The sequence below is a fragment of the Burkholderia sp. AU19243 genome, assembly GCF_018148075.1.
GTDB classification, from domain to species: domain Bacteria; phylum Pseudomonadota; class Gammaproteobacteria; order Burkholderiales; family Burkholderiaceae; genus Burkholderia; species Burkholderia latens_A.
The window spans coordinates 113,962-344,647 of the sequence record NZ_JAGSTV010000004.1 but is presented as its reverse complement, the minus strand read 5'-3'; the positions used below and the strand labels follow the sequence as shown (position 1 = coordinate 344,647).

191 protein-coding genes and 4 pseudogenes (1 of these 195 cut by a window edge) are annotated in these 230,686 nt (G+C 66.9%); 89 read left to right on the top strand and 106 right to left on the bottom strand.

Annotated elements, in window-relative coordinates; genetic code table 11:
• Positions 1-520: the beginning of an efflux transporter outer membrane subunit gene (locus KDW55_RS10345; RefSeq protein ID WP_069242419.1), read on the bottom strand. It extends 917 nt beyond the left edge of the window; only the first 520 of its 1,437 coding nucleotides appear in the window; it begins with the start codon at positions 518-520; its stop codon lies off the left edge, out of view.
• A complete protein-coding gene (locus tag KDW55_RS10340) occupies positions 517-1,563 on the bottom strand; it encodes an HlyD family secretion protein (RefSeq protein WP_038572054.1) in 1,047 nt (348 codons plus the stop codon). Before KDW55_RS10340 ends, KDW55_RS10345 begins: the two co-directional genes overlap by 4 nt.
• 83 nt (positions 1,564-1,646) lie before the next feature.
• Here KDW55_RS10340 and KDW55_RS10335 point away from each other — a divergent pair, with 83 nt between their 5' ends.
• The gene (locus KDW55_RS10335; protein WP_212149008.1) at positions 1,647-3,227 is read left to right on the top strand and encodes an MFS transporter; all 1,581 of its coding nucleotides are present in this window, start codon (positions 1,647-1,649) and stop codon (positions 3,225-3,227) included.
• Between the two features lie 90 nt (positions 3,228-3,317).
• Here the strand turns inward: KDW55_RS10335 and KDW55_RS10330 are convergent, their stop codons facing one another.
• Complete coding sequence (locus tag KDW55_RS10330; protein WP_038570039.1) at positions 3,318-4,298, bottom strand: alpha/beta hydrolase; 981 nt, start codon at positions 4,296-4,298, stop codon at positions 3,318-3,320.
• A gap of 376 nt (positions 4,299-4,674) precedes the next feature.
• Between KDW55_RS10330 and KDW55_RS10325 the strand changes: the two genes are divergently transcribed.
• From KDW55_RS10325 to KDW55_RS10315, 3 genes are all read left to right on the top strand, one after another.
• Complete coding sequence (locus tag KDW55_RS10325; protein ID WP_038570056.1) at positions 4,675-5,106, top strand: DUF3331 domain-containing protein; 432 nt, start codon at positions 4,675-4,677, stop codon at positions 5,104-5,106.
• A 411-nt stretch (positions 5,107-5,517) separates the two neighbouring features.
• The gene (locus KDW55_RS10320; RefSeq protein ID WP_212149010.1) at positions 5,518-7,335 is read left to right on the top strand and encodes a winged helix-turn-helix domain-containing protein; all 1,818 of its coding nucleotides are present in this window, start codon (positions 5,518-5,520) and stop codon (positions 7,333-7,335) included.
• Between the two features lie 218 nt (positions 7,336-7,553).
• Positions 7,554-7,967: a DoxX family protein gene (locus tag KDW55_RS10315; protein WP_212149011.1), complete on the top strand. Its 414-nt coding sequence runs from the start codon at positions 7,554-7,556 to the stop codon at positions 7,965-7,967.
• Positions 7,968-8,375: 408 nt separating this feature from the next.
• Here the strand turns inward: KDW55_RS10315 and KDW55_RS10310 are convergent, their stop codons facing one another.
• Positions 8,376-9,284 (bottom strand): LysR family transcriptional regulator, encoded by a 909-nt coding sequence (locus tag KDW55_RS10310; protein WP_069242051.1) that lies wholly within the window; start codon positions 9,282-9,284, stop codon positions 8,376-8,378.
• 121 nt (positions 9,285-9,405) lie between these two features.
• Between KDW55_RS10310 and KDW55_RS10305 the strand changes: the two genes are divergently transcribed.
• Both KDW55_RS10305 and KDW55_RS10300 read left to right on the top strand, forming a co-directional pair.
• Positions 9,406-10,311, top strand: coding sequence for an AraC family transcriptional regulator (locus KDW55_RS10305; protein WP_069242421.1), 906 nt, complete (start codon positions 9,406-9,408; stop codon positions 10,309-10,311).
• 203 nt (positions 10,312-10,514) lie between these two features.
• Complete coding sequence (locus tag KDW55_RS10300) at positions 10,515-12,710, top strand: TonB-dependent siderophore receptor (protein WP_212197942.1); 2,196 nt, start codon at positions 10,515-10,517, stop codon at positions 12,708-12,710.
• A gap of 29 nt (positions 12,711-12,739) precedes the next feature.
• On the opposite strand, the gene KDW55_RS10295 is transcribed toward KDW55_RS10300, so the two are convergent.
• Positions 12,740-13,552 (bottom strand): response regulator, encoded by an 813-nt coding sequence (locus KDW55_RS10295; RefSeq protein WP_212197941.1) that lies wholly within the window; start codon positions 13,550-13,552, stop codon positions 12,740-12,742.
• Between the two features lie 1,104 nt (positions 13,553-14,656).
• Between KDW55_RS10295 and KDW55_RS10290 the strand changes: the two genes are divergently transcribed.
• Positions 14,657-18,271: a YadA-like family protein gene (locus KDW55_RS10290; RefSeq protein WP_212197940.1), complete on the top strand. Its 3,615-nt coding sequence runs from the start codon at positions 14,657-14,659 to the stop codon at positions 18,269-18,271.
• Between the two features lie 267 nt (positions 18,272-18,538).
• Here KDW55_RS10290 and KDW55_RS10285 read toward each other — a convergent pair whose 3' ends face one another.
• The 4 genes from KDW55_RS10285 to KDW55_RS10270 form a co-directional block, all read right to left on the bottom strand.
• Positions 18,539-18,781 carry a hypothetical protein gene (locus KDW55_RS10285; protein WP_212197939.1) on the bottom strand — a complete coding sequence of 81 codons (243 nt, stop codon included), beginning with the start codon at positions 18,779-18,781 and terminating at the stop codon, positions 18,539-18,541.
• 617 nt (positions 18,782-19,398) lie between these two features.
• On the bottom strand, positions 19,399-19,818 hold the full coding sequence (locus KDW55_RS10280; RefSeq protein ID WP_038570101.1) for an Hsp20/alpha crystallin family protein: 420 nt from the start codon (positions 19,816-19,818) through the stop codon (positions 19,399-19,401).
• A gap of 36 nt (positions 19,819-19,854) precedes the next feature.
• Positions 19,855-20,298, bottom strand: coding sequence for an Hsp20/alpha crystallin family protein (locus KDW55_RS10275; RefSeq protein ID WP_212197938.1), 444 nt, complete (start codon positions 20,296-20,298; stop codon positions 19,855-19,857).
• A gap of 522 nt (positions 20,299-20,820) precedes the next feature.
• On the bottom strand, positions 20,821-21,012 hold the full coding sequence (locus tag KDW55_RS10270; RefSeq protein ID WP_038570105.1) for a hypothetical protein: 192 nt from the start codon (positions 21,010-21,012) through the stop codon (positions 20,821-20,823).
• A gap of 654 nt (positions 21,013-21,666) precedes the next feature.
• Between KDW55_RS10270 and KDW55_RS10265 the strand changes: the two genes are divergently transcribed.
• Together KDW55_RS10265 and KDW55_RS10260 are read left to right on the top strand one after the other, a co-directional pair.
• The gene (locus KDW55_RS10265; protein ID WP_038570108.1) at positions 21,667-22,902 is read left to right on the top strand and encodes a S53 family peptidase; all 1,236 of its coding nucleotides are present in this window, start codon (positions 21,667-21,669) and stop codon (positions 22,900-22,902) included.
• Positions 22,903-23,010: 108 nt separating this feature from the next.
• Positions 23,011-24,024 (top strand): hypothetical protein, encoded by a 1,014-nt coding sequence (locus KDW55_RS10260; protein ID WP_212197937.1) that lies wholly within the window; start codon positions 23,011-23,013, stop codon positions 24,022-24,024.
• Positions 24,025-24,184: 160 nt separating this feature from the next.
• On the opposite strand, the gene KDW55_RS10255 is transcribed toward KDW55_RS10260, so the two are convergent.
• Together KDW55_RS10255 and KDW55_RS10250 are read right to left on the bottom strand one after the other, a co-directional pair.
• Positions 24,185-25,354 carry a zinc-dependent alcohol dehydrogenase gene (locus KDW55_RS10255; RefSeq protein WP_038570114.1) on the bottom strand — a complete coding sequence of 390 codons (1,170 nt, stop codon included), beginning with the start codon at positions 25,352-25,354 and terminating at the stop codon, positions 24,185-24,187.
• 466 nt (positions 25,355-25,820) lie between these two features.
• The gene (locus KDW55_RS10250; protein ID WP_059545119.1) at positions 25,821-27,230 is read right to left on the bottom strand and encodes a PLP-dependent aminotransferase family protein; all 1,410 of its coding nucleotides are present in this window, start codon (positions 27,228-27,230) and stop codon (positions 25,821-25,823) included.
• Between the two features lie 134 nt (positions 27,231-27,364).
• Here KDW55_RS10250 and KDW55_RS10245 point away from each other — a divergent pair, with 134 nt between their 5' ends.
• The 16 genes from KDW55_RS10245 (at position 27,365) to KDW55_RS10175 (ending at position 41,798) form a co-directional block, all read left to right on the top strand.
• Entirely contained in the window at positions 27,365-27,679 is a 315-nt protein-coding gene (locus KDW55_RS10245; RefSeq protein ID WP_038570117.1) for a DUF2917 domain-containing protein, read from the top strand.
• A gap of 46 nt (positions 27,680-27,725) precedes the next feature.
• The gene (locus KDW55_RS10240; protein WP_197416238.1) at positions 27,726-28,457 is read left to right on the top strand and encodes an AzlC family ABC transporter permease; all 732 of its coding nucleotides are present in this window, start codon (positions 27,726-27,728) and stop codon (positions 28,455-28,457) included.
• Positions 28,447-28,779, top strand: coding sequence for an AzlD domain-containing protein (locus KDW55_RS10235; RefSeq protein ID WP_038570122.1), 333 nt, complete (start codon positions 28,447-28,449; stop codon positions 28,777-28,779). The genes KDW55_RS10240 and KDW55_RS10235 overlap by 11 nt, the downstream gene beginning before the upstream one ends.
• A gap of 100 nt (positions 28,780-28,879) precedes the next feature.
• A complete protein-coding gene (locus tag KDW55_RS10230) occupies positions 28,880-29,878 on the top strand; it encodes an SGNH/GDSL hydrolase family protein (protein ID WP_059545138.1) in 999 nt (332 codons plus the stop codon).
• Positions 29,879-30,061: 183 nt separating this feature from the next.
• Positions 30,062-32,236 (top strand): iron-containing redox enzyme family protein, encoded by a 2,175-nt coding sequence (locus tag KDW55_RS10225; RefSeq protein ID WP_069242059.1) that lies wholly within the window; start codon positions 30,062-30,064, stop codon positions 32,234-32,236.
• A gap of 148 nt (positions 32,237-32,384) precedes the next feature.
• A complete protein-coding gene (locus tag KDW55_RS10220; protein WP_212160742.1) occupies positions 32,385-33,065 on the top strand; it encodes a LysE family translocator in 681 nt (226 codons plus the stop codon).
• Positions 33,066-33,137: 72 nt separating this feature from the next.
• A complete protein-coding gene (locus KDW55_RS10215; protein WP_038570125.1) occupies positions 33,138-34,979 on the top strand; it encodes a carbamoyltransferase in 1,842 nt (613 codons plus the stop codon).
• Positions 34,980-35,000: 21 nt separating this feature from the next.
• Positions 35,001-35,135, top strand: a complete 135-nt coding sequence (locus KDW55_RS29615) for a hypothetical protein (protein WP_257785759.1) — start codon at positions 35,001-35,003, stop codon at positions 35,133-35,135.
• 25 nt (positions 35,136-35,160) lie between these two features.
• Positions 35,161-36,492 (top strand): aspartate aminotransferase family protein, encoded by a 1,332-nt coding sequence (locus KDW55_RS10210; RefSeq protein WP_059545122.1) that lies wholly within the window; start codon positions 35,161-35,163, stop codon positions 36,490-36,492.
• Between the two features lie 47 nt (positions 36,493-36,539).
• Entirely contained in the window at positions 36,540-36,779 is a 240-nt protein-coding gene (locus tag KDW55_RS10205) for a hypothetical protein (protein WP_144245293.1), read from the top strand.
• Positions 36,776-38,005: an amidohydrolase family protein gene (locus tag KDW55_RS10200; RefSeq protein ID WP_212160743.1), complete on the top strand. Its 1,230-nt coding sequence runs from the start codon at positions 36,776-36,778 to the stop codon at positions 38,003-38,005. Before KDW55_RS10205 ends, KDW55_RS10200 begins: the two co-directional genes overlap by 4 nt.
• 33 nt (positions 38,006-38,038) lie before the next feature.
• Positions 38,039-38,638, top strand: a complete 600-nt coding sequence (locus KDW55_RS10195; RefSeq protein WP_038570137.1) for a formyltransferase family protein — start codon at positions 38,039-38,041, stop codon at positions 38,636-38,638.
• 53 nt (positions 38,639-38,691) lie between these two features.
• On the top strand, positions 38,692-39,327 hold the full coding sequence (locus KDW55_RS10190; protein WP_038570140.1) for a LysE family translocator: 636 nt from the start codon (positions 38,692-38,694) through the stop codon (positions 39,325-39,327).
• 30 nt (positions 39,328-39,357) lie between these two features.
• Entirely contained in the window at positions 39,358-40,599 is a 1,242-nt protein-coding gene (locus KDW55_RS10185; protein WP_083253028.1) for a hypothetical protein, read from the top strand.
• A 397-nt stretch (positions 40,600-40,996) separates the two neighbouring features.
• Positions 40,997-41,404, top strand: coding sequence for a VOC family protein (locus KDW55_RS10180; protein WP_174554682.1), 408 nt, complete (start codon positions 40,997-40,999; stop codon positions 41,402-41,404).
• Between the two features lie 232 nt (positions 41,405-41,636).
• The gene (locus tag KDW55_RS10175) at positions 41,637-41,798 is read left to right on the top strand and encodes a hypothetical protein (RefSeq protein WP_156432141.1); all 162 of its coding nucleotides are present in this window, start codon (positions 41,637-41,639) and stop codon (positions 41,796-41,798) included.
• Positions 41,799-41,928: 130 nt separating this feature from the next.
• Here KDW55_RS10175 and KDW55_RS10170 read toward each other — a convergent pair whose 3' ends face one another.
• From KDW55_RS10170 to KDW55_RS10160, 3 genes are all read right to left on the bottom strand, one after another.
• Entirely contained in the window at positions 41,929-42,939 is a 1,011-nt protein-coding gene (locus KDW55_RS10170) for a lipase (RefSeq protein ID WP_212160745.1), read from the bottom strand.
• A gap of 48 nt (positions 42,940-42,987) precedes the next feature.
• A complete protein-coding gene (locus tag KDW55_RS10165) occupies positions 42,988-46,164 on the bottom strand; it encodes a hypothetical protein (RefSeq protein ID WP_212160746.1) in 3,177 nt (1,058 codons plus the stop codon).
• Between the two features lie 82 nt (positions 46,165-46,246).
• Positions 46,247-48,061, bottom strand: a complete 1,815-nt coding sequence (locus KDW55_RS10160; RefSeq protein ID WP_069242067.1) for a pentapeptide repeat-containing protein — start codon at positions 48,059-48,061, stop codon at positions 46,247-46,249.
• Positions 48,062-48,836: 775 nt separating this feature from the next.
• Between KDW55_RS10160 and KDW55_RS10155 the strand changes: the two genes are divergently transcribed.
• The gene (locus KDW55_RS10155) at positions 48,837-49,907 is read left to right on the top strand and encodes an alkene reductase (RefSeq protein WP_212160799.1); all 1,071 of its coding nucleotides are present in this window, start codon (positions 48,837-48,839) and stop codon (positions 49,905-49,907) included.
• A gap of 346 nt (positions 49,908-50,253) precedes the next feature.
• Positions 50,254-50,859, top strand: coding sequence for an isochorismatase family protein (locus KDW55_RS10150; RefSeq protein WP_038570157.1), 606 nt, complete (start codon positions 50,254-50,256; stop codon positions 50,857-50,859).
• A gap of 424 nt (positions 50,860-51,283) precedes the next feature.
• On the opposite strand, the gene KDW55_RS10145 is transcribed toward KDW55_RS10150, so the two are convergent.
• From KDW55_RS10145 to KDW55_RS10135, 3 genes are all read right to left on the bottom strand, one after another.
• Positions 51,284-52,177, bottom strand: coding sequence for a LysR family transcriptional regulator (locus tag KDW55_RS10145; RefSeq protein WP_059545136.1), 894 nt, complete (start codon positions 52,175-52,177; stop codon positions 51,284-51,286).
• A 474-nt stretch (positions 52,178-52,651) separates the two neighbouring features.
• Positions 52,652-53,689, bottom strand: a complete 1,038-nt coding sequence (locus tag KDW55_RS10140; RefSeq protein ID WP_212197936.1) for a LysR family transcriptional regulator — start codon at positions 53,687-53,689, stop codon at positions 52,652-52,654.
• 82 nt (positions 53,690-53,771) lie between these two features.
• Positions 53,772-54,515, bottom strand: a complete 744-nt coding sequence (locus KDW55_RS10135; protein ID WP_069242069.1) for an SDR family oxidoreductase — start codon at positions 54,513-54,515, stop codon at positions 53,772-53,774.
• Positions 54,516-54,708: 193 nt separating this feature from the next.
• Between KDW55_RS10135 and KDW55_RS10130 the strand changes: the two genes are divergently transcribed.
• On the top strand, positions 54,709-56,229 hold the full coding sequence (locus KDW55_RS10130; RefSeq protein ID WP_209825955.1) for a PLP-dependent aminotransferase family protein: 1,521 nt from the start codon (positions 54,709-54,711) through the stop codon (positions 56,227-56,229).
• Between the two features lie 350 nt (positions 56,230-56,579).
• Positions 56,580-57,080: an Ohr family peroxiredoxin gene (locus tag KDW55_RS10125; RefSeq protein WP_069242071.1), complete on the top strand. Its 501-nt coding sequence runs from the start codon at positions 56,580-56,582 to the stop codon at positions 57,078-57,080.
• Positions 57,081-57,174: 94 nt separating this feature from the next.
• Here KDW55_RS10125 and KDW55_RS10120 read toward each other — a convergent pair whose 3' ends face one another.
• Positions 57,175-58,383, bottom strand: coding sequence for an NAD(P)/FAD-dependent oxidoreductase (locus tag KDW55_RS10120; RefSeq protein ID WP_212160747.1), 1,209 nt, complete (start codon positions 58,381-58,383; stop codon positions 57,175-57,177).
• A gap of 229 nt (positions 58,384-58,612) precedes the next feature.
• Here KDW55_RS10120 and KDW55_RS10115 point away from each other — a divergent pair, with 229 nt between their 5' ends.
• From KDW55_RS10115 to KDW55_RS10095, 5 genes are all read left to right on the top strand, one after another.
• Entirely contained in the window at positions 58,613-59,614 is a 1,002-nt protein-coding gene (locus KDW55_RS10115) for a bestrophin family ion channel (RefSeq protein ID WP_069242073.1), read from the top strand.
• A 295-nt stretch (positions 59,615-59,909) separates the two neighbouring features.
• Positions 59,910-60,689 (top strand): acetoacetate decarboxylase, encoded by a 780-nt coding sequence (locus tag KDW55_RS10110; protein ID WP_156789061.1) that lies wholly within the window; start codon positions 59,910-59,912, stop codon positions 60,687-60,689.
• 15 nt (positions 60,690-60,704) lie between these two features.
• Positions 60,705-61,487, top strand: a complete 783-nt coding sequence (locus KDW55_RS10105) for a 3-hydroxybutyrate dehydrogenase (RefSeq protein WP_212197935.1) — start codon at positions 60,705-60,707, stop codon at positions 61,485-61,487.
• 10 nt (positions 61,488-61,497) lie between these two features.
• A complete protein-coding gene (locus KDW55_RS10100; RefSeq protein ID WP_069242076.1) occupies positions 61,498-62,769 on the top strand; it encodes a patatin-like phospholipase family protein in 1,272 nt (423 codons plus the stop codon).
• 175 nt (positions 62,770-62,944) lie between these two features.
• On the top strand, positions 62,945-63,949 hold the full coding sequence (locus tag KDW55_RS10095) for a VTT domain-containing protein (protein WP_212160748.1): 1,005 nt from the start codon (positions 62,945-62,947) through the stop codon (positions 63,947-63,949).
• A 641-nt stretch (positions 63,950-64,590) separates the two neighbouring features.
• Here KDW55_RS10095 and KDW55_RS10090 read toward each other — a convergent pair.
• From KDW55_RS10090 to KDW55_RS10080, 3 genes are all read right to left on the bottom strand, one after another.
• Entirely contained in the window at positions 64,591-66,147 is a 1,557-nt protein-coding gene (locus tag KDW55_RS10090; protein WP_069242425.1) for a DHA2 family efflux MFS transporter permease subunit, read from the bottom strand.
• Between the two features lie 103 nt (positions 66,148-66,250).
• A complete protein-coding gene (locus KDW55_RS10085) occupies positions 66,251-67,570 on the bottom strand; it encodes an HlyD family efflux transporter periplasmic adaptor subunit (protein ID WP_212160749.1) in 1,320 nt (439 codons plus the stop codon).
• A 34-nt stretch (positions 67,571-67,604) separates the two neighbouring features.
• Complete coding sequence (locus KDW55_RS10080) at positions 67,605-69,572, bottom strand: efflux transporter outer membrane subunit (protein ID WP_212160750.1); 1,968 nt, start codon at positions 69,570-69,572, stop codon at positions 67,605-67,607.
• A 454-nt stretch (positions 69,573-70,026) separates the two neighbouring features.
• Here KDW55_RS10080 and KDW55_RS10075 point away from each other — a divergent pair, with 454 nt between their 5' ends.
• The 3 genes from KDW55_RS10075 to KDW55_RS10065 all read left to right on the top strand — a co-directional run bounded on the left by KDW55_RS10075 (position 70,027) and on the right by KDW55_RS10065 (position 71,564).
• Positions 70,027-70,527, top strand: a complete 501-nt coding sequence (locus KDW55_RS10075; RefSeq protein WP_069242078.1) for an Ohr family peroxiredoxin — start codon at positions 70,027-70,029, stop codon at positions 70,525-70,527.
• 148 nt (positions 70,528-70,675) lie between these two features.
• Positions 70,676-71,155: a carboxymuconolactone decarboxylase family protein gene (locus tag KDW55_RS10070; RefSeq protein ID WP_069242079.1), complete on the top strand. Its 480-nt coding sequence runs from the start codon at positions 70,676-70,678 to the stop codon at positions 71,153-71,155.
• A 4-nt stretch (positions 71,156-71,159) separates the two neighbouring features.
• Positions 71,160-71,564, top strand: a complete 405-nt coding sequence (locus tag KDW55_RS10065; protein ID WP_069242080.1) for a cupin domain-containing protein — start codon at positions 71,160-71,162, stop codon at positions 71,562-71,564.
• A 225-nt stretch (positions 71,565-71,789) separates the two neighbouring features.
• On the opposite strand, the pseudogene KDW55_RS10060 reads toward KDW55_RS10065, so the two are convergent.
• The 9 genes and pseudogenes from KDW55_RS10060 to KDW55_RS10020 form a co-directional block, all read right to left on the bottom strand.
• A pseudogene (locus KDW55_RS10060) lies at positions 71,790-72,404 on the bottom strand (LysR family transcriptional regulator); the annotation flags it as partial.
• Positions 72,405-72,486: 82 nt separating this feature from the next.
• Positions 72,487-73,023: pseudogene (locus KDW55_RS10055) on the bottom strand (NmrA family NAD(P)-binding protein); the annotation flags it as partial.
• A gap of 505 nt (positions 73,024-73,528) precedes the next feature.
• Entirely contained in the window at positions 73,529-74,248 is a 720-nt protein-coding gene (locus tag KDW55_RS10050) for a hypothetical protein (protein WP_167432654.1), read from the bottom strand.
• Positions 74,249-74,449: 201 nt separating this feature from the next.
• Positions 74,450-75,931, bottom strand: coding sequence for a TolC family protein (locus tag KDW55_RS10045; RefSeq protein WP_249173953.1), 1,482 nt, complete (start codon positions 75,929-75,931; stop codon positions 74,450-74,452).
• A gap of 2 nt (positions 75,932-75,933) precedes the next feature.
• Entirely contained in the window at positions 75,934-77,166 is a 1,233-nt protein-coding gene (locus KDW55_RS10040; RefSeq protein WP_156789062.1) for an HlyD family type I secretion periplasmic adaptor subunit, read from the bottom strand.
• A gap of 17 nt (positions 77,167-77,183) precedes the next feature.
• Positions 77,184-79,511 carry a type I secretion system permease/ATPase gene (locus KDW55_RS10035; RefSeq protein WP_212160751.1) on the bottom strand — a complete coding sequence of 776 codons (2,328 nt, stop codon included), beginning with the start codon at positions 79,509-79,511 and terminating at the stop codon, positions 77,184-77,186.
• 319 nt (positions 79,512-79,830) lie between these two features.
• Positions 79,831-82,668: an Ig-like domain-containing protein gene (locus tag KDW55_RS10030; RefSeq protein ID WP_212160752.1), complete on the bottom strand. Its 2,838-nt coding sequence runs from the start codon at positions 82,666-82,668 to the stop codon at positions 79,831-79,833.
• Between the two features lie 183 nt (positions 82,669-82,851).
• Positions 82,852-83,352 (bottom strand): OmpA family protein, encoded by a 501-nt coding sequence (locus tag KDW55_RS10025; RefSeq protein ID WP_315854879.1) that lies wholly within the window; start codon positions 83,350-83,352, stop codon positions 82,852-82,854.
• A gap of 342 nt (positions 83,353-83,694) precedes the next feature.
• Complete coding sequence (locus KDW55_RS10020; protein ID WP_349252596.1) at positions 83,695-93,537, bottom strand: YadA-like family protein; 9,843 nt, start codon at positions 93,535-93,537, stop codon at positions 83,695-83,697.
• A 2,182-nt stretch (positions 93,538-95,719) separates the two neighbouring features.
• Between KDW55_RS10020 and KDW55_RS10015 the strand changes: the two genes are divergently transcribed.
• Positions 95,720-96,160: a hypothetical protein gene (locus tag KDW55_RS10015; protein WP_059545812.1), complete on the top strand. Its 441-nt coding sequence runs from the start codon at positions 95,720-95,722 to the stop codon at positions 96,158-96,160.
• Positions 96,161-96,299: 139 nt separating this feature from the next.
• Entirely contained in the window at positions 96,300-97,289 is a 990-nt protein-coding gene (locus KDW55_RS10010) for a patatin-like phospholipase family protein (protein WP_212160754.1), read from the top strand.
• 452 nt (positions 97,290-97,741) lie between these two features.
• Here the strand turns inward: KDW55_RS10010 and KDW55_RS29395 are convergent.
• The 7 genes and pseudogenes from KDW55_RS29395 to KDW55_RS09980 form a co-directional block, all read right to left on the bottom strand.
• Positions 97,742-97,955 (bottom strand): annotated as a pseudogene (locus KDW55_RS29395) (hypothetical protein); the annotation flags it as partial.
• Positions 97,956-98,021: 66 nt separating this feature from the next.
• Positions 98,022-98,909: an ABC transporter permease gene (locus tag KDW55_RS10005; protein ID WP_038570188.1), complete on the bottom strand. Its 888-nt coding sequence runs from the start codon at positions 98,907-98,909 to the stop codon at positions 98,022-98,024.
• The gene (locus KDW55_RS10000; RefSeq protein WP_069242085.1) at positions 98,906-99,901 is read right to left on the bottom strand and encodes an ABC transporter ATP-binding protein; all 996 of its coding nucleotides are present in this window, start codon (positions 99,899-99,901) and stop codon (positions 98,906-98,908) included. Before KDW55_RS10000 ends, KDW55_RS10005 begins: the two co-directional genes overlap by 4 nt.
• 73 nt (positions 99,902-99,974) lie before the next feature.
• A complete protein-coding gene (locus KDW55_RS09995) occupies positions 99,975-101,030 on the bottom strand; it encodes an ABC transporter substrate-binding protein (RefSeq protein ID WP_212160755.1) in 1,056 nt (351 codons plus the stop codon).
• A 56-nt stretch (positions 101,031-101,086) separates the two neighbouring features.
• Positions 101,087-102,010: a TauD/TfdA family dioxygenase gene (locus tag KDW55_RS09990; protein WP_038570192.1), complete on the bottom strand. Its 924-nt coding sequence runs from the start codon at positions 102,008-102,010 to the stop codon at positions 101,087-101,089.
• 176 nt (positions 102,011-102,186) lie between these two features.
• Entirely contained in the window at positions 102,187-103,191 is a 1,005-nt protein-coding gene (locus KDW55_RS09985) for an SDR family oxidoreductase (RefSeq protein ID WP_069242087.1), read from the bottom strand.
• Positions 103,192-103,286: 95 nt separating this feature from the next.
• Entirely contained in the window at positions 103,287-103,565 is a 279-nt protein-coding gene (locus KDW55_RS09980) for a hypothetical protein (protein WP_212160756.1), read from the bottom strand.
• Between the two features lie 330 nt (positions 103,566-103,895).
• Between KDW55_RS09980 and KDW55_RS09975 the strand changes: the two genes are divergently transcribed.
• Positions 103,896-106,151 (top strand): ATP-binding protein, encoded by a 2,256-nt coding sequence (locus tag KDW55_RS09975; protein WP_212160758.1) that lies wholly within the window; start codon positions 103,896-103,898, stop codon positions 106,149-106,151.
• Positions 106,152-106,226: 75 nt separating this feature from the next.
• Positions 106,227-106,367 carry a hypothetical protein gene (locus KDW55_RS09970; RefSeq protein ID WP_156432163.1) on the top strand — a complete coding sequence of 47 codons (141 nt, stop codon included), beginning with the start codon at positions 106,227-106,229 and terminating at the stop codon, positions 106,365-106,367.
• A gap of 147 nt (positions 106,368-106,514) precedes the next feature.
• Here KDW55_RS09970 and KDW55_RS09965 read toward each other — a convergent pair whose 3' ends face one another.
• The 3 genes from KDW55_RS09965 to KDW55_RS09955 all read right to left on the bottom strand — a co-directional run bounded on the left by KDW55_RS09965 (position 106,515) and on the right by KDW55_RS09955 (position 108,030).
• Positions 106,515-106,784 carry a DUF2934 domain-containing protein gene (locus KDW55_RS09965; RefSeq protein ID WP_069242089.1) on the bottom strand — a complete coding sequence of 90 codons (270 nt, stop codon included), beginning with the start codon at positions 106,782-106,784 and terminating at the stop codon, positions 106,515-106,517.
• A gap of 28 nt (positions 106,785-106,812) precedes the next feature.
• On the bottom strand, positions 106,813-107,238 hold the full coding sequence (locus tag KDW55_RS09960; protein WP_038570200.1) for a CBS domain-containing protein: 426 nt from the start codon (positions 107,236-107,238) through the stop codon (positions 106,813-106,815).
• An 81-nt stretch (positions 107,239-107,319) separates the two neighbouring features.
• Entirely contained in the window at positions 107,320-108,030 is a 711-nt protein-coding gene (locus tag KDW55_RS09955) for an MgtC/SapB family protein (RefSeq protein ID WP_038570203.1), read from the bottom strand.
• Positions 108,031-108,578: 548 nt separating this feature from the next.
• On the opposite strand from KDW55_RS09955, the gene KDW55_RS09950 reads away from it, so the two are divergent.
• From KDW55_RS09950 to KDW55_RS29750, 3 genes and pseudogenes are all read left to right on the top strand, one after another.
• Complete coding sequence (locus KDW55_RS09950) at positions 108,579-108,863, top strand: helix-turn-helix transcriptional regulator (RefSeq protein WP_059545820.1); 285 nt, start codon at positions 108,579-108,581, stop codon at positions 108,861-108,863.
• A complete protein-coding gene (locus KDW55_RS09945; protein WP_038570209.1) occupies positions 108,853-110,157 on the top strand; it encodes a HipA domain-containing protein in 1,305 nt (434 codons plus the stop codon). Before KDW55_RS09950 ends, KDW55_RS09945 begins: the two co-directional genes overlap by 11 nt.
• Positions 110,158-110,186: 29 nt before the next feature.
• Positions 110,187-110,677: pseudogene (locus KDW55_RS29750) on the top strand (MFP transporter); the annotation flags it as partial.
• 145 nt (positions 110,678-110,822) lie between these two features.
• Here KDW55_RS29750 and KDW55_RS09935 read toward each other — a convergent pair.
• On the bottom strand, positions 110,823-111,035 hold the full coding sequence (locus tag KDW55_RS09935; RefSeq protein ID WP_038570212.1) for a twin transmembrane helix small protein: 213 nt from the start codon (positions 111,033-111,035) through the stop codon (positions 110,823-110,825).
• Complete coding sequence (locus tag KDW55_RS09930; RefSeq protein ID WP_212149044.1) at positions 111,032-111,382, bottom strand: hypothetical protein; 351 nt, start codon at positions 111,380-111,382, stop codon at positions 111,032-111,034. Before KDW55_RS09930 ends, KDW55_RS09935 begins: the two co-directional genes overlap by 4 nt.
• Before the next feature lie 342 nt (positions 111,383-111,724).
• Between KDW55_RS09930 and KDW55_RS09925 the strand changes: the two genes are divergently transcribed.
• Complete coding sequence (locus KDW55_RS09925; protein ID WP_038570216.1) at positions 111,725-112,480, top strand: YoaK family protein; 756 nt, start codon at positions 111,725-111,727, stop codon at positions 112,478-112,480.
• A gap of 86 nt (positions 112,481-112,566) precedes the next feature.
• Positions 112,567-112,752 carry a ribbon-helix-helix protein, CopG family gene (locus KDW55_RS09920; RefSeq protein ID WP_038570218.1) on the top strand — a complete coding sequence of 62 codons (186 nt, stop codon included), beginning with the start codon at positions 112,567-112,569 and terminating at the stop codon, positions 112,750-112,752.
• Between the two features lie 34 nt (positions 112,753-112,786).
• Here the strand turns inward: KDW55_RS09920 and KDW55_RS09915 are convergent, their stop codons facing one another.
• Entirely contained in the window at positions 112,787-113,623 is an 837-nt protein-coding gene (locus KDW55_RS09915) for a spermidine synthase (RefSeq protein WP_212149045.1), read from the bottom strand.
• A 42-nt stretch (positions 113,624-113,665) separates the two neighbouring features.
• Positions 113,666-114,004 carry a zinc ribbon domain-containing protein YjdM gene (locus KDW55_RS09910; RefSeq protein WP_038572085.1) on the bottom strand — a complete coding sequence of 113 codons (339 nt, stop codon included), beginning with the start codon at positions 114,002-114,004 and terminating at the stop codon, positions 113,666-113,668.
• A gap of 366 nt (positions 114,005-114,370) precedes the next feature.
• On the opposite strand from KDW55_RS09910, the gene KDW55_RS29610 reads away from it, so the two are divergent.
• From KDW55_RS29610 to KDW55_RS09895, 3 genes are all read left to right on the top strand, one after another.
• Positions 114,371-114,616 (top strand): HPr family phosphocarrier protein, encoded by a 246-nt coding sequence (locus tag KDW55_RS29610; RefSeq protein WP_212160759.1) that lies wholly within the window; start codon positions 114,371-114,373, stop codon positions 114,614-114,616.
• 65 nt (positions 114,617-114,681) lie between these two features.
• Complete coding sequence (locus KDW55_RS09900) at positions 114,682-114,903, top strand: hypothetical protein (RefSeq protein ID WP_038570227.1); 222 nt, start codon at positions 114,682-114,684, stop codon at positions 114,901-114,903.
• 322 nt (positions 114,904-115,225) lie between these two features.
• On the top strand, positions 115,226-115,786 hold the full coding sequence (locus KDW55_RS09895; protein WP_249173954.1) for a GNAT family N-acetyltransferase: 561 nt from the start codon (positions 115,226-115,228) through the stop codon (positions 115,784-115,786).
• 32 nt (positions 115,787-115,818) lie between these two features.
• On the opposite strand, the gene KDW55_RS09890 is transcribed toward KDW55_RS09895, so the two are convergent.
• The 3 genes from KDW55_RS09890 to KDW55_RS09880 form a co-directional block, all read right to left on the bottom strand.
• Positions 115,819-117,603, bottom strand: coding sequence for an efflux transporter outer membrane subunit (locus KDW55_RS09890; RefSeq protein WP_080294442.1), 1,785 nt, complete (start codon positions 117,601-117,603; stop codon positions 115,819-115,821).
• 26 nt (positions 117,604-117,629) lie between these two features.
• Entirely contained in the window at positions 117,630-119,222 is a 1,593-nt protein-coding gene (locus KDW55_RS09885) for a DHA2 family efflux MFS transporter permease subunit (protein ID WP_209825757.1), read from the bottom strand.
• Positions 119,223-119,311: 89 nt separating this feature from the next.
• Positions 119,312-120,673, bottom strand: coding sequence for an HlyD family secretion protein (locus KDW55_RS09880; protein WP_249173966.1), 1,362 nt, complete (start codon positions 120,671-120,673; stop codon positions 119,312-119,314).
• A gap of 302 nt (positions 120,674-120,975) precedes the next feature.
• Here KDW55_RS09880 and KDW55_RS09875 point away from each other — a divergent pair, with 302 nt between their 5' ends.
• The 3 genes from KDW55_RS09875 (at position 120,976) to KDW55_RS09865 (ending at position 123,064) form a co-directional block, all read left to right on the top strand.
• Positions 120,976-121,194: a hypothetical protein gene (locus KDW55_RS09875; RefSeq protein ID WP_069242098.1), complete on the top strand. Its 219-nt coding sequence runs from the start codon at positions 120,976-120,978 to the stop codon at positions 121,192-121,194.
• A 270-nt stretch (positions 121,195-121,464) separates the two neighbouring features.
• Entirely contained in the window at positions 121,465-122,376 is a 912-nt protein-coding gene (locus KDW55_RS09870) for a manganese catalase family protein (RefSeq protein WP_212160761.1), read from the top strand.
• Between the two features lie 211 nt (positions 122,377-122,587).
• Positions 122,588-123,064, top strand: a complete 477-nt coding sequence (locus KDW55_RS09865) for an NUDIX hydrolase (protein WP_212160762.1) — start codon at positions 122,588-122,590, stop codon at positions 123,062-123,064.
• On the opposite strand, the gene KDW55_RS09860 is transcribed toward KDW55_RS09865, so the two are convergent.
• Together KDW55_RS09860 and fdhF are read right to left on the bottom strand one after the other, a co-directional pair.
• On the bottom strand, positions 123,039-123,521 hold the full coding sequence (locus KDW55_RS09860) for a DUF1641 domain-containing protein (RefSeq protein WP_212160763.1): 483 nt from the start codon (positions 123,519-123,521) through the stop codon (positions 123,039-123,041). The genes KDW55_RS09865 and KDW55_RS09860 overlap by 26 nt on opposite strands.
• Positions 123,521-126,499: a formate dehydrogenase subunit alpha gene (gene fdhF, locus KDW55_RS09855; RefSeq protein ID WP_038570256.1), complete on the bottom strand. Its 2,979-nt coding sequence runs from the start codon at positions 126,497-126,499 to the stop codon at positions 123,521-123,523. Before fdhF ends, KDW55_RS09860 begins: the two co-directional genes overlap by 1 nt.
• 273 nt (positions 126,500-126,772) lie before the next feature.
• On the opposite strand from fdhF, the gene coxB (KDW55_RS09850) reads away from it, so the two are divergent.
• Genes coxB (KDW55_RS09850) through KDW55_RS09825 form a run of 6 tightly spaced genes read left to right on the top strand, consistent with a single transcriptional unit; the run spans position 126,773 to position 132,962 of the window.
• Complete coding sequence (gene coxB / locus KDW55_RS09850) at positions 126,773-127,828, top strand: cytochrome c oxidase subunit II (RefSeq protein WP_226209014.1); 1,056 nt, start codon at positions 126,773-126,775, stop codon at positions 127,826-127,828.
• Entirely contained in the window at positions 127,825-129,768 is a 1,944-nt protein-coding gene (gene ctaD / locus KDW55_RS09845) for a cytochrome c oxidase subunit I (protein ID WP_212160765.1), read from the top strand. The genes coxB (KDW55_RS09850) and ctaD (KDW55_RS09845) overlap by 4 nt, the downstream gene beginning before the upstream one ends.
• Complete coding sequence (locus tag KDW55_RS09840; RefSeq protein WP_052110898.1) at positions 129,765-130,385, top strand: cytochrome c oxidase subunit 3; 621 nt, start codon at positions 129,765-129,767, stop codon at positions 130,383-130,385. The genes ctaD (KDW55_RS09845) and KDW55_RS09840 overlap by 4 nt, the downstream gene beginning before the upstream one ends.
• Positions 130,382-130,714, top strand: coding sequence for a hypothetical protein (locus KDW55_RS09835; RefSeq protein ID WP_059545843.1), 333 nt, complete (start codon positions 130,382-130,384; stop codon positions 130,712-130,714). Before KDW55_RS09840 ends, KDW55_RS09835 begins: the two co-directional genes overlap by 4 nt.
• Positions 130,711-131,673 (top strand): cytochrome c oxidase assembly protein, encoded by a 963-nt coding sequence (locus KDW55_RS09830; protein ID WP_249173955.1) that lies wholly within the window; start codon positions 130,711-130,713, stop codon positions 131,671-131,673. The genes KDW55_RS09835 and KDW55_RS09830 overlap by 4 nt, the downstream gene beginning before the upstream one ends.
• Complete coding sequence (locus tag KDW55_RS09825) at positions 131,670-132,962, top strand: cytochrome c (RefSeq protein ID WP_038570263.1); 1,293 nt, start codon at positions 131,670-131,672, stop codon at positions 132,960-132,962. The genes KDW55_RS09830 and KDW55_RS09825 overlap by 4 nt, the downstream gene beginning before the upstream one ends.
• A gap of 81 nt (positions 132,963-133,043) precedes the next feature.
• Here the strand turns inward: KDW55_RS09825 and KDW55_RS09820 are convergent, their stop codons facing one another.
• The 7 genes from KDW55_RS09820 to KDW55_RS09790 all read right to left on the bottom strand — a co-directional run bounded on the left by KDW55_RS09820 (position 133,044) and on the right by KDW55_RS09790 (position 139,745).
• The gene (locus tag KDW55_RS09820; RefSeq protein WP_038572098.1) at positions 133,044-133,526 is read right to left on the bottom strand and encodes a BON domain-containing protein; all 483 of its coding nucleotides are present in this window, start codon (positions 133,524-133,526) and stop codon (positions 133,044-133,046) included.
• Between the two features lie 452 nt (positions 133,527-133,978).
• A complete protein-coding gene (locus tag KDW55_RS09815) occupies positions 133,979-134,716 on the bottom strand; it encodes an FRG domain-containing protein (protein WP_069242103.1) in 738 nt (245 codons plus the stop codon).
• Positions 134,717-134,956: 240 nt separating this feature from the next.
• On the bottom strand, positions 134,957-135,349 hold the full coding sequence (locus KDW55_RS09810) for a DUF305 domain-containing protein (RefSeq protein ID WP_038570269.1): 393 nt from the start codon (positions 135,347-135,349) through the stop codon (positions 134,957-134,959).
• A 76-nt stretch (positions 135,350-135,425) separates the two neighbouring features.
• A complete protein-coding gene (locus KDW55_RS09805; protein ID WP_212160766.1) occupies positions 135,426-137,093 on the bottom strand; it encodes a GMC family oxidoreductase in 1,668 nt (555 codons plus the stop codon).
• Positions 137,083-137,742: a gluconate 2-dehydrogenase subunit 3 family protein gene (locus tag KDW55_RS09800; protein ID WP_212160768.1), complete on the bottom strand. Its 660-nt coding sequence runs from the start codon at positions 137,740-137,742 to the stop codon at positions 137,083-137,085. The genes KDW55_RS09805 and KDW55_RS09800 overlap by 11 nt, the downstream gene beginning before the upstream one ends.
• On the bottom strand, positions 137,739-138,590 hold the full coding sequence (locus tag KDW55_RS09795; protein WP_038570283.1) for a hypothetical protein: 852 nt from the start codon (positions 138,588-138,590) through the stop codon (positions 137,739-137,741). Before KDW55_RS09795 ends, KDW55_RS09800 begins: the two co-directional genes overlap by 4 nt.
• Before the next feature lie 54 nt (positions 138,591-138,644).
• On the bottom strand, positions 138,645-139,745 hold the full coding sequence (locus tag KDW55_RS09790; protein WP_212160769.1) for an enolase C-terminal domain-like protein: 1,101 nt from the start codon (positions 139,743-139,745) through the stop codon (positions 138,645-138,647).
• Between the two features lie 171 nt (positions 139,746-139,916).
• Here KDW55_RS09790 and KDW55_RS09785 point away from each other — a divergent pair, with 171 nt between their 5' ends.
• A complete protein-coding gene (locus KDW55_RS09785) occupies positions 139,917-141,725 on the top strand; it encodes a thiamine pyrophosphate-requiring protein (RefSeq protein WP_212160770.1) in 1,809 nt (602 codons plus the stop codon).
• A 60-nt stretch (positions 141,726-141,785) separates the two neighbouring features.
• Here the strand turns inward: KDW55_RS09785 and KDW55_RS09780 are convergent, their stop codons facing one another.
• Entirely contained in the window at positions 141,786-143,564 is a 1,779-nt protein-coding gene (locus KDW55_RS09780) for a glycoside hydrolase family 15 protein (protein ID WP_212197934.1), read from the bottom strand.
• A 5-nt stretch (positions 143,565-143,569) separates the two neighbouring features.
• Entirely contained in the window at positions 143,570-144,553 is a 984-nt protein-coding gene (locus KDW55_RS09775; RefSeq protein WP_212197958.1) for an SDR family oxidoreductase, read from the bottom strand.
• A gap of 317 nt (positions 144,554-144,870) precedes the next feature.
• Between KDW55_RS09775 and coxB (KDW55_RS09770) the strand changes: the two genes are divergently transcribed.
• From coxB (KDW55_RS09770) to KDW55_RS09755, 4 genes are read left to right on the top strand one after another with little or no spacing between them, the layout of a single operon-like run.
• Positions 144,871-145,899, top strand: coding sequence for a cytochrome c oxidase subunit II (gene coxB, locus KDW55_RS09770; protein ID WP_212197933.1), 1,029 nt, complete (start codon positions 144,871-144,873; stop codon positions 145,897-145,899).
• Positions 145,900-145,912: 13 nt separating this feature from the next.
• On the top strand, positions 145,913-148,552 hold the full coding sequence (ctaD, locus tag KDW55_RS09765; RefSeq protein ID WP_212197932.1) for a cytochrome c oxidase subunit I: 2,640 nt from the start codon (positions 145,913-145,915) through the stop codon (positions 148,550-148,552).
• Entirely contained in the window at positions 148,549-148,950 is a 402-nt protein-coding gene (locus KDW55_RS09760; RefSeq protein ID WP_069242108.1) for a cytochrome C oxidase subunit I, read from the top strand. The genes ctaD (KDW55_RS09765) and KDW55_RS09760 overlap by 4 nt, the downstream gene beginning before the upstream one ends.
• A complete protein-coding gene (locus KDW55_RS09755; protein ID WP_249181318.1) occupies positions 148,947-150,503 on the top strand; it encodes a cytochrome c in 1,557 nt (518 codons plus the stop codon). Before KDW55_RS09760 ends, KDW55_RS09755 begins: the two co-directional genes overlap by 4 nt.
• A 312-nt stretch (positions 150,504-150,815) precedes the next feature.
• Here KDW55_RS09755 and KDW55_RS09750 read toward each other — a convergent pair whose 3' ends face one another.
• Entirely contained in the window at positions 150,816-152,276 is a 1,461-nt protein-coding gene (locus KDW55_RS09750; protein WP_212160776.1) for a TolC family protein, read from the bottom strand.
• A gap of 78 nt (positions 152,277-152,354) precedes the next feature.
• On the opposite strand from KDW55_RS09750, the gene KDW55_RS09745 reads away from it, so the two are divergent.
• The 3 genes from KDW55_RS09745 to KDW55_RS09735 all read left to right on the top strand — a co-directional run bounded on the left by KDW55_RS09745 (position 152,355) and on the right by KDW55_RS09735 (position 157,322).
• A complete protein-coding gene (locus KDW55_RS09745) occupies positions 152,355-152,972 on the top strand; it encodes a TetR/AcrR family transcriptional regulator (RefSeq protein ID WP_212160778.1) in 618 nt (205 codons plus the stop codon).
• An 82-nt stretch (positions 152,973-153,054) separates the two neighbouring features.
• Positions 153,055-154,185 carry an efflux RND transporter periplasmic adaptor subunit gene (locus tag KDW55_RS09740; protein WP_212160779.1) on the top strand — a complete coding sequence of 377 codons (1,131 nt, stop codon included), beginning with the start codon at positions 153,055-153,057 and terminating at the stop codon, positions 154,183-154,185.
• Positions 154,182-157,322 carry an efflux RND transporter permease subunit gene (locus KDW55_RS09735; RefSeq protein WP_212160780.1) on the top strand — a complete coding sequence of 1,047 codons (3,141 nt, stop codon included), beginning with the start codon at positions 154,182-154,184 and terminating at the stop codon, positions 157,320-157,322. Before KDW55_RS09740 ends, KDW55_RS09735 begins: the two co-directional genes overlap by 4 nt.
• A gap of 75 nt (positions 157,323-157,397) precedes the next feature.
• Here the strand turns inward: KDW55_RS09735 and KDW55_RS09730 are convergent, their stop codons facing one another.
• From KDW55_RS09730 to KDW55_RS09695, 8 genes are all read right to left on the bottom strand, one after another.
• The gene (locus KDW55_RS09730) at positions 157,398-157,796 is read right to left on the bottom strand and encodes a RidA family protein (protein WP_069242435.1); all 399 of its coding nucleotides are present in this window, start codon (positions 157,794-157,796) and stop codon (positions 157,398-157,400) included.
• 120 nt (positions 157,797-157,916) lie between these two features.
• On the bottom strand, positions 157,917-158,687 hold the full coding sequence (gene benD / locus KDW55_RS09725; protein ID WP_038570315.1) for a benzoate diol dehydrogenase BenD: 771 nt from the start codon (positions 158,685-158,687) through the stop codon (positions 157,917-157,919).
• A gap of 2 nt (positions 158,688-158,689) precedes the next feature.
• A complete protein-coding gene (gene benC / locus KDW55_RS09720; RefSeq protein WP_069242114.1) occupies positions 158,690-159,712 on the bottom strand; it encodes a benzoate 1,2-dioxygenase electron transfer component BenC in 1,023 nt (340 codons plus the stop codon).
• Positions 159,713-159,751: 39 nt separating this feature from the next.
• A complete protein-coding gene (gene benB / locus KDW55_RS09715; RefSeq protein WP_038570320.1) occupies positions 159,752-160,240 on the bottom strand; it encodes a benzoate 1,2-dioxygenase small subunit in 489 nt (162 codons plus the stop codon).
• Complete coding sequence (locus tag KDW55_RS09710) at positions 160,237-161,595, bottom strand: Rieske 2Fe-2S domain-containing protein (RefSeq protein WP_038570321.1); 1,359 nt, start codon at positions 161,593-161,595, stop codon at positions 160,237-160,239. The genes benB and KDW55_RS09710 overlap by 4 nt, the downstream gene beginning before the upstream one ends.
• A 112-nt stretch (positions 161,596-161,707) precedes the next feature.
• A complete protein-coding gene (catA, locus tag KDW55_RS09705) occupies positions 161,708-162,649 on the bottom strand; it encodes a catechol 1,2-dioxygenase (RefSeq protein ID WP_038570323.1) in 942 nt (313 codons plus the stop codon).
• Positions 162,650-162,725: 76 nt separating this feature from the next.
• On the bottom strand, positions 162,726-163,016 hold the full coding sequence (gene catC / locus KDW55_RS09700; RefSeq protein WP_038570326.1) for a muconolactone Delta-isomerase: 291 nt from the start codon (positions 163,014-163,016) through the stop codon (positions 162,726-162,728).
• Between the two features lie 45 nt (positions 163,017-163,061).
• The gene (locus KDW55_RS09695; protein ID WP_038570329.1) at positions 163,062-164,198 is read right to left on the bottom strand and encodes a muconate/chloromuconate family cycloisomerase; all 1,137 of its coding nucleotides are present in this window, start codon (positions 164,196-164,198) and stop codon (positions 163,062-163,064) included.
• Positions 164,199-164,594: 396 nt separating this feature from the next.
• Between KDW55_RS09695 and KDW55_RS09690 the strand changes: the two genes are divergently transcribed.
• A complete protein-coding gene (locus KDW55_RS09690) occupies positions 164,595-165,437 on the top strand; it encodes a class I SAM-dependent methyltransferase (protein ID WP_349252595.1) in 843 nt (280 codons plus the stop codon).
• A gap of 138 nt (positions 165,438-165,575) precedes the next feature.
• Here KDW55_RS09690 and KDW55_RS09685 read toward each other — a convergent pair whose 3' ends face one another.
• The 4 genes from KDW55_RS09685 to KDW55_RS09675 all read right to left on the bottom strand — a co-directional run bounded on the left by KDW55_RS09685 (position 165,576) and on the right by KDW55_RS09675 (position 169,231).
• A complete protein-coding gene (locus tag KDW55_RS09685) occupies positions 165,576-166,040 on the bottom strand; it encodes a RidA family protein (RefSeq protein ID WP_069242117.1) in 465 nt (154 codons plus the stop codon).
• Between the two features lie 70 nt (positions 166,041-166,110).
• A complete protein-coding gene (locus tag KDW55_RS29605) occupies positions 166,111-166,233 on the bottom strand; it encodes a hypothetical protein (protein WP_257785761.1) in 123 nt (40 codons plus the stop codon).
• Positions 166,234-166,324: 91 nt separating this feature from the next.
• A complete protein-coding gene (locus tag KDW55_RS09680) occupies positions 166,325-167,833 on the bottom strand; it encodes a M81 family metallopeptidase (RefSeq protein ID WP_212197930.1) in 1,509 nt (502 codons plus the stop codon).
• Between the two features lie 114 nt (positions 167,834-167,947).
• Positions 167,948-169,231 (bottom strand): MFS transporter, encoded by a 1,284-nt coding sequence (locus KDW55_RS09675; protein WP_069242118.1) that lies wholly within the window; start codon positions 169,229-169,231, stop codon positions 167,948-167,950.
• 135 nt (positions 169,232-169,366) lie between these two features.
• Here KDW55_RS09675 and KDW55_RS09670 point away from each other — a divergent pair, with 135 nt between their 5' ends.
• On the top strand, positions 169,367-170,284 hold the full coding sequence (locus KDW55_RS09670) for a LysR family transcriptional regulator (protein WP_069242119.1): 918 nt from the start codon (positions 169,367-169,369) through the stop codon (positions 170,282-170,284).
• A 262-nt stretch (positions 170,285-170,546) separates the two neighbouring features.
• Here the strand turns inward: KDW55_RS09670 and KDW55_RS09665 are convergent, their stop codons facing one another.
• On the bottom strand, positions 170,547-171,731 hold the full coding sequence (locus tag KDW55_RS09665) for a sugar transporter (protein ID WP_212160783.1): 1,185 nt from the start codon (positions 171,729-171,731) through the stop codon (positions 170,547-170,549).
• Positions 171,732-171,933: 202 nt separating this feature from the next.
• On the opposite strand from KDW55_RS09665, the gene KDW55_RS09660 reads away from it, so the two are divergent.
• A complete protein-coding gene (locus KDW55_RS09660) occupies positions 171,934-172,608 on the top strand; it encodes an HAD family hydrolase (protein WP_038570342.1) in 675 nt (224 codons plus the stop codon).
• Between the two features lie 3 nt (positions 172,609-172,611).
• Here KDW55_RS09660 and KDW55_RS09655 read toward each other — a convergent pair whose 3' ends face one another.
• Together KDW55_RS09655 and KDW55_RS09650 are read right to left on the bottom strand one after the other, a co-directional pair.
• Entirely contained in the window at positions 172,612-173,319 is a 708-nt protein-coding gene (locus KDW55_RS09655; protein WP_038572111.1) for a succinate dehydrogenase/fumarate reductase iron-sulfur subunit, read from the bottom strand.
• A gap of 80 nt (positions 173,320-173,399) precedes the next feature.
• Positions 173,400-173,642: a DUF6566 family protein gene (locus KDW55_RS09650; protein ID WP_038570344.1), complete on the bottom strand. Its 243-nt coding sequence runs from the start codon at positions 173,640-173,642 to the stop codon at positions 173,400-173,402.
• 173 nt (positions 173,643-173,815) lie between these two features.
• Here KDW55_RS09650 and KDW55_RS09645 point away from each other — a divergent pair, with 173 nt between their 5' ends.
• The 12 genes from KDW55_RS09645 to treY all read left to right on the top strand — a co-directional run bounded on the left by KDW55_RS09645 (position 173,816) and on the right by treY (position 196,711).
• Positions 173,816-174,511, top strand: a complete 696-nt coding sequence (locus KDW55_RS09645) for an MgtC/SapB family protein (RefSeq protein ID WP_038570346.1) — start codon at positions 173,816-173,818, stop codon at positions 174,509-174,511.
• Entirely contained in the window at positions 174,508-174,846 is a 339-nt protein-coding gene (locus KDW55_RS09640) for a hypothetical protein (RefSeq protein WP_038570349.1), read from the top strand. Before KDW55_RS09645 ends, KDW55_RS09640 begins: the two co-directional genes overlap by 4 nt.
• A complete protein-coding gene (locus KDW55_RS09635; RefSeq protein ID WP_212160784.1) occupies positions 174,843-177,062 on the top strand; it encodes a VTT domain-containing protein in 2,220 nt (739 codons plus the stop codon). Before KDW55_RS09640 ends, KDW55_RS09635 begins: the two co-directional genes overlap by 4 nt.
• The gene (locus KDW55_RS09630) at positions 177,053-177,868 is read left to right on the top strand and encodes an endonuclease/exonuclease/phosphatase family protein (protein ID WP_212160785.1); all 816 of its coding nucleotides are present in this window, start codon (positions 177,053-177,055) and stop codon (positions 177,866-177,868) included. Before KDW55_RS09635 ends, KDW55_RS09630 begins: the two co-directional genes overlap by 10 nt.
• Before the next feature lie 13 nt (positions 177,869-177,881).
• Positions 177,882-178,370 (top strand): phage protein NinX family protein, encoded by a 489-nt coding sequence (locus tag KDW55_RS09625; protein WP_212149072.1) that lies wholly within the window; start codon positions 177,882-177,884, stop codon positions 178,368-178,370.
• A gap of 166 nt (positions 178,371-178,536) precedes the next feature.
• Positions 178,537-181,929: a maltotransferase domain-containing protein gene (locus KDW55_RS09620; protein ID WP_212149073.1), complete on the top strand. Its 3,393-nt coding sequence runs from the start codon at positions 178,537-178,539 to the stop codon at positions 181,927-181,929.
• Positions 181,929-185,348 (top strand): maltose alpha-D-glucosyltransferase, encoded by a 3,420-nt coding sequence (gene treS, locus KDW55_RS09615; protein WP_059546022.1) that lies wholly within the window; start codon positions 181,929-181,931, stop codon positions 185,346-185,348. The genes KDW55_RS09620 and treS overlap by 1 nt, the downstream gene beginning before the upstream one ends.
• The gene (gene glgB, locus KDW55_RS09610) at positions 185,345-187,546 is read left to right on the top strand and encodes a 1,4-alpha-glucan branching protein GlgB (RefSeq protein ID WP_038570361.1); all 2,202 of its coding nucleotides are present in this window, start codon (positions 185,345-185,347) and stop codon (positions 187,544-187,546) included. Before treS ends, glgB begins: the two co-directional genes overlap by 4 nt.
• Before the next feature lie 32 nt (positions 187,547-187,578).
• Complete coding sequence (gene glgX, locus KDW55_RS09605; protein ID WP_212197929.1) at positions 187,579-189,693, top strand: glycogen debranching protein GlgX; 2,115 nt, start codon at positions 187,579-187,581, stop codon at positions 189,691-189,693.
• A gap of 9 nt (positions 189,694-189,702) precedes the next feature.
• Positions 189,703-191,586, top strand: coding sequence for a malto-oligosyltrehalose trehalohydrolase (gene treZ / locus KDW55_RS09600; protein ID WP_212197928.1), 1,884 nt, complete (start codon positions 189,703-189,705; stop codon positions 191,584-191,586).
• Complete coding sequence (gene malQ, locus KDW55_RS09595) at positions 191,583-193,946, top strand: 4-alpha-glucanotransferase (RefSeq protein WP_212197927.1); 2,364 nt, start codon at positions 191,583-191,585, stop codon at positions 193,944-193,946. The genes treZ and malQ overlap by 4 nt, the downstream gene beginning before the upstream one ends.
• Positions 193,943-196,711, top strand: coding sequence for a malto-oligosyltrehalose synthase (gene treY / locus KDW55_RS09590; RefSeq protein WP_212149076.1), 2,769 nt, complete (start codon positions 193,943-193,945; stop codon positions 196,709-196,711). Before malQ ends, treY begins: the two co-directional genes overlap by 4 nt.
• Before the next feature lie 169 nt (positions 196,712-196,880).
• Here the strand turns inward: treY and arsH are convergent, their stop codons facing one another.
• From arsH to KDW55_RS09570, 4 genes are all read right to left on the bottom strand, one after another.
• A complete protein-coding gene (gene arsH, locus KDW55_RS09585) occupies positions 196,881-197,603 on the bottom strand; it encodes an arsenical resistance protein ArsH (RefSeq protein ID WP_069242129.1) in 723 nt (240 codons plus the stop codon).
• A 20-nt stretch (positions 197,604-197,623) separates the two neighbouring features.
• The gene (arsB, locus tag KDW55_RS09580; protein WP_038570384.1) at positions 197,624-198,694 is read right to left on the bottom strand and encodes an ACR3 family arsenite efflux transporter; all 1,071 of its coding nucleotides are present in this window, start codon (positions 198,692-198,694) and stop codon (positions 197,624-197,626) included.
• Between the two features lie 67 nt (positions 198,695-198,761).
• Positions 198,762-199,256 carry an arsenate reductase ArsC gene (locus tag KDW55_RS09575; RefSeq protein WP_212160792.1) on the bottom strand — a complete coding sequence of 165 codons (495 nt, stop codon included), beginning with the start codon at positions 199,254-199,256 and terminating at the stop codon, positions 198,762-198,764.
• A 23-nt stretch (positions 199,257-199,279) separates the two neighbouring features.
• On the bottom strand, positions 199,280-199,615 hold the full coding sequence (locus tag KDW55_RS09570; RefSeq protein WP_038570390.1) for a metalloregulator ArsR/SmtB family transcription factor: 336 nt from the start codon (positions 199,613-199,615) through the stop codon (positions 199,280-199,282).
• A 198-nt stretch (positions 199,616-199,813) separates the two neighbouring features.
• Between KDW55_RS09570 and KDW55_RS09565 the strand changes: the two genes are divergently transcribed.
• Positions 199,814-200,935 (top strand): sensor histidine kinase, encoded by a 1,122-nt coding sequence (locus KDW55_RS09565; protein WP_212197926.1) that lies wholly within the window; start codon positions 199,814-199,816, stop codon positions 200,933-200,935.
• 138 nt (positions 200,936-201,073) lie between these two features.
• On the opposite strand, the gene KDW55_RS09560 is transcribed toward KDW55_RS09565, so the two are convergent.
• Positions 201,074-201,325: a hypothetical protein gene (locus KDW55_RS09560; RefSeq protein WP_209825775.1), complete on the bottom strand. Its 252-nt coding sequence runs from the start codon at positions 201,323-201,325 to the stop codon at positions 201,074-201,076.
• Between the two features lie 123 nt (positions 201,326-201,448).
• Here KDW55_RS09560 and KDW55_RS09555 point away from each other — a divergent pair, with 123 nt between their 5' ends.
• Entirely contained in the window at positions 201,449-202,696 is a 1,248-nt protein-coding gene (locus KDW55_RS09555; RefSeq protein WP_212160794.1) for a phosphatidylserine decarboxylase family protein, read from the top strand.
• 16 nt (positions 202,697-202,712) lie between these two features.
• On the opposite strand, the gene KDW55_RS09550 is transcribed toward KDW55_RS09555, so the two are convergent.
• The 5 genes from KDW55_RS09550 to KDW55_RS09530 form a co-directional block, all read right to left on the bottom strand.
• Positions 202,713-202,937 (bottom strand): hypothetical protein, encoded by a 225-nt coding sequence (locus KDW55_RS09550; RefSeq protein WP_038570401.1) that lies wholly within the window; start codon positions 202,935-202,937, stop codon positions 202,713-202,715.
• 256 nt (positions 202,938-203,193) lie between these two features.
• Positions 203,194-203,535, bottom strand: coding sequence for a DUF1488 domain-containing protein (locus tag KDW55_RS09545; RefSeq protein ID WP_038570404.1), 342 nt, complete (start codon positions 203,533-203,535; stop codon positions 203,194-203,196).
• Between the two features lie 3 nt (positions 203,536-203,538).
• A complete protein-coding gene (locus tag KDW55_RS09540) occupies positions 203,539-204,087 on the bottom strand; it encodes a type 1 glutamine amidotransferase domain-containing protein (RefSeq protein WP_038570406.1) in 549 nt (182 codons plus the stop codon).
• A 264-nt stretch (positions 204,088-204,351) separates the two neighbouring features.
• The gene (locus KDW55_RS09535) at positions 204,352-204,717 is read right to left on the bottom strand and encodes a DUF3022 domain-containing protein (RefSeq protein WP_038572116.1); all 366 of its coding nucleotides are present in this window, start codon (positions 204,715-204,717) and stop codon (positions 204,352-204,354) included.
• 89 nt (positions 204,718-204,806) lie between these two features.
• The gene (locus tag KDW55_RS09530) at positions 204,807-205,382 is read right to left on the bottom strand and encodes a hypothetical protein (RefSeq protein ID WP_069242134.1); all 576 of its coding nucleotides are present in this window, start codon (positions 205,380-205,382) and stop codon (positions 204,807-204,809) included.
• Positions 205,383-205,523: 141 nt separating this feature from the next.
• Between KDW55_RS09530 and KDW55_RS09525 the strand changes: the two genes are divergently transcribed.
• Positions 205,524-205,880: a DUF3175 domain-containing protein gene (locus tag KDW55_RS09525; protein ID WP_212161875.1), complete on the top strand. Its 357-nt coding sequence runs from the start codon at positions 205,524-205,526 to the stop codon at positions 205,878-205,880.
• Between the two features lie 123 nt (positions 205,881-206,003).
• On the top strand, positions 206,004-207,326 hold the full coding sequence (locus KDW55_RS09520; protein WP_212161874.1) for a cation:proton antiporter: 1,323 nt from the start codon (positions 206,004-206,006) through the stop codon (positions 207,324-207,326).
• 5 nt (positions 207,327-207,331) lie between these two features.
• Here KDW55_RS09520 and ligD read toward each other — a convergent pair whose 3' ends face one another.
• The 11 genes from ligD to KDW55_RS09465 form a co-directional block, all read right to left on the bottom strand.
• Entirely contained in the window at positions 207,332-210,205 is a 2,874-nt protein-coding gene (ligD, locus tag KDW55_RS09515; RefSeq protein ID WP_212161873.1) for a DNA ligase D, read from the bottom strand.
• 34 nt (positions 210,206-210,239) lie between these two features.
• Complete coding sequence (locus tag KDW55_RS09510) at positions 210,240-211,292, bottom strand: Ku protein (protein ID WP_069242136.1); 1,053 nt, start codon at positions 211,290-211,292, stop codon at positions 210,240-210,242.
• Positions 211,293-211,344: 52 nt separating this feature from the next.
• Positions 211,345-213,447, bottom strand: a complete 2,103-nt coding sequence (gene katE / locus KDW55_RS09505) for a catalase HPII (protein ID WP_212161872.1) — start codon at positions 213,445-213,447, stop codon at positions 211,345-211,347.
• 153 nt (positions 213,448-213,600) lie between these two features.
• Complete coding sequence (locus KDW55_RS09500; protein WP_038570420.1) at positions 213,601-213,987, bottom strand: DUF3022 domain-containing protein; 387 nt, start codon at positions 213,985-213,987, stop codon at positions 213,601-213,603.
• Positions 213,984-214,145, bottom strand: a complete 162-nt coding sequence (locus KDW55_RS09495) for a DUF1328 domain-containing protein (protein ID WP_006398937.1) — start codon at positions 214,143-214,145, stop codon at positions 213,984-213,986. The genes KDW55_RS09500 and KDW55_RS09495 overlap by 4 nt, the downstream gene beginning before the upstream one ends.
• A 46-nt stretch (positions 214,146-214,191) precedes the next feature.
• On the bottom strand, positions 214,192-214,380 hold the full coding sequence (locus tag KDW55_RS09490; protein WP_038572123.1) for a DUF3008 family protein: 189 nt from the start codon (positions 214,378-214,380) through the stop codon (positions 214,192-214,194).
• A 70-nt stretch (positions 214,381-214,450) separates the two neighbouring features.
• A complete protein-coding gene (locus tag KDW55_RS09485; RefSeq protein WP_212161871.1) occupies positions 214,451-215,887 on the bottom strand; it encodes an RNA polymerase factor sigma-54 in 1,437 nt (478 codons plus the stop codon).
• A gap of 216 nt (positions 215,888-216,103) precedes the next feature.
• Positions 216,104-216,415, bottom strand: coding sequence for a hypothetical protein (locus tag KDW55_RS09480; RefSeq protein ID WP_038572125.1), 312 nt, complete (start codon positions 216,413-216,415; stop codon positions 216,104-216,106).
• A 51-nt stretch (positions 216,416-216,466) separates the two neighbouring features.
• The gene (locus KDW55_RS09475) at positions 216,467-216,778 is read right to left on the bottom strand and encodes a hypothetical protein (protein WP_038570431.1); all 312 of its coding nucleotides are present in this window, start codon (positions 216,776-216,778) and stop codon (positions 216,467-216,469) included.
• On the bottom strand, positions 216,775-217,029 hold the full coding sequence (locus tag KDW55_RS09470) for a hypothetical protein (protein WP_212161235.1): 255 nt from the start codon (positions 217,027-217,029) through the stop codon (positions 216,775-216,777). The genes KDW55_RS09475 and KDW55_RS09470 overlap by 4 nt, the downstream gene beginning before the upstream one ends.
• 218 nt (positions 217,030-217,247) lie before the next feature.
• Positions 217,248-217,553, bottom strand: coding sequence for a hypothetical protein (locus KDW55_RS09465; protein ID WP_038570434.1), 306 nt, complete (start codon positions 217,551-217,553; stop codon positions 217,248-217,250).
• Between the two features lie 156 nt (positions 217,554-217,709).
• On the opposite strand from KDW55_RS09465, the gene KDW55_RS09460 reads away from it, so the two are divergent.
• From KDW55_RS09460 to KDW55_RS09450, 3 genes are all read left to right on the top strand, one after another.
• Positions 217,710-217,958, top strand: a complete 249-nt coding sequence (locus KDW55_RS09460) for a hypothetical protein (RefSeq protein ID WP_038570436.1) — start codon at positions 217,710-217,712, stop codon at positions 217,956-217,958.
• A 70-nt stretch (positions 217,959-218,028) separates the two neighbouring features.
• Positions 218,029-218,460, top strand: a complete 432-nt coding sequence (locus tag KDW55_RS09455; protein WP_038570437.1) for a CBS domain-containing protein — start codon at positions 218,029-218,031, stop codon at positions 218,458-218,460.
• 88 nt (positions 218,461-218,548) lie between these two features.
• Positions 218,549-219,031 carry a PRC-barrel domain-containing protein gene (locus KDW55_RS09450; protein WP_038570439.1) on the top strand — a complete coding sequence of 161 codons (483 nt, stop codon included), beginning with the start codon at positions 218,549-218,551 and terminating at the stop codon, positions 219,029-219,031.
• A 97-nt stretch (positions 219,032-219,128) separates the two neighbouring features.
• Here the strand turns inward: KDW55_RS09450 and KDW55_RS09445 are convergent, their stop codons facing one another.
• The 9 genes from KDW55_RS09445 to KDW55_RS09405 form a co-directional block, all read right to left on the bottom strand.
• Positions 219,129-220,493, bottom strand: a complete 1,365-nt coding sequence (locus KDW55_RS09445; RefSeq protein WP_212161236.1) for an FAD-dependent oxidoreductase — start codon at positions 220,491-220,493, stop codon at positions 219,129-219,131.
• A gap of 56 nt (positions 220,494-220,549) precedes the next feature.
• The gene (locus tag KDW55_RS09440) at positions 220,550-221,371 is read right to left on the bottom strand and encodes an alpha/beta hydrolase (protein WP_212161238.1); all 822 of its coding nucleotides are present in this window, start codon (positions 221,369-221,371) and stop codon (positions 220,550-220,552) included.
• Positions 221,372-221,403: 32 nt separating this feature from the next.
• On the bottom strand, positions 221,404-222,411 hold the full coding sequence (locus KDW55_RS09435; protein ID WP_212161239.1) for a zinc-binding alcohol dehydrogenase family protein: 1,008 nt from the start codon (positions 222,409-222,411) through the stop codon (positions 221,404-221,406).
• Between the two features lie 53 nt (positions 222,412-222,464).
• Positions 222,465-223,184: a hypothetical protein gene (locus tag KDW55_RS09430; protein WP_038570447.1), complete on the bottom strand. Its 720-nt coding sequence runs from the start codon at positions 223,182-223,184 to the stop codon at positions 222,465-222,467.
• Complete coding sequence (locus KDW55_RS09425) at positions 223,181-224,227, bottom strand: alcohol dehydrogenase (RefSeq protein WP_212161241.1); 1,047 nt, start codon at positions 224,225-224,227, stop codon at positions 223,181-223,183. The genes KDW55_RS09430 and KDW55_RS09425 overlap by 4 nt, the downstream gene beginning before the upstream one ends.
• Positions 224,228-224,237: 10 nt before the next feature.
• A complete protein-coding gene (locus KDW55_RS09420) occupies positions 224,238-224,957 on the bottom strand; it encodes a hypothetical protein (protein WP_212197925.1) in 720 nt (239 codons plus the stop codon).
• Positions 224,958-225,055: 98 nt separating this feature from the next.
• The gene (locus KDW55_RS09415; RefSeq protein WP_038570457.1) at positions 225,056-225,910 is read right to left on the bottom strand and encodes an alpha/beta hydrolase; all 855 of its coding nucleotides are present in this window, start codon (positions 225,908-225,910) and stop codon (positions 225,056-225,058) included.
• Between the two features lie 106 nt (positions 225,911-226,016).
• Positions 226,017-226,343 (bottom strand): response regulator, encoded by a 327-nt coding sequence (locus KDW55_RS09410; RefSeq protein WP_231748511.1) that lies wholly within the window; start codon positions 226,341-226,343, stop codon positions 226,017-226,019.
• A gap of 180 nt (positions 226,344-226,523) precedes the next feature.
• Positions 226,524-226,970 carry a DUF3331 domain-containing protein gene (locus tag KDW55_RS09405; RefSeq protein ID WP_069242141.1) on the bottom strand — a complete coding sequence of 149 codons (447 nt, stop codon included), beginning with the start codon at positions 226,968-226,970 and terminating at the stop codon, positions 226,524-226,526.
• A gap of 460 nt (positions 226,971-227,430) precedes the next feature.
• On the opposite strand from KDW55_RS09405, the gene KDW55_RS09400 reads away from it, so the two are divergent.
• Positions 227,431-228,603 carry an ATP-binding protein gene (locus KDW55_RS09400; protein ID WP_226209005.1) on the top strand — a complete coding sequence of 391 codons (1,173 nt, stop codon included), beginning with the start codon at positions 227,431-227,433 and terminating at the stop codon, positions 228,601-228,603.
• A gap of 18 nt (positions 228,604-228,621) precedes the next feature.
• Here KDW55_RS09400 and KDW55_RS09395 read toward each other — a convergent pair whose 3' ends face one another.
• Together KDW55_RS09395 and KDW55_RS09390 are read right to left on the bottom strand one after the other, a co-directional pair.
• Positions 228,622-229,257 (bottom strand): response regulator, encoded by a 636-nt coding sequence (locus KDW55_RS09395; RefSeq protein WP_038572131.1) that lies wholly within the window; start codon positions 229,255-229,257, stop codon positions 228,622-228,624.
• A gap of 414 nt (positions 229,258-229,671) precedes the next feature.
• Positions 229,672-230,631, bottom strand: a complete 960-nt coding sequence (locus KDW55_RS09390; RefSeq protein WP_038570466.1) for a GlxA family transcriptional regulator — start codon at positions 230,629-230,631, stop codon at positions 229,672-229,674.
• Positions 230,632-230,686 lie beyond the last annotated feature (55 nt).

Here is a 230,686-nt window from a genome sequence, read left to right as displayed (position 1 = left end):
AATCGGCGGCGACCTCGCTCGCGATCCGCAGACGGACCGCATCGCGATCGGCCGCGGCCTGCAGCACGTTCTGCGCGCCGACGTCCGCATCGCCGCGCAAGCGGCCCCATAGATCGACTTCGTAGCTCGCGGTGACGGGAACCGACCAGTTGTGCATCGTGCGCTTCGGCAGCGCATTGTCGACCGTGCCGGACACGCGCGAGCGGCTGAACGACGGATCGATGCGCACGACCGGCGCGAGCGCCGCGTCGCGCATGCCGAGCAGCGCCTGCGCCTGCGCGACGCGCGCGGCTGCCGCACGGATATCGAAGTTGCGCGCGAGCGCGGCGTCGACGAGGATGCCGAGCTGCGGGTCGCCGAACCACGCGGGCCATGCGTGCAGCGACGGCGCACGTTCGTCGGTGGACGGCGCGGCATGGCGGAACCGGTCGTTGCCGACCGGCATCGGCGCGAGCGGCTGCGGCGCGATCGAGCACGCGGCCAGCGTGGCGGCGGCGAGCAGCGCGAGGGCGCGCTTCATCGCGAATCGCCGCCGCGTTGCAGCGTGACGACGACCGACAGCCCGGGCCGGATACGCGGTTCCGACGCGGCCGGCCCGTCGAGCAGAATCTTCACCGGCACGCGCTGCGTGACTTTGGTGAAATTGCCGGTGGCGTTGTCGGGCGGCAGCAGCGCGAATTGTGCGCCCGTCGCCGGCGACAGGCTGTCGATGCGGCCGGTGAATGCCTGCTGCGGCAACGCATCGAAGTGCAATTGCACGGTGTCGCCCGCGCGCACGTGGCGAAGTTGCGTCTCGCGGAAATTCGCGACGATCCATGGATGCGGCTCCACCAGCGTGAGCAGCGCCTGGCCGGGCGCGACGTGCTCGCCGGTTTCGACGGTCTTCTTGCCGACGTAGCCGTCCGATGGCGCAACGACCGTCGTGTAGCCGAGCTGCAGCACCGCGTCGTGCAGCTCCGCATCGTTCTGGTTCGACGTGGCGTCCGCCGCCTGCGCGGCCGCGAGCGCGCTGCGCCGTTGCGCGTCGGCCGCGGCGACGCGCGCGCGGGCGGACTTGCGCGCGGCGTCGGCCGCATCGAACTCCTGCTTCGACAGGCCGCGCGGCGTCTCGCGGGTCAGCTCTCTCGCGCGCGCATAGTCGAGTTCGGCCTTGTCCGCATCGGCGTGCGCCGACACGAGCGTCGCGTCGGCCTGCTCGATCAACGCGCGCGCGCGGCTTGCATCGGCGTGCGCCTGCGCGACGCGCGCGCGCTGCGCGGCGACGCGCACGTCGAAATCGCGCCGATCGATCTGCACGAGCGCGTCGCCGGCATGCACGAACTGGTTGTCGTCGACGAGCACGCGCTCGACGGTGCCGGCCACGCGCGGCGAGATCACGTGCAGGTGCCCGGTCACGTATGCATCGTCGGTGCCGCGATCGCGTGCGTCGAACTCGTACACGAGCAGCGCGACGAGCAGCAGCGCGAGCATCGCGATTGCCGCAATCAGCGGCCGGCGCGAACGTGCGGGCGTCGCGGGCGGCGCTTGCGAGGCAGCCGGCGTATCGGAAGAAGACGTGGTCATGTCCGGTGAACTCCATCGTACGGGCAGGATTCGACGCGCCGCGTTATGCTTGCGCGAACTCGACAGGGGAGCGCCGCTCGACGATGAACACCACCTTCGCCACCGGTAGTGCCGCGCCGGCGCCGGCCGTCGGCCCCGCGTCGGATATTCCGACGTTCCGCTCGATCGCTGCGATCGCAGCCGTGCTGCTCGGCGCGGTCATCGCGACGCTGACGTCGCGGATCACGTCGCTCGGGCTGGCCGACGTGCGCGGCGCGCTCGGCATCGGCGTCGACGAAGGCGCGTGGATCAACACCGCATTTACCGCATCGCAGATGTTCGTCGGGCCGCTCGCGATCGCCGCGGCGTTCGTGTTCGGCACACGCCGCGTGCTCGTCGCGGGCGCCGTCGTGTTTCTCTGCGCCGAAAGCATGCTGCCGCTGTGCACGCAATTCGGCGCGTTCATCGTGTTGCAGGCGATCGCGGGGCTTGCATCCGGCGTGTTCGTGCCGTTGACGGTCGGCTTCGTCGTTCGCACGCTGCCGCCGCGGCTCATTCCGTTCGGCATCGCCGCATATGCAATGAATCTCGAGATGTCGCTGAACCTGTCGGCCACGCTTGAAGGGTGGTACAGCGAACACTTGAGCTGGCGCTGGCTGTTCTGGCAGAACGCAGTGCTGACCGTCCCGTTCATCGCATGCCTGATGCTGTCGCTCGCCGACGAGCCGATCAAGCGCCTCGCGTCCGGCATCGACGCACGCGGCATGCTGCTCGGCGCGGGCGGCTTCGCGTGCCTGTGCATCGCATTCGACCAGGGCGAGCGGCTGTTCTGGTTGCAGTCGCCGCTGATCGTCGTGCTGCTCGCGGCCGGCGTCCTGATGATTGCCGCGTTCCTGATTCACGAGCTCGCGTCGCCGCGTGCGGGCCTCGATCTCGGCTATCTCGTGCGGCCGAACATCGCGCTCCTGATCGTGCTCGTCGGTCTTGTGCGCTTCACGGTGCTCAACACGAGCTTCATCCCGTCGTTGTTTCTCGCCAGCACGTACGGCCTTCGGCCGCTGCAGATCGGTGACACGCTGCGCTGGATCGCAATACCGCAGCTGCTGTTCGCGCCGTGCGTCGCGCTGCTGCTGCAGCGCTTCGATCCGCGCCGGTTGATCGTGGCCGGCTTCGTGATGGTGGCGATCGCGTTCGCGCTGGGATCGCATCTGACCTCCGCATGGGCCGAACCCGACTTCATTCCGTCGCAACTGCTGCAGGCGCTCGGCCAGACGATGGCGCTGACGTCCGTGATCTTCTTCTTCGGCAAGCACGTCACGGCCGAACATGCGCTGACGTTCGGCGCCGTCGTGCAGACGACGCGCTTGCTGAGCGGGCAGCTCGGCACGACGGCGATCGCGGTGGTTCAGCGGATCAGGGAGGGTACCCATTCGAATCTCGTCGGTCTGCATGTGTCGTTGTCGGATCCCGAAACGCTCGAGCGGCTGCGTGCCGGCGCGGCGTCGCTGGTCGCGCATGGCGCCACGCTGGCGACCGGTGACCAGGCCGCTTACGCGCTCGTCGACCGTGCGGTGCGCGTGCAGGCGACCACGCTCGCGCTGGCCGACAACTTCCGCGTCGCGATGGCGTTCGCGATCGCCGGCGCACTGATCGGCGTCATGCTGCGGCCGGTGCGCCCGTCGTGAGCATACCCCGGCGCAGCTGAAATTTTCTGAAAAATCCTGAAGCGCACGCCTGCCGCGGCGGCATGTTCGCCGCGGCGGCAGACGGCGCGCTTACGCCTGCAGGAACGCGAGCAGCTCGGCGTTGATGCGATCGGCGTTCACCACGCACATCCCGTGCGAGCCGCCTTCGATCACCTTCAGCACCGCGTGCTTGACGATCTTCGACGACAGCCGTGCCGAATCGTCGATCGGCACGATCTGGTCGTCGTCGCCGTGCAGCACGAGCGTCGGCACGTCGATCTTCTTCAGATCGTCCGTGTAATCGACTTCGGAAAACTCCTTCACGCACAGATACTGCCCGTGGATGCCGCCCATCATCCCCTGCGACCAGAACGCGTCGATCGTACCCTGCGACGGCTTCGCGTTCGGCCGGTTGAAACCGAAGAACGGCACCGCGAGATCCTTGTAGAACTGCGAACGGTTCTCGGCAACGTTCTTGCGGATGCCGTCGAACACGTCCATCGGCAGGCCGCCGGGATTGGTCGGCGACTTCACCATCTGCGGCGGCACCGCGCCGATCAGCACGGCCTTCGACACGCGCTTCGTGCCGTGGCGGCCGATGTAGCGCGCGACTTCGCCGCCGCCGGTCGAGTGGCCGACGAGGGTCGCGTCGCGCACGTCGAGTGCGTCGAGCAGCGCGGCGAGATCGTCCGCGTACGTGTTCATGTCGTTGCCGTGCGACGGCTGGCTCGAACGGCCGTGGCCGCGGCGGTCGTGCGCGATCACGCGATAGCCGTGCTGCACGAGGAACAGCATCTGCGCGTCCCATGCATCCGCGCACAGCGGCCAGCCGTGCGAGAACACGACCGGGCGGCCGCTACCCCAGTCCTTGAAGTAGATCTGCGTGCCGTCTTTCGTGGTGATCGTGTTCATCGTGTGGGCTCCTGGGTGGGCTGAAGAGGCGCTGCGCGAAGGCGTGCCGGCCGCGGCGGCCATCGCGGGCAGGGCGGCTGCCGCGACGGCCGTCGCACCCGCGAGCAACATGTCGCGGCGGCGGGCCGACGACACGGCGTCGGTGGGTTCGGAATGCATCTGGACTCCTGAAATGGGCGGCGCAACACGGCCGCGCGGGATGATGGATCGGTGGCGACCGGCTGCGGCCATCCCGCCGGCAGCCGGTCCGCTTGCGCCGTCGCGCGCGGTCGTGCGGCGCGGACGAGCGAATGCCGTCGGGAGCGTATCGCGGCGCGGTACGCGTCGTACTGAAATCCGGCTGAATTTTCTTGAACGCGGTCGCGCCGTACGCGCGCGCTTGCCGCGCTGCAGAAAAATTCAGCACGCGACGGGGACGCTTCAGCGAACGGCGGCTATCGTCAGCATCGGGTCACTCGCAAAACGGTTCGCGCGACGCGTACTGCGTACTGATCCGACGACCCGCACCGCCCGTCACTTGCCTGGATATGCCGCCATGGATGCCTTCAATCGTTGGGAGCACATGATCACGTCGCTCGGGCCGTCGCCCGCCGCGAGCCTCCGGATGATGCCGATGCCGCGCGAGCGCGCGGCCGACGGCCCGCGCCGCGCGCATCCGGACGATGCGCCGACGCCATCGAGCGGCGACGCGCGCCGACGCAGCGCGATCGTCGCCGTGGAGCGACAGACCGATTCGTCGATGCTGGTGTCGTGGAGCGATGCGACGCGTTGCCGCTACGACGAGCAGCGCTGGATCAACGCGAAGGCGCGCGGCCCGGGACGCTGCGCGCTCACCGGGCAGCGGATCCGCGCCGGCGACTCGATTTACAAGCCGCAGTGGCGCGGCGCGAAGCGTCCGGCCAACTGCCGCGAAATGATCCTCGCGGACGCGCTGCAGCGGTTCGCCGGCCGCCAGTCCGCCGTGTGAGGTATCGCGCGGCACGCCCGACGATGATGAAGCGCCCGCAACCGGGGCGGCGCGTGCGAAATCGATGCTGTCGAACGAGCCGGCGATTCATTCACCGATTCTTCCGAATCGGAAAATGGCGTCGAGCATTACACGTGGCACGGCGTTTCACCCTATTCGTCCGATATATCAAATGCGCATTCAGATGCGAATGCACCATTTATGTATGGCATCGTGAATGCGTGCCGTTTTTCAGTGCATAAGCCAGGTGGCTGCCTGCGCCGCGCTGCACCGTTTTTCGTCATTTCAAAAAATTCGAGCGTTTCATTCTGATAATTTGAATCATTCGACCATGCAAATACCGTAGCATTGAGCGAAACCGGCGCGTCGATTCGACGGTGCGCCGTTGAATGTCATCAACTAGAAATTCCCATGATCCGGATTGGAACACTTCACGTTTTTCTCGACAGACGTGAAATTCGTTCGAACGGCAAGCTGCTGCGCATCGGCAGCCGCGCATTCGAAATTCTCGAGCTGTTGATTCGGGCGAACGGTGCGCTGGTATCGAAAGACGAAATCATGCAGCGCGTGTGGCCGCACACCGTGGTGGAAGAGAACAACCTGCAGGTGCATATCGCTTCGCTGCGCAAGGCGTTGGCCGGCGATCGCAATCTGATCGTGACGGTGCCGGGGCGTGGCTATCGGCTCGTGGCCGGCCAACACCAAGACGACGTGCCCGTGCGTCCCGCGATGTCGCGGCCTGCCGTTGCGCCGGGTGCGCTGTTCGGCCGCGAACAGACGGTCGACGACGTGCTCGCCGCGTTGCAGAGCGCGCGCGTCGTGACGCTGGTCGGCGCGGGCGGCATCGGCAAGACGCGCGTCGCGATCGAAGCGGCCGCTCGCGCGGACGCGCGCTTTCCGGAGGGCACGGTGTTCGTGTCGCTTGCGACGGTCGCGTGCCCGCGCTTCGTTCCGGACGCATTGGCCGGCGCGTTCGGGATCGCGCAGCCGACGGGCTCGCTGACGCTCGAAGCGGTGCTCGCGAGTGTCGCGCGGCGCCGGATGCTGCTCGTGCTCGACAATTGCGAACACCTGCTCGACGCCGCCGCGCAAATCGCGAGCGCGCTCACGGATGCGGACGACGGGCTGTGCGTGCTCGCGACGAGCCGCGAATCGCTGCGCATCCACGGCGAGCGCGTGTGTCCGGTGCCGCCGCTCGACGTGCCGGACGACGGCGCCGCAGATTGCGATGCGATGAGCGCGAGCGCCGTGCAACTGTTCGCCGCGCGCGCTCGCGCGGCCGATCCGCGCTTTCCGCTCGATGCGCGCAGCCTGTCGTTGATGGCGTCGGTGTGCCGCCGCCTCGACGGCCTGCCGCTCGCGATCGAACTGGCGGCGGCCCGTGCCGCCGTGCTCGGCATCGACGTGCTGGCCGCCCATCTCGACGATCACTTCAGGCTGCTGACCGGCGGCTTTCGCACCGCGCTTCCGCGCCATCAGACGCTGCAGGCGATGTACGACTGGAGCTACCGGTTGCTCGGCGATGCCGAGCGTTTGCTGTTGCGCTGGCTCGGCGTGTTCCGCGACGGTTTCTCGGTCGAGGCCGTACGCGAAGTCGTCGGCACGAACGGCCTGGCGGGCGCCGAGCTGCTCGACACGATCGCGGGCCTCGTCGCGAAGTCGCTGGTGATTCTCGAGACCGCGCAAGGCGCACCGCGCTACCGGCTGCTGACCACCACGCGCGCGTACGCGCGGCAGCAACTCGACGCGCACGGCGAGAGCGCGGCGGCCGCACGTGCGCACGCAAACTATTTCCTCACGTTGTTCCGGCGCGCGCCCCGCGGTCGTCGCAAACCCGGCAGCGAGCCCGGTGGCGCAACGCGGCTCGACGCGGTCCGGTGCGAACTCGGCAACCTGCGCGCCGCCCTCGATTGGGCATTCTCGCCGCACGGCGACGCGGCGCTCGGCATTGCGCTCGCGGCCGTCGCGGTGCCGTGCCTGTTCGACCTGTCGCTCGTCGACGAATGCCGCGAACGCGCACGCGTGGCGCTCGATGCGATGCGCGATGCGGAGGCCGACGCGCACGCACCGGCGGCGTCGACCGATGCGCGCGTGCGACTGCTCGCCGCGTATGCTGCTGCGCTCGCGCACACGACCGGGCCGACGCAGGCCGCGCACGACGCATGGTCGGAAGTGCACGCGCTCGGATTCGATGCGGCCGAAGCGGAGCTGCCCGCGGGCGACACCTGACGGCGGACGGCCGCCATGCATTTCGGGCTTCAGAACGTTTCAGCGCGGATACAGGACACGCGCGCGCGGCGCGCGTAGATTTCGGGAACGGATGGTGCCGGCACGCGTGCGTGCGCGCTGGTGCACCAGCCGACATCGCGCGCCCTGCTGAATGCCGGCGCGGCACGACGCCCGGCGCGCGCGTCACCGCGCATCCCGCTCAACCGACGAACTGCCGCATGAATCCTGCCCGTTCCGACCTTTCCAGCCACGCGACCGACCTCGGCCTGCTGTTCCTGCGTGTTGCCGCCAGCGTGCTGCTGATCGTGGTTCACGGCCTGCCGAAGATCCTCCATTACACGTCCGAAGCCGCCGCGATCGAGGATCCGTTTCATCTCGGCCGCACGCTGTCGATCCTCTTCGCGATCTTCGCGGAAGTCGTGTGCCCGGTCTTCATGATCGTCGGCCTGTACCCGAGGCTCGCCGCACTCCCGGTGATGATCGTCACGCTCGTTGCGCTGGTGTTCGTCCATCCCGACTGGTCGTTGCGCGACGCACAGTTCGCGTGGATGCTGCTGATCCTGTTCGGCACCGTCGCGATCGCCGGCGCGGGCCGCTATGCGCTGCCGAGCATCGTTCGCCGGCGCGGATAGTGCGTCGGCGGCGCGCACGATTCCGTCCCCGTAGCGACGGCCCGGCCGTCACGCCGCCTTCGCTTTCGTGCCGATATGTCGACACTTCCAGACCCGGCACGCTGCGGTGCGCCGATCGTGCTGGCCGATTTCGTCACATGCGCGTGCCGGGGCGCGGCTGCTCGATGGCGCGGTCGGTATGGCACGGCGGGGCAGGGTGTGCACCCGTGCCGGCTCGCTGTTGCGTGTCGGCGTCGTATCGCTACGGCAAGGCACGCACGAGCCCAAGTCCCAAGCGGCTTGAACGATCTGCAAGGTGCATGCCGACCGGGCTCCGTAGTCGCCCATACGGCGCGCGCGGGCCGGCACGCTTCGGAGATTCGCGGGTGAGGGTTTTGCGGCGCGCACGCGGGTGTGCGCGCGGAGCGTTCAGGCGGGCTTCGTGAAGCAATCGACGAGATCGGGGCGGTCGAGCTGCTCGACCCACCAGTGGAGTGCGCGGCCGGCCTCGTCGCTGCGCCATGCGAGATAGCAGTGCGTGGTATCGCGCATGCCGGTCACGCGGCGAGCGACGAGCTTGCCGTCGGCGATCGCGCGTGCGGCAATGCATTCCGGCAGCGTGCCGACCGCTAGCCCTTCGCATTGCGCGTCCAGCTTGGCCGCAAGCGTCGGCACCGCGAGATACGGCTGGCCCGCATCGATCGCGACCGACTGCGGCTGCAGCTCGCGCGACGTGTCGCTGATCACCGCGCCGCGATACTGGACGACCGACGTCCTCGAAAGCGGCTCGGGTAGCGCTGCGAGCGGATGGCTCGGCGCGACCGCGAAGATGTGCTTCAGCGAGCCGATCGGTCGCGCGATGATGTTCGGCAGTTCCGGCGGCTCGCCTGCGGCACCGACGACGAGATCCGCACGGCGCGAGATCAGCGCATCCCACGTGCCGCCGAGCACTTCGGTCGACAGCCGCAGCCGCGTGCCCATCTCGAGTGCATAGAAGCGGTGTACGAACGGCCACAACGCATCGAACGGCAGAATCTCGTCGATACAGATGCGTACCTCGGTTTCCCAGCCTTCCTGCGCGCGCTGCGCCTTCACCTCGAGTTGTTCGGCCGCGCGCAGCAAGCGCCGGCCCTCCTCGACGACGATGCGGCCGGCATGCGTGAGCTTCGCGCGCCGTCCGCTGCGATCGAACAGCATCACGCCGAGATCGCTTTCCAGTTTTTGAACGAGATAGGTGAGTGCGGACGGCACGCGGTGCAGCAGTTCCGCGGCTTCGGCGAACGTTCCGGTCCGGTCGATCGCATCCAGCGCTTCGAGCGCTTCGAATGACAGCTTCATCGCGAGTTCAGATAGAGGGCGGCTCGCGCATCATATCAGTGCGCGCGAAGCAAGGGGGCGCGTCATCGCGATTTGCTAGACTCGCGAGCGTCGTCACTTGCCGCGCCGCCTCAACGTCACCATGACCGCCCGTCAGTCAGACACGCCATCCTCGGATTTCATCCCGGCCGACGTCAGGCAGACCGTCGTCGCGCAGGCATTGCCAAAGGGGCAAATCGGCATCGTCCGCCTGAAGACGCTGCGCAGGAACATGGGGCTGACCGCGCCGTACGAGCTCGAGAACTCTGACCTCATCGTGTTGCAGCTGCGACCGTTCGGCGAGCAGGACCTGTGGCTTGACGGCCGTCGCGCACCGTTCGTGCCGTACAGCGCTGGCACCGTCACGATCCACGATCTGGACCGGAACTGGGTGGCCGATCTGAAGGGGACGTTCGATTGCCTCCATTTCCATCTGCCGCGGCACACGCTCGAGGAAACGGCCGATGAGCTTGGCGGCGGGCGACGGCCTCAGTTGTATCTGCCGCCTCATCTGAGTACCCACGACTCGGTCATCCACGCGCTCGGACAGTCGTTGCTGCCTGCACTCGCCCGCCCGGACCGGGCGTCGCAGATGTTCATCGACCATGTCGGGCTCGCGTTCCAGGCGCACGTCGCGCAGCGGTACGGCGGCATCGGCGAGCGGCGGCGACCGGAGCCGGGCAAGCTCACGCCGTCGCAGGCGCGTCGCGCGAAGGAACTGCTGCTCGAACATCTCGACGGGAACATCGGGCTGGCCGACGTCGCGAGTGCGTGCGGGCTCTCTCGCGGCTATTTCGTGAAGGCGTTTCATCAGACGACCGGGCTGCCGCCGCATCGCTGGCTGATCGTGCAGCGCGTCGAACGCGCGAAGGAATGGATGCGCAATCCGGAGCTGCCGTTGAGCATGATCGCGCTCGCGTGCGGCTTCGCCGATCAGAGTCATTTCTCGCGCACGTTCACGCGCGTGACCGGCGTCAATCCGCGCCGCTGGCGCGCGGACAACACCTGACCGCGTGGGCGGATCCCGGCGCACGCTTGCCGTTGTAATGACCGCGCGGCGTTTCGCCGATATCATTCACGCGCGCGCAAACGAGGCAATCGATCCACGCGCACGGCATTCGCACGCGACAGATCCGCAAGACCGCCGAACCCGGCAATGAAGCAAGACCGGGCGCGCGGCCCGAACGCAGCACGACCGAGAATATCGAAACGATGGAGATGACGACAGGTTCGGTGCGGCGCGCAATCGCGCTCGCGGCCGGGGGAGCGTTGTGCGCGGCGGCCGCCGGCGGCGCGCATGCGCAGACGCAGGCCGCAAATGCGACGTCGGCGCCGCCGGCAGACGCGGCGACGCTGCTGCCGAAGATCGACGTGACGGGCCATGCGAGCGGTGCGTCGGTCGGCCTCGTCGGATTGCGCAGTGCGGCCGCGACGAAGACCGACACGCCGATCGCCGAAATCCCGCAGACGACCAACATCGTGACCGCGCAGCAGATCGAGATGACCGGGGCGACCGATCTGAACCAGGCGTTGCGTTACGTGCCGGGCTTCGCGACGTTCGGGGCCGACAGCCGCACCGACTGGTATGCGGCGTTGCGCGGCTTCACGCCGACGCTGTATGTCGACGGCGTGCCGGCGCCGAATGCGGCCGTCATCGCGAACTGGCGCGTCGATCCGTACACGATCGACTCGATTGCGGTACTGCGCGGCCCGACGTCGGTGCTGTACGGCGCGGGCGAGCCGGGAGCGATCGTCGATGCGCATACGAAGCTCGCGAACGGCGAGCGTGTTCGCGAAGCCGGGGTGCAGATCGGCAATTACGCGCGCAAGGAGACGCTGCTCGACATCGGCGATGCGCTCGATCCGGGCGGCAAGTATGCGTACCGCTTCGTCGGCGTCGCGCGCGACGGCAACGCATGGACCGGCCCGAACGCCGATCGGCGTGTCGCGCTCGCGCCGTCGTTCCGGTGGCGGCCGACGTCCGACACGTCGCTGACGGTGGCTGCGTCGTTCCTGCAGGATCACGGCGACATCTCGTCGAACTACCTGCCGGCGTCGGGCACGGTGTTGCCGAATCGGAACGGACGTCTGTCGCAGGACATCTACATGGGCGACCCGGCGTTCAACGACTACCTGAAGAAGCAGTGGTCGCTCGGCTATGCGCTCGACCAGCGCGTGAATTCGATCTGGACGCTGCACCAGGACGTGCGCTGGTCGCACCTGTCGCTCGACGACGCGACGGTGTTCGGCAACGGGTTCGCACCCGGCAGCACGACGAACATGCAGCGCACCGCCGGGCTGTTCCAGCTGAACTACAGCCGGCTCGACATCGACAATCGCGCGCAGGCCCGCTTCGCCACCGGTCCTGTCGAACACACGTTGCTGTTCGGCCTGCAGTTCGACCGGCAGACGACGACCAACAGCGTGTGGCTCGCACTCGCGCCGTCGCTGAACCTGTATCGCCCGGTCTATCGACCGGTGACGACCGCGATCTTTTCGGGGGCGACGTCGCTCGGGCACGTCGATCAGTACACGGCGATGAATACGTTCGGCGTGTACGCGCAGGATCAGGTCCGTTGGAAGCGCTGGACGCTGACGCTCGGCGGCCGCGAGGATCGCGTGAACGCGCGCTACGACGACCGCGCCGCCGGCACCGGCACGCGTCAGGATGTCGACGCGTTCTCCGGCCGCATCGGGCTCACTTATCAGGGCGATGGGGGGGTATCGCCGTACGTGAGCTACTCGACGTCGTTCGATCCGGTGATCGGCGTGCGCATGTACGGCGGCGGCCTGCCGCAGCCGACTCGCGGCAAGCAGATCGAGGCCGGGCTGCGCTGGCAGCCGCCGGGCCGCAACCTGATGCTGACCGCGGCCGTGTACCGGATCGATCAAACCAACGTCGTGACGCCGGCGCCGTCGAATCTCGACCCGACCGGCACGTCGTCGGTGCAGACCGGCAAGGTGCGCTCGCGCGGCATCGAACTGAGCGCGGTCGGGAACATGACGCGCGAACTGTCGGTCGTTGCGTCGTACGTCTATCAGGACGTCAAGAACGTACAGGCGAACGATGCGTCGCTGAACAACTGGCCGGTGGCCGTGCCGCTGCCGCGGCAGATGGCGTCGCTATGGACGGACTGGACCTGGCACACCGGTGCGCTGTCGGGCGCCGGAATCGGAGTGGGCGTGCGTTACCAGAGCGCACTGGCCGGCGCGCCGGACAACGGGCTAACCGTGCCGAGCGTCACGCTGTACGATCTGGCGATGCACTACGACGTGCGTCACTGGCGGTTCGCGCTGAACGTCGCGAACGTGTTCGACCGGCGCTATGTCAGCGGCTGCACGTCGTACACGGTATGCGTGTTCGGCAACGAGCGGACCGTGCTCGCGAGCGCGAAATACAACTGGTAGGCCAAGCCGCGCGTTCCCGCCGCGCATGACTACGCATCGCGCGGCGGTTTGCCGGCGGCCGGGCGCGGGGCGGCCTGCCGCTCGCGCCGCCATTCGGTCGGCGTGACGCCGAAGCGTTCGCGGAACGCGGTGGCGAAATTCGCGGCCGTGGAAAAGCCGATTTCCTTTGCGATGCTTGCCATGCTGAGCGACGTCGAATCCAGCAGATCCTGCGCGATTCGCAGGCGCTCGTGTCGCAAGTACTCGAACACCGTTTGCCCGAGGTTGTCACGAAACGCGCGCGACAGCCGCTTCTCGTGCGTGCCGACCGCGCGCGCCAGCTGCTCGACCGTCGGCGGATCGCTCAGCGAACGCGACAGATGGCGCAGCGCCGCGCGCACGATGATGTCGTCGGCGTTGCCGGCCGCAAACGGCGTGCGTCTGTGTTCGGCAACCGCCGGCGGCGGACATCTCCCGCGCAACTGCACGCGAATGCGCGCGACGACCTCGGCCGGCTCGAACGGCTTCACGATATAGTCGACGCCGCCGATATCGAGCCCGTCGACGCGCTCGTGCAGTTCGCCGGCTACTGTCAGGAAAATCACCGGAATCGCATTCGTCAGCGGATCGGCGGCCAGCCTCCGGCACGCGGTGAATCCGTCCATGCGCGGCATGCGCACGTCCATCAGGATCAGGTCGGGCACGAGCGCCTGCGCGCGCTCGCACGCCTGCACACCGTCGAACGCGACGCTGATCCGGCAGCCCGTCGTGCGCAGGATATCGGCCAACAGGCGCAGCGGGTCGGGCTGATCGTCGACGATCAGGATATGGGCGTCGGTCAACGCGGAGCTCGGAGGAGACATCGTGCACCTGTTCGAGAAAGGCTGCGGGAAGCGTTCCAATGCGAACGCGATTCCGGTTCGGTAACGGCGTCGGAAACCGCGCTACGACTTCGCGAAAGCGCATGGCGCGCTCGCGTCGACAAGCGGACGTCGCCGGCCTGTGCAGCAGGCAGGTGCGGCGCAATACCCGGTGCTTGTCGTTCCGATCGCCGGCCGATACGGACGCGAATGAATGCCGCGGGCGGAATCGATGCGAGCGGAATTGTAGGGCGATATTTCGAATCACGCCATATCACGATCCGCCATTCCTGCAGTTTATATTTTTACGGTCGGTGTGAATTTTTCGGCCGTTCCGCGCCGAATGCCGGGTCGTGCTGGCCTATTTTTTAAATATTCTAAAACCGCCAAAAATGCAGTCCGCTACGGCAAAGTGTTTGGCCGGTCCGGAAAACATTTTTATTAAGTGAAAATATGGTAAATCGTTTGCAAGCGCAGTAATTGTGCGGTAACTGATTGAAAACATTGGAATTTACAATCTATAAAGAATGCCGCCTTCTCTAACTTCGATGCGTATCCCATAATTCGTCCGAACTTTGGATGCCGGATGGATCAGGCGGGCGCATCGGTGGGTTTGCCATGAAAGACGTTGCGCGATTCGAGTTCCTCGCATCAATTGATGCGCGAGCGATCGGATTTGCGACGCAAAAGATTGCAGAGATGGTGGCGCAGGCAAAATGAAAGATGCGCTGTCGCAAATCGGTCGATTCAGCGGCAAACGGTGAAATAAGAAAGACGGGGTTGGTCGCGGTCAGCGCGACGTCGAAATCGGAATGTTCATATTGACGGATTGAATCGCGAGATTCGACCCGGGGGCGAATTCGTCTTTGCTGGTCAATATGTATTCCTAATGTGTCGATCGAATGATCGGAACGGGCCGGCAATGATGCAGGTTGCCCGCGGGACGCGTGCGTCCTGTCGACATGCGCGGCGCTCTTGCTTCGCCATCGGCGTGACGCCGGCGGAGCGCGGGATGTGGCCGGTTTCGCCGGGAGGTCGAAGCTGAAGCTGTGGGTAAACGTAAGTAGTCCATATTCAACCAGAACGCAAAAAACGGAGCAGAAGAAAATGAAGAGGAACCAGATTTCGGCGCTCGTCGCCGCGATGTTCGCAGGTGCGGGTGTGCTGGTCGCGGGGGCCGCGCACGCCGACAACTTCGTCGATCGTGGCAACCCGGACAACGCGCTGAACGGGCAGTGCATCGACGGCACCAATCCGGCCTGTATCGCGACGAAAAACGGGACGTTCGTCGCGACCAGCACGACGAACTTCACGTCGGGCACGAATGCGAAGGCCGGTTCGAGCGGCATTGCGATCGGCGATCAGTCGAACGCGGGCAGCAAGAGCGGCAGCAGCAGCGGCGGCGGGATCGCGATCGGTGTCGGCGCGCAGGCACTGGCGAACTCGGCAACGGCGATCGGCACGGTCGCGCTAGCGCAAGGCAATACGGCGCTTGCGATGGGCCGCCAGTCGGCCGCGCTCGGCGATTTCTCGATGGCGCTCGGCAACGTCGCGGACGCCCATGGCACCAGCTCGATCGCTTTGGGTCACTCGGCGCTTGCAAGCGGCGACCGCTCGATCGCGATCGGTGGCGCGAATCCGACGACGAGCGACGGCGTATCGAACGGCGCATCGTATGACGCGGCGACGCAGACGCGCGCCGGCGGCACGCAGTCCGTCGCGATCGGCGCCGGTGCGCAGACGAGTGACAACAACGAGGTCGCGATCGGCTCGGGCAGCGTCGGCGCAAACAACGGCGGCACGCCTGTGTTCGGCGGCACGGCGGCGCCCGTCGGCGGTGCAGTCTCGTTCGGCTCGATCGGCAACGAGCGGCAGATCAAGAACGTTGCGGCCGGTGCGGCCGATACCGACGCGGTCAACGTCCAGCAGCTGAAGAACGTGAATGGCGCACTGAGCACCGGCATTGCGAACGTCGACGCACGCGTGACGTCGGTCGGCAACACGCTGTCGACGTCGATCGCGAACGTCGACCAGCGCGTGACGAACGTCGGCAACAGCCTCAGCACGAGCATCGTGACGGCGACGCAGAACGTCGTCAAATACACCGACGACGCACATGCCGCGATCGCGCTCGACGGTGCGGGCGGCACGACGATCGGCGGCGTGGCGGCCGGCGTCGCCGACACGGACGCGGTCAACGTCGGGCAGTTGAAAGGCAGCGTCGCACCGCTGCAGACGTCGCTGTCGACGGCTACCGCGAACATCACGAATCTGCAAGACAACGTGACAGGCATCCACGCGTCGTTGAGCACGGCCGTGTCGAACATCGACGGCCTGCAGGCGGCCGACGCGCGCAACGTGAAATACGACGGCCCGAGCGGCTTCGACTCGGTCACGTTCGCCGGCCCGAACGGCACGACGCTGCACAACGTCGCTGACGGCGTCGCCGCGCACGATGCGGTGAACGTCGGTCAACTGGGCAGCGGCCTCGCGTCGCTCAGCACGAGCGTGACCAATAGCGTCAACACGACGATCGGCAACCTGAGCACGTCGATCGCGACCCAGATCGGCGATGCGACGAAGAACGCGGTGCAGTACGACGACGATACGCACGGCGGCGTCACGCTCGGCGGCCCGGGCGCAGCGGCGCCGGTCGGCGTGCACAACGTCGCAGACGGCGTCGCCGCGAACGACGCGGTGAACGTCGGCCAGCTCGGCAAGGCGACCGACACGCTGAACCAGTCGATCGCGAACGTCGGCAACAGCGTGACGAAGCTCGGCGACCAGGTGACGACGAATACCGGCAACATCGCAGCGCTGCAGCAGGACGCGTTGCAATGGAATGCGAACCTCGGCGCTTACGACGCGAGCCACGGCGGCAACGGCGCGCAACGCATCGGCAACGTCGCGGCTGGCCAGAACGGCACCGACGCGGTCAACGTCGACCAGCTGAAGGCGGCGATTCACGATGGCACCAGCCAGCTCGACGCGCTTGCGGTGAAGTACGACGATGCGAGTCAGCGCCAGGTGTCGCTCGGCGCGGGCAACGGCGGGGTGCCGGTGCGCGTGACCAACGTCGCGGACGGCAACGTCGCGGCCGGCAGCACGGACGCGGTGAACGGCGCGCAATTGCGGCGTGCGATCGGCGGGACGGCCGCCGCGCTGGGCGGCGGCGCGACCGCGAACACCGACGGATCGATCACCGCACCGTCGTACAAGATCGGCGGCGATTCGTTCAACAACGTCGGCGACGCGCTGACGAACCTCGACGGCCGCGTCGGCAGCAACACGACGACGCTCCAGAACCACGAAACGCGCATCGGCGACGCCGAAACCAATATCGCCGTCAATACGTCCGCGATCGCCGGTTTGCAGAAGGATGCGCTGCAGTTCGACCCGACGCTCGGCGCATACAGCGCCGCGCGCGGCGGCGTGCCGACGAAGGTGAGCAACGTCGCGGACGGCAACGTCGCGGCCGGCAGCACGGACGCGGTGAACGGCGGCCAGCTGTACGGCGTGAAGTCGGATCTGGAGCAGCAGATCACGCAAGTGTCGAACCAGACGGGCGAGGCCGTGAAGAACGTCGTCAAGTACGACGTCGACGGCAACGGCAACCGGCTGAATTCGGTATCGCTGAGCGGCGGCAACCCGAACGCGGCGGTCGCGCTGAAGAACGTCGCGGCCGGCGCCGACGACACGGATGCGGTCAACGTGAAGCAGCTGAAGTCGGTGCAGTCGAACCTCGATCAGCTCGGCGCGCTCGCGGTGCAGTACGACGATGCGTCGAAGGGCTCGATCACGCTCGGCGGCGCAGGCGGCACGCGCATCACCAACGTGAAGGCCGGCACGCTCAGCGCGACCAGCACGGATGCCGTGAACGGCTCGCAACTGTACGCGACGAACCAGCAGGTATCGAAGAACACGACCGATATCGCGAATCTGCAGAGCAACGTGACCAACATCGCGAACGGCAAGGCGGGGCTCGTGCAGCAGCAGGACGCGAATGGCGCGATCACGGTCGGCAAGGATGCCGGCGGCACCAGCGTGAACTTCTCCGGCACATCCGGCGACCGCGTGCTGACCGGGGTGGCGGCGGGCGTGAATGCCAACGACGCGGTCAACATGGCGCAGTTCAACGATGCGCTGAAGACGGCGGCGGCAAACGACAAGGTGCGCGCGGCGGCTACCGATGCGAACGCGACGTGGATCGCGCGTGCCGACGCGGGGTCGATCGGTTCGACGGCGACCGCGACCGGCAAGAACGCGGTGGCGGTCGGCCAGGGTTCGGTGGCGGATCGCGACAATTCGTTCTCGGTCGGCGCGAAGGGCGGCGAGCGGCAGATCACGAACGTCGCGGCCGGCACGGCGCCGACCGACGCGGTCAACGTGCAGCAGCTGAACGACAACATCGGCGCGGCGTCGGCACAGGCGAAGGGTTACACCGACCAGCGCATCGGGCAGGTGTACAACTCGTTCAACGACCTGAAGAAGGACATGTACGGCGGCGTCGCGTCGGCGATGGCGGTGGCCGGCTTGCCGCAGCCGACGGGTGCGGGGCGCTCGGTGGTGTCGGCGGCAACGTCCAACTATCATGGCCAGCAGGGGTTCGCAGCCGGGTATTCGTACGTGACGGAGAACAACCGCTGGGTCGTCAAGGCGTCGGTGACCGGCAATACGCGGTCGGACTTCGGTGCGGTGGTCGGCGCGGGTTACCAGTTCTGACGTACGCCGACCAGCATTGACGGATGGGGAAGCGGCGGGCATGCAGTGACGACCGTGCTTTCCCGGCATGCGTGGCCCGAGGTCGCACGTCGGCTTCGGGCCGCCGTCGTGTCGTATGACGATGCGGATGGCTGCCGCGCGGCATCGTCGTGCACGTGGACTGCTCCACGTGTACGCCCGCGCCGGCTCGCCGCCAGGAGCGAGCGTCTGCCGACGTGCGGCGCCCGCTCGCCGTTGCGGCCGAGCAGGGCGCCGACGTGACGCGGTTCAATTCCGTTTGACGTAGCGATCCGATACGACGGCGCGCTGCTGGATCCATGCGAGCGCCAGCTCCAGCGCCTGGTCGTACGCTTCGTCGGTATCGGCAAAATCCCCGTCGACGCCGAGCGTGCGCGTTTCGCCGTCGCGATCGGTCACGATCGCCGCCGCCGAATAGCGGCCGGTTTCCGTGTCGGTGACAACCGCACGGACCTCGTATCCGCGATGTTCGATGATCTTGTCCGTTTGCATCTGGCACCTCCTGCAACGAGCTGTGAAATGTTGCGGCGCGCACGTCCCGGCTCGGTTTGCGGCCGGCACGTGCACGCGAACCGTGCCGTCGGCACATGCCGCGCGAGTGCGCCGCCGATCACGCGGCGAGTCGCAAACCTGCCGTCATGCGACGCCGGCCCGACCGCCGTTCGCCCGCCATCGGCGAGCGGCGGTCACTGCGGTCTGCCGCCCGCGGTCGACCCGTGTGCGGCGCCGTGGTGCAGAAGAACGACACGTGATGCAGCACCGGGGTGTGCGTTGCCGTCCGTCGGCGCGGATGCTTCAGGCGTCCAGCGACCGCACGCATGCCACGCGGCGCGGCGCGGTCGTGCAGCGAGACGTCGTTCGCCGCCACGTGGCCGCCCGTGCGAGGCGCCGCGCGTAGCGGATACTGACGGCCGTGCCGGGCATCCACGCTACGCGTACGCAGTGTGTAGCGAACGCGACGCGCACTTGCCATGACAGCGCGCTCGCCGCGATCGCGACCGAGGTTCGGCGCGAACCGCGTGCGCCGCCGACGAACGCGAACACGTGGCTTGCGATGCGGCGCAAGCCAGCTTCGCGCCGAACGCAGGAGACGTTTCCAGCGCATCCGTTCACCCGGCCGTTACCTGGATCCGTCGCGGCTTCGCTTCTTCGCGGCGCGGGATCTTAAGCGTCAAGACGCCGTCGCGCAGTTGCGCGTCGATGCGCGACACGTCGAAATCAGCGCTGAGCGTGAACGCGCGCGCGAAGTGCGGGTGACGTACTTCGCCGTGCTGCAGACGCAGCCCGGACGGCATCGGAATGACGGCTTCCGCTTCGATGCTGAGATTGCCGTCATGCACGCGCACGTCGAGCTTGTCGCGCGGCACGCCGGGCAGATCGGCATACAACGTGATGCCGTGCGTGTCCTCGACGATGTCGACGGGCGGCGCAATGCGGGCATGCGCGGTGTCGCGCTGAGCCGGCTCGCCGCGGGTCACGGCCGTTTGCGTGTCCGCCGGCCGCTTGGTCAGATCGGTGGTTTCGCTCATGATGTCCTCCGTCATGCGTTCGTGACGTGGTGCGGGTTACTGGACGGTGATCGCGCGCGGCTTCGACGCTTCGGATTTGCCGATACTGATCGTCAGGCAGCCGTTCGCATAGCGCGCCTCGATCTTGTCGGAGTCCGCCTGCTGCGGCAGCTCGATCACGCGGCGGAACGTGCCCATGAAGCGCTCGTTCGCATAGACGCGCCGCTCGCCGTCGGCCGTGTCGTCGTTCGGCGACACGCGCTCGCCGCTGATCGTCAGCAGCCGGCGATCGACCGAGATGTCGATCTTCGCGGGATCGAGCCCCGGCGCGAATGCGACGATCTCGATCGTGTCGTCGGTGCTGCCGATGTTGATCGGTGGAAACGCGCCGGGCCGCGGCGCACGCAGGCTTGCCGGAAAGCCGGTGAACATGCCGGCCATCTGCCGCTGCAAGCGGTCGAATTCGGCCAGCAGATCGGAGGAAAAGAAGGGATCGCTCATGACTCGCTCCTGATTGTGCGTCCTGCGGAGGACGAACCGGACTACGCGCTCCAGTTCGTCGATCCGCGACAGGCTCGCTGATAAACAAATCGAAACACGCAGCGCGGGAAAACCGCGACTGCCTTGAGCGATACATAAAATAGGACGGGCCGAACGAATTTCAAGGGGGGCCGTGCGCGGAAATTTTGCCGGCATCGACGCGGGCCGGCGTGCGTCGCACCGTCAAGCCCCGGGAAGCGGCCGCATGTTGGCTTCGACCCTATGGCCCGCGCCGCCGGTCGGCGAGGGCGGGCGGCACGCGCTCCGCAATCATGCCGCCGTCGTCGCCCTATCGCCGCACCGCACGAGCCGGCTGCTTCGACGGTTGCCGCGCAGCCTCCGACCGCCGCGCATCGAACGTCGCCCACGACCGCGCGGGCGGTGCCCGATGCGGGCAGAAGGCGGAATTTGCAACGCCACCAGAAAAGAAACGGCGTCGCGTGCGAGCGGGGGCGCCGCTCGCGCTGCCCCGCTCCCGGCTGCTCAACGGCTTGGGCCGGAGGGCGGTTTCACTTCGGACAAGTCGTCCTCTCGAACCTCCGCCTGGCGCACGGTGGTGCCGTCGTCGCCGGTTTCGGAGATGTCGGTTTCGAACGTCGACTGCCCGTCGTCGGGTTTCCCTGCGGGCTTCTTTTCATCGGTCTGTTTGCCGGGCTGTTGCTGTTGACTGGTCATCTTGCTCTCCTGATCGCAACGTCGGATGTTGCGCATCTTTCACGTGAGCAAGCCGCGGGCCGCGCGCTCGTGCAAGTCGGCCGGGATCCTACGCCCCGGCCCGTGGCCGACAGTTCCCGTTACGTTCGCCATCGCCGGGTCGGCAAACGGGCTGCGAGCCCATCGGGGCGCGAGACCGGAGCGTTACACGTCAGAATCATTTTTCGTCGCCGTATCGCACGCTCAGACGCATGCCGGCGACGAACGACCGGTGGTCGAACGCGATGCCGCGCCGTACGACACGGCATCACATCGTCCCGCGAGGCGGTTTCCGCGCGCTGCATCCCATTTCGCTCTGTCACGCCGTATCGGCGCTGCAACGTTTTCCGCGCGATTCTCGCGTGCCCGGCGCTTGCCGGGGCCGGTAGCCGTGCCGGCAATGCCATCGCGCGACTGGCACGTTGCTCGCTTGATCGATTGGCTGAAAACGATCGTTGTCGCGCGCCGGGAAGATTGGACGAATCGATAGGCGAGCGTGAAAAGCGGGCGTGCGACGGTCGTGAGCACGGATCCGGTCGGCTGGCTCGTCATCGCCGGCACCTGCAACGCGCTGTCGTTCACGAGCGCGAAGGTGCACTGACGCGCGCCGGCTGGTTTGCTCAACGGGGGGACACCATGAAGCGCGCTTCGTTTGCGCATGCAATGCGCATGTTCATCGTATCGGCGAGCGTCGCGCTCATGTGCGGGATGGCGTTCGCGCAATCCGCGTCGCGCGCGCCCCACGGTTTCGCGCGGCCGCCGCTGCATCTGCACGGTGCCGCGAAACGGAACCCTGTCGGCCTGTCGCCGCAGCAGATCCGCCGTTTCTATGGGTTCGATCCGTTGCCGGCGCGCGGCTACGGCGGCGACGATCAGGTCATCGCGATCGTCGATGCGTACGACAACCCGAATGTCGAAGCCGATCTGCGCTCGTTCAGCAGTACGTTCGGGCTGCCGCCGTGCGCATCGCCGCGCTGCTTCACGAAGGTGTACGCAACACCCGACAAGCGGCCGCCGCAGCCCGACGCACTTTGGGCGCTCGAGAGTTCGCTCGACGTGCAGTGGGCACACGCGATCGCACCGAACGCGCGGATCGTGCTCGTCGAAGCCGCATCGAGTTCGCTCGACGACCTGATGAGCGCGGTCGGACTTGCGACGAGTACGGCGCCGGGCGGTGTGGGTGCGAAGGTCGTGTCGATCAGTTGGGGCAGCGCCGAATTCCTCGCCGAAACGCAATTCGACGGCCAGTTCGCGAGTGCGAACGGCGTGTCGTTCGTTGCCGCGTCCGGCGATGGCGGCAACGGCATCGACTATCCGGCCGCGTCGCCGTATGTACTGAGCGTCGGCGGCACGTCGATCGCGGTCGATGCGAGCGGCGGCTATGCCGGCGAATCGGCGTGGGCCGGCAGCGGCGGCGGACAGAGCGCCGTCGAGCCGGCGCCGGCGTATCAGGCGAACTTCGGGATCCCGTCCGACGCGCTCGGGCTGCGTGGGGTGCCCGACGTCGCCTACGATGCGGACCCCGCGTCCGGTTTCGCGGTCTACGATTCGTACGGCTATGCGGGGCAGCGCGGCTGGTTCGTCGTCGGTGGCACGAGCGCGGGCGCGCCGCAATGGTCCGCACTGGTCGCGATCGCGAACGGCGTGCGCATCGCGCGCGGCAAGACGACGCTGAACGCGGTGGGCGCGCTCCAGACCGTGCTGTACGGGCTCGCATCGAGCGCGTACGCGGCGAACTTCCGCGATATCGTCAGCGGCTCGAACGGCGTGTGCGGCACGCTCTGCAATGCGGCGGCCGGATACGACTACGTGACCGGTCTCGGCCGGCCGATGGCCGCCAATCTGGTGCAGGCATTGATTGCCGCGCCGTGACGCCTGCGCACCCGCGGGAGAACGCGGGCTGGTTTCGTGATCCCTCGCCCCCTATAATCGCGATCAGCTTGTCCGGGCAATCGCGGTGATCAAGGTGAGGGTAGGCAAATGGGACAGTGCCGTCGCGTCTATTCACGCTTCATCGTCACGAATTCGGTTGCCGTACTGGCAATTCTTGCCGGTCCGAGCCACGTGCGCGCCGAGGACAATGCGCCGAGCTTACCGATCGCCTTCAAGCCATCGGAAAGAACGCTCAATGCGTACGCGGTATTTGGCGACGGACGCTCGACCGAGGGCGGCGACATGCATTGGCGCGCGTATGAGGTCGGCTTCGGCGACGTCCTGAACGACTACCTGTCGGTCTACCTCGCGTATGTGAATGAGGGGCATCCGGTGGATCACCACCGCGACGGATTCGCCGCACTCGGCTCGTTTCGCTGGCCGGTCGGCAATCGCGTGGCGCTCGAATTGTCCGCCGGGCCGTATTTCAGCATGGACACCACGCATGTCGACAACGAGGCGCGCAATGACAAGCGCTGGGGTGTGCGTGCGTCGGCCGCGGTGCGGTATTACGTCGTGCCCAATCGCTTTTTTCTCAAGTTGCAGTACAACCACGTCCAGATGTTCGGCGGCTTCAATTCCGACGCGGTGCTGTTCGGCGTCGGCTCCGATTTTGGCGGCGATCCCGGCCCGGCGTTGTCGGACGGCAAGACGCAGGTAAGCGTGTGGGCCGGGACGTCGCAGACGAACCGGCCGCAGGTGCCGATCGAAAAGGGCTACATGGTCGAGGTCAAGCGCCCGCTCGGCAATGCATGGGCCTATTCGGCGAGCTTCGTCTACGAAGGCAACAACGGTGTTGCGGGCCGGCGGGGCGTCGCAGCGCAGTTCTGGTACGTCGCGCCGATCCGGAGCAAGTGGACGCTGTCGGCGGGCGTGGGTCCGTATCTGTCGCACGACCGTGACGAGACATCGGGCAGGACGAGACTCAACGCGCTGCTCAGTGCGCAGTTGACGTATCAGGTCACGAATGATTGGGCGGCGAGCTTGCGCTTCAATCGCGTCGCGACGCGCAACGACAAGGACCAGGACATGTTCATGGTCGGCGTGGCGCGGAATTTCTAGCAGCTCGACGCTTTCGATTTGTCCATATCCACGCTTCAACGGCCGGGAACGCACGTTTTGCACCGCGCAGGCGGCGCGCGCGGCCGTGAACCGGAATCGTCCGGCTGTCGGTCGTGACGTCGGACGGCGCCAGTCGCCGCCCGACGGCGTCGACGCCGCGTCACGGCCTCATGACGACCTTGATGCAGCCGTCGCGCTTGTCGCGGAACGTCTCGTACATCTCCGGACCCTGTTCGAGCGGTACGGAGTGCGTGATGACGAACGATGGATCGATCTGGCCGCGCTCGATCCGGTCGAGCAGGTCGGCGCTCCACCGGTTGACGTGCGTCTGCCCCATGCGGAATGTGAGTCCCTTGTTCATTGCGGCGCCGAACGGAATCTTGTCGAGCACGCCGCCGTATACGCCGGGAATCGACAGGATGCCGGCTGGCCGGCACACATAGATCATCTCGCGCAGCACATGCGGGCGATCCGTCTCCAGCATGACTGCCTGCTTGACCCTGTCGTACGCAGCGTCGATCGAGCGCGTCGCGTGCGATTCCATGCCGACCGCGTCGATGCATTTCTCCGGACCCTTGTCGGCGGTCAGCTCCTGCAGGCGCTCGATCACGCTCTCGTCCTCGAAATTGATCGCGATGGCGCCGCCGTTGCGCGCCATTTCGAGGCGCTCCGGTACGCGGTCGATGACGATCACCTGCCTTGCGCCAAGCAGCACGGCACTGCGGACCGCCATTTGGCCGACTGGCCCCGCGCCCCAGATCGCGACCGTGTCACCGGGCTCGATCTCGCAGTTGACGGCGGCCTGCCAGCCGGTAGGCAGGATGTCGCCGAGAAACAGCACCTGCTCGTCGCTGATGCCGTCGGGGACGGGAATGTGCGTGCAGTCCGCGAACGGCACGCGCACGTACTCGGCCTGCCCGCCCGGATAGCCGCCGGTCAGGTGCGAATAGCCGAACAGCCCGGCGGTCGTGTGGCCGAAGGCTTTGGCCGCCTTGTCCCGGTTGCGATTGCTGCGCTCGCATACCGAGAAATTGCCGCGGCGGCATTGGTCGCATTCGCCGCAGAAAATCGTGAACGGCACCACCACCCGCTGCCCGATTTTCAACGCAGTGTTGTCTTTGCCGAGTTCGACGACTTCGCCCATGAATTCGTGGCCCATGATGTCGCCGTGCTCCATGGTCGGCATCAAACCGTCGAACAAGTGCAGATCCGAGCCGCAGATCGCGCAGCTCGAGACGCGGATGATCGCGTCGCGGCCATCCTCGATGATCGGGTCCGGAACCGTGTCGCACCGGATGTCGTGTTTTCCATGCCAACGCAAGGCTCTCATGGCGGGTCTCTCCAGATGGCGGCCGCACCGGCGACCGCAACGAAGAGATCCGCGCGCAAGGCGCGTACCCCCTGTGCGCGCTCCGTCGGCGGCGAGCGTGGTCGTCGTCGAGAATCAGGGCGGGGCGCTGGAAATTCGATGAGAAGTCATCGGCCTCGCACGCAGCGATGCGCGAAACCGGATCGTCCGCGGGCGAGATCCGGTGTTTCAGCGTGTTCTCTGGCGCAGCGCGGAGCCGTGGAAAATGGAATCAAGTTTGCCGTGCGGGTGTGCGGCGGGCAGGCGGACGCGGCGCCGCATGCTCCTGTCGCACACGGCGCCGCCGGCGGCGGCGTTCGCGCGCACCGCTGCGAGCGAACGTGTCGCGGGCCAGCGGCGCCGGCGCGACGCATGACGTCGTCGTCGCATCCGCACGGGCGCCGTCGTTCGAGGGCGTTCGACCGCGGTCGAGCGGTGCGCCCGCCTGTCAGCTGCGCCGCGCGAGCCGTCCTGCCGCGTTGATGAACGGCTCGGCCAGCGGGTCGCTTGCCGCCGCCACGTTGAGGCGCACCCACGGCGTCGTGTCGCCGTTCGGCCGGTATTCGCGTCCGGGCGCGAGATCGAGCCCGAACGTGCGCGCGACATCGCACAGCAGCGCCGAATCCTCGACGCCCGGAACGCACGCCCACAGAAACATGCCGCCGCTCGGCTGTTCGAACACTTGCCACCCCGCTTGCCGTAACCGTGTCACCGCATTCGCGGACGCTTGCGCGAGCCGCCTGCGCAGCCGCTCCAGATGCTTGCGGTGCGTGCCGCGCTCGAGCAGCAGCGCGACGATGCTCTCTGCGATGCGCGCGCCGCCCATGCTGGTCAGAGCCTTCAGTTCGATCAGCGGCTTGATCAGATCGGGGCGGGCGGCCAGGTAACCGATCCGCAGCGACGACGACAACGCCTTCGAGAACCCGCCAAGGTAGATCACGCGTTCGAGCTGGTCGAGCGTCGCGAGCCGCTGCGACGGCGTCGCTTCGAAGTCCGCGTAGACGTCGTCCTCGACGAACGTGAAATCGTGCTGATGCGCGAGCTGCAGCAGCCGGAACATCACCTGCGGCGCGATGTTCGTCGCAGTCGGGTTGTGGAACACGGTATTGACGAAGAACAGCTTCGGACGATGTTCGCGCAGCAGCGCCTCGGCCATTTCCACGTCGGGCCCGGTCGCGCGGCGCGGCACGCCGACGAGCTTCACGCCATGCAACTTCAGCAGACCGAACAGGTTGAAGTAGCCGGGATCCTCGACGAACACCGTGTCGCCCGGCTTCAGCATCAGCCGCACGACGAGATCGAGCGCCTGGCTCGCACTGTGCGTGACGAGGATCTGCTGCGGCTGCGCGTTGATGCCGAGCGGTGCGACGTGGCCGCTCAGATGCTCGCGCAGCAGCGGATCGCCCTGCGGCTGCGCATAGTCGACGAGGTTCGCCGCGTCGCTGCGCACGACGTGGCGCACCGCCTGCGCGATCCCGTCGACGTCGCGCCATGCCGCCGGCATGAAGCCGCTCGACAGTTTGACGCGATCGTCCGTCGCCGCGAACTGACCGAGGATGTGACTCGATTCCTCCTCCGCGACCCGGGGATCCGTGCCGCCGGCGTGCGCATGCGTGTCGAACCGGTCGGTCACATAGAACCCCGATCCATGACGGGGCCGGATCAGCCCGCGCGCGGCCAGCATGTCGTACGCCTCGACGACGGGGAAGCGGCTGATCTGCTGGTCGGCCGCCATCTTGCGGATCGACGGGAGTTTCACGCCGCTGCGCAAATGCCGCGAGCGAATCATCTGTTCCAGCTGGCGGGCCAGCTGCTCGTTCAGCGGGACGCCGGCCGTCGTATCGAGCGCAAGTTTCATTCGACACCACCGTGAGTGAGGGCGGACAAAGTGTTCAGTAAAACCACCGAACACTTTGGGGGTGATTGTTCGGTTGTGTTCATTCCAACGGTCGCATTCTAGCCGAATAATCGGCACCGCAGGCATTCGGAAAGGTGGCAGTCGAGCCGACCGGCAAGGAGGACCAAATGCGGGAAATCCGGCTGTTCCAACTGGAAGAAGACGGCACGCCCACGCGCTGGGACGCCGACACGCGCCAGACGCTCGTCGTGCGCCGCGGCATGGTGTGGGTGACGGTGCCGGACGTGCTCAGGGACTTCTGGCTGCGCGAGAACGACAGGTTCGATCTCGCGCCGCATTCGACGATCTGGGTGAGCGGAATCGGCGGCAGCGAAATCGCGATCGCGGAGGAGCGGCCGGCGCGTGTGCAGACAGGATCGCGGCTGCGCATGCTGTTTAGGGGGCGATGACGGCGAACGCGCAGCGGCGCCGTCGAACGATGGAGAACCGGAAAGCGTGAGTGTCGAATCCAAGCCGTTCGTGATGGTGCTGCCGAAGTCGGAGCAGCTCTATCAATCCTTCCGTCTGTCGATCCCGGTGGCGATGGCGTACGTGCCGCTCGGGATCGCGTTCGGCGTGTTCCTCGTGACGAGCGGAGTGCCGTGGTACTGGGCGCCGCTGTCGGCACTGATGATCTTCGCAGGCTCGATCGAGTTTCTCGCGGTGAGCCTGATGATCTCCGGAATGGCGCTGCCGCAGGTTGCGCTGACCGCGCTGATCGTCAATTTCCGTCACGTGTTCTACGGGCTGTCGTTTCCGTATCCGCGGCTGCGCACGTTCGCCCAACGCGTGTACGGCGTGTTCGCACTGACCGACGAGACGTACGCGATCACGTCGGCGGGCGAAGGCGCGAAGCTGAACGGCTTTCAGATCACGGCGCTGCAGATCATCAGCCACGTGTGGTGGGTCGGCGGCGCACTGCTCGGCTCGCTGACGGGCCTCGCGATTCCGAGCAGCATCAAGGGCTTCGGCTTTGCGCTGACGTCGATGTTCGTGATCCTCGCGGTCGACGCGGTGCGCACGAAGGGCACCGCACTGCTGATCGGCGCCGCAGCGCTCGCGAGCGCCGCGGCATTCGCCAGCGAGAAATGGCTGTATCGCGAATCGTTCCTGTTCGCCGGGCTGCTGGTTTATCTCGCGATACTGACTTTGCTTTACATTTACGGAGCAAAAGAAAGTGACGAATGATTTGCGCGCATTTTCCGTAATAATCACGATTTCTGTTGTCACGATTGGTTTGCGTTATGCGCCGATTTTGTTGATGAAGCGTCTTGAAAAAAACGGATACCTCCGATATCTTGGCGAATGCATGCCGCCGGGTGTCATGATCCTGCTGGTGTTATATACGCTGAAAGACAAGGACGTGACCCGTTATCCATATTGTCTGCCCGACCTGGCGGCGCTCGCGCTGTCGGTGCTGATTTACTGGAAGTCCAGGAACGCGCTATTGGCGATCGGCGCCGGGCTCGCGTCTTATATATTCGCGGTGAATTTCGTTGTATTTAATTGATTGAAACCGATTCGCCAAAAATCCATTTGCATTCGATTTGGATTTAATGGATCATGGGCCGTGCTTGATAAATAAGAAATAACAATCTAGAGAGATGCTGATGAATGCTCGCGAGGAATTGACGCCGCAAATGGCGGATTACGAGAAGAAATTCACGGACAGTGGAGAAGTCCGTTGGTTGCCGTATCTGATGTATTTTCACCCTGCGGAGCATCGCTCGCCGGTCGTCAACACCGATGCGAGCGGATTCCGCTACTCGGAGCGCGGCGGCGTCCGCTATTCGGTCGCGGATCACGCGGGCATCCATTCCGCCCGTGTGCTCGCCGGCAGTTCGACGGTGTTCGGCATCGGCGCGAGCGCCGATCGCTGGACGTTGTCGTCGCGGCTGTCGGAGAACGACCGGCGCGGCGCGCCGTGGCTGAACTTCGGCGGGCGCAGCTTCAACTCCACGCAGGAACTGATCCTGTTCACGCTGTATCGCCACCTGTTGCCGAAGATCGAGGAGATCGTGCTGTTTTCCGGCTTCAACAACCTCGGGCTCGCGCGGCAGCCGAGCCAGAACCGGCTCGAACACGGGGCGTTCTTCAACTGCAACCAGTTCTTCGACGCGTTCCGTCCGGAACCGGCCGGACGTCGCAGGGGCTTGTCGCTGTTCGGTCGAGGCGACGTGGAAGAGGCGGTCGAGCCGCCGCCTTCGCTCGACGCGCAGATCGATTACGCGGCAGATCTCACGTTGCGTCATCTGGACGTGTGGCGTGCGCTGGCGGCGGACCTCGGCGCGAAGCTGACCTTCGTGCTGCAGCCGCTCGCAGGATGGATCCGCCCGAAGGGCAGCGCACAGGAGGAGGCGCTGTTCGCGGAGCTGGACCGCGCAGGGCGCTTCAGCGACGTGTACGGCGACATCCTCACGCGCGACGTGTGCAACGCGTACGCGGCGAAATTGAGCGACGGCGCGTCGAAGCTCGGCGTGAAATTCGTCAACATCACGCCGTTCATCGCGGAGGCGCTGAAGCCCGACCAGTGGCTGTTCGTCGATCGCATCCATTTCACCGACCAGGGGCATGACTTCGTTTCGAAGCTCATTCTCGACGTCATCTGAAGGAGCAGACCATGAATCTGTTCAAGCGACTCTTCTCCCGGATCGGCCAACTGTTCGGCAAGAAAAAGAAAAAGGCCGATTCGTCGATCTACCCGATGTTCTGATCCCGGCACGCGCATCGCGTGACGAGCAGGCGGCTGCACGGGCAGCCGTCCGGATTGCTGCATCCTTCTGAGGCCCGAAATGTGGCGTGACACATATCGACTGGCGACCGATCCGGAAGCCTTTCTCGACGACCGGCCGATCCGCGCGCGACTCGCGGAACCGGGCGCCGTCGAACCCGGCCGGCGTCCGCAGGACATTCCTGCGCGTGCCGGCGAGATTGCCGCGTGGCGCGACGCGCGCCGCGGCGATTGGCAACGACTCGCGAACGACGCGCACCGCACCGGCGGCGGCTCGGCGTTCGCCGGCGCGATCCTCGTGCAATCGGCGCCGCTCGCGTCGGTGCTCGGCGCATGGCTGCAAGGCATGAGCGCACCAGGCGTATTCGAGGACGACGCGCATCTGCGCATCATGGCGCTGCATGCGGGCGAAGTCGGCGTCGGCCGGCCCGAGGCGTCGCGCTACGACCGCTTCAAGGCGTTGTTGCGCGACGCCGCGCTCGCGGACGTCGCGCTCGAGCCGTTCGAGCTGTCGACGCTCGCGCCGATCGACGACGAAGCGTTCCGCCTGCCCGCGCTGCTGCTCGCAATGAGCCGCCGTGCGGACGCATTCGGCCCCGAACTCGCGGCCGTGGATCTGGCGTTCCGTTCGGTCGGCCTGTTGCCGTGCTGGGACGCGCTCGCGAACGTGCCGGCGCATGCATTCGACGTGCGCGCACTCGATCTGCGCACGGCGGTCGGCCGCGTGGACGGGCTCGACGCGTGTGCGCAGTCGCGTTGGGCGGCCGAGCAGTATGCGGCGCACGACACGGCGGCGCGCGAACGCATCGAGCACATGCTCGGATGGACGTTCGACGCGCTGCGCGCGTGGGACGGATTCATCGAACGCGCAGCCGCGTGTGCGGCATCGCCGCGACTCGCGATGGCACGCCTGATGCAGCAGCGCGCGCGCGAGGCGATGGTTTATCACCATGAATACAAGCTCGGCGGTCGCGTGCTGTCCGACTGGTTCAAGGATGCGCTGCGCGATCCGGAGCCGCTCGTCGACGCGCTCGCAAAAAGCCGCCTCGTCGTGCCCGGCCACGCGGAACGCAGCCCGCTCGTGACGACGCTGATCGGCCCGGGCGGACGGATGTTCCGCGTGTTCAGCGACGCCGATGTCGCGATCATCCGCCGCTGGATCGATTCGCTTGCCGATGCGGCGGACACGCAGATCGTCGCCCCGCGCGCGGCGATGCCCGCAACCGCACCGGAACCCGTGCTGTCGCTCGCCGTCGACGACCCGACGCTCGGCAACGCGCCGTCGAGCCTGCGCGAACTGTATTTCGTGCTGCAGGGCAGGGCGCTTGCGCCGCGCACGCGGCAGCTCGCGGAGCGCTATGCGCGTGACTGGCTGGCGCGCGCCGAGCGCTCGCTGCACCGTGCCGATCGCGGACTGCCAGCAAGCTGGCGGGCGGGCGCATTGCGCGCGTGGTTGCTCGAGCAGCACGACCGGCACGGGCTGGAATTCGAGCAGAGCGATCCGGCGAACTTGCCGACGCGCGAGGAAGTGATCGACTCGACGCTGCAGCTCGCGCCGCTGACGCTGATCGACGGTTCTTGGCTGCAGGGTTTCAGCGACTGGCGGCTCGCGGCGTCGCAGGTCGGCTTCGCGCTGTTCCAGACCTACTGGGACGAGCTCGGCAACGGTCTTCACGCGCTGAACCACCCGAAGATCTATCGCGACGGTTTGCGCGAGATGGGCATCGAATTGCCGCCGACCGGCAGCCGCGCGTTCGCGCACGATCGGCGCTTTCGCGACGAGTCGTTCCGCCTGCCCGTGTACTGGCTGTGTCTCGGCAAATTGCCGCGCACGTTCATGCCGGAGATTCTCGGGATGAACCTTGCGATGGAATTGTCGGGCGTCGGCGGCAGCTACCGGAGTGCGCGCCGTTTCCTGCGCCACTACGGCTTCAGCACCGAGTTCGTCGATCTTCACAACACGATCGACAACGTATCGACCGGGCATTCCGCGTGGGCGGTCGATGCGATCGACGCGTACATGCGCCAGACGGCGGCGCACGGCGCCGGCGCGACGGCCGCAAGCTGGGAGCGGATCCGCGTCGGCTACGAGTCGCTCGCGCCTGTGCCGGGCCGCCGCGAACGCTGGCTCGGCAAGCTCGGCGTGCGGCGCTGGACGCGTGTCGCGCCGGCCGCCGGCGCTGCGTCGTCCGCGTCGGACCTGTTTCATCATGCGCCGGTCGGGCGGGCCGCATGAGCGGAGCGCCGGCCGAGAATCCGAGAGGCCGTGCGATGCCGCTTGTCCACGTACACAACGAAAGCGATTCGCTGGGGGAGACGATCGGCGGCGGACATCAGCCGGCGCGGCAGCCTCGAAGGCGATCGCTGAACGGAGTCGCACCGCGATGGATTACCTGTCGATCATTCTGTTCGTGATCTCGACCTGCGCGACGCCCGGTCCGAACAACGTGATGCTGATGTCGTCGGGCGTGAACTTCGGCGTCGCACGCACGATGCGCCACGTGATCGGAATCAACGTCGGCTTCCCGCTGATGCTGATCGCGGTGGGCCTCGGCGCGGGCGTAGTGTTCCGGCGCCATCCGTCGCTGCACGACGTGCTGCAGGTCGTCGGCGCCGTCTACATGCTGTATCTCGCATACCGCATCGCGACTGCGCCGACCGTCGACTTCAACGCGCAATCGGCGGCGCCGCTCGGCGTGATGTCCGCGGCGTTGTTCCAGTGGGTGAACCCGAAGGCGTGGGTGATGGCCGTCGGCGCGGTGCTGACCTATGCGTCGGCGTCGCACTCGTATGCGTTCGACGTGCTCGCGATCGCGCTGCTGTTCTGCGTGTTCGGTTCGCCTTGCTCGATCGTGTGGGTGTTCTTCGGAACGTTCCTGCGGCGCTACCTGGCGAAGCCGGGTGCGCTGCGCGCGTTCAACGTCGCGATGAGCGTGGTGCTCGTTGTCTCGCTGGTGCCGGCGTTGCACGGCCTCGTCGCGCAGGGACGCGGCGACGCGGCCGCGCATACGCCGGCCCGGTCCGTCGCCGGGCATGTGTCGGCCGTGCACGACCGCCTGTCGTAGCGCTGCCCGCCGCGCCCGCGCATTTCCAATTCAAACAACCGATCAACGGTTCAACCGACAAGTCACTACGACATGGCCAACCACATACTCGGCATCTCGGCGTTTTATCACGACAGCGCGGCCGCGCTGATCCGGGACGGCGTGCCCATCGCAGCCGCCCAGGAGGAACGCTTCACGCGGGTGCGGCACGATCCCGCGTTTCCGGCGAATGCGATCCGCTATTGCCTCGACGAGGCAGGCATCCGTCTCGACGACCTGACGGCGATCGTCTACTACGAGGATCCGAAGGAGAAGTTCTCTCGCGTCATTTCGTCGTTCGCGAGCGCCGGCACGGGCGGCGCGCGTGCGTTCGCGCGCACGATACCCGAGTGGCTGCGCTGGAAGCGCCGTGTGCTCGAGCACGTCGATCGCGAAATCGCGCAGCTCGGTCTCGGGCACGCACCGAAGGTGATCGCGTCGCAGCACCACCGGTCGCACGCGGCCGCCGCATTCTTCCCGTCGCCGTTCGAGCGCGCAGCCGTGCTGTGCATCGACGGCATCGGCGAATGGCACTCGACGACCGTGTGGCGCGGCGACGGCACGTCGCTGCGGCTGCTGAACTCGATCTCGTATCCGCATTCGGTCGGACTGTTCTACTCGGCGTTCACGTACTACTGCGGCTTCAAGGTCGACTCCGGCGAATACAAGCTGATGGGGCTCGCGCCGTACGGCAACCCGATCTATGCGGACACGATCCGCGACGAACTGATCAATATCCGCGCCGACGGCTCGTTCACGCTCAACATGCACTACTTCGACTACCTGAAAGGCGAGCGGATGGTCGGCGAAGCGTTCGAGCAGCTGTTCGGCGCGCCGATCCGCCGGCCCGAGAGCCCGATTTCGCAGCGCGACTGCGATCTGGCGGCGTCGGTGCAGAAGGTGACCGAGGAAGTGGTGCTCGGGCTCGCGCGCGCGGCGGTCGAGCAAGCCGGCGAACGCAACCTGTGTCTGGCAGGCGGCGTCGCGCTCAACTGCGTCGCGAACGGCGTGTTGAGCCGCTCGGGCGAATTCGACGCACTGTGGATCCAGCCGGCCGCCGGCGACGCCGGCTGCGCGCTCGGCGCGGCAATGGACGTCGCCGCGAAGCTCGACGGCCGGCCGCACGTCGGCACCGCACGCGCGGATGCGATGAGCGGCGCGCTGCTCGGCCCGCGTTTCGGCGACGACGAAATCGCCGCATTCCTCGACGAGCGCGGCTACCGCTACACGCGTCTCGAAGGGGAAGCGCTGTTCGACGAAGTCGCGCGTCACCTCGCGGACGGCGCGGTGGTCGGCTGGTTCCAGGACCGCATGGAGTTCGGGCCGCGCGCACTCGGTGCGCGATCGATCATCGGCGACCCGCGCGACACGACCATGCAGCGCAAGATGAACCTGAAGATCAAGTACCGCGAGTCGTTCCGGCCGTTCGCGCCGGCCGTGCTGCTCGAGGATGCGACGCGCTACTTCGACATCCGCGAGGAAAGCCCGTACATGCTGATCGTGTCCGAGGTCGCGGACTCGATCAAGACCGAGGCGTCGCGCCGCCCGGGCGGCCCGAACCGCGGCCTCGGCAGCATCAACGACGTGCGCTCGACGCTGCCCGCGATCACGCACGTGGACTTGTCGGCGCGCGTGCAGACGGTCACCGACGAAAGCAATCCCGCGTTCGCGCGGCTGTTGCGCGCGTTCAAACGCCGCACCGGCTGCCCGGTGCTCGTCAACACGTCGTTCAACGTGCGCGGCGAGCCGATCGTATGCCGGCCGGAAGAGGCGTACGCGTGCTTCATGCGCACCGAGATGGACGTGCTGGTGCTGGGCTCGCACGTGCTCGTGCGCGCGGACCAGCCCGCGTTCGAGGAAGAAACCGACTGGCGCGAGGCGATTCCGCTCGACTGACGCCCGCCCAAGGAGATCATCATGCTGCTCAAGACCCTGTCCCTGCTGTTGTATCTGCTCGTGCTCGTGCCGATCGGGTGGTTGCGCCGGATCGGCAACCACTCCCGCTTCAGCCCGGGTTTCCACCGCGCGCCCACGTCGTGGGACCGCACCTGATCACGCACGTCACGGAAGAACGCACATGTCAGCAGTCATCTACAAGAACCTGAATGCCGCGCCGATCGTCGCAACCGGCGGTGCGGGCGTCTGGATCGAGGACGCCACCGGCAAGCGCTATCTCGACACCTGCGGCGGCGTCGCGGTGTCGAGCCTCGGCCACGCGCATCCGCGGATCGTCGCAGCGATGGAGCGCGAGGCGCGCAACATCGCATGGGCGCACGCGGGCAGCTTCACGACGCCCGCGGCCGAAGAGCTGGCCGAACGGCTCGTCGCGGCGTCGAACGGGCTCGCGAAGGCCCAGTTCCTGTCCGGCGGCTCGGAGGTGATGGAGCTCGCGATGAAAATCGCATATCAGTACCAGTGCGAACGCGGCAAAGCGTCGAAGCAGACCTTCATCGCGCGCCGTCAGGGCTATCACGGCAGCACGCTCGGCACGCTTGCGGTGTCGGGCAATCCGCAGCGGCGCTCGGTGTTCGAGCCGCTATTGCCGCCGGCCGAATTCGTGTCGCCGTGCTATGCGTACCGCGACCAGCGCGCGGGCGAGACCGATGACGCATACGCGACGCGGCTCGCTCAGGAACTCGACGACCGGATCCGCGCGCTCGGCGCGGACAACGTCTGCGCGTTCGTCGCGGAAACGGTGGTCGGTTCCACGAACGGCGCGGTGCCGGCCGTGCCCGGCTACCTGAAGAAGATCCGCGAGGTTTGCGACCGGCACGACGTGCTGCTGCTGCTCGACGAGGTGATGGCCGGCATGGGCCGCACCGGTCCGCTGTTCGCGTATCTCGACGACGGCATCGTGCCGGACCTCGTCGCGGTCGGCAAGGGGCTCGCGGCGGGCTACCAGCCGATCGCGGCCGTCCTGACGAGCGCGGCGGTTCACGATGCGATCGCGCACGGCAGCGGCGTGCTGGGCAATGGCCAGACGCATGTGAATCATCCGTTCGCATGCGCGATCGCGCTCGAAGTGCAGCGCACGATCGAGGACGAGCGGCTGCTCGACGCCGTGCGCGTGCGCGGCGAGCAACTGCGTGCACGGCTGCGCGAGCGGCTTGCCGACGTCGACACCGTCGGCGACGTGCGTGGCAGGGGGCTGTTCGTCGGCGTGGAGTTCGTCGACGATCGCGCGACGAAGGCGCCGTTCAGCGGCGGCGGCGCGTTCGCGGCGCGGCTCAAGCGTGAGGCGCTCGAGCGCGGCCTGCTGATCTACCCCGGTTCCGGTACGGCCGACGGCGTGCGCGGCAATCACGTGCTGTTCGCGCCGCCGTTCATCGCGACCGAGCGCGACATCGACGAGATGGTCGAGCGCTTCGCGGCGGTCGTGCAAGCGTGCGCGGTCGCGCAACCGGCATGACGCGCGGCCTGCACGGACCATTCGCGCGCCGAACGGGAGACGACGCGATGAAACTGCAAGCGGATGAACTGGACGGCTGGGTGCTGGAGCGTGCGGATTTCGAGCGGCTGCCGTCGCACGGCTACCTGTTCTACTCGGACCGCCGCTGCTACGTGTGCTATCCGGCGCACGGCGCACGGCGGATGCGCGACGTGCTGCCGCGCGTCGTCGACCTGCTCGCGCGGGGCGACGACGGCGCGCGGAGGCTGCGCGGGTTGCTGACGGTCGCCGCAACGGAGGACGCATGATGCACGCCGAACCGATGGTCATGACGCCGGGCCGCACGTTGCCGATCGTCGCGCCCGCGCCGCGCGATGACGACACGTGGGCACTCGTGAATGCGCTCGTGTTCGACAGCCGCGCGCACGTGTTGCGACAGGCGGATGTCGAGATCGCTGGCGGCGAGATCGTCGCCGTCGTGCCGGCGCGCGCGTCGCGCGCGACCCGGCGGATCGACGCGAGCGGGCTGCTGTGCGCACCGGGGCTGGCCGCGATGTTCCCCACGACGGGCGACGCGAGCGCTGACGTGCCGTGCGGCGACGCGCTGCCGCAGTCGCTGGCACGCGGCGTCACGCTGGCCGGCTGCTTGACCGCGGACGCCGTGAGCGACGTCGCACGTGCGCAGCACGCCGGCGGCCGAGTCGTGCTGTTCACGACCGTTGCGGACCGCTGGGTCGGTCCCGGCAACGGCCCGCCGATTCGCAGTATCGACGGTTGCATGCTCGAATACGCACGCGCGCTGCACGCTGCCGACGCGGCCGGCGCGCGCGTCGTCGTTGCGCCGGCGATCGGCTCGCAGCTCGCGGCGTCGCCGCGTCTCGTGCTTGCATTGCACGAGGCGGCTCGCCGGCGCGGCAGCCGCTTTGCGGTGCGTATCGACAGCGGCGGCGAATACGCGGCGCAATTCCGCGACGCGTACGGCTGCTCCGGAGTTGCGCTGCTGCGCAGCCTCGATGCGCTCGATTCGCACGTGCTCGCGTATCCGACGGCGCCGCTCGGCAGTCACGAACGCAGCGTGTTGCGCGCGAGCGGCGCGCACGTCGTCGGCGCAACGCCCGCCCAGGGTGCGGACGCCGCCGTGCTTGCATGGCCCGCCGCCGACGCTGGCTTCGACGCGTGGCTCGACGCGCGCCGCCGCGAACGCAGCGCTGCATCGTCCGCGTGGCGTGCGCGGGATGCGGCGGCGGGGCTCGTCGACAGCCTGACGTGGAAGGGCGCCCGTGCGCTCGGGCTGGCCAATGCAGGCCGCGTCGCGGCCGGACACTGCGCCGACCTGCTGTTGTACGAGCGGCCGCCAGCCGTGCGCGAACGCCCGGCCGCATTCGACGCTGCGGCGTTTCTCGAGCTGGTCGCGCACGCGCGGCCGGCCGCCGTGCTCGTCGACGGCGAATGGGTGCTCGGTGCGCCGCCGGCCGCTGCCCATGTGCACGGCGGGCCGGCGGCCGGCGATGTCGCGATCCGCTTTGCGCGCTGATCGTCTTTTTTCCAACGTGACGGAGGCTGTCCGATGTCGAACGAACCGTGCCGGGACAAGGTCCTGCTGTCGGTCTGCACGATGAACTGGTGCGACCTGGGCGTCGAATTTGCGAAGACGGTGTTTTCGAACGTCGAGGTGTTCTACTGGGATCCCGGCGATCCGTATCCGCACCACCTGCGCGACTGGGAAGGCGACTGGATCATCTCGTACCGCGGCGACTTCATCTTCCCGAAGGAGATTTACTCGCGGGCTCGCAAGGGTGCGATCAATTTTCATCCGGCGCCGCCGAAATATCGGGGGCTCGGCAGCCAGCACTACGCGATCTACTACGGCGACGAGACTTACGGCTCGACCTGTCATCACCTTGCACCGTCCGTGGACAGCGGACAGATCATCAACGTCGCGCGCTTCAACATCGCGCCGGCAGAGACCGCGTCGTCGCTTCGTCTGCACGTGGGTGCGTACTGCCTGCAGCAGTTCATCGAGCTCGTCACCGACTACATCGTGCCGGGACGGGCGCTGCCGCAGTCGACCGAGCGTTGGGGCGAACGCCTGTACCGGCAGCACGAACTGCAGGGCTGGATGGACAAGATCCGGCAGGAAGAACCCGATCACCGTTGTTTCAGATGAGCATCGCGGCGCGCGGCGGTAGCGTCGCGCGTCACACCGGCAGAGGATATCCAATGAACTTCGCGCACTTCTCCAACTTCGGCGTCGCATTCGCCGTCTACCTGATCGGCACGGCGACGCCCGGCCCGGGCAACCTGTCGATCGCGAACGCGTCGCTCAACTACGGACGCGCGCCCGGCCTCGCGATGGCGGCGGGCGTGATCTCCGGCTCGCTGTGCTGGGGCGTGACCGCGGCGGCGGGCGTGTCGGCGATGCTGCTGTCGTACCGGCCGCTGCTCACGTGGCTCAAGATCCTCGGCGCACTCTATCTGGTGTGGCTCGCGTACAAGGCGATCCGCACCGCGTACTCGTCGCGCGATCCGCTGAAGGCGGGTACGCAGGCGCGTCGCGGCAGCCTGCCGGTGTTCTACCTGCAGGGGCTCGGCATCCACCTTACGAACCCGAAGGCGATTCTCACGTGGCTGACCGTGACGACGCTCGGGCTGTCGGCGAACTCGCCGGCGTGGACGAGCTTCGTGCTCGTCGCCGGTTGCGCGCTGCTGGGGTTCATCGTGTTTACGACGTATGCGCTCGCGTTCTCGTCGCACTCGGCCGCGCCGTTCTTCACGCGCACGCGCAAGCCGTTCGGGCTTTTTTGCGGGCTGTTCTACTGCGTGCTCGCGGCGGGCTTCATCCGCTCGCTCGCGTAGCGCCAGCGAACATACGGCGCGGAGCGGCGCGTGAGGCGTCTTCAGAGCAGCGATCCGACGATCGCTTTTCAGCTATGGCGCGAACGCATGCGCCAGGATAACTGCCTGCATCTGGAGATCGCGCTCAATTACCTGAGCGACGCCGTGTTCGAAGCGCAGTTCGTCGCCGCGAACGGCTCGCTCGCGTGGCGCGCGACACCGGCCGATACCGGCGACGCGGATAACCCGCGCTCCGTCGTCGACACGGTGCATCAGGTTGCCGCGCGGCGCGCGTGCCGGCTGTTCGGCGCCGAGTATGCGAATGCGCTGCCGACGTCCGGCTCGCAGGCGGGCGCCGTGGTACAGCATGCGGCACTGCACTGCGGCGACGCGGTGCTCGACCTGTCGGCGTCGCTGGGGCGGCCGACGCTGCGGCTCTCCCGTGTGAACGCGCTCGGGCACCTCGATCCGGTGGCCGGCTGCTGGATCGGCGACAGACACGGACACGTCGATTGCGACGCACTCGCGTGGCACCTGCGAGGCGCCGCGCCGCAGTGTGTCCCGCAGATGGTTCGCGTTACCGTGACGGCCGACTGGGCGCCCGACGACTGGGCGCCGCTTGCCGTCGTCACGCATCGTGCGGGCGCGTATTTCGCGGCCGACCTCGCGCACTTCGCGGGGCCCATCGCGGCCGGGATCCTGCAGTCGCCGGTGCCGTACGCCGATTTCGTGTCGATGGCGACGAACGGGACGCTGCGCGGGCCGCGCGGCGGGCTCGTACTGGCCCGGGCGCGCTTCGATGCGCACGTCGAGCGCGCGCTCGTCGCCGGAAGCGGCGATCTCGTCGCGCTTGCGGCGAAAGCCGTTGCGCTGCACGAGGCATTCAACGAACCGTTTCGCAAGTATCAGCGGCAGATGCTCGACAACGTCGGCGCGATGTCGGCGGCGCTCGTCGAACGCGGCTTCACGACCGATTCCCGCGAGTCCGGGCAAATCGTCGTCGGCGACCTCGGCCCGCCGGGCAGCGCGGCCGCTGCGCTCGAGCGGCTCGCGGCCGCACACGTGCTCGCCGACCGTTATCGCCTCTATCGTCCCGACGAAGACCGGATCGTCGAAGCAGGCATCGGTGTCGGCGTCGCGGCGCTGACCGCGCGCGGGCTGACGACCGGCGACTCCGCTCACGTCGGGCATCTGATCGCGGACCTGCTGGACGCGCCGCAGCGCGGCGAGATCGTCGAGCGCGCTCGCGGCGAGGTGCGCGAGCTGTGCCGGCAGTTCCCGGTGGGGCAATGACAGCAGAGGTGCCGGGGCGCGCGTGTCGTCGCAGCGGCCGGCGTTCGATCGCGCTTCTTCCGGGCGGGGCGACGCCTCTCGCAGACCGCGCACGTATCTGGACGACCCGCGATCGTTCGCACGCTCGTGGCTAAGCGTCGAGCTTTCGCTCGTTGCGATCGACCGACGCGGTCGAGCGTGTTCGGCACGGCCGGCGCGAACGCACGCCGAATGCGAATAGCGGGCCGCGCAGGGATGGCCTGCGGCTCGCCGCAGCGCGATTTCACGCGGTTTTTGGTGAGTTCCAAGCCCGCTTGCAATGCGAATTGTCGACGGTGAACCGCGACCGATATGCTGAACAGGTCGGGCGGAACGGCATCGTGCATCCGCCGAATCATCGATGACGGAGAAGACGAAGATGACTCGCATCACAGAAACGATGAAGCTCAATCACCTCAGTTTCCCCTCGGCCGATACGCTTGCGACGGCCCGATTCTTCGAGCGGTATCTCGGCTTCACGATCGCTGGAAGCTGGGACAAATCCTGGATTCTCAAGCGTCCGGGCTTCGACGTCGTGATCGATCACGTCGGGGACAGCATTCCAGCATGGCCGACGAATTTCCACGTGGGCTTCGAACTGCCGAGTCTCGACGCCGTTCGCGCATTGTTCGAGCGCTTCAGCGCGGAGGGCGTCGCGATGGAGACGGAGATATTCAACAACGGAAGGGGTTCGCGCTTCTTTTGCCGCGCGCCGGGCGGCGTGATGTTCGAACTGAATACGCGTGCCGATGCAGCGCCCGAGTATCGCGGTACGTTCGACGACTGACGTACGTGTTTGGATGTCGGTTCATCCCGCGCCGACGGAGTGGAGGGGAGCGGGTGCACGCGGCTTGCGCGGCTGGCGCGCGCCTGTGCGAACCGGTGCTGCTTCCTCTGCCGCGCGCCGTCGCTTGACGCGCGCCGCGTGGCGTCTATTCTTGCAAATGGCTTTCCTCGTTGATGATCGAGCCGGTTCGGCACAGAGGAGGGCCGCACAACAAACCAACAAGGAGCGCGTCATGCGTCACATCAAGAGGGCAGTGCTGAGCAGCTTGGCGGTGGCTGTGCTGGCGGGGTTCGCGATGCCGGTGTCCGCCGAAGAATTCGAGTGCAATTCGGACCAGTGTATGACGATGGAGTGTTACGGCGGTGTTTGCTGGTGGGTTCCGCGCGGCGGTTGAACCGCGATTGAGTGTCACGCGCAGGCATGCGAACCCGGCTTCAGCCGGGTTCGTCGTGTTTGTGGCCAATGCTGACGATCCAGATTGGCGGCATTGTCCCTTTGTGACTATCGAGCGGAAATCCGATACATCAGTTGTCCGCGGTGGGCGGCGGCGGGGGCATATGGATGTCGCCCAAACCGAGCCCAAGAAGAAAGATGTATCCCAGGATGTGCTGAAAGCCGGCCTGTTCGAAGAAGTCCGTGATATTGCCGACAACCGTGCCGTCGAGCTTGTTTTGCACGGAGCCGTAGTTGCCCCATTGTCTGTAATTCAGCGGCGCCGAGGTAAGCATGATCGCGTCGATGAGCACCTTGATGGCGTCACTCGGCGGGGCAACCGAGCCATAGACGGTTTTCACGGCATCGATGGTATTCGTGTTCCATGCCATCGGCACGATGTCGCACGTATTCCACACGCGTACCGCATCGGTTTTCATTTGCGCGTCAAAGTAACCGGCAAAGAGATCGTTGCCAGCCGTCGGCGCCGCAAATGTCTCGCACGTGTATTTCAACGTCAGCGCCTGCAAGTGACGCTGATTCTTCAGATACAGGACCAGCGCGGATGCCAGGGCTCCGCCCAGGCTGTGCCCGACCACGCTGATCGTGCTCGACGCCGGCACCGTCTTGAGAAAATCGACGAGCGTCACGCCGTTTGAGTCGGTAGTCAGGATGACCGACGAGAGTCCGATATCCGTTCCGGCCGATATGCCCGCCGACGCATTACACGAGGGCACGTACTTCTGGAACGACACAAGCGTTTCGTACAGGTTGTCCTCGAGAAGGTCGGCGGGAGACTGGAAATCAGTGCCGCTGGTCACCACTGAGTACTGGCCCGTGACTGCCGATTTCAGTACGACGGTGATGTTGGCCGCGTAACCGTCGGGATCGGGGTCCCGAAGCACGGCCGGCCCCCAGACGATATTGAACTGCTTGTTCTGGGTCATCCTGGAGTAGCTCAGGCCATTCCTGATGTTCTGACTCACCTGCGCCGCAGTTGGATTGCGAATTTCCTTGCCCGACGAATAGTCGGTGGCCGAATAGTTGACAATGTAGGCTAGCGTGAGATTGGTCTGGGCTTGCTCGAGGCTGGCATTCGGCATGATTGGTCCTCTGTTGGTGAATTGAAACTTCCACTTCCCGTGCGGCAATTACGCCGGCGGCGCCGGCGGCATCCAATGGCTGATCGAAGGCTCCGGTCTCCCGTCCGCGGCGTGGATCAGCTCGTAGTTCAGCGCATACACGTTTCGGTCCAGACTCACCGCGAGCCTGCCCGATGCGACGCCTTGCGTCGACACCAGCAGATCTCCCTTCGGCGTGTAGATATCCATGTAGTAGTCGTCCGGCGAACTGCCGTCGCCGGTATAGGACAGCACGTAGACATAACCCTTGGCCTCGACGTCGAGATCGAGGTAGGTCGACTGGCCGCGACCTTGCACCGTGAGCGGCAATGTCGACGAGGTCTTGTCCTGGAAATACTTGACCGGGTTGCCGTGGATGTCGAACGCCTGCACGCGGGCGTTGACGGCCTCCAGCACCATTACGACGCCGTCCAGGCCGATCGCGATCGCGACCGGTCCCGACATCAGGCCCTCTCGTTCGCCCTTGCCGGAAAGCAGGCACGCATCGGGAGCCTCCGCGTCCGCGACGGCTTCGCTCGACAACTCGCATCGCAGCAGCTTGCTCCGTGCGGCGCTGATCGCGAACACATAGCCTTGCGGGTGCAGCACGAAATCGTCCAGCGGGATACCCGACGGGAACCGGCCATAGCTCTGCCCCGTCCCCGAGTGAATGGGCGCGCATTTCGCACCGTCGTCATAGCTCAACGTGACCTTGCGGAGATGAACGTACGACGGTGCGCCGGACTTGCTGCCGGCGGCAACCGGATAGCTGTCGAGGAAGAGGTTCCTCGCGAAGCCGTCCGCCTTGCTCAGCAGGTCGTAGCAGATGCCCGATTTCTCGTTGTAGCCGACGTCGAGCGGCTGATAGGCCTGCTCCGGCGGCGCGAGAAGCGACACGTTCTGCACTGTGTACATCGGGTCGATCGATTTGGCATTGGTCGACAGGTTCTCCGGAATGTTCAGGTTAGAGGCCTGCCATCCGTATCCGATCGATGCGGGCGCCTGCGCCAGCGTAATGCCTGTCAGGCTGACGAGATCGGAACCGGACGTGCGCAGCGTGGCGGTCGGAGGCGGCGCCCCCTTGTCCCACACATGTGCGCCCCCTTCGTAGGCGAGTTTCTCCACGTGCTCATACACCGAGCTCGTGGTGAGCGGCGGTGCGTTGTTCTTGATCTCGAGGCCCGGAATCACGAGCGTGCTGCCATTCGTGCCCAGCGCGGGCGTCCAGTCGGTGACACCCTTTCCCGCGACCCATCCGTTGTCGGCATAGAAAATCGCGGTCACCTTCAGCTTGCCGCCGCCCGGGATGCCCGTGAAGCGGACAGGGATGGGATCGTTGTTCGTCCCCTCCGACAGCGAAAACGTCTTCGCAGGAACCGTGACCTGACTGTCGTAGGCCACAGTGACCGCGTAGTGCGTCGCTTGCATCGGGAAGTAATGAAATTGCGAATCCGGGACGAGCGTGATGTCTAGATCGATCGTCCGGGTCACCGTCGACGTATAAACCGGCGCGGCCTCGAGCACCTCGATCACCGTCTGACCGACCTCGGCTGCGGTCACTACCGCGTTGGTCGCTTCCAGCGCGATGTCCACGAACGGGACCGCCTCCTCCAGCGCCCCTTGCGCGATAAACTCCAGCAACACCGTCTTCATGCCCGTCTTCCATAGCAAGGGGGTGATGATGTTGGCGAGCTTGAGGAGGACCTCCTTGACGCCGCCCGTCAACGCATAGTCGATGAGCGCGGCATCGATCGTCGCCAGGACGCCCAGGATGCCGACGTAGAGCTTGTTGTCCTCCAGGAGGCTGGTGACGAATTTGGTCTTCATGACGGCCGCGCCTGCGACGAGCGCGATCATGGGCACCGCCATCTCGAACGTCGCCGTCATGAAGATGCCGAGGAGGCAAATGTGCCGGTCAGTATGCCCGGGGCCGAACACGCCGAGCCCCGCGAGATGGACGTTCACCGCGCTAGCGGCATCCGGCACGGGGAACGTCAGCGTCATGTCCGTGACGTCGATGGGAATGCCGGCGATCTCGTCGATGGGCCCGACCCGATCGAGGTACTTCGTCGTGGCGGTTCCGCTGAAGAGACTCGGAACCCAGGACGCCGGCCATGAATCCGGCGGAGCGACCGGCGCACCGCCGGCATCCAGGAACTCGATGTAGGCGCCGAGGTGCCTGAGCCACTGGTTTTCCACCGTCACCGACATGTTGCCGCCGTCGTAGGTCACGCTGGCGGGATCGACCACGACACCGAGGCCAGGCGTGAGGTTCTTCAGTTGCCACTGCGAGTTCTGGTCGCGTTGCCGGGCGCGCCGCTGCACCGCGCTGGCGCCGGCCGTCCCCTGATATTCGCTCGACACGACGCCATCGAGCACCTTCCACAGCGCGCCGCGCAAATATTCGTCCTGTCTCGACAGCAGGATCGCCCGGGGCAGCGTGCCCGACACCGCCTCATTCACGCCCCTGTCTAGCTTGGCCGTGTAGAGCGGTTTGTTACCGTCGTACACCTGTTCGTTGTTCCAGTCGACGAGCGGAACCTTTTTTTGCCAGTCGTCGCCGGCGTCCAGGATTGCATCTGCCAGGGTACCGCCGTCGTGCCTGATCGCTGCTTTGATGCAGTTTTCCTTGATGTAAGCGGGGATGGCGCCGCCGTTGTCGCTGCTCAGATTCAAGAGGCTCGGATGGTGGAAAAGCACGGCGACCGCCGCCTCCAGCGCATCGCTGTAACTGTCCACGTGATCCGGAAAATCCCCGTCCAGGACCAAGGGCTTGAGATCGTCCGACGTGACGCCGTACCTCTCGAGCTTGTAGCAAGCCGCGGCGAGCACGTCCTTGCCGCGCCTCTTCATCTCGTCACGCGCGGCCGCCCGTCCGGCCTTGGGTATGTGCAGGTACATGGCGACAGTCTTGCGGGGTGCGCCGTCGCCGGCTCCCATGGACACCGTAACCAGTGCCGGGCGATTCGACGGAACGGGGAGATCGTCGATGTAATGCGTGACGTGTGCCTGCGGCAGCAGCTTCAGGAACGGCGTGCACTGAATGGCCCGGGCGAGGGTCTCCGCCGTGTGACGCCTGAGCGGATACTGTCGCAGGTTCGCATGAACGAGCACGTCGTCGGGGTTCCTGCAATGCCCGAGGTTGAAATGCAGCGTGCGCGTTTCAGTCGGTCCGGGGAGTTTTTCCGCATTCGGGTTGAATGACATGTCGTTGTCCTAATTAATCGTTCTTTTCCTGTGAACCGCGGTGCGCGACAAGCGCGTCAACATCGACACGGGACGCCCACGATCACGTGTTGTCGCCGTAGTGCCATTCGTTCATGGGTGCGCCGTTGGCGCTCCACATCGCGCCGGTGCAGGGTCCCGTCTGGCCGCTCGGGCACGTCGCCCCGGCGGTGTCGGTCGGCGTCAGCGTCGCCGAGTAATCGATCTGGTGGCCGTCCTCTCGACCGCCCTGGACAGTCAACGTACCATCACCCGTGCTCACGGCGGCTCCCGCAAAATTCACACCCTCCGACTTCGTGCTCGTGAAGTTCGCGCCCTGGAGGCAAGCCTTCGCGAACGAGTTCGCGCGTTGCTGATCCACCGTCGACAGATCGGTACCTGAGAAATTGGCGTTCACGAGGCAGGCGCCGTCGAAGGTGACGCCCGCCGCGTTCTTCCCGCGAAGTCCAGAGAAATCGGCTGCAACGAGATACGCACCGCTGAAGTCGGTCTGCATGATGGTTGCGTCGGCCAGCGTCACTTTGTTTCCGTACAAGTAGCAATACGGCATCAGTGCGTATGACAGATCCGCGCTGCCGAACGTGGCATTCATCAGGATCGCGCTGGTCAGGTTGCAGCGGCGCTTGCCGTCCGACGTCGAAAAGGTGGCGCTGTCGAACTTGGCGTCCTCCAGGTTCGCGTTCACTAGCGCGGCCCCGCCCAGTTGGGCGAAGGACAGGTCGGCGTAACGCATGCTCAACGGGTTCGCGACCGAGAACTGCACGCCGGTCAGAACGGCATACTGCGCGACGAGGCCATCGAGTTGCCCGTCCACGATTGCCTTGCCCGGGTTGTCGGCGTCGGGCGTCATGAACGCCGCGCCGTCCATCTGCGCGTAGCTCCAGTCGTAGATGTCGTCCTCTTCGCCGTTGAGTGCGTGCGTGAGGACCTTGTTCACGCGTGCGTTCGTCAAGACGGTGCGGTTTTGCGCAGATCGCGTGATGAGGACGGGCCGGGTTGGATCCGCGAGGGTCGCCAGGGAAAGGTCGGCGCCGGTCAGGTTGGCGCCTTCGAGATTGCAGTTGTCGAGCACGGCGCCCGCGAAGTCGCACCCTTTCAGGCTGGCTCCGCTCAAGTCGACGTTCTTCAGCGACGCGTTGCGAAAGCTCGCGGAATCGAGCATGCGGCCCGAGAAGTTGCTGCCGTCCAGTACGGCGCCCGAGAAGTCCGCGACGCCTGAGAACGTGACGTTGCTGAGGTCGCAGTTCGTCACCCGGGCCTCGGTGAAAACCGCGTTTTTCAGGAAGATATACCGGAAGTCGACTCGATCGTGCGAACCTTTATTGAGGTCCGACGCACCGGGAAGCACTTGATATGCGGTGATGGCGAGGGACGGGTTCGCCCCTAACGCGGCGAGCGTCGGGTCCTGCCAATTGACCACGTTTTGCACGCTGTTCATCGACAGCACGCCGCCCACCGCCCCGTTCTCGATGAATTCCATCCACAGCGCATTCGTTGCCGGCGGGATGCCGTACGGGCTGTTGCTCGCCAGACAAAGCGTCGGAGGCGTGTCTGGAGACGCGAGCACGGTATTGGCGGAGCCGTTGTGGGTGACATCCCATAAGGTGCCGTCACAGGCCAGCCACTTCCCGTCGACCATCGACTGAACCTGAAGCGCGGTATGCGTGTGGTTGTTGAAAGGAGGAGCGGGGGTGAACGTATCCCCCAGGTAGAAAGCGAAAACGGTCGCTTTCCTGATGCCATCCTGGTCGATTTGCTGGCACATCAGCGCATCATTCTGGCGGCATACGATCCAGTAGTAGGTGAACCCGAACAGATTGATGGTCTGATAGAGGCTGAAGCAGCCGATGTACGATTTGACGGAGTTCGGGTCGACCATTTCAGTTTCCTCGTCTGTTTTTACGAAATGGGGATGAATCTGGAGCCTCGATTTCCATCCCATCAACGAATGGTCGGTAGCCCGGCACTCAGGGGGCACTCCGTGCATCTGCTATTTTTATTCGTTTATAACAGTAGCCTACAGAGATTTAATCGTCACCTGTATTAACTGACAGGGAGGCAGGCCGTCACGAAAAAATTTCGAGAAGATTAATTCCGATAAAAGGGGCGAATGAAAGTCTCCGGTGCAATCGATGGAAATCGGGTATGAACATGTCATGTCGGAAGCCCGCCCGACATGCGTCGGTTGGTCGTTTCACTCCGGTGCGTGGAGCGGGGCACTTTTACCCATCTCAAATGAATGTTCACGGGACTGAAAAATATCGGGTCGGAAAATGTGAGGCGATATCGATCCGCTCGTTTCTCGCACGCACTGGTGCCACGAACAAGAAGCCGCTTGTCGATATTATCGAATTAATCGTTCAATAAAATGGAAGGCGCGACGAAAGCGAGTCCTTCGCACACGGAGCGCGGTCGTTTTTGGCTTGCCGCCAAAAGCGGCTGACTCGCGAGAGGCCGGATACATTTCCGCAAACTATCTCGCCGACGATCGCCGGCTTGCAAAGCTGTGGCGGACCTCGGCTTTACGAAGGGACAAGGTCTTGTCCGATTGATCCATTATTGGCGCAATCATTTCCATTTTGTCATCTTTATCCTGATGATGGTTTGCCGGATGATGGGCGCTTCCAACGATGCACATCACCCAGGAGCGCAACATGAGTCGGCTTTTCACGCCAGTTCGCATCGGCAACCTGCCTCTTTCGAACCGTATGGTCATGGCCCCGATGACCCGCTCGCGGGCCGACGACGCAGGCGTACCGGACGACATTGTCGCGACCTACTACGCGCAGCGCAGCAGCGCGGGCCTCATCATCACGGAAGGCGTATTCCCGTCGGCGGCCGGCAAAGGCTATGTGCGTACCCCGGGGATTCACAGCGATGCGCAAGTCGCAGCATGGAAGCGGGTCGCCGACGCGGTACATGCACGAGGAGGGCGCATCTACATGCAACTGATGCACAGTGGGCGGATCTCTCACCCGTCGCTGCAACCGGCTGGCGCGTTGCCTGTCGCACCGTCGGCCATCAAGCCGGCGGGGCAGACCTGGACCGGCAACGGCATGGAAGCGTTCGTGACGCCGCGAGCACTGCGCACTGATGAAATCGCCGGAGTCGTGGCCGATTACCGTTCGGCGACGCGTCGCGCGCTCGAAGCCGGCTTCGACGGCGTCGAACTGCATGCCGCCTCCGGCTATTTGCCTGAACAGTTCCTCTCGTCGGGAAGCAATCAGCGTGAAGATGAATACGGCGGATCAATCGCGAACCGTGCTCGCTTCACTCTCGAAGTTCTGGAAGCGATGGTGGCGGAAGCGGGCGGCGACCGCGTCGGGATCAAGATCTCGCCGGAGATGAACTTCAACGACGTCTCGGACGCCACGCCGCAGGAAACCTACGCATATCTCGTGGAACACCTGCGCGATTTCGATCTCGCGTATCTGCACGTCGCGCTGTTTGGCGCGAAGGCCGACTACCACGCGCTGCTACGACCGCGTTTCGATGGCGCTTATCTGGTTGGGGGCGGGCTTGATCAGGCCGCCGCTGAATCCCTGCTGGCCGAGGGGCGCGCGGACGCCGCAGTGTTCGGTAGCGCGTTTCTCGCTAACCCGGATCTGCCGGAGCGGTTTCGTCGAGGCGCACCGCTTAATGCACCGGACAAGAACACGTTCTACACGCCGGGAGCGCAGGGCTATATCGATTATCCGGCTCTGAGCACGGCTGCCGATATTTGAGGGTGACGCCATGTCGACCACCATTGTCCGCCGGAATCGCGCGGACCGGAGAAGTCACTTCCGTGCGTTACGTTTGCACGGTTCCGCTCCGGAGGAACTCTTTCCGTTCATGGGCTTGGCGCGAGTATGCACACGCTCGCAGCGACGGGCGGGTGGCGCAAAAGTGGCGGTGTTCACGGGCGAACAGTTCGGTCAGCCCGTGTATTCGAACGGCGCGATGGCATTTTCGAGCCAGGCGAGTTGAGTAGCGGCCGCCGCCGCTTATCAACGTGGCGATATGGGTCGACTGTAGGAGATCGTCACGTGCTTTGACGCATACACCCAGTCACCAAACAGGAGTTACGTCATGAAGGTTGAACGCTTCACACCCGAAAATAGTGCGTTGCTGTTGATTGATCATCAGGTCGGTACGATGCAACTGATCAAGAATATTGATCGCGAATTCGCCGCCAAGCAGTCAATCGCTCTGGCCAAGATGGCAAAGATACTGAATCTGCCGACTGTCATCACGTCAAGCCAGGAAGACCGCGCACAAGGTCCGATTCTTCCCGAGATCGCCGAGATCCTGCCCGATGCATACTCCGCGCGGATCAAGCGTCCGGGCGTGGTCAACGCGTGGGCCTATCCGGAATTCCGTAACGCAGTGCTTGCAACGGGGCGCAAGAACCTGATTATGGCCGGCGTAACCACCGACGTCTGCCTTATCTTCCCGGCAATTGACGCCGCGCTGGAAGGGTTTTCCGTCCAGGCCGTAATGGACGCCTCGGGATCGCCCAGCGATCTTTCCGAAGATCTTTCGCGTCAGCGGATGCACGATGCGGGAGTGGTGCTCACGGCGACCAACACGCTCATGGCGGAAATCGCGCAGGACTGGTCGACTCCGCATGGACAACAATTGATCACGTTGCTGTTTACTGATGTTTTCCCGGCGCTAGGCGCCGGCATCGCCTGAACGAAAACGGGTTCCTGTCTACTGAAGCGCTTGTCGCTTCGGTCGACGGTTCGTATTGCACCGCCTACAAGTCGTCGACACCAAAGCACGCGGGATTGATGACGCGAAAAGTTCGTCGTCCTGCGTCATGAATGAAAACTCACTGATGAATGAGGCCGCGAGGGAAGCGAGATCCAGGCGGTATGGCGACTGCCGGTGCGCGTTCGTCTGGACCCTCTGGCTAATGAAGCCTGTCAAGGGCGGTGGTGCGGACGCCGCGGCCGCACGTGCGAATTGAGCCAAGCCCGGCTTTATCGACCGATGGAATCGGGCGCCCCGGCGAGATGACTCGTAGCGAGCCTTGACCGGGCTTTGCTGCGGCAGCGGTGCTTATTGATTGGCCATCGTGCGCGCCGAGCGAGCGCGTAACGCCGCAGTTGGTCCGTCATGCCGTCGGCCGTGGTCGTCCCAGGTGCTCTCGCAGAAATTCGATGAACCGCTGGGTCTTTGCGGGCAACAAACGTGTCTCGGTGATCGCATAGACGGGAACGGAGGGAGCCTGCCACGCGGGCATCACCCGACGCAGGTTCCCGGCGGTAACGTCTTCGGCCGCGATTTCTTCCGGCAGCACCGCAATCCCGAGACCAAGCATCGCCAGTCGTCGGATCATGCCGACGCTGTTGAGCAGAAACCGGCCGCCCACCGGGATCTCGATCGTTTCTTCCTCCCGGTGGAGCGTCCAGCCATTGATTTCTGCCGGATCAAGCCGCACACACTCGTGTTGCTGGAGGTCAGCCGGTTCGCTCGGCTCCCCGAAGAGTTCGATGTAGCGTGGCGACGCATAGAGGTACCGCGGCAAACGGGCGAGCTGTCGTGCGATGAGATTCGATGACGGTGGTTCGCCCATCCGGATCGCCAGATCGACCGGCTCCGTGACGAGATCGACGCGGCGTGGTGTCAGGTCGAATTCGAAGCTAATGCCGGGATAGCGGCGTGCGAACTCCGGAAGCAGCGGCGCGAGGAAAATGTTGGCGAAATCGACCGGCAACGACGCATGTAACACCCCAACCGGCTGAGCCACCATTTCACCGAGCTGTTCGTGTACAAGCCGGGCTTCGTCGACGATACGTCTCGAGCGCTCGAAATAGAGCTGGCCCGCTTCTGTCAGTTCAATCTTGCGCGTTGTACGATGCAGCAGACGCAGTCCGATTGCTTTTTCCAGCGCTCCGATCCGGCGCGACAGCGTCGAATTCGGTACACCAATCGCTTCGGCTGCGCCGCGAAAGCTTTTTGCCTTGACGACTTCGACGAACAACGCCATGTCGTTCAGAAGCTCCATCGGACTGCTCCATAAACGGCCCAATAATTTCCATTTTGCCAGCTTTATCCTGAACATGGGTCGCCGGATGACGCACACATTTCGCGAGTGCTTCGCGAGCAACGAGGTGACGTCTAATGCGGGCATTGCTGTCGGCGCAGCAGTTCGCAGCGGGCAAAATGGATCAAAGCGGACGTTTCCATGTAGCCCAAAGCGGACATCTGAACTTGGGACCTACATCGTGATCGCCGATAATCTACCTTATGTCAAATTAATTCGAAATCCGAAATATATTGAGTTTGTAATTAAGGATGCCTTGGATGTCGCATGCCAACCTAGCGCATGGGAGATAGCGCGGATGGCGCAAATCAACTTTAGATCGTCCACGCCGAGTGACTGCGTACTCAGGCCAAGCCGACACCGGTAACGTGACACGATCTGATCACTCGTGGCTGATGCTCGACGGCCGAACCGTGCAACTCCTCGACGACATCTTCAAGCAGCCAGTCCCGCCGATGACGCCTTCGGGATCTCCGGATTGAACTGCGTCATGCAGTTCAGGTCGAGCGCGCGAATCTGCTCGGTCATGAAGTCGACGAAGATCCGGATGCGCGTCGGCAGGTGTTGGCGGCTCAGATAGCAGATGTAGTGGCCGCGATCCTCCGACACATGCTTCGCTAGCGCGACGACGAGCTCCTTCGACGCGAGATGGTCGCGAATCTGGTAGCCCGCCATCTGCGCGATGCCCGATCCGTTCAGCACCGCCTGCAAAACGAGGTCTGCGTCATTGAACGTGAGGCGTGAGGTCGGCAGGTACTTCTGTACTCGGCCATCGACGTTGAATTCCCATTCGAAGACGCGGCCGCTGGCAAAACGGAAGTTGATGCATTCATGCCGGTCGAGATCCTCGACGCTCTGCGGGAGCCCGTGCCTCGCCACGTACGATGGTGCTGCGCATAGCGCCATCTGCATCGGAATCAGTTGCCGGGCGATGATGCTCGAGTCCTCGATGCGACCGTTACGGAACGATACGTCTATCCGCTCGGACACCAGGTCGACTGGCCGGTCGTCCAGCAGCAGATCGATGACGATGTCCGGATAGGCGTGCGCGAACGTCTCCAGCAGCGGCGCCACAATCTTCCTGCCGAATCCCACTGCCGAACTGATGCGAATCAGGCCGCGCGGCGGCCCCTGCCGCAGTTCCAGCATGTCGTTCATCGCTTCGACGATCTGCGCGACGCCCTGGTGGCAGTTCTCGAAGAATCGCTGGCCTTCACACGTCAGTTCGGTCATGCGCGTGGTCCGCTGGAACAGCCGCGTACTTAACTGCGCCTCGAGCTTCTGGACGTTCCGGCTCACGGCAGGCCGGCCGACGCCGAGAAGCTCGGCGGCTTTAGTAAAACTCCCCTCGCTCGCCACCGCGACGAACGCAAGGATGCCCGCGTAGCTCGCACCGAAGCTCGCCGAGAGTGCATCGGCACGACCGGCCAGGTCGCGACGCGCGCCGTGTTCCGATGGTTCCGTTTGGCTCATTTCCGCTTCCTCAGACATGTCGCTCACTCCGGTTGCCCGTCACCGGCGTGCGCCGGCGAATCCCCACACGTGGGAACGTGAATCAGCTTCTTGCCAGCCACTGGTCGAGACCGATGCGGCCGAGCCGCGCGGCCCCGAGCGGCACCAGCGAGGTTTCCTCGACGCGGCCGCCGTAGTAGCGGCCGTCGCGATCGGTCACCACCGCGCGCGTGTCGCCGACCGACTTCAGGTAGCGCGCGACGATCTCCGCGAACGGCGCACGATCCGGGCCCGCGATCTCGATCGTGCCGTTCTGCGGCCCGGCGAGCGCGGCCTGCGCGACGAGCGCCGACACGTCTTCGGCGGCGATTGGCTGGAACAGTCCGTCGCCGATGCGCACGGTGCCGTCTTCGGTGCCGAAATCCGCGATGCCGCCGATGAATTCCATGAATTGCGTCGCGCGTACGATCGTGTACGGCACGCCCGCCGCCTCGATCGCCTGTTCCTGCGCGACCTTGGCCAAGAAATAGCCGTTCTCCGGCATCCGGTCGCAGCCGACGATCGACAGCGCGACGTGATGGCGCACCCCTGCAGCCACTTCGGCCTTGCCGAGATTACGCGCCGACGTGCGGAAGAAGTCCAGCACTGCCTGCGGTTCCCATGACGGCGCGTTCGCCACGTCCACGACGACGTCCGCGTCCGTCAATGCGTCGGTCAGGCCCTCGCCCGTGATGGTATTGACGCCGGTGCGCGGCGATGCGGCCAGCGCCTGGTGGCCGGCTTCGCCAAGCAGCGTGACGACACGTGAGCCGATCAGGCCCGAACCGCCGATGACAACGATCTTCATCGCAAAATCTCCTGACGAGTGGATTGCATTCGAATGTGACGGGGAGGTGACGGTTGCCGGATCGGGTGAATACGGTGATGACCGTCCATCGCGTGGCGCAATTGTGGAAGAATCATGTCCTATCCAGCAGTGCCAAGAATCGTCGATCGGACTGGTCCATGCTGTGTCTGTCCCCGTCATCCACGAGAGCGTCATGTCTGCGCAACCCTCCACGCTGACCATCGAAATCGACCGGCAGCATCAGTTGCCGATCTATCTGCAGATCTGCGAGCGGTTCAGAACCGCGATCGCCGCGGGCCACCTGCGTCCCGGCGATCGCGTGCCGGCGCTGCGCGGCCTCGCGACGCAACTGAACACGGCGCGCGGCACGGTCGAACAGGCCTACACGATCCTGGTCGACGAGGGATATCTGCAGATGCGCGGCGCGGCAGGCACGTTCGTCTCGCCGTCCCTGCCGAAATCGCTGCCGCGGGCAACGCCCGCGCGTGACGACGCATCGGGAGCGCCCGTCGACAACGCCGGCGTGCTTCAGGCGCCGGGCGTGTCGCGCGACAGCCCGCCGCCGCGGCGCGCGCAACCGATCGCCGTCGCGATGAGCGGCGAGCCGCGCCCGTTGCAGCCCGGGGTCCCTGCCCTCGACGCGTTTCCGCGCAAGGTCTGGCACCGCCTCGTGTCGCTGCGCGCGCGCAGCGGTGATCGCGCGCTGCTGGGCTACCCGAATCCGGCCGGTTATCGGCCGCTGCGCGAACACATCGCCACCTACCTGGGGCTGTCGCGCGGCGTCACCTGCGTGCCGGAACAGGTGTTCATCACCAGCGGCTACCGTGCCACGCTGGAACTCGTGCTGCGCAGCCTCGCACGCCCGAACGACCGCGTCTGGTTCGAAGACCCCGGCTATCTGCTCGCACGCAGTTTCCTGTCCGAGACGGGCGTGGAACTCGTCCCGGTGCCGGTGGATGCCGAGGGAATCGACGTCGAACGCGGCCTGCAACTGGACGCGCACGCGCGCTTCGCACTCGTGACGCCGTCGCATCAGAGCCCGCTCGGGCATACGCTGTCGCTGCCCCGCCGCATCGCGCTGCTGGACTGGGCCGAAAAGACGTCGGGGTGGATCGTCGAGGACGACTACGACAGCGAATTCCGCTATCTGGGCCGCCCGCTGCAGGCGCTGAAGAGTCTCGACCGGCGCGATCACGTGATCTATTGCAGTACCTTCAGCAAAGCGATGTATCCCGGCTTGCGGCTCGCGTACGCGGTCGTGCCGGAGCGTGCGGTGGAGCGCGTCGAACGCGTGGCCTGCAGCATGAACGCCGGCTCGCCTGCGCTCCTGCAGGCAGCCCTGGCCGATTTCATCGAACAGGGTCACTTCGCCCGGCACCTGAAGCGCATGCGCACGCTGTACGGCGAGCGCCGCACGCTGATCGTGCACGCATTACGGCAAGCATTCGGCGAGCAGCTGATCGTCGAGTTGCCGCCTGGCGGCATCCAGTTCACGGTGCGGTTCACGGCGGGGCCCGACGGGCCGGTCGACGACGTCGCCGTCGCCGCGCGTGCCCGCGAAGCCGGGCTCGCGGTCCTGCCGCTGTCGATCTGGTACACGAACAGCCACACGCAGCAAACGCCGCGCGGCCTCGTCATCGGGTTCGCGAACATCGGCGACGCCGACGAAGCACAACGTCACGCCAAAACGCTGCGCGCGTGCCTGGGCCGCTGACGCGCGGCGTGCACCAATGGCGTGCGGCCAGGCGTGCCGGCAACCGCTGCCGCCGGGCGCCTCGTTGAAATTCACGGCGCGGTCCGGATTGGTGTCCAACGGGAAACATACAATCGCCCGGAACGGCCGTACCGCCACCCGGTGCGCGCCTCTAGCATGGAAACGTCTTTCTCCCGTAGACGAACCGGGAATCGGGCTGCACCGGAAGATTGCCGCGTTCCTCAGACAATCAGCCGCGCCCGCCATTCCCTGAATACGCTACTTGCCCGGGCCGCCCAGCCCCTTCGCAAGACGTTTCGACGCCCGAATGACCGAGGGTCGGAGCATGTCGCCGAATTCGAGCACGCATCATGGATGACAACAAGCTGCAAGCCCCGCCGCTTTCCCTCCTCGACAGATATCGAGGTCGGGATTTTCAACCGCTTTACACCACGACCGTCACCGTGTCCGGCGGCGAGACGGGACATGGCCGCGCTTCCGGCGTGGTCCGCTCGGACGACGGAAATCTCGCCGTCGACCTGCGCCTGCCCACCGAGTTTGGCGGGCCCGGCAACGGAACCAATCCTGAGCAGTTGTTCGCGGCAGGCTTCGCCGCGTGCTTCCACGGCGCGCTCAATCTGCTCGAGAAACGCGCCGATATGGAAACCGCCGATACCGCCGTGGAGGTGCAAGTCTCGTTCGGCCGCGATCCCATGGATGGCGGCTATGCGTTGCTCGTCGACGTTCGGGTGCGGATGCCGGGCGTCGATCGAAGCATCGCGGAAGAATTGGTTCGAACCGCGGAACGCTTGTGCCCGTATGCGAAGATGGCCCGGCAAGGCACCGTCAATATCGTGACCGTCGTCGACTGACCTGGCGCTCGTCGTGCCGGGGCAGCGCGTCGTCCGTTGCCGCAACGGCGCGACGCCCCCGCGCACATCTCGCGATACGCGCGGGGGCAACCGGTCAATCGAACGATGCCTGCGGATTACCGGCCGCCAGCGCCTCGGCCCGAATCGGTGCCGGCGGATAGATCCATTGCGTGTTGATCACCTGCTTGCGCGCCTTTCCTTCGGCACGCGTCAGTTTGATTTGTCGATCCCAGCCTTCCGAGTACACGGCACCCCAGTCGCCCAGGTCGACGCATGTCGCATAGAACGGCTGCCGATATTCCAGCGTCGGCACGCCGATCAGATCCGCCGCGACGTTGTGCCCGCCGAATTGCCCCATCACGATCGCGTGCTGGCAAGACATCAGCGCATAGTGCCCGTCGTCGTCGCTGCGCGCGCGCGCCACGTCTCCCGCGACGAATACGTGCGGCGCTTCCGGCACGCGAAGATCCGGTGCGACTTCGACGCGCCCGAGCGGGTCTCGATGCGAGGAGACCTGCGACGTCAGCGGGCTCGCCTGCATTCCGCCAGCCCAGATCACGGTCATGGCTTCGATGTGCGTGCCCGACGCGGTACGAACGCCATCGGCCGCCACCGACACGACGCGCGATCCGAGCACGGCCTCGACGCCTAGCGACGCGAAGGCTTCGGCGACATACGGCCGAGGATTGGGACCGAGATCGGGACCGATGTCGTCCTGCGCGCCGATCACGACGACACGCCCCATCGTCTGCGGGCCGAACCACTCGCGCAAGCGCTTGGGCAACTCGGTGGCGACCTCGATACCCGTGAAGCCGCAGCCGACCACCACGACCGTATTGCGTGCCGGCGATTCCGGCAATTTTGCGAGCGCCGCGAAGTGGTCGTCGAGCGCGACGGCGTCCTCGATGCGATCAACTGAGAACGCGTGTTCCGCGAGCCCCGGCACCGGCGGTTTGCTCAACCTGCTGCCGCTCGTCAACAACAACCTGTCATACGCGAGCAGACGTCGCTCGCCGTTGGCGCACGCGACGCCGACCGTCTTCTCGCCGACGCAAATTTCCTCGACGCTGCCTTCGAGAAACTTCACGCCGACCGCATCGAGCAGCGGCAGCAACGGCGCGGCCATCCGCTGTGGTTCGCTTTCGTACAGACGCGGCCGAATCTGCAGTTCCGGTTTCGGCGAGATCAACGTGATCTCGACGTCGCCGCTCGTCATACCGGCACCATCCAGCACCCGCGCGGCACCCAGTGCACCCCACACGCCGGCAAAGCCGGCACCCACGATTAGGATCTTCTGCGACATGATCATTGCCCTCGGTTGATGTCGATGGCGGCAACTCGCCGCGCAAAATCATCGTAGGTCGACATGGCATTGCGCAGTAGATCCGCAGTCGTGCTCACGATGTTGCCGCTTCGGCACCAATCCGTCACACGCCGCATGGATCGATCGCAGGCATGATGTCGGCGAACGATCGCACGCGACTCGAACGCCGTCTTCGTCATCCACCTGAATCAACGATGAGGCAAATAAAATGCACATGGGGAAATCGTACAAACTGTCGGAGTTCCTGATCTGGACACGCTGGAAAATTTACGAGCTGCTCATTTTCGGTTCGGTTCCGGTTGTCCTGTACAAGTTCTTCTCCGTTACGTGGCTATCGATCCCTCTGACGATCGTGGTTCTGCTCGGAACCGCGACGTCGTTCATCGTCGGCTTCAAGAACGTTCAAACGTACAACCGCGCGATGGACGCGCTGGAAATCTGGACCGATATCCTGAGCAAGAGCCGTCGCTGGGGCCAACTCGCTCGCGATTTCGTCACCGATGACGAGATCGCCCGAAAACTCGTCGATCGCCACCTGGCATGGCTGACCGCGCTGCGCTATGACCTGCGCCGCCCGCGCATCTGGGAAAGCACGAACAAACGCTACAACGCCGAGTACCGCCGATTCTATCGCGTTCCCGAGTGGGAAAAGGACATCAGGGAATTGTTGCCGAAGTATCTCTCCTCGACCGAAACGGAACAGGCGCTCGCGTCGCCTTGCATCGCAACGTTCGTGCTGAGCCTGCAGGGCACTTCGCTCACGACGCTTCACATGGCCGGCCATCTGGATTCGAACTTCTTCATGGAGCTTCAGAAGACCGTCGGCGACTTCATCGACCTCCAGGCAAGATCGGAACGCTTCAAGAACTTTCCCTACCCGCGTCAGTATGCGACCGTCAGCTCCCTGTTCGTCCGGTTCTTCTGCCTCTCGCTTCCGTTCGGTTTGCTGAACGAATTCAACCGGTTGAACGACGGCGTGAGCGGTTTCATGCACGGCAACATGGTCTGGCTGGTCGTGCCGTGCAGCGTCGCCGTTTCCTGGATGTACACCTCGCTCGAGCAGGTTGGCGAAAGCACGGAGAACCCGTTCGAAGGCGGCGCCAACGACGTGCCCATTTCAACGCTGTGCAGCACGATCGAACGCGATCTGAAAGCGATGCTCGGAGAACACGCGCGCGCCCCGTCGAGCCGCACGATCATCGCGCTGTAACGCGTCAGGCGTCTCTCGTCGCGTCACCCTCCGTTCGTCGATTGTTGCCATCGCGACAACATGATGAGGTCCTTCCCGGCGCTACTGTCGCACGAGCACATCGCCTACGCTTGGCGCTGACGGTGGCCGTGCATGCATGTCCGCTCCCGTCCGGGAAACGGACACGACACCGCAAGAGCGACGTGCGACTCGCGCGGCCGTGTGCGCCGCGTTGCGTCGTCGCGCGTCATTGGCCGCGGCAGCCAGGGCTGTTGCCATGGCATCACCCGGCACCTCACCAACCGAGGAACGATCCGTGACAGAAGAAGATATCCGCAGCAACGCGTTCGCGATGCCCGTGCATAACCCGGCTTACCCGCGTCCGCCCTTCCGATTCGTCAATCGTGAGTATTTCATCATCTCGTACGAGACGGACATGGACGCCCTCCGGGCCGTCGTCCCGGAACCGCTGACGGTCGACCGGGCCGTCGTCCACTACGAGTTCATTCGGATGCCTGATTCGTCTGGATTCGGTGACTACACCGAAAGCGGCCAGGTGATCTCCGTTCTGGACGAGAACGGCACGCGCGCCAATTTCACGCATGCGATGTACCTCGACGACGAAGGCCCGATCGCCGCCGGACGGGAAATCTGGGGATTTCCGAAGAAACTGGCGTCGCCACGGCTCTGCGTCGACGGCAAGGACACGCTGCTCGGCACGCTCGACTACGGCACGCAGCGCATCGCCACCGGCACGATGGGTTACAAGTACCGCGCGCTCGACACGGAAACCGAACGCCGCAAGCTCGCCGACACGCCCAACTATCTGCTCAAGGTCATTCCGCACGTCGACGGATCCGCGCGCATCTGCGAGCTGGTGCGCTTCGTCCTGCGCGATGTCGACGTGATCGGCGCATGGGAGGGACCCGCCGCGCTCGAACTGCATCCGCACGCGCTCGCGTCGGTTGCCGATTTGCCGGTCCGCAAGGTGATCGGCGCGCGCCACGTCATCGCGCATCTCACGCTCGATATCGGCGAAGTGGCTCACGACTACCTCGCCCCCGCCGCGTCGCTGAAGCTCGCGGTCAACCAGTAAACCTCCGGAGGACGTATGGCACTGAATGACAAGGTCGCGCTCGTGACGGGCGCGGCAAACGGTATCGGCGATCTGTGCGCACGCAAGCTTGCGGCGGACGGCGCGACCGTCGTGATCGCCGATCTGAACCTCGCGGCCGCCCGCAAGGTTGCAGACGATATCGTCGCGGCCGGCGGCAAGGCATTGGCGATCGCGATGGACGTCACCAGCGAGGAAGCCGTCGAAGCCAGCATGGCCGAAACGGTGAACCGGCTGGGCAGCATCGACGTGCTCGTGTCGAACGCGGGCATCCAGATCGTCAACCGGATCGAGGACTACGCATTTTCCGACTGGAAGAAGATGCTGGCCGTTCACCTGGACGGGGCATTCCTGACGACGCGTGCCGCCATCAGGCACATGTACGCGTCGAACAAGGGTGGCACGGTGATCTACATGGGCTCGGTGCATTCGCACGAGGCCTCGCCGCTGAAGTCCGCCTACGTGACCGCGAAGCACGGGTTGCTCGGTCTCGCGCGCGTCGTCGCGAAGGAAGGCGGGCCGCGCGGCGTACGCGCCAATGTCGTGTGCCCGGGCTTCGTCAGGACGCCGCTGGTCGACAAGCAGATTCCCGAGCAGGCGAAGGCGCTGGGCATCTCGGAACAGCAGGTCGTTAAGGACGTGATGTTGAGGGAGACAGTCGACGGCGAATTCACGTCGGCGGCCGATGTCGCGCACACGGTTGCGTTCCTGGCCGGCTTCGAGTCGAACGCGCTCACCGGACAATCGATCGTCGTCAGCCACGGCTGGTTCATGCAGTAAGGAGGACATCATGTATTCGAGCCAGCGTAACAAGCTGAAGCAGGCCCATCGCATCAAGCTTCCCCCGTATGACGAAATCGGAGTCGTGCTGCAGGGTGGCGGCGCACTCGGCTCATATCAGGCCGGCGTGTATGAAGGCATGGCCGAAGTCGGCGTGGAGCCGACGCGAATCGCCGGCGTATCGATCGGCGCGCTGAATACGGCGATCATCGCCGGCAATGCGCCGGCGGACCGCACCGACGCGCTTCGCGGCTTCTGGAACACCATCAGCCAGCCGGGAGATCCGTTCGCTCACGTCGGCGCGTGCATGTCGGCGTGGCCCGGGCTTGCCGACGTGGGGCGCAGGTGGTCGAGCGCATGGGCCGCCGCGCGCACGCTGATGGAAGGCCAGGACGGATTCTTCTCGCCGCGCATGCACGTGCCCTTCGCCGGGTTCGGCGGAAAGCGTCCCGACCAGGTCAGCTATTACGACACGTCGGCGTTGCGTGAAACGCTCCTGCGGTACGCCAACTTCGACCGCATCAACGACGGGAACATTCGCGTATCCGTCGGAGCGGTCAACGTGCGAACGGGCAATCTCGTCTATTTCGACAATACGAAGATGCGCCTGGCGCCGGAGCATTTCATCGCCTCCGGCGCGCTGCCGCCGGGCTTTCCGGCCGTCGAGATCGATGGCGAGTTCTACTGGGACGGCGGTCTCGTTTCCAATACGCCGCTCACCGAGATCATCCGCGAAAGCCAGCACAGGGACACGCTCGTTTTCCAGCTCGATCTGTGGAGCGCGCGCGGCAAGTTGCCGGGCGACTTCCTCGATGTCAGCGAACGCACCAAGGACATTCAGTATTCGAGCCGCACGCGCGCGATCACCGCGTTCATGTCGCAGAACCAGAAGCATGCGCAGATGATCAAGGCACTGCTCGAACATATTCCCGAACACGTGCGGCTTGCCCACCCGCTGCTGCGGGAGGCGCAGAAGACGGCGGACGGCAGTGCCGTGAACGTGGTGCACCTGATCTACAAGAACAAGACGTTCGAGGGGCACTACAAGGACTATGAGTTCAGCAAGGACACGATGCGCGAGCATTGGGCGAGCGGTCTCGAGGATATTCGCCGTTCGTTCGGACACCCGGAGTGGTTCGAGATTCCGAGCCGGGAAATCGGCTTCGTCACGCGGGACGTGCACCGCTATCGGCACGACGTCGACGAAGCCGGCAACCTCGGCAGGCATGCCGCTCCCGCGGAACACCTTGCGCCGGAGAAGGAATCGTCCGTCGCCGGGTAACCCGTATCGACGCCAGCCGCGGGCGAGCCAGGCGGTCGGCCGCGGGCCGGCGACGCGTGACCGGCGGTCCGCCGGCGCCGTTCCCGACTCGCGGTACCGCGCCTGCAGGACCGCTTCAGGCGGCGCAACGACCGATCGTCGAGATCGCGCATGCGCCCGCCGCAAGGAGAGCACCATGATGTCGCATGAAATGATCGCGAGGTACGGCACGCTGGTCGTATTCCTGAACGTGCTCGGATCGTCGCTCGGCCTGCCGCTGCCTGCCATTCCGACCTTGGTCACAGTGGGCGCGGGCATCGCGCTCGTGACCCATGTCGCGTCGTCGGCGCTGCTGCATTTCTCGGCGCTACTGGCCGCCGCCGTGGTTGGCGGCCTGCTCGGCGACCTGGTCTGGTACCAGGGTGGGAAGCGCTACGGCAAGCGCACGCTTCACACCGTCTGCAAACTGACGCCGTCGCGCGACGCGTGCGTCCGGACGACCGAGCGCTTTTTCGGCCGCTGGGGCGTTCGCGTGCTCGTGGTCGCGCGGTTCGTACCCGGCCTGTCGCTCGTGGCCGTTCCGCTTTGCGGCGCGATGGCCGTCAGGTTGCGCGCCTTTGTCCTGCACGATTGCGTCGGCATCGCGCTGTGGGCGTCGATCGGGCTGGCAATCGGCACGCTGTTCGCGTCGCAGATCGACGCGGTCTTCGCCTTTGTCGCCCGTCTCGGCTGGCACGTGCTCATCGTGATCGCCATCGCACCGCCGCTGTATTTCGTGTACGGATATTGCCGCCGGCGAATGCTGGCAAGCGCGCTCGGGAAAGCGCGGATCAGCGCGGGCGAACTGCATGCGCTGCTCGCGAACAATCCGCGGCCGGCCGTGATCGATATCCGTTCCGCCGAGCGGAGAATGCTCGATCCGTTCGTCATTCCGGGCGCGGTGATCGGCGATGAACGCAAGCCCCGCCAGATCATGGAGCGCTATGGCACGAACCGGACGCTCGTCATCTATTGCGCGTGCCCGCACGAAACGTCTGCCGCGTCGGTGGCCAGGCAGTTGCGGCTGTCCGGCGTCAAGCTCGCCCTGCCGCTCACCGGCGGTATCGATGCGTGGCGCGTCGAGGGCTTCGACGTGGAACCGATGGTCGCGATGAACGACGCGGCAATCGGCCCGGAAAAGCAGAAAGCCTTCACGTATTGACTCCGTGGCCCCGTGGCGCGCCCAGGTTCCCGGGCAGCGTGGTATCGCACCGTTGGCGGCCTGCGGGCCGCCGATTCGGCTGGCGACCGACAACACCGCCATGACGCCTTCATCCGCTCGTGCAGCGCGCGCCGGACATTGGTATCGCAACCTTCCCTCCCCCAGCTTCACGCCTCTTCCCGGTCGCATCCTCGGCAGACCTGACACGGCTTTTTCGATCACAGTTGCGCCATGCGGCGACTGCACCGCTTGTCGCAAACCTGCTGGCAAGACGACCTGTCGTTCGGATTGCGGGTAACGCGCCCCTTCCGCCGCTGCACGCTTGGCGGGCATATTCCCCGACACAGGCAGTGAGATCGGCGTAACGGACAAGCGATGTCAGCACGCTCGAAACGCCATCCGGCGCGTTTCCGTGACGATGAAGGCACGCGCTGGCCTCGAACGGCTTGATCACAGTTGGACGAAGCGTTTGAAGCACGGGGTGGCGGCTCCCTGCAACGATCCGGCCAGTCGGCCAAATGCGACGGCATGGTGGCCATCATGTTGACGGACACCATGCCGGGATCGACGCTCGCTGGTTTGGCATATCCCCCAGCCGCGGAAGCCGGGCGATCGTCGCCGTGCGGTTCCAGCGGCCGCGTTCAGTGCCCGCCGGCCGCTATCCCGCCGCCGCTGCCCTTGACCGGCCGGGTGAGCCAGACCAGCGGAATGATACCGACGAAGATGATCGACGACACCCAGAAGATGTCGTTCAGCGCGAGCATCGCGGCCTGCGCGTTCAGCGAGCGTTCGAAGAAGGCCGTGGCCTGATCCACACCGACGCCGAGCATCGCCTGGAGCTGCGCGACGGCACTCGTGTAGGTCGGGTTGTTCACGCTCGTTTGCTCGGCGAGCCGCGCATGATGCAGGATCGTCCGGTCGTTCCATCCGGTCGCGATCAGCGACGTGCCGACGCCGCCCGCGAACACGCGCACGAAATTCGACAGCCCGGCGGCCGCCGGAATCCGGTCGGGCGTCAGGCCGGACAGGATGATCGCGGTCAGCGGCGTGAAGAAGAGCGCCATCGGAATGCCTTGCAGCAAGGTCGGCAGCACCAGCGTATACGGGTCGACGCCCGTCGTGTAATGCGAGCGCATGAAAAACACGCCCGCAAAGCCGACGAAGGCCAGCGTCGCGAGCACCCGCGCGTCCGACTTCGGCATGATCTTCGCCATCAACGGTGCCAGCAGCACGGCGAAGATCCCGAGCGGCGCCGTCACGAGCCCGGCGTCCACCGACCGATAGCCGAGATAGCCCTGAATCCATTGCGGCAGGATCACGAGGTTCGAGAAGAACACCGCGTATGCAACCGAGATCGCAATCGTGCCGCCGCGGAAATTGCGCACCGCGAACAGGCGAATGTCGACGATCGGGTTCCGCTCCGTGAGCTCCCAGATCAGGAAAAACACGAAGCTGACGGCGGCGATCACGGCAAGCGTGCAGATCACGGGCGAGCTGAACCAGTCGAGATCCTTGCCCTTGTCGAGCATGATCTGCAGCGTCGCGACCCATACGATCAGCGACATCAGGCCGACCTTGTCGATAGGAATCTTGCGCACCTGTGTCTCGCGGTCGCGATAGATCATCCACGTGATGCCCGCCGCGAACAGGCCGACCGGAATGTTGATGTAGAAGATCCACGACCAGCTGTAGCTGTCGGTGATCCAGCCGCCCAGCGCGGGACCGGCAATCGGGCCGACTGTCGCGGTCATCGACCAGAGCGCGAGCGCGGTCGAGCTTTTCTCCTTCGGATACGAACCCAGCAGGATCGCCTGCGAAAGCGGAATCAGCGGCCCCGCCACGGCGCCCTGCAGGACGCGCGCAGCGAGCAGCACGAGCAGGTTCGGCGCGACGCCGCACAGCCACGACGAGAACACGAACAGCACGATCGCGGCCACGAACAACCTGATCTGCCCGACGCGCTGCGTGAGCCAGCCCGTCAGCGGAATCGCGACGGCATTGGCCGCCGAGAACAGCGTGATCACCCACGTGCCTTCGTCGACGGATACGCCGAGGTTTCCCGAGATGGTCGGAATCGCCACGTTGGCAATGGACGAATCGAGCACGTTCATGAACGTCGCGAGTGCGACGGCGAGCGTCGCAAGGACGAGCTTGCCACCCGTCAGCGGCGGCGGTGCGGGTTGCGTTGAGGAATTCATCTCGCTTCCAGTCTGAAGTTGCGACTGTGCCGGCGTGTCGAGCCGGCCAGTCGGACGATTGAATCGACCGGGGCGCGACAGCGACGCGCACCGGGTCAACGATTCAGCTTGCGCGCTGCGCGGTGTCGCGCGCATCGCGCGCGACCCTTGCGTCGCGCTTGCCGGAAGCCGCCGGCGCGCCGGTTTGCGCCGCCGCATGCTCGCCGACGACGTTGCGCGCGATGATCTTCTCGATCTCGGCATCCGCCTGTGCGCCGTATTCGGCAAACACGTCTGTGCGATACGACGTGTTGATCGCCGCACCGAGCTGCGGGCCCGTGTCGTCGCGCGTATCCACGTCGACATCCATCGACAGTCCGATACGCAGCGGATGCGCGTCGAGTTCCTTCGGGTCGAGCTGGATGCGCGCGGGCAGGCGCTGAACGATCTTGATCCAGTTGCCCGTTGCGTTCTGCGCGGGCAGGCTCGCGAATGCGCTGCCCGTACCCGCGGAGAAGCCGACCACGCGGCCGTGATACTTGACCTTTCCGCCGTACACGTCGGCCGTCAGCGTGACGGGTTGACCGATGCGCATGTTGCGCAACTGGCTTTCCTTGTAGTTTGCGTCGACCCATACGCCGTCGAGCGGCACGATCGCCATCAACGGCGTGCCGGGCGACACGCGCTGGCCGACCTGAACCGAACGCTTCGCGACGTAGCCGGTGACGGGCGCGGGCAACACGTTGCGCGCGTAGGCCAGATACGCGTCGCGCACCTTCGACGCGGCCGCCTGCACGTTCGGGTGCTGATCGATCGTCGTGCGATCGGTCAATGCGCGGTTGGCCTCCGCCTGTCGACGCGCGGCGTCGAGCGCGGCCCGCGCGGCCGCCACGGTGTCGCGCGCGTGCGCGATGTCTTCCGCTGACACGGCCCCCGTATCGGCAACGGCCGCGCGACGACGCAGGTCGTCCTGGGCACGGACGAGATCGGACTGCTTCTGCGCGACGTTCGCCGCGTACAGATCGTCGTTCACGTAGAGACTGCTCACCTGGCGCACGGTCTGGCCCAGCGCCGCCTCGGCGTTGCCGAGCGCGACTTTTGCGTCGGCGGCGTCGAGCGTGACGACAGGATCGCCCGCCTTCACGATCTGTGTATCGTCGGCGTTCACCGCGACGACGGTACCCGCCACCTGCGGCGTCAGCTGCACGAGATTGCCGCTGACGTACGCGTCGTCGGTCGATTCGTGGTAACGCGCGAACGTCAGGTAGTACGCGGCGTACGCAATCGACGCCGCCACGACCGTCACGCCGAGCAGCGCCAGCAGCAGCCGGCGGCGGCGCGGCGCGTCTTCGCTTGCGACATCGTCGCCGCCCGACGGCGACGTATCACAATTCGCGCGGGGGGCGTCGGCCGGCTTGTGTACCGGCGGATCGATTTCGCTCATTTCAATTCTCCAGGCAGATTCGATGGATCGCCGCTCAGCGCGCGGCGGCGGCGGGCACGGCCGATACGCGCGCATCGGCATGTGCCGATGTGCCCGCGCCCGCGAATGACGTGTCGACGAAGCCGCCGCCCAAAGCGGACGCGAGCGCGATCTGACGGTCGCGGCGGTCCATGCGCAGATTCGCGACGCGCTGATCGGCGGAAAGTGCGTTGACGTCGGCGTTCAACACCGTCAGTTGATTCGTGAGACCGGCCTTGTACTGCGCGAGCGCCAACGCGGCCGCCTTCAGCGCGGCCTGCTGCGCCGTCTGCGCATCGACCAGCTCTGCGTCCGTTGAACGCACGTCGGCGACTTGCGTCGCGACCTCGCTCAGCGCGGTGACGAGCGCCTGGTTATAGGTCGCGACGGCAAGATCGAAGTCCGCGTAGCGCCCCTTCAGTTGCGCGCGTAGTGCACCGGCGTCGAAGATCGGCAGATGAATAGCCGGTCCGACCGACGCGGTGCGGCTCGCCGCCGTCAGGAAGCGGCCGAAGCCGAACGCATCGAGTCCGATCGCGGCGCTCAGGTTGATGTCCGGATAGAACTCGGCCTTCGCTTCCTTCACGCCGTGCGCGAGCGCATCGACACGCCACCGGGCAGCCACGATGTCGGGGCGCCGGCTCACGAGATCCGCGGGCAGATTGTCGGGCACGCGTACCTCGTTGCCGGTGCCGAGCGTCGGGCGCCCGATCCCCAGGCCGCGATCGGGACCGGCGCCGAGCAGCGCGGCAATCTGGTAGCGCGCCGCGAGGATCCGGCCGTCGAGCGATTTCAGCAACGCACGGCTCGTCGCGAGATTCGCGCGGGCGGTCTCCCGCTCGACCTGCGTATCGAGCCCGGTCGCGATTCGGTCCGCGGCGATGCGATCGATCTGCTCGCGTTGGGCGATCTCCCGTTGCGCGATGTCATGCAACAGGAACAGGCGTGCAAGTTCGTTATAGGTGCGTGCGATCGCCGTCGTAAGCGCCAGCCTGACCGCTTCCGCCTCGGCGCGGCTCGCCTGCAGGCCGGACACCGACGCGCGCAGCGCCTCGCGTTTCTTGCCCCAGAGGTCAAGCTCGTACGAAGCGCCCAGGATGCCGCGGTTCTCCGTCTGCCATGACCCGCCATACGGCGGCGGCACGAGCGCCGTACCGGAAAACTGCTGGCGGGTGAGGGCGTAGCTGGCATCGACGCGCGGCATCGTCCCCGCTCGCGCGGATTCGCTGTAGGCCTGCGCGGCCGCCACGCGTGCGCGCGCCTGATCGAGCGTCGGGCTGCGCTCGAGCGCCTCGTCGATCAAGGACTTCGACTGGCCGTCACCGAACTGATCGACCCAATCCGCAGTGGGCCAACGGCCTTGCTCGAACGGCAGGCTCCATTGCGTCGCGTAATGCTGCGGATCGGTCATCGCCGCATCGCCGTGAATGCCGGCGTAGTTCGCGCATGCCGACAACATGCCCGCGACGACCACCGGCACCCCGGTCTTGAGTGTGCGCGACGCATGCCGCCACGCGATCGAAAGCATGACCGTCGTGCGTCCCTTCGCGAGCGCGATCAAGGTTCGGATGCCGATCCATGGATTCAGCAAACCGCGGCGCACCTGCTCGCTGTGACCGACACCACACACGCACCAACTGCAGAAGTGCTCGCAGTTGTTCGTCAGAAGCCGATAGCGATCCTCGCCGACGCGCGACCAGGCGCGCTCGACGACAGCGATTCCTGTATAGATGGCATCCGGCTCCGCCTGAACTTGGATGGTGTTGCTCGCCGCGAAGCGACGCAATGAGATGCATTCCACCGGAGACCGCCTCGCGGAGCAATCAAAGCCGCCATAGTGAACAACCAGTCCATCTCCAACGTAGATGCCGTGATGCGCGTACCCGTCGCGCTCGCTGACGAGATGCGCGCCTATGTCGATGTCGGGTTCCGTACGAATCGGTTCGCGTGAAAGCGTCGGCCAACCGATATTCAAAGTGTCCATCGCAAGCCTCCGATTGCGTAGGTGTGCCGCATGTCGCGTCACCGAGGGGTTGCCTGCATGCGCAACCCGAAGATCGGCCCGCACTGCCGTGTCGTCATACTAGGATCCGCACGCATGTGCAGGTAGACCCGCATCGGAACACTTTCCCGTTCCTCATCGGCACCAATCGGCTGCACCCGCGGTCGTGCAACGTGCGACGCGAGCGACACCGGCCGTTCTCGCCGCATTGGTGCGTAGCGCGCAACACCATGCATCCCAGACCGATCTAGTCCGGCGCCCTGTCTTTGCCTAGCATGCAAGAGCGCTGGGGCCATCGTTCGGATGGCGGTCGTGGGGAACGGCCTGCAGGCAAGCGCTGCACCAATGCGCCGAGTCGCTTCGGGAAACGACGCGCCGCCCCGATACGCAGGGCTCGGAACACTCGCGTCGATCAATACAAGCAACCGGGAGGCATATGGAGAACGAGAGGTTGCAACCTCCGCCGTTGACACTGCTCGACAAATACCGCGGGCGAGAATTCGCCGCGCTCTACACGACCACGGTCACCGTCTCCGGTGGCCAGTCCGGTCATGGCCGCGCATCGGGCGTCGCACGATCCGATGACGGCTGTCTCGCCCTCGATCTGCGATTGCCGACCGAACTCGGCGGGCCGGGCGGCGGGACCAACCCCGAACAGCTTCTCGCCGCCGGCTACGCCGCCTGCTTTCACGGCGCGCTAAGCCTGATCGCGCAACGCGATCGGATCGACATCCGGGAAACGACAGTCGCCGTCGAAGTGGCGTTCGGTCGCGATCCGGTTGATGGCGGCTATGCGCTGACGGCCAACATCACCATCCGCATGCCGGGCGTGGACCGGCAGGTCGCGGAGCGTCTCGTTCGCGACACGGAGCGCCTGTGTCCCTATTCGAAGATGGCACGGCAGGGAATCTGCAGTGTCGTCGCCGTGTCGGCGTGATTGGTGCCGAAGCGGCAACATAGTGCGCACGTTCCCGGCCCTACCCGCCCGCGGGACCCGCGATTACGATGGTTGCCAGGCAGGTCGTGCGATGCATCGCCATGCTCACGACCACTCGTGCAGCTTCAACCAATCAGGACAACGGATCATGACGCAACGTATCAATTATTTTCAGCAATCGCCGGAACTGACCAGGAAACTCGTCGAACTCGACGGGCTGCTTCAGAAGACGGCGATCGAGGTTCCGGTCCGCGAGCTCGTCGAGATTCGCGCGTCGCAGCTCAACGGCTGCGCGTTCTGCGTCGACATGCACATCAAGATGGCGAAGATCCACGGCGAGCGCGAACTGCGCGTGCATCACGTTGCGATCTGGCGCGAGTCGCCGCTGTTTTCGCCGCGCGAGCGCGCCGCGCTCGAATGGACCGAGGCGCTGACGCATCTCTCGTCGCACGGCGTGCCGGACGATCTCTACGAGCGCGTGCGAGCCCATTATTCCGAGCAGGAACTGTCGGATCTCACCGTCCTCGTGGGTGCGATCAACTGCTGGAACCGGCTGAACGTCGCGTTCCGCATCGTGCCCGGCTCGTTCGACACGATGTTCGGGCTCGACAAGGCCAACCTGGAGTAACGACATGAAACGCATCGTGCTCGCACTTGCACCGCTTGCGTTGTCGCTGCTGATGCCCGTTCAGCTGGTCGTCGCCGCACCGCAAGCCAAGGTCACGCAACTGACGACGGAACCGTTGCCCGAGTATCCGGGCAAGGAAGTCGAGATGATCGTCGTGGATTATCCGCCCGGCAGCGTCGACCCCATCCATCGCCACGACGCACACGCATTCGTCTACGTGCTCGACGGCAGCATCGTGATGGGCCTAAACGGTGGAAAGACGGTCACGCTCCACGCCGGCGACACATTCCATGAAGGCCCGGAAGACGTGCACACGGTCGGACGGAACGCTAGCAGCACGAAGCCGGCAAGATTCGTCGTGTTCCTGATCAAGAACAAGGGGGCGCCGGTCCTCACTCCGGTGAAGTAGTGTAGCCACTTGCGCGGCCGGGCAACCCCGGGCCGCGTTGCCAGTTTCAAGCGAAGCGACGCATTGAATACCTGTCGCCGGGTATTAGGCCGAACTCGACCCACCGTTGATCCACGGATCAGCAACATACTGATTTAACATGATAAATATTTGGGGTCGCAGCCAGGAGTTTTGCCGCGCTTAAGATCACCTAACCGGAAAAGCGCACGGGAATCAAAGGCCCCCCGGGAGCCCGTGCTTCGCCACGTACGACGGCGACGCGCAAAGCGCCATCTGCATCGGAATCAGCTGCCGCGCAATGATGCTGGAGTCTTCGATGCGGCCATTGCGAAACGCCACGTCGATCCGTTCCGATACGAGGTCGATCGGCCGGTCGTCGAGCAGCAGATCGAAGACGATGTCGGGGTACGCCTGCGCAAACTTTTCCAGCAACGGCGCAACGATTTTCCGGCCAAACCCCACCGCTGAGCTGATACGGATCAGGCCGCGCGGCGGCCCCTGCCGCAGCTCCAGCATGTCGTTCATGGCCTCGACGATCTGCGCGACGCCCTGGTGGCAGTTCTCGAAGAACCGCTGACCTTCGCACGTGAGCTCGGTCATGCGGGTGGTCCGCTGGAACAGCCTCGTGCTCAGCTGCGCCTCGAGCTTCTGGACGTTCCGGCTCACGGCCGGCCGGCCGACGCCGAGCAGCTCGGCGGCTTTGGTAAAACTGCCCTCGCTCGCCACCGCGACGAATGCAAGGATGCCCGCGTAGCTGGCGCCGAAGCTCGCCGACAGTGCATCGGCACGACGGGCCAGCTCGCGCCGAACGCCGTGCTCCGCTGTATCCGATTGATTCATTTCCGCTTCCCCAGACATGCCGCTCACTCCGATTGCCCTTCGCCGGCATGCGCCGGCGAACAGCTTCACGTGCGAACGGAAATCAGCTTGCCGCGAGCCACCGGTCAAGACCGATGCGACCCAGCCGCGCCGGCCCGAGCGGCACCAGCGATTGCGCCTCAACGCGGCCGCCGTAGTAGCGGGCGTCGCGATCGGTCACCACCGTACGCGTATCGCCGACCGACTTCAGGTACCGTGCAACGATCTCCGCGAACGGTGCGCGATCCGGACCTGCGATCTCGACCGTGCCGTTCTGCGGCCCGGCGAGCGCAGCCTGAGCGACGAGTGCCGACACGTCTTCTGCAGCGATCGGTTGAAACAGGCCGTCGCCGATGCGGACCGTACCGTCTCGCGTGCTGAAATCAGCGATGCCGCCAATGAATTCCATGAACTGCGTGGCACGCACGATCGTGTACGGCACGCCCGCTGCGTCGATGGCCTGCTCTTGCGCGACCTTGGCCAGGAAATAACCGTTCTCCGGCATCCGGTCGCAGCCGACGATCGACAGTGCAACGTGATGGCGCACGCCTGCGGCAACCTCGGCCTTGCCGAGATTGCGTGCCGATGTACGGAAGAAGTTCCTGATCAAGAATAAGGGGGCGCCGGTGCTCACGCCGGTCAAGTAACACAATCGTTGTCGAGGCCCGGCAACGCCGGGCCGCGTCCGGGTATTGATCGAGCCAATGCGGCGCTAACGTGCGCTGCCTGTATGTGCGGAAAGCGCTCAACCGGTCACGCTGCGACTGGCTGTCAGACAGGAATGCATTGATTTAAAACGACACATGAAAGTGGCGCAAGACAACCCCTCGACAAGGCCGGGGGCCGCGTAACTGGAAATGCGCATCGGGATCAAAGGCGCCGCCGTTCGCGCTCATCTTCTCGACGCCCGCAGGATCCCGACGTTCGAGTCAACATTGCCACGTCGTCACGACGCGTATATATGCGTTTCGATCGCGCGTTGATGCTGCGGGGATCCACCTCGCTCATGCTGGTCAATCCACGCCGCCAAGGTCGAAATCGAAGCGGTCCCGTGCGAACGCGGCCAGTGATCGTCGCTCGCGGGATCCCACGCGTCACTGGTCAAATTACGAGTCGGTCAAGCGCGTGTGCTCCCTGAAGTGAATCGCATTGCCCGGCGAATATCCGCGTGTCGCCTGCTGCCGTCCGCGCGCCGCTTCGTGGTTCGCCAATTCGATCCTCGCCGCCTGCAAATTTTCGCCACACAGCCACTCGCCTTCACATTCGTGCGCCGATTCGGGAGCTGGCACGGCAAGTGCCACGCTCGCGGGACGCACCGGGCGCGCTACCGCACGTTTGCTCTCGCCGGGTGCCGCCTTCCGCTGATGCGCGCGCGGGCGCCGATCGTCCGGAAGCACAACAGACCGACCTGACTCCCGTTGCTCCCGGACACCAGCTTGACGCAACGGCTCCGACGCCAGCAACTTCCCCGTTCGAGTATGCTGCTCGTTCGAATCCGTGTGCGCGCCGGCGACAGCCACTTCGCCCGATGCGCGCAGTGCCAGGGTGTCTGCACGATCTCCGTGTACCACTCCAGCTCCCTGACCGCCCGGTAGCGCGCTCGAAAAAGCCGCCTTTTTCGACAGCGCCACGGCATCCGGCAGGCTCGTGCCAAACCATACGGCAATTGCCGCACCGAACAGCGCACTGCACACCGCAGTGAGTGCGATCCGGCCACCACCGTGTCGTGTGCGCGAGCGGCTCCATGCGAGATTGTCATGCCCGAAGTCCACTGCCCGCCACACGCGCCGTTTCATGCCGAACCGCTTACTGCTGGGCGTTGACACCCCCGTCGCCAAATGAATCTCGGCTTTGGCCGATCGCACGAATGCAAGGACGGCACCGCGCCGGCCTCCATACGGTGGAGGCAAATAGGAGGCTGGCCGCGGCGCAGGTGGGGTGAACCAATCCACAGTCGAGTGAATTCTCATTGCTTTCTCCGTTGCGCTTGTCTGCATCTGTCGTCGCGCTCGCGTGAGCGGCACACGCTAACCTTCCCGAAGCCACTGGACGAGCAAGCCTGCCGATGCATAGCCGCGCAGCGTAGCGACGTAGCCATCGAATCGATAGGCCACTTCGCTCACCCGATTGTTGTAGTAATCGCTCTCCGCAATCAGCACGTCGAGCAGCGTGCGCCGTCCAAGGTGATACCACTGATCGAAAAACGCCTTGCGCACCCGATCCGACTCCACCGACAGAGCACGGTACTGGTTCGCGCGTGCGCCAAACGACCGGGCGTCCTCGTCCGCAGTTCGCACTTGATACTCGAGATCGAGACGCGTTTGCTCGACCTGGCGCCACCCGGCCAGCGCCCTGAATGCCGCGGCGTCGGTCGCGGCAGTCGCAGCACCGCCCGTGAACGCGTTCCAGCTCAACGTCAGCATTGTTTGCCATGGCATCCTGCGCCCCTGCACGTCATGCCCCGTACTGGCGCTGACGACCCAGTTCAGTTGCGGTTTTCTTGACGCGCGCACCGCGTCGCGATTCATATCGGCAGCCGCAGCCTCCGCGCGCGCCTGCTGAAGTCGCGGATTGTTGTCGAGCGCTGCCATCAGGCGCTCGAGATTGGCCGGTTTGAGCGGCCAGGTCGACGTCGCGGGCGTCGGCACGGGCTGCTGTCCCACCAGCTTGCGCAAATTCAGCTCGGCGTCGCGGCATTTGGCAAGCGCGGCATCTCGACTCGCCTGCGCCTGTAGCAGGCGCGCCTCTGCCTGCGTCAGCTCGCTGGCACGGCCGCGATCGGTCGCAACGATAGCCGCGAGCATGCCGACCAGCTGAGTCATCCGATCGACGAACTGCTGACTGAGCGCTGCGATATTGCGTTGTTTCGCGAGTTCCGCGAGCGTGGTCGACACCTGATACGCGGAGTCCTCCATTTGCGCGATGTAGCGCTCCTGATTCGCATTCGCGAGCTCTCTGCGGCTCGCGATCTGCTTCGCGTTGCGCCCCCAGTCAAACAGCGTCGTCGTGAGGTCTGCACTGATCGAGTTGCCCGGATCATATCCATTGCCTGCATTCGAACCGAACTGCATCGAACGCGTCCGGCCGTTGAGTTGAAGTTGGGGCCAGCGGGCCGCCTTCGCCTGGCTGACGTCCGACTGAGCGGCCTGATACTCCGCATACAGCCCGCGCACCTGCGGACTGACGTCCATAGCCGCTTGGGCAGCGGCATAGAGCAACTGCCGTAAATGAGCCTCGGTAGCGAAGGATCGCGCTCCCGTGGCCGGGATCTGCGGGCCGGGAACGGCAGGCGCTTCTCTCTGACCGGCTTCCTCCGGCATATCGCGCGGCGGCGCGTGGGTTGTCGTTGGGCTCGCCGGCGTCAAGATGACCGGCGGCATGTCGGCTGCCCTGGCCGGTTGCCATGCGATCGCGGCGATCGGTATCGCGAGTGCGACTACAGCCGACACCGGCACGCGCCGGCGCGCAAACTCGACGCGGGCGCGTGCAAGATTTCGACGATCACTCATGTTCAACGCTCCCGGAACGCTTCGCGAACTTTGAATATCGGCTTCAACAAATAGTCGAGCACTGTCTTTTCGCCGGTACGGATATCGACCGTTGCCTGCATCCCGGGAAGTATCGGCAAGCGCTTGCCCGCGATGTGCAGCGCGTTCGTGTCGGTCTCGACCATCAGCCGGTAGTACGTCGCGTCCGGCCGCCCTGTGGCCGCGCGTTGTTCGTCTTTCACCGTGTCCGGCCCCACGCTGACGACGCGCCCATGAAGTCCACCGTAGATCGCGAAATCGTACGCACTGACTTTCACCAGCGCCGGCATTCCGGGACGCAGGAACGCGACATCGGAGGGCTTGATGCGCGTTTCGACCAGAAGCGTGTCGTCGACCGGCGCGATTTCCATAATGTGTTCGCCCGGTTGCACGATCGCGCCCGGCGTGTGGATCCGCAGGTTCTTCACGACACCGCGGCTTACTGCGACGATGTCGGTGCGCTCCAGGACGTCGGCGCGACCGACGAGCGATTCGCTCGTTTGCGCGAGTTCCGGCTCCAATCGCGTCAGCTCCGCGCCGGCATCTGCCCGATAGCGACTCCTGCGCTCGACGATTTGAGCGTCGATATCGGCCGCCTGTCGCCGCATGCGCAAGATTTCGACCTCCGAGATCAAGCCTTTCGCCGCGAGCGGCTCCGACATCGCAAGCTCGCGCGACACGAGCGTCCGGCTCTGCGTCAACGCAGCGACGCTTTCGTCGAGCGCCCGCCGACGAGCACGATAGGCCGCCGTCTCTTGCCGGACAAGATCCGGTTCCCGCGCAACTTCGTAGGGAAACGCGAGCGGAATGCCGTATGCCTCGGCGCGCAGCCGAGCGACAGTCGCCTTCAGGCCGACTGCCTTTGACCGCAATTCGCGATAACTCGATTGCGCGCGGGTCGGATCGATCTTGGCCAACAACTGCCCTTTCTCGACGAGATCGCCCTCGCGTACGGCGATTCGCTCGACGATCCCGCCTTCCAGGCTCTGTATGACCTGCTCCCGACTCTGAGACACCACGGTCGCGTCCCCGCGCGTAACTTCTTCGACACGCGCGAAGTGCGCCCATGCCAACCCGATACCGAGCACGGCGGCAACGACGTACAGCACGGACTGAGCACCGGCCGACGAACGCACCAAGAGCGCCTCACGAATGTCGTTCATGAAAGCCGCGTCCTGTACCAGCAATCGCGGCTCGGTCTTGCGCCGCCGCAACATCGCTCCAACTTTCATCGTCATGCCTCCGTGGCGTCCGTATCCGCGGTCGCGGATTCGCCCTCCGTGCCGGCGAGATGCCCGGCCCGCTCGGTAATTCGGGCAAAACGGCCGCGTGCAGGCTCCGGTTCATTTGGCGTGCGCCGTCGATCCGGCGCCGACTGCCCCGACAATTCGGCGAGCACGCGAGCCTTCGGCCCGTCCATGACGACTTTCCCGTGATCGACGATCACGATGCGATCGACGAGTGCGAGCATCGAGGTGCGGTGCGTTACGACCACAAGCGTCTGACCGACCGTCGCTTGCCGCAGGTGTTCGATGAAGAGCGTCTCCGTTTGCGTGTCCATCGCGCTCGTCGGCTCGTCCAGCAGCAACGCGCGCGGACGCGCGATCAGGCTGCGTGCGAGCGCAACAAGCTGCCGCTGGCCGCCCGACAGTTCGCTGCCGTTTTCTCCGACCGGCAAGTTGACGCCAAGCGGATGTCGCGCGACCAGCTCGCCCAGCCCCGTCAATTGCAACGCCCTGACCAGCTCGTCCGTGGTTGCGTCGGGCCGCCCGAGCGTCACGTTCTCGCGCAGCGAGCCGTAGAAAAGGCGGCTGTCCTGACTTACATAGCCGAACGTATTACGCCAGTCTGCGGGCGCGATTTGCTCGGCATCGAGGCCGTCGGCAAGCACCTTTCCATCAGTTGGCCGATACAGGCGAGCGATCAATCGCAGCAGCGTCGATTTCCCGCTGCCGACCCGGCCGAGTATCGCGACGCGTTCACCCGCGCCTATTTCGACCGACAGGCCCTGCAGTACCGACGGGTTCTGCGCGGCCGCCGACGGATAGGCAAACGACACGTTGTCGAGCTTCACGTGGCCGGTCAGCGGCGGCCGGGCAAGGTATTCGTGCGCGGCGTCGTGATCCAGCGGCATCGCCATCAGTTCGTTCAGCGATTGCAGCGCGGCTTTCGCCTGCTGAAAGCGCAATGCCAGCGCCATGATCTGCCCGAGGGGCGCGGTCGCTCGGCCGGCAAGCATCACCGCGCCGATCAGCGCGCCTTGCGTGAGCGTGCCCGCCCCGATCAGGTAGACGCCCGCGACTACGATTACGACGGTCTGCAGTTGCTGGAGACCCGTCACGATACTCGTCGAGAGGCTCGAAAGCTGACGCGACTTCATCGACGACGCCGCCGCCTTCGCGCTGAATGTGTCCCAGCGATGCCGCATCGCGCCCTCACCGCCGACCGCCTTCAGCGTTTCGAGCCCCTCGATCGATTCGATGAGTACGCCTTGCTTGAGCGACGCTTCCCGAAGGTTCTCGCGCATCGCACGCGCGAGCGGCCACTGCACGAGCAGGCCGATTCCGACGATGAGCGGGATCATCAGCAGCGGGATCCAGCCGAGCGGCCCGGCAACTGCGAAGATCACGCCGACGAACAGCAGCACGAACGGCAAGTCGGAGATCGCGGAAAGTGTCGCGGACGTCGCGAAGTCGCGCACCGATTCGAACTCGCGCAGGCGATGGGCGAACGAGCCGGCCGACGCCGGCCGGCGCTCCATCCGGATCGCGAGCGCCTGCCTGAACAGCAGGCTGCCGAGCACGAGATCGGCCTTCTTGCCAGCCGTGTCGAGCACGTGCGCGCGCACGTGACGCGAAACCGCCTCCATCAGCATCGCGAGCGCGACACCGATCGCGAGCGACCAGAGCGTCGCGTATGCCTGGTTCGGCACGACGCGGTCGTACACGTTCATCGTGAAGAACACGCTTGCGAGGCCGAGCACGTTGATGAGGAAAGCGCCCAGCGCGGCGCTCGCATAGTAGTTGCGGTAGTGCCAAAGCGTGCGGAGCAACCAGTGGCCTGCCGGTTCGCCGAGCGGTTCGCCGCCGCGGCTGTCGGGCTTCGCGAGCGGCTTGACGAGGATCGCGTAGCCGGAATAGGTGTCGCCGAGTTCATCTTCCCGACATTCGACCGGACCCGTGCCGAATTCAGGCGTCATCACCCGGTAGACGATGCGCGGGTCTTTCAGTCCGGACGGACCGGCGCTTCGACCGAGCAAAACGCACGCGTCGCTGTTTTTCCGCAGCAGAACGACGGGAAGAAGATGCTCGGGCAATTGCGACAATTTCCGCTCTACCAGCTTCGCACTCAATCCCGCTTGGGCGAGCAGCTCCAGTGCAAGCGATGGCGTCAATGATGCGGACATAGCCAGTCCTGCCGTCAACGCGTCGCGAGTACGGCCGTGTCCGTAGTAGTCGCAGATCCAGGAAACGGCATCCAGCAGGCTGTCGCGTCCGATCGTTTCGGACAGAGCTGCATTGCTGTCATGCGTGATATTGCTATCGAAGGTTTGGGTGCTCATAGCGTCGATCATCAAGCGAGTGCTCGACGATTCAAGTCGAATGCCGCCCGTGTTCGTACGGACGTGATGTTCTAAAAAAACGTTGAATTTGAGAGGGACGGCATATCGGGATTCATATGCGTCACATCGGAATCGGATTCGTATCGCGAACCGTTAGCCCCTCGGGCTCGCTTCGCCGCTATTTCGCGCGGTCTGAGCCGCGCCGTCGGTCATCGTTTCGGACGACGGACGGCGCGCTCGATGCGAAATCGAATCGAAACGGGAAACTACGACGCATCGCATGGCACATGTTTGCGCCATGCAATGCAATCGGCCAGGTTTAGACGAGTTGCGTTGTCACGGTGGATTGCACCAGCAGTTCGACGTTCAACGCAGTGTTTTCATAGACGACGTAGGCTGATCCGTTGACCGCCACCGTCCCCTCTTTCGTCCAGCCCCCCGCTTCCAGCCCGCTCATGTCGGACAAGTCGACGCGGTCGCCGGAATTTCCGTTCACCATTAGTTGCGTGTGGCCGTCGACAAGGAACAGATCCTTGTGACCCAATTCCAGCACGTCGCTCATCGACAGCTTCAGCGTGTTGTTGCCCGTACCGGTAATGTCGATGATCTCGATGGACGAAATCTTGTCGTGACCGTCGACATTAATCAGCTTCGACAGATCCAGCACTTGGCCCGCGCCCGTGAGCTTCAGTGTATCCGTGCCGGCGCCGCCGTGAATGCCGCTGTTCCCGCCAGAGAAGTAGGAAACGTGATCGACTTGAAATTCGCTGCCATCAGCGGCGCCGTAGTAAGCACCATCAGCGATGTCAGACACATGCTGCACGTCTGCGGGCGGCACGATTTCGGTGGTCGTTTCCCATTTCGATTTGGCGAAGCTTCCGCCGGAGAAACCGATATTGTCGATCCAGAATCCCGGCCCCTCGGCAGGCAGATATGGGCCTCCACCACTCATGCTGAATATAAATGACGAAAACTCGAGGTCATTGGGTAGCACAATATGGTACGAATTGATTTCGCCTGCGGCCACCTTGGAACCATCTTTGGTGAGGAAATGCCGATAAACCAGCGATCCTGATTCATCAAGAAAATCGATTGCATAATTCCAGTAGATCGAGGAGGTGATGCCTATGTCGATTTTCAAACCCTGGGCATGCGCCCCATCGTTAAGGAAAAATTTCGCCTTGTTAGCAGAGATCAACAACCCCGTTTCGCCGACTTCGGGCTTGATTTTTCCCGCAATGGGACTCCCACCGGCCTGCCGGATACCTTGGTCTTTGATGGTTGGATCGAGCGACAACGAAAAAGCACCGAAATTGATCGGTATTCCACTGGCGCCCAGGTCGCGCGGTTTCTCGCCGTTGAACGTCACATCAACATCAGGCGCGATTGTGCTGAAGCTTCCGCCGGAGAAACCGATATTGTCGATCCAGAACCCCGACCCCTCGGCAGGCACATATGGGCCTCCACCACTCACGCTCAATATAAACGACGAAAACTCGAGGTCATTGGGCATCACGATATGGTACGAATTGATTTCGCCCGCGGCCACCTTCGAACCATCTTTGGTGAGGAAATACCGATAAACCAGGGATCCTGTTTCATCGAGAAAATCGATTGCGTAATTCCAGTAGTTCGACGAGTTGATGCCTATGTCGATGGTCAATGCCTGGGCGTGCGCTCCGTCATTAAGGAAAAATTTCGCCTTGTTGGCAGCGATCAACAGTCCTGTTTCGCCCACTTCGGGCTTGATTTTCCCCGCGACGGGACTCCCACCGGCTTGCCGGATGCCTTGGTCTTTGATGGTTGGATCGAGCGACAACGAAAAAGTACCGAAATTGACCGGTATCCCACTGGCGCCCAGGTCGCGCGGCTTCTCGCTGTTGAAGTCGACAACCTTGAAATCAATGCCCGCGTGTGAACCCGCTCCCGCAGTGACCTCCACGTATCGCGTGACCAGGTAATCCGAAATATTCCCGCTGCCATCTACCAGCGCCACGCCGTAGCTAACGTGCTCGTCGATCGTCGCGGCAATGTTCGCGGGAATTGCTACCTTCACGCGTCCGGCAGCAATATCCGCTGCCGTGAGCGTGTAAGCGATCCGATGATCGCCGATCATCACGTTGACCATGTCGCCCGCCGACATCCCTTTGCCGGCCAGCGATACGTCTATCACGTTCCCCGAGCGTGTCGCCGATGCCGGCGCGCCGGGCGCAGTCGTATCCAGCTCCACGTCATACGCCTTGAGCGGTCCCGACATGCCATCTGCATTGACTACACGCGTCTGCACGGTCCACTTTCCGGCGTGCGCGTTCGGATCGATCGCCACCCAGGTACCGTCCGACTTCATCAGCGCGTCTTGCCACGTCTTGCCGCCGTCCGTCGAAACCTGGACTTTCTGCCCGGCGGGCAACGTCGCGGACAAGCGGCCGCTCAACAAACGTCCGGCCGTCCCGTCGTTAGTCACACGGTCGGCATTGGAACTGCCGCTATCTCGCCCGAGATTGTCCAGGATCGCCGTCGCGACCGGCGTCGGCGCCGGCGAGGTTACTGCCTCGACCGTCACCTCATATGCCGCCGATGCAATGCTCGTGTTTCCCGCTGGATCCATCGCCGTCACGGTCAGCACATGCTTGCCGCCGGACAGGCCGGACGGCAGCTGGAACGACCACGTCCCATCCTCGTTGGTCGTTACCGTACCCAATACCTTCGTGCCTTCGTAGACGGTCACCTTCGAATAGGCTTCCGAGCGTCCCGACACGACCGGCTGCTTCCCGTCCGTCGCCGTCTCGACCTTCGGTTGCGACGGCGGCGTGGTGTCCACCTGGATCCCATATGACGTCGACGGCACACTCAAACCCGCGTCGTTGCTCGCGCGTACGGTCAAGCGGTATTCCCCGTCCGCCAACGCCTTCGGCAACGTAAAGTTCCACGTACCGTTCGCTGCAACTACTACGGTGCCGACCTCCCGGCCGTCCACCAGGATGTGGATCGTCGAACCTGCATCGCCTCGCCCGCTCATCTTCGGACGCGAATCATTGGTCAGACCGCCCTTGGGCACGACGCCGGTGTACGGCGGAACACTGTCCGTTACGCTGTCGATCGTCGGACGCGACGGCCGCTTTACAGCCCTCGTCATTGCATTGGTAGAAATGCTCACTACTAATCCTTGTGCTGGATACTTCTATTTCGCGTGGAAACGGCGACGCAATCAATGCGGCCGTATGCGCTGTTGAAATTGAACGCACGTGCAATATGCAGGTGCGTGCGCGTTCAGTTCGGTCGTAGTCCGGCGTCGGCAAAAGCATTGGCCTTGCCGGAGCAACGCTGACGCTTGCCGGACTTACTCCGTCGCGAGTCGAATTTCGACTCGGCGGTTTTGTGCGCGTCCTTCTGCAGTGCTGTTGGTTGCAACCGGATCTGCGGCTCCTCTGCCTTCGGCAATGAACTGTTGGGCCTGCAAGCCGCCGATGCGCAGATAGCTGATTACCGAACGCGCGCGCGCTTCGGACAGGCGTTGGTTATGCGGGACGGAACCGGTCGAATCGGTGTAGCCGGTGACGGTCACCCGGCGAAACTCGACACCGCCATTCACGCCCAAAAACTGATCAAGCGCGCGACGGGCCGTTACGGTCAGTGCCGCGCTGTCGGTCGCAAAATGCGCATTACCTTGCAACAGCACCTGTGGCCGGGATGCGGGTTGCGGAGCCGGCTGAGGCGGCTGCGGCGGCGGCAGGTGAGCCGCCGGTTTCGGGCTTGGCTTTCCGCACATGAAGTCGATTTCACGCGGATCTTTCAACGCCACGCCGTCGCGAACGCGGTCGACCGAATGAAGTTGCGTCATGCCTTTGTCCGTGCAGAACTTTTGTGCCGCCGCGACACACGCATTGCTGCTTGACAGCATGCCTGCGCATGTCACCCGGTATATCGGCTCCTGTTGCTCAGGCGAACTCAGTGCGCGGATGCTGTATGTCGGCCCGGACTGGGTTGCACATGCGCCCAGCGCGGCAGCGATCGCACCGAGCATGCACGACCGAAGAACGAGAGATGAAAATTTCATGTTGTTTTGACCGTCAGGGTAATAGCTAAAGTGAACAATGAGAGAGAAAGCGAACCTGGGTCCGGGCAAGACCATGTCACTGCCCGGACCGGCGGTGGAGGCAGGCCTTTCGGCCCGCCTCGGCGCTTACCATTGATAGGAGGCACCTGCGCCGACGACGTTGCCGCCGCTACTGAGACTCACGCCGGCTTTCATTTTCAGGTTCTCGGTAATACGCGCTTCGCCACCCATCGCGACCGCCTGATAACCCTTGTATGAAGCTGCGCCGATACCGAACGAGAGATTCTTGCCCGGGTCCACGCCAGGAATCATCGTCAGTGCCGTTGCTGCCGCGACGCCGGAATAGGCGTTTCTCGCCATACCGTCGATCTGCCCCTGCATACCGCCCATTGCCCTGTCAAACTGCCCCTTGCTGACGGCGTCCGTAGCCTTGACGCCGTCTGCCACGTTGACCAGCCGGCGCGTACGGCCATCCGATCCGATGGACACCGTGTTCGCCTCATTCGCGACCGAGCCCTGACCGATTGCGACTGCATTGCTTGCTCCGGCGGAGACAGTCGCCCCCTGGCCGATTGCGGTGCCGCCGTTCGACTTGACGCTCGCGTGGGCTCCAACCGCCGTACCATCGTTGACGCCGTTCGCAACCTGCGAATTCGAGCCAGCGCTGACGTTGGCGTTACCCGTGCCAGGCTTCGGCGCGACGACATCACCGGCAGTGTCGCCCTTGCCGCCCGTTCCGTCGATGAGACCATTGCCTACGGCGGCACCGGACCCACCGGGCACTTCCGCAGCGATCACCCGGTCGTGGATCTCGTCCACTTGACCTTGCAGCGCCGACAGCTGGCCGTAGTTGACGGCGTCATACTGGCTCTTTCCGTCTGCGACATTGGTCAGCGTCACCGGTCCCGACACGACGCCGTTGCCAAGCGTGAGCGATCCGAAATTCGGTGTGCCATCCGGGTGCTTGTCGTACGCCACGACACCGGCGAGATTGACGCTTTCACCCAGATTGTTCTGAATATTCGTCACTCGATTGTCGATGTCGGTGAATGCGTCGCCTACGTTGTGATAGGTGTTGCCGCCCACTTCGTACGTCGGCGCGACGATTTCGCCCGTTTGCGGATCAAGCTTCGCCCCACCACCGAGCGCCGTCGTTACGCCGGTCAACTGACTCACGTTCACTGCGTCGGTCGAGGCCACACCGTTCGCTACGTTGTGCAGTGTGACCGGTGCGGTGGCGTCAGTGCCACCCAGCGTCACCGAGCTGTAGTTCGTTGTGCCATCGTCATGCTTGTCATAGGTGACCGCTGCCAGCAGCGTGCCGTCACCGCCGATCAAACCCGCGGACTTGAGCTGTCGTACGTTGACCGCATCGGTGTCGTCAGCGCCGTCAGCCACATTCTTCAGCGTCACCGGCGCCGCTGCGCCCTTGCCGCCGAACGTCACTTCCGCACGAGTCTCGTCGTCATATTGAACGGCATTTGCCAGGCTCCGTTGCAACGAGTCGATCTGGTTCGTGTTCTCCGATGTACGGCCGTCAAGATTCTCGAGCGCGTCGCCGACGTTGTGATAGGTCTCGGTTCCACCATTGGCACCGGCCAGCGTGTACGACGGCGCCGTTATTTTCCCGGTGGCGGTATCGAGCGCGGCACCTGCTCCGAAATGTTCCGAAACGCTCTTCGCTACGGCGTTCAGCTGTGCACCATTGACTGCGTCCGAGCTGTCCGCTGTGAGCGAGCCGTTAGCCACGTTGTTGATCAACGTGCCAGTTTTACCGGCCAGCGTTACCTTGTCTTTCGTCGCGCCGTCGTACACCACCGCGTTCTCGCTCGTGCCGCCACCGCTTGCCGCAGCAGCTTCCAGCGCATCGCCCACGTTTGCGTACTCCTTGCCGTCAACCGTGTACACCGGGGCCTTCACGCCGCCGTCGGTGCCAATTCCGGCTCCGCCGCCCAGCGCGTCCGTCACGCCCTTGAGCTGGCTCACGTTCACCGCGTCCGTCGATGCGACACCCTTGGCGACGTTGTGCAGCACAGTCGGTACCTTTGCGCCGGCTCCGCCAAGCGTCACCGATGCAAAGTTCGTGCTGCCGTCGTCCTTCTTGTCGTACACCACCGCCGACAACGACTTGCCGTCTTCGCCGATCAGGCCCGATGACTTCAGTTGCGACACGTTCACCGCGTCCATGTCCAGCGTGCCTGCCTTCACATTCGACAGTGTCGTGCCCGTCTTGCCGCCGGCCAGCGTCACCTTGTCTTTCGTCGTTCCGTCATACACGACCGCCAGCGACTCACCGGTCGTACCGTCGATTACACCGCCATCCTTCAGCGATTCTTCCAGCGCGCCCAGGCTCTCGTTCGTCGCGAACAGCTGCGCACCGTTCACCGCATCCTTGCTCGTCGACGACAGCGTCCCAGCCTTCACGTTCGTGATCGTCGTGCCCGTCGTGCCGCCGGCCAGTGTCACCTTGTCTTTCGTCGCGCCGTCGTACACCACCGCCGACAACGACTTGCCGTCTTCGCCGATCAGACCCGACGACTTCAGCTGCGACACGTTCACCGCGTCCATATCCAGCGTGCCTGCCTTCACGTTCGACAGTGTCGTGCCGGTCTTGCCGCCGGCCAGCGTGACCTTGTCTTTCGTCGTGCCGTCGTACACCACCGCCGACAACGACTTGCCGTCTTCGCCGATCAGGCCCGATGACTTCAGCTGCGACACGTTCACCGCGTCCATATCGAGCGTGCCTGCCTTCACATTCGACAGTGTCGTGCCGGTCTTGCCGCCGGACAGCGTCACCTTGTCCTTCGTCGCGCCGTCGTACACAACCGCCAGCGACTCACCGGTCGTACCGTCGATTACACCGCCATCCTTCAACGATTCCTCCAGCGCGCCCAGGCTCTCGTTCGTTGCAAACAGTTGCGCACCATTTACCGCGTCATTGCTCGTCGACGACAGCGCGCCCGCCTTCACGTTCGTGATGGTCGTGCCCGTCTTGCCACCGGCCAGAGTCACCTTGTCTTTCGTCGTGCCGTCGTACACAACCGCGTTCTCGCTCGTGCCGCCACCGCTCGCCGCAGCAGCTTCCAGCGCATCGCCCACGTTTGCGTACTCCTTGCCGTCAACCGTGTACACCGGGGCCTTCACGCTGCCGTCCGCGCCAATTCCGGCTCCGCCGCCCAGCGCGTCCGTCACGCCCTTGAGCTGGCTCACGTTCACCGCATCCGTCGTCGCAACACCCTTGGCGACGTTGTGCAGCACAGTCGGTACCTTTGCGCCGGCTCCGCCGAGCGTCACCGATGCAAAGTTCGTGCTGCCGTCGTCCTTCTTGTCGTACACCACGGCCGACAACGACTTGCCGTCTTCGCCGATCAGCCCGGACGATTTCAGTTGCGACACGTTCACCGCGTCCATATCCAGCGTGCCTGCCTTCACGTTCGACAGTGTCGTGCCGGTCTTGCCGCCGGCCAGCGTGACCTTGTCCTTCGTCGTGCCGTCATACACGACCGCCAGCGACTCACCGGTCGTACCGTCGATTACACCGCCATCCTTCAGCGATTCCTCCAGCGCGCCCAGGCTCTCGTTCGTCGCAAACAGCTGCGCACCGTTCACCGCATCCTTGCTCGTCGACGACAGCGTGCCTGCCTTCACGTTCGTGATCGTCGTGCCCGTCGTTCCGCCGGCCAGCGTGATCTTGTCTTTCGTCGTGCCGTCGTACACCACCGCCGACAACGACTTGCCGTCTTCGCCGATCAGGCCCGATGACTTCAGCTGCGACACGTTCACCGCGTCCATATCCAGCGTGCCTGCCTTCACGTTCGACAGTGTCGTGCCGGTCTTGCCGCCGGCCAGCGTCACCTTGTCCTTCGTCGTGCCGTCGTACACAACCGCCAGCGACTCACCGGTCGTACCGTCGATTACACCGCCATCCTTCAGCGATTCCTCCAGCGCGCCCAGGCTCTCGTTCGTTGCAAACAGTTGCGCACCATTTACCGCGTCATTGCTCGTCGACGACAGCGCGCCCGCCTTCACGTTTGTGATCGTCGTGCCCGTCTTGCCACCGGCCAGCGTCACCTTGTCTTTCGTCGTGCCGTCGTACACCACCGCATTCTCGCTCGTGCCGCCACCGCTTGCCGCAGCCGCTTCCAGCGCATCGCCCACGTTTGCGTACTCCTTGCCGTCGACCGTGTACACCGGCGCCTTCACGCTGCCGTCGGTGCCAATTGCTGCACCGCCGCCCAGCGCATCCGTCACGCCCTTGAGCTGGCTCACGTTCACCGCATCCGTCGTCGCAACACCCTTGGCGACGTTGTGCAGCACAGTCGGTACCTTTGCGCCGGCTCCGCCAAGCGTCACCGATGCAAAGTTCGTGCTGCCGTCGTCCTTCTTGTCGTACACCACCGCCGACAACGACTTGCCATCTTCACCAATCAGCCCTGAAGACTTCAGTTGCGACACGTTCACCGCGTCCATATCCAGCGTGCCCGCCTTCACGTTCGACAGTGTCGTGCCCGTCTTGCCGCCGGCCAGCGTCACCTTGTCCTTCGTCGTGCCGTCGTACACGACCGCCAGCGACTCACCGGTCGTACCGTCGATTACACCGCCATCCTTCAGCGATTCTTCCAGCGCGCCCAGGCTCTCGTTCGTCGCAAACAGCTGCGCACCGTTCACCGCATCCTTGCTCGTCGACGTCAGCGCGCCGGCCTTCACGTTCGTGATCGTCGTGCCCGTCGTGCCGCCGGCCAGCGTGACCTTGTCCTTCGTCGCGCCGTCGTACACCACCGCCGACAACGACTTGCCGTCTTCACCGATGAGGCCCGACGACTTCAGTTGCGACACGTTGACCGCATCCGTATCCAGCGTGCCTGCCTTCACGTTCGACAGCGTCGTGCCCGTCTTGCCCGCCAGCGTCACCTTGTCTTTCGTCGTGCCGTCGTACACAACCGCGTTCTCGCTCGTGCCGCCACCGCTTGCCGCAGCAGCTTCCAGCGCATCGCCCACATTTGCGTACTCCTTGCCGTCAACCGTGTACACCGGGGCCTTCACGCTGCCGTCGGTGCCAATTGCTGCACCGCCGCCCAGCGCGTCCGTCACGCCCTTGAGCTGGCTCACGTTCACCGCATCCGTCGTCGCAACACCCTTGGCGACGTTGTGCAGCGCAGTCGGTACCTTTGCGCCGGCTCCGCCAAGCGTCACCGATGCAAAGTTCGTGCTGCCGTCGTCCTTCTTGTCGTACACCACCGCCGACAACGACTTGCCGTCTTCACCGATCAGACCCGACGACTTCAGCTGCGACACGTTCACCGCGTCCATATCCAGCGTGCCTGCCTTCACGTTCGACAGTGTCGTGCCCGTCTTACCGCCGGCCAGCGTCACCTTGTCCTTCGTCGCGCCGTCATACACGACCGCCAGCGACTCACCGGTCGTACCGTCGATTACACCGCCATCCTTCAGCGATTCTTCCAGCGCGCCCAGGCTCTCGTTCGTCGCAAACAGCTGCGCACCGTTCACCGCATCCTTGCTCGTCGACGTCAGCGCGCCCGCCTTCACGTTCGTGATCGTCGTGCCCGTCGTGCCGCCAGCCAGTGTCACCTTGTCCTTCGTCGCGCCGTCGTACACCACCGCCGACAACGACTTGCCATCTTCACCGATGAGGCCCGACGACTTCAGTTGCGACACATTGACCGCGTCCGTATCCAGCGTGCCTGCCTTCACGTTCGACAACGTCGTGCCCGTCTTGCCACCGGCCAGCGTCACCTTGTCCTTCGTCGCGCCGTCGTACACCACCGCGTTCTCGCTCGTGCCGCCACCGCTCGCCGCAGCAGCTTCCAGCGCATCGCCCACGTTTGCGTACTCCTTGCCGTCGACCGTATACACCGGGGCCTTCACGCCGCCGTCCGCGCCAATTCCTGCACCGCCGCCCAGCGCGTCCGTCACGCCCTTGAGCTGGCTCACGTTCACCGCATCCGTCGTCGCAACACCCTTGGCGACGTTGTGCAGCACAGTCGGTACCTTTGCGCCGGCTCCGCCGAGCGTCACCGATGCAAAGTTCGTGCTGCCGTCGTCCTTCTTGTCGTACACCACCGCCGACAACGACTTGCCGTCTTCACCGATCAGACCAGACGACTTCAGTTGCGACACGTTCACCGCGTCCATGTCCAGCGTGCCCGCCTTCACGTTCGAGAGTGTCGTGCCCGTCTTGCCGCCGGCCAGCGTCACCTTGTCTTTCGTCGCGCCGTCGTACACCACGGCCGACAACGACTTGCCGTCTTCACCGATGAGGCCCGATGACTTCAGTTGCGACACGTTGACCGCATCCGTATCCAGCGTGCCTGCCTTCACGTTCGACAGCGTCGTGCCAGTCTTGCCCGCCAGCGTTACCTTGTCCTTCGTCGCGCCGTCATACACCACCGCGTTCTCGCTCGTGCCGCCACCGCTTGCCGCAGCAGCTTCCAGCGCATCGCCCACGTTTGCGTACTCCTTGCCGTCAACCGTGTACACCGGCGCCTTTACGCTGCCGTCCGTGCCAATTGCTGCACCACCGCCCAGCGCGTCCGTCACGCCCTTGAGCTGGCTCACGTTCACTGCGTCCGTCGACGCCGTACCCTTTGCCACGTTGATGATCTGACGCTGAACCGTACCCGAGCCCACAGACAACGCATTACCGCGGTTCGCGACAGCGCCCGAACCCAGGGCCACGCCACCCGCCGCCGTCGCACTCGCCCCAGCACCGAGCGCCATCGCATCCACGATGTTCACTGCAACCGACGCGCCCGTACCCACGGCGATACCGTTCACAGCCCCAGCCTGTGCCTTCGCCCCGTCGCCAATCGCAACCGAGCTTTGACCGAGCGCCCATACCCGATTGTTGCCGAGCGCCACGGCCCTATTCGCGTTTGCCTTCGCGTTCGAGCCGACCGCAACCGTCTCTGCTCCATTGGTCGTTACACCCGATCCGACTGCAACCGCATACGGTTGATCGGCTCCCGTCTGAGCACCGCTACCCAACGCGACGGAGTTATCGGATCCGGCGACCGCTTGCACACCCACTGCGAGCGCGTCTCTCCCAGCTGCCACCGACGAAACACCGGCTGCCATCGCAGTTCCGGAAGTGGCTCCATTGAGCGATGCAACGCTCGGATAATCGCCGTCCTTCCCAATGCCATCGACTGCAACGAAGCTGCCCGGCGTGGATTCCACGTTCCGCTGCATCATCCGCTTGCCGACCGAACGCTGCGTCTTGGTGTCGAGTGCGCCGATCGCATCGGCCAATTGCTTCATATTGACCGCGTCGTTCTCGTCGATCCCGTCGCTGACGTTGACGATTCGGCGCGTTATCGATCCGGTATCGCCGATCGAAACGGTGTTCTCCTGATCAGCCACGGAATTGATGCCCAGGGCGACAGAATTGAAAGCGCGTGCGCGCGCGCCCGACCCGATCGCCACCGCATTGTCGACCGTCGCGTTCGCATTCCCGCCAATCGCGACACTGTTCGCACCAAGCGCGTTCGCCTTCATGCCGGACGCCTTTACCTGGATGTACTTCATGGGCAACGTGCCGTCCGACAAGCCGCTTGAAATCTCGTCCTTGATGTCGTTCAGTCCCTTCGACAATTGCTGTACGTTCACCGCGTCCGTGTCGGCGACACCCTGCGCGAGGTTCTTCAGCAAGACAGGCGAGGTCGAGGCCGTTCCGCCCAGCGTGACCGTCTTTTTCGTGTCGGAGTCGTACTGGACGGCGTTGCCTGCATTGCCGCCCGCATTCGCCGCCTGGAGAGCCGCGCCGACGTCGTTATAGGTCTTGTCGCCGACCTTGTAGGACGGCTTCGTCACGCTCCCGTCTTCGCCGATTCCCGCACCGCCGCCCAGCGCGTCCGTCACGCCCTTGAGCTGGCTCACGTTCACCGCATCCGTCGTCGCAACACCCTTGGCGACGTTGTGCAGCGCAGTCGGTACCTTTGCGCCGACTCCACCAAGCGTCACCGATGCAAAGTTCGTGCTGCCGTCGTCCTTCTTGTCGTACGCCACGGCCGACAACGACTTGCCGTCTTCGCCAATCAGACCCGACGACTTCAGTTGAGACACGTTGACCGCGTCCATGTCCAGCGTGCCCGCCTTCACGTTCGACAGCGTCGTACCCGTCTTGCCACCGGCCAGCGTCACCTTCGCCTTCGTCGTGCCGTCGTACACCACCGCGAGCGACTCACCGGTCGTCCCGTCGATCGCGCCACCGCTCTTCAGCGATTCTTCCAGCGCGCCCAGGCTCTCGTTCGTTGCGAACAGCTGCGCACCGTTCACCGCATCCTTGCTCGTCGACGTCAGCGCACCCGCCTTCACGTTCGTGATCGTCGTGCCCGTCGTTCCGCCGGCCAGCGTGACCTTGTCTTTCGTCGCGCCGTCGTACACCACTACCGACAGCGACTTGCCGTCTTCGCCGATCAGCCCGGACGATTTCAGTTGAGACACGTTAACCGCGTCCATGTCCAGCGTGCCCGCCTTCACGTTCGACAGCGTCGTGCCCGTTTTGCCACCGGCCAGCGTCACCTTCGCCTTCGTCGTGCCGTCGTAGACCACCGCCAGCGACTCACCGGTCGTCTCGTCGATCGCGCCACCGCTCTTCAGCGATTCTTCCAGCGCACCCAGGCTCTCGTTCGTCGCGAACAGTTGCGCACCATTTACCGCGTCCTTGCTCGTCGACGTGAGCGTGCCTGCCTTCACATTCGTGATCGTCGTGCCAGTCTTGCCGCCAGCCAGCGTCACCTTCGCCTTCGTCGTGCCGTCGTACGCCACCGCCAGCGACTCACCGGTCGTCTCGTCGATCACGCCACCGCCCTTCAGCGATTCTTCCAGCGCGCCCAGGCTCGCGTTTGTCGCGAACAGCTGCGCACCGTTCACCGCGTCCTTGCTCGTCGACGTCAACGTTGCCGCCTTCACGTTCGTGATCGTCGTGCCCGTCGTGCCGCCGGCCAGCGTGACCTTGTCTTTCGTCGCGCCGTCGTACACCACGGCCGACAACGATTTGCCGTCTTCGCCGACCAGCCCCGACGACTTCAGTTGAGACACGTTCACCGCGTCCGTATCCAGCGTGCCGGCCTTCACGTTCGACAGCGTCGTGCCCGTCTTGCCGCCGGCCAGCGTCACTTTGTCCTTCGTCTCGCCGTCGTACACCACCGCGTTCCCGCCCGCGCCGCCACCGCTGGCCGCCGCGGCCGCCAGCGCGTCGCCCACGTTCGCGTATTGCTTGCCGTCAACCGTGTACACCGGCGCCTTGACGCTGCCGTCCGTGCCGATCCCGGCACCGCCGCCCAGCGCATCCGTCACGCCCTTGAGCTGGCTTATGTTCGCCGCATCAGTATCGAGGGTGCCCCGACCGACGTTGACGATTTGACGCTCGAAACCGACGGTACCCACCGACACCGTCTGATCGCGGTCGCTTTCCGAATACGAACCCAAGGCAACGCTGTCCGCGCCAAGCGCGCTCGCGCTCATGCCGAGTGCTACCGCGTTCTCTGCCGTTGCGCTCGCCTGCAAGCCATGCGCGATTGCGCCAACCGCCGAAGCGACGGTCGAATCCCCCAACGCAAGCGAGGATTCCGCGGTTGCCTGCGCCTTGCGGCCCATCGCGTATGCGCCCCAACCGGCCGCCTTCGCCTCATTGCCGACCGCGATCGACGACTTGCCGCTCGCGTTGGCAAGCGCGCCCACCGCGATCGCGCCTTGTTCGCCGTTGGCGGATGCGCTGGCACCGACGGCGACGTTGTTGGCCGTCGCGGCCGCGTTACCGCCTACCGCGACTGCACCGCCAAGCCCCGTCGACGAAGGGCGTGCGCTCGCATTACTGCCGATCGCGATCGATTTCTCGCCGAGCGCCGATGCGGCGTCCGTCCCGTCGCCAATTGCATCGATCTTGATATAGGCTTTATTGTCAGCCGCTACGCTGCGCGTACCGACGCCGGCAATCGGCGTCGACACCACGGATTTTTCCTCCTCTGCGGTTGCCGTCTCTTCCGTCGGGAACTGCAAGGATTCTTCGGAAGGCGTTGCAAATGCCTGGCCGGAAGACGCCGCGATCAACGCCAGCGCAACCTTCACTTGCACTTTCCCCGAGGACGATTTCGTGCGCCCATGTGCAATTTCCGATGCCGCACACCAGGTATTGGTGGATGCGTTCCATACGACTCGATACGTCTTGTTCACGTAAGCGGTTCCTATTGAGAAGATGACTGGCAAATCGATTGCCGGGATAGCTCGATGCAGCGGCAAAGAGGAGGCGACGCATCGTCGGATGCGCGAATTCGCGCAGGCGACAGGCATGCGAGTCACAACGTCTTATTCACGCACACGAAATCTATTTAAATCCGCACGGTATCGTGCTGAAAAAATAATTTAGAATTATATGAGTGCGAAATCGGGTGATGAAATAGGACGATTACCATTTGCATTATTTAGGCGGCTAGTACTCGTCTTATTTATTTTGGAGATAATTTAACTCAATAAAGCGATTTTCTCGAGTGGGGTAGCATTGAAAAGTTAAATCTCTTTAAACATTTTCCACCCAGATCACTCATGGAAGATCCTTTTATTTAAAGTCTCTTCAACCAACGAGGGAGCACCCAGACAACTTGGCTGTCGAGCGCATCGAGCCGTAAACAGGAGCAGGAAGCTTGGGAAATGTTGGCGGAAGGTCCGAGTGGGCGCAGCTCGGCAGCTGCGCGACGCGTAGTGCCGCCCCGTTGATACGAGCGCCAATGATCGGAGTTGCGGTGCGCGTCACGATGTATCGCGCACGCCGTACGTCGAAGCGTCCGCTGACTATGCGTCTGTGCCCCCCCGCGAAACCGGAATCCTCGGCATGGGGCGCCCCGCCGACCAATCCACATGTCCCGCGCGTCGATCGACAAGTCGAATGCAGCCAAATCCGCAACCGGGGTCGCCGCAGAGGCAAGGCCGACGCTCGCCACGTCCCGCAACAGCGCGGGCATGCCGGCGCGCTGCAGCTCGATGTGACTGTGCAGGGGGCAGACCGCGTCGATTGGTCCGGCCGCATCAGCGACTTCATCGCACTGTGGCGATTCTGTGGGGCCGCGCGACCCGACCGGGTGTGTCCGACCGCCGATCGGTCCGGGAAGTTGCCGCGCATGTCTCTCGTCCACGGTTACTCGACCAACGTGACGCTCCGCCGCGAATCGCGTGCACGATCGCATCCCGCCGAGACGGTTGACCCGCTTCGGGCGCGCTCCATACCGGCGGATTGGCTCTGGCAACGACGCACGCGTTCATGACATGGGCTGAATGAAATGAGCAGCGTATCGCTCTCGTCGTCGACGGACGTTCGTCGGCGAAGCAGAAGAGCGCAATCGGCTCCAATACCGGTCTGGGCCAGGATGTGGCGCACCGGCTCTTCGAACAGGGACGCATCGTCGCGGGAAAATGTCTTCTGCAACCAGCGCCTCCATCACCGCTTCCCGTCCGGCATATCGCAGCGCAGCGGGCTGAACGGCCAGATGTTGCATCTCGAAGGCGCGCGCAGTTTCCCGAGATCGCAGCCAACCGAATCCATGATTTTTCGCGAAATTTCAAGCGGCACGCAAAATCCCGTACGTAAACGACGATTACCCTCAAGAGCAAGCGGCCGGTACGCTGCCCGCAATCCGGTCATGCCGGTCCGCGTTCAAGTGAAAACGTGTCATCGTGCCTTCCGCCGCCCGGGGTCATCCGAAGTATGTGCAACCTTAATTGGTCGAACTTGATCAAGTGTTTCAAATACATGCAGTTAGAGCCTCATTGTTTTAATTTTGAATGGATTTCCATTTTTCGCACGCCTTGTCATCCGTCATTTCATTTCCTATAAATCACTGGTACCAAATCGATCGAGAAGAAAACGGCGACACCCGAGACCATTGCGCCAATAGAAGGAATCGAATATTCGGCATTCGTTGATCCCATGCATGCACCGTGGCTTGCCTTCGTGGGCGTGCCCCTTGGCGTCGCCCCGCGCCGTCATGGTTGATCTGCGATCGCCCACCGGATCCGAACACCATGCAATTCATCGGCATCGCAGCCTTTGACGATGCCGGCGCGCCATGCGTCCGAAAACGCATGAGGCTGTTCTCGAAGGCACGGGGAAGCATCCAATCTCTTCAAGGTGAGAAAAATGAATCTCAATCCGATCGAAAATAAGCCGCACGGGACCTTTGCCGAATTCGCCAATACTGTCCCTGTTTCTGCCAATGTGGTCGATACGTTCAAAATGGCGCTCTATCACGACGGCGTGCAATTGGGCTGGCTCGGCCAAAACAGCGGCGAATGGGCCGTTCTCGTCGATTCCGCCGCGAAAGCGTTGATGCTCGAACAATACCCCTATAACGGCGTGACGTATTACCGGATCCGCGGCACCAGTCGATATATGTCCGTCAGCAACAATGCCTATGTCGGTTTCTATAACTGGATCGGCGCGCGCGGATGGACGCGCCAGGGCTCGATTCTGGTTTCCGATTTCAATCACCAGAAGCTGTCGCTCTATTCCAAGGACAACGCGTATCTATATGCGTGGGACGCGTACACCGTGCTCGACGTGAAGTTCGACGAGCAATAACAACCGGGGCGTCGCCCATTGGCTTCAATTTGTGGCGCCGACGCAGTGCAACAAGCGGGTGCCCCATCGGTGATGCGGGTGGGCTGCCCGCCGCGTTGCGCCACTCATGTTCATTTCACAATCGAAACGGGGAAACACGATGGCCTTCAAGATTCTCAGTTGCGACGGCGGCGGTATCCGGGGATTGATCACCGCCCTGCTCATCCAGGATCTCGACCGGCGCAGCCGGATCATTGCGAGCGCTGACGGCTTCGCGGGCACGTCGACGGGCGGCTTGATCGCCCTGGGGCTGGCGCGCGGCGTATCGATTTCAGAGATCGTCGATATCTACAGGACGAAGGGTTCGGTCATCTTCCGGGAAAACGGCGCATGGCTCGCGCAGCAGCAAGCACTCGAACAGGACGCGGTGCTCGCTGGGCCGGGCGTGTTCCAGTGCCAGTATGTCAACACCGGGCTGCAGGAGATTGCCAAGTCGCTGGTCGGCAACGGGAAGCTGGCCGATCTGCCGCGCTTCGTCGCGATCAATTCTGCGCGCCTGTGGGATCCGCCAACCAAGAGCTGGGCTCCGTGCACCTTCTCGAACGGAAACGGCAACGCCTATCGCAATGTGAGCCTGTTCGATGCTGCACTCGCCACGTCGGCTGCACCGACTTATTTTCCGCCGTACGAAATCGCCGGGCTCGGCTATTTCGCCGATGGCGGCGTGTTCGCGAACAATCCGTCCGTGTCCGCCATTGCCGAGGCGCTGGGCACCGGTCGCGCAGGCACGCTGGATGATGTGCGCCTGCTGTCGCTCGGCACCGGAACCAGCCCCGCAGGCATTCCTCCGAACGCGATCGGCAACCCGTTGACCTGGGGCGTCTCGAAATGGCTGTTGCCGTTCGAAAGCGGAAGCGTACCGGCAGCGGCCCTGCTCGGGCTAACGATGGATACGACGGCGACGATCGCCGCACAACAAGTCGGGCAGATACTGAACAAGAACTACCAGCGCGGGAATTTCGTCCTCGGTCAACCCGTCGGCCTCGACGACTGGGAAAAAACTCCGATACTGGAGAAGGAAACCCAGGCGTATATGAGAACTGCCGAGTGGGAACGTGTTTGCCAGTGGGTCGCGCAATTCTGGCGCTGATTGCGCACCGATTGCACGGGTTCATCGCGATGCTTCCGCTCGCTTGCAGACAGGCGGGCGGACACTACGCGATCGTCGGCATGCCGCGCTGGGACAGAAGGAAATCATTGCACGGCAGCGTCCTTCGATGACCGATGCATGTGCGTGACTCGTTTCATCCTCGCGCGCACGCGCTCCCCGCGCCCGTATTCGGGCGCACGGCGCGCGTGTTCGATGCCGGTGTCGCCATCCCGATTGTGGAACCGACGGAAGCGCTTCCCTCCACTGCGCGGCACGTGCCGCCAGCCCGCGACCTGCTTGTGCCGGCATCGCCCATGATCCCGCCGCCGCGGATGGCGGGCCTGTTCCGGTCGATTCAGCCGACGACTGGAGCGCATCGACGCCGGCGCGCAAGCCCGACCGGGCGCGCCCCTCGGCGACGCACTCAGGTGCAGGCGACGCCGGACGTTCGATCACGGTCCGCCCGTCTTGGAGTCGGTGCAAGCCCGGGCCGCCGATGTGACCCGCATGTCGATCAACGTGCGGGACGCGGCCGACAGGCGGCGATGCGGCGCATACACGACGGAAAACGGACGTGTGCGGCCCACGGAGGGGCGGCACTTTGACGAGATGTCCGGCGCTGAGCCGCCCCTGAACGATGAAGTCATAGGTCTGGCAGATACCGGCGCGCAGCCGGGCACTGTCGCGCGCACGCCGGGAATGCGCGTGCGTGCCAACCCGCATCGATGCATGTCAGTGCTGGATTCCCCAGCGGCGCACCGTCACGCGCTCGAGCGTATCGAACACGACGTGCTCGACCAGCAGTCCGATCACGATGACCGCCGCGAGACCTGCAAACACGCGATCGGTATACAACTCGTTGCGGTTCTGGAAGATGTACCAGCCGAGCCCGCCCTGCCCCGCGCTCGCGCCGAACACGAGTTCCGCCGCGATCAGCGTGCGCCATGCGAACGCCCAGCCGACGCGCAGCCCGGACAGGATCGACGGCAGCGCGGCCGGCACGAGAATCAGCGCGATTTGCCGCAGCCCGGTGAGGCCATAGTTCCGCCCGGCCATCTGCAGCGTCGCCGGTACGCCGGCGAAACCCGTATACATGCTGAGCGCGAGCGGCCACAGCACCGCGTGCACGAGCACGAACAGCAGGCTGCCGGCGCCGAGGCCGAACCACAGCAGCGCGATCGGCAGCAATGCGATCGACGGCAGCGGGTTGAACATCGACGTGAGCATCGACAGCACGTCACGGCCGATGCGCGTCGATACCGCGACCGACGTCAGCGCGAACGCGAACAGCACGCCGAGCGCATAGCCCCGCAACAGCACCGACATCGAAATGCCCGTCTTCACCAGCAGTTCGCCCGACGCGATGCCCTGCACGAACGCCGCGAGCGTCGCGCCGAAAGTCGGCACGAGCAGATCGTTCGCGACGATGCGCGCGACGATCTCCCACGCGGCGATCAGCACCAGCGCGATGAGCGCGCGGCGAAACACGCTCGAACCGACGACGCGGCGCGCGAGCGGTGCAGGCACTTCACGTTCGGCCTCGGGCAGCGCGTCGAGTGTGTGCACGTATTCCGCTCGCACCGGCGGCAGCGGCGGGATGGCAGGATCGATCGCGTTCATGATGAGGTGACCTGGACGGCCGGCGCTGGCGCCGTTTCGCTCGCGACGTCGGTAGCGAACAGCAGATGATGGATGCGTGCGACGGTTGCGCGGAAGTCGCCGCTGCCGACGCTGTCGAGCGAGTGATCGTGGCTGTTGAGCTCCGCACGCACACGACCGGGATGCGGCGACAGCAGCAGGATCCGGTTGCCGACCACGAGCGCCTCCTCGATCGAGTGCGTGACGAACAGGAGTGTGAAGCGGAATTCGTCCCATAGACGCAGCAACTCCTCCTGCATCTTGCGGCGCGTGAGCGCGTCGAGCGCGGCGAACGGTTCATCCATCAGCAGCACGCGCGGCTGCATCGCCAGCGCGCGCGCGATCGCGACGCGCTGCTTCATCCCGCCGGACAGCGTATGCGGATACGCATCGGCGAATGCGGCGAGCCCGACCTTGTCGAGATAATGCAGCGCGCGCTCGCGTGCTTCCGCGCGCGACAGCTTCGCAGCCGCGCGCAGCGGGAACGCGACGTTCTCGACGACCGTCTTCCACGGCGGCAACTGGTCGAACTCCTGGAACACGACGATGCGGTCGGGGCCCGGGCCGTGCACCCGCCGGCCGTCGAGCGCGATCGAGCCCGATACGGGCTCGATAAAGCCGGCGATCGCCTTCAGCAACGTGGATTTGCCGCAACCTGACGGGCCGAGCAGCACGAAGCGGTCGCTGCCGTACACGTCGAAACTGACCTGGTGGGTGGCGCGAACGATCCGTTCGCCGGTCCGGTATTCGAGGCTGACGCGATCGATCGCCAGCAGGCGTTCGCTGTGCGTGCCGGCCGCGCCGGCTTGCGGCGCCGATGCGACGCGTGCATCGGTGACGCGATGAGCGGCCGGGATGGCCGTGCCGCGCGCGGGATACGGCGGCAAGCCGACTCGGGGAGATGTGGCGTTCAAGGTCGAAGCTCTTGCAGGTAAAGCATCAACATACGGCGACGCGGCGCGCGACCCAACCAACGATTGCGCATATCGAAACCGCGCCGGCGCATAAGCATCGATCGCGACGCGCGAACGCCCGTGGCGGCGTCGATCAGCTGCCGCCAGCCGTCGCCGGATCCTCGAAGAAGTAGTCACGCCACGACTTCGGCTCGTTGCGGATCGCGCCGGTGCGATACATGAACTGCGCGAGCTTCAGCGTGTTCTGCGGCGCCGTCTTGAACTGCACCTGCGGATTGCGCAGGATTTTTACGAGCAATGCACGATCGATCTTCGAACCGTTCACGCGAACGTACGTGTCGGCCGCGCGCTCCGGATCGGCCGTGATCTGGCGCGCGGCTTCGGCAAGCGCGGAGACGAACGCGCGGTAGGTCTTCGGGTTCTCGTCGCGGAATTTCTCGGAGGCATACAACACCGTCGCGGAGCTGGGGCCGCCGAGCACATCATAGGAATTCAGCACGATGTGCGCATTCGGATTGCCGACGAGTTCCTGGTCCTGGAACGGCGGATTGCCGAAGTGGCCGGTAATCACGTTGCTGTTCGCGAGAATCGCGGCCGTTGCATCCGGATGCGGAATCGCCTGCGTGAACGCATCGAGCTTGTCGAACTGCCTGTCGCCCCACTGTTTCGCGGCGGCGTACTGCAACACACGCGACTGCACCGACACGCCGACGGCCGGCACCGCGATGCGGTCCTTCGCGCTCAGGTCGGCGATCGTCTTCACGTTCGGGTTGATGCTGACGAGGTAGTAGGGGAAATTGCCGAGCGACGCGACGCCCTTCACGTTCTGCCGACCGTGCGTGCGGTCCCACACGGTCAGAAGGGGGCCGACGCCCCCGCCGGCGATATCGACCGCACCGGACAGCAGCGCGTCGTTCACGGCCGCGCCGCCGGACAACCGTACCCAGTCGACCTTGATGTCGACGCCGGCTTTGCGTCCTTCCTTCTCGATCAGTTGCTGGTCGCGTGCAACGTTCAGCATCAGATAAACGACGCCGAACTGCTCCGCGATGCGGATGCGGCCTTCCGCATGCGCGGCTTGCGGCGCGCCGGCAACGGCGCAGGCCAGCGCGACGGCGAGCGTGGCGGCTAACGCGCGGCGCGCGGACACGATCATGCGGCGCAGGGCCGGCGAATGCGGAAGCGACATCGAAACTCCGGTGGTATCCAGTGGAAAAATGACGCAGCGGCACGACCGCGCGGCACTCAGAACGGTGCGTCGCCCTCGACCGTGGTGCGATACAGCTTGCGCCGAAGATGGTCCGGCGTGCCGGCCGCGAGGTGCATCAGCGAGCGGTTGTCCCAGAACACGAGGTCGCGATCGCGCCATTGATGTCGATACAGGTGCTCGGCGCGCACGCTATGCGCGAACAGTTCGTCGAGCAGCGCGCGGCTCTCGTCTTCCGGCACATCGACGATGCGCGTCGTGAAATGCTCGCTGACGAACAGCGCCTTGCGGCCCGTTTCCGGATGCGTGCGTACGACCGGATGCACGACCGCCTTGACCTGCGCGATCTGCTCGGGCGAAAGGTTCGGCCGCCACGGGCTGCGCGCCTGCAACTCCGCATAGCGCGCGAGGTACGTATGCTCGGCGCGCCGCCCTTCGACCGCGCGGCGCAGGTGCGCGGGCAGCGTGTCCCATGCGAGATGCATGTTTGCGAACAGGGTGTCGCCGCCTTCGGGCGGCAGTTCCTGCGCATGCAGCAGCGAGCCGAGGCTCGGCCTTTCCTTGTACGACAGGTCGGAATGCCAGAAATGGCCGGCGTCGCCGAGTCCGATCGGCTTGCCGTTCTCGACAATGTTCGACACGATCAGCACTTCCGGATGCCCGGCCAGGGCAAATTGATGCAGCACGTGGGTCTGCAACGGGCCGAAGCGGCGGCTGAACGCAATGTGTTGTTCCGGCGTGATGCGCTGGTCGCGAAACACGAGTACGTGATGGTCGAGGTGCGCGCGATGGATGCGCGCGAAACCGGCCGCGTCGAGCGGTTGCGACAGGTCGAGTCCCACGACTTCGGCGCCGAGCGGCGCGTCGAACGGAACGATGTCGAACCGCTGAGCGCTGGCGTCGGGCGCAGGCCGGGGGCCGGCGGACGCCGACGCGGGGGCGTGGATGGCGGAAGTCGTCACGGTACAGCCTTGATTCGGTAAAAATGCGAATCTACGAGCGTGCGCCGGACAGCGTCAACGAAGCGATTCCGATACGTTTATCTGCTGCAGCGATAAGGATCGCTGTTCGGGCGCCAGGCTCGCCCGGCGGACCATTCGCGCTTCCCATCCGTGACCCTGCCCCGCGCGCCGCCGCGCTAAGGCTGCCCGCCGCCTCCCGACGCACCGTAGATCTGTCCGGTCACGTAACTTGCCCGAGCCGACGCGAGCTCGACATAGATCCACGCGAGTTCGGCCGGCTGGCCGGGCCGCCCCATCGGCACTTGCTGGCCGAACGTCTCGACGTTCTTCTCGGTTTGACCTCCGCTCACCTGCAACGGCGTCCAGAACGGGCCGGGCGCGACGCCGTTCACGCGAATCCCTCGCCGGATCATCTGCTTCGCGAGGCCCTTCGTGAAGTTCGCGATCGCGGCCTTCGTCATCGCGTAGTCGAGCAGATTCACGGAAGGCTCGTACGCATTCACCGACGTCGTGTTGACGATCGCCGAGCCGGGCGGCATGTGCGGAATTGCCGCGCGCGTGATCCAGAACAGCGCGTACAGATTGGTGCGTAGCGTCCAGTCGAAGTCCTCGGTGCTGATGTCGAGAATCGAGTCGTGACTGTGCTGGCGCGCCGCGTTGTTCACCAGGATGTCGAGTCCTCCCAGGGCCGCGACCGCCCGCTCGACGAGCGCGTTGCATGCGCTTTCGGTGCGGATGTCGACCGGTAGCGGGACGGCCTTGCGGCCCGCGCTGCGGATGTATTGCACGACTTCGCGCGCGTCGGGTTCCTCGTCCGGCAAATACGCGATCGCGACGTCCGCGCCTTCCCGCGCAAACGCGATCGCGGCCGCGCGCCCAATGCCGGAATCGCCGCCGGTGACGAGCGCCTTGCGACCGTCGAGCCGGCCGCTGCCGCGGTAGCTGCGCTCGCCGTGATCGGGGCGCGGCGTCATGCGACCGGCAAGCCCCGGCCACGGCTGGTGCTGCTCGGGAAACGGCGCGTGCGGATACAACGTGCGCGGATCGTGCGGGGCCGTGTCGCCGCCGTCGGACGCGCCACCGCCTTGAGCAACCGCCGGAAGCGCTACGCCGGCGACGAGGCTCGCACTCGTGCCCTGCATCCATTTGCGGCGGGATTCGGATATTTCGTCTGATGACATGAATGGCTCCGATGTGGGCGCGAACCGGGCGGGGCCCGGTTGCGCGAGGACGGGAAAGCGAACGAGCGGGCCGCGCTGCCCCGCCCGCCGCGCCGCTAGAGCGGCCGCGGCCGGTTGCCCGAATCATCCGGCGCACCGTGCCCGTCGGGCCGGGCTTTGCCGGCCGGATCTCGCACCTCGGTCGCGCGCGGATCGTCGGGCACGACCTTGCGCGCCTGGTCATCCGGAATCGAGTCGAGTTCGCCGCCGCCCGGCGCGTGGCCGGCGCGCGTGGGCGAGTCGGCTAGTATCGGGCAGCGCCGCTCCGGCGAGTCGGCCGATTCGCGCGGCTCGACGTGCGCTGCGGTGTCTTTCGGTTGACGCGTTTTCGTCATGGTGGTGCACTCCCTGTATTGCGGTTTGGCTGCGTAGCACGACGCCGGCACGGCACGCGTGAAAACGGCCGCGGCGAACTTCGATCCCAGCAACCGACATGCCGTCGGTCGCGCGCGACGCACGCGTATCCATTCGGCGCCACGCTTGCAGAATTTACAAAGCCTGCACCGCGCAACGCCGCCCGCGTGCCCCGCGGATGCACGGGTCGCGCCCGCGCCGCAAGGCCATCGGCCCGGATTGGCGAGCGGCACGCGTCTTGCTGCTGTCGGCCCGGATATGGCGGTGGCCCCGACCGACGGCCGCCGGCGGCACCGTATGGTCGTGAGCCTATGAAAACTGCCTCTCCCCTGCTGGAATCGGCGCCGCTGCGGGCCGATCACTTCGTGCAGTTCTACGAGTCCGGTGAGCAGCTCGTGGCGGAAGTCGCGTCGTTCGCGGTCGACGCGCTGTCTGCGGGCGGCAGCGCGATCGTGATCGCGCGGCCGGACCGGCTTGCTGCAGTGCACGAGCGCCTCGGCGCGTCGCTCGACGACGCAGCCCGCGGCCGCATCTTCATGTCGAGCGCGCAGGAACTGCTCGACAGCTTCATGGACCGCGATCTGCCCGACCCCGTGCGCTTTCACCGGTCGGTCGGCACGATCGTGGAGACGGCCGTCCGCGCCGGGCGGCCCGTCCACGCGTTCGGCGAAATGGTGGCACTCCTCTGCGCGCAGGACCGCTATGCGGGCGCGTTGCGGCTCGAAGCGCTGTGGAACGAGTTGATCGAGCAGTACCGCTTCTCGCTGTACTGCGGCTATCCGCACGACGCGTTTCCGAGCGCCGAGCAGTCGGAGATGTTCCGCCATGTGTGTGCGCTGCATCGCCGCATCCTGCCCGCCGCGTCGTTGCGCAGCGACGAAAACGAACTTCACCTGACGCTCGCGCTGTCGCAGCAGCGCTCGCGCGCGCTGTCGGACGAGATCCGCCGTCGCGAGGCCGCCGAACAGCAGCGCAACGGCGTGCTCATGCATACGCCGTTGCCGATCGCGCTGCTGTCGGGTTCGGCGCACCGGGTCGTGCTCGCAAACCATCGCTTCTCCGCGCTGTGCGGCCGCACCGACATCGTCGGCCAGCCGCTGACGGAGGTGTTGCCCGGCGGCGATACGCCCGCGATCATGCGGGCGCTCGAAGCGGCGCGCGTGCACGGCCGCTCGACGACGATCGGCGAGCACCGCGACCGGCCGCGACCCGACGGCGCGGATAGCGCCGAGAACGCGCGCGTGTATCGGCTGCACTTCAATCCGCAGCCGCTCACGGACGGGCTCGGTGTGATCGTCAGCGCGGTCGAGGTGACCGAGCACGTCGCCGCGCGCGAGAAGCTCGTCGCCGCGAACACCGAGCGCGACCGGCTGCTCGGCGAGCTGCGCGACGCGAACCAGGCGAAGGATCAGTTTCTTGCCGTACTCGGCCACGAGCTGCGCAATCCGCTGACGCCCATCTCGCTCGCGCTGGAGTTGATTCGCAACCACGACGGGCACGCGACTCCGAACGAAATCGCGATCATCCAGCGGCAGCTCGATCACATGGTCCGGCTGATCGACGACCTGCTCGACGTATCGCGCATCACGCGCGGCAAGATCACGCTGAAGAAGGAAGCCGTGCGGCTCGCGGACATCGTCGACCGCGCGGTCGAGGTCGCAAGCCCGCTGCTCGAGCAGCGCCGCCATCGCCTGCACGTCGATACGGATCCGGACGCCCGTTGCAACGGCGATCCGATGCGCTTGTCGCAGGCCGTCGCGAACCTGCTGACCAACGCCGCGAAATACACGACGCCGGGGGGCGACATCACGGTGCGCGCGACGCGCGGCGCGGACGGCACGGCGCTCGTCGAAGTGTGCGACAACGGCGTCGGCATTCCTCCCGATCGCCTCGACAGCATCTTTGAACCGTTCTACCGGATCGACGGCGAAGCGAAGCAGCCGCATGGCGGCCTCGGCATCGGCCTCGCGCTCGTACGCAGCCTCGTAAATCTGCACGGCGGCACGGTGCGCGCGGACAGCTCGGGCCCGGGGTGCGGCAGCACGTTCACGATCGCGCTGCCCGAGTACCGGCCGAAACCGGTTACCGGCAGCGCGCCGCCGACGCCGCCGAGCATCGGCGTGATGCCGCCGGGCACCGGCCGCCGCGTGATGCTGGTCGACGACAACGAGGATGCCGCGTCGACGCTCGCGCAATGGCTGCGCGACGCCGGTCACGACGTGGCCGTCGTGCACGATCCGGTGACCGCGCTGGCCGCCTATCGCGCATATCGCCCCGACGTCGCGATCCTCGATATCGGACTGCCGGTGATGGACGGTTACGAACTGCTGCGGCGGCTGAAAGCGATCAACGAAGTCACGCCGTGCACGTTTCTCGCGCTGACCGGTTACGGGCGCTCCGCCGATCGCGAGCGCTGCCTCGCGACCGGGTTCCTGCAGCATTTCGTGAAGCCGGTCGATCCGGCCGCGCTGCACCTCGCGATGAGCCGGTTGATGCCGGGCAGCGACGGGCACGAACGCGATGGGCGCGATGGGCGCGATGGCGCAGGCGCGGAGGCCGGGCGCTGAGCGCGGCACGCAGCATGCTCGAACGCGTTATGCCGGCCGCGTGCCGGCGCCTTTTCGACACCGAGGAGCATGCTCATGAGCCCGACGAACACCGGCAACCCGACACCGGATCCGGACGCGACCGATCAACCGGACACGCCGGACATCCCGCAGCCGCCGCAGCGCGAACACCTGCCCGACCTGCCGGACCCGACCGAAGTTGGGGAAGACGGGTAGCTTTGTTGCAGTGTTCTCAACGCAGGTCAGTTGGAGCCGGATGCACCGCTCGTCCCTGCGCCGGCCGGTGGCATGCCCCGCATCGAAAGACGCGGGGCCAGTCCGCGTTGTCGCCGGCATGCGCGGTCATGTCAGCCCATGCTTGCGTCATCGCGTGCGGCGCTTCTCGTGCGCGATCTCGCTGGCCGGGATCGCGCCGGTGTCCTGGAGCGGGTCGCCCGGGATGCGCCGCTTCGCGGACTGAGCGATCGGCCCGTCCGCCGCCGCTTCGGCACCGTCGTCCTCGCTGCTGCGCTGCGCATCGATCTGCCGCTCCGCCTGCAGCCAGTATTCATCGGCACGGCCGTCCGGCGAGCCGTCGGCCTGCCACAGCCGGTACGCGCGCTCCCTGATCTGCGTTTCCCTGTCTTCATTCATGTCGTTACTCCGTATCCATCAGCGGCAATCACCGATCGGGGCGCGACGGCGCCGACACCGCACCGAGTGTCGATGAAATACCGCCGTCGGCGGACGTGGCGAGATCGCCGAGCGCGACGATGCCCACGAGCCGTTTCTCGCGATCGACGACCGGCACGCGTCGGATCTGCGCATCCTCCATCTTCTTTTGTACGGCCGAGATGTCGTCGTCCTCGTAACACCAGTTCGCCGGTCCGCTGACCACGCCCTCGATCGGCTCGTCGGGCCGCACGCCCATCGATACCGCGCGCACGACGATGTCGCGGTCCGTCAGCATGCCGATCAGTCGCGTGCCGTCGCATACGGGCAGCGATCCGACGTTCAAATCGTCCATCAGCTTCGCCGCTTCGCGCAGGCTTTGCGTCGGCGCGATGGTCGCGGCATCGCGTGTCATCACTTCAGCTACACGTGTCATGTTTCGCTCCTTGGTAAGCCGCCGGGGCGGCCCGCTGCACGAGCATCGAGCGTTCCGGCTGCCGCGCGGCCGGTTCGCCCGTCAGTTCTCGGTCGAGCAGCGCACCGACGTCAAGCCCGCCGTTTCGACGATCCGCATCAGTTGCTTGAGCATCGCGTCGCCGGTCGGCGCTTCGCGCCATTGCACGAACAGTTCCTCCTCGCGCATCGCATGCGCAGCCGTTTCGCGAAAACCGCGCGTGCGGCACGTGAAGCCGGCATCGCGCAGCCTGTCGGTCAGCTGTTCTCGTGCGGCCGCGCCGCGCGGATATTCGACCGTGACCAGCGCGTTCCTCGTGCGCCGCAAGCGCTGCTCGACGAACCGCAGCGGCCAGACGACGAGCAGCGCGAGCCCCAGCCCCAGCGCACCGAGCAGCAGTTGGCCGCCGCCGATGCACAACCCGATGACCGTCACGAACCATAGCGTCGCGGCCGTGGTCACGCCCGATACCAGCCCGTCGCGATGCAGGATCGCGCCGCCGCCGATAAAGCCCATCCCGGTCAGGATGCCCAGCGGCAATCGCATCAGGTCGAGCACCGAGAACGCGCCCTCCGGCTTGCCGGCCTGCAGCAACAACGCGTTGACCTGCAGCATCGACAGGCACGCGGCAAGACAGACGAGGATCGTCGTGCGCAGGCCGGCGGTCTTGCCGGACTCGCTGCGGTCCAGTCCGATCACCCCGCCCGCGACCAGCGCGAGCACGATCCTGACGAGAACCTCGTTCCACTGAAGTGCAACCGGCATCGGCCCCATGTGCGCCTCCCATGCAAATGGTGGTGTGCGGTTCGTCGCGGTACCGCCGCGAACGATGCTTGCGCGACGCAAGGTGCGCGCCTGCTTCTCGCCCGCGGGGCACGACGCCGGTGAAGGGGCGCGCGTCACCGTGTAGCGCGGGGGCGCGGATTGTAGAAAAGTGGCAGGCGCGTGCCGGCGCGGCTCGTCACACCACTTCGACAAGCGAACAGGGGCGCCCCCAACACTGGCTAGCGCTGTCTACACACAGCCGGAAAACATCTCGCGGACCCAAGCATCGCAGCTGCTGCGCTGAAACACGTCGCGAGCAAACACGCGAGAGGCGGCGGCGTGCTCTGCGCACGATGCCGGTTCCTGCTGCGCCGTATCCGAGCGAATACGGGCGGCGGGTTGATGGCGATTTCCATGTGTTCAGTTCCCGATCGGGTACGGAGTTACATGGAAGTCGCTAAAATTGTCGCCTCGTTCCTGATCGGATACGAAACCGCGTTCGCGCGGGCGAGTTGTGCCATACTGTTTCCGATCAGATACGAAGCACGGAGAACATCATGTCGGAGCCGCTGTCCGTCGACACGATCGGCGCGCTCGCTCACCTCATCCGCGCGGCACGGCTTCAGCAGGGCTTTACGCGCGATGAACTGGCGAACGCGACCGGGCTGTCGCCGAAATTCATCAGCCAGGTGGAAGCAGGCAAGCCAACCGCCCAAATCGGCAAGGTCATGCTGCTGCTCGGCGAACTCGGCGTGCGGCTGTACGCGGAATCGTCGGTCGAGATTTCGGAGGCCACCGCGCTGAAGGCGGCGCAACGACGCAGGAGCAGCCATGGCGGCTAGAACGCTGATCGCGTCCGCGAACGGCGTGCGCATGGGCACGCTGACCGACGACAAAGGGGTCTGGTCGTTTGCATACGACCCGCAATGGCTCGCGTCGCCGGCAGCGTATCCGCTGTCGCCCGCCTTCGCGCTGCGCGCAGAGCCGTTTACCGACTCGTCGACCGATCGCCCGGTGCAGTGGTTCTTCGACAACCTGCTGCCCGAGGAAGGCATGCGCACGTCGCTCGCGCGCGAGGCGAGGGTCGATGCCGCCGATGCGTGGGGCTTGCTCGCGTACTTCGGCCGCGAATCGGCCGGCGCGTTGACGCTGCTGGCGGAAGGCGAGCACGAAGCGCCGGGCGGCCTGCAGCCGCTGGCGCTCGACGAACTCGAACGGCGGATCCGGGCGATGCCCGAGCGCGCGCTGACGGCGACCGCGCCCAAGCGCATGTCGGCCGCGGGCGCGCAGCAGAAGCTGCTGCTGGTGCTGCGCGGCGACGCGCCGGACTACGCGCTGTACGAGCCGGTCGGCAGCGAGCCGTCGATGCACCTGCTGAAGCCGGACATGCGCGCGGCAGGCTACCCGCATTCGGCGATCAACGAGTTCTTCTGCATGACGCTCGCGAAGAAGATGGGGCTCGACGTGCCGGACGTGCACTTCCTGCGTGCGCCGTCCGCGTGCTACGTGATCGACCGGTTCGATCGCAACGTCGCGTCGGAACCGGCGGCCCGCCTTCATACGATCGACGCAATGCAACTGCTCAACTACGACCGCGGCTTCAAGTACCAGCGCGCGAACGCGCAGGAACTCGCGCGCGCGATCGAGCGCACGAGCACGCGTGCGCTCGCGCGTCTGGCGGTGTTCCGCTGGACCGTGTTCAACGTGGTGGTCGGCAACGCCGACGCGCATCTGAAGAACCTGTCGTTCTTCGTCGATGCGCGCGGTTACCGGCTCGCGCCGTTCTACGACATCGTCAGCACGGTCGTGTATCACACGCCGACTCACCGGCCCGATCACCGCGGCGATCACTGGCCGCACTGCGAACTCACGATGCCGCTCGGGAATGCGACGCGGTTTGCCGATATCGACGTGAATGCGCTCGTTGCATTCGGCCAGGCGCTCGGGCTCAGGGAGAAGGCGGCCATCAGCGAATTGCAGCGCTTTCTCGAGCCGCTCGATCGTCACGTCGACCAGACGCTCGATGAAGTGCGACACATCGCGCATCCGGACGCCGGGGAAATGCGGTTGCTGAATTCGATCGTCGCGATGCCGATCGCGGAAATGGGGCGCGCACTGCGAACGACGCGGGGGTGACCGGCGATGCGCGGGCGATTCAAGGGAAACGCAAGGCCGTGACCGACGGGCAACGCGTGACTCGTGGGGACGGTTCTCTATACGAAGTCGACCGAACTGCGGAGTTCTGCCCAGGGGCCGCACCCGGGCTGCGCGGATCGAGCGAGCTCGCCAACGCAAGTCGTCCCTGCTGCAGGAGATTGACAAGACCCGTGCGCTGCAGCAGGACGAACGCGAAACGCTGCAGGCGAGGCTAGTGAGCCTGAGCGCCGAGTTGGCGCGTCTTGATGACCAACTTGCCAGCCAGCGACAGCGAGAGCGCGTGTCGATCGCTGCAGATGGCGCTGCACGCTACCGCCGTCTGCTTGCACCGGACTACATTTCGACGGACCGGCTCCAGCAACGGCAGGCCGATCAATTTGGCCAACAGTCGAAGCTGCTTGGCTTGCAACGCGACCGCAGGACCATTTCGCAGGCGCTCAAAGAAGCAGGAAATGGACTTTCCGGGCTCGCGCTCGGGCATCAGAACCCGCTGTCGCAGACTAGGCGGAGAACCTGATGGGGCAAATCCGTCTACGCAATGCATTCGCATTACGCTCATCGGGATAAGTATTCTTATCAGAATAGCTCTATTGACGAACGAAACTCGGGCGCACCGAACAACGCCGCACGGCAACCGGCGCGCGTCATCGCCCGATCGGCAGCCCCGTCGGCTCGATCCATCCGAGCTTGTACGCGATCAGCAGCGACAGGAACAGCGTGATGGACAGCCCGACGCGCGCGGCGAGCGACCATGCCATCCGCTTGCTCTTGCCGCGGTCGTGGTTCATGAAATACAGCGCGAAAATGAGGCTTCCGATGATCAGCACGAAAGCCCCGGAAACCAGCACAATCTTCATCGTTGATGCTCCTTGAGGCCCGCATCGGCCCTCAGCAGTTCGGCGAGCTGGCGCCGCTCGGCAGCAACGTCGGCGACGCCGGAGGCCGGCCAGTCGAGCGCGACGCCATTGCCAAGCGAATCGCGCACGAGCGTCTGGTAGCGCCGGTCGCTGATGCGCCCGTCGTCCATCGCGTCCGCGATCTCATGTCGGAACGGTAGCGGAAAGCTCGCGTATCCGCGCGACAGCGCCGCATATTGGCGCGCGTCGATTTCCTTCGACGACGGCACGACCGCCCACACGACGACGGCAACGATGGCTGCGAACGGGATCGCCGTATAACGGAGGACGAACTTGATCGGGGTCATGGCATGGATATCGACGTGGTGGCGTACTGACGACGAACAGGCGCCGTATTGAACCGGAAGCAGCCGGCAACCGGTTGCGCGGGCAATGCCGCGAACCGCGACAGCGGGCTCCGGCGGCATGGGCGATATTGTACTCAAAGCACAATATGGCTAACAGCGCATGATAATGGCATTATCATGATTCACGGCCAGCAAGCTGCCCGGCCTCTTTGGCCCTTTTTGACGTCTTTGGGTCTATTTGCCGCCGGCCCGGATGCGGCCGCCAGACACGAGCGTCTGCCGCCCTGCCCGCGCGGGTAGTTCACCGATCCGGCGATTGAGCGAAACCGAAAGCGAAACCTTATGCCAGCGCAGTACTTTCGAAGCCTGACCGGAAAACACCGCAGCGCAACCGCGAATCGTCAGCTCGGCTTTTCGCTCGCCTTCGTCGCCGGCGCGGCCAACGCCGGCGGCTTCCTCGCGGTCCGGCAATACACGTCGCACATGAGCGGCATCGTATCGGCAATCGCCGACCAGACGGCGCTCGGCGACATCCCGCTCGCGCTGGCCGGCGTCAGTTCGCTCGCGTCGTTCCTCGTGGGCGCCAGCTGCTCGGCAATCCTCGTCAACTGGGGGCGCCGGCGCGGGCTGCACAGCCAGTTCGTGCTGCCGCTGCTGGTGGAAGCGGTGCTGCTGCTCCTGTTCGGTCTGCTCGGCAGCCACCTCGCACTGTGGGAGACGTTCTTCGTGCCGGTCACGGTCACGCTGCTGTGCTTCATCATGGGGCTGCAGAATGCGACGATCACGAAGCTGTCGGGCGCGGAAATCCGCACGACGCACGTGACGGGCATCGTCACCGACCTCGGCATCGAGCTGGGCAAGTTGTTCTATTGGAACCGGACGGCCCTCGACGTGGACGCGCACGCAGTGATCGCCAATCGTTCGAAATTGCGGATTCACGCGACGATGCTCGCGTCGTTCTTCGTCGGCGGGCTCGCCGGAGCGATCGGCTTCAAGCATGTCGGCTATGTGTCGACCGTACCGCTCGCCGCCGTGCTGGTAATGCTCGCCGCCATGCCCGTGATCGACGACGTGCTCGCGTGGCTCGAACGGCGTTAGTGAGCCCGCACCCTTGTCGCCGCGACGCTGCGCCGAAAGCCGATGAATTATAATTTGATTAACATATCGACCCACCCCGCCTGACGATGGAAACCAAAACCGCCCGCCTCACCGTTCTGATCGATCCCGCGAAGAAAGAAGCGTTCGAAATGCTGTGCGCGGAGCAGGATCTCACGCCGTCGCAAGTCGTGCGTCAATTGATCCGCGAATATCTCGACAAGCACGGCGTCACGTACAAGACGAAGAGCGCGCTCGGCAAGCGGGTGAGGTAACGGTTCGGACAAGCGCGGGCGCGCACCGGCGCCGTCATGCGCATATTTCCCATCGGGGATGTTCACGCGTGCGCCAGACCAGCCGCGCGGGATCGATGCACTCCCCTGCCTTCATGCGGCGGGCCGTCGACGCGAGTTTGAGCTCGCCGGCCGACGCGAACCCGAGCGCACGCTCGAGCAGGATGCGCAGCGACGGCAAAGGATTGCCGTTTTTCCACGCGAACGCGATGAAGTTGTTGTCGTCGCCGCACGGCACGAGCGCATAGGAATCGTCGAACACCGCGTGCAGCTGTTCGAGATGACGCTGCAGCGCCGGATCGTCGTCCATGAAATTGATCGCGAGCACGCCCGTCTCGCTCAACCGTGCACGGCACGCGTCGAGGAACGCGGTGCCCGTGCAGCGACCCGGCGTGCCGTCGGCAACGAACGCGTCGTGCAGAATCACGTCCGCCCGCACCGCCGGGGTTGCGACGTAGTCCGCGCCGTCCGCGCACACCACCGCGAACCGCGCGTCGTCCTGCGGAATCCGGAACACGTCGCGCAGCGCGATCACGTCCGGGTTGATTTCGACCGCGTCGATCGCGGTGTCCGGCAGGTGCCGATAGCAGTACTTCGCGAGCGATCCGCCGCCGAGCCCGATCATGCAGATGCGCGACGGCGCCGGCTGCAGCAGCAGGAAACCCATCATCACGCGCGTGTAGCCGAGTTCGAGCCGCACCGGATCCTTCCGCGACATGAAGCTCTGCGTGCCGAGGTGATCGAAATGCAACGACACCGCGTGCTTTGTCTCGAGCACGAACGGACGACCGTCGTTCATCGGCGTCGCCAGGAAACGCAGGAATGCATCATACGATGTTCGATCCTCGCTCATGTTCGGCAGCCCGGTCGATCGGAAAGTCAGTGGAACCGCGCGTCAGACCTTCTTCAGGTAGCAGGCCTTCAGCATGAAGCCGCCCTGGTCGGTCTTGCAATCGACTTCATGATCGCCGCCGACGAGTCGGATGCTCTTGACCTTCGTGCCCATCTTCAACGTGATCGACGAGCCCTTCACGCGCAGGTCCTTGATCAGCACGACCGAATCGCCGTCCGCCAGCACGTTGCCGTTCGCGTCCTTCACGACGTCGCCCGCCGGTTCCTCGCCCGCTTCGGCGCCGGCCGACCATTCATGGCCGCAGTCCGCACACACGGTGAGCGTGCCGTCCGGGTAGGTGTTTTCCATCGCGCATTGCGGGCAGGCGGGGGCGGCGTTCATTGCAGCATCCATTCGGTGGGGGTTCAGGTCAATCGATAAAAAAATGCCGGGCGCGCCAGCGCGTCGCCCGGACCGCGTGTCGCGCGCCCCGTCGGGGTTCCCCCGGGCCGCGCGTCATGCACACGGCATTATAATGCAATACACATAATGTTGCCGCCGTATTATAATTGCGCACTTTCGATGGTTCGCCGGACTTGACGGCGGTTTCGTTGAGGATGTCGACATGTTCGAGCTGAATAAAGCGCTGGCGGCGTGCGGCCACCGTGCCGCACGCCGCCAGCGCGCCGCCCGGCGCGCGCTCCCGGCAGGCCGGTTGTCTGCCGCGGATCGCCGTTCCAGCGACTTTCCACGAGACTGATCCGCATCGTGGCAACCGTCGTCTACGTTGAAATCGGCCGCGCAAGCGCGGCCCGCGATGCGCTCGTTGCGGCGGCGCGCCGCTTCGAAAGCGACATCCTGCTGCACGCGAACGGCCTCAGCGGCAGCGCGAAAGACCCGAGCGCCGTCGCGGCGCTGCAGTTGCACGGCGGCACGTCCGCGCAGATGCTCGCCGCCGGCCCTGACGAAGGCAGCGCGCTCCAGGCGCTATTGCCGTTGCTGCAAGCGGGCTGACGCTACGTCGCCCGATCCCGCGGTCTCGTGCCGTTCACCCTGAATCACCACTCCCGGAGGAAGCAATGAACGACAACGTCACGCCCAACACTCCCAATCTGTCGGCCTCCGCGATCTGGGCGCTCGAACGGCTCGCCGACGTGCGCTACGGCCGTGACGCGCCGGCGCTCGGCTGGTCGGTCCAGCAGGAACTCGTCGGCGCGGGCTTCGTCAGCCATGCGGGGAACGGCCGCTCCGGCGCGTCGATCACCGCGCACGGGCGCAGTTTCCTCAAGAGTCGCAAGTAACGGCGTAGCAACACTGTCGCGATACCGCGTGGCACGAAGCACGCGGCCGTGTCAGATGCTTTCAGGACGCACGCCGTCGCCAGCCGGACGTGCGCGCATTGTTTGGCAGCGTGCGCGCAAGCGGCGCCGAATCGGGCAAGCGCACACGCGACCGTTCGGGCCATTCGATTTCCAGCGTCGTGTCGGCGCCGGCCACCGGTGCGCGCCCGATCCCCCGCTGCACGCGGGGCTTTGCGGCCGCACCGCGATTTCCGCGGTATCGTACGGCACCCTTGGGCGGCGCCGCGCGCCGCATTCGTCACCCTTCCCGATGGAGCGCCCGATGTCCTCCCGCGCACTGCCGCCCGTCACGTCCCCGCCGGTACTCGACACCCCGCGTCTGATTCTCGAAGGCCATCCGCTCGGCGGCTTCGATGCGCTCGCCGCGATGTGGGCCGAGCCGACCGTCGTCGAGCACATCCTTAACGGCAAACCGTCCGCGCCGCGCGAATCGTGGATGCGCATGCTCGCGTATCGCGGGCTATGGCCGCTGCTCGGCTACGGCTACTGGGCGATCCGCGAGAAGGCGTCGGGCCGCTATGTCGGCGACCTCGGTTTCGCCGACTTCCACCGCGCAGTCGAGCCGTCGATTCGCGGCGTGCCGGAAGCCGGCTGGGCACTCGCAACCTGGGCGCACGGCAAAGGCTATGCGACCGAGGCGCTGTCGCGCGCACTCGACTGGCTCGATGCGCAGAACCGGTTCGAGCGCAGCGTGTGCCTGATCGCGCCGACCAACGTCGCGTCGATTCGCGTCGCGGAAAAGGCCGGCTATGCGGATCCCGTACACGTTCGCTTCAACGACGCCGATTCGCTGCTGTTTTCTCGCGCGTGCCGGACGGCGTGATCGTTCCGGCAGCGCCCGCGGCCTTACGATCACTATTGCACGCGGTTCGTCACGGCGGCCTCCGATGACGGAGACGTCGCCGCGCTGACCGCATCCCCATCCGCGTTCGCGTTCGACGGCGAGCCGGTCTGCCACCCGCCACCGAGCGCCTTGTACAGCGCGACCAGATCCGTCGTCGTCTGCAACGCGCCCTGCACGGCCTGCTGGCGCCCTTCCGACCATTGCCGCTCGGCGTCGAGCACGTCGAGGAACGGCGACAACCCCTTCCTGTAGCGGTCGCGCGCGAGGTCCAGCGCGCCCTGCTCGGCCCTCACCGCATCGTCGAGCGCGGTTGCGCGCATCTGGTCGGTGCGGTACACGGCCAGCGCATTGTCGACATCGCGCAGCGCGACGAGCACGGCCTGCCGGTACGCAAGCGCGGCTTCGGCCTGGCGCGCCTGCGACAGCCGCAGGTTCGATACGAGCTGTCCGCCGGAGAAAATCGGCAACGACACGGCGGGACCGAACGAATAGAACAGATGCGACCAGTGCGCGAGTTCGCGCACGTGCGACGCGCGCACCCCGACCTGCCCGGTCAGCGAAATGTCCGGATAGAACTGCGCGACCGCGACGCCGACGTCGGCCGTCGCCGCATGCAGCTCGGCCTCCGCGCGGCGGATGTCCGGCCGCCGGCGCGCAAGCGTCGACGGCAGCCCGACCGGCACGGTGGGCGGCACGTCCGGCAACGCGTGCGGTGCGTCGAGCCAGTCGTCGAGCGCGCCCGGCGCACCGCCGACCAGATACGCGAGCCCGTTGCGCAGCAGCACGATCTGCTGATCGAACTGCGGCAGCTGCGCGCGGATCTGCGCGAGCCGCGCGTCGGCGCTGCGCACGTCGAGGTCGCTTGCAAGGCCGTGCGCGGCCTGCTCGCGCGTGAGGTCGAGCAGTTCGCGCTGCGCGCGCTGCAGGTCTTCCGCGAGCGAGCGCTGCGCTTCGGCGCCACGCAGTTGCAAGTACGTCTGCGCGACTTCCGCCTCGAGCGACAGCAACGCATCGTCGCGGCCCGCGACCGCGGCACTCGCCTGCGCATCGGCCGATTCGACCGAGCGGCGCACGCGGCCGAACAGGTCGAGCTCCCACGATGCGTCGAAGCCGGCCTGCCACAGATTGACCGGCGCTTCGAGCGCGTCGATCGCGCCGCGCGCGCTCCGCTGTACGCTCGCGCCGGTGCCCGGGCCGAAGCGGTCGAGCGGCGAGCCCGGCGCGCCGAGACGATCGACGCGCTGGTCGAGACCCTGATCCTCGATGATGCCTTTGAGGCCGAGCTGTTCGCGCTGGTAGCTCGCGCTCGCGCGCACGTTCGGCAAACCCTGCGCGGCGGCCGCGCTCACCTGCGCCCGCGCCTGCGCGATGCGCAATACGGCGGCCCGCACGTCGAGGTTGTCGTGCGCCGCACGCTCGATCAGCCGGTCGAGCAGCGGATCGCCGAACGCACGCCACCAGCGCGGGTCGGGATCGGCGCTCGTCACCGGCGACGAGCGCGCGAGGGCCGCGGGTGTCGCCGTGGCCGACGCAGCGCGGGCCGGAAGCGCCGACGCAGCCGACGACGTCGAAGATGCGGATTTCGCCGACGCAGCCGACGACGTCGAAGATGCGGATTTCGCCGAGGCAGCCGAACCACCTGATGTCGCCGACGCCGCGCCCGCGGTCGCCACGTCATGCCAGTTCGCCGGCACGTCGGCATGCGGCGGCTTGAAATCCGGCCCGACGGTGCACCCGGCGGCCACCGCAAGCACCGCACACGCCGCGCCAACCGCCGCGACACCGCGCGCTGGCATCCGCTGTCGGCGCATCGTCGTCATCGTCAATGCCCTCCCGCGCCGCGTGCTGCCTTCACCGGCGAGAACAGGAACGTCAGCGGAATGCTGAGCGCGCAGAACACCGCGAGGATCGCGAACACGTCGATATACGCGAGGATCGTCGCCTGCGAGACGAAGGTTTCGTACAGGCGGCCGGTCGCGGTCTGCAGCGCGGCCGGCGGCGGCACGCCCGACAGCGCGCCGACCGTGCGCGCGTTCTCGTGCAGCGCGTCCTGGAAGTTCTGCGACAGCGGCGACATGTGCGTGGACAGGTGCGCCATCCGCGCCTGCGTGCGCTCGCGGATCAGCGCGGTCGACACCGAGATGCCGATCGAGCCCGCGACGTTGCGAAACATCGTGAACAGCGCCGATGCATCGTCGTTGAGCCGCTGCGGAATGGTCAGATACGCGAGCGTCGTAATCGGCACGAACATGAAGCCGATCGCGAGCGACTGCGCGCAACGGATCATCACCAGGTGCTTGTAGTCGATGTCCGGCACCAGCATGCGCGAATAGATCAGCGCCCCCGACAGCAGCACGAAGCCGAATCCGACCAGATAACGCGTCTGCACATGCGGCATCAGCCGGCTCACGAGCGGGATTTCCATCGTGATCAGCAGCGCGCCGGGCGACAGCACGAGGCCTGCGAGCGTCGCCGTATAGCCGAGATGCTGCTGCGCAAGCTGCGGCACGATCACCGCGCTGCCGTACAGCACGGCCGCGAACGTCGCGATCGTCACGCAGCCCAGTGCGAAGTTGCGGTCGCGCAGGCACGACAGGTCGACGACCGGCTTTCTCGTGCGCAGCAGCCACAGCGTCGCGCCGATCAGCCCGAGCGCGGACAGCACCGCGAAGATGCGGATGAAGTTCGAGCCGAACCAGTCCTCGTCCTCGCCGCGATCGAGCATCACCTGCAGGCAGCCGAGCCCGATCGCGATCAGGCCGATGCCGACGTAGTCGACCGAAATCCCGCGTTCGGCGCCGCGCCGCCACGGCGGATCCTCCACGAGCTGCATCACCGCGAGCACGGTCAGCGCGCCGATCGGCACGTTCAGCAGGAACACCCAGCGCCACGAGAAATGATCGGTGATCCAGCCGCCGAGCGTCGGCCCGAGCACCGGCGCGACGACGATCGCCACCGCCGAGATCGAAAACGCGCGATTGCGCTGCTCGGGCGGAAACGTGTCGAGGATGATCGACTGCTGGTTCGGCTGCAGCCCGCCGCCGAACAGGCCCTGCAGCACACGAAACACGATCAGTTCGCCGAGATTGGTCGCGATTCCGCACAGGAACGAGCACACGGTGAACGCGGCGATGCACAGCACGAAGTAGCGCTTGCGCCCGAGCAGGCGCCCGAGGAATCCCGAGATCGGCAGCACGATGCCGTTCGCGACGAGGTACGACGTGAGCGTCCAGGTCGCCTCGTCGTAGCTCGCCGACATCGTGCCGGCGATGTGTGGAAGCGCGACGTTGACGATCGTCGTGTCGAGCACCTCCATGAACGCGGCAAGCGTGACCACGATCGCGATGACCCACGGGTTCGCGGCAGGCCGCCATGCGCGGCCGGACGAGCGCGACCGATCGGCCGGCCGGCTCATCGGCGGCCCTCGCGCAAACTGGCCGGCATGCGGATGTCGGGCATCGGATCGCTCCGGTAAAAGCAGGCAGCCGCGCGGCGGCCCGCCGGTTATTTCAGATGCACGGTCGGGACGGCTGACAAGCCGAGACCGAGCGGCGGATCGTTCGGCAGCGTGCCGTCGAGCACGATCTTCACGGGTACGCGCTGCACGATCTTCACGAAGTTGCCCGTCGCGTTCTCGGCCGGAAACGCGGAGAAGCGCGAGCCGCTGCCGAGCTGGATGCTGTCGACGTGGCCGTGCAGGTCGAGGTCGGGATACGCGTCGACCGATACGTCGACGCGGTCGCCGATTCGCATCCGTTCGAGTTGCGACTCCTTGAAGTTCGCGGTGATCCACACGCGCGGCGTGACGATCGAGAAGATCGACGCCCCGGCCTGCAGGTACGACCCGAGCTGCACGTTGCGTCGCGTGACCCAGCCGTCGGACGATGCACGCAGCTCGCAGTACGACAGGTTCAGATTCGCCGTATCGAGCTGCGCGCGCGCCTGCAGCACCTGCTGACGACGCTCCTCGACGGCCGTTTCGGCCTGGCGGATTTGCTGCGGCACGAGGCTCGCGGTGCGCGCCTGCGCCTGGGCCATCGCGACGTTTGCATCGGCGCTCGCGCGCTGCGCGTCGGCCGCATCGATCGCTTGCTGCGACGTCGCGCGCGCGTCGACCGCGCGTTGCCGCTCCTGTGCGGCGAGCGCCTGCCGGTACGCGGCTTCCGCCGATTCGATCTGCGCACGCGCCTGCCGGTACTGCGCCGGGTACTGCACGCGCGCGATGTCGAGCTGCACGCGCGACGCGTCGAGCTGCGCCTGTGCGAGGCCGAGCTGCGCACGCGCGGCATCGACCTTCGCGCGATAGTCGCGCGGATCGATCTCGAGCAGCACGTCGCCGCGATGCACGAACGTGTTGTCGTCGACCGCGAGCCGTGTCACGTAGCCGGACACGTGCGGCGCGACGGCCACCGCGTTGCCGTCGGTGTACGCGTCGTCGGTGCTTTCCTGGTTGCGCGTCATGAGCCACCACACGAGGCCAGCGATCACCAGCACGACCGCCACCGCGCCGAGGATGATCAGCGGTTTCTTGCCAGGCCGCTTGCGTTCGCCTTCGTCGCCGTCACCATCGCCATCGCCGCCGGTGCGGCCGCCGCGATCGTCGTGCGGATGGCCGTCGCCTCCGCCGCCGCCCGGCGCGTCGGTGTCGCGCTCGTCGTGGCGGCCTGGTCCGGCGCTGCCGCCGCTGCCGACATCGCCGCCGCCGTCGCCGGCGCGGGCGAGCGCCACGCGGGGCGCAAGTCCGGCCTGCGATCCGCCGACCGACAACTCCGGCTGCACAGCCAGCGCGAAGCACGCGGCGAAATCGCTCCCCCACACGGACACCCGCGCACCGCGCCGCCGCTGCGTACACGCGTGCACCAGCATGCGGTGCAATCGCTCACGAATGGACAACGGGGTAAGCGGCCGGGCAATAAACCGCCGATCATCCTCGGCGCCGTGGCCGTCGTGCGGGTGATCGTAGGGCAACAGGGTCGTATCGGGCATCGGGTCGCTTTCTCGGGCAAGGGCCGAGCCGCATCGCATGCTTCGGCCTCGACGGTGCGTGCGAGCAAACCGCGCGCCCGGCGGCGCCTCGCGATGACGCGGGCGGCCCCGAATCCCCGCGCACCGATGGCACGGCCGATGCGCCGCACGGGATCCACGCATGACGAAAGGAAACCGCACCTATGATCCGCTCGACGTCCCTCGACACCGATTCGCAAGAAGAAGACCGTGGCGACAGCACGCCCGGCCCCGAAGGCAAGCGCCGCGACACCGGCACGCCGCCGCCGCGCAGCGCGCGCGATCCCGCAGAGGGCAAGCCGTCCGCACCCGACGACATCCGCCCGGCGCCCCCAACCGGCGAACCGCCGGCGCGCGAACGTGAACGCGGCGATTCGCGCTGACCGCACATTACCGCCGCGGCCCGCGCGGCAGCCTGCGCGCGCCCGCGGCAGAAATGACAACGCGTTGAAAAATCGCGGGCAGTCGTGCCGCCCGCGGCAAGGCCGATGCACGGCAGTAGCGCGGCCGCGCACACGCGCAGCGAGCGAACTTCCCATCCGCGCTCCAGCAGTTCACCCCGCGCATCGGTATCGCACCCACCACTACTACAGGCGCGCCCCGTGCTCGGTCCTCCGTCGCAGGTGCCATCCACTTTTTCACACGGAGGTTTCATGTTCATCCACAACACACGGCTTCAGTACACGGTGCGCGTCGACGCACCGAACCCCGGGCTCGCGAACCTGCTGCTCGAACAGTTCGGCGGACCGCAGGGCGAACTCGCCGCCGCGATGCGCTACTTCACGCAGGCAATCACCGAAGAGGATCCGGGCCGCAAGGACATGCTGTTCGACATCGCGACCGAGGAATTGAGCCACCTCGAGGTGATCGGCTCGCTGGTCGCGATGCTGAACCGCGGCGCGAAGGGCGAACTCGCCGAGGCGGTCGACGAGCAGGCCGAGCTGTACCGCAAGCTGCACGGCGCGGGCAACGACAGCCACGTGACCCAACTGCTGTACGGCGCCGGTTCGCCGCTGACGAATTCGGGCGGCGTGCCGTGGTCGGCCGCGTACATCGACACGATCGGCGAACCGACGGCCGACCTGCGCTCGAACATCGCGGCCGAAGCGCGCGCCAAGATCATCTACGAACGGCTGATCAACGTGACCGACGATCCGGGCATCCGCGACGCGCTCGGCTTCCTGATGACGCGCGAGGTGTCGCACCAGAAGTCGTTCGAGAAGGCGCTGTACGCGATCACCGCGAACTTCCCGCCGGGCAAGCTGCCGCCGGTCGAGCCGTACGACCGCGTGTACTTCCGGATGCAGGACGGCGAACCGGTGCCCGGCCCGTGGAACCGCGGAGATTCGCTGTCGTTGCGGCGCGGCGAGCCGGCCGTCGACGGCGGTGACGGCGCCGCGAAGGGCGCGGTCGAGCCGCAACAGTCGGAGGCACTCGAAGCGATGACGCGCCGCCTCGCATCCGACCCGCGCTGCGATCCGGTGACGGGGGCCGAACTCGGCGCGGGCGCACCGCGCGACAGCACTGCAGCGCCTGCGGCCGGCACGCCGCCCAAGAAGCCTTGAGCGCGGCCCATCGGCGGACGCGGCGCGCGCGCCGCAGCCCGCCAACGCGCCTCCGCCCGTTCCGACGCAGCGCGGCGACGCCGCCGCTGCCGGCAGCCGATGCGCCAGCGCATGGCCCGGCGGCTGGCCGGCTGCGCGACCGCGATGCGCGCGGGCACACCGGTTGCTGTATGTCGTCATGGACCTCGCCCTGCTCCGCCGCCTACCCGGCATGACACTACCCGATCCATCCGACTTCCCCGTTCGCGCGGTGCCGCTGGCACCGCTGGTGAAGGAACGCGCGACGATCGTCTGTCACCGCAACAACCGCGTGCTGCTTGTCGCACGCCGGCCGTCGTCGCGCTGGACGCTGCCGGGCGGCGTGATCCGGCGCGGCGAGTCGGCGCTCGACGCCGCACATCGCGAACTGCAGGAGGAAACCGGGCTCGTCGATCTCGAACTCGCTTATTTCTTCTACGTCGACGGCAGCGTGAAGCGTCATCACGTATTCGTCGCGAGGCTGCCACCCGACCAGCATGCGTGTCCGGGCCGCGAGATCGCGCTGTGCCGCTGGGTTCATCTCGATGCAGTGCGGCGCTGGCCGGCGAGTGCGCCGACGCAGCGCATCGTGCAGACGATCTCGAACCTGATCCGCGCGCAGGCCGCGCGCGGCGCCGACGCGGTCACGCCTCCGTCGGCTTCCCGCTGAGCGTCGTGATCGGCTTCTCGGGTTCGCGCGCGAGGCCCTGAGCGAATACCTTCAGCCCTTCGAGCAGCGGCGTCAGCGCATCCCACAGCGCTTCGTCGTGCAGCAGCCGGTACACGCCGCGCACGCCGGGCGCCGCATGCTCGTGCTCGGACGGTTTCCACGCGCCGACGTGACGCAGCGCGTCTGCGGCCGCGAACATCGTCTTGCCGAACTGCTCGGGCGGGATGCTCGACAGCGCCATCACCAGCATCGCGAGGTTCTGCACGCCGGTCTGTGTGCCCGGTTTGTCGAGCGCGCCGACCAGCACTTCGGCGATACGTGCGTTCGCGCTCACGACATCGTTCGCGAAGCGCAGGAAGCCGTGCCGGTGCAGGCTGCCGAGCAGGCGTTCGAGCGCATCGTGCGCATCGGGCTCCGTCTGGGGAGGCGTCACATCGTGGGGCAGGCGTTCGGCCATCAGCTTTTCTCCGGATGAGGCGCCGCGTCGGGCGGCGCAACGTAGTCGGGTCGCGACCATTTGGCCGCGGCGTCGATGCCCGCGTTCGGCGTGCGTGCGCCGTAGCGGAAATTGCCGGCCGGCAACGGCCGTGCGTCGCGCGGACGCGGCAGCACGTCGAGCCGCACGGCGAGCTCCTTGTACGCGGGCGTGTTGACGTCGGGATCGTGGTGTTCTCCCGTCAGCTCGTTCGCGCCGGGCTTGCCCTGGTGAATCGGCAGAAACAGCGTGTTGCCGCGCACGCGATCGGTGACGAGCGCGATCATCTCGGCCGAGCCGCGCCGCGACGTGAGGCGCACCCACGTGCCGTCCTCGATTCCGCGCGCGGCCGCGACCTCGCGGCTCACCTCCACGAACCATTCGGGCGACAGCCCCCACAGCCGTCCGCCGCGGCCGCTCTGGTTCGTCGACTGGAAATGTTCGAGCATCCGTCCGTTGTCTGCGAGCAGGTCGTATTCGTCGTCGGCGTCCTCGGCGGGAGGCTGCCATTTGACCGGATGCAGTTTCGCGCGGCCGTCCTCTGTGTGGAAACGCTCCGTATAAAGCAACGGCGTGTCCGTGCCGTCGGCGCGCACCGGCCACACGAGCGACTGCCAGCCTTCTAGGCGCGCATAGCTGACGCCGGCGAACATCTCGGCAATGCCGGCTACCTCGTCCATGATCTGCGACGGATGCGTGTAACCCCAGTCATGGCCCATCCGCGCCGCGAGATCGGTCAGGATGCGCCAGTCGGGACGGCTGTTGCCGAGCGGCGGCATCACCTCGTAAAAGCGCTGGATTCTCCGTTCGGTATTGACGAACGTGCCGTCCTTTTCGACGCTCGGGCAGCCGGGGAGCACGACGTCCGCGAATTCGGCGGTGCGGCTCATGAAAATGTCCTGCACCACGAAGAAGTCGAGCTGCGAGAACGCGCGGTGTACGTTCTCGGAATCGGCGTCCGAGAACGCCGTTTCCTCGCCGATCACCATCATCGCCTTCAGGCGCCCTTGCGCGGCCTGCTCGACCATCATGAAATTGTCCTCGCCGATCGTCGACGACAGCGCCCCCGGCTCGACACCCCACGCGCGCGCCCATTTGTCCCGCACCGCGTCGTCGGTGACCTTCTCGTATCCCGGATAGACGTTCTTCAGGCAGCCGAAGTCGCTCGCGCCCTGCACATTGTTGTGGCCGCGCATCGGATAGCCGCCGGTGCCCGGCCGGCCGTAGTTGCCGGTCACGAGCAGCAGGTTCGACAGCGCCGTGCTCGCGTCGGCGCCGTGACTGTGCTGCGTGATGCCCATTGCCCAGACGATGCAGACGCTCGGCGAGCGCCCGATCATGTCGGCCGCTTCGACGAGCTGCTCGCGCGCGATGCCGGTCGTTTGCGCGGCGAATTCCATCGTGAACGGTTCCAGCGACGCGCGGTAGTCGTCCACGCCGTTGACCCGCGCGGCAAGGAAATCGGTATCGGCGAGCCCGTGGTCGAACGCGTAGCGCGCGAATGCCGACGCCCATACGAGATCCGTGCCGGTGCGCGGGCGCAAGTGCAGATCGGCGCGCTCCGCCATCTCGTGGCGGCGCGGATCGACGACGATCAGCCGCTGGCCGCGCAGCTTGCGCGCGGCTTTCAGGCGCGACGCGATCACCGGGTGACATTCCGCGGTATTGCTGCCGACGATCACGATCAGGTCGGCCGCCGCGAGATCGGCGATCGTGCCGGCGTCGCCGCCGTAGCCGACCGTGCGGAACAGCCCCATCGTCGCCGGGTTCTGGCAGTAGCGCGACGAATTGTCGACGCTGTTGGTGCCGATCACGAGCCGCGCGATCTTCTGCGTCAGATACGCCTCTTCGTTGCTCGCCTTGCTCGACCCGATGAAGCCGATGCTGTCGGGGCCGTGTGCGGCGCGGATTTCCAGCAGCCGTCGCGCGACGACGTCGAGCGCCTCGTCCCACGACACTTCGTGAAAGCGGCCATGCTCGCGCACGAGCGGCGTCGTGAGCCGCTTTGGATCGTTGACGAAATCCCAGCCGAAGCGGCCCTTCACGCAGGTCGAGATGCCATTGGCCGGCGCGTCGACGACGGGCTGCACCTTCAGCACGTGCCGGTCGCGCGTCCACATCTCGAATGCGCAACCGACGCCGCAATACGTGCAGACGGTCTTGGTGCGCCTGATTTCGGCCTGGCGCAACGCGATGTCCAGCTTCGACACGCCGGTGACCGGCGGCGCACCGATCGTGCGCTCAAGCACCTTCACGAAATCGATAAGCGGTCGCTTGACCGTTTCCGGCATCGCGGTAAACGGGCCCGCATCGGGCTGCATCGATTTCTCGAGCAGTGCGTTGCACGGGCACACCGTGACGCAATGCCCGCAGCTCACGCAACTCGATTCGCCGATCGCGCTGCCGCCGTCCCACAGCACGCGCGGATGCTCCATCGAGAAATCGATGCTCAACGTCTCGTTTACCTCGACGTTCTGGCACGCCTCGACACACCGCCCGCACAGGATGCACTGGTCCGGGTCGTACGTGTAGAACGGGTTGGATTCGTCCTTCGCGTACGGCTTGCGCTGATACGCATAGCGCTGGATCGGCAGATGCATGTCGGCGAACGTGTTGTGGAGCGTGCAATCGCCCGTGTTGTGTTCGCAGACGCTGCAGTACAACTCGTGCTTCGCGAGCAGCCGGTCCATCCCTTCCTCGCGCGCGCGCCGCGCCCGCTCGGACCGGCTTACGACCGCGAGCCCATCGGCGCTGCGCAGCGCGCATGCGCGTGCCAGCTCGCCGTCCCCGGTTTCGACCCAGCAGACGTCGCAGGTCTGCAACGCGCCGAGCGCGCGGTGGTAGCACACGTGCGGCAGCGACACGTCGTGCTCGGCGAGGAAATCCAGCAGCGGCTGATCGGCGTCGCCACGCAGCGTGGCGCCGTCGAACTTGATCGAACAGGTTCGGGAGTCGGCCATGGGAGTCTCTGGCAGGAACGGTGGGCATTGCCGGTCGCCCGGCGCATCGCGCGTGCCCGGCCGTCCGAGCCCGCATTGCCCCGGACTCGCGCGCATCGGCATGGCGAAGCGGCGCGGATTTTGTAATTACGGCGCGTCGGGGCCGGATGCGGCCGCAGTCGCACGCGCGCCGGCGGCCCGCCGCCGGGGAACGCGGATTGCTGTAGCGCACCGTCCTCCCCATACCTGCGCCCCATGGTCCTCCGTGCCGCGTCACCTCCCCGCCGTGCCATCGTGCGTGAACTCGCGGCCGCACGCCGCCTGTGCGCCGCCGCGACGCTGGCGGCCACGTCGTGCGCGCACGCCGCATGGCCGGACCAGAACGCGTTGCGCCCCGCAGGCATCCAGGCGGTGCGGATCGCGTCGCTGTGGCACTGGACGCTGCTCGTGTGTGCGCTCGTGTTCGCCGCCGTGCTCGCGGCACTCGCACTTGCGCTGTGGCGCCGCGCGCCGGCCGGCGCGGCGGCGCCGATGGAGGACGACCGGCCGCTGCCGCCCGATCCGCGCCGCGAGCGCCGCGCGAGCCGCGTAACGCGGACCGCGACGGCGGCGTCGGTCGTCGTGCTGGCCGGCCTGATCGTCGCGGACGTGCTGACCGACCGCGCGCTGTCGCGGCTGCCGGTGACCGACGCACTGCGCATCGAGATGACGGGCCACCAGTGGTGGTGGGACGTGCGCTACCCCGCCGACGGCGCAGGCGGCGACGGCGGCTTCGCGACGGCGAACGAGCTGCACGTGCCGGTCGGACGTGCGGTGATCGTGTCGCTGAAGGCTGCCGACGTGATCCATACGTTCTGGGCGCCCAACCTGCACGGCAAGAAAGACATGATCCCCGGCCGCGACGCGACGATCGCGTTTCGCGTCGACAAGCCCGGCCGGTATCGCGGGCAGTGCGCGGAATACTGCGGCCTCGAGCATGCGTTGATGGCGTTCGTCGTGGTGGCCGAGCCGCAGGCGCAGTTCGATGCGTGGGTCGCGCAGCAGCGTCGGCCTGCCGTCGACGCGCCGTCGTCGTTCGCGCAGGCCGGCCAGCGCGTGTTCGTCGCCGGCGCATGCGCGACTTGCCACACGGTGCGCGGCACGCCCGCATCCGGCACGCTGGGCCCCGACCTCACGCACGTGATGAGCCGCTCGATGCTCGCGGGCGGCACGTTCCCGAACGATCGCGCGCATCTGGCCAGATGGTTGCGTACGCCCGGCGCGCTGAAACCGGGCACGACGATGCCGCCGAGCACGCTGAGCCCGATGGAGCAGCAGGCTGTGATCGCGTGGCTGGAGACGCTGCGATGAGCGCGCATCGTTCGCCGCCTTCCGCGCAGCCGCTGCTCGACGGCCCGGCCGGCGGCCAGGCCGCCGTCGACGCGCTCGCGCGCACATGGAGCGACCGGCCCGGCTTCATCGGGATGCTGGCTGCGGTCAATCACAAGACGATTGCACGCCGCTTCGTGATCACGACCTTCACGTTCTTCGTGCTCGGCGGGCTGTTTGCGCTCGCGATGCGCATGCAGCTCGCAAGCGCCGACAATCGCCTGCTCGGCCCCGCCACGTACGACCAGTTCTTCACGATGCACGGCACGACGATGATGTTCCTGTTCGCCGTGCCGGTGATGCAGGCGGTGGCAGGCTGGATCGTGCCGCTGATGATCGGCGCCCGCACGGTCGCGTTTCCGCGGATGAATGCGTACGCGTACTGGGTCTTCCTGTTCGGCGGCCTCACGCTGTATGTCGGCTTCGCGCTCGGCGCACGGCCCGACGCCGGCTGGTTCAGCTACGTGCCGCTTGCCGGCCCCGACTATTCGACCGGCAAGGGCGCCGACATCTGGGCGCAGATGATCACCTTCTCCGAGCTGTCGGCACTGATCGAGGCAGTGGTGCTGATCACGACGATCCTGAAACTGCGCGCGCCAGGCATGTCGCTCGACCGGATGCCCTTGTTCGTGTGGGCCACGCTCGTCACGCAATTCATGGTGCTGTTCGCGATGCCGGCCGTCATGCTGTCCAGCACCGCGCTGATTCTCGATCGCCTCGTCGGCACCCATTTCTACAATCCCGCGCGCGGCGGCGACGTGCTGCTGTGGCAGCACCTGTTCTGGTTCTTCGGGCATCCGGAGGTCTACCTGATCTTCATCCCGCCGCTCGGCTTCATCTCGACGATCGTGCCGACCTTCGCGCGCCGGCCGATATTCGGCTACCCGGCGATGGTGCTCGCGCTGATCGCGACCGCGTTCCTTGCGTTCGGCCTGTGGGTGCATCACATGTATGCGACGAGCCTGCCTGCGCTCGGCAAAAGCTTCTTCACCGCGGCAAGCCTCGCGATCGCGATTCCATCCGGAATCCAGATCTTCTGCTGGCTCGCGACGCTGTGGCTCGGCCGGCCGCGACTGAAAACCCCGCTGCTGTTCGTGCTCGCGTTTTTCTTCATCCTCGTGCTTGGCGGCCTGACCGGCGTGATGCTCGGCTCGGTATCCCTCGACCTGCAGGTGCACGATACGTACTTCGTCGTCGCGCACCTGCACTACGTACTGCTCGGCGGCGCGGTGTTTCCGCTGTTCGGCGCGTTCTACTACTGGTTCCCCAAGCTGACCGGGCGGCTGCTCGACGAAACGCTCGGCCGCGTGCAGTTCTGGCTGTTCTTCATCGGCTTCAACCTGACTTTCTTTCCAATGCATGTGCTCGGCCTCGACGGCATGCCGCGCCGCGTTTGGACTTATCCGGCGCACCGCGGCTGGGACGGGCTGAACCTGATCTCGACCATCGGCGCATGGGCGATCGCGCTCAGCGTGCTGCTGTTCGTCGTCAACGTCGTACGCTGCCGCACGCGCGGCGCGCCGGCCGGCGCCGATCCGTGGGGCGCGGGCACGCTCGAATGGCTGACGCCGAGCCCGCCGCCGCCGCACAATTTCGACACGCTGCCGGTGGTCCACGGGCCGGAGCCGCTGTGGGAACCGGCGCGCGAACCGCGTTGCGTGGCGGGGCTTGCGACCGATCGCCGCGAAGTGCTGACGACCACCGCGCTCGACGCGACGCCGGACCTGCGTCCGCTGTTTCCGGGCCCGTCGCTGTGGCCGTTCGCGAGCGCGGTCGCGACGACGATCCTGTTCATCGGCTCGATCTTCACGCCATGGGCGGTCGTGTGGGGAGCGGTGCCGGTCACCGCCGCGCTGATCGGCTGGTTCTGGCCGACGCACCGCGAAACGGCGCTTGCGCGGGAACGGGAGCAGCGGCCATGAGCGACACGCGCACGCGCGCCGGCCTGCCCGGCACGCTCGACGTCAGCGCGTTGCCGACCTATGCGCACGGGCCGCGCAGCATCACATGGTGGGCGACGGGCGGCCTGATGCTGGTCGAAGGCACCGTGTTCGCGATCGCGCTGATGACGTATTTCTATCTGCGCAGCCTGGCGCCGAGCTGGCCGCTCGGCGCGCCGCCGCCCGCACTGTGGGCAGGCACGCTGAACACCGTGCTGATGCTCGCGAGCCTCGCGCCGAACTTCGCCGCGCAGCGCGCGGCCGAGCGCGGCGATCTGGTCGGCGCGCGCACGTGGCTCGCCGTGTGCGCTGCCGGTGCGTGGATATTCATCGTCGTGCGCGCATTCGAATTCGGCACGCTGAACGTGGACTGGTACACGAATGCGTACGGCTCGGTCGCGTGGCTGCTGATGGGCCTGCATACGACGCACCTGATCACCGATGCGATCGATTCGTCCGTGCTTGCCGCGCTGCTGTTTACGGGGCCGTTCGAACGCAAACGCTTCGGCAACGTCGGCGAGAACGCGCTCTACTGGTATTTCGTCGTGCTGAGCTGGCTGCCGATCTACGCGACCGTCTACCTGGTGCCGCGACTATGAAGAAGATGCCGATGCGGATCTGGATCGCGCTACTCGGTGCGCCGTCGGCGGTGCTTGCCGTACTGTCCGTCGACTATGCGATGGCCGACCCGGCTTGCGTCTGGCGCAGCACGCTGCCGATACTCGCGCTGACGGCCGTCGCCGCGGCGGCCACCGGCACGTGTGCGATGCTCGCGTGGCGCACGCCGCACGCGCATCGCCGCGCGTCCGGCGGCGGCACGCCCCGGGCATTGCTTGCGCAAGTCGGTGCGGGGGCCGGCGCGTTGTCGACGTTCGCGCTGGCGGCGTTCTGCGTTGCATCGTGGATCGTGCCGATCTGCGCGTCATGACGATGAGAGCCGCGATCATGAGCGCACCGGGTTCGCGCAGGTCAACGGCTTTCACCGCGCTCGTATGCGGCGCGATGCTGATCGCGGGCGCGCAGGCGCCGGACGCCCACGCGCATGTGATCGCGGCCGGGAGCGTGGATACGAACGCGCTCGGCTGGCCGTTCGAGCCGTTCGTCATCGCGCTGCTTGCGACGGCCGCTGTCGGTTATGCGCTCGGATATCGGCGGCTCGCACGGCAAAGCCGGCGTGGACGCACGCAACTGGTGCGCCGCGCGGCCGCCTTCTCGGTCGGCCTCGCGACGCTGTTCGTCGCGCTGTGCACGCCGCTCGACACGCTGAGCGGCGTGCTGTTTTCCGCGCACATGGTGCAGCACGAGTTGCTGATGATCGTCGCGGCGCCGCTGGCGGTGCTCGGACGCCCGCTGCCGACGTGGCTGTGGGCGCTGCCGCCGAGCGCGCGGTTCCGTGTGGCCCGGGTTGCCCGCACGCGCTGGCTGCGCACGTCGTGGCGCGCCGCGACGGCGCCGGTACCGGCATGGCTGCTGCATGCGGCCGCACTGTGGATCTGGCATATCCCGCGCTGCTTCGATGCGGCGCTCGCGGCGCCCGGCGTTCATACGCTTCAGCATGCGAGCTTCCTCGGCAGCGCGCTGCTGTTCTGGCGCGCGGTGTTCGACGATGCCGCGCGGCCAGCGCACGGCGCGTCGGCCGCGCTGTCGCTGTTCACGACGATGGTCCACACGGCCGCGCTCGGCGCACTGATCACGCTGTCGCCGGGGCTCTGGTACCTGCCGTACGCGGAAACGACCACCGCGCTCGGTCTCGCGCCGCTCGAAGACCAGCAACTCGGCGGCCTCGTGATGTGGGTACCGGCCGGGCTCGCATACGTCGCCGCCGCGCTCGCGCTCGTCGCGCGCTGGTTGCGGCGGCCGGCCGGCCTTCGCGCGGAGGCGCCATGATGCGCGCTGCTCGCCTGCGCGTCGCTGTTGCTGTCGCGGTCGCGGCGACCGTGCTCGCGATCGCGGGACCGGCGCGCGCGGTCGATCCCGACCCGGCGCTCGTCGAGCGCGGCGCGTATCTCGCGCGCATCGGCGACTGCGCCGGTTGCCACACGGCGCCGGCCGGCGGCATCCCGTACGCCGGCGGCCAGGGTCTCGGCTCGCCGTTCGGCACGATCATGACGACCAACATCACACCCGATCCGCTATTCGGGATCGGCCGCTATACGCTCAAGGATTTCGACCGCGCGCTCCGGCGCGGCATCGCGCGCGGCAACAAGCGACTCTATCCGGCGATGCCGTACGCATCGTTCTCGAAGCTGACGGACGACGACGTTCGCGCGCTTTACGCGTACATGATGCTAGGCGTGAAGCCGGTCGCACGGCCGTCGCCGTCGAGCGACGTCGCGTTCCCGTTCAACCAGCGCTGGACGCTCGTATTCTGGCAATGGGCGTTCGCGCCGCGCCACGTGTACGCGCCGCGTCCCGGTCGCGATGCACGCTGGAATCGCGGTGCGTATCTCGTGCAATCTCTCGGCCATTGCGGCGCGTGCCACACGCCGCGGGGACCCGCGTACCAGGAGCGCGGCTACGATGAATCGTCGTCGCGCTGGCTGACCGGCGGCACGAACGACCACTGGTTTGCGCCGAACCTGACCGGCGACCCGGGCGCCGGGCTCGGCCGCTTGTCCGCAGACGACATCGCGGCGTTCCTGAAGACCGGGCACGCGGCGGGATTCTCCGCGTTCGGCACGATGGTCGCGCAAGTCGAGGACGGTACGCAGTATCTGAGCGACGACGACGCACGCGCGATTGCCGTGTTCCTGAAATCGCTGCCGGCGCGGCAGCCGACCGGCGGCTACACGCCCGGCGCGACACCGACGCCGGTGCGGCACGGCAATCGCGTACCCGATGCGCAATCGACCGGCGCGAACGTCTACCGTTCGGCCTGTGCGCGCTGCCACGGCGCGGACGGCATGGGCGCGCCGCCTGCGTTCCCGCGGCTCGCCGGCAATCCGGCCGTGCTGACGGCCGACACGACATCGCTGATCCGGCTGCTCGTGGAAGGCGGCAACGCGCCGCGCACACTGACGGGGCCGCCCCGCACATCGATGCCCGGCTTTGCCGGCGTGCTGACGGACGCGCAGATCGCCGGCGCGCTCACGTGGATTCGCAGCGCGTGGGGAAACGATGCGTTGCCGGTTACTGCGAACGACGTGTCCAGCCTGCGCGAGAAGCTGCACAAATGAGCTGGCGCAGCGGCGCGGCTCGGCGCGCTGCGCCACCGCAGCACGCCGAGGCCGGCCGGTGCGCGGCCGCGCGCGCCGGCGTCAATGCATCGGGCCGCCGGGCGGCGCCTTGTACTCGCTGCGCGCGCCCATTGCGTCCTCGACCGCCTTCACGCCGTGCAACGCTGCCACGCCGTCGACGACCGCATGCCGTTCCGCTTCTTCCACCTGGCCGCTCAGGCGGACGTTACCGTGCTCGACGGTCACGTCGACGTCGCGCGGATGCGAAACCAGATGGCCGAGCGCGGCCCGCACGCGCTCGGTGACCTGCGCGTCGTTGGCGTCGCCGGCGAGCCAGTCCGCGCGCAGCCCCGCGATCGCACCGCGCGCATGATCGGCCGCGCGCTTCGCTTGCGTGGTCGCGTAGTCGGCGACGCTGTGTTGGCCTGCGACCGCCTTGTCACGCACGTACGCGCGCCGGCGCTTGCCCGAAGCCGGGTCGAAGAAATACATCGCCGCCGCGCCGCATGCGACGGCCACCGCCAGGTTCAACAGCGGGTTGTTCGAACGAGTTCTGGAAGTCATGGGAGCACCATAGTCGATACCCGGAACCGCCGGGCTTGTCATCCGCAGCAGCACGGGCCGTTCCTCCTCCGCACCGGCCCGCGGCGGCGGCACCGGCGTGCGGCGGACGAAGCGTGTCGCACGGAAACGTGCAATCGAAATGACAAGCCCTTGAAAAATTCGCGGTTCACACGCTGCATGGGGAAGCACGCGAAACGCGCCGGCTTGCATCGATACGCGCGGGCGGGTGGCGGTCCGCTCGCCGTCAAACGGCCCGCATGGATCGCCCCGCCCTCCCGGATCTTGGCGCTGCAACGACGTGCCAGGCCGGCGGCCATACGGGCACATGCGCTCGCCAACGATTCCGCCGTCGCACGCAGTGGCACGCCGTGCGAGCGCCGGCGCCGCACAAGCGAACGTCCACCAACGTCGACACCCGCCCCATTGCAAGCACGCAAGCGAACCCGCGGCCCTCACTGCGGCGCGTGCGTGTCTTCGTCGTCGGGGAAAAAGCGGATGTCCGTTAGTTGCGCAATGCCGTCGAGATCGGGAAAGATCGTGCCGATGCTCACGCCGACGCCAGCCAGTTCGCGCCGGATCGCGCCAAAGCGCTCGCCCGGCACCACGATGCGCGTCAGGCGGCCGGCGAGATCCGGATCCTCGTCGAGCGGCGCGAATCCACGCGCGCCGTCGTAGCGATGAATCGTGAACCAGCCGTCCTGCGCGGTGATTCTCGGCATCACGTGGCGCGGGCGAAACACCTTGGTGCGCGTGATCCGAAGCGGCGCGCGCCGCTCGGCGGCCGTCGCGATGTCGTCGGCATCGTGCGACAGGCACCACACCGCACCGTCGCCGCCGGTGCCGTTCGCGCTCCGGACCGCGAACCACAGTGCGGCGAGCGCATTGCCCGACCAGTCGAGCAGCCGTGTGCGCATCCCGTGCTGCTGCGCGAGCGCGAGCCAGTCGCACGCGTCGAGGTTCGGCGCAGGATCGAGATGCGGCAGCGCGCGCCGCACGAATTCGTCGAGCATTCTCGCTTCGACGTCGGGCGATGCGCATTGCCGCGCGATGCTCGGCACGAGCGGCCAGCCCGCGTTGCATTGCCCGCGGAACAGCCGCGCCGCCGTCGCGCCGTTCGCCGCGCCGATCGCACCGATGTAGTCGGCAATGCTGCCGATCGACTCTTTCGGTGTGCCGCGTTCACGTCCCATGCTGCCGTCTCCCCGTTCATCATCGTCACCGGCGCTCGTAGCCGAAATTGCCGCGCGACGTGCCGCGGCATACCCGGTGCGGCCAGCACGCGAACTCGACCTTGACGACGGTCATGCGTCGATTTCGGTACTGTGCTTCCCCGGGCGGATGCGCAGGATCGCGCAAGCGCGATACCGCATCGGCACGCACCGCCGACCGGCGCTCGCAATCGGCGGCTCGCGCGCACCACGCGTTCGCGCTCAGGGCGTCGCGCCGTGTTCCTTCTGCCAGCGCTCCATCAGCGCGATCTCGTCGCGTTGCGCGGCGATGATGCGGGTCGCAAGCTTGCGCAGCGTCGGATCCTTGCCGTATTTCAGCTCGACCTGCGCCATGTCGATCGCACCCTGATGATGCGGCGCCATGTGCGCGACGAAATCGCGGTCGGCGTCGCCGGTGTAGGGCGCGCCCTCCATCGCGTCCATCATCTTGCGATCGGCGCGCTTGTACGCGTGCGTCGACGATTCGGAAACGGCCGCTTGATCGGGCGGGCGCAGTTGCGCCCGGGCCGGCGATGCGACGACGGCGGCGGCCAGCAGTGCGCACGCGGCGCAATACCGGGCCGCATGCACGGGGCGACGGGTGAGAACACGCATGTCGTAACTCCTTGAGGTGGGTTGTCGAAGGGACGGGACGGCACAGCACGCACGGCCCGCGGCGCTCACGCCGCGCCTACCGCCACCGTGCGCGCGCATGCGCGTCGCCGCGCGCGACGAGCGCGCGGATGCGATCGGCCGTGCGGCACGCGATCGCCTGGATCGTCAGCGACGGGTTGACGCCGCCGACCGTCGGAAACACCGACCCGTCGCAGACCCACAGGTTCGGAATGTCCCAGCTGCGGCAGTCGGCATCGACGACGCTCGTCGCCGGATCGTCGCCCATCCGCACCGTGCCCGCGAGGTGGCACGTGTCGTCTTCCTCGTGCCAGATGTCGCGCGCCCCGGCGGCTTCGAGCGACCGGTCCATCTGCGCGAACGCATGACGGATCATCCGGCGATCGTTGTCGTCGTACGAATAGGTGACGCGCGCGACCGGCAGCCCGAACGCGTCGCGCTCGTCCGCCAGCGTTACGCGGTTGTCCACGCGCGGCAGCGTCTCGCCGACGATCTTCAGCCCCGCCTGGAAGTTGTAGCGCGCCATCTCGCGCTTCAGCGCGTCGCCCCACAGCCCGCGCGCGGCAACCTTGCGCGCCCATTCGATCGGTAGCGGGCCCTGGCTCATCCAGCAGTAGCCGCCGAAGAAGTCCTTGCCGTCGTCGGCGTAGTTCCAGTGCTCGGTGAGCGACAGTGACGGCGGCCCCTTGTACCAGCGCACCTCGTCGTCCATGGTGCCCCACGATGCCTGGTTCAGCTGCGCCATCAGATAGCGGCCGACGAGGCCCGAGCTGTTTGCGAGCCCGTGCGGATGACGCCCGTTCGCGGATACGAGCAGCAACCGCGGCGTCTCGATCGCGTAGCCGGCGACGACGACGTTGCGCGCGCGCTGGAACTGCGTGCGGCCGTCGCGCCGGTAGTGGACGCCGGTCACGCGATCGCCGTCGGCTTCGATCCGCAGCGCCATCGCGAGATCCCGCACTTCGGCGCCTGCTGCGACCGCGCGCGGGATCCACGTGACGAGCGCACTCTGCTTCGCGTTCGTCGCGCAGCCGGCGATGCAGAAACCGCGATACACGCACGGATGCGCACGGCCGCGCGGCGCGGACAGCGTTGCGAGCGGCGTCGGCGTCCAGCCGATGCCGAGCGCGTCGGCGCCGCGCGCGAGCACGAGCGCGGCCGCGTTCAGTTCATGGGCGCGGTACGGGTAGCGCGGGCGCGGCGGTCCCCACGGATAGTTCACCGGCCCGCTGATCTTCAGCGCCTGCTCGACTTCGCGGTAGTAGCGCCACATCTCTCGCCAGTCGAGCGGCCAGTCGACGCCATAGCCGAGCAGCGTGCGCGAGCGGAACCATTCGGGCCGAAAGCGCAGCGACACCATCGCGAAGTGCACGGTGCTGCCGCCGATCGCGCGGCCGCTGTTGTTGGTGCCGAGCGTCAGCGGGTTCGCGCCGTCGCAGATCCGCTCGTCGGTCCAGAACAGCTTGCGCTGGTGCGATTCGTCGGAGGCGAATTCCTCCAGAGGCCGCCACCACGCGCCCGCATCGAGCGCGACGACGGAAAAACCATGCTCGGCAAGCCGGCACGCGAGCGTGCCGCCGCCCGCGCCGGTGCCGACGATCACGAAGTCGACAGGCTCGTCGTCGCGGAACATTCGCATCGGCGACCAGCCGCCCACGCGCAACGGATCGGGCGCGCGGCCGTCGCAACCGCGCGGCTTGCCGGCGTACAGCGAATCAGCGTTCATCGCGATCGCCCTCCCCGTCCATCCTCGCTTCCCACGGATCGCGCCGGTTGAAATCCATCCGCACGTAGCCGCGCGGGCTCGCCGGGCCGCCGAAGCCGATCTCGTTCCATGCGAACGGGTGGCTGTAGTACGCGCCGCAAATGTCCATCAGCACGCGTTTCGAGAAGAACATCCGCGGGTCCATGCCGGCCCATGCGGCTTCGACCTCGCGGTCGACTTGCCCGTGCTGGACCGCGCGCAGCAATGCATCGGCGTCGCTCGCGGCGAGTGACGCGAACGGCCGGCCGTACGCGTGGCGCGCCATCGCGTCGAGCGCGGCGAGGCCCGTGTGCCACGCGACACGCAACGGCGGCAGACGCGCGTCGCGAAAGCCGTCGCCTTCGTCGGTCGCGAGCCGGGCGTCGATCAGTGCGGCGGTGGGCACCGTACCGGAGCCGCCCTCCCGCTGCGGGACGATGCGGTCGCACAGCGCGCCGAGCGTCGCGTACTGCTCGGCATCGAAATGGCGCGGCGCGGTCGCGGCGACCCGCAGCCGCGCGTCGATCGCACGACGGGTCGCGTCGTTCCACGATGGCGTATCGCGCTTCGCGAGCACGTCGTAGCCGGAATAGCGCGGCAGCGCGACCGCGTCGTCGCTGACTCGCTTCATCGTCCCTCCCGTTCGGCGAGCGCGGTCGCGGCGAGACCGGCGATCGCGAGTGCGGTGAAGCTCGGCGGCGCCGGCAGCGGCGGCCCGGACAACACGTTCTGCGACCAGTTGCGCCAGCCGCCCATTTGCCGCGCGACCCCGCGCGCATGGAACGCGACGCCGACGAAGCCGAGCAAGGCCGTCGCGCGCATCCACCAGCGGCTGAAGCGCCGGTCGCCGCACGGGCGGGACGTCGCGATCCGCGCGGCGCTCAGTGCGGCTATCGGCGGCACGATGAGCGGCGCGAACATCGCGCGATGCTGGAACGCACCGCGAAAATGCAGCAACCCGACTTCACCGAGCGTGCCGACGAGCCCCGCCGCGACCAGCCCGGCCAGCGCGCGGCCCGCAGGCAGGCCCGCGAGACGCGGCGCGTCGGCCGGACGCGCGCGCAGCCGCTCGCCCGTTGCGCCGAGCAGGCCCGACAACAGCAGCGCGAACGGCGCGCCGAGCGGCGCCCCGTAGAACAGGTTGTGCCAGCTGAACCGGCCCGGCCGCTTCGTCACGTTGTACAGATGGAACGCGGACCCGGCGAGACCGACCGCCGCCGACGCGACGTGCACCGCGTCGCGCAGACGATGCCGTTCGGGCGTGTCGTCGGCGTGACCGTGCACGCTTGCGAGCACCGACAGCGTCGACGCGGCCAGCGGCGCGATCATCGCGCGATTGTGGAACGTGCCGCGATAGTGCTCGATGCCGCTGTCGGCAAGCACCGATCCGGCGAGCAGCAGCGCGCTGCGGTTCAGCAGCCGCGCGGCATCGGTCATCAACCTGTCGTGCTCGTCCGCGCGGTGTCGGGGGTGTCGCATCGGTCCTCCTTGTTGATGATGACGCGCCGTGACGCCGGAATTTTCCGGGAGCATTCACATTGCGAATTCGGCGACGTCGGCGGTGCGCAGTTCGAGGCCGAGGCCAGGGCGCGCCGCGTCGATCTCGAGCGCGCCGTCGACGAGCACCGGTGCGCCGTCGAACATCATTCGTTCGATCCGCACGTGATCGTGGAACCATTCGATGTGGCGCATGCGCGGCGCGACGCAACCGACGTGCCGGTGCAGCGCGGGTGCGCAATGCGCGGACACGTCGACGTGATGCGCATCGGCGAGCGCGGCCGCCGCGAGAAACCCGCTGATGCCGCCGCAGCGCGTCGCGTCGGCCTGCAGCACGTCAACCGCGCCGCGTTCGAGCAGGCGCCGAAAATCGTCGGGCGTGTACGCGTATTCGCCGGCGGCGACGTCCACCCGCGCGCCAACGTGTTCGCGCACGAACCGCAACCCTTCGACGTCGTCGCTGCTGACCGGCTCTTCGAACCAGCGAATCGCGCAATCGGCGACCGACTCCGCGAACGCGAGCGCGGTGCGCGGCGCATACGCACCGTTTGCATCGACGAACAGCTCGACGTCGGGGCCGAGCGCGTCGCGCGCGACGCGCACGCGCGACGGATCGCACGCATCGTGTAAGCCGATCTTCATCTTGCATGCACGGACGCCTTCGCCGCGCCAGCCGTCGAACTGCGCGGCGAGCGTTGCATCGTCGTAGGTCGTGAAGCCGCCGCTGCCGTACACCGGCACGCGCTCGCGCATCCGGCCGAGCAGCAGCGCGAGCGGCACGCCGGCGAGCTTGGCCTTCGCGTCCCACAGCGCGGTGTCGAGTGCGGAGATCGCGGTCGCCGCGATGCCGGCGCGGCCGATATTGCGCACCGCGCGCCACATCGCATCGACGGCGGCCGGGATGTCCGCGAGCGGCCGGTTGCGCAGCACGTCCGCCAGCATGGACGTGACGAGCGACGCGGCGTTCGCGTCGGTGTACGTATAGCCGAGGCCGGTCACCGGCCCCGCGTCGATGCCGACGACGACGATCGTCGTCGCGTGCCATGCGCAAGTGCCATCGGCTTCGGGCCGGTCGGTCGGCACGCGGTACGCGCGGGCGCGCACGTCGTCGATCGCCGGCGCGGCGGAAAGTGCCATCGTCGCTCCGGATCCTTGCTGTCTGCTTGCAACGTCGGCGCGCAACGCCCATTCCCGTCACCGCCGCCCCGATCTGCACGGCATGCGCCTTGCGCGCCGCCCCCGCAGCGCCGCGCACGGCAACGACCTGCGCGCGGCTCATCGGCTCATCCGGAACCAAGGAGAAACGGCATGGCAACAGTGGCGGATTTCATCGTCGAACGGCTGTACGACTGGGGCGTGCGCCGCATCTACGGCTACCCGGGCGACGGCATCAACGGCTTTTTCGGCGCACTCAATCGCGCCGAGGGCAAGATCGAGTTCATCCAGGCGCGACACGAGGAGATGGCAGCCTTCATGGCGTCCGCGCATGCAAAATTTACAGGCGAGCTCGGCGTGTGCGTCGCGACGTCGGGCCCGGGCGCCGCGCACCTCGTGACGGGCCTTTACGACGCGCGGCTCGACCACATGCCGGTGCTTGCGATCGTCGGCCAGCAGGCGCGCGCGGCGCTCGGCGGCCACTATCAGCAGGAAGTCGATCTGCCGGCGCTGTTCAAGGACGTTGCGGGCGCATTCGTCCAGCTCGCGGTGGTGCCCGCCCAGGTGCGCCATCTGGTCGATCGCGCGGTGCGCACCGCGCTCAGCGCGCGCACGGTCACCGCGCTGGTGCTGCCGAACGACCTGCAGGAGCTCGACTACGCGCCGCCGAAGCGCGCGCACGGCACCGTGCATTCCGGCATCGGCTACACGGCGCCGAAAGTCGTGCCGTACGCGGAAGATCTGCAACGCGCGGCCGACGTGCTGAATGCCGGCAAGAAGGTCGCGATGCTGGTCGGCGCGGGCGCGCTGCACGCGACCGACGAAGTGATCGCCGTGGCCGACCGGCTTGGCGCGGGCGCCGCGAAGGCGCTGCTCGGCAAGGCTGCGTTGCCGGACGACCTGCCGTGGGTAACCGGCTCGATCGGGCTGCTCGGCACCAAGCCGAGCTACGAACTGATGACCGAGTGCGACACGCTGCTCGTGGTCGGCTCCGGCTTCCCGTATTCCGAATTCCTGCCGAAGGAAGGCCAGGCGCGCGGCGTGCAGATCGACCTGAAGGCGGACATGCTGAGCCTGCGCTATCCGATGGAGGTGAACCTCGTCGGCGATAGCGCCGAGACGCTGCGCGCGCTGCTGCCGCTGCTGAACGAGCACAAGGACGCCGCATGGCGCGACCAGATCGCAAAATGGAACACCGACTGGCATGACACGTTGGCCGCGCGTGCGGCCGCGAAGGCCAGCGCGGGGCGCGGCGTGAATCCGCAGCGTGCGTTCACCGAGCTGTCGCCGCGCCTGCCCGACGACGTGATCCTGACGAGCGATTCGGGATCCTGCGCAAACTGGTACGCGCGCGACCTGATGATGCGGCGCGGGATGATGGGTTCGCTGTCCGGCGGCCTCGCGTCGATGGGTGCGGCGGTGCCGTACGCGATCGCCGCGAAGTTCGCGTATCCGGTGCGCCCGGTGATCGCGATGGTCGGCGACGGCGCGATGCAGATGAACAACATGGCCGAGCTGATCACGGTCGCGAAGTACTGGCGGCAATGGCCCGATCCGCGGTGGATCTGCATGGTGCTGAACAACGAGGATCTGAACCAGGTCACGTGGGAGCAGCGCGTGATGGAGGGCGATCCGAAGTTCGGCGCGTCGCAGCAGATTCCGAACGTGCCGTACTACCGCTTCGCGACGCTGCTGGGGCTGAAGGGTATCTACGTGGACGATCCGGAGCAGCTCGGCGCCGCATGGGACGAGGCGCTCGCGTCGGACCGCCCGGTCGTGCTCGAGGTGAAGAGCGATCCGGAGGTGCCGCCGCTGCCGCCGCACGTGACGCTGCAGCAGGCGAAGCATTTCGCCGAAACGCTGCTGAAGGGCGATGCGCGCGAAGCGAACGTGATCGTCGAGACCGCGCGACAGGTGCTGTCGGCCGTGCTGCCGGGCAACGGCGGCAAGCAGGAGTCGTAGCGAACGGCTCGCCGGAACCGCACGACGCGACTTTCGGGTCGTGCGGCGCGAGCCGGCGCGTCAGCCGATATCGACGTCGTCGCGGCCGTCGCCCTGCAACGCGAGCGCCGCGTTCACGAGCCCGACGTGTGCGAGCGTGAACGGAAAATTCCCGCACATGCGCCGCGCATGCAGGTCGTACTCCTCCGCCAGCAGCCCGACGTCGTTGCGCAGCCGCAGCAGCCGCTCGAACTGCGCATGCGCATCGTCGTCGCGGCCCTGCATCCGGTAAACCTGCGTGAGCCAGAAACCGGCCGCGACGAACGCGCCCTCGTCGCCCTCGCAGCCGTCCGCGAAATGTTGCGGCCGATAGCGGAACGGCAGGCCGTCCTCCATCAGCTCCCGCTCGATCGCGGCAACCGTCGCAACGACGCGCGGGTCGGACGCATCGAGCATCCCCGTCAGCGGAATCAGCAACAGGCTCACGTCGAGCCCGTCGCCGTCGTAGCGGTCGACGAAGCGGCCGAGCTTCGCGTGGTAGCCGCGCGCCAGCACGTCGGCGCGCACCGCGTCGGCCCAGCGCCGCCACACGTCGAGCGGCGCATGATGGCCGAACGTCTGCGCGGAGCGATATGCGCTTTCGACGGCGGTCCACACCATCACCTTCGACGACGTAAACCGGTGCCGGCCGCTGCGCACTTCCCAGATGCCTTCGTCCGGCTCGCGCCAGATCGTCGCGAGATGTTCGAGCAGGCGCCGTTCGAGCATCCACGCGTCGTCGTCGGGCGGCAGGCCGTGCCGGCGCGCCTGGTACAGCGCGCCGAGCACCTCGCCGTACACGTCGAGCTGCAACTGGTTGGCCGCCGCGTTGCCAAAGCGCACCGGCCGCGCGCCTTCGTATCCGGCGAGGTGCTCGGCGCGCCACTCCGCCGCGCGGCGGCCGCCGTCGCCCGCGTACAGCACCTGCAGCTGCGACGGATGATCGGCGATCGCGCGCACCAGCCAGTCGCGCCACTTCGCGGCCTCGTCGCGGTAGCCGCAGCGCACGAGCGCGCGCAGCGTGAAGCTCGCGTCGCGCAACCAGCAGAACCGGTAATCCCAGTTGCGCTCGCCGCCGAAGCGCTCGGGCAGCGAACTGGTGGGCGCGGCGACGATCCCGCCGGTGCGCACGCTCGACAACAGCCTGACCGTGATCAACGCGCGCTCGATCGCGTCGCGATACGGGCCTCGGGCGGCGTTGCAATCGGACCAGACGCGCCAGAACGCGTGCGTGTCGCGCAGCGACGCATGCGGATCGGGCACGGCCGGCGGCTGGTCGAACGAGCGCGCGTAGCTGATGCAGAAATCGACGCGTGCGCCCGCCGCGACCTGGTGCGTGCCGACGAGCCGGTCGCTCCGCACGTCGAGCTTCGCGTCGGTGTCGAGCCACATCGCGTCGCCGCCCGTCATCATCCGCCAACGACGGCCCAAGCGGCGGCACCACGGCAACGCGCTGCCGTAGTCGAAGCGCACGCCGAGATCGACGTCGATGTCGACCGTCCCGCGCTCGCCGCTCACGCTGCGGATCAGGCACGGATCGGGCGCGTTCCAGCTCATCCAGTCAGTGACCACGATGCACCCGGACGCGGTTTCGAAGCGCGTTTCGAGCACCGCGGTGCCGGGCAGATAGCGGCGCGTCGCCCGCGCGGCCGGCTCGTGCGGCGCGATGCGAAAACAACCGTTGTCCGGCGTGCCGACAAGCGCGGCGAAGCATGGCGGCGAATCGAAGTCCGGCCAGCACAGCCAGTCGATGCTGCCGTCGAGCGCGACAAGCGCGGCGCTGCGGCCGTCGCCGATCAGCGCGTGGTCCTCGATGCGCATCGCGCTCACCGGTCGATCTTGCGCGCGGCGACCCACGCGGCGGCGAGCATCGCGGCAATCGCGCCATACGCGAGCGCGCGGGTTGTGCCGAGCCCGGCCTCCGCGCCGGTGCGGCGTGCTTCGGCCCCGAACGCGCCGCGCGTCGCATGACGGCCCGGCACCGTACGCCACAGGTTCGACTCGCGCGGGCCGGCGAGCGTCTTGCGTTGCTGGCCGCGCACGGCCGTATATGCGAGATAGCGGTCGAAACAGGCGGGCGCGAGCGCATTCGCGACGATCGCGGCCAGCGACGACCAGCCCACCCAGCGCTCGCGGCCCGGATGCCGTGCGGCGTCGACGATCGCGTCGGCCGCGACTTCCGGCGCGTAGACGGGTGCGACCGGGCGCGGTTCGTGCGGCAACTTCGATTCGGCCCAGTCGAACTGCGGCGTATCGATCGCGGGCAACTGCACCATCGTCACGCGCACGCGGCTGCGCGCATGCAGAAGCTCGCAACGGAGCGCGTCGGTGAAGCCGCGGATCGCGTGCTTTGCGCCGCAGTACGGCGCCTGCAGCGGAATCGACCGGTATGCGAGTGCGGAGCCGACCTGCACGATCGTGCCGCGATTGCGCGCGGCCATCCGAGCGAGCGCGGCGCGCGTGCCGTTGACGCAGCCCAGATAGGTAACGTCGGTCACGCGCGCATAGTCTTCCGGGGAGATCTCGTCGAACGGCGCGAACACCGTCACCATCGCATTGTTGACCCACACGTCGAGCGGGCCGAGTTCACGCTCGATACGTTCGGCTGCCGCATCGAGCGCCGCCGCGTCGCTGACGTCCACGGCGACGGGCAGCGCGTCGACGCCATAGGCGCGCACTTCGCTCGCGGCGTCCTCCAGCGCCCCCGGATCGCGTGCAAGCAGCGCGACGTTGACACCAAGGCGCGCGAACGCATGGGCAGTCGCGCGGCCGACGCCGGCGCTCGCGCCGGTAATCGCGACGGTCTTCACGGTCGATTCCTCCGGATTTTCGGTCAAGGCCGGCGCGCCGCCGAGGCGGCCACGGATCTGCGCGCCGGAACGCGATCGACCCGAGCAAGCGACGTACCGCACAGCAGGACGGACAAGCGATCCACCCGTTCGGCCCAACCGCCCCCCGGATTTACAAGCGCGCTGTAACGCGCCGCGCCGCGTCTTCAGTGGCGGCGCCCGTCGCGTTCGTGCCGCGCACGCACGAAATTTGCTGCGCGACGAACGGTTTGTAGTCATGTCGTCGAATCCGGCAAGGAGTCGTATTGCGCGCCCCGCCGTTCCTGAAAGCACATCGTATGGTTTGCAGCGCCGTCGCCGCGTGCACCGTCGCGCCGGCGCTCGCGCACGCCGCGTCAGTGTCCGTGTCCGATCCGTCGAGCGCCCCGGCCGGCCCGTTGCCGCTCGCATACGTCGCGCATGCGGCGGGCCCCGCTGCGCGGCCGGTGTTCGTGCTGGGCTGGGCGCTGCTTGCGCTATGCACGTTCGTGTGCGTCGCGATCGCGGTGCTGCTGCTGATCGCGCTGTTTCGCCGCCGCGCGCAGCCGGGCGGCGGCCACGGCAGCGGGCTGACGATCGTGACGGTCGGAACCGCGATCTCGATCGTGCTGCTGTTCGGCGCGCTGGTGTACATGCTGCGCGTACTCGGCGCGGTCGCGTCTCCGCCGCGCGCGCCCGCACTGACGATCGTCGTGACCGCACACGACTGGTGGTGGTCGGTCCGCTATCCGGACGACGCAGGCGGCGCCGCGTTCGTCACCGCGAACGAGATTCATGTTCCCGTCGGCGAGCCGGTCGCGATCGACCTGAAGAGCGCCGACGTGATCCACGCATTCTGGGTGCCGCAACTGGCCGGCAAAACGCAGACGATCCCCGGCCAGACCAACCATCAGTGGCTGCAGGCCGATCGCGCCGGCGTCTATCGCGGGCAATGCTCGCAATACTGCGGCGCGCAGCATGCGCACATGGCGTTCGAAGTGGTGGCCGAGTCGCCCGATGCGTTTCGCGCATGGCTCGCCGCCCAGCGGCAACCGCCGCGGGCTCCGGCAACCGGCGCCGAACGGCGCGGCCAGCGCGTATTCGCCGCGCGCTGCGCGGGCTGCCACACGGTGCGCGGCACCGACGCGGCGGGCGACGCCGGCCCGGACCTGACGCATCTCGGCTCGCGCCGGCTGCTCGCCGCCGGCACGCTCGACAACACGCCCGACAACCTGCGGCGCTGGATCGCACAGGCGCAGCAGATCAAGCCGCGGACGCTGATGCCGTCGTTCGCGCTCGCGCCGCGCGACGCCGACGATCTCGCCGCGTATCTCGCCACGCTGCACTGAACGGAGGATGACGATGGCCGTTGCGCACGACACGCCCACGCGGCTTAGCCGCGTGCCGGAGCTCGGCGAAGCGCCGCCGGGCTCCGCGCACGAGCGCGAACTCGCCGCGCTGTGGGAATCGGAGCCCGGCTGGCGCGGCTGGCTCGGCACGGTCGACCACAAGCGCATCGGGCTGCGCTACATCGTCACCGCGTTCGCATTCCTGCTGCTCGGCGGGGTCGAGGCGCTGGTGATGCGCGTCCAGCTCGCGCGGCCCAATGCGACCGTGCTCACGCCCGCGCAATACGACTCGCTGTTTACGATGCACGGCGTCACGATGATTTTCCTGTACGCGCTGCCGGTGCTGTCGGGTTTCGCGAACTACCTGTGGCCGCTGATGCTGGGCTCGCGCGACATGGCGTTCCCGCGCCTGAACGCATTTTCGTACTGGGCGTTCCTGTTCGCCGGGCTGTTCCTGTACGCGAGCTTTCCGCTCGGCGCGGTGCCCGACGGCGGGTGGTTCAATTACGTGCCGCTCACGTCACTCGACTACAGTGCCGGCGCGAACATCGACATCTACGCGCTCGGGATGATCCTGCTCGGCATCTCGACGACCGGCGGCGCCGCGAACTTCGTCGTCACGCTGCTGCGGATGCGCGCGCACGGAATGTCGATCGACCGGCTGCCGATCATCGTGTGGGGCACGCTGACTGCGTCCGTGGCGAACCTCCTCGCCGTCCCGGCCGTCAGTCTCGCCTTTTTCCTGCTGTGGCTCGACCGCAATGCCGGCACGCACTTCTTCGACGTCGCGAACGGCGGGCGGCCGCTGCTGTGGCAGCACCTGTTCTGGATGTTCGCGCATCCGTGGGTCTACGTGGTCGTGCTGCCGGCGATGGGGATCGTGTCCGACGCGCTGCCGACCTTCTGCCGGCGGCCGCTCGTCGCGTACGAGGCGGTCGCGGTGTCGACGGTCGCGACGATGCTGATCGGCTTCGAGGTGTGGGTTCACCACATGTTCGCAACCGGCATCGCGCCGCTCGCGCTCGCGTTCTTCGGCGCGGCGAGCATGCTGATCTCGATCCCGAGCGCGGTCGCTGTGTTCGCATGGATTGCGACGATCTGGACCGGGCGCCCGGTGTTCCGCACGCCGTTCCTGTATTTCGCGGGCTTCGTGCTGATGTTCGTGATCGGCGGCGTGTCCGGCGTGATGACCGCCGCGGTGCCGCTCGACTGGCAGCTGACCGATACGTACTTCGTCGTCGCACACCTGCATTACGTGCTGCTCGGCATCAACGTGTTTCCGGTGCTCGGCGGCATCACGTACTGGTTCCCGAAGTTCACCGGACGAATGATGAACGAGCGGTTAGGCAAGCTGACGTTCTGGGTCGTGCTCGCGGGCTTCAACGTCGGCTTCTTTCCGATGCACATCTCCGGGCTGCTCGGCATGCCGCGCCGCATCTATACGTATCCTGCCGGGATGGGCTGGGACACGTCGAACCTGCTAACCACCGTCGGCTCGTTCGTTTTCGGCATCGGCATCGTGATGTTCGTCGTCAACGCGCTCGTCAGCGCGCGGCGCGGCGCGCGCGTCGGCGCGAATCCGTGGGGCGCGCCCGGCCTCGAATGGTCGGTCGCGTCGCCCGCGCCCGCATACAACTTCGCGGTGCTGCCGCTCGTCGCATCGCGGCATCCGCTGTGGGAAACCCACGACGATCCGCAACGCACGAGGCTGCGGGCCGGCTACCGGCTTGCCGACGGCCGCGAAGCGCTTGCGGTCACGCCGCTCGCCGCGAAGCCGAGCGCAATCCTGAAGATGCCGGACGACACCTGCGTGCCCTTCGTGCTCGCGCTCGCCGCCACCGCCTTGTTCGCGGCGATGCTCGTTCGTTCGCCGTCGCTCGTCTGCGCGGCCACGGCCGGTTGCGCGATCGCGACCACCGTGTGGCTGTGGCCGCGCCACACGCTCGGGCAGCGTGCGCGGCCGTCCGGTCGCGAGGACACGCAGGCGCCGTCGGCCCGGACCTTCCCGCATCCGGACGAAGCGCCATCGCCGGCGCTGCCGGCAGCCGCGCCGGCGGCGTGCGTCGAACCGCTGCCGGTCGGCAGTTGCGGCGAGCGCGCGGGCGGCTGGTGGGGCGTGCTGACGCTGATCGTCACCGAGGCGGGACTGTTCGGCTATCTGCTGTTCTGCTACTTCGACCTGCAGTCGCAATCGGCCGCACCTTGGCCGCCGGAAGGCATGCCGAAGATCGGCCTCGCCGTGGGCAACACGGCCGTGCTGCTGTCGAGCAGCGTGTTCGTGTGGCTCGCCGAGCGCGCGGTGCGCGCCGGCAAGCGGCCGCATGCGGTGGGCGCGCTCGCCGTCGCGCTGGTGCTCGGCATCGCGTTCACGCTCGTGCAGTTGCACGAATGGCGCGACCATCCATACGGGCCGGCCGCGCACCTTTACGGCAGCCTGTACTTCACGATCACCGGCTTTCACCTTGCGCACGTGGCGGCTGGCCTCGTGATCCTTGCGCTGCTCGCGGGCTGGACCGCCGCCGGCTTCTTCGGTCGCGAACGGCGCGTCGCGCTCACCGTCGGCGGGCTCTACTGGCACTTCGTCGACCTCGTGTGGCTGTTCATCTTCACCGCGCTGTACGTGTCGCCGTACTGGCTCAGGAGCGCGCGATGAACGGCACACGACACGCGTGGACTCCGTTGCTCGCGATCGCGGCCGGACTGATCGGCGCACCCGCGCTGTGGTTCGCGCAGATGCTCGCGTCGGAGACGCTCGCGTCGACCGCGTGCTATCCGCTCGGCGTCGCGCAGGCCGTGCCGCGCTGGTCGCACGTCGGCGTGTGGCTGGCGCTGATCGCCGCAGGCACGTTCGCGCTGGCGGCCGCGTTCGCCGCATGGCTCGCGCGCACGTGGCAAAGCGCGCATGATGCGAACACGCAGGCCTCGACGCGCGACGACAGCACGCGATTCCTCGCCCGCTGCGGGATGCTAGCCGCGGCGGGCTTCGTCATCGGCCTCGCATTCACGGGGATCGTCACCGCTTTCGTGGGGCCTTGCAGTCCATGGCGATGACCGGATCCGGTACGCACCCGAGCACGCGTCGCGGCGCGGGCATTGCGCTCGCGCTCGCGCTGTGCGCCGCACTTGCCGCATGCGACGCGCACGACGACGATCGCGCGACGTCTGCCGGCGATACGGCCGACGCCGCGTCGCAGGCGGAAGCGCCCGAGCCCGCATCGGGCTGGCGCTTCGTGCGGATTCGCGCGTCGGCAGCCGACACCGGTGCGTCGATGTCGGCACGCGTCAACGGCGATTCGCGGCTGGCCGCATCGCCTGCCGCGACGGCTGCGACGGCCGCGCCGCCCGATGCGTCGTCCGCCGCGGCCGCGCGGCGTCCGGTCGTGGCCGCTGCCGCCGCGAGCGCGGACGCCGCGGCGATCGCGCGCGGCCGCTACCTGGCGCTCGCCGGCGACTGCTCGGCGTGTCACGACGCGGCCGATCACACGCCGTACGCGGGCGGCCAGCCGGTGAATTCGCCGTTCGGGCCGATCTATGCGCCGAACATCACGCCGGACCGCACGCACGGGATCGGCAACTACACGCTGCGCGAATTCGACGATGCCGTGCGGCGCGGCGTGCGCGCGGACGGCAGCCGCCTGTATCCGGCGATGCCGTATCCGTCGTTCGCGCGCATGACCGACGACGACGTGCGCGCGCTCTATGCTTACTTCATGCGCGGCGTCGCGCCGTCCGCGAACGCGGCCAGGCTCACGCAGTTGCCGTTTCCGTTCAACCAGCGCTGGGCGCTCGGGTTGTGGAGTCTCGCGTTCGCGAACCGCGACCGCTTCGTGCCGCAGCCGTCGCGATCGTCGGAATGGAATCGCGGCGCGTATCTCGTGCAGGGGCTCGGTCACTGCGGCGCGTGCCACACGCCGCGCGGGCCGGCGTACAACGAGCGCGGCTACGACGAGCACAGCGCGGCATTCCTGACCGGCGGCGTCAACGATCACTGGTTCGCGCCGAACCTGACCGGCGCGGACCAGGACGGCCTCGGCCGCTGGAGCGTCGACGACGTCGCCGCGTTCCTGCGCAGCGGCCATGCGGTGCGCGGCTACGTGTTCGGCGCGATGGGGCCGGTCGTCGGCGAGAGCACGGCATTGCTGACCGATGCCGACCGCCACGCGATTGCCGTGTACCTCAAATCGTTGCCCGCGCAACCGACTGCCGCGACCAATCCGCTCGGCATCGGGGTGGCGCGGCTGACGCCCGCCGGGCCGCGCCCGGAAGGCGGCCAGCAGGCGCCAGGGGCCGGCGTGTATGCGGGGTTTTGCGCGCGATGCCATGGCGCGGACGGCACCGGCGTGCGCGATCACGGGCCGCCGCTGGTCGGCAATTCGGTCGTGCTCGCCGCGGATCCGACGAGCGCGATCCGGATCGTGGTGGAAGGCGCGCGGCCGGCGCCGGGTTCGGACGGGCCGGTGCGGCGGATGCCCGCGATGCGCGGCGCGCTGTCGAGCAGCGAAATCGCGGCGGTCGTCAGCTATGTGCGCGGCGCATGGAGCAATCGCGCCGCGCCGGTGTCGGAACAGGATGTAAGGCGGTTGCGGACGGAGATTCATCGATAGCGGCGTAGCCGGTGCACTGCCGGACCGGCTGCGTGTACGCTGCGCCCCGTCAATGGAATGCATGCCTGGTGCCGTCCGCGGCATTCCCGAATCAGTGATAGCGTCGCGACTCGACCGGATTCGACGAGCCGAACGACCGGGAGGCGTGGGTACCGGCGCGCGAGCGCGACATCGGGACCCGGAGGGTGCGGGGACGACGAACGTCTGCACCGCAGCTCATGTTTGGCCCCGCGCCACACCCGACGAAATCGGCGCCGCATCTCTCCATGTGGCTTTTCACCGCTTGCGCGCCGACGCCGATCCGCGCACCCGTTACCGGCTCGCAACAGCCTCGGTTGCCGGCGGCTGCCATCCGCCGCCGAGCGCCTTGAACGCGGCCACGGCCGCGCGCGCGGATTCGGTTTGTGCCTGCACGCGCTGGTCGGACGCGCGCAGCAAGCTTTCGTCGGCCTGCAACACTTCGATCAGGCTGACGACACCTTTCTGGTACGCCGCGAACGATGCGGCCCGCGCACGGCCGAGCGACGCTACACCGTCGGCGAGCACGGCTGCCTGTTCGTCGCGTTTGACGAGCGCCGATAACGCGTTTTCGACATCCTCGGTGGCGTGCAGCGCCGCGAGCCGGTACGCAGCCAGCATTTCGGCATCCTGCCCTTTCGCCTGCGCGATCTGCGCGTTGATCCGGCCGAAATCGAACAGGCGCCAGCGCAGGCCGAGCACGCCCGCAGCCTGGTTCGCGCCGCCTGCGAAGAGATTGCCCGCACCCATCGTCGTCGCGCTGCCGAGCAATCCGCTCAGCGAGAGCTTCGGGTAGTACTCGGCGATCGCCACGCCAATGCGCGCATTCGACGCCGCCACGCGCCGCTCGGCGGCGATCAGGTCGGGCCTGCGCGTGAGCAGTTCGCCGGGCGTGCCCGTCGCCGCGATTCCCGGCGCCGCCGGCACGTCGCCGTCGGCGCACAGTTCGGCGCGATGCGTGCCGGGCTGCGACCCGAGCATCACGTCGAGCGCGTTCATCGCCGCGTCGAGCGCCGCTTCGAGCACCGGCACCGTCGCGCGCACCTGCGCTAGCGCGCCTTCGGCCTGCCTGACCTGCAGCTCCGCCGCGAGCCCCTTTCCATACAGCAGATTGATGGTCGACAGCAGATCCTGCTCGGTCTGCACCTGATGCCGCGCGACCTTCAGCCGGCCCTGCAGCCCGCGGATCGTGATGTAGGTGTCCGCGGTTTGTGCGGCGACGGCGAGCCGCGTCGCGACCGCCGCCGCTTCGGATGCCTGATAGTCGGCGAGTGCTGCTTCGCGGCCGCGGCGCAATCCGCCAAACAGGTCCAGCTCCCAGCTCGCGTCGAGATCGGCCTCGTAGTCGTTGCCGTGGCGATCGAACCCGGGCGTCGCGTTCAACACCCGCCCCAATGGCGTTTCGACCGACTGGTACACGCGCGCGGCCTGCCCGCTCACGCTGCCCGACGGCAGCAGCGCCGCATTCGCCGCGCCGAGCCCCGCGCGCGCTTGCTCGACACGCGCCGCAGCCTGCGCGAGATCGAGGTTCTGCGCGAGCGCCAGCGTGATGAAGCGCGTCATCTGCGGATCGCCGAAGGCGGCCCACCACGCCGCGAGGTCGGCTTCTGCAGCCGCATGGCGTTGATCGACCGCGCTCTGGCCGTGGAACCGCTGCGGCATCGCGACGTCCGGCCGCACGTAATCGGGGCCGACGGCACACCCGGCCGACAGGATCGCGGCAAGCACCGCGGCAACGATGGGTTTGGGTAGCATGACGGTTTTTAGCACGAACATGGTAGTGACTATAATACCAAATGGTCACTCGTTGTCCATTCCTGTCAGCTGCAGCTCATGAAAAAAAACCTTCCTTCCGACGTCCCCGCGCGCGGGCCGGCCGACCACGACGTGCGGGATCAGATCGTCGTCGCGGCCACCGAGCACTTCAGCCGGTACGGCTATGAAAAGACGACTGTGTCCGACCTGGCGAAGGCGATCGGCTTCTCGAAGGCCTACATTTACAAGTTCTTCGAGTCGAAGCAGGCGATCGGCGAGATGATCTGCGCGAACTGCCTGCGCGAGATCGAGACGGAGGTGCGCGCGGCCGTTGCCGGCGCCGAGCGGCCCACCGAAAAACTGCGGCGGATGTTCAAGGTCTCCACCGAAGCGAGCCTGCGGTTGTTCTTCCGCGACCGCAAGCTGTACGACATCGCCGCGTCGGCCGCCACCGAAAACTGGCAGTCGGTGCAGGCCTACGAGGCGCGCGTGCAGCAATTGCTGCAGGACGTGCTGCAGGAAGGCCGGCAAAGCGGCGAGTTCGAGCGCAAGACGCCGCTGGACGAAGCCGCGACGGCGATCTACCTGGTGATGCGGCCGTACCTGAATCCGCTGCTGCTGCAATACAACCTCGACACGACCGACGCCGCGCCTGCCCAATTGTCGAGCCTCGTGCTGCGCAGCCTCGCCCCCTGAACCGGCCTCGCTTGTGACCATTGACTAATTTGGTCACAAGAACCACAATGAAAGCCCCGATCACTTCGTCAGTGGGTCTTTCATGGTCCGGCGTCGCCCTCTTCTTGTCCTCGCAACCGCGTCCGCACTGCCCGTCGCGCTAGCCGCCTGCAGCGGAAAAGCGCCGTCCGATCCGCGCACCGAAGCGCCGCTCGTGCGTACCGCCGTCGTGCAGGTGTCGGCTCCCGCATCGCGCGCCTTTACCGGCACCGTCGCCGCCCGCGTGCAAAGCGACCTCGGGTTCCGGGTGTCCGGCAAGGTGCTGGCGCGCCTGGTCGACACCGGGCAGACCGTCCGGCGCGGCCAGCCGCTGATGCGGATCGATCCCGTCGACCTGAAACTCGCGGCGCGCGCACGCGACGAGGCCGTGGCCGCCGCACGGGCCCGCGCGCGGCAGACCGGCGAAGACGAAGCGCGCTACCGCGACCTGCGCGGCACCGGCGCGATATCGGCGTCGGCCTATGACCAGGTCAAGGCCGCGGCCGATGCGGCGAGAGCGCAACTGAGCGCCGCCGAGGCCGACGCCGACGTCGCGCGCAACGCGACCGGCTATGCGGAACTCGTCGCGGACGGTGACGGCGTCGTGATGGAAACGCTCGCGGAACCCGGCCAGGTCGTCAGCGCCGGGCAGCCGGTGGTGCGGCTCGCGCACGCCGGCAGCCGCGAGGCCGCAATCCAGCTGCCGGAAACCCTGCGCCCCGCGATCGGATCGGTCGCGCAGGCCGAGCTGTTCGGTAAGCCGGGCGTGAGCGTGCCCGCGGCGCTGCGTCAGTTGTCCGAGACCGCGGACGCGCGAACGCGCACGTTTGAAGCGCGCTACGTGCTTCAAGGCGCGCTGGCCGACGCACCGCTCGGCGCGACCGTCACGATCCGCATTCCGGACGACGCGCGCTCGGCGCCGCAACGCGCGATGCAAGTGCCGATCGGCGCGCTGCTGGACGCCGGCAAGGGGCCGGGCGTGTGGGTCGTCGCCGGAGAGCCTCCGAAGGTGGGATGGCGGCCGGTTACGGTCGAGCACGTAGACGACGACAGCGCGCGCGTATCCGGGGCCCTGAAGCAAGGCGAGCGGGTCGTCGCGCTCGGCGCGCAGATGCTGCGCGACGGCGAAGCGGTGCGCGTGTCCGCGCCGGCCGCCACCGTGGCGACGGCCGCGAACGAAGGAGCACGGCCGTGAGCGAACGCCGTTTCAACCTGTCGGCACTCGCCGTGCGCGAGCGCGCGATCACGCTGTTCCTGATCTGCCTGATTTCGCTCGCAGGCCTCGTGTCGTTCTTCAAGCTGGGCCGTGCGGAAGACCCGGCGTTCACGATCAAGGTGATGACGATCGTCAGCGCATGGCCTGGTGCGACCGCGCAGGAAATGCACGATCAGGTCGCGGAAAAGATCGAAAAGCGCATGCAGGAGCTGCGCTGGTACGACCGTACCGAAACGTATACGCGCCCCGGCCTCGCGATCACGACGCTGACGCTGCTCGACAGCACGCCGCCGTCCGAGGTGCAGGAGCAGTTCTATCAGGCGCGCAAGAAGATCGGCGATACGGCGAACGATCTGCCAGCCGGCGTGATCGGGCCGCTGGTCAACGACGAATACGCGGACGTCACGTTCGCGCTGTTCGCGCTGAAGGCTCGCGGCGAGCCGCAACGGCTGCTGGTGCGCGACGCCGAGGCGTTGCGCCAGCGGCTGCTGCACGTGGCCGGCGTGAAGAAGGTCGACATCCTCGGCGAGCAGGCCGAGCGCATCTACGTGCAGTTGTCGCACGAGCGGCTCGCGACGCTCGGCGTCAGCCCGCAGGACGTGTTCGCCGCGCTCAACGGCCAAAACCTGCTGACGGCGGCCGGCTCCGTCGAGACGCGCGGGCCCGAGATCTTCATTCGCGTGGACGGCGCATTCGACAAACTGCAGAAGATCCGCGACACGCCGATCGTGTCGCAGGGCCGCACGCTCAAACTGTCCGACATCGCCACCGTCGAGCGCGGCTACGAGGATCCGTCGACGTTCCTGATCCGCAACAACGGCGAGTCCGCGCTGCTGCTCGGCATCGTGATGCGCGACGGCTGGAACGGCCTCGATCTCGGCCGCGCGCTGGACCGCGAAGTCCGCGCGATCAATGCGGAGCTGCCGCTCGGCATGAGCGTGACCAAGGTCACCGACCAGTCGGTGAACATCAGCTCCGCCGTCGACGAGTTCATGGTCAAGTTCTTCGCCGCGCTGCTCGTCGTCATGCTCGTGAGCTTCGTCAGCATGGGCTGGCGAGTGGGCCTCGTCGTCGCCGCTGCCGTGCCGCTGACGCTTGCCGTGGTGTTCGTCGTGATGGCCGCCACCGGCAAGAACTTCGACCGCATCACGCTCGGCTCGCTGATCCTCGCGCTCGGGCTGCTCGTCGACGACGCGATCATCGCGATCGAAATGATGGTCGTGAAAATGGAGGAAGGCTACGGCCGCGTGGCCGCGTCCGCGTACGCATGGAGCCATACGGCCGCGCCGATGCTGGCCGGCACGCTGGTCACCGCGGTCGGCTTCATGCCGAACGGCTTCGCGCGCTCGACCGCCGGCGAATACACCAGCAACATGTTCTGGATCGTCGGGATCGCGCTGATCGCCTCGTGGGTCGTCGCCGTGGTGTTCACGCCGTACCTCGGCGTGAAGATGCTGCCCGAGTTCGGGAAGATCGAGGGCGGCCACGACGGGATCTACGATACGCCGCGCTACAACCGCTTCCGTCGCGTGCTCGCGCGCGTCATCGCACGCAAACGGCTCGTCGCCGGCTCGGTCGTCGGCCTGTTCGTGCTCGCGGTCCTCGGGATGGCGATCGTCAAGAAGCAGTTCTTTCCGATTTCCGATCGCCCCGAGGTGCTGATCGAAGTGCAGATGCCGTACGGCACGTCGATTTCGCAAACGAGCGCCGCGACGTCGAAGGTCGAAGCATGGCTCGCGAAACAGAAGGAAGCGCGTATCGTGACCGCGTACGTCGGCCAGGGCGCGCCGCGCTTCTATCTGGCGATGGGGCCGGAGTTGCCCGATCCGTCGTTCGCGAAGATCGTGATCCGCACGGACAGTCAGGAGGAGCGCGAAGCGCTGAAGGCGCGGCTGCGGCGTGCGATCGCCGACGGGCTCGCGCCAGAAGCGCGCGTACGCGTCACGCAACTCGTGTTCGGCCCGTATTCGCCGTTCCCGGTGGCGTATCGCGTCACCGGTCCCGATCCCGACACGCTGCGCGGCATCGCGGCCAACGTGCAGCACGTGATGAACGGCAGCCCGATGATGCGCACCGTCAATGCCGACTGGGGCACGCGCGCGCCGACGCTGCACTTCACGCTGCAGCAGGATCGCCTGCAGGCCGTCGGGCTGACGTCCAGCGCGGTTGCCCAGCAATTGCAGTTCCTGTTGACCGGCGTGCCCGTCACCGCGGTGCGCGAGGACATCCGGACCGTGCAGGTGATCGCGCGCTCGGGCGGCAATGCGCGGCTCGACCCGGCGCGGCTCGACGACTTCACGCTCGCCGGCGCGAACGGGCAGCGCATTCCGCTGTCTCAGGTCGGCAAGGTCGACGTGCGGATGGAGGAACCGATCATGCGCTGGCGCGACCGCGTGCCGACCATCACCGTGCGCGGCGACATCGCCGACGGCTTGCAGCCGCCCGACGTCTCGGCCGCGATCACGAAGCAGCTGCAGCCGATCATCGCGCGGTTGCCGAACGGCTACCGGATCGAGGAAGCCGGCTCCGTCGAGGAATCGGGCAAGGCGACGAAGGCGATGCTGCCGCTGTTCCCGATCATGCTGGCGATCACGCTCGTGATCATCATCTTTCAGGTGCGATCGATCTCCGCGATGGTGATGGTGTTCATGACGAGCCCGCTCGGGCTGATTGGCGTGGTGCCGACGCTGATCCTGTTCGGGCAGCCGTTCGGCATCAATGCGCTGGTCGGCCTCATCGCGCTATCGGGGATCCTGATGCGCAACACGCTGATCCTGATCGGGCAGATCCATCAGAACGAACAGGCGGGACTCGATCCATTCCATGCGGTGGTCGAAGCGACCGTGCAGCGTGCGCGCCCGGTGATCCTGACCGCGATGGCGGCCGTGCTCGCGTTCATTCCGCTCACGCATTCGGTGTTCTGGGGCACGCTCGCGTACACACTGATCGGCGGCACGTTCGCGGGGACGATCCTCACGCTCGTGTTCCTGCCGGCGATGTACGCGATCTGGTACAGGATCCGCCCCGGCCATTCCGCCGCCGCGCACCACGGCCGGCATGAACCGGCATCGCCGGCCGAGCCGGCACTGCAGCCCGCGCTGGATGCGCGCGATTGACATCCACGCTCACCGTGTCGAAGCCTGCGCAAGTAATTCCGGCTTGCATGATGCGGTGAACCGCTTCGAAGCGGTTCACCGCGACAGCACCGCCACCGCCTTGATCTCGACGATATAACCGGGCGCGCCGCCGAGCATGTGCGCGCCGACCGCGGTCCACGCCGGCCGCGGGTGCGCATGGAAATAGCGGTCGCGCACCTGCATGAACAGCGGCAGGTCGCGCATGTCGGTATGGAAGGTCGTCAAATCGACGACGTCGTCGAGCGACGCCCCGCCCGCTTCGAGCACGCGCTTCAGGTTTTCGAATGCCTGCACGATTTGCGCTTCCCGGTCCTCGACCAGTTTCATCGCCGCGTCGCGGCCGATCTGGCCGGATACGTACACCGTATCGCCAACCTTGATCGCCGGTGCATAGCCGATTTTTTCGTACACGGCTTCCATGCCGGGCGGAATGATCGCTTCGCGTTGGTGCATGAGTGTCTCCGTGGCCGGTCTTGTCGTGCCGGCCGGTTGTAGTTGGATGATGCCGGCATGCACGCCGCGTTGCGGATTGCGCATGCCGGCGGAAGCACGGCTTCCCGCCACGCGGGCCGCTCAACCCGTATCGCCGCCCGCGACCGGCAGCACCGTGCCGGTGATGTAGCTGGCCTCGTCCGACGCAAGGAACAGGATTGGCGCGATCTGTTCGTCGAGCGTGCCGTAGCGCTTGAAGAACGTCGAATCGGTCACCTGCCGTACCGCTTCGGCCATCCACGCCTGTTCCTGCGCGGTGTCGCCGGCCGCATTGCGCGGCACGCGGCGCGGCGGTGCGGTCGTACCGCCGGGCGCGGTCGCGACCACGCGGATGTTGTGCTCCGCATATTCCATCGCGAGCGCGGCCGTCAGCGCATTCACGCCGCCTTTCGCCGCCGAGTACGGCACGCGGCGAATCCCGCGTGTCGCGTTCGACGACACGTTCACGATGGTGCCGCCGCCTGCCGCGAGCAGGTGCGGCAGCACCGCGTGGCAACTGTAGAGCGTCGGCATCAGCGAACGGCGGATTTCCGCGTCGATCTGTGCGGGCTCGAACTCGGCGAACGGGCGCATCCGGATCGCACCGCCGACGCCGTTGATCAGCACGTCGATCCGGCCGAACGTCGCGACCGCGCACGCCATCGCCGCCCGTGCGCCGTCGTAGGTCTCCAGATCGGCGACGAAGCCGGCGGTGTTGCCGCCCGGCGCTTCGGCCGCCACGTCGGCGACGAAATCCGCGCGATCGACGAACAGCACGTTGCCGCCTTCGGCTGCCGCGCGCAGCGCGACGCCGCGGCCGATACCTTGCGCCGCGCCGGTGACGACGACGACTTTTCCCGAGAATCGCTGCATGGTCACGCCGCCTTTGCCGTTACGTTCGGCGTGAATTTCTCGTAGTGGAAGCTGTGCGGCTTCACGCCGTGATCGTCGAAATACTGGCGCACCGCATCGACCATCGGCGGCGGGCCGCACAGATAGACGTCCACGTCGCCGTCGTTCAGCGCATCGGCCGGAATGTGCTGCGTGACCCAGCCCTTGCGTGCGTGGTTCGACGCGGAATCGGCGACGACCGTCGCAAAGCTGAAGTTCGGCAGCTTCGCCGCATACGCTTCGATCGAATCGACCAGCACGAGATCGAGATCGCGCGTCACGCCGTAGATCAGGTGCACCTTCTGCTGCGACCCGCTGCGCGCGAGCATTTCCAGCATCGACAGGAACGGCGCGAGGCCCGTGCCGCCGGCGAGGAACAGCAGCGGCCGCTCGACGTCGCGCAGGTAAAAGCTGCCGAGCGGCCCGTTCAGTTCGAGCGTGTCGCCAGGTTTCGCGGAAGCGAGCCACGTGCTCATCACACCGCCCGGAATCTTCTTGATCAGGAACCCGATTTTCGCGTCGCCCGGCGCGGACGAGAACGAATACGACCGGTGCTGGCCGCTGCCGGGCACGCCGATGTTCACGTACTGGCCCGGCAGGAACGCCGGTGCGGCCGCGCCGACGTCGAGCTCGAGGACGATCGCCGCATCGTTGTGCGGCTCGACCTTCGTCACGGTCGCGACGAACGCGCTGTGGCCGGTCTTGCACGCGACCGACGACGTCGGCACCGCAATCACGCAGTCGCTTTGCGGCACCATCTGGCACGTGAGCACGAGGCCGCTCTCCTTCTCGTCCTCGGTGAGCGCGTCGTCGATGTAGTCGTCGCCGAGGTCGTAGGCGCCGCTTTCCGCACGGCACTTGCAGGTGCCGCACACGCCGTCGGAGCAATCCATCGGCAGGTTGATCTTCGCGCGGAACGCCGCATCCAGCACTTTTTCGCCGGCCTTGCAGTCGATGAAGCGGGTGACCCCGTCCTCGAAGTTCAGTGCAATTTTGTAGGTGGACATGACCTCGTCTCCCTGTGTTACGTGTCGAAACAATGGGCGTCAGACGTGGTACACGTCGAGCACCTGCCGGATGTAGTCGTTTTTCAGCACGATCTTCTTGTTCGAGATCAGCAGTGCATCGCCCACTTGGCGCAGCGTGACGAACATCGTGCCGAAGAAGTGGTCGGTCACGCGATAGCGGTGGTTCAGCGTGTGGAAGTTGTAGCGCACGTCCACCTCGCCGTCGCGCTCGGCCAGCACCTCGACGTTCGTCACGTTGTGGCTCGTGCGCGGCTCCGGCGTCGATGCGCCGCTGCGCTCGGTCTTGATCCGGAACACGCGATCCTCGAGCCCGCCGCGATCCGCGTAATACATCAGCGAGATCTGGCTGTGCGGATCGTCGGTCGGCCGGTCGTCGTCGTCCCATGCGGGCATCCAGTACGTGACGTCCTCCGTGTAGCAGGTCAGCCACTCGTCCCACTCGCGATCGTCGAGCAGGCGCGCCTCGCGATACAGCGTCGCGCAAATCGTCCGGTAATCGATGTTCATGCCGCCACCTCTGCGCGTTCCTTCTTCAGTGCGTCGCGCATCACGTGCACCCAGTGTTCGTGCTGGCACACGAACAGCCCTTCGTCTTCGCTGCGCTCGCCGGAAATGCGCGGGTTCAGCCCCATCTTCGTCGCGTTCTCGTCCGGACCGTCGATCCACAACGGCGCGCCGCGCGACAGGTCGTTCCACATCGCCGTGATGCCCGCGTAGCCGGCCTGGCATGCGCGGAACTCCTCCAGGTCGTCGGCCGTGCCCATTCCGGTCACGTTGAAGAAGTCCTCGTACTGACGAATCCGCGTGGCGCGGTCGGCTTCGCTCTCGCCCTTCGGTGCGAAGCAGAAGATGCTGACTTCGGTCTTGTCGACCGCGAGCGGCCGCACGACGCGGATCTGCGTGCTGAACTGGTCCATCAGGAACACGTTCGGATACACGCACAGGTTGCGCGTCTGGTTCACGATGAAGTCCGCCCGCACTTCGCCCACGCGCGCCTTGATCTCGTCGCGATGCCGGTACACCGGCCGCACTTCCGGGTTCATCGTCTTGGTCCACAGCAGGATGTGGCCGTTGTCGAAGCCGTACACGCCCGCGACCGACTTGCTCCAACTGTTCGCATCGACGGCCTTCGTGCCGTCTTCCTTGCGGCGGCCCATCGTCGCCGCGTAGTTCCAGTGCACGGTGCTCACGTGATAGCCGTCGCAGCCGTTCTCCATCTGCATCTTCCAGTTGCCTTCGTAGATGTAGGAGGAGTTGCCGCGCAGCACTTCGAGGCCGTTCGGCGCCTGGTCGACGATCTGGTCGATGATCACGCGCGCCTCGCCGAGGTAGTCTTCCAGCGGCAACACGTCGTCGCTGAGGCTGCCGAACAGGAAGCCGCGATAGCTCTGGAAGCGCGCGACTTTCTTCAGGTCGTGCGAGCCGTGCGTGTTGAACTGCACCGGATACTCGGTCGTCTTCTCGTCCTTCACCTTCAGCAGCTTGCCGGTGTTCGAGAAGGTCCAGCCGTGGAACGGGCACGTGAAGCTGCCCTTGTTGCCGTGCTTGCGGCGGCACAGCATCGCGCCCTTGTGCGCGCATGCATTGATCACCGCGTGCAGCTCGCCGGTCTTGTCGCGCGTGATGACGATCGGCTGACGGCCGATCCACGTCGTGTAGTAATCGTTGTTGTTCGGGATCTGGCTCTCGTGCGCGAGGTACACCCAGTTTCGCTCGAAGATGTGCTTCATCTCGAGTTCGTACAGCGCCTCGTTCGTGAAGATGTCGCGGCGGCAGCGGAAGATGCCGGCCTCCTTGTCGTCCTGCACGGCGGTCGCGAGCAGCTGGTCCAGTTCGGTGGTGGGGTCGATCGTGGTGGACATGGTGGTTCCTCCTGCGCGCGCGACGGGTCCTGCAAGCGCGCTCGCATCGGTATCGATTGAATCTCGGGGCCGGCAGCAGCGGCGCACGCGCGCCGCCGCGCCGTCGGGTGCGTTATGCCGCGGCCGAAGCGCGCAGGCGTTCGACGATCTGGTTGTCCTTGCCGCCGACGCGCGGCGTCAGCACGAAGTCGAACTCGATGTCCTGATACGCGTCCGCCTTCATCCCGAGCGCGGTGCCGCCGGTCTTTTCGGTCACGGGCGGGATCAGCTCCTCGCGCGTCGCATACGCGAAGTCGTCCCAGATCAGCGGGTCGCCGTCGATGTTGAACTGCGTCGTCAACTTGCGGTGGTCGTCGCTCGTCACGAAGAAGTGCACGTGCGCCGGACGGTTGCCGTGGCGGCCGAGGCGGTCGAGCAGTTGCTGCGTCGCGCCCTGCGGCGGGCAGCCGTAGCCGACCGGCATCAGCGTACGGAATTCGTACTTGCCGTCCGCGCCCGTGCGTACCGCGCCGCGCAGGTTGAAATCGCTCTGCTTGCCGGTCGGATCGAAGTGCGAATAGAAGCCGTGCGAATTCGCGTGCCAGCATTCGACCAGCGCGCCGGCCACCGGCTTGCCGTCGAGATCCTTCACCGTGCCGTGAATCACCAGCGGGCCCGCGCCTTCGTCCGCATCGACGTCGATCTTCGAGACGCCATCGCGCACCGGCGCACCGGCAACGTACAGCGGTCCTTCGATCGTGCGCGGCGTGCCGCCGTCGAGGCCAAGCGCCTCGTCCTCGGCGTCCATCCGGATGTCGAGATACTTCTCGAGGCCGAGGCCAGCCGCGAGCAGCGCGGCTTCGCCGTCCTGGCCGAGCTTGTTCAGGTAGTTCACGCCGGCCCACACTTCGTCGGGCGTGATGTCGAGGTCGTCGATCGCCTTGAACAGGTCGCCGAGCAGCCGCAGCACGATTTGCTGCGTGCGCGCATCGCCGTTCGCGCCTTTCGCGTCCGCGTTGGATGCGGCCTTCAGCAGATCCTGCACTTCCTTCGTTTCGAAAACTTTGACGCTCATGATGGTGTCTCCACGTGTATTTGGGGGAATGGCGACCGGGGCGTGCTCGCTGCCGATGCAGCGGCGCCGCCGCGGCTCAAACGTCGCCGTCGTGTACCGACGACGGGTGGCGACACAACGGCGTCACCGAAATCTTCATGTACGGAAACAGCGGCAGGCCGGTCAGTATCTCGTGCAGTTCGGCGTTGCCCGACACGTCGAACACACTGTAGTTCGCGTATTCGCCTGCGATGCGCCAGATGTGGCGCCACTTGCCGGTGCGCTGCAGATCCTGCGAATACGCCTTCTCGCGGGCTTTGATCTCGTCGGCCACCGCGGCGGGCAAGTCGGCCGGGATGTTGACGTCCATGCGTACGTGGAAAAGCATCGTGATGTCCTGATACGTCGTTCAGTTGGGGCGGCGCCGCTCGATTCAGCGGGACACTTTCGTCAGCCCGTCTCGGGTGAAGCGTGCGACCTTTGCTTCGTCGAGTTCGATGCCGAGGCCCGGGCCGTTCGGCACGGTCAGCTCGAAATCGCTGTAGTCGAGCGGGGTCGCGAGAATCTCTTCGGTAATCAGCAGCGGCCCGAACAGTTCGGTGCCCCACTGCAGGTTCGCGAAGCTCGCAAACAGGTGCGCGGAGGCGACCGTGCTGAACGCGCCTTCAAGCATCGTGCCGCCGTACAGCTCGATGCCGGCCGCATCCGCGATCGCCGCGACGCGCTGCGCGGCGAACAGGCCGCCGCTCTGCTCGATCTTGATCGCGAACACGTCGGCGCCGTGGTGCTTCGCGATTTCGAACGCGCTGTCGGGGCCCTGCAGAATTTCGTCGGCCATCAGGGCGACCGGGAAGCGGCGCATCAGCCGCGCCAGCGCGGCCGCCGACGCCACCGGCTGCTCGACCAGTTCGCAACCGGCATCGGCGAGCGCCGGAATCGCGCGCGCAGCCTGCGTTTCGGTCCATGCCATGTTCACGTCGACGCGCACCGACGCGCGCTCGCCCACGGCCCGCTTGATCTCGGCCACGTGCCGGATGTCCGCGTCAAGCGCCTTCGCGCCGATCTTCAGCTTGAACACGTTGTGGCGGCGCAGGTCGAGCATTCGTTCGGCTTCGGCGATATCGGTTGCCGTGTTGCCCGATGCGAGCGTCCATGCGACCGGCAGCCGATCGCGGCGGCGGCCGCCCAGCAGTTCGCTGACCGGCACGCCGAGACGCTTGCCGTGCGCGTCGAGCAGCGCGGTTTCGAGTGCGCTCTTCGCAAAGTGATTGACCTTCGCGAGCTTGCCGAGGAACGCCATCAGCGTCTGGATGCGCGTCGCGTCGTGGCCGATGATCGCCGGTGCGAGGTATGCATCGATCGCGAGCTTCATCGCTTCGGGACTTTCCGGGCCGTAGGCCATCCCGGCGATCGTCGTGCCTTCGCCGATACCCGTCACGCCATCGCTGCACGTCACCTTCACGAGCATCAGCGTCTGGCCGTGCATCGTGGCAACCGACAGCTTGTGCGGACGGATCGTCGGCAGGTCGACGAGGCGGGTTTCAATGCGTTCGATGGTGATCGGGGACATGGGGTTCGCTGCGTGTCGGGAGTTCATGGAACGGATTTATACGCGGCGGGGAAATGGAGCGTCCAATACTTTTGGTTTCGTTTTTTGATACCTGCTGGGTATTGAAACGTGGGCTAACTGCGGAAATATTGCGGTGCGCCATACCTTTTTGGGTTAGACATGTGCGCCGGGAGGCTTGATGGAGCGCGATCGCGGAGGTTCGGCGCGGTGCATGGACGCTGCTGCGACGCGGCTGCGTCCGCGAGCGGAAACCTGGGTTGATGTCCGTGCTTCGACGAGTCGAATCAGGGTTTTCCTTAAGGGGAAACGGTGGTGGGCGGCGGCTCGGCTTTCCGCTTCGGCTCGGCAGAATGATCGCGACGCACCCTGCATGCGGAGACGGCCGTTCGGGGCTCCTTGACGACGCCCCACAACGCACAGGCTGCAGCGAGCCGCGCAAAATCGCTCGATGTTCACCGCTGGGGCCAGTTGCCGGAGTTCAACACCTGCGGTGTCGGTCATCGCCGCGCGTTGGACGCCGGTCGCCAGATTGGCGAGAATCCGGCAATTCGCGCAGGCTCGCTGCACGTGGAGGCGATGGTGTCCATCGGCGTAAACGGAACGGAAGGCTACGACACAGATGCCAAGTCGCTCATCGCGCGTTGGCAGGACGTCTCATTCGAAATGAAACACAAAGCGGTTATCCATCTCCTTCCCGTCTGTCCGTCCGACGTGCTCGACGTGGGCGCCGGCATCGGAACCGACGCAGCCGCGCTGGCAGCGATGGGGCATACCGTTGTGGCAGTAGAACCGGTGGACGCGTTGCGCCGTGCAGGAATGGATCTGCACTCGTCTTTGCGGATCGAATGGGTGGACGACAGTCTGCCGCATCTCGCGTATTTGCGTTCCCGGCAGAGAACATTCGGCTTGATCATCCTTTCCGCCGTCTGGATGCATCTGGACGAACGCGAACGTAGCGAGGCGATGTCGACCGTCGATTCCTTGCTACGGGACGACGGCATGATCGTAATGTCCCTGCGCCACGGCCCTGTCCCCGACGGTCGCCGAATGTTTGACGTTTCAGCGGCAGAAACCGTGCGGTTGGCGAGGAACCATCACTACAGAACCGTGCTGAATATCGAAACCGAATCGGTCCAACACGCAAATCGGCGACGCGGCGTGACGTGGAGCTGGCTCGCCTTTGTCAAGGCGAGCGGCGGCGGCAACGCCGGTCGATCGGGTCGGTCCGACAGCGGATAGCATCGCACGCAACTGGAGCGACCGATATCCCTCTGAACCGTTGACGCTGCAATGTGGCTATCGTGCGAAAAGGTCCGAATCCGGAAGATACCGCTGATCGGGGCGATATCTCACAGTCGGTTCGTTCGACGCAAAGCGTCATTGCACCTCGGCGATCAGTTCTATCTCGACGCAAGCACCAAGCGGAATCTGCGCCACGCCGAACGCGGAGCGTGCATGCTTGCCGCGTGCGCCAAATACTTGAGCGAGCAGATCCGATGCGCCATTCGTCACCAGATGCTGGTCCGTGAAATCCTGTGTCGAATTCACAATGCTCGTCACCTTGACGATTCGCGTCACACGATTGAGGTCGCCCGCTTGCGCATGCAACGTAGCGAGCAGGTCGATCGCCGTTGCTCGCGCCGCGGCCTTGCCGTCATCCGCCGAAAGATTGTCGCCGAGCTTGCCGACCCACACCTTGCCGTCCTTTTTGGCGATATGCCCGGACAAATGGATCGTATTTCCGGTCTGCACGCTCATGACGTAAGCGGCGGCCGGTGCGCTGACTGCGGGCAATTCAATGCCGAGTTCTTTCAGGGTGTCATATACATTCGCTTGAGACATTTCGTGTCCTGATGGGTTAAAGCGGTGTCGCATTCCTGATTGGCGCGCCGTCGGGGTGATGCGCCGCGGGTCACATGCGCGCTACGCCGATCACGGCATTGGCAACAAGCACGGTCAGGCTCGGTTCCATTGCGCCGATACCGACTGCCGTGGTCCGCACGAAGCGGCGCGGGGCGTTGATCTGATCTGCCATGAGAACGCTCCTCGTGGTGGATTTCACCCGTTCGCGCGTGAGCCTGAATCGCGGCGGTATCCATGCGAAGTTCGCGTGGTCGAGCGTGTCGTCATGCGACGACCGGGCGAATCTCGTTGAAGGAAGGCCCTTTCGGACGTACGCGGATGTGCGGATCAAGACGCTGCCACGGCAGATCGGCCGGGTCCGCCGCCATCGGTCCGGGCGCCTTCGCAACGAGAATGGTCTCCGCGATAGCCTGAAAATCCGCACGAAAATGGACCGAGCTTTTATTGACCAGAATCTTCATCTGCTCGGGTTGGATGCCCGCAACGCGATAGAGATTGCGATCGAAAATCTGCATCTTGACGCTGCTGACAGCGATTCGCACGCCGTCGATACGCAGGCAAGCAACCGGTCCGAGTTCGCCCGTCATGCCGTTCAGCATCGGACCGTCGAAGCGGAAACGACCGTCGGACACATGGTCCACCTCGAACATGCCATTCAGCGGCTCATCGCCGGGCACGCCCGAACGGCCCCCCAGCGCAAGCTCGATGCGCGCGCCGACACCGGCGCGATGCGCGGCGGCGGCTGCGTCTGCATCCCAGATCACACCGACCGCGGCATCGGTCGCACCATTGCGCAGCAGCGCGCGCACCATGCCCATCGTATTCGAGTCGCCGCCCACGCCGGGGTTATCCTGCGTGTCGGCGATGATGACCGGCTTGTCGGCGTTTCGGCCGATCCGCATGGCTTCGACAACCGCTTCGTCCGGGGTAAGGAACGGCACTTCCCATGAAGATTCTTCCGCGAGCATTCTGGCGTACAGCGAGTCGATCGCCTTCGTGAGCACGTCATTGTCGAATCCGTAACCCCAGATCACCGGACCGCACTCGGGGAAGTCCGCAGCCGGAAAACCTGGTGCAAACGACAGCGACACGCCCGTATCGCGCTCGAGCGATGCCAGCGCGGTGTACATGTCGCGGGCGGGCGCGATCAGCGTGCACATGCCGTTCACCGGAATCAGAAATGGAACGCGCCGGACGACTCGCGTGAATTTGCGCTTCTCCGCGATCAGCCTGTCGAGCAGATGCGCCGCTCGCTCGCCCGTTTCGGCCATGTCGACGTGCGGGTACGTCCGGTACGCAACCATCGCATCCGCGTGCTTCAACATGCGCTCGGTCACGTTTGCATGCAGATCGAGCGACACCACGAGCGGCATGCTGTCGCCGACCAGCGCACGCACGCGCTCGAGCAGCTCGCCTTCGCCGTCGTCGGTGTGCTCCGCGACCATCGCCCCGTGCAGGTCCAGATAGACGGCGTCGAAGCCGCCCGCTTCGACAGCGCCGGTGATCTCGCCGGCAATGCGCTCGAATGCGTCCACAGTCACATGCGCCGACGCGCTCGCGCCCGCCCAGATCACTGGAATCAGCTCGTGTCCTTGCGCCTGCGTTACGTTGATGAAGCCGCCGATCGGGACGTTCACGTCGCGCAGATTCAGCACGTCGACGCCGCGCGCCAGCGGCGGAAATCCTTCGCCTTGAACAAAGCTCTGGAACGACGCCTTGGTCGGCGCGAACGTGTTGGTCTCATGCTGAAAGCCTGCAATCAGGATCTTCATTGCCATTCATCCTTCTGTTCGATATGGAAAGGACGTGGCCTTTCCAAAGTCATGACTCGCTGCCCTGGGGAAACACTCAGCCGGCGGACGCTGCATGGCGGCACTGTTGAATCGTCAATGGATGCCGCGCTTGTTCGTGACAACCACGACCGATGCAATCGCAGCCATCCCCGCCATGACGAGCAAACCGGCGTGCATGCTGCCCGTGGCGGCCTTGGTCCAGCCGATGACGGCCGGTCCCCAGAAACCGCCGGACAACCCGATCGTATTGATGAGCGCGATGCCGCCCGCCGCGGCCGGCCCTTTGATGTACTCGGACGGAATGGCCCAGAAAACCGTGTACGCCATCCACATCATTGCCGTGGCGAGCGTGAGCGTAGCGAGCGTCAGGACCAGATTGCCGTCGGTGAAAACGGTCGACGCGAGAAGCAACGCGCCGACGAGCGCGGGCACCGCGCAGTGATAGCGCCGCTCGCCGACGCGATCCGAACGGCGGCCGGCGAAGTACATGCCGAACGCGGCCGCCGCATACGGGATCGCGACGTACCAGCCGAGCCGCGTCATGTCCGCTACACCGTGGTCTTTCAGCAAGGCCGGCAGCCAGAAGCTGATCGCATAGATCGGAAAGATGATGCAGAAGTACGCGAGTGCGAGAACGTAGACGCGCGGGTTCTTCGCCACGGCCCGGAACGAATGGTCGCGCGTGGCGGGTGCGCCGACCTCGCTTTCGAGCAGGCGTTGCTCGTCGGCGGAAAGCCACTTCGCTTCGGAGGGTCGGTCCGACAATACGAACAGCGTCAGCACGCCGAGCACGATGCACGGCAGGCCTTCGACCAGAAACATCCACTGCCATCCGGCCAGTCCGCCGACACCTGACGACGTCGACATCAGCCACGCGGACAACGGCCCGCCGACAATGCCGCCAATCGGCCCAGCGACGAACACGATGGCAATCGCGCGCGCCATGCGCGCGGGACCGTACCAGCGCGACAGGTAATAGATCATGCCAGGCGCGAATCCGGCTTCGAAGACGCCCAGCAGGAAGCGCATCGCGTAGAACATCGGCACGTTCCGCACGAAGAGCATGCACGCGGACGTGATGCCCCACAGTACGAGGATGCGGCTGAAGGTCTTGCGTGCACCGACTTTCGGCAACATCAGGTTGCTCGGAATCTCGAACAGCACGTAGCCGAGAAAGAAGATGCCCGCGCCCACGCCATAAGCGGCATCGGAGAATCCGAGGTCGCTTTGCATCTGAAGTTTGGCAAACCCGACGTTCACGCGATCGAGATACGCGAACATGTAGCAGGTGACGAGAAACGGCAAAAGCCGCCAGTTGAGCTTGCTGTAGAGAGACGAAACGGCGTCTTCGGCTCTCAAGGTCTGGATCGCTGACATAGGTGTCTCCGTTGTCCCCGTGTTCGTCCGGCTCATCGGGTAGGAGCATCGTGTCGCGAAGCAGACCTGCCAGCAAGAGCAACTATACTTACAGATCGTTGCTCTACGAGCAACGCAGCAATTCGGAGGCTTCCAATGCGCGAAATCAACCAGACACGGCTGCGTTACTTCCACGAAGTGCTGGTTCACGGCACGATTCGGGGCGCGGCGGACCACCTCAACACATCGCCGTCCGTGATCACGCGGCAGATCAGGCTGCTCGAAGACGAACTGGGCGCCACGCTTTTCGAACGCGAGGCGCGCGGCGTGAGGCCGACCGAGGCGGCGGCGCATCTGCTGGAATTCTGGCGCGGGTACCGATCACAGCAGGAAAAGTTCGAGGACCAGTTGCAGGCGCTGAAAGGCCTTCAGCAAGGGCATATTCAGCTGGCGGTCAGCGAAGGGTATGTCGACACGCTGGTTGACGACGTGCTGGCACCGTTCTGCACGCAGTATCCGAAGCTGGAAGTCGGCGTGGAGATGCTGCCCGTCGACGATGTATTGAACGAAGTCGCGGAAAGTCGCGCGCATATCGGGCTGGCGTACAACCCGCCGCCGCATCCGCGTATCGAATATCGTGCGAGTTCGGCGCAACCCGTTGTGCTGCTCGTTCGCCGAGATCATCCACTGGCGACCCGCGGTGGGCCGGCGAATGTCGAGGATCTGCTCACCTGGCCGCTCGCGCTGATGCCTGCGACGTTCGGCATCGGCCATGTCGTCAAGATGCTGGAATTCGCCGAGAACATCAAAATCAGGCCGACGTTGACCACGAATTCGCTGGCCGCGCTAAAGCGCTTTGTTTCAACCGGGCATTTCGCGACGCTGATCGGGGAATTCGCCGCCTATCGCGAGATCGCGGCCGGCGACCTGTGTATTGTGCCGATCGCGCATCCGCTGTTTCAGGACACGAAAGCGCGATTGCTCGTTAAATCCGGGCGGCCGCTGGCGACCGGCCCTCAGGAACTGCTCGAATGGATCCTGAGGCGGATGCCGATGTTCGACAACCAAAGCTGACGCGGCACCAGATCGACATACTTGCCGGCACTTCGATGCGCAGCGCGTTGACCCGGCGGTAATCGTCCGGGACCAGCGCCGCGATCATCGGGCCGATGTCGTCGGGGCGCCGACGCTGCGAGGCACGGTCACGTCCGCCAAAATGCGCCCGATTTCTGTACGGTTTCCGCGCCGGAACCGCAACCGCGCCCCGCTTGCGCGCGCCGTCACGGTGCGAAACGAGCCGCGCACCCGCTTTTCCACCGCGGCTTCCCGTGCGGGCTTACGCCACCGCCCTTCGCTCATACAGCCGCAGCGCGGCCCACGCGATCCCCGCCGACACGATGCCGACCACGCCGCCGAACGTACCGATCCACGACAGCCCGAAGTCATCGGCGATATGGTTGCCGAGCAACGCGCCGGCCCCGATGCCGACGTTGTACAGCCCGGAAAAGATCGACACCGCGAGATCGGTCGCGTCCGGCGCGAGCTTCAGCACCCACGCCTGCATCGCCAGACCGAAACATACGATCGCGCCGCCCCACACGAGCGTATGAACGGACAGCGTGACGATGTTCAGCGCGCACGGGAACAGGATCAGCAAGCACGCCGACAACGCGACGATCGACGCGAGCAGGAAATCGGCCGGCCGCTCCGGAAACACGCGATTGAAGCAGACCGCTGCCGGCATTCCGGCGACGCCGAACAGGATCAGCACGTAGGTAATCCGGCTGCTGCTCGCGTGATTGACGTTCTGCACGAACGGTTCGATATACGTGTACGACGTGAAATGCGCGGATACGACGAGCACGGTGATCGCGTACAGCGCGACGAGCGCCGGCTTCCTGAGAAACATCCCGATGCTCGCGAGCGAGCCGGCGCCCTGGCTCGGCAGCACGGGCAACGTCGCGCGCAGCATCAGCAGCGCGACGGCCGCCGCCGCGCCGATCACGAGGAACGTGGTGCGCCAGCCGAGCGCCTCGCCGATCACGCGGCCGAGCGGAATGCCGGCGACCATCGCGATCGCCGAGCCCATCGCAAGCAGGCTGAGCGCGCGGCTTTTGCGCTCGCTCGGCGCGAGCCGCACGGCCAGCGGCACGGAAATCGACCAGAACACCGCATGCGCGCACGCGATGCCGAGCCGGCCGATCATCAGCACCGGGAAATTCCATGCGACGCCGGTCACGACGTGGCTGCCGATGAACACCAGCAGCGCGACGCTCAACAGCTTGCGCCGCTCGACGTGACGCGTGAAGAACGTCAGCGGCAGCGACACGACGGCGACGGCCCACGCATAGATGGTCAGCATCAGGCCGACGGCGGTCGGCTGCATCCGCAGGCTGTCGCCGATCGCGCTCAGCAGCGCGACGGGCACGAATTCGGTGGTATTGAAGATGAAGGCGGTGAGGGCCAGGGCCAGAACGCCCCACCATGATTGTTCGGAACTGACGGCGTCGGGGGTTGCCATACTGGGATTCGACGGAGGTTGGGCGCGCGCGGGCCGCCCGCCCGGCGCATCGGCGCGATTGTACCAGCGGCGTTCGACACGCTGCCGCCGGGCGCGGCGCACGCGGCCCGGGACATGGCCGTGACACGGCCGCGCGCCGATAATGTGACGACTCGGTTTTTGCCGACGATTTGCCCGGACGTGATCGGGCCAGGAGAGCTACATGCGCATTGAAACGTCATTTCTGTTCGATCTCGACGGCACGCTCGTCGACAGCGTCTATCAGCACGTACTCGCGTGGAAGGAAGCGCTCGACGCGGAAGGCATCGAGCTGTCGGTATGGCGCATCCACCGCAAGATCGGGATGAGCGGCGGTCTGTTCCTGAACCAGCTGCTGCGGGAGACGGCCGGCGACATCGATGCCGAGCGCGTCGAACGGCTCGCGCGGCTGCATGCGCAAGCGTACCAGCGACTGCGCGCGCAAGTCCGGCCGTTGCCGGGCGCGCGCGAGTTGCTGGCCGCGTTGTCGAATGCGGGCATTCGCTGGGCAATCGCGACGAGCGGACGGATGGAAACGGCGGCGATCAATCTCGAAGCGCTCGGCGTCGATCCGGCGAAGAACGTCATCGTCACGCGCGACCAGGTGAAGTACGCGAAGCCGGATCCCGATCTGTTCCTGACCGCCGCGGCAAAGCTGAACGTGCCGATCGAGCATACGGTGGTCGTCGGCGACAGCATCTGGGACATGCTCGCCGCGAGCCGCTGCCGCGCGCTCGGCGTGGGATTGCTGTCGGGCGGCTACGGCAGCGACGAGCTCGAACGCGCGGGCGCGCTGCGCGTGTATGACGATCCGGCGGATCTGCTGTGGCACCTCGATGAAGTTGCGGCGCGGCCGTGACGCCTAAACCGTCCGCCTGACCAGCATCGTCCGGATCTCCGAAATCGCCTTCGCCGGATTCAGTCCCTTCGGGCACACGTCGACGCAGTTCATGATCGTCCGGCAGCGAAACAGCCGATATGGATCCTCGAGGTTGTCGAGCCGCTCGGCGGTCGCCTGATCGCGCGAGTCCGCGATGAAGCGGTACGCCTGCAACAACCCGGCCGGCCCGACGAACTTGTCCGGGTTCCACCAGTAACTCGGGCACTGCGTCGAGCAGCACGCGCACAGGATGCATTCGTAGAGTCCGTCGAGCTGGTCGCGCTCTTCCGGCGACTGCAGCCGTTCGCGCTCGGGCGGCGTCGAATCGTTGATCAGGTACGGGCGAATCGAGTGGTACTGGTTGAAGAAGTCGGTCATGTCGACGATCAGGTCGCGCACGACCGGCAACCCCGGCAGCGGCCTCAGCACGATCTCGCGCGGCAGCGTCTTCATGTTGGTGAGGCACGCGAGCCCGTTCTTGCCGTTGATGTTCATCGCGTCGGAACCGCAGATCCCCTCGCGGCACGAACGCCGGTACGACAGCGTCTCGTCCTCGCGCTTCAGGCGGCCGAGCACGTCGAGCAACATCCGGTCGTCGGGACCGACGTCGACCGCGTAGCGCTGCATGCGCGGTTCGGCATCGCGATCGGGGTCATAGCGGTAGATCTGGATCGTGCGGGAATCGTTCATCTTGTCCTCCCGGCGCGGTGCCGGCATGGGGTCGCTGGATTTGTCGCCCCCGCGCAAGCGCCGTGCCGGGCGGCCCCGCGTCAGTCGTCGTCGACGCGCTTGTCCACCAGATAGCGGCCGCGCTCCACACCCGCGCGCAGTGCCTCGTCCTCCGTCATCCATTCGGGATTCGTCGACTCCGGCACGTACAACTCGATGCGCGCGCCATCGACGTACACCTGCACCTCATCCGCCCATGCGCCGCGTTCGTTACGCCGCGCCCATACACGAATCTCGTGGCCGCGATACGGGTCGCGGACTTGTGCGTCCGGTTGATGCTGCATGCTGGCCCCCTGTGCTTATCTGCGTTCCCATGAAAAAAATGCGCGCCGCATGACCGGTGCGCACGCCGCCGGCCCCACGCGCACGCGCCGTGCCCGCGCCGCTTCCTCCGGCACGCGCCTTGCGTCCCCATTCATCGAACCGCTCCGGTCCGCCACATAAAAGGGAGGGCACGATGATCGCCCATATCGAACTACTCGGACGCCTGCTGCTCGCCGCGCTGCTCGGCAGCGTGGTCGGGCTCGAACGCGAACGGCTGAACTGGGCCGCCGGACTGCGCACGCACATGCTGGTATGCGTGGGCTCCGCACTCGTGATGCTTGTGTCGATCTTCGGTTTCGAAGACGTGCACGGCCAGAGCGGCGTGGTGCTGGACCCGTCGCGGGTTGCCGCGCAGGTCGTGTCGGGCATCGGCTTTCTCGGCGCGGGCTCGATCCTGCTGCGCGGCGAGGTCGTGCGCGGACTGACGACGGCGGCGAGCCTGTGGGCGGTGGCCGGCATTGGACTTGCGGCGGGCGGCGGCATGTACGTCGCGTCGATTGGCGCGACGGTGATCGTGCTCGCGATCCTCGCCGGCGTGAAGCCGCTCGAGCGGCGCTTCATCGCGCAACGGCAGCAGCGCACGCTGCGGCTCGTCGTCGAGCGCGGCGGCCTCACGCTCGGCACGCTGCACGACGCGCTCGGCACCGGCCGCGTGCGCGTGAAGCGCTTCATCGTCCAGCAGTCGGATGACGATCCGGACACCGACGACATCTCGGTTTCGTTCTCGCGCACGAGTGGCGCGGAATTTGCGGCGATCTGCCGAACGCTGCAAGGCATCGCCGGCGTGCGCACCTGTTGCCCCGACACCTCGTCAAGGAGTTTCGCGTGACCCAGACGGATCTGCTCTCGTATCTCGTGACGAGCCAGCTCGCCGCGCGCATGCGCGGCGGCGCATGGCTCACCGTCAGCCAGCTTGTCGGCGCGCTGCGCGCGTGGCTCGCCTGCCATCACGCCGAATGCGACTGGCTCGACCGGATCCGGATCGCGCACGCGTCCGCGCTGATCGCGGAGGGCATCTACGAGGTCGCGTCCCGGTACGGCGATCCGGACAGCGGCGAGCGCATCCGGATCGATCTCGATGCGCCGGAACTGCAGGCACTGCGCGCGCGCTGCGACGTGCTGCTGCAACGTATCGACGGCGACCGCGACGTCGACGCGCGATGAGCATGCCGGACCGTAATCCGTCCGCCGCGCTCGCGACGGCGGCCCGCGACGACACCGCCGCCGACGCCGCGCGTGCGGCTGCGCCGCTGCGCCACGGGCTGCTCGAGCGCGGCCGCAATTGCGACACGATCCGCCACGCAGACCGCTTCACGATGCTGGTCGACGGCAACGCGTATTTCTCGACGCTGCGCGCGGCGCTGCTGCGCGCGCGCCACACGGTGTTCATCGTCGGCTGGGACGTCGACAGCCGGATGCATCTGTCGCCGGGCGGCGCCGGCGACGGCCTGCCCGACACGCTTGCCGCGTTTCTGCACGCGCTCGCGGTCGCGCGGCACAACCTGCGCATCTACGTGCTCGCGTGGGACTTCGCAATGATCTACGCACTCGAGCGCGACTGGCCGCCGGTCTATCGCGCCGCGTGGCGCGCGCACCGTGGCATCCGCTTCCGCCTCGACGACACGCATCCGCGCGGCGCGTCGCATCATCAGAAGCTCGTCGTGATCGACGACCGGCTCGCGTTCGTCGGCGGGCTCGATCTCACGCGCGCACGCTGGGACACGCCTGCGCACGCCGCCGACGATCCGCGCCGCCGCGACGCGGCCGGAATGCCATACGGCCCGTTTCACGACGTACAGGCGATGTTCGACGGCGACGCGGCCGCGGCAATCGGCGAGCAGGCGCGCGTGCGCTGGTTCAATGCGTGCGGGCGTCCGATCGCGATCCGGGCGCGGCGGCATCTCGATCGCGAGGACGATGTCGACCCATGGCCGCCCGACACGCCGGTCGACGTGCACGACGTGCGGGTCGGCATCGCGTACACGGCGCCGCACCACCGCGGCCGCGAACCGGTGCTGCAGGTGCGCGCGCTCGTCGAGGACACGATCCGCGCCGCGCGTCGCCATCTGTACATCGAGAACCAGTACTTCACGGCGGCGGTGGTGCGCGACGCGCTGTCCGCGCGGCTCGCCGATCCGCACGGACCCGACGTGACGGTCGTCGCGCCGCGCGTGCAAAGCGGCTGGCTGCAGGAAGCGACGATGGGCGTGCTGCGCGCACGGCTGCACGACACGCTGAAGGCCGAGGACCGCTTCGATCGTTACCGGCTGCTGTATCCGCACGTCGACGGCCTCGGCGACGGATGCGTGAACGTGCACAGCAAGATCGCGATCGTCGACGACGAATGCATCGTGATCGGCAGCGCGAACCTGAACAACCGGTCGATGGTGCTCGACACCGAATGCTGCATCGCGCTCGCCGCGGCCGGCGACGCGCGCATCCGCGCGGCGATCGCCGGGATGCGCGACCGGTTGCTCGCCGAGCATCTCGATACGGCGCCGGACGCCGTCGCCGCAGCGCTCGCGCACGCCGGGCGGCCGAACGCCGCGCTCGACCGGCTGCGCGCGAAATCCGGCCGCACGCTGCGCACGCTCGAGCCGACAGTGACGCCGCAGCTCGACGCGCTGGTGCCGGTCAGCGCACGGCTCGACCCGGAGCAGCCGATCGAACCCGACCGCTTCGTGCGCGAGTTCGTGCCGCAGGAGCAGCACCGCTCGCTGACCGCGCGCTTCTTCGTGCTGGGCGCGGCCGTGCTGCTCGTCGCCGCGCTCGCGCTCGCATGGCGTTTCTCGCCGCTCGGCAAGGCGCTGAACGTCGCGTCGCTGGCGCGCGCGGCCGCGCACGCCGCGCAACTGCCGGGCGCGCCCGCGCTGCTGCTCGCCGGCTATGTGGTGGCGGCGACGCTGTCGGTGCCGATCACGCTGCTGATCACCGTGACGGGGCTCGTGTTCGGCGCATGGCCGGGGCTCGCGTATGCGGCCGTCGGCACGATGGTGGCGGCGGCCACGACCTACTGGGTCGGCCGCTGGCTCGGCCGCGACGCGGTGCGCCGGCTCGCCGGCGGGCGCGCGAACCGGCTCAGCGAACACATCGGCCGGCGCGGCGTGGTCGCGATGGCCGTGCTGCGGCTGCTGCCGATCGCACCGTTCACGATCGTGAACCTGGTCGCCGGCGCGTCGCACATCGGCCTGCGCGACTACCTGATCGGCACCGCGCTCGGGATGCTGCCCGGCATCGTGCTGACGGTCACGTTCGCGCACCAGTTGACCGCCGCGTTCAGCCATCCGGGCCCCGGCGCATTCGCGTGGCTCGCCGCGATCGGTGCGGTGCTGGTGGGCGTATCGGTGCTGCTCGTGAGGATGTTGCGACGATGGCGCTGAGCCGGGAACCGGCCCCGCCGCCGGACATCGTGACGTCGGACGGCCCGCCGGCCGCCGCACCGGGCGGCCGCGACCTGCGGATCGCGACGTACAACATCCACGGCGGCTACGGCGCGTGGCCGGCACGCGCGGTCGACCGGATCGCGGCGGTGATCGACGAGCTCGACGCGGACGTGATCGCGCTGCAGGAAGTGCCGCTCGGCGGCACGCGCGCGCCGGACGTGCTCGCGCACCTGCGCGACGCAACGGGAATGCACGCAGCGGCCGGCCCGACGATCGACACGCCGGAGCGCCGTTACGGCAACGCGGTACTGTCGCGCTGCCCGATCCGCGCGGCGCGCACGCTCGATCTGTCGTTTCATCAACGCGAGCCGCGCGGCGCGCTCGACGCGGACATCGACTGCGGCGCCGGGATGCTGCGTGTGGTCGCCACCCATCTCGGGCTGTCCGCGAACGAGCGCAGCGCGCAGGTTCAGCGGCTGCTCGCCGCGTTCGACACCGGCGCGATGCCGGTCATCCTGATGGGCGACATCAACGAGTGGTTCGTGCGCGGCCGCGCGCTGCAGGCGCTGGTCACGCGGTTCCGCCGCGCGCCCGCGCCGCGCACGTTCCCCACGGTGTGCCCGGTGTTTTCGCTGGACCGGATCTGGATCCATCCGGGCGAACTGCTGGTCGACGTGAACGTGCACCGCAGCATGCTGGCGCGCCATGCGTCGGATCACTACCCGCTGGTCGCGCGCATGCGTGCGCTGCCGGCGTCGGGCACGCCGATTGCGTCCGCAGCGTTTCGTCCTGACGGAACCTGATGGAGCGTTGCCCATGCGAACCGACGAACTCGCCGGACCTGCCCTCGATTACTGGTGCGCACGTGCGTTGTGCGCGGCCGACGACGACACGCTGTCGTTCACGGCCGTCGGCCCGAAAGTGATCGTAACCGCCGCGTGCGACGCGCTGCGGCGCCTCGACACGCATTTCGCGCCGTCTGCGTCATGGGCGGACGCGGGTGCGGTGCTGGAACGCGTCGGCGATTTGCGGATCGCGCGCCACGGCGACGGCGTCGAATGCGATGCGTGTTTCATCGACGGCCCGTCGACCTGCGCGGCGCGCGCGCCCGACCTGCGCACCGCGTTGCTGCGCGCGTTCGTGCGTGCGCGCTTCGGCGACGAAGTGGACACGCCGCCGGCGTTCGCGCACCGGATCGAGCGCGGTGTGCCGGTGCGCTACGACCCTGGTGTGCCGCTGCCGGAATCCGACGACGACCCTGCCGTCGGCGACAGCGCGGACATCCGCTCGATCCCGCGGATGTGACGCGCGCGCCGCACCGGTCCGGCCGGCCGCACCGCGGCCATGTAAAAAAGGACAGCATGGCCTGCACGGCATCCCGCATGCGCTTCGCTGCGCCGTGGCCGCGCATCGGGCACGCCGGTTGCGACGCACCCCCGTCACCGATCGCCGCCGCTCACATCCGCCACCCATGAACGCCACACCACCTTTCGCCCCGCACCTGTACTTTTGCGACGCCCGCCTCGTCGGACCGCTCGACGCGTGGCCCGACACGTTCGCGCATATTGCGGGCATGGGCTTCGACCACGTGCTGATCGGCGGTTTCTGGGCCGCCAGCGTCGCAGGCTTTCCGCGTCATGTCGCCGACTTCCACCGGCCGGCCGCGACGTTCGCAACCCGCGCCGGCGCACTGGAAACCTTTTCGCGGCTCGCACAGCTCGCGCGCGGCCACGGGCTGCGCGTGATGCTCGAAGTCGTGCCCGACCGCATCGCGCGCGACAACCCGCTGCGCGCCGAGCATCCGGAGTGGTATGTCGAACGCGCGCACGACGACGCGCTGATCGATCCGCGCAGTGCCGCCCACGAGCAGGACGTCGCGCATGCGCAGGTCGGCGACGACGCGGTGCGCGACGCGCTGTCCACGTGGTGGTGCGCGCTGCTGACGACTTACGCCGACGCCGGCGCGGCCGGCTTCCTGATCGACGCGCCGCATCATCTGCCGCCCGCATGGTGGCCCGGCTGGCGCAATGCGCTGCGCCGCGCGCGCCCGGACGTCGCGATACTCGCCAGCGTGCCCGGCCACGCGCGCGACGCGCTCGCGCAACTCGAAACGGCGGGCTTCGACGCCGTGTTCTCGTCCGCGCGCTGGTGGGATCTGCGCTCGCCGTGGTTCGCGGACGAACACCGGCTGCTGCGCCGGATCGGCTCGCCGATCGCGTTTCCGGACGCGTTCGACGGCCCGCGCCTGGCCGACGACTGGCACGACGCGCCGCACGAAACGATCGTCCGCGCGTATCGCCGCGCGCTGTGGACGGCCGCCGCGCTCGGCACCGGCTGGCTCGTGCCAATGGGCTTCGAGCGCGGCGTCGCGACGCCGCTGATGGCGCGCGACGCGGACGCCGCGCGCTATCGCGCCGCGTTCGACGGCGCGCGCTTCGACCTGTCCGGCGCGATCGCCGACGCGAATGCTTGGCGCCGTGCGACACCGTTGGCGGGCTCGCGCGGGGAAATCGCGCAACTGAGCGCGCCGGGCGCAAGTGCGACCGTGCTGCTGCGCGGGATCGGCGCGTCGCTCGAACACGACGACACGGCGCTGCTGATCGCGCTGAACCCCGACCTCGATGCGCAAGCGCGCGTCGATCCGGCGGCGATCCTGCCCGGCGTGCCCGGCGGCTTCACGCGCGTCGCTGCGCCCAATGGCGCACGCAAGCGAGCGCCGGTCGCACTGGACGCGTTCACGCTCGAACCGGGCGGCTACGCGCTGCTCGAAGCGTCGCGCGCGCCGCCCGCGACCCGGCGCACCAGCGCCGCGACCGAACGCACCGCGCTGTCCGCCGCGCTCGCGGCCGACCGGATCGCGATCGAACGCGTCGAGCCTGCCGTCGACGGCGGCCGCTTCGCGATCAAGCGCGTGATCGGCGAAACGCTGGTTGTGCACGCATCGATCTTCACGGACGGCCATGCGCATCTCGCTGCCGCGCTGCAATGGCGCGCGGACGACGAGGACGACTGGCGCGAGGTGCCGTTCGTCGCGGAACCGAACGACCGCTGGCACGCGCGCATCGCGCTCGACCGGCTCGGCCGCCACGCGTTCCGCGTGATTGCGTGGCGCGACGACTGGACGTCGCTCGTCACCGACGTCGCGAAAAAGCGCGCGGCCGGCCTGGACGTGACGCTCGAAGTGCGCGAAGCGCAACTGCTGCTCGCAACCGCCCTGAAGCGCGCCGAGCCGGCCGATCCGCGCGCGATCGCGCAAATTGAGCGGCTGGCGGCCGAGTTCAAGGATGCGTCGCCCGACGGCCGGCTCGCGCTGCTCGACTCGCCGGCGCTCGCCGAAGCGGTCGCGGCGCTGCGCTACCGGCCGTTCGTCACCCATGACGAAACGGTGTATCCGGTCGACGTCGAACGCCGCGCGGCGCGCTTCTCGAGCTGGTACGAGATGTTCCCGCGCTCGGCCAGCAACGACGCGCACCGGCATGGCACGTTCGACGACGTGATCGCGCAACTGCCGCGCATCCGAGACATGGGTTTCGACGTGCTGTATTTCCCGCCGATTCACCCGATCGGCACGACCGCGCGCAAGGGCCGCAACAACACGCTGAAGGCGGGCCCCGACGACGTCGGCAGCCCGTATGCGATCGGCTCGCCCGACGGCGGCCACACGGCCGTGCATCCGCAGCTCGGCACGCTTGCGTCGTTCCGCACGCTCGTTGCCGCCGCGCACGCGCAGGGGCTCGAGATCGCGCTCGACTTCGCGATCCAGTGCTCGCCGGACCACCCATGGCTCGCCGAGCATCCGGGCTGGTTCGCGTGGCGGCCCGACGGCTCGCTGCGCTATGCGGAAAATCCGCCGAAGCGCTACCAGGACATCGTGAATCCGGACTTCTACGCGCCGGACGCGCTGCCCGGCCTGTGGCTCGCATTGCGCGACGCGGTGCTGTTCTGGGTCGAAACGGGCGTGCGGATCTTCCGCGTCGACAATCCGCACACGAAGCCGCTGCCGTTCTGGGCGTGGATGATCGCGGACGTGCGCGGCAAGCACCCGGACGTCGTGTTCCTGTCCGAGGCGTTCACGCGGCCGGGGATGATGTACCGGCTCGCGAAGGTCGGCTTCTCGCAGTCGTACACGTACTTCACGTGGCGCGAGTCGAAGCGCGAGTTCATCGACTACCTGACCGAGCTGACGGCCGGTCCGCCGCGCGAGTTCTTCCGGCCGAACTTCTTCGTCAATACGCCCGACATCAATCCGCGCCACCTGCAGAACGCGCCGCGCTCGCAGTTCGTGATCCGCGCGGCGCTCGCGGCAACGCTCGCCGGCTCGTGGGGGATGTACTCGGGCTTCGAGATCGGCGAATCGGCGCCGCTGCCCGACAGCGAGGAATACGCGGACGCGGAGAAGTACGAGCTGCGCGCGCGCGACTGGAGCAAGGCCGCGCACATCGGCGGCGAAATCGCGCGGCTGAACCGCGCACGGCGCGACAATCCGGCGCTGCAGACGCATCTCGGCGTCACGTTCGTCGACGCGGACAACGAGCAGGTGCTCGTGTTCGTGAAGGCGACGCCGGCTCACGACAGCGTCGTCGCGGTCGCGATCAGCCTCGATCCGTGGCATCCGCAGGCGGCCAATTTCACGCTCGACGCGTCGCTGTGGCGCGGCCTCGGGCTCGTCGACGGCGAACCGCTCGACGCGCTCGAACAGGACGCCGCGCACGCCGAAACCTGGCGCGGGCATCGGCAATACGTATCGCTCGACCCGCACGTGCGGCCGTATGCGATCTGGCGGCTCGCGCCGTCTCCCGGCGCCGCGCGAGCCGCGGCGCCCGATCCGGGCGAGGCCCGGGGCCCTTCCGGAGCACATGCATGATGAAACGTGAAGATCCGCTCGACGACGTGCGCCGCGCGCAATTCCCGTCGCTCGCACCGGCCGGCACGCCGCGGCGCCGCCGTTCGCGGCGCCGCGCGCCCGCGCTGAGCGCGGACGATCCGCTGTGGTACAAGGACGCGATCATTTACCAGGTGCACGTGAAGTCGTTCTACGACTCCAACAACGACGGGATCGGCGATTTCCCGGGCCTGATCATGAAGCTCGACTACATCGCCGAGCTAGGCGTCGACACGATCTGGCTGCTGCCGTTCTACCCGTCGCCGCGCCGCGACGACGGCTACGACATCGCCGACTACCGCGACGTGCATCCCGACTACGGCACGCTCGCCGACGTGCGGCGCTTCATCCGCGAAGCGCATGCGCGCGGCATTCGCGTGATCGCCGAGCTCGTGATCAACCACACGTCGGACCAGCATCCGTGGTTCCAGCGCGCGCGACGCGCGAAGCCCGGCTCGATCCATCGCGACTACTACGTGTGGTCCGACACCGACACGAAGTATGCGGGCACGCGGATCATCTTCCTCGACACCGAAACGTCGAACTGGACGCACGACCCGGTCGCCGGCCAGTACTACTGGCATCGCTTCTACTCGCACCAGCCGGACCTGAACTTCGACAACCCGGCCGTCGTGCGCGAAGTCATCCAGGTGATGCGCTTCTGGCTCGACCTCGGCATCGACGGGCTGCGGCTCGACGCAGTGCCGTACCTCGTCGAGCGCGAAGGCACCAACAACGAAAATCTGCCGGAGACGCACGCGATCCTGAAGCTGATCCGCGCGACGATCGACGCCGAGTACCCGAACCGGATGCTGCTCGCCGAAGCGAATCAGTGGCCGGAGGACGTGCAGGAGTATTTCGGCCACGAGGACGAATGCCACATGGCGTTCCACTTTCCGCTGATGCCGCGCATCTACATGTCGATCGCAAGCGAGGACCGCTTTCCGATCGTCGACATCATGCGGCAGACGCCCGCGCTCGCGCCGAGCAACCAGTGGGCGGTGTTCCTGCGCAACCACGACGAGCTGACGCTCGAGATGGTGACCGACTCGGAGCGCGACCTGCTGTGGCAGACCTATGCGTCCGACCGGCGCGCGCGGCTCAATCTCGGGATCCGGCGCCGGCTCGCGCCGTTGATGGAGCGCGACCGGCGCCGCATCGAGCTGATCAATTCGCTGCTGCTGTCGATGCCGGGCACGCCGGTGATCTACTACGGCGACGAACTCGGGATGGGCGACAACATCCACCTCGGCGACCGCGACGGCGTGCGCACGCCGATGCAGTGGTCGTCGGACCGCAATGGCGGCTTCTCGCGCGCGGACCCTGAATTGCTGGTGCTGCCGCCGGTGATGGGCTCGCTGTACGGCTATGACGCGATCAACGTCGAGGCGCAAACGCGCGACCCGCATTCGCTGCTGAACTGGACCCGCCGCATTCTCGCGACGCGGCGCGCGACGCAGGTGTTCGGGCGCGGCACGATCCGCTTTCTGCGCCCCGAGAACCGCAAGGTGCTCGCCTACCTGCGCGAGCTGGACGGCCACGAGCCGGTGCTGTGCGTCGCGAACCTGTCGCGCGCGTCGCAGGCGGTCGAGCTCGATCTGTCGGAGTTCGCGGGCCGCGTGCCGATCGAGATGACGTCGGACTCGCCGTTTCCGCCGATCGGGCAGCTCACGTACCTGCTCACGTTTCCGCCGTACGGATTCCTGTGGTTCGTGCTGTCGGAGCATGGCCGCGAGCCGTCGTGGCGCCAGCCGCACGCGGAGCCGCTGCCGGAATACGTGACGATCGTGATGCGGCGCGGCGACGTGCAGCCCGACGTCGGGCAACTGCACACGCTCGCGCACGACGCGCTCGCGTCGTGGCTCGCGCGGCGGCGCTGGTTCGCATCGAAGGACCGCAAGATCGGCAACGCGTGGCTGAACGTCGTCACGCCGATCCCGGACGAGCCGTTCCAGTACGCGGAAGCGTGGGTGTCGGCGAGCGACGGCGGCGCCGAACGCTACGTCGTGCCGCTCGCCGCCGCATGGGGCGGCGAGACGTCGCATCCGCTGTTTGCGCAGCTCGCGCTCGCGCGCGTGCGGCGCGGTCATACGGTCGGCTACCTGACCGATGCGTTCGCGCTGCCGTCGTTCGCGCGCGGGATATTGCGCAAGCTGCGCGACGGCGCGACGGTGCCGACGTCCGACGGCGGCCGCCTCGACTTCCTGCCCGAGCAGGCGCTCGCGTCGCTCGATCCCGGCGACGACGCCGAGGTGCGCTGGCTCGCGGCCGAACAGAGCAACAGCTCGCTCGTGATCGGCGAATCGATCGTGCTGAAGCTCGTGCGCAAGGTCGCGCACGGGATCCATCCGGAAGCGGAAATGAGCCGCTACCTGACGCGCATCGGCTATGCGAACACCGCGACGCTCGCCGGCGAAGTCGTGCACGTCGATCCGGACGGCAGACCGCATACGGTCGCGATCCTGCAACGCTACGTCGACAACCAGGGCGACGCATGGACGCGTTCGTTCGACTTCCTGAAACGCGCGGTCGACGAGCTCGCGCTGCCGGCGGCCGGCGACGGCGACGCGGCCGAGCCCGACGGCGAGCCGGACGCGCTGCTCGGCTACGCAGCGTTCGCAGGCATCGTCGGCACGCGGCTCGGACAGCTGCACGTCGCACTCGCGCAGGCGTCCGACGACCCGGCGTTCACGCCGGAGCGCGCGACGCCGGAACACGTCGACGGCTGGTGCGTCGATGCGATCGCGTCGTTCGAGCACGCGCTCGACGTGCTCGGCACGCGGCTCGACGCGCTCGAAACGTTGGACCCGGCCGCGCGCGCCGCCGCCGGCACGCTGCTCGCATCGCGCGACGCGGCCGTGCAGGCGCTCGGCGAACTCGTGCCGCGCACGCTCGACGCGCAATGCATCCGCATTCACGGCGATTTCCATCTCGGCCAGGTGCTCGACGTGCAGGGCGACGCGCTGCTGATCGATTTCGAGGGCGAGCCCGCGCGTGCGCTCGAGCGCCGCCGCGCGAAGTCGCATCCGCTGCGCGACGTGGCCGGCTTCCTGCGCTCGCTGTCGTACGTCAGCGCGACCGCGCAATTCGCGATCGAGAAGGCGCCGCCGCAGACGGCCGGCCGCAAGCGCGCGCTGTTCGACCGCTTCGGGCAGGCCGCCGCGGACCGCTTCGTCGACTGCTATCGCGCGGCGGCCGACCTCGCGCCCGAGCGCTTCGTCGATCCGCACTACGCGGATCGCCTGCTCGCGCTGTTCCTGATCGACAAGGCGTCGTACGAGCTCTGCTACGAAGCCGCGAACCGCCCCGACTGGCTCGGCGTGCCGGTCAGCGGCCTCGCCGCGCTCGTCGAGCGCCTGCTCGCCGCCGACCGCGCACCCGACCAAGGAGGCCACCGATGACCGACACGCTGTTCGACCGCCGCGATATCGATGCGCTGCTCGCCGGCCGCCACCCGGATCCGTTCGCGTGCCTCGGCCCGCACGGGCATGCCGGCGGGACGGTCGTACGCGCGTTGCTGCCCGGGGCGCGGCGCGTGCGCGCGGTGACGCCCGACGGCAGCGAGCTCGGCACGCTCGCGTGCGTCGACGATGCCGGCTGTTTCGCCGGGACGATCGCTCATGACGGCCACTACCGGCTCGCGATCGACTGGCCCGACGCACGCCAGGTCACCGGCGACGCATACGCGTTCGGCACGCTGCTCGACGACGCCGCGCTCGCGCGCTTCGCGGCCGGCGACCCGGACGCGGTGCTCGAATGCCTGGGTGCGACGCCGACGCGCGTCGACGGCGTCGACGGCGTGCGCTTCGCGGTGTGGGCGCCGAACGCGCAGCGCGTGTCGGTGGTCGGCGACTTCAACGCGTGGGACGGCCGCCGCCACCCGATGCGGCTGCGGCGTCCGTGGGGCGTATGGGAAATCTTCGTGCCGGACATCGGCGCGGGCGAGCGCTACAAATACGAGCTGTGCGCGAGCGACGGCCGTGTGCTGCCGCACAAGGCCGACCCGTGCGCCCGCGCGACCGAGGCGCCGCCGCGCACTGCATCCGTCGTCGCCGATACGGCCGCGCTCGACGGATTTGCGTGGCACGACCAGGCATGGATTCACGCGCGGCCGCATCCGGATCGCCGTTTCCGGATGCCGTGGTCGATCTACGAAGTGCATCCGGAGTCGTGGCAGCGCGTGCCCGAAGAGATGGACCGCAGCTCGACGTGGGACGAGCTTGCAGAGCGGCTGATCCCGTACGTGAAGGGAATGGGCTTCACGCACGTCGAGTTCATGCCGATCTCCGAATACCCGTTCGGCGGCTCGTGGGGCTATCAGCCGCTCGCGCAATTCGCGCCGTCCGCGCGCTTCGGGCCGGTCGACGGCTTCGCGCGCTTCGTCGACCGCGCGCATGCGGCCGGCATCGGCGTGATCGTCGACTGGGTGCCCGCGCACTTTCCGAACGATGCGCACGGGCTCGCGCAGTTCGACGGCAGCGCGCTGTACGAGCACGCCGATCCGCGCGAAGGCATGCATCCGGACTGGAACACCTGCGTGTTCAACCTCGGGCGCAACGAAGTCGGTGCGTTCCTGATTGCATCCGCACTCGCGTGGGCGCGCCGCTATCACGTCGACGGCATCCGCGTCGACGCCGTCGCGTCGATGCTGTATCGCGACTATTCGCGCAAGGAAGGCGAATGGGTGCCGAACATGTACGGCGGGCGCGAGAACCTCGAATCGGTCGCGTTCCTGCGCGCGCTGAACGACACGCTGCACGGCGAGCGCGCGCCGGCCGGCGTCGTCACGTTCGCCGAGGAATCGACCGCATGGCCGGGCGTCACCGCATCGACCGGCGACGGCGGGCTCGGCTTCGACTTCAAGTGGAACATGGGCTGGATGCACGACACGCTGTCGTATCTGCGCGAGGATCCGATTCATCGCCGCTATCACCACGACCGGATGACGTTCGGGCTCGTGTACGCGTTCTCCGAGCGCTTCGTGCTGCCGCTGTCGCACGACGAGGTCGTGCACGGCAAAGGCTCGCTCGCGGTGAAGATGCCCGGCGACGCTTGGCAGCGGCTCGCGACGCTGCGCGCGTATTTCGGTTTCATGTGGGCGCATCCGGGCAAGAAGCTGCTGTTCATGGGCAGCGAATTCGCGCAATGGTCCGAATTCGCGCACGACGCGACGCCGCACTGGGATCTGCTCGACGCGCCCGCGCATCGCGGCGTGCAGCGGCTCGTGCGCGACCTGAACCGCGCGTACGCGGCCGAACCGGCGCTGCACGCGCTCGATTGCCACGCGGCAGGCTTCGCATGGCTGATCGGCGACGATCGCGACAACAGCGTATTCGCGTTCGCGCGCCGCGACGATACCGGGCGGCTCGTCGTCGCCGTCTGCAACTTCACGCCGGTGCCGCGCGCCGGCTATCGGGTCGGGCTGCCCGCGCCCGGACAGTGGCGCGAACTGATGAACACCGATGCCGCCGTGTACGGCGGCACCAATGCCGGCAACGACGGCGCCGTGTGGGCGGAGAACGTGCCCGCGCACGGCGAGCAGTGGTCGGCCGCCTTGCGACTGCCGCCGCTGGCGACCCTATGGCTCAGCCCGGCTTGATGCCCTGCACCCTCGACACGGAGATACGCCCCATGCCGACCGCCCTGCCCGACCGTCTCGAACCCGGCCGCAGCTATCCGCTCGGCGCGACCTGGGACGGCCTTGGGACCAACTTCGCGGTGTTTTCCGCTCACGCCCACCGGATCCAGCTGTGCGTGTTCGATTCGACCGGCCGCAAGGAACTCGCGCGGCTCGACCTGCCCGAATGCACCGACGAGGTATGGCACGGCTACCTGCCGAACGCACATCCGGGCACGGTGTACGGCTTTCGCGCGGACGGCCCGTACCAGCCGCAGCACGGCCATCGCTTCAATCCGACCAAGCTGCTGCTCGACCCGTACGCGCGCAAGCTGGTCGGCCACTTCCGCTGGTCGGACGCGCTGTTCGGCTATCGCGTGCATTCGAACCGCGCGGACCTGTCGATGGACCGCCGCGACTCGGCGCCCGCGATGCCGAAGGCGGTGGTCGTCGACGAGGCATTCGACTGGAGCAACGACCGGCGCCCGGACGTGCCGTGGCGCAGCACCGTGATCTACGAGACGCACGTGCGCGGCGCGTCGATGCGGCGCGCCGGGCTGCGCGCGCCCGAGCGCGGCACGTTCGCGTCGCTCGCGCATCCGGCATTCATCGATCACCTGCTGGCGATCGGCGTGACGACGGTCGAGCTGCTGCCGGTGCATGCGTTCCTGCAACAGCGCGCGCTCGTGAATCGCGGGCTGCGCAACTACTGGGGCTACGACACGGCCGCGTTCTTCGCGCCGGAGCCGTCGTACCTGTCGACGCGCAGGCTCGACGAGATGCGCATCGCGATCCGCCAGCTGCATGCGGCCGGCATCGAAGTCGTGCTCGACGTCGTCTACAACCATACGTGCGAAGGCAACGAGCTCGGCCCGACGCTGTCGTGGCGCGGCCTCGACAACGCGAGCTACTACCGGCTGCGGCCGGACGACCCGCGTTATCACGTCGACGAGACGGGTTGCGGCAACACGCTGAACATGTCGCATCCGCGCGTGCTGCAGATGGTGATGGATTCGCTGCGCTACTGGGCGACCGCGTTCAACATCGACGGCTTTCGCTTCGATCTCGGCGTGACGCTCGGCCGCGAGGATCACGGTTTCGAGCCGGGCTCGGGATTTTTCGACGCATTGCGGCAGGACCCGGTGCTCGCGCAGCGCAAACTGATCACCGAACCGTGGGATCTCGGCCTCGGTGGCTACCAGCTCGGCAACCATCCGGCCGGCTTCGCCGAATGGAACGACCGCTTTCGCGACACGGTGCGGCGCTTCTGGCGCGGCGATGCGGGCCAGCGCCCGGAGCTCGCCGCACGGCTCGCCGGTTCGGCCGACCTGTTCAATCACCACCGGCGCCGCACGTGGGCGTCGGTGAATTTCATTACCGCGCACGACGGGTTCACGCTTGCCGATCTCGTGTCGTACGCAGGCAAGCACAATGAAGCGAACGGCGAGGACAACCGTGACGGCCGCGACGACAACTGCAGTGCGAACTGGGGCGTCGAAGGGCCGACCGACGACGCGGCGATCCGCGACCTGCGTGCGCGCGTCGCGCGTTCGATGCTCGCGACGCTGTTTACCGCGCTCGGCACGCCGATGATCGTTGCCGGCGACGAGTTCGGACGCACGCAGCACGGCAACAACAACGCGTATTGCCAGGATAACGAACTGTCGTGGCTCGACTGGGATCTCGCGCGCAGCGACGACGGCGTGCAGATGACGCGCTTCGTGTCGCGGCTCGCCGCGATGCGGCGCATGTATCCGGTGATGTCCGCGCCGCGTTATCCGAACGGCGACCTCGACGGCGCGCCCGGCATGCGCGAGATCGGCTGGTTCGACGAACACGGCGAGGAGCTGAGCGTGCCCGCATGGGAGGACGGCGAGCGCCGCGCGCTGACGATGCGGCGCGTCGGCACCGGCCGCACCGGGCGCACCGAGGCGCTGCTCGTGATGTTGAACGCCTCGGCCGACACGATCACGTTCAAGGCGCCCGCGCCGCTGCTCGACTATCGCGTTCTGCTCGACACCGCGACGCCCGACGCCGGTCCGCGCTCGTGGCCGGAAGGCGGCCTCGACGTCGCCGCGCATGCGGCCGTGATTGCGGTCGCGGCCGTGCCACCCGACCTGCCCTCGTAAGGAGCCGCCATGACGTCACGTTCCGCCCTTTCGTCCGGCACGCATGCGTTCGCTTCGTCGTTCGGCGCGACCTGCGTCGATGCCGCGCACACGCGCTTCCGGCTGTGGGCGCCCGCGAGCCGCACAGCAACGGTCGTGCTGAACGACGAACAGCGCGTCGCCATGCAGGCCGCCGGCGAAGGCTGGTTCGAGGCGATCGCACCGTGCGGGCCGGGCACGCTCTATCGCTACCTGCTCGACGACGACCTGACGGCGCCCGATCCGGCGTCGCGCTTTCAGCCGTATGACGTGCACGGGCCGAGCGAGGTCGTCGATCCGGCCGCGTACCGCTGGCGCAACGACGCGTGGGCCGGCCGGCCGTGGCACGAGACGGTGCTGTACGAGTTGCACGTCGGTGCGTGCGGCGGCTATGCGAACGTCGAGCGCTGGCTGCCGGCAATCGCAGCGCTCGGTGTGACCGCGATCGAGCTGATGCCCGTCAACACGTTCCCGGGCACGCGCAACTGGGGCTACGACGGCGTGCTGCCGTTCGCGCCCCACGCATCGTACGGGCGTCCCGAGGAACTGAAGTCGCTGATCGACACCGCGCACGGCCTCCGGCTGCAGGTGTTTCTCGACGTCGTGTACAACCACTTCGGCCCCGACGGCAACCTGTTGCCGCGCTATGCGCCGCAGTTCTTCCGCGCGGACCGGCACACCGCGTGGGGACCGGCGATCGACTTCTCGCGCCCGCAGACGAGCACGTTCTTCATCGACAACGCGCTGTACTGGCTCGACGAATTCCGCTTCGACGGCCTGCGCATCGACGCCGCGCATGCGATCGACGACGATGCATGGCTGCGCGAGCTCGCCCGGCGCGTGCGCGCGTATGCGGGCAACGCGCGGCACGTGCACCTGGTGCTCGAAAACGAACGCAATGCGGCGAGCCTGCTCGGGCCCGGCAGCTTCGACGCGCAGTGGAACGACGATTTCCACAACAGCGCACACGTGCTGCTGACCGGCGAGCGCGAAGGCTACTATCGCGCGTACGCCGACGCGCCGCTGCGCCATCTCGCGCGCACGCTCGGCGAAGGGTTCGCCTATCAGGGCGAGCCGTCGCCGCTGCATGACGGCGCGCCACGCGGCGAACCGAGCACGCATCTGCCGCCGACCGCATTCGTCACGTTCCTGCAGAACCACGACCAGATCGGCAACCGCGCGTTCGGCGAGCGGCTGCGTGCGCTCGCCAACGACGACGCGGTGCGTGCGGCCACTGCGCTGTTGCTGCTCGCGCCGCAGATTCCGCTGCTGTTCATGGGCGAGGAAGACGGCAGCACGCAGCCGTTTCAATTCTTCACCGACTATCGCGACGAGCTTGCGGACGCCGTGCGCGAAGGCCGCCGCCGCGAGTTCGCGGCATTTTCCGCGTTCGCCGATCCCGCGCATCGCGACGCGATTCCCGATCCGAACGACATCGGCACGTTCGTGCGCTCGTCGCCCGGTCACGCGGACGTCGACGCGTGGCCCGACGGCGACGCATGGCGCGGCTTCTACCGCAGCGCCTTGACCGTGCGCGCGGCGCTCGTGACGCCGCACCTGCCCGGCGCGCACGCGCTCGGCGTCGAGCTGCTGGCCGCCGACGGCGACCGCGACGGCGACCGCGACGCGGTGGCGCTCGTCGCGCGCTGGCGGCTCGGCGATGGCAGCACGCTGACGATCGCCTTCAATCCCGCGTCGCAAGACGCCGTGCTGACCGCGCTGCCGGTCGGCAAGGTCATATTCGAGACGCCGCCGCGCGCGCGCGACCGGCTGCCCGACCGGCGGCTGCCGGCGCGCGCCTGCCTCGCGTGGCGCGACGGCGCGGTCAACTACGATGCGCTCACTCACCGCGCGAACGGACACACACGCCCATGACGACCGACGTACCGATCGACGAACTCGCGCGCGCAGCCGGCCTGGAGCCCGACTGGATCGACGCCGCCGGCGTAGCGCGGCGCGTGGACGACGACGCGCTCATCGCGCTCGTCGACGCGCTCGGCTGGCCGTGCGGCACGCCGGTCGAGCGGGTCGACAGCGCGGCCGCGCTCGTCGATGCGCACGACGCACCACCGCGGCTCGTCACCGGCGACGCCGGTGTGCCGCTGCGCCTGCCGCACACCGCCGCACCGCCCGGCGCGCGCTTCCGGATCGCGCTCGAATCCGGCGACTACGTCGACGGGCGCGTGGGCGGCGCCGGCGAGCGCGGCACGCTGCCGGCGCTCACGCTGCCCGGCTATCACGCGCTCGACATCGGCGAGCAGCGGATCGCGCTGGCGATCGCGCCGCCGCATGCACGGCCGTTCGACGGGCAGTTCGATGCGGACCGCGCGCGCAACGCCGAGCCGCATGCGCTGCGCCGCTGGGGCATCGCGGCGCAGCTCTACAGCCTGCGCCGCACGAACGACGACGGCGCGGGCGACTACACGGCGCTCGCCGGTCTCGCGTCGCAGGCGGCGCAGCACGGTGCACACGCGATCGCGATCAGCCCGACGCACGCCGGCTATCCGGCGCTGCCCGAACATGACAGCCCGTATTCGCCGTCGTCGCGGCGCTGGCACAACGTCGCGTATCTCGACAGCGACGCGGTGCCCGGCGCCGATATCGTGCGGCGGATGTACGGCGACGCCCAACGCGCCGCGCCAGCTGCCGACACGCCGCTGATCGACTGGCCGCACGTGCTGCCGCACAAGCTGCGCCGGCTGCGCGCGTGCTTCGACGCATGGCGCGCGAACGGCGAACCGTCGCGCGACGCGTTCGAACGGTTCCGCGCGGCGGGCGGCGCAGCGCTCGACGCGCACGCACGCTTCGATGCGCTGCAGGCGTTCTGCATCGAACACGGAATCGGCGCGGACTGGCGGCAATGGCCGGCGCAATGGCGGATGCCCGCATCGCCCGAAGTCGACGCGTTCGCGCACGCGCATGCCGACACGGTCGCGTTTCACACGTTCCTGCAATGGTGTGCGTCCGACGCGCTCGGCCACGCGCAGCATGCGGCGCGCGATGCGGGAATGGCGATCGGGCTGATCGCCGATCTCGCGGTCGGCTCCGATCGCGCGGGCAGCGATGCGTGGGCGCACGGCACGACGCTGCTGCGCGGCGTGTCGGTCGGCGCGCCGCCCGACCTGTTCAATGCAGAAGGCCAGGCGTGGGGCGTGACGACGTGGACGCCCGCGGCGCTGCGCGAGCACGCATTCGCGCCGTTCGTCGAGCTGTTGCGCGCGGCGTTCGCGCATGCGGGCGGCATCCGCATCGATCACGTGCTCGGGTTCGCGCGGATGTGGGTCGTGCCGGACGGTGCGTCGCCGCGCGACGGCGCATATCTGCGTTACCCGCTCGACGATCTCGTTCGGCTCGTCGCGCTGGAGGCGTCACGGCATCGCGCGGTCGCCATCGGCGAGGATCTCGGCACCGTACCGGCGGGTTTCCGCGAGCGGCTGGGCGCACAGGGCATCGCCGGGATGCGCGTGCTGTGGTTCGAGCGTGAAGCGGACGGCGCGTTTCGGCGGCCGGGCGCATGGGATCGCGATGCGATCGCGATGACGTCGACGCACGATCTGCCGACCGTATCCGGCTGGTGGCGCGGAGTCGATCTCGAGTGGCGCCGGCGTGTGGACGCGAACGACGACCACGCGCGCAATGCCTGCGGCGACGTCGGGCTTGCTGCCGCCGCACACGGCTCCGCGTGCGACGAACGGACCCGGCCGTGCCTGCGCGGCGATAACGACGATGACGGCAATCGCGGCGACACAGGCGCCAGCGGAGCCGGCGCCGGCACGCAAGCGCCGCACGACACGTCGCCGCCCGACCCGGACCTCGCGGCATTGGCCGAATCCGGCGCGTCTGTCGGCTCCGGCTCCGGCTCCGGCTCCGTCGACCCCGACACCGGCGCTGAAGCCAAAGCCGACGCCGAACGCGGGGCCGATCGCGCCGCGCTGTGGCGCGCGTTGCAACAGGCCGGATGCGCGGAGTCCAACGACACGATGCCGGCAGCCGATGCGCCGCCGGTCGACGCCGTACTTGCGTACGTCGCACGCAGTCCGGCGCCGCTCGCGATCGTGCCGCTCGAGGACTTGCTCGCGCTCGACGCGCAGCCGAACCTCCCCGGCCCGCCGTGCGGCCATCCGAACTGGCTGCGCCGACTGCCGCGCGCGGTCGACGCGCTGTTCGACGCCGGCGTGCGCAAGCGTATCGACGCGATCGAGCACGCGCGCCGCGTGCCGGAGGAGGACGCATGACGCCGCGCGCGACCTTGCGGTTGCAATTGCATGCGGGCTTCACGTTCGACGACGCGGCCGCGCACGCAGACTACTTCGCGCGGCTCGGCGTGAGCCACCTGTACCTGTCGCCGATCACGACGGCCGAACCCGGTTCGCTTCACGGCTACGACACCGTCGACCATCGCGCAATCAGCGCGGAGCTCGGCGGCGAGGCCGGCTTCCGGCGACTCGTCGATACGCTGCGTGCGCGCGGCCTCGGCGTGATCGTCGACATCGTGCCGAACCACATGGGGGTCGGCGGCACATCGAACGGCTGGTGGAACGACGTGCTCGAATGGGGGCCGGCGAGCCCGTACGCGCACTACTTCGACATCGACTGGCATCCGCCCGATGCCGCGCTCGACGGCAAGGTGCTGCTGCCGTGCCTCGGTGCGCCGTACGGCGACGCGCTCGCCGCCGGCGACATCTCGCTCGGCGCCGATGCGTCGGCCGGCCGGTTCTTCATTGCGTGCCCGGGCCGGACGCTGCCGGTGGCCGCATCGACGTATGCGGAAATCCTGCGCATCGCGAACCGCGCAGACCTGAACGCGCTGGCCGAACGCTTCGCCGCCGCACCGGTGCGCGGCAGCGCGCGCCTTGCGGCCGCGCACGCGGCGCTGCGCGACTACGCCGCCGCGCAGGGCCCGCATGCGTTCGACGCGATATTGCGCGGCGCCGATCCGCGCCGCGCGCGCTCGCGCGCGTGCCTGCACCACCTGCTCGAACGCCAGCATTACCGGCTCGCATGGTGGCGCACCGCCGCCGACGAGTTGAACTGGCGGCGCTTCTTCGACATCGCGACGCTCGCAGCGGTGCGCGTCGACGACGATGCGGTGTTCGACGCGGTGCACGCGCTGCCGCTCGCATTGCATGCGGCCGGCGACGTCGACGGCCTGCGCGTCGATCACGTGGACGGCCTCGCCGATCCGCGCGCGTATTGCCGCCGCCTGCATGCACGGCTCGCCGCGCAGCGCGACGCCAGGCCGTACATCGTCGTCGAGAAAATTCTCGCGCCGGACGAGGTGCTGCGCGACGACTGGCACGTCGACGGCACGACCGGCTACGACTTCATGAACGACGTTGCCGCGCTGCTGCACGATCCGGCCGGCGCGGAGCCGCTTGCCGCGCACTGGGCGGCCGTGTCCGGCTCCGCGCGCCCGTTCGCCGACGAAGCGGTCGCCGGCAAGCGGCGCGTGCTGAAGCGACAGCTCGCCGGCGAGCACGAGCGTGTAGCGCGCGCATTGCACCGGATCGCGCGCGCGACGCCGGCGACGCGCGACGTGAGCCGTATTGCGATTCATCGCGTGCTGGGCGAGCTCGCCGTGCATCTGCCCGTCTACCGGATGTATCCGGTGCACGGCGACGAGCCGGGCGGCGCCGATCGTCGCGTGCTCGAACGCGCGTACGACGCCGCATGCGCGGCGATCGACCCGTCGGACCGCCAAGCGCTCGACCGCGTCGCCGGCTGGCTCGGGCTGCCCGGCGCACGCGTGCCGCGCGCCGATGCCGCCGCGCTCGTCGCCGCCCGCGTCGCGTTCGCGCAGCTGACTGCGCCGCTTGCGGCGAAGGGCGTCGAGGACACGGCCAACTACCGGTATGGCCGCCTGCTGTCGCGCAACGAAGTCGGCGCGGACGCAGGCGAGTTCAGTCTGTCGCGCGGCGCGTTCCATGCGCGCAACCGGCGGCGCGCGCGCACGGTGCCGCACACGCTCGTCGCGACGGCGACGCACGACCACAAGCGCGGCGAGGATGCGCGCGCACGGCTCGCGGTGCTGAGCGAAGTGCCGGATCTGTGGCGCACGGTGTCGCTCGACTGGTCCGCGTTGAACCAGCGGCAACGCGGCGGCGCGCATCGCGATCTCGCGTGGACGCCGGGGCCGGCCGCCGAAGCGATGCTGTACCAGACGCTCGTCGGCTGCTGGCCGCCGGCGCTCATGCCCGACGATGCGGCCGGCCTCGCAGCGCTCGCCGAACGCGTGGTGCGCTGGCAGACGAAGGCGCTGCGCGAAGCGAAACGGCATACGGACTGGCTCGCGCCCGACGCGAACTATGAACGCGCTTGCGAGCAGTTTGTCCGCGCGATCCTGACGCCGCACGGCGCCGGGGATTTCGTGCACCGGCTCCATGCGTTCGTCGCGCGGATCGCGCCGGCCGGCGTCGTCAACAGTCTCGCGCAGGCGGCGCTGCGAATGGCGTCGCCGGGCGTGCCCGATCTGTACCAGGGTACCGAGTTATGGGATCACTCGCTCGTCGATCCTGACAACCGGCGCGACGTGCCGTTCGCGATGCTCGCGGCCGAGCGGGTTGACGAACCGGTCGCCGCGTATCTGCGGACGTGGCCCGATGCGCGCGTCAAGCGGGCGCTGGTCGAACGGATGCTCGCGCTGCGCGCACGCTGGCCGCGCGCGTTCGCGGACGGGGCATATGTGCCGCTGCGCGTGCGCGGCGGGCTCGGGCGGCATGCGGTGGCGTTCGCGCGATGCGGCGAAGGAGTGACGATCGTCGTGGTCGTGACGCGGCTCGCGTGCCGGTTGCTCGGCGAAATGCCGGAATTGCCGCGCGTCGAACCGACGGCATGGCGCGAGACGGCGGTCGTGCTACCGCGCGGTGCGCCGACGCGCTGGCGCGACTGGCTGAGCGACGGAGACGAAGTCGATGCATCGGACGACGGCGCACTGCCGCTCGATCGGTGCCTCGCGGCGCTGCCGGTGGCGGTGCTGGTGGCGGCACGCGGCCGCGATTGATGCGCGCCCCGATACGCGATGAACCCGCAGTTCCGCGCTGGCGCGCGACGATTCCGGCTCGCGCGCCGCTGCGCACGTTGCGTTGCTGCGGCGACGGCGCGGCCAGTGCAAGCGGCCGGCTCCCCATGCGGCCGATATCGCGATGGCCGCGCCGGCCATCCACCGCGCATCAGATGCTTCGCTGATTCACCCGCGCCGACAGCGCGTCCGCACTCTCCTTGCGTTCGCTGTACCGGTCGACCAGATACGGGCCGATGTCGCGCGTCAGCAGCGTGAATTTCACCAGTTCCTCCATCACGTCGACTACGCGGTCGTAATACGCGGACGGCTTCATCCGCCCCGCCTCATCGAATTCCATGAACGCCTTCGCCACCGACGACTGGTTCGGAATGGTCAGCATGCGCATCCAGCGCCCGAGCACGCGCATCTGGTTGACCGCGTTGAACGACTGCGAACCGCCGCTCACCTGCATCACCGCGAGCGTCTTGCCCTGCGTCGGCCGTACGGCGCCAACCGATAGCGGAATCCAGTCGATCTGCGACTTCATGATGCCGGTCATCGCGCCATGCCGTTCGGGCGAACACCAGACCATCCCTTCAGACCACTGCACGAGTTCGCGCAACTCGACCACCTTCGGATGGCTCTCCGGCGCATCGTCAGGCAGCGGCAAGCCGCTCGGATTGAACATGCGCACCTGCGCGCCCATCGCCGTCAGCAGTCGCCCGGCCTCCTCGACCAGCAGGCGGCTGAACGAACGCTCGCGCAGCGATCCGTACAGCAGCAGCAGGCGCGGCGGATGAGTCGACGGCGATGCCGGCCGCAGCTGGGCCGGATCCGGCACACGAAAGCGTTCGGGATCGAGTTGAGGCAGGTCGGTCAGTCGCTCGGTCATGAAAAGTTTCCCAGCTTGATTCACGCGCACTCGTACCAGCCCTTCGACCGGTTCACGACACGCACCACGAGCAGCATCGCCGGCACCTCGATCAACACGCCGACGACGGTGGCAAGCGCCGCGCCGGAATGAAAACCGAACAGGCTGATCGCGGCCGCGACGGCGAGTTCGAAAAAGTTGGATGCGCCGATCAGCGCGGACGGACATGCGACGGCGTGCTGTTCGCCGACCGCGCGATTGAGCCAGTACGCGAGCGCCGCGTTGAAGAACACCTGGATCAGGATCGGCACCGCGAGCAGTGCAATGACGACCGGCTGCGCGATGATGGCTTCACCCTGGAACGCGAACAGCAGCACGAGCGTCGCGAGCAGCGCGGCGATCGACCACGGGCCGATCCTTGCCATCGCCGCATCGAACGCCGTCTGCCCTTGCGCGAGCAGCCGCCTGCGCCACAGCTGCGCGACGATCACCGGAATCACGATGTAGAGCGCCACCGACGTGAGCAGCGTCGGCCACGGCACCGTGATCGCCGACATCCCGAGCAGCAGCCCGACGAGCGGTGCGAACGCGATCACCATGATGCTGTCGTTCAGCGCGACCTGCGACAGCGTGAACAGCGGGTCGCCGCCCGTCAGCCGGCTCCATACGAACACCATCGCGGTGCACGGCGCGGCCGCGAGCAGGATCAGGCCGGCAACGTAGCTGTCGAGCTGCCCGGCGGGCAGCATCGGCGCGAACAGGTGCCGCACGAACAGCCAGCCGAGGAACGCCATCGAGAACGGCTTGACGAGCCAGTTCACGACCAGCGTGACGCCGATGCCCTTCACGTGGCGGCGCACTTCATGCAGCGCGCCGAAGTCGACCTTCACGAGCATCGGGATGATCATCACCCAGATCAGCAGCCCGACCGGCAGGTTGACCTGCGCGTATTCGATGCGGCCGATCCGCTGGAAGACGCCGGGCAGCATCTGGCCCAGCGCGATGCCGGCGACGATGCACAGTGCAACCCACACCGTCAGGTAGCGTTCGAAGAAATTGATCGCCGGCTTCTCGGCGGCGTGACGATGCGGATTGACGTTGGACGTGTTCATCGGGCAGGACTCGATACGGGAAAAACGCACGCGCGCGGCCAGCTCGGACAGACCGCGAGACGCGCGCTCAGTTGCGCGAGATGTCGTTCAGCGCGGCCGCGAGTTCGGCGTCGCTCATGCGCTCGAGCGGCAGCGCCAGCAGTTGCAGCATCCGGTAGCCGAGCGCCTCGCGCGTCAGTTCGAACGCGAGCCGCTTGCCCGCATCGCCGCCCGGCGCGTTCGACGGATCGGCGTAACCCCAATGCGCCTTCACCGGGCTCCCGGGCCAGTATGGGCACGTCTCCGCGGCCGCGCTGTCGCACACCGTGATCACGATGCGCATTGGCGGCGCGCCGTCGCGGACGAATTCGTCCCAGCTTTTGCTGCGATAACCGGCGACATCGACACCGGCGCCGGTCAGCGCGTCCAGCGCAAACGGATTCAGCCGGCCGCTCGGCGCGCTGCCCGCGCTGAACGCGCGCACGTCGCGGCCGAGCTTTTCGGCCCAGTGGTTCAGCATTCCCTCGGCGAGCACGCTGCGCGCGGAATTGTGAGTGCAGAGGATCAGGACGTTGGTGGTCATCTTTGGCAGCGAATGTGTGGCGGTTACGCCGTGCCCGGGCAGTCGGCCGAACACGCGGACACCGGCGCGCACGGATTGCCGCCGCAGCAGTTCTCCGTGAGGTAGCCGATGAGCGCGTTCATCGTCGTGAAGTTTGCGCAATAGATCACGTACCGGCCTTCCTGCCGGCTCGTGACGAGCTGCGCATGCGCGAGTTCCTTGAGGTGAAACGACAGCGACGAAGGCGGCACGTCGAGCAGTGTCGCGATCCGGCCGGCCGGCAGGCCGCCCGGGCCGGCCTGCACGAGCGCCCGGAACACCGCGAGGCGCGACTCGTGCGCGAGCGCCGCAAGCGCGGCAATGGTCTGGTTCGTTTGCATTTTTCGATAATACTCGAAATATCGAATGGATGCAGCGACGAACCGGTGATCGTCTTGCCGGTGTAACCGCCCCGGGACGCGCGAGGGCGTCGCGCCGGCCGCGCCGGCGACGCGGAATCCCGCCGGGCGAACGGTATTGACGTAATATCGTGCGGATTCGTAGAAGCATCCACCGTTCATACCGTCATGAGGGGCGACATGCGTCTAGCCGATTTCATTCTCCGGAACATGGAACCGATCCTCGCGCAGTGGGAAGCGTTTGCCGCGACGCTGCAGCCCGCCGCGCGCAGCATGGATGCGCTCGCACTGCGCGACCACGCACGGCAGATCCTGGAAGCGGCCGCGCAGGACATCACGACCCCGCAAACCCGCGAAGAGCAACACGAAAAATCCGTTGGACGCGCACCCGAATCATTAAATGCACCGGAAACGGCCGCGCAGACGCACGCGGTGCTGCGCGCCCGCCGCGGCTTCAACATCAATCAGCTCGCGGCCGAGTATCGCGCGCTGCGGGCGAGCGTGCTGCGGCTGTGGATGGACACGTGCCGGCCGAATGCGCCGCATCTCGACGACATGATTCGTTTCAACGAGGCGATCGACCAGGCGCTCGCGGAGTCCATTTCGTTCTTCACCGAACAGGTCGAACAGGCCCGCAACCTGTTGCTCGGCATGCTCGGCCACGACATGCGCACGCCGCTGCAGACGATTCAGCTGACCGCAACCTATCTTGCGGCGCTCAATGCGGGCGACGACATATCGGAGGCCGCCGGCCGACTGATCAGAAGCGGCGGCCGCATGCAGGCGCTCCTCGACGATCTCTGCGACTTCAACCGGACCCAGCTCGGGCTCGGCATTCACGTCGATCCTCGCGACGCCGACCTCGCGGACATCGTCGACAATGTGGTCGACGAACTACGGGGAGCCCATCCCGATCGAGAAATCGACGTCGATCTCGGCGGCGATCTGCGCGGCCACTGGGATGATCGGCGCATGCAGCAAATGCTCAGCAACCTCGTGAGCAACGCGCTCAAGTACGGAACGCCGAATACGCCGGTACGCGTGAGCGCGGCGCCGGCCGGCGCCGACGTGCTCATCGAGGTCGGCAACAAGGGGCCGGCGCTCGACCGGCTCATGCTCGAGCGCATCTTCGATCCGCTTCAGCGCGGCGCCGACCAGCGGCAAAGAACCGCGGCCGATGCAGGATTGGGGCTCGGCCTGTATATCGCCAGCGAGATCGCAAGGGCCCACCGAGGGCGAATCGACGCGCGGTCGGATCACGCGGAAACGGTATTCGCGGTGCGGCTGCCGAAAACCGGCTGACGCAGCGGGCGCGATCGCAGCGTCGTGCGGATCCGGCCGACAGGTGAGCTGCGAACGCCCATATCGGCCCCAGTGACTCTCGCCGGCACGCCGCATCCAAACGCGTCGACCCGCTGCGCCGCTGCCATCGTCACCCGATCACGCCCCCTCCTCCGGCGGCAACGCACCGCTGTCGTCCTCCCACAGCGACTCACCGCTCTTGTGTCCGCCGCTCGTCGTGATCGGCCCTTGCGCGCCGCCGCGCTTCGCCCGTCGTGCGCCGTCCGCTGACGTAGCCGCCCGCACGCGCGGGCGCGCGCGGGTCGGCGCGACGGTTCGCTGTCCGTCACCGCGGCGCTCGTCGGTGGCCGCCGTGTCGTGCGTCTGTCTCGCATTCGTCGCTGCGTTCATGTGTGCTCTCCCGAATCGTTCATTGAAGGAATCCGCTCGCCACAGCGCAGCAATTTGGGTGCCGGACAGCGGGCAAGCGTCTTGCTGGATGCGTCCGTATCGCAATGCTCCCCGGAGGTGACCATGCCGACAAACAGCACGCCGCCCGACACGCGCCATCGCATCGGCGAATGGATGACGGGCAACGAAGCGCACATGGCCGCATATCGCGAAAAAATTGCGAAGGAAGCGCACGCGCAGGCCGGCGAACGGCTGCGCACGCCGGCCGTGCAGGAACTCGCGCGGCTGTTCGACGACAACGCGGTGCTGCGCATGAGCCTCACCCGCGCCATCGACGAGGCGCGCGAGTCGGGCCGGCGGCTCGGCTACACGTCGATCGGCGAGCTGATGACGGTGATCGACCATCTGATGACCTACACGCCGCCATTCAGCGAAACGAGCATGATCGTGTGTCCGCTGAACGCGTTCCTCGACTGGCCGATGTGCATGCCGTCGGGGCACGCGGTGTTCCGCGACGCGACGGTCAACGCGCATCTGAAGCAGGTGCTGAACGTGTGGTGCGACTTCCTCGGCGGCCCGCATTCGCGCGCGCACCTCGACACGTCGCCGCCCGACGGCTGGTTCTGCGATGAGGCGCGCAAGCGGCTCGGCCTGTCGCAGTTCCAGTATCGGGAAGACCAGCCGCACTGGGGCTTCGATTCGTGGAACGATTTCTTTACGCGGCGCTTTCGCGCAGGCGCGCGGCCCGTCGCTGCGCCGAACGACCCGCACGTGATCGTCAGCGCGTGCGAGGCCGCGCCGTATCACACCGAATCGAACCTGAAGATTCGTGACACGTTCTGGATCAAGGGCCAGCCGTATTCGCTGCGCGACATCTTCACGCCCGCGCGGCTGCCGCTCGCCGAGCGCTTCGTCGGCGGCGATCTCTATCAGGCGTATCTCAGCGCGTACAACTATCATCGCTGGCACGCGCCGGTGCGTGGCACCGTCACGCATGCGTACCGGGTGGACGGCGCCTACTACTCGGTCGTCGAGGCCGAAGGACCGGACCCGGCCGGACTCAACGACTCGCAAGGCTACATGACCGCCGTGGCCGCGCGTGCGGTGATCGCCATCGACAGCGACGATCCGGGAATCGGCACGGTAGCAGCCGTGTTCGTCGGGATGGGCGACGTGTCGTCGTGCGTGGTCGAGGTCGTGCCCGGGCAACGCGTCGGCAAGGGCGACGAGATCGGTTACTTCCAGTACGGCGGTTCCACCTGCTGCCTGCTGTTCGAGCCGGGCGTGATCGACCGCTTCCTGCACGAACCGCCGTCCGGCGGCGACGCACCGGTCGTGCAAGTGAACGCGTCAGTCGCCATCGCGCGTTGACGCCGGCGCCGGCGCGTCACGCGTCGGCGCTGCCGAACGCACGTCCGGCATGCCGCTGCATGCACTGGACGATCGACAAGCCGTTCGGCGTCAGCGCGAGCCGGCGCGCGCCCGATTCGTCTGCACGAATTTCGATCAGGTGTCGTTCCATCAACGACGCGATATCTTCGCGATCGGGCTGGATCTCGTCCGGCGCGCGATGCGCCAGGAACAGCGTGGCAAATTCATGCGCGGTCAGCATGTGTCTCCCCATTCGACGTCTCGACGCGATGCCGTCGCGGCATCGCGGGCGCAAATCTGCGCCTCGATTGCGGAGAGACAAGCAGCGAGCGTGCCAGTATGTGGGCGCTGGCCGCGCCGCATGCGGCCGGCGCGCGGCGTGATCTGACGCTTTGCACGTCGCCCGCGCCGCTGCAAAGTTTTCAACGGCGTGTAACCGCGCCGCGCGGAAGCACGACGGTGAGGGAAGCGCGGTCGCACACGCCGCGCCGCCGCGCTCACGACTTCCGCGAACGGAACAACCCGGCGCGCGCGACGTCGCCGGCCGCCGTGTCACGTACGCGGAAATACCCGCTGTGCAGTTCGATACCGCCCTCGCCGTCCGTGAGGACTTCGGCACACGCGGCCTCGATGCGGTCGCGCCCGCGCTCGAACGCGTCGCGCAAGTCGGCTTCGAGTGCGGAGCGCGCGCCGAAATGGTCCTCGAGCGCTTCGACGGTAATCGCACACGTGAGCGGCTTCCCGTCGACGTCGACGACGAAGCGCATCTGCAGTGCTGCGCCGTCGAACTCGGGCGGGGCGTCGGTCAGCGTCACGTGGCGGACGGGATCGGCGGGCATCGCTCAGGCCCCCCGCGAAGCCAGCGACTGCACGATCGCGCCGTTGAACGCCGGCAGGTCGTCGGGCTTGCGGCTCGTGATCAGATTGCCGTCACGCACGACTTCCTGGTCGACCCACTTGCCGCCGGCGTTGCGGATGTCGTCCTGCAGGCTCGGCCAACTCGTCATCGTCCGACCTTCGACGAGTCCTGACGACACGAGCAGCCAGCCGCCGTGACAGATCGCCGCGACAGGCTTGCCCGCCCCGACGGCCGCGGTCACGAATTCGCGCGCGGCGGGCACCATCCGGATCGCGTCGCCGTTGACGACGCCGCCCGGCAGCACGACCGCGTCGTAATCGCCTTCGCGCGCGTCGTCGAACGTGCGGTCGACCTTCACGCGCTCGCCCTTGTCGACGTGACGCAAGCCCTGGATCTCGCCCGCTTTCTGCGAGATTACGTCCACCTGGGCGCCCTCGGCCTTCAGCGCCCGCTGCGGTTCGACGAGTTCGGCTTCCTCGAAGCCGTCCACCGCGAGTATCGCTACCTTGCAATGCTCCAGCTTGCCGGTCATGAAACGCTCCCTGGTTCGTTGCGACACCGGTCGTGCCGTGCCCGTCGCGCCGCAATCCTCGTGCCGCGCCCGCCGATGCCGCCCGGCGCGGGGTGCACCCGTCACCCGAACGCGACCCGCCGATCGCTGCGCACGGCCTGCCCCCGACATCGGCGCGCGGACCGCCGCTGCAAAGATTTCAACCGGGTATGTAATGCGACCGTGGCGGCGGCGCGCCCGCGACTCCGGCCGAAGGGTCGGGACACGACGACACGCGCGGCACGGTCACTGCAAATGGCGTGCGACGTCGAGCATCGCGTCGGTCAGCTCGACCGTCAGCGTGAGGTCTTCGGTAATGTCGGGCAACGTCTCGAGCATCGCCTGCACGTTTTCGTGCAGCATCGCGTGCACGCGCAGCCGCGCGGCGTCGTCGAGCGCCGCGTAGCGCTCCATCGTGTCGCAGTCGAGCGCGAGCACGACCGAATGGCGCGGCGCGCCCGGCGGCGCATCTTGCGCGACCGCCCACGCCGCATGAAACGTGATCCGGCCGGTCTCGATGTCGAGATGGACGGTCGTGTCGAGATCGTCCGCATCGAGCGGATCGGTGTCGATATCGCTGGCGTCGAGCAACGTGCGGTAATTCGATTGCATGATGTTCTCCTGCGTGGTGACGGATGCCGGCCTGGCGCCGGCGTCCGCCATCGCGCCGCGCCGGGCGTGCCGGCGCGACACCGTGGTCGTCAGTACCCGCTGGAACCCGCGCTGCCCGTGCCGCCGGCACCGCCCCCGCCGGAGCCCGTCGCGCCGGACGAGCGACCGTTCCCGGCGCCCGCGCCGGTGCCGCCCTGGCCCGCGCCGACTCCGCCCATCCCGGCACTGCCGCCGCCGGTCGGGCTGCCGGAGCCGGTGCCGGTCGCGCCCGTGCCGCCGGAGCCCGCGCTGCCGCTGCCGCCTGCGCCGCCGGCTCCCGCGCCGTTAGCGCCGCCGTTACCGCCGCCGGTGCTGCCGCTGCCGCCGGTGCCCGCACCGTTCGGGCCGCCCGGCTTGGTCTTGACGTGCGGGTGCCGGTGCGAGCGGGTGCTTCGCGGCTCTTGCATGCGTGTCGCCGGCGGCGGCGCAGCCGTATTGCCGTTCGTCATGTCGCCGCCCGTGCCTTGCGCGGACGTGTCAGGCGGCGACAGGATCGGCGCGCCGGTGCCTTCGCCCGGGCGCTGCGAGTTCTGCGCCCACGCGGCCGGGGCGGTTGCGATGAGCGCGACGGTCGCGCACGCGAGAATCCGGTGCGCGGTGAATTTCGATTCGAATGCTGGCTTCATGAAGCGTTCTCCGTCAATAGACCTGCTGTCGTGAAATTTCCTGCGCTTTCGATTCAGCAAGGCGCGTGCCGACAGTGGCTCGCGGCACGCGCCTTGCGGCCCTGGAGCAATTCACGCCGACCACGTATGGAGCCGCCGCCCATGCCTTCAGCCACCGCCTCCCATCCGCGCGGCAAACGCGCGACGCGCCGCCCGGGCCGCGCACGCAGCAACGATCCGCATCACCGCCGGCGCTGGTCTGCCGACGTGATGCAAAAAAGCGATGCGCTCGATCTCGAGCCGCACATCTTCAAGTCCAACGATCCGAGCGAGATCGCCGCGTCGTTGAAGCGTTCGGCAGAACACAGCCGCCGCCGCAAGGCGACGCCGTTTCAGTCCGCGATGTCGATGCTGAACTTCTACGTGAACCGCGCAGGCCGCCACCTGCCGAAGTCACGCCGCGCGACGCTCGAACGCGCGAAACGCAAGCTGCGCGAAGCGTTCGGCCGCAAGCCGTGACGGCTGGCCGCGCGCGCGTCGGCCGCCATGCGCGGTCTGGCGAACGCCGCGCGAGCGCGCAGCGCACGCATCGCACGCATCGCGTTCGCGTATCTCCGTCATCCACCTGGTCCACCGTCACGCATGCATGAAACCCTGTGGTATCTCATCATCGGCGTCGTGCTGTTGAGCATGGCCGTCGCGACGTCGGCGCTGCGGCATCTGCCGTGCAGCAGCGCGATGATCTATCTCGCGCTCGGCATCGCGCTCGGCCCGTCGGGCGCGGGCTTGCTCCATCTCGACATCGAGCGCGACGCGGTGCTGCTGCGCGAAATCGTCGAGGTCGCGCTGCTGGTGTCGCTGTTCGCAATCGGGCTGCGGCTGCGCGTGCCGTTCTCGGACAAACTGTGGCTCGTGCCGTGCCGGCTCGGCCTGCTCGCGATGATCGTCACCGTGCCGCTGCTCGCCGGCTGCGCGGTGCTGACGCTCGGGCTTGGCTGGGGTCCGGCGCTGCTCATCGCGGCGATTCTCGCGCCGACCGATCCGGTGCTCGCGCACGACGTGCAGGTGCACGCCCCCGGCGACCGCGACCTGGTGCGCTTCGCGCTGTCCGGCGAAGGCGGATTGAACGACGGGATCGCGCTGCCGTTCGCGCTTGCCGCACTTGCGTTGTGCGGCGCGCGCGACACGCCGCACGGGCCGCCCACGTTGTCGGGCGCGTTCGCGCTGTTCGCGCTGTGGGGCATCGTCGGCGCGGCCGCGATCGGCGGCGCGCTCGGCGCGGCGACCACCAAGGCGATCGGCTGGCTGCGCATCCGCTATGCGCAGGCGCTCGGCTTCGAAGGCTTCTTCGCGCTCGCGCTGATCGCGCTGTCGTACGGCGCCGCGCAGCTCGCGCACACGTTCGGCTTCATCGCGACGTTCGCGGCGGGCGTCGCGATGCGACGCGTCGAGCACCGCGCGAGCGGCGACCGCCGGCCGCGCGAGGTCATCGGCCGCATCGATTCGGAAGACGTGGTCGCGACCGAAAAGCATCCGGAGAAGGTGCACGCGTTCATGGCCGAGTCGGTGCTCGATTTCACGATCGAGCTCGAACGGATCGCGGAAGCGCTCGTGATGACGATGATCGGCAGCGTGCTCGCGACGTTGTCGGCGCCGCTCGTCACAGGGAGCGCGGCCGCGCTGGCCTTGCTGTTGTTCGCCGCCGTGCGGCCGGTCGCGGTGCTGCTGACGCTCACCGGCTCACGCGCGACACACGCACAGCGGCGGCTGATGGGATGGTTCGGGATCCGCGGAATCGGCTCGTTCTACTACCTGCTGTTCGCGCTCGAACACGCGCCGTCGAGCGCGGTGCGCCCGCTTGCGGCGCCGGTGCTGGCCGTCGTCTGCGCGTCGGTGATCGTGCATGGCGTGTCCGCGACACCGCTGATGGAGTGGTACTACCGCCTCCAGCATCGCCGCCGCTGAGCGCGTCACGAGCGGCCCAGCCGCGCGCGCATTTGCGCGGTGATCCGCTGGCGCGTGTCGTCGTAGCCTTCCCACGGGTCGCGCTTCAACCGGTCGACGCGTTCGTGCAGCGTGTCGATCGTCCATTGGTCGCCGCCGGTCGTGTCGGACACCTCGTCCCAGCGCAGCGGCACGGACACGCCCATTCCGGGCCGCGCGCGCACCGAGTACGCGGCGATCGTGCTCGCGCCGCGGCCGTTGCGCAGGTAGTCGATGAAGATCTTGCCGCGCCGGTGACGCGGCCCCATCGTCGCAGTGAAACGGTCGGGCAGTGCACCGGCCACGTGCTGCGCGACCGCGCGCGAGAAGTCCTTCACGTCGTCCCACCCCATGTGCCGCGTGATCGGCACGACGACGTGCAGCCCCTTGCCGCCGCTCGTCTTGCAGAACGATACGAGCCCCAGCTCGTCGAGCAACCCGCGCACGAGCTGCGCGGCCTCGATCATCGTGCTCCACGGCAGCGCCGGATCCGGATCGAGATCGAACACGATCCGGTCCGGCCGCTCGATGTTCGACGCATGCGCGTTCCACGTGTGCAGTTCGATCGTGCCCATCTGCGCGGCGCCGAGCAGCGCGTCGACACTGTCGAGCGACAGCAGCGGACCATGCCCGGGGTCGAGCCCTTCGTGTTGCGTGACGAACGGAATCTCGCGGCGCTCCGCGTGCTTCTGGAAGAACAGTTCGCCGGTGATGTCGCCCGGCGCGCGCACCAGCGACACCGGGCGGCCCTTCAGATCGCGCAGCAGCCACGGCGCGACCCACTGCCAGTAACGCGCGAGATCGATCTTGCGCGTGCCGCTGTGCGGGTCGATCACGCGATCGGGATGGGTGATGCGCACGCGGCCGAGCTGGGTGGGACCGCCGACCTCCTCCGCGCCGGTCGCGGCGCGCGAGGGCGTGCGCGTCCGTGCGTTGGGCTTGCTGTCTTCCGCGTCGCGCGCCGCGCGCGATGCGGGCTTGCGCTTGCCGTCATCCGTGGTCTCACGCTGATCCATCGCTACCTCCTGTTCCGCGGTTTCCGTATGCCTCGGCACTTCGCGCACGATTTGCGACGCCGGCTTGTCTTCGCGCAGCGCGATGAACGCGGCCTGCCGCACGATGCCGTCACCGGTCCATTCGGCGAATTCGCATTCGGCGACGAGCGTCGGCTCGATCCAGTGCACCGGCGTGCGCGAGCGCTCGCGCGGCGGCGGATCGAACGGCGTCGTCACGCGCTCGTGCTTGCGCAGGATCGCCGCGAGCTTGTCGAGCATCCGCGTATCGAAGCCCGTGCCGACCCGGCCGACGTAGCGCAGCGGCCCGGGCCCGCGCGAGCGCTTGCCGCTGCCCGACGGTTCGTGCACACCGAGCAGCAACGCGCCGAAGCCGCTGCGGCTGCCCGACGGCTCGGTGTAGCCGCCGATCACGAACTCCTGCCTGCGCCGGCATTTGAGCTTGATCCATGCGGGCGAACGGCCGGCGCGATAGCGCGAGTCCGCGCGCTTGCCGATCAGGCCTTCGAGGCCCGTGTCGCACGCGCTCGCGATGAGTGACGCGACGTCTTCGCCGAGATCGGGCGAGAAACGCAGCCGCGCCGGGTCGCTGTCGGCGAGCAACGGTTCGAGCAATGCGCGGCGCGAGGTGAGCGGCGCGTCGCGCAAGTCGTAACCGTCGAGATAGGGCAGATCGAATACGAACAGCGTGATCTCGTCCGAGCGTCCTGCGCCGAGCGCATTCTGCAGCGCCTGGAAGCTGGGCAGGCCGTTCGGACCGAGCACGACAGCCTCGCCGTCGAGCCATGCTTCGTCGACGTCGAGCGCCGCGAGCGCGTCGCGCTGCGCGCCCAGCTTCGCGGTCCAGTCGCGGCCCTCGCGCGTCATCAGCGTCACGCGCCGCCGCGTGCCCTTCCCCGAAATGCGCGCCAGCATCCGGTAACCGTCGAACTTCAGTTCGTAGCACCAGCCGTCCTGCGTCGGCGGTGCATCGACCAGCGTCGCGAGTTGCGGCGCGACGCGCTCCGGCAGCGGCGCACGCACCGCGCCGTCGACCGCGGACGGCCCGGCGGGCCGTTTCCCGTCGGCGCCGGCGTCGCGATCGCGGCCCTCTTCGCGCCGACCGGCGCGCGTACCGCGCTTTCGCGCGGGGGCGGCGTCGGACTTGCCGTCCGTGCCGTCCGTGCACGCCTTGCCGTTCCGGCCGCGCGGCGAGCCGCGCGTGCGCTTCTCGCTGCCATCGGCGCCTGCACTCGCCGCGGACACCCCACCGTCGTGCACGCTGCCTGGGCGCTCGCCGACAACGTCGAATTCGTCCGCGCTGCGCGCGTCGTCGTCGCGCTCCTTGATCAGCAGCCACTGCTCCTGCCGCCCTTCCTGCCGGCCGCTGCGCACGAGCGCCCAGCCGCCGTGCAGCTTGTGGCCGTCGAGCCGGAACGTAAGCTTGCCCGCGCGATACCCTTCGCGCGCATGCGCGAGGCCGCCGTCGGGCGTCCACGTGCCTTCGTCCCACACGACGACCGAGCCGGCGCCGTAATGTCCGGCGGGAATCTCGCCTTCGAACGATGCGTATTCGAGCGGATGGTCTTCGACGTGCACCGCCAGACGCTTCACGGCCGGATCGAAGCTCGGCCCTTTCGGCACGGCCCACGACTTCAGCGTGCCGTCGAGTTCGAGCCGGAAGTCATAATGCAGCCGCCGCGCGTGGTGTTCCTGGATCACGAAGCGCAGCGGGCGAGGCTTGTGCGCAGCGGCTCGCGCGTCTGGCTTCGCGGCCGCTTTCGTGCGGCGACGCCCGTGCGCGCCCTCGGGCTCCGGCGTCGCGTCGAAGTGGCGTTTGCGGCGATACGGATCGAGCTTGCCGGCCATCGTGTCACCTCGCGTTTCGCGGCGTCATCCGCGCTCAGGCCGCGTGCTTTCGGCGCGCGGCGGTCTTCTTCGCCGCATGCCCGCCGGCGCCCGCGCCCGTGCGTTTCGCGGCCGGCCGCTTCGCCGCGGATTTGGCGGCCGCCGTCTTCTTGGCCGATTTTGCCGCCGGTTTGCGGCGCGCGCCAGCGCGCGACGCAGAAGACGACGCGTCCGTGTCGTCGTCCTCGTCGTCCTCGGCCGGCGCGTTCCGCTCTTGGCGTTCATTGCGCAGATCCGCCGCGCGCGCGCCCGCCCCGCCCTTCAGGCTGCGCTTGAGCAACTCGGTCAGGTCGAGCACGTTGGTCGCCGCGGGCCCTGTCTGCGCGGGGCGTTCCTCGATTTCCTCGATCTTGCCCGCGCGCACCTTGCGCTCGACCAGCTCGAGGATGTCGTCGCGGAATGTGTCGTGATACTCGTCGGGCGTCCATTTGCCGGACATGTCGTCGATCAGCTTCTTCGCCATCCCGAGTTCGCGCGCGGTCACGCCCGCGCGCTTCGCGTCGTCGGCCGGCGCTTGCAGCTCGTCGAGCGGCCGCAGCTCCTCCTGCCAGCGCAACGTATCGAGCGCGAGTATCGGCCCGACCGGGATCAGCGCGCCGAGATGCTGGCGGTCGCGCATCACCACGAGCGCGATGCCGATCTTGCCGCTGTCCTTCAGCGCGTCGCGCAACAGCGCATAGACCTTCTCGCCCTTGCGGTCCGGCACGAGGTAGTACGGCGTGTCGAGATACAGGAACGACACCGCATCCTCGTCGACGAAGGTCAGGATGTCGACGGTCTGCGTCGACTCGGGATTCGCCGCGCGAATCTCGTCGTCGGTCAGCACCACGTAGCGTTCCTTCTCGTACTCGTAGCCGCGCACGATGTCCTCGCGCGTGACTTCCTTGCCGGTGCGCTTGTTGATCTGCCGGTAGCCGACCGGATCCATCGAGCGCTTGTCGAGCAGCCGGAACGACGGCTTCACCGTGCGCGTCGCCGGGAACAGCTGCACGGGCACGTGAACGAGCCCGAAGCTGATCGCGCCTTTCCATATCATCCGCGGTGGCATGCCTGTCCTCCTTTGCTGCGCACGCGCCCGCCGCGCGACGCGGCGGCCCGCGCTAAGCCGGCACCTCGGCTGCCTGCTGCTCGCGCGCCCACACGCGATGCCGGCCGATCTCGCCGCAAAACGCGCCGAGCACCGCGTCGAGATCGACGGCCTGCCCGACGCACACGCCGTCGGCCGGGTCCGGCAACTGCGCGGCGCTCAGCAGCTGACGCCCCGAGCCGACCGCCGCGATCGGCTTCAGGTGCTTGAACGCCTCGCGTACGAAGTGCCGCGCATCGGCGCTATGCGCGAGATCGCGCCCGTCGCCGCCGCACACGAACACCGCGTCGAACATCACCGACGGCATTCCCGCGAGCGTCGCCTGCGGCACGAGGCTGCCGATCGGCGCGAGCGTCGGCGCGACGATCGTCGGCACCGCGCCGGCGGCCGTCAGCGCGCCGCGCACCTGCTCGACCAGCGCCTGGTTGACGCCCGGCGTCGCGACGAGCGCGATCTTGCGCGAGCGGATGTCCGGCTTCGACCGGCCGATCAGGCTCAACGACGGCGCGCGCTGCCTGACGGCCGGCGTCGTGGCCGTTTGCGGGGCCGGCAGCCCCAACCGTTCGGCGACCTGCGCGGCCAGGCCCGCGTCGAAGCGCGCGAGGATCTCGTTGACCACGCGCTCGCGGATCTCCGGCTTCGTCACCTTGCCGAGCTCGAAACAGTACGCATCCCGGATGTGCCGCTGCTCGATTTCGGTCATGCTCTGGTAGAACAATGCCGCCTGCGAGAAATGGTCAGCGAACGATTCGCTGCGCACGCGCACCTTGTCGCCTTCGAGCGGTTCGTGCACCGTCTCGAAGCCGCCGCCGGCCGGCGCGGGCGGCGTCTCGCGCGGCCAGCCGCCGTTCAGGGAATTCGGTTCGTACGACGCCTGCCCGACCGCGATCGTCTGCCGGTGCATCGCGTCGCGCTGGTTGTTCGCGAACGGACACAGCGGCCGGTTGATCGGCAGCTCATGAAAGTTCGGGCCGCCGAGCCGGCTCAGCTGCGTGTCGGTGTACGAGAACAGGCGCCCCTGCAACAGCGGGTCGTTCGTGAAGTCGATGCCGGGCACCACGTGTCCCGGATGAAACGCGACTTGCTCGGTTTCGGCGAAGAAGTTGTCGGGATTGCGGTTCAGCGTCATGCGGCCGATCGGCTTCACCGGCACGAGCTCTTCCGGCACGAGCTTGGTCGGGTCGAGCAGGTCGAAGTCGAACTTGCGCGCGTCGGCCGGATCGATCAGCTGCACGCCGAGTTCGAACTCCGGATAGTCGCCGCGCTCGATCGCCGTCCACAGATCGCGCCGGTTGAAATCCGGGTCGTGACCGGCGATGCGCTGCGCTTCGTCCCACAGCAGCGAATACGCGCCGCTCACGGGCCGCCAGTGGAATTTCACGAAATGCTCGGCACCGGCCGCGTTGACGAAGCGGAACGTATGCACACCGAAGCCGTCCATCGCGCGATAGCTCGCGGGGAGCGCGCGATCGGACATCAGCCACAGCACCATGTGCGTCGTCTCGGGGACGAGCGACACGAAATCCCAGAACGTATCGTGCGCGGATGCGCCGGTCGGCATCTCGTTCGGCGCCTCCGGCTTCACCGCGTGCACGAAGTCGGGAAACTTGATCGCGTCCTGGATGAAGAACACCGGCATGTTGTTGCCGACGAGATCGTAGTTGCCTTCCTGGGTGTAAAACTTCACCGCGAAACCGCGGACGTCGCGCACCGTGTCGGCCGAGCCGCGCGGGCCCTGCACCGTCGAAAAGCGCACGTAGACCGGCGTCTCTGCGGCCGGATCTTGCAGAAACGCAGCCTTCGTATAGTCGGCCATCGACTCGTACACGCGAAACACGCCGTGCGCGGCCGAGCCGCGTGCATGCACGACCCGCTCGGGAATCCGTTCGTGATCGAAGTGCGTGATCTTCTCGCGCATGATGAAGTCTTCGAGCAACGACGGACCGCGCGCGCCCGCGCGCAGCGTGTTCTGATTGTCGGCGATGCGCACGCCCTGGTTGGTGCGCAGTGCGTGGCCGTCCGGCCGCAGCCGGTTCTCGTCCAGCTGGCGCGACTTCGCGCTATCGGGTTGCGGCGGGTTGGCCGGCGGCTGGCCGGATTGAGGGGGATTCGTCATCGGCGAGTCCTCGTTCGTTCTGGGTTCGGTGAAGCACGGCATCGTGCGCGGCCGCATCGCGAGGCGCACGCATGCCGGCGCGGAAAAACGGGCGAGGCGTGCCGCGTGCGCCGCAACGGCCTCGCAGTGTCGCGGCGGGCAGCCGCGCCCGCGTCAGGGTGCGCGCAACGCGCGTTCGAACTCCGCATGCGTCACGTCGAGCGCGACGCTGCATTCGATCGCGGCATCCTCGACGCGCGGCTTCTGCTCGTCCACCGCGCGCCGCGCGCGGTCGCACAGCTGGGTGCGCACGCGCAGCCGGTCGGCCGCATCGAGCGACCCATAGCGTTCGACTACGTCGGGGTCGAACCGCAGGTCGAGCGCACAGCGCCAAGCGCGCGCGCTGTCCTCCGCCGGCACGCGCACCCACGACACGTGGATCGTCAGCCGGCCCGACGCGTCGTCGGCATCGACGACGACGGTCGACTCCGACGGAAACCCGTTCGCGAGCGCACCTTCAAGCTCGGCGATGCGCTGCGAACGGTCGGGCAAGATCGTCATCGGCGCACGACGCCCAGCAGCAACGTGACCAGGAAGATCACGACGAAGATGTAGAACAGGATCTTCGCGATTTCGGCCGCACCGGCCGCAATGCCGCCGAAGCCGAACACGGCGGCGATGATCGCGATGACGAAGAAGATGAGAGCGTATCGAAGCATGAATTCCTCCTGGATAACGGTGACCGCCGGCGCCTGTCGCGGGCGATCAAGAATCGTGCTTGTGCCTGGGTTTGCCGTGGGTCGGCGTCGAAGCCATCTTTTCGAGCTCCTTCTCGCTCATCGATTTAGCCATCGACTTCGAAGGCGGCTTCAGGTCCTTCATTTTGGTGTCGCCGCGCTTGGCCGACAGGGCGGCCCCCGCGGCGCGCTGCTGTGCCTGGGACTTGGCTGGCATGGCATTCCTCCTCTCGGTGACGCACGCGGGCGCCGCCACTCGCGGGCCGCGCGCAGTTCGGACCGCATCGTCATGCGGCGTCGCGCCGGCGCAATTCGGCCGGCGGGATCTTCATTGCCTGGCGATACTTGGTGACCGTACGACGCGCAAGAAGGATGCCGCGACCGGCGAGGTTCTGCGCGAGCGCGACGTCGGACAGCGGATAGTTGTGGCGCTCGCTCGCGATCATGTCGCGAATCAGCACCTTCGCGGCGGACGCCGAGCACACGCCCTTGCCGGCCGCTTCCAGCTTGCGCGGGAAGAAATGCTTGAACTCGAACGTGCCGTGCGGCGTGGCCATGTACTTGTTGCCCGTCGCGCGCGATACCGTCGATTCGTGCAGGTCGAGTTCCTCGGCGATGTCGCGCAGCACCAGCGGCTTCATCGCGATCTCGCCGTAGCGGAAGAAATCGCGCTGCCGCGCGACGATGCATTCGCCCACGCGCTGGATCGTGTCGAAGCGCTTCTGCACGTTGCGGATCAGCCAGCGCGCTTCCTGCAACTGCTGGCCGAGCGGCGAATCGCGCTCGCCGCTCGATTGCGCGAACAGCGTCGCATAGCGCTCGTGCAGCCGCGCACGCGGCAGCACGGCCGGATTGATCGTGACGATCCATTCGTCGCGCACCTGCCGGACGATCACGTCAGGCACCACGTAATCGCCGCGCGTGCTGCCGTAATGGTTGCCCGGGCGCGGGTCGAGCCCGCGCACCAGCGCGCATGCGGCCTGCAGCGTCGCCTGGTTGCAGCCGACCCGACGCTGGATCTCCGCCGTCTCCCGACGCGCGAGGCGCTCCAGATGTTCGCGTGCGATCACCTTTGCTTCCGCGAGCGCGGGCGTGCCGGCCGGAATCGCGTCGAGCTGCAGCACCAGACACTCGGACAACGAGCGTGCTGCGATGCCTGGGCGGTCGAGCATCTGCACGAGCCGCAGCGCGACCGACAGATCCTGCTCGGTGAGCAGCAGCGCCGGGTCCGCGGCCACGAGCAACTCGGACAGCTCCTGCCGCAGATAGCCGTCGTCGTCGAGCGCGTCGATTACGAGACGCGCGGCCTCGCGGTCGCGCCGGTTCAGCGGGTATAGACGCAATGCGTCGTGCAGTTGCTGGTGCAGCGACGGTTCGGCGGCCATCCATTCGCCCGGCGACAGGTCGCCGCCGTCCTCGCCCTGGCGCCCGGCGCCGCGCGGCGCGGGTGCGGCCGTGTACGACAGGTCGCCGTCCGGCGGACGCACGTCGTCCGGCTCCGGCGTCGCTTCGGTGCTCGCGGCTTCGGCGGCGGGCGCGGGCGCACCGTCGGCGCTGACTTCGTCGTCGCCCTGGCCGTCTTCGAGAAATGGATTGGAGTCGAGCGCCTGCCGCAATTCCTGCTGGAATTCGAGCGAAGACAACTGCAGCAGGCGAAGCGACTGCTGAAGCCTCGGCGTGAGTGCCAGATGCTGTCGCATCTGGAGCGCAAGCGTGACTGACATCGATGTCCTCCTGACGGTGTGCAGAATACGTATGCAGGTATCGATGCAGCTTCCATGCCAGGGCCGGGAAGCCCCGTCCGGTGCGGCTCTGCGGGGTTCGATCCCCAAGAAACGACGCCGTTGAAGCCGCTTTTTTACAAGCGCCGGAAAGTTAGGGGGCACGGGATTCGCGGCGCAAGCCCGGTCGCGACGGCGCGCCGCGGCCGCCGCCCGACGTCAGTACTGCATCGGCGGCGGCGTACCCGGCAGCGGCCGATCGCCCTGCGCGCCGTTCGGCCCCGGCGGCGGCACGTCGGGCGCCTCGCCGCCGGCCGCGCCGGCCGGCATCGTGCTGTGCGGCGACGGACGCGTGTCGTAGCGCGTGTTCGCGTCCGGCATCGTCGAGGCCGGCGACGCGCCGCGGCCGTCCGGCGGCGCCGGCGGCGCGCCGCGCGTGCCGTAGGCGCCGTTCGGTTGCGTGCATGCGCCCAGCGCGCACGCGGCCGCGAACGCGCACGCTCCCGCGCGCATCGTGTGGATCGGTTTCATCGAACAATCCTCCGTGAATCCGGCGGCTTCGAGCCGGCCGTGGAGCACGGCTCAAAGCCGGTTGAAATGGAAATCGCCCGCATACGCGGTCGGCGCTCGGCGCGCCATCATCGTGTCGAACTCGGCGGCCACGCGCGTCAGTGCGCCGCGCTGTCGGCCGACATCGGCACGTTCGAGTGCAGCGAATGCATCGGCGTCGAACGTGACCGTCAGCGACGCGGGGTGTCCGTCGACGCGAAACCCGAAATGCAGCGCGCCGGCCGGCTGCTCCTCCGCGTGAAACGGCATCGCACGCGCTTCGAAGTGGCGGCCGAGCGTCTCCGCCACGTCGCGCAGCAGGCCGGGTTTTACGCTGATGCTCATCGCGACACCTCCTCCGGGAAGCGGGTGAACGCGACGGGCGGCACGCCCGCCGGCGGCACGTGGATCGGCGGCTCGCGCGTCGGCGGCTCGCGTTCGGGCGGCGGGTGCACGGGCGGGTCGCCCTCCGGATCGCGATACGGTTCCGGCGCGTCGGGCGGCAAGTCGTCCGGCACGGGCACGTCGGGGTCCGGGTCGCCGTCGGGTAGCGGCGGCTCGGGCCGGTGCAGCGCTTGAGTGAGGTCTCGCTTCATAGGCACTCGATCGTCGTTGCGGGGTCCTCGCGGGACCGGATATGCGGCGCGGCGTGCATCGGCCGCCCGCTGCTTCACGCGTCACGTCGAAGGTCCGCAAGGCATGTGCCGCGTCATACGTTCGCTCTGCGCGCTGCGACGGACGCGCGCGCATCCCGCGTCGCCGCACGCCGTGCATTCGCTACACCGCACGCTGCAATTCTTTCAAGTGCATCGCATCACGCTTCGTACGCCGCCATCACGAGCCACAGTTGGCGGCCGTCGTCCTGCACCGGTGCGGCCAGCGCGTATGGATCGGACGGCTCGCACGCGCGCTGGAGCGCGAACCGGGCCGGCTCGGTCGAGCCGAACGTCTCGTCGCCGAGCGGCCGTACGTCGGCCTTGCCTTCGAACATCCGGCGATCGGGCCGATAGATCAGCGGCTCCTGTTTCCATGCGCTGAAATGGCTCTTCACGGATTCGAAGCCGCCGCCGCAGACGTTGATCTCATAGCGCACGCCGGGTTGTCGTTTCGGAATGGTCATCGTGCCTCCCGCTTCATGTGGGTGGGCGGGCGGACTTGCCGCCGCGCCGCGTTGTGTACGTCGACTGCATAGCGGCAAATCGCGTGCCGCGCCGCTGTTGCGGGCACGCGCGTTGCGACGGCGAACGTGTCATCGTCACCGACACGGAGCCCCGCCATGAACGATTCGACCCGGTCCGGCCGCGACGCACCGGCGCAGCGCCCCGATCCCACGCCGCCGCTGAAGGACCAGGACCAGACGAAGACGCGCCATTCGGAGCGTCATATCGACAAGCAGCTCGAGGACACGTTTCCCGCGAGCGATCCGCCGGCAACGGGCGGCGTGACGCGCATCGAGCCCGACACGCCGCCGGGCACGCACGACGGCGGCCCGTGGGAAGACCCGGCCAAGCGCCGGGACGAATGACGGGCGGGAGCCGCCGGCACGCCGCTTGCGGGACCGGACGGCCCTGCACTCAATTCGCAAGGAGGACTACATGCACCGCGTCAACGAAATCATGTCGCAGGACGTCGTGCGCATCGCGCCGACAGATTCGATCCGTCATGCGGCGCAGCTGATGGAGCGTTACGACATCGGCGCGCTGCCGGTGTGCGACAACAACCGGCTGATCGGCATGGTCACGGACCGCGACATCGCGGTGCGCGCGATCTCGGCGGGCAAGCCGCCGGAAACGCGGGTTCACGAAGTCGCGTCGGGCCCGATCGAATGGTGTTTCGAGGACGATTCGCTGGAAGAGATCCAGCACTACATGGCCGACGCGCAATTGCGCCGGCTGCCCGTCGTCGATCACGACAAGCGCCTGGTCGGCATGCTGTCGCTCGCGGACATCGCGACGCGCACGGCCGGCCCCGCGCGCGACGACGTCGCGAACACGCTCGAGGGCGTGTCGCAACCGAAGCAGACGTGACGGGGCGATCCTCGCTCCGCCCGACAACCCGCGCGACCCACAGGGCCCCCCGGGCACGGTCGCGCCTCACGCAGCCAGGAGGACAACCATGCAGACTTCCGATCAAGGACAGACCCGCATCGTCGGCAAGGGCGCCGCGACCGCAGCCGGCCCGGGCCCCGACGTGATGGCCGCCGACACGCTGGAGGGCAACAAGGTCTACACGACCGATGGCGACGACGTCGGCAAGATCAAGGACATCATGCTCGACGTGCGTTCGGGCCGCGTCGCGTATGCCGTGCTGTCGAGCGGCGGCCTGCTCGGCATCGGCGACAAGCTGCTCGCGATTCCGTGGAGCGCGCTCACGCTCGATACCGAACGCAAGTGTTTCCTGTTGTCGGTGTCGTCCGAACGCATCCGCAATGCGCCGGGCTTCGACAAGGATCACTGGCCGGCGATGGCCGACCCGCAGTGGGCCACCCCGCTGCACGAGTACTACGGCAGCGCACCGTACTGGAGCGCGAGCGACGAGCTCGGGCTGACCGATCCGACCGAGGACCTGAACGATCCGCGCACGCGCGGCCCGCACTGATCGTTCGACAGGCCGCTCACGATTTGCCGGTGTTGTCATAGCCGACGAGCCCCGCGACATGCGGGGCTTTTTTCTTCGCCCGGCCGGCGCGGCGGATTCAGCTCAACGTCGCAAACAGCAGGTTCAAGCCTTCCGACATGATCGGATGAGCGATGATCGCGTCGCGCACCGCCGTATACGGCAACCCGCCGAGCATCGCCATCTGCACTGCGGTGGTCACGTCGCCGGCGCCCGTGCCGAGCATCGTGAACCCCAGGATCGCGCCGGTGTGCGGGTGCACGAGCGCTTTCATGAAGCCCCTGGTGTTGCCGTCGGTGCGCGCACGCGGCACGGACGCCATCGGCAGTTTCGCGACCCGGACGTCGATGTTTCGCGCCTTCGCTTCCGCTTCGTTCAAGCCGATGCGGCCCAGCTCCGGGTCGATGAACAGTGCATAAGGGACGATGCGTGCAGCGGTGCTCGCCGGCCGGCGCTCGATACCGGCTTTCAGCACCCGGTAGTCGTCGAACGACGCGTGCGTAAACATCGGTGTGCCGGCGACTTCGCCGATCGCCCACGTACGCTCGGCAGTCGTCGCGAGCTGATGATCGACCTTGATGAATCCCCGCTCGTCCGTCTCGACGCCGGCAAGCTCCAGCCCGATGCCGGCCGTCTGCGGCGTGCGCCCGGTCGCGACGAGCAGATGCGAGCCGGCGACGACGCGGCCGTCGGCCAACGTCACCGTGACACGCTCGCCGCTTTTCCCGTGCACGCCGACGACGCGTGCGCCCAGTTCCAGCCGAATGCCGTCGTCGGTCAGCGCCTGCTGGATGACCGTGCTGACGTCGTCATCCTCGCGCATGGCTACGCGCGGCGCGTCGCTGACGAGCGTGACGGCGCTGCCGAGCCGCCGAAATGCCTGCGCCATCTCGAGCCCGATATAGCCGCCGCCGATGACGACGAGGTGCGCCGGCAGCGTCGTCAGGCGCAACGCGCCCACGTGGGTGAGCGGCTGCGCGTCCGCCAGGCCCGGCACCGGCGGGACCGACGCGACCGTGCCGGTGTTGACGTACACGTTCTCGCCTTCGTAGATCGTTTCGGCCCCGTCGGCCGCGCGCACCGCGATGGTTCGCGGCGCGACGAACCGTCCGGTGCCGATTACGAGCTCGAGCCCCGATTGCGCGAATGCGCGTCGATTGACGTCGATCATGCCGTCCACGACCGACGCAACGTACGCAGAAACGGCCGCCATGTCCGGGCTCACGTCCTCCCGCCGTGCCGCTTCGCGCCACGCGTGCGTCGTGCGCGCGTTGTGAATCAGCGCCTTGCTCGGAATGCACGCGACGTTGATGCACGAGCCGCCGATCATGCCGCGCTCGATCACGGCCACGCGCTTGCCTTGCCGGGCCAGGTCCATCGCGAGCGATTTGCCGCCCTTGCCGCCGCCCAGAAACAGGTATTCAACCCGCTTGACCTCTGCCATGCTCTTCTCCAGGTTCCAGTCCAGTTCGAATTTCTTGAATCACGCGCATTCGTGGCTCAGGACTGCAGGAATGCGAGCAGGTCCGCATTGACGCGATCGGCATTGACGACGCACATGCCGTGCGACCCGCCTTCGTACACCTTCAGCGTCGCATGCTTGACGATCTGCGCAGACAGCCGCGCTGCATTGTCGATCGGCACGATCTGGTCGTCATCGCCATGCAGGATCAGCGTCGGCACGTCGATCTTCTTCAAATCCTCCGTATAGTCGACTTCCGAGAATTCGCGGATGCACAGGTACTGACCGTGAATGCCGCCCGTCATCCCCTGCGCCCAGAAGGCGTCGACGATGCCGGCGGACACTTTCGCGTGCGGCCGGTTGAAACCGAAGAACGGCACCGCGAGATCCTTGTAGAACTGCGAACGGTTCGCGGCCACGCCGCTGCGGATCGAGTCGAACACGTCCAGCGGCAAGCCGCCCGGATACGCGTCCGTTTTCAGCATGATCGGCGGCACGGCTCCTATCAGCACGGCCTTCGCGACCCGCGCGGTCCCGTGACGGCCCATGTAGCGCGCGACTTCGCCGCCGCCCGTCGAATGACCGACCAGCGTCGCGTCGCGCACGTCGAGCGCATCCAGCAGCGCCGCCAGATCGTCGGCATACGTATCCATGTCGTTGCCGCCGAACGGTTGTCCCGAGCGGCCATGACCGCGCCGGTCATGCGCGATCACGCGGTAGCCGTGCTGTACGAGGAACAGCATCTGCGCGTCCCATGCGTCGGCATTCAACGGCCAGCCGTGCGAGAACACGACGGGGCGGCCGGCGCCCCAGTCCTTGTAGAAGATCCGCGTGCCGTCTTTCGTGGTGATGGTGGTCATGGTGGTGTCGTCGTTGTCGTATCGGAGTGTGCTCAGAAACCTTCCAGCACGATCTTGCCCTTCGCGCGCCCCGCTTCGAGCAATGCGTGCGCGCGTCGCAAATTGGCCGCATCGATCTTGCCGAGGTGTTCGCCGACGGTGCTCTTGAGCACGCCGTCGTCAATCAGTGCCGCCACGCGTGCAAGGAGTGCGTGCTGACGGTCCATGTCCGGCGTGCGGAACATGGAGCGCGTGAACATGAACTCCCAATGCAGCGAAATGGATTTACGCTTCAGCGGCATCGCATCGAGCGTGTCGGGATCGTCGATCAGTGCGAGCTGGCCCTGCGGCTTGAGGATGTCGATGATCTGCGCGTAGTACGTGTCGGTATGCGTAAGGCTGATCACATGGTTCACCTGCTCGATGCCGAGCGACTGAAGTTGCGGCCGCAACGGTTTTCCGTGATCGATCACGTGGTGCGCGCCGAGTTCGGCCACCCATGCGTGCGTGGCCGGCCGCGACGCCGTGCCGATCACGGTCAGCGCGGTCAGCTTGCGCGCAAGTTGCACCAGGATGGACCCAACGCCGCCGCCCGCGCCGATCACGAGCAGGCTCTGCCCCGCGCCGCCGCGCTCGGCGACGTTCAACCGGTCGAACAACAGTTCCCAGGCGGTGATCGCCGTCAACGGCAGGGCCGCGGCGCCGGCAGCGCCGAGCGTCGTCGGCCGGCGGCTCGCGATGCGCTCGTCGACAAGACCGTATTCGGCGTAGCTGCCCGGGCGCGTGATGTCTCCGGCATACCAGACCTCGTCGCCCGGCTCGAACAGTTCGACGTCGCTGCCGACCGCTTCTACCGTTCCGGCGGCATCCCAGCCGAGAATGCGCGGGCCGCCCGGCTCGACGCCGAGCCGCAGTTTCGAGTCGACCGGATTGACCGAGATCGCGTCGATCTTCACCAGCAGATCGCGCGGGCCCGGCGTCGGCACCGGCACGTCGGTTGCATACAACGCATCGGGATCGTCGATCGGCAAACCGGCCTTGGCGTAAACAATGGCTTTCATCAATGGCTCCTTGAAATGGCGAACGAGGGTTTCGTGCGCGGCGCGGCTCGCACTCAACCGAGCGCGATGTCGTGCAGGTCGATCGAGACGACGAGCGGCTCGGATAGTGCGTGTCCGTCAGGCGCTCGCGGGTAGATGCGCCGCTTTGTCGGAAAACGGATGCCGGACACGGTCGTGTAGTCGCTGACGTAATGCGCGCCCGGGGTGTTGCCCGCGATTTCGACGTCGTAGTCGAGACGCCGGATCAGCCCGTCGGATCCGACGTAGATCGCCTGCGCGCGGCTGAACACTTCGAGACCGTCCGGATAGTGGACGCGGATCCTGCGCCACGTTTCGCCCTGCTCGGTCCAGGTGCCGTCCTCGTCGCAGGTCACGCCGTCCCACGCGAGCACGAACGGTGCGTTCAGATACGTCCACATCGCGCATCCGGCGAAGAACGCAAGCTGAAGCGCGTCCCAGCCGGTTTCCAGCGTATGCCCGTCGAACGATCGTCGCGGCTCGTCGCGCTGCGCGAGCACACGCCCCGACGCATCGAACAGCGCGATGCGTTCGCCGGTGAATTCGCTGCGTGCGGCCAGTGCGCCGAGCGGCGCATGCGACGCCCATTGGCGGTCCGTCGCGACCGTGACGGTCGTGTCGTCCAGCACGCCCGCGTGCCCCTTGAGGCCCCAGAGCGCGCCGCCCTGAACCAGGCGGGCTCGCACCTGCCGAAACTTGCGCCATTGTTCAAGCCCGCCGTGGGCGTCGATGACGGATTGAGCGATTGCGTTCATGCGGCAACTCCCGTGGACGCGGAATTCATCGTCAGTACCGCGCGGAACCGCACATCCGCACGCATCATGCGGTCGTACGCGGCCTGCGCGTGCTCCAGCGGAAACGTCTCGATCATCGGTCGCACGTTTTGCAGCCGAGCGAACGCGAGCGTCTCCTCGTTATCGGTCACCGTTCCGGTCAGCGCGCCGACGACGGAGCGGCCGCCGAACACGAGGTCGACCGCGTTCACCGCGATCGGCTCGCCGGGCACGGCGACGACGACCAGCTTGCCGCGCGCGGACAGCCCCGCCACGGTCTCGGCCATCCCCGAGCCGGTCGGCGCCGTGCCGAGCACGACCTTCGCACCGCCCATTGCACGCAGTGCGGCGGTGACGTCCTCGGCCCGCGCATCGATATAGCGATGCGCACCGAGTTGCGCGGCGAGCGCAGCCTTGTCGGCGCCGCGCGCGATCGCGACGGTGTGGAAACCCATCCGGTTCGCAAACTGCACGGCAAGATGGCCGAGGCCGCCCAGGCCGTGGATCGCGACCACGTCACCCGGCCGCGCGCCCGCATTGCGCAGCGCGTTGAACGTCGTGAGGCCCGCACAGAGCAGCGGCGCCGCTTGCGCCGCGTCGAGATCGTCGGGCACGCGAACGAGGCCGCGCGCTTCGGCCAGCATGATCTCCGCGTAACCGCCGTCGGTCGTCATCCCGGTGATCACGGGGTTTTCGCAATTCACGGCGTCGCCGTGCCGGCACGCCGAACAGGTACGGTCCTCGCCGGCAAGAAAGCCGACGCCGACGCGCTGGCCGATCTGCCAGCCTTCGACGCCGTCGCCAAGCGCCTCGACGCGCCCGACGACCTCGTGACCCGGCACGCGCGGCGGCGCACCGGCCGGCGCCGGGCGTTCGACGGTAGCGCTGTCGGAATGGCAGACACCGCATGCTTCGACGCGGATGCGCACCTGCCCGTATGCGGGCTCCGGAACCGGCCGCTCGACCAGTTCCAGCTGGCCGGGTGCCTTGACTACCGCCGCGCGGTAGGTCGCTGTATGAGTCATGTTTTCCTCGTCACTCGAAACGGAAGTCGGACAGATCGACGCCGACGATCAGCGGCGCCGGGAGCGCCACGTTCTCCGCGGTCCGCGGATAAATGCGGAAACGCGTCGGCATGCGAATGCCCTGGACGTCGACGTAATCGCCGATATATCGGGCCGCCGCATTGCGGCCCTGGATGTCGACCTCATAGTCGTGCCGGCGCAGCAGTCCGTCGGCATCGAAGTAGAACGTCTGCACCGCGCTATGCGTTGCGATCTGCGGCGCAAATTCGACGCGCAGCCGGCGCCATCGCAGTCCGTCGACGATCCACGGCGCGATTTCCCGGCTCGTTACGCCGTCGTGCCGCAGCAGGAACGGCGACGTCAGGTACGTCCACATCGTGTAGCCGGCAAAGTAGGCCAGCTGTGCGTTGGACCACGGCGTTTCCATTTCGTAGCCGTCGAACGATGCGCGAGGCGCGTGGAGCGTATCGACCACGCTGCCGTCGGCACGACGGATCTCGACATGCGACGGCGTATAAACCGAGTGGTCGGTCGTCGGTGCGAATGGCACATGGGATACGCGCTGCTCATGCAACCGCACCGTCACACGTGAATCGGTCAGCACGCCGTCCCGCTTCTTCAGCTGCCAGATCGCGCCGGTGTGATGCAACTGCGCGGATACGCTGCTGAAACGCATGAATCGGTCCATGCCGCCTGCCGCGCGAATCGCCAGGTCAACCAGATCTTCCATTTGTAATCCTGATCAATCGGACGGTATCTTCTTCGTCCTTTCATTGTGCGTGGCTACCGGCGGCGCGCCGCCGTGCTCCGTCTCTTTCGCGTGCGTGCTCAGCCGGCGCGCGTGCCGACGAACGCCGCGATATGTTTCGCGCAAGCCACCGGATACTCGAGCTGCGGCCCGTGTCCGGTGCGCGGCAGCGTCACGACATGCAGCGTCGGCAGCTGGCCGCTGAGTGCGTACCAGTTCTCGACCGGAAACACGATGTCGTGATCGCCGCCGACATGGAGAACCGGAATCGGCGTCGACCTGAGCGCATCGAGCACGGCGTCGACCGGGAAGGCCGGATTCCGCGGACCGTCTCCGACCTGCTGCCCCGCCCATTCGACCGGCACGGCCGGGCTCGGATCGAGCGTGCGTTGCGCGATCCGGGCAGCGGATTGCTCGGCGGCCGCACGGCTCGCGGGCGACGACGGCTCGAAAAACAGCGTGACGAAGTCTTCGAAGTCGTTTTCGCGCTTCGCCATCGTGTAGAACAGCTGCTCGCCGGGCTTGACCAGCGGCCCAGGTGGCGTGGTCGCGATCAGCACGGCATGCGTGACCAGCTGCGGCGCCGTCGCAACCACGATCTGAGCGGCCATGCCGCCGACCGACCATCCGCCGATGACGGCTTTGCCGAGCTTCAACGCGACGATCAGGTCGATCGCGTCCTTTGCGAGCGATGCGGGATGGTACGTGCGCTCACCGGTGGACTGCCCGAGCCCGCTATAGTCGAAAATCGTGACCTGGAATCCTTGTTCGACGAGACTGTCGAGGAACAACGGATCCCACGTGTCCATGGTTCCGCGAAAGCGCACGCACAGCACGAGCGGCGTTCCGGCGCCGAACGTCCGATATGCGAGGCGCCGCCCGTCGACGTCGACGAATTGCGTTTTCGCGCCAAGGCTGGAATTGTCGTCAGCCATCACTTCTCCCTGTCGTTTGAAACGAAACCTTGTCGTGAACACGCGCGATCGCGATGACGGGCGCTCGCGCGAAGTCGTGCTGCCGACATGCTTTTGTGCCAATCCTTCAGCATCGCGCAAGCGCCCGCATCAGCCACTGAACGAGCTCGCGCGGATCGAACGGCTTCTCCAGCACGCACATTGCGCCGAGCCGTCGCGCTTCGAGCAGACGTCGCGCGCTCGGATGCGCGGTCACGAAGATGACGGGCACATCGCAACGCCCCGCCCGCAAACACGCAAGCAATTCGATGCCCGACATGCGCTGCATCTGGATGTCGCACACGATGCAATGCAGCGGTCCGCTTCTTCCCTGTTCGAGAAACGCTTCGGCCGACGCATACAGCCTCACGCGAACGCCCATCGAACGCACGAGCGATTCCAGCGACTGTCTCATCGCCATTTCATCGTCGATGATGCAAACCGTCTTGTCGTGCACTGAGTGTCTCGCGTGACGCCGCGCCTGCCGGCGGAGCCGGCAACGCAACCGGATTTCGGACAGCGTATCGGCCATCCCGGGCCGCGACAATCATGCCGAGGTATGGTGCCGCCCATACCGGCCGCATCCGTTCGCACTTCACGCGTCGTCGGCATCGCGTGACCTGGCGGGCGCGACGGCCGCCGCATGGATCATCCGGTCCCAGTTGCACGGAACGGTGCGGCCGCGGCCGCGCGGCCGATAGACGCGATCGCCGCGATTGATCGGCGCGCCCGTCAACACGCAGCGCGACGCCGTCCGCGCGGTCACGCAGTGCCATATCTGTTCGCCGAAATGCCCGAACAGCGGATCGCTCCAGCGTACGCTGACCGACGTCGCGGACAGAATCTCGACGATCCTGATCCGCGCGGCTACGGGCGCCGCAGCGTCGCCCGCCCCATCGCCGCGTATGCCGCGCGCGCGCCGCCGGCGCCTGCCGGCCGCGCCCGACAAGCCGTCGCGTGCGCCCGGCATTCTCGATGGATCGAGCAAGCGAAGCAGCGCGCCTTCGAACAGATCGTCATTTGCAAACGTTGGCTGTGTCATATCTACCGTTCCCCTCGCATCGAACGCGCATCTGTGGCGAATACGATCGGCGGATCCTGCCGCCGGAGCCGCGAACCTTGCTGCCTCGCGTAGCGTTGCGCCGCATGCTTGATTCACGTTGAAGCGCAGTCTAGTGGAACGAATTTCGGCCCTCCATCAGCCTGTGGTCGATGCGCGCTCATACCAAGGTGTGCACCGCTGCACCTGCCCGGCAACGATTGATCGCACCAGGCGATTCACGCCAAGCAACAGTCGACCATCTGCCTTATAGTTGCAGCTGCATCGAACGCGCTCCCAACGCGGGCGTCCATCGTCCCGGTGCGTCAGATGCTTCACTTACGTCATCCGGTTTCGCGCATCGCGCGAAATCCAGCGCGAGCACTTCGTCCCCATGCCCACGTCCGCACTCGTCACGCTCGCCCCGCTCCCCGGCGCCCATTCCGCGGAAAGCGAGCTTTTCATGTCGGCGCCGATCCCGATCCTGATCGAGGACTGGTCGCGCGTCTATCGGGCGGTGAACGAGCTGCGCAGCGGCGGCATCGTCGATATCGACCGCTATTTCGACGAGCATCCGCAGGCCGTCGCGAACCTTCGCGCATTGCACGCGTTCGTCGCCGCCAACGACGCGGTCGTGAGCCTCTTCGAAGCGGACTCGAAAGAGCATTTCCTGCAGCATGCGCAGATACTGTTGCCGGCGGACCGGCTCAGCAACAGCGCGGTACTGCGCGCGATCTTCGAGAACCGCCCGTCCTGCCAGGGTGAACGCACGCTGGTCACGTTCAAGGGCCGCCGCGTGCCGATCGTGTGGCGCTGCTCGCTGCCCAGGCACGAGGACGGTTACCGGCGGCTGCATTTCTATGCGTTCGACGTGACCGAGCAGAAGGAAAACGACGACAGGCTCAACGCATTGCGCGCCGAGGCGGCGCGTGCGGCGCGCGTTTCGCTGTTCGGCGAGATGTCGGCGTCGATCCTGCATGAAGTCAGCCAGCCGCTGTCGGCGGCCGGTTCGGCGGCGGAAGCCGCGTTGCGCTGGCTCGTACGCGACGAGCCCGACATCGCCGAAGCCTCGGCCGCGATCGCACAGGCGGCGCGCTGGGCGCGCGACGCGACGGAGATATGCCGCAAGATCCGCGGCTTCGTGGGCAAGGCGCCGGTCAAATGCGTCGACTTCGCGGCCGCCGACGCGGTGCACGCCGCGTTGTTCCTGGTCGCACCCGAAGCGGCTGCGCGAGACGTTCGCGTCGACAGCGCGATCGATCCGGACGCGCACGTCTTCGCCGATCCGCTGCAAGTCCAGCAAGTACTCGCGAACCTGCTGATGAACGGCATCCAGGCGATCGAAAGCGGCCCGTCGCGCGAGCGAACGCTGACGGTATCGGTCACGCAGGATGGATCCGATGTCGTGTTCGACGTGCGCGACACCGGGCCCGGCATCGAGCAGCACTCGATCGATCAGCTTTTCCAGCCGTTTTTCACGAGCAAGCCCGACGGCATGGGGATGGGCCTCACGATCGCCCGGTCGATCGTCGATGCGCACAACGGACGAATCTGGGCGCGCGGCGAACCGGGCGCCGGCTGTTGCTTTTCGTTCGCCCTTCCCGCGCATCGGCCGGCAGCGAACGTCACCGCATGACGGCCGAGCCGCGCGGCGTCATGTCGACAGCGGCACGCCGATTGCCTCGGACTTGCGCACGAGATCGGCGAGCGACGACGCGTTCATCTTGCGCATCACCGATGCGCGATGCTGCTTGATCGTAATCACGCTCAAGCCGAGGTGCGACGCGATCTGCTTGTTCAGCGCGCCGCTGACGACGTAAGCCAGCACTTCGCGTTCACGGCGGGTCAGCAGCTCGAACAATTGCTGCAGTTCGTGGCGCGTGTCGTTGCGCATGCGCCGTGCCGCATCGAGCGACAGCGCGAGATTCACCGCGTCGATCAGCTCCTGATCGGTGAAGGGCTTGACCAGAAAATCGACCGCACCGCCTTTCAGCGCCTTGCGACAGACTTCGACGTCTGCGAACCCGGTGATGACGACGATCGGAATCGGCGGCCGGTCCTGCGCCTGCTGAAACATCAGCCCGCTCTCGCCGCGCAGGCGCACGTCGAGCAGCAGGCAGCTCGTGACGTTCTCCGACCGGGCCGCACGCAACTCCGCGGTACTCGCGAACGTCACCACACGCAAGCCCATCGATCGCAACAGCGTATCGAGCGATGCGCGCATGGCCGGATCGTCGTCGACGACGTACACCACCGCTGCCGAATCGTCTTTCGTCGCTGCATCTGACATATCCTGCGCCCCAAACATCCATTCAGTTTCCGCTCATCGTCGCGAACCGCCTGTCGCGCGACACGACGGCGACGGCATTCGGCTTCCCGTCGGACTGCGGGCGGCACGCAGGGGCCGCGGGTCGGCCCATGACCCTATGCATGCCTGCGCTGCCGGCAAACGGCACGCGCAGCGCGTACGCGCGACTCACGCGGACGATGCCGCGCGGACGCGCTGTATGAGGCGATGTCGTGAAAACGTCGACTGCCGCGCGCGCGACCCGTTGCCGACGAGTCCTCGTCGGTCCGGCATGCCGGACCCGGCGCCCCCCGACAGAGAACATTCTATTGACGATGGCCGTGCGCGGAGGGACGCAGTTCCCTCGTTTCGGGCCATGATGCTGCAGTGCGCAATGCGGTGGCGGCTGCGGGCCGCCTAGTCGGTGCCGGCCGGTTCCGCCTTGCGCTGGCGGCGCAACGCCTGCGGCGGCTCGCCGAACGCGCGCACGAACGAACGCCTCATCCGCTCGGGATCGGCGTAACCCGTTTCGCGCGCGATCGTGTCGATGGTCCACGACGAACTCGTCACGAAATCCCGCGCCGTTTCAAGCCTGATGCGCTCGACGGCCTTTGCGGGCGTCAAGCCGGTTTCATCCTTGAACCGGCGCGTAAACTGACGCTTGCTCATCCTGGCCACGTCGGCCAGCTTGTCGACGGTCAGGTCGGTGCCGAGATTCGCCCGGATATGCGTGATGACGTCGTGGATCCGATTCGTACGCGCCGGATGCTCGATCAGCACGGAGGACTGCGGCTGCAATCCCGAACGTCTCCAGCGCTCGAGCACCAGATCCTTCGCTACCTGGTGCGCGATGTCCGGGCCGAGGTCCTCCTCGAGCATCGCGAGCGCCATGTCGATGGCCGTACTCATCCCTGCCGAGCTCCAGACGTTGCCGTCGCGAACGAAGATGCAGTCGCGCTCCACCGTGACGGCCGGGTAGCCGTTCTGGAACCGATCGAGAAACGCCCAATGTGTCGTTGCACGGCGTCCGTCCAGCAGCCCCGTATCGGCCAGCAGAAACGCACCGAGGCAAATCGACGCCAGCCGCTCGACCTTGCCGGACAGCTCCAGCAGCAGTTCGCGCATGCTGTCCGTGACCCGCGGCGGGGGCGTCGACAGCGACGCGCCGACGAACACCGTATGCAGATCCGACAGCCGCGCCGGCTCGGTCGACGCGGACATGCCGAACGATGCCGCGACCGGCCCGCCATCTTCGGAGATCACGCTGACTTCATACAGCGAACGGCCCGCACGCAAATTGGCGATGTCGAACACGGACAATGCGAGCAGACTCATCACCTGAAACTGCGGGACGAGAACGAGCCCAATGCGACGCATACTGACCTCACGCGAATCGGCCTCGCCAACGCGTACGGGCGAGGCCGGGACAGAC

Bases quoted from the DNA above. Each gene is read 5' to 3' on its own strand.
- KDW55_RS10340 (WP_038572054.1), bottom strand. From the start codon at position 1,563: ATGACCACGTCTTCTTCCGATACGCCGGCTGCCTCGCAAGCGCCGCCC.
- KDW55_RS10335 (WP_212149008.1), top strand. From the start codon at position 1,647: ATGAACACCACCTTCGCCACCGGTAGTGCCGCGCCGGCGCCGGCCGTC.
- KDW55_RS10330 (WP_038570039.1), bottom strand. From the start codon at position 4,298: ATGCATTCCGAACCCACCGACGCCGTGTCGTCGGCCCGCCGCCGCGAC.
- KDW55_RS10325 (WP_038570056.1), top strand. From the start codon at position 4,675: ATGGATGCCTTCAATCGTTGGGAGCACATGATCACGTCGCTCGGGCCG.
- KDW55_RS10320 (WP_212149010.1), top strand. From the start codon at position 5,518: ATGATCCGGATTGGAACACTTCACGTTTTTCTCGACAGACGTGAAATT.
- KDW55_RS10315 (WP_212149011.1), top strand. From the start codon at position 7,554: ATGAATCCTGCCCGTTCCGACCTTTCCAGCCACGCGACCGACCTCGGC.
- KDW55_RS10310 (WP_069242051.1), bottom strand. From the start codon at position 9,284: ATGAAGCTGTCATTCGAAGCGCTCGAAGCGCTGGATGCGATCGACCGG.
- KDW55_RS10305 (WP_069242421.1), top strand. From the start codon at position 9,406: ATGACCGCCCGTCAGTCAGACACGCCATCCTCGGATTTCATCCCGGCC.
- KDW55_RS10300 (WP_212197942.1), top strand. From the start codon at position 10,515: ATGGAGATGACGACAGGTTCGGTGCGGCGCGCAATCGCGCTCGCGGCC.
- KDW55_RS10295 (WP_212197941.1), bottom strand. From the start codon at position 13,552: ATGTCTCCTCCGAGCTCCGCGTTGACCGACGCCCATATCCTGATCGTC.
- KDW55_RS10290 (WP_212197940.1), top strand. From the start codon at position 14,657: ATGAAGAGGAACCAGATTTCGGCGCTCGTCGCCGCGATGTTCGCAGGT.
- KDW55_RS10285 (WP_212197939.1), bottom strand. From the start codon at position 18,781: ATGCAAACGGACAAGATCATCGAACATCGCGGATACGAGGTCCGTGCG.
- KDW55_RS10280 (WP_038570101.1), bottom strand. From the start codon at position 19,818: ATGAGCGAAACCACCGATCTGACCAAGCGGCCGGCGGACACGCAAACG.
- KDW55_RS10275 (WP_212197938.1), bottom strand. From the start codon at position 20,298: ATGAGCGATCCCTTCTTTTCCTCCGATCTGCTGGCCGAATTCGACCGC.
- KDW55_RS10270 (WP_038570105.1), bottom strand. From the start codon at position 21,012: ATGACCAGTCAACAGCAACAGCCCGGCAAACAGACCGATGAAAAGAAG.
- KDW55_RS10265 (WP_038570108.1), top strand. From the start codon at position 21,667: ATGAAGCGCGCTTCGTTTGCGCATGCAATGCGCATGTTCATCGTATCG.
- KDW55_RS10260 (WP_212197937.1), top strand. From the start codon at position 23,011: ATGGGACAGTGCCGTCGCGTCTATTCACGCTTCATCGTCACGAATTCG.
- KDW55_RS10255 (WP_038570114.1), bottom strand. From the start codon at position 25,354: ATGAGAGCCTTGCGTTGGCATGGAAAACACGACATCCGGTGCGACACG.
- KDW55_RS10250 (WP_059545119.1), bottom strand. From the start codon at position 27,230: ATGAAACTTGCGCTCGATACGACGGCCGGCGTCCCGCTGAACGAGCAG.
- KDW55_RS10230 (WP_059545138.1), top strand. From the start codon at position 28,880: ATGAATGCTCGCGAGGAATTGACGCCGCAAATGGCGGATTACGAGAAG.
- KDW55_RS10225 (WP_069242059.1), top strand. From the start codon at position 30,062: ATGTGGCGTGACACATATCGACTGGCGACCGATCCGGAAGCCTTTCTC.
- KDW55_RS10220 (WP_212160742.1), top strand. From the start codon at position 32,385: ATGGATTACCTGTCGATCATTCTGTTCGTGATCTCGACCTGCGCGACG.
- KDW55_RS10215 (WP_038570125.1), top strand. From the start codon at position 33,138: ATGGCCAACCACATACTCGGCATCTCGGCGTTTTATCACGACAGCGCG.
- KDW55_RS29615 (WP_257785759.1), top strand. From the start codon at position 35,001: ATGCTGCTCAAGACCCTGTCCCTGCTGTTGTATCTGCTCGTGCTCGTG.
- KDW55_RS10210 (WP_059545122.1), top strand. From the start codon at position 35,161: ATGTCAGCAGTCATCTACAAGAACCTGAATGCCGCGCCGATCGTCGCA.
- KDW55_RS10205 (WP_144245293.1), top strand. From the start codon at position 36,540: ATGAAACTGCAAGCGGATGAACTGGACGGCTGGGTGCTGGAGCGTGCG.
- KDW55_RS10200 (WP_212160743.1), top strand. From the start codon at position 36,776: ATGATGCACGCCGAACCGATGGTCATGACGCCGGGCCGCACGTTGCCG.
- KDW55_RS10195 (WP_038570137.1), top strand. From the start codon at position 38,039: ATGTCGAACGAACCGTGCCGGGACAAGGTCCTGCTGTCGGTCTGCACG.
- KDW55_RS10190 (WP_038570140.1), top strand. From the start codon at position 38,692: ATGAACTTCGCGCACTTCTCCAACTTCGGCGTCGCATTCGCCGTCTAC.
- KDW55_RS10180 (WP_174554682.1), top strand. From the start codon at position 40,997: ATGACTCGCATCACAGAAACGATGAAGCTCAATCACCTCAGTTTCCCC.
- KDW55_RS10175 (WP_156432141.1), top strand. From the start codon at position 41,637: ATGCGTCACATCAAGAGGGCAGTGCTGAGCAGCTTGGCGGTGGCTGTG.
- KDW55_RS10170 (WP_212160745.1), bottom strand. From the start codon at position 42,939: ATGCCGAATGCCAGCCTCGAGCAAGCCCAGACCAATCTCACGCTAGCC.
- KDW55_RS10165 (WP_212160746.1), bottom strand. From the start codon at position 46,164: ATGTCATTCAACCCGAATGCGGAAAAACTCCCCGGACCGACTGAAACG.
- KDW55_RS10160 (WP_069242067.1), bottom strand. From the start codon at position 48,061: ATGGTCGACCCGAACTCCGTCAAATCGTACATCGGCTGCTTCAGCCTC.
- KDW55_RS10155 (WP_212160799.1), top strand. From the start codon at position 48,837: ATGAGTCGGCTTTTCACGCCAGTTCGCATCGGCAACCTGCCTCTTTCG.
- KDW55_RS10150 (WP_038570157.1), top strand. From the start codon at position 50,254: ATGAAGGTTGAACGCTTCACACCCGAAAATAGTGCGTTGCTGTTGATT.
- KDW55_RS10145 (WP_059545136.1), bottom strand. From the start codon at position 52,177: ATGGAGCTTCTGAACGACATGGCGTTGTTCGTCGAAGTCGTCAAGGCA.
- KDW55_RS10140 (WP_212197936.1), bottom strand. From the start codon at position 53,689: ATGAGCCAAACGGAACCATCGGAACACGGCGCGCGTCGCGACCTGGCC.
- KDW55_RS10135 (WP_069242069.1), bottom strand. From the start codon at position 54,515: ATGAAGATCGTTGTCATCGGCGGTTCGGGCCTGATCGGCTCACGTGTC.
- KDW55_RS10130 (WP_209825955.1), top strand. From the start codon at position 54,709: ATGTCTGCGCAACCCTCCACGCTGACCATCGAAATCGACCGGCAGCAT.
- KDW55_RS10125 (WP_069242071.1), top strand. From the start codon at position 56,580: ATGGATGACAACAAGCTGCAAGCCCCGCCGCTTTCCCTCCTCGACAGA.
- KDW55_RS10120 (WP_212160747.1), bottom strand. From the start codon at position 58,383: ATGTCGCAGAAGATCCTAATCGTGGGTGCCGGCTTTGCCGGCGTGTGG.
- KDW55_RS10115 (WP_069242073.1), top strand. From the start codon at position 58,613: ATGCACATGGGGAAATCGTACAAACTGTCGGAGTTCCTGATCTGGACA.
- KDW55_RS10105 (WP_212197935.1), top strand. From the start codon at position 60,705: ATGGCACTGAATGACAAGGTCGCGCTCGTGACGGGCGCGGCAAACGGT.
- KDW55_RS10100 (WP_069242076.1), top strand. From the start codon at position 61,498: ATGTATTCGAGCCAGCGTAACAAGCTGAAGCAGGCCCATCGCATCAAG.
- KDW55_RS10095 (WP_212160748.1), top strand. From the start codon at position 62,945: ATGATGTCGCATGAAATGATCGCGAGGTACGGCACGCTGGTCGTATTC.
- KDW55_RS10090 (WP_069242425.1), bottom strand. From the start codon at position 66,147: ATGAATTCCTCAACGCAACCCGCACCGCCGCCGCTGACGGGTGGCAAG.
- KDW55_RS10085 (WP_212160749.1), bottom strand. From the start codon at position 67,570: ATGAGCGAAATCGATCCGCCGGTACACAAGCCGGCCGACGCCCCCCGC.
- KDW55_RS10080 (WP_212160750.1), bottom strand. From the start codon at position 69,572: ATGGACACTTTGAATATCGGTTGGCCGACGCTTTCACGCGAACCGATT.
- KDW55_RS10075 (WP_069242078.1), top strand. From the start codon at position 70,027: ATGGAGAACGAGAGGTTGCAACCTCCGCCGTTGACACTGCTCGACAAA.
- KDW55_RS10070 (WP_069242079.1), top strand. From the start codon at position 70,676: ATGACGCAACGTATCAATTATTTTCAGCAATCGCCGGAACTGACCAGG.
- KDW55_RS10065 (WP_069242080.1), top strand. From the start codon at position 71,160: ATGAAACGCATCGTGCTCGCACTTGCACCGCTTGCGTTGTCGCTGCTG.
- KDW55_RS10045 (WP_249173953.1), bottom strand. From the start codon at position 75,931: ATGAGTGATCGTCGAAATCTTGCACGCGCCCGCGTCGAGTTTGCGCGC.
- KDW55_RS10040 (WP_156789062.1), bottom strand. From the start codon at position 77,166: ATGTTGCGGCGGCGCAAGACCGAGCCGCGATTGCTGGTACAGGACGCG.
- KDW55_RS10035 (WP_212160751.1), bottom strand. From the start codon at position 79,511: ATGAGCACCCAAACCTTCGATAGCAATATCACGCATGACAGCAATGCA.
- KDW55_RS10025 (WP_315854879.1), bottom strand. From the start codon at position 83,352: ATGACGCAACTTCATTCGGTCGACCGCGTTCGCGACGGCGTGGCGTTG.
- KDW55_RS10015 (WP_059545812.1), top strand. From the start codon at position 95,720: ATGAATCTCAATCCGATCGAAAATAAGCCGCACGGGACCTTTGCCGAA.
- KDW55_RS10010 (WP_212160754.1), top strand. From the start codon at position 96,300: ATGGCCTTCAAGATTCTCAGTTGCGACGGCGGCGGTATCCGGGGATTG.
- KDW55_RS10005 (WP_038570188.1), bottom strand. From the start codon at position 98,909: ATGAACGCGATCGATCCTGCCATCCCGCCGCTGCCGCCGGTGCGAGCG.
- KDW55_RS09995 (WP_212160755.1), bottom strand. From the start codon at position 101,030: ATGTCGCTTCCGCATTCGCCGGCCCTGCGCCGCATGATCGTGTCCGCG.
- KDW55_RS09985 (WP_069242087.1), bottom strand. From the start codon at position 103,191: ATGTCATCAGACGAAATATCCGAATCCCGCCGCAAATGGATGCAGGGC.
- KDW55_RS09980 (WP_212160756.1), bottom strand. From the start codon at position 103,565: ATGACGAAAACGCGTCAACCGAAAGACACCGCAGCGCACGTCGAGCCG.
- KDW55_RS09975 (WP_212160758.1), top strand. From the start codon at position 103,896: ATGAAAACTGCCTCTCCCCTGCTGGAATCGGCGCCGCTGCGGGCCGAT.
- KDW55_RS09970 (WP_156432163.1), top strand. From the start codon at position 106,227: ATGAGCCCGACGAACACCGGCAACCCGACACCGGATCCGGACGCGACC.
- KDW55_RS09965 (WP_069242089.1), bottom strand. From the start codon at position 106,784: ATGAATGAAGACAGGGAAACGCAGATCAGGGAGCGCGCGTACCGGCTG.
- KDW55_RS09960 (WP_038570200.1), bottom strand. From the start codon at position 107,238: ATGACACGTGTAGCTGAAGTGATGACACGCGATGCCGCGACCATCGCG.
- KDW55_RS09955 (WP_038570203.1), bottom strand. From the start codon at position 108,030: ATGGGGCCGATGCCGGTTGCACTTCAGTGGAACGAGGTTCTCGTCAGG.
- KDW55_RS09950 (WP_059545820.1), top strand. From the start codon at position 108,579: ATGTCGGAGCCGCTGTCCGTCGACACGATCGGCGCGCTCGCTCACCTC.
- KDW55_RS09945 (WP_038570209.1), top strand. From the start codon at position 108,853: ATGGCGGCTAGAACGCTGATCGCGTCCGCGAACGGCGTGCGCATGGGC.
- KDW55_RS09935 (WP_038570212.1), bottom strand. From the start codon at position 111,035: ATGAAGATTGTGCTGGTTTCCGGGGCTTTCGTGCTGATCATCGGAAGC.
- KDW55_RS09930 (WP_212149044.1), bottom strand. From the start codon at position 111,382: ATGACCCCGATCAAGTTCGTCCTCCGTTATACGGCGATCCCGTTCGCA.
- KDW55_RS09925 (WP_038570216.1), top strand. From the start codon at position 111,725: ATGCCAGCGCAGTACTTTCGAAGCCTGACCGGAAAACACCGCAGCGCA.
- KDW55_RS09920 (WP_038570218.1), top strand. From the start codon at position 112,567: ATGGAAACCAAAACCGCCCGCCTCACCGTTCTGATCGATCCCGCGAAG.
- KDW55_RS09915 (WP_212149045.1), bottom strand. From the start codon at position 113,623: ATGAGCGAGGATCGAACATCGTATGATGCATTCCTGCGTTTCCTGGCG.
- KDW55_RS09910 (WP_038572085.1), bottom strand. From the start codon at position 114,004: ATGAACGCCGCCCCCGCCTGCCCGCAATGCGCGATGGAAAACACCTAC.
- KDW55_RS09900 (WP_038570227.1), top strand. From the start codon at position 114,682: ATGAACGACAACGTCACGCCCAACACTCCCAATCTGTCGGCCTCCGCG.
- KDW55_RS09895 (WP_249173954.1), top strand. From the start codon at position 115,226: ATGTCCTCCCGCGCACTGCCGCCCGTCACGTCCCCGCCGGTACTCGAC.
- KDW55_RS09890 (WP_080294442.1), bottom strand. From the start codon at position 117,603: ATGCCAGCGCGCGGTGTCGCGGCGGTTGGCGCGGCGTGTGCGGTGCTT.
- KDW55_RS09885 (WP_209825757.1), bottom strand. From the start codon at position 119,222: ATGAGCCGGCCGGCCGATCGGTCGCGCTCGTCCGGCCGCGCATGGCGG.
- KDW55_RS09880 (WP_249173966.1), bottom strand. From the start codon at position 120,673: ATGCTGGTGCACGCGTGTACGCAGCGGCGGCGCGGTGCGCGGGTGTCC.
- KDW55_RS09875 (WP_069242098.1), top strand. From the start codon at position 120,976: ATGATCCGCTCGACGTCCCTCGACACCGATTCGCAAGAAGAAGACCGT.
- KDW55_RS09870 (WP_212160761.1), top strand. From the start codon at position 121,465: ATGTTCATCCACAACACACGGCTTCAGTACACGGTGCGCGTCGACGCA.
- KDW55_RS09865 (WP_212160762.1), top strand. From the start codon at position 122,588: ATGACACTACCCGATCCATCCGACTTCCCCGTTCGCGCGGTGCCGCTG.
- KDW55_RS09860 (WP_212160763.1), bottom strand. From the start codon at position 123,521: ATGGCCGAACGCCTGCCCCACGATGTGACGCCTCCCCAGACGGAGCCC.
- fdhF (WP_038570256.1), bottom strand. From the start codon at position 126,499: ATGGCCGACTCCCGAACCTGTTCGATCAAGTTCGACGGCGCCACGCTG.
- ctaD (WP_212160765.1), top strand. From the start codon at position 127,825: ATGAGCGCGCATCGTTCGCCGCCTTCCGCGCAGCCGCTGCTCGACGGC.
- KDW55_RS09840 (WP_052110898.1), top strand. From the start codon at position 129,765: ATGAGCGACACGCGCACGCGCGCCGGCCTGCCCGGCACGCTCGACGTC.
- KDW55_RS09835 (WP_059545843.1), top strand. From the start codon at position 130,382: ATGAAGAAGATGCCGATGCGGATCTGGATCGCGCTACTCGGTGCGCCG.
- KDW55_RS09830 (WP_249173955.1), top strand. From the start codon at position 130,711: ATGACGATGAGAGCCGCGATCATGAGCGCACCGGGTTCGCGCAGGTCA.
- KDW55_RS09825 (WP_038570263.1), top strand. From the start codon at position 131,670: ATGATGCGCGCTGCTCGCCTGCGCGTCGCTGTTGCTGTCGCGGTCGCG.
- KDW55_RS09820 (WP_038572098.1), bottom strand. From the start codon at position 133,526: ATGACTTCCAGAACTCGTTCGAACAACCCGCTGTTGAACCTGGCGGTG.
- KDW55_RS09815 (WP_069242103.1), bottom strand. From the start codon at position 134,716: ATGGGACGTGAACGCGGCACACCGAAAGAGTCGATCGGCAGCATTGCC.
- KDW55_RS09810 (WP_038570269.1), bottom strand. From the start codon at position 135,349: ATGCGTGTTCTCACCCGTCGCCCCGTGCATGCGGCCCGGTATTGCGCC.
- KDW55_RS09805 (WP_212160766.1), bottom strand. From the start codon at position 137,093: ATGAACGCTGATTCGCTGTACGCCGGCAAGCCGCGCGGTTGCGACGGC.
- KDW55_RS09800 (WP_212160768.1), bottom strand. From the start codon at position 137,742: ATGAAGCGAGTCAGCGACGACGCGGTCGCGCTGCCGCGCTATTCCGGC.
- KDW55_RS09795 (WP_038570283.1), bottom strand. From the start codon at position 138,590: ATGCGACACCCCCGACACCGCGCGGACGAGCACGACAGGTTGATGACC.
- KDW55_RS09790 (WP_212160769.1), bottom strand. From the start codon at position 139,745: ATGGCACTTTCCGCCGCGCCGGCGATCGACGACGTGCGCGCCCGCGCG.
- KDW55_RS09785 (WP_212160770.1), top strand. From the start codon at position 139,917: ATGGCAACAGTGGCGGATTTCATCGTCGAACGGCTGTACGACTGGGGC.
- KDW55_RS09780 (WP_212197934.1), bottom strand. From the start codon at position 143,564: ATGCGCATCGAGGACCACGCGCTGATCGGCGACGGCCGCAGCGCCGCG.
- coxB (WP_212197933.1), top strand. From the start codon at position 144,871: ATGGTTTGCAGCGCCGTCGCCGCGTGCACCGTCGCGCCGGCGCTCGCG.
- ctaD (WP_212197932.1), top strand. From the start codon at position 145,913: ATGGCCGTTGCGCACGACACGCCCACGCGGCTTAGCCGCGTGCCGGAG.
- KDW55_RS09760 (WP_069242108.1), top strand. From the start codon at position 148,549: ATGAACGGCACACGACACGCGTGGACTCCGTTGCTCGCGATCGCGGCC.
- KDW55_RS09755 (WP_249181318.1), top strand. From the start codon at position 148,947: ATGACCGGATCCGGTACGCACCCGAGCACGCGTCGCGGCGCGGGCATT.
- KDW55_RS09750 (WP_212160776.1), bottom strand. From the start codon at position 152,276: ATGCTACCCAAACCCATCGTTGCCGCGGTGCTTGCCGCGATCCTGTCG.
- KDW55_RS09745 (WP_212160778.1), top strand. From the start codon at position 152,355: ATGAAAAAAAACCTTCCTTCCGACGTCCCCGCGCGCGGGCCGGCCGAC.
- KDW55_RS09740 (WP_212160779.1), top strand. From the start codon at position 153,055: ATGGTCCGGCGTCGCCCTCTTCTTGTCCTCGCAACCGCGTCCGCACTG.
- KDW55_RS09730 (WP_069242435.1), bottom strand. From the start codon at position 157,796: ATGCACCAACGCGAAGCGATCATTCCGCCCGGCATGGAAGCCGTGTAC.
- benD (WP_038570315.1), bottom strand. From the start codon at position 158,687: ATGCAGCGATTCTCGGGAAAAGTCGTCGTCGTCACCGGCGCGGCGCAA.
- benC (WP_069242114.1), bottom strand. From the start codon at position 159,712: ATGTCCACCTACAAAATTGCACTGAACTTCGAGGACGGGGTCACCCGC.
- benB (WP_038570320.1), bottom strand. From the start codon at position 160,240: ATGAACATCGATTACCGGACGATTTGCGCGACGCTGTATCGCGAGGCG.
- KDW55_RS09710 (WP_038570321.1), bottom strand. From the start codon at position 161,595: ATGTCCACCACGATCGACCCCACCACCGAACTGGACCAGCTGCTCGCG.
- catA (WP_038570323.1), bottom strand. From the start codon at position 162,649: ATGAGCGTCAAAGTTTTCGAAACGAAGGAAGTGCAGGATCTGCTGAAG.
- catC (WP_038570326.1), bottom strand. From the start codon at position 163,016: ATGCTTTTCCACGTACGCATGGACGTCAACATCCCGGCCGACTTGCCC.
- KDW55_RS09695 (WP_038570329.1), bottom strand. From the start codon at position 164,198: ATGTCCCCGATCACCATCGAACGCATTGAAACCCGCCTCGTCGACCTG.
- KDW55_RS09685 (WP_069242117.1), bottom strand. From the start codon at position 166,040: ATGTCTCAAGCGAATGTATATGACACCCTGAAAGAACTCGGCATTGAA.
- KDW55_RS29605 (WP_257785761.1), bottom strand. From the start codon at position 166,233: ATGGCAGATCAGATCAACGCCCCGCGCCGCTTCGTGCGGACCACGGCA.
- KDW55_RS09680 (WP_212197930.1), bottom strand. From the start codon at position 167,833: ATGAAGATCCTGATTGCAGGCTTTCAGCATGAGACCAACACGTTCGCG.
- KDW55_RS09675 (WP_069242118.1), bottom strand. From the start codon at position 169,231: ATGTCAGCGATCCAGACCTTGAGAGCCGAAGACGCCGTTTCGTCTCTC.
- KDW55_RS09670 (WP_069242119.1), top strand. From the start codon at position 169,367: ATGCGCGAAATCAACCAGACACGGCTGCGTTACTTCCACGAAGTGCTG.
- KDW55_RS09665 (WP_212160783.1), bottom strand. From the start codon at position 171,731: ATGGCAACCCCCGACGCCGTCAGTTCCGAACAATCATGGTGGGGCGTT.
- KDW55_RS09660 (WP_038570342.1), top strand. From the start codon at position 171,934: ATGCGCATTGAAACGTCATTTCTGTTCGATCTCGACGGCACGCTCGTC.
- KDW55_RS09655 (WP_038572111.1), bottom strand. From the start codon at position 173,319: ATGAACGATTCCCGCACGATCCAGATCTACCGCTATGACCCCGATCGC.
- KDW55_RS09650 (WP_038570344.1), bottom strand. From the start codon at position 173,642: ATGCAGCATCAACCGGACGCACAAGTCCGCGACCCGTATCGCGGCCAC.
- KDW55_RS09645 (WP_038570346.1), top strand. From the start codon at position 173,816: ATGATCGCCCATATCGAACTACTCGGACGCCTGCTGCTCGCCGCGCTG.
- KDW55_RS09635 (WP_212160784.1), top strand. From the start codon at position 174,843: ATGAGCATGCCGGACCGTAATCCGTCCGCCGCGCTCGCGACGGCGGCC.
- KDW55_RS09630 (WP_212160785.1), top strand. From the start codon at position 177,053: ATGGCGCTGAGCCGGGAACCGGCCCCGCCGCCGGACATCGTGACGTCG.
- KDW55_RS09625 (WP_212149072.1), top strand. From the start codon at position 177,882: ATGCGAACCGACGAACTCGCCGGACCTGCCCTCGATTACTGGTGCGCA.
- KDW55_RS09620 (WP_212149073.1), top strand. From the start codon at position 178,537: ATGAACGCCACACCACCTTTCGCCCCGCACCTGTACTTTTGCGACGCC.
- treS (WP_059546022.1), top strand. From the start codon at position 181,929: ATGAAACGTGAAGATCCGCTCGACGACGTGCGCCGCGCGCAATTCCCG.
- glgB (WP_038570361.1), top strand. From the start codon at position 185,345: ATGACCGACACGCTGTTCGACCGCCGCGATATCGATGCGCTGCTCGCC.
- glgX (WP_212197929.1), top strand. From the start codon at position 187,579: ATGCCGACCGCCCTGCCCGACCGTCTCGAACCCGGCCGCAGCTATCCG.
- treZ (WP_212197928.1), top strand. From the start codon at position 189,703: ATGACGTCACGTTCCGCCCTTTCGTCCGGCACGCATGCGTTCGCTTCG.
- malQ (WP_212197927.1), top strand. From the start codon at position 191,583: ATGACGACCGACGTACCGATCGACGAACTCGCGCGCGCAGCCGGCCTG.
- treY (WP_212149076.1), top strand. From the start codon at position 193,943: ATGACGCCGCGCGCGACCTTGCGGTTGCAATTGCATGCGGGCTTCACG.
- arsH (WP_069242129.1), bottom strand. From the start codon at position 197,603: ATGACCGAGCGACTGACCGACCTGCCTCAACTCGATCCCGAACGCTTT.
- arsB (WP_038570384.1), bottom strand. From the start codon at position 198,694: ATGAACACGTCCAACGTCAATCCGCATCGTCACGCCGCCGAGAAGCCG.
- KDW55_RS09575 (WP_212160792.1), bottom strand. From the start codon at position 199,256: ATGACCACCAACGTCCTGATCCTCTGCACTCACAATTCCGCGCGCAGC.
- KDW55_RS09570 (WP_038570390.1), bottom strand. From the start codon at position 199,615: ATGCAAACGAACCAGACCATTGCCGCGCTTGCGGCGCTCGCGCACGAG.
- KDW55_RS09565 (WP_212197926.1), top strand. From the start codon at position 199,814: ATGCGTCTAGCCGATTTCATTCTCCGGAACATGGAACCGATCCTCGCG.
- KDW55_RS09560 (WP_209825775.1), bottom strand. From the start codon at position 201,325: ATGAACGCAGCGACGAATGCGAGACAGACGCACGACACGGCGGCCACC.
- KDW55_RS09555 (WP_212160794.1), top strand. From the start codon at position 201,449: ATGCCGACAAACAGCACGCCGCCCGACACGCGCCATCGCATCGGCGAA.
- KDW55_RS09550 (WP_038570401.1), bottom strand. From the start codon at position 202,937: ATGCTGACCGCGCATGAATTTGCCACGCTGTTCCTGGCGCATCGCGCG.
- KDW55_RS09545 (WP_038570404.1), bottom strand. From the start codon at position 203,535: ATGCCCGCCGATCCCGTCCGCCACGTGACGCTGACCGACGCCCCGCCC.
- KDW55_RS09540 (WP_038570406.1), bottom strand. From the start codon at position 204,087: ATGACCGGCAAGCTGGAGCATTGCAAGGTAGCGATACTCGCGGTGGAC.
- KDW55_RS09535 (WP_038572116.1), bottom strand. From the start codon at position 204,717: ATGCAATCGAATTACCGCACGTTGCTCGACGCCAGCGATATCGACACC.
- KDW55_RS09530 (WP_069242134.1), bottom strand. From the start codon at position 205,382: ATGAAGCCAGCATTCGAATCGAAATTCACCGCGCACCGGATTCTCGCG.
- KDW55_RS09525 (WP_212161875.1), top strand. From the start codon at position 205,524: ATGCCTTCAGCCACCGCCTCCCATCCGCGCGGCAAACGCGCGACGCGC.
- KDW55_RS09520 (WP_212161874.1), top strand. From the start codon at position 206,004: ATGCATGAAACCCTGTGGTATCTCATCATCGGCGTCGTGCTGTTGAGC.
- ligD (WP_212161873.1), bottom strand. From the start codon at position 210,205: ATGGCCGGCAAGCTCGATCCGTATCGCCGCAAACGCCACTTCGACGCG.
- KDW55_RS09510 (WP_069242136.1), bottom strand. From the start codon at position 211,292: ATGCCACCGCGGATGATATGGAAAGGCGCGATCAGCTTCGGGCTCGTT.
- katE (WP_212161872.1), bottom strand. From the start codon at position 213,447: ATGACGAATCCCCCTCAATCCGGCCAGCCGCCGGCCAACCCGCCGCAA.
- KDW55_RS09500 (WP_038570420.1), bottom strand. From the start codon at position 213,987: ATGACGATCTTGCCCGACCGTTCGCAGCGCATCGCCGAGCTTGAAGGT.
- KDW55_RS09495 (WP_006398937.1), bottom strand. From the start codon at position 214,145: ATGCTTCGATACGCTCTCATCTTCTTCGTCATCGCGATCATCGCCGCC.
- KDW55_RS09490 (WP_038572123.1), bottom strand. From the start codon at position 214,380: ATGCCAGCCAAGTCCCAGGCACAGCAGCGCGCCGCGGGGGCCGCCCTG.
- KDW55_RS09485 (WP_212161871.1), bottom strand. From the start codon at position 215,887: ATGTCAGTCACGCTTGCGCTCCAGATGCGACAGCATCTGGCACTCACG.
- KDW55_RS09480 (WP_038572125.1), bottom strand. From the start codon at position 216,415: ATGAAACCGATCCACACGATGCGCGCGGGAGCGTGCGCGTTCGCGGCC.
- KDW55_RS09475 (WP_038570431.1), bottom strand. From the start codon at position 216,778: ATGAGCATCAGCGTAAAACCCGGCCTGCTGCGCGACGTGGCGGAGACG.
- KDW55_RS09470 (WP_212161235.1), bottom strand. From the start codon at position 217,029: ATGAAGCGAGACCTCACTCAAGCGCTGCACCGGCCCGAGCCGCCGCTA.
- KDW55_RS09465 (WP_038570434.1), bottom strand. From the start codon at position 217,553: ATGACCATTCCGAAACGACAACCCGGCGTGCGCTATGAGATCAACGTC.
- KDW55_RS09460 (WP_038570436.1), top strand. From the start codon at position 217,710: ATGAACGATTCGACCCGGTCCGGCCGCGACGCACCGGCGCAGCGCCCC.
- KDW55_RS09455 (WP_038570437.1), top strand. From the start codon at position 218,029: ATGCACCGCGTCAACGAAATCATGTCGCAGGACGTCGTGCGCATCGCG.
- KDW55_RS09450 (WP_038570439.1), top strand. From the start codon at position 218,549: ATGCAGACTTCCGATCAAGGACAGACCCGCATCGTCGGCAAGGGCGCC.
- KDW55_RS09445 (WP_212161236.1), bottom strand. From the start codon at position 220,493: ATGGCAGAGGTCAAGCGGGTTGAATACCTGTTTCTGGGCGGCGGCAAG.
- KDW55_RS09440 (WP_212161238.1), bottom strand. From the start codon at position 221,371: ATGACCACCATCACCACGAAAGACGGCACGCGGATCTTCTACAAGGAC.
- KDW55_RS09435 (WP_212161239.1), bottom strand. From the start codon at position 222,411: ATGAAAGCCATTGTTTACGCCAAGGCCGGTTTGCCGATCGACGATCCC.
- KDW55_RS09430 (WP_038570447.1), bottom strand. From the start codon at position 223,184: ATGAACGCAATCGCTCAATCCGTCATCGACGCCCACGGCGGGCTTGAA.
- KDW55_RS09425 (WP_212161241.1), bottom strand. From the start codon at position 224,227: ATGACTCATACAGCGACCTACCGCGCGGCGGTAGTCAAGGCACCCGGC.
- KDW55_RS09420 (WP_212197925.1), bottom strand. From the start codon at position 224,957: ATGGAAGATCTGGTTGACCTGGCGATTCGCGCGGCAGGCGGCATGGAC.
- KDW55_RS09415 (WP_038570457.1), bottom strand. From the start codon at position 225,910: ATGGCTGACGACAATTCCAGCCTTGGCGCGAAAACGCAATTCGTCGAC.
- KDW55_RS09410 (WP_231748511.1), bottom strand. From the start codon at position 226,343: ATGAGACAGTCGCTGGAATCGCTCGTGCGTTCGATGGGCGTTCGCGTG.
- KDW55_RS09405 (WP_069242141.1), bottom strand. From the start codon at position 226,970: ATGACACAGCCAACGTTTGCAAATGACGATCTGTTCGAAGGCGCGCTG.
- KDW55_RS09400 (WP_226209005.1), top strand. From the start codon at position 227,431: ATGTCGGCGCCGATCCCGATCCTGATCGAGGACTGGTCGCGCGTCTAT.
- KDW55_RS09395 (WP_038572131.1), bottom strand. From the start codon at position 229,257: ATGTCAGATGCAGCGACGAAAGACGATTCGGCAGCGGTGGTGTACGTC.
- KDW55_RS09390 (WP_038570466.1), bottom strand. From the start codon at position 230,631: ATGCGTCGCATTGGGCTCGTTCTCGTCCCGCAGTTTCAGGTGATGAGT.